This window comes from Desulfocurvus vexinensis DSM 17965, from assembly GCF_000519125.1.
Classification (GTDB): domain Bacteria; phylum Desulfobacterota; class Desulfovibrionia; order Desulfovibrionales; family Desulfovibrionaceae; genus Desulfocurvus; species Desulfocurvus vexinensis.
On the sequence record NZ_KI912582.1, the window covers coordinates 56,652 to 279,241 of the forward strand.

A 222,590-nucleotide genomic window follows, 5' to 3' on the forward strand; every position below is an offset into this window, starting at 1 on the left:
GCGGTGCGCAGCCTAGCAGGGCCGGGGGGCGAAGACAACCCCGGCGCGCGCCGGGCGGGGGCCGCTCACGGGCGCTCGTCCCCGTCGCTCACGGCCTGGAGCCCGTCCAGGTCCAGCAGGTCGATGTGCTTGCCGCGCACGCGGATCAGCTCGGCCTCGCTCAGGCGCTTGAGCACGCGCGAGAGGGTCTCCTGGGCCGTGCCCAGCAGCCCGGCCAGGTGGCCCTTGGAGATGTCCAGGGTGACTTCCGTGGCCCCGCCGGTGCGGTCCGAAAGGTCCAGCAGGTAGGCCGCCACGCGCTGGGGCGTCTCCTTGAGGGTCAGGTTCTCCAGCTTGACGGTGAAGCGGCGCAGCTTGCGCGACAGGGCGGCCAGCATGTTCATGGCCAGGGTGCTGTCGCGCTCCAGCAGCCGGCGCAGCCCGTCGCGCGGGATGAACAGCACCCGCGAGTCCACGGTCGTTTCCGCGTTGGCCGGGAAGCGCCCGCCCTCGAACACGGGCACCTCGCCGAAGGGCTCGCCGGGGCCGTAGATGTGGATGATCTGCTCGCGGCCCTCCAGGGAGAGCTTGAAGATCTTGACCTGCCCGGTCATGGCCGCGTAGAGGCCCCTGGCTTCGCTGCCCTCCAGGAAGATGGTCCGGCCCTTGGGGTAGTCGGCGGGCACGCAGATGGAGGCCACGGCCTTGATCTGCTCGGGCTCCAGCCCCTGGAAGAGGTCCATGCGCGTCGTGAGGAAGGGGATGAGTTCCATGGGCGGGGTCTTAGCATCCCCGGCGCCGGGGGGCAACGCCCGGGGCCGCGCCTGCGCGGCTTGACCCAGGTCAAGGCGCGCCGGTGGCGCGGGGCCTAGAGTGGGCTCATGGTCGGCGGCGAGGCCGGGCGCAGGCGCCCGGGCACGCTGGCCCAAGGAGAACGCAATGCACAAGGAATTCCGGAAGATCATCGAGATAGACGAGGCGCTGTGCAACGGCTGCGGCCAGTGCGTGCCCTCGTGCGCCGAGGGGGCCCTGGCCATCGTGGACGGCAAGGCCCGCGTGGTGCGCGACAGCTTCTGCGACGGCCTGGGCGCCTGCCTGGGCGAGTGCCCCACCGGGGCCCTGCGCATCGTGGAGCGCGAGGCCGAGGCCTTCGACGAGGAGGCCGCCCTGGCCCACGTGGCCGCGCAGGGCCACGGCCATGCCCCTGCCGGGGGCTGCCCGGGGGCGGCCATGGCCCAGCACGGGCCCCGGGCCGGAGGCTGCCCGGGCCGGGCGGCCATGACCTTGACCCCGGCGGCCCCCGCGGCCCGGACCCAGGCCCCGGACGCCGACGACGCCCCGCCCAGCCTGCTGGGGCACTGGCCGGTGCAGATCCGCCTGGTGCAGCCCGATGCGCCCTTCCTGCGCGGGGCCGAGCTGGTCATCGCGGCGGACTGCGCGGCGGTGGCCCACCCCGACTTCCACCGCCGCTTCGTGGGCGGCAACGTGGTGCTCATGGGCTGCCCCAAGTTCGACGCCGAGGCGGATTACCCCGGGCGCCTTGCGGCGCTCTTCGCCCGCTCGGGGGTGCGCGGCGTGACCGTGGTGCGCATGGAGGTGCCCTGCTGCGCGGGCCTGCCGGCCATGGTCCGCCAGGGGCTGGCGGCCTCGGGCCGCACGGACCTGCCCCTGCGCGAGGTCGTCGTGGGCCGCGACGGGACCATCCTGCCCGAGGCGCCCGCCCCCGGGCTGGCGCGGCTGGTGGCGCCCCAGGTCTGATCCCGGGCCCGGCTCCGCGCGGGAATCCCCGTCCGGCCCTGCCGGGCGGGGATTTTTCGTGCCCGGCGCCCGGGGGCGGGGCCAGCCCGGTGAGGCTTGCGAAACCGGGCGGTTGCGGTATACTGTGCGGCCATCCGCCGGCCCGCGCCGCGCGGGGTCCAGCAGCGCAGGAGAAGCGACGTGTCCCACAAGCTCAACGTGTCCAAGAGGGAAGGCGACGCCCTGGGCATCACCATGGGCACCGTGGTGCTCATCGAGCCCCAGGGCCTGGGCGACCGCTTCAAGACCGAGTTCCTGGGCATGGCCAAGGGCCAGTTCATCATCGTGCGCCTGCCGCGCATCCCCGGGGTCGGCGATCACCTCTACGTGGAAAAGCGCATCACCGTGCGCTACATGTTCCAGGGCAACGTGTACGGCTTCGAGTCCGAGGTGCTCTGGCTCCAGTCCGCGCCCTTCCGGCTGCTCTTCTTGCGCTACCCCGTGACCGTTGAGATCCTCAATCTGCGCAAGTGCCAGCGCGTGGACTGCTACCTGCCGGTGCGCGTTGGCGTGGGCGAGGAGGACGGGCAGTATGCCGAATACCAGGGCATGATGCTCAACCTGTCCTGCGGGGGCTGCCAGGTGGTGGTGGACGCCCCGCAGGCCGCCATGCCGTCCCTGGCGGTGGATTCGCCCCTGACCCTGGACTTCCGGATGATCGGCACCGACCGCCCCGTGCGCCTGGCCGGGCGGGCCAAGAACATCACCATGAACAAGAGCCGCATGGTCCTTGGCGTGATGTTCGACGCGGTGTCCGACGGCGTGCGCGAGGGCATCGAGAGCTACGTAAGCAGCGTGGCCGAGTTCCTCACGGCCTGAGTCGTCCGGCCCCCCTCTGGCGCCCGCGTTGCCCCGCCTTGCGGGGGGCGGCGGGCGGCTGTCTTCCTGTTGCCCCCCATCACCCGCTTCCTGATGCTGCGCGCGGACTTTTGCGCGTGCGGCCCGCCAGGGGCTGCGCCTGCCCCGCCCTGTGAACGGAGGGTGGAGTCGGGGCGTCCCGGAGGCTGTGGGCGGCGAAAATCGCCTGCCGACTCCGGCCCGGGGCTGCCTCTGGGGCACCGGGCCGGGGGCAGGGGTGGCCCCGCAGCCCGCGCCGCTGCTGCCACGGCGCGGGCCCCCTCGCGATCTCCTGCGTTTCAGGACCCTTGGGACATTGTGCACACCGCAACCTGGGCCCGCCGGGACGCAGGGGCCGGATGGCCCCGGGCGGCAAGGCCTGCCCCGGGCCGGGGCCGGAGGGGGGCCAGCTCTCAACACTCCGGCCATCTGGTCGCCAAAATCGACATTGAACGCCAGTGAGCAGGAATTTCGGGCGGTTGTTCGCGTTTGCCGCCGCCATGATGCTCCGTTCACGAAATTTCAGCTGTCGCTGGAAAAATTTTCTCCACACCCCCCTGCCGGGGGCAAGGTCTGGCGGGGCTTTTCCCGGGCAGGCCGTGTGGAGGGATTGGTGGAAAATTCGGGCGTTGTCCACACGGCCCGGGAAGGGGGCGGAATAGCGGAAGAAACCCCACCGGCAGGATTTTCGGGCCCCCCTTTACCTGTCGAGGAAATTCGACTATATTATCTAGAAATTGTTTAATTCACTGATTTAATTGCACAATTTGATCAGAGCGCGCAGGCCGTTGCCTGGCGCCGCCCGATGCGGCCTTGCCGCGCGGGAAGGTGCCGGACGGGGCGGGGACCGCAGGTCCCTCCCCGGGCAGGGGTGGGCGCGCGCGGACGTTTCCGTCCGGCGGCCCCACGGCTGCCGGAACCGGAAGCGGGCAGGAGCCCCATGCATCCCTTCGGCCACATCGCCTGGACCCATGTACGCGGTATCGAACGCCTGAGCCTGTGCGACTGGCCGGGCCGGGCCACGGCGGTGCTGTTCACCGGCGGCTGCAACCTGCGCTGCCCCACCTGCCACAACGCGGGCCTGGCCTGGAGCCCCGAGCGGCTGCCCGCCCTGGACCGGGGCGAGGTGCTGGGCCTGCTGTCGCGGCGGGCCAAATGGCTGGACGGCGTCACCGTCACCGGCGGCGAGCCGACCACGGTGCCGGGGCTGGAGGGGCTGCTGGCCGACCTGGGCTCCCTGGGCCTGCCCGTGAAGCTCGACACCAACGGCATGCGTCCGGCCGTGGTGCGCGCGCTGCTGGCGGGCGGGCTGGTGCAGTCCTTCGCCGTGGACGTGAAGGGCCCGTACGGCAAATACCCGGCGCTCACGGGCGGCGGGGTGGACGCAGCCACGGCCCGGGTGAACATGGAGGCCATCTTTCGCATGGCCGCCCAGGTTCCCGGGGCCTTCTATTTCCGGACCACCAGGGTCCCGATGCTTCAGGATGAGGATATGGACACCATCCGCGGGCTGCTGCCCGCGGGCTTCACGCTGGTGGAGCAAAAGTACGTCGCTCCGGGGAGGAGAACCGATGCCCAAACAGATTCTCAAACGCGACAGCTGCCTGGAGACCTGGTCCCTGGACCGCATTGCCCAGGCCATATTCAAGGCCCTCAAGGCCAGCGGCATCAAGGATCCCATTCTCTCCAAGCGGTTGGCGCGTAAGGTCGAGCAGAAGCTGGCCGGGCTGGACGTGCCCGAGCAGGAGCACGTCCAGGACCTCGTGGAACAGGTGCTCATGGAGTCGCGGCTCTACAACGTGGCCCGCAAGTACATCATCTACCGCGAGAAGCGCCGCGAGCTGCGCGAGCAGACCGCCGCCTACCTGGACATCAAGGACACCATCGACAACTACCTGTCCAAGGCCGACTGGCGCGTGGCGGAAAACGCCAACATGACCCACTCCTTCCAGGGGCTCATGCTGCACCTCTCCGGCACGGTCCAGGCGCGCTACGCCCTGGAGAAGTATCCCGAGGAAGTCCGCCTGGCCCACGAGCACGGCTACTTCCACCTGCACGACCTGTCCTTCGGGCTGGCCGGGTATTGCGCGGGCTGGAGCCTGCGCGACCTGCTGCTGGAGGGCTTCAACCTCGAAGGCCGCTCCTGCGCCGGGCCCGCCCGCCATTTCGACACCGCCCTGGGCCAGATGAACAACTTTCTCGGCACGTTGCAGAACGAATGGGCCGGGGCCCAGGCCTTCAACAACGTGGACACGTATCTGGCGCCGTTTATCCGCCACGACGGGCTCACGTACACCGAAGTGCGCCAGGCCATGCAGAAGTTCGTGTTCAACCTGAACACCACCTCGCGCTGGGGCGGGCAGAGCCCGTTCACCAACCTGACCTTCGACCTCGCCCCGCCCAAGCATATTGCCAACGAGGCCGTGATCATCGGCGGCAAGCTCCAGGATTCGACCTACGGCGAGTACGCCCCCGAGATGGCCATGATCAACAAGGCCTTCATCGAGGTCATGCTCCGGGGCGACGCCGACGGGCGCATCTTCTCCTTCCCCATCCCGACCTACAACGTCACCGACGACTTCCCGTGGGACAGCGAGATCGGCGAGTTGCTGCTCCAGCTGACGGCCAAGTACGGGGTGCCCTACTTCCAGAACTTCATCAACTCGGACATCAGCCCCGAGGACGTGCGCTCCATGTGCTGCCGGCTGAAGATGGACCTGCGCGAGCTGCGCAAGAAGACCGGCGGCCTGTTCGGCGCGGGCGACCTCACGGGGTCCATCGGCGTGGTCACGCTGAACCTGCCCAAGCTGGCCTACCTCGCCCAGGGCGAGGAGGACTTCCTGGACCTGGTGACCGAATACGCCGAGCTGGCGCGCGATTCCCTGGAATTCAAGCGCAAGATGATCAACGACAACCTGGAGCGGGGCATGTTCCCCTGGTCGGCCCGCTACCTGAAGAACGGCTTTGCCGGGCACTTTGCGACCATCGGGCTGGTGGGCGGCCACGAGGCCTGCCTGAACCTCTTGGGCAAGGGCATCGAGACCCCGGCGGGCACGCGCTTCATGCAGCGCACCCTGCGCCACCTCTCGGACCTGACCTCGCGCTTCCAGGAGCAGACGGGCAACCTCTACAACCTGGAGGCCACCCCCGCCGAGGGCACCAGCTACCGCCTGGCACGCATCGACAAGAAGCTCTACGAGGAGATCCACGCCTCGGGCAACGGCACGCCGTACTACACCAACTCCACGGCCCTGCCCGTGGGCTACTCCGACGACGTGCTCTTCGCCCTGGAGCACCAGAACGCGCTTCAGCCGCTGTATACCGGCGGCACGGTGTTCCATACCTTCCTGGGCGAGGCCGTGAGCGACACCCAGGCCCTGAAGAGCTTCATCGTCAAGGCCTTCACCAACACCAAGATTCCCTTCTTGTCCATCACGCCGACCTTCTCGGTCTGCAAGGAGCACGGCTACATCCAGGGCGAGCACTTCCAGTGCCCGACCTGCGGCCAGGACAGCGAAGTCTACACGCGCATCGTGGGCTACTACCGCCCCGTGAGCCGCTGGAACGACGGCAAGAAGGCCGAATACGCCGACCGCATGGTGTTCGAGGACGTTTGCGCCCGCTAACGGCGCCCGGTTTGCCTTCCTCCTCCTCCCGAAAGGCCCCCCGCGACGCGCGTCGCGGGGGGCCTTTCCCGTTGGGGGGGCGGGGGCCTCGTCAGGTGGTCCGTTTTTTCTTGGTCTTGCGGGGTATGAACAGGAGTGATTTTTTAATCTCGATTTCATGAAGGAGGGAAATGTCGTTCAATTTCTCCAGCATGGCCATCGTGCTTACTTTCTCTGGGGCCCAGATATAGTATAGGTTTTCTTCATACTGGATGACTACGGTATCGAAGAATAAGGACGGCGTGCCTCTGCGTGAGATAGCGGAGTAGGTGGTCTTTATTATGATAGCGAATAATATCAATGTAGTAAATAGCGGCACAAAAATGAAGAAGCCAAGGATAAATCCAAGCCGTCCAAGCCATGAAATATATGTCATCTTGTTGCGTAATGGGTTGCACAAGAGATTTATGCGCTGAATATCGGCGCATTAAATGTGGGCGGTGCAAGTGCCGTCTGAGTAAAATTCGATGGTGTCATTGTTTATTGAAACAGAAGAATTCATGCTATTATTGAATTTATAGAGTGCATAAATTGACCATGGAACACAAATCAAAAGACCAAAAATAGCAGCATATGTGTTTTCTTTATTGTAGCCAACAGCCAACGAGACGCCGAAAAGTATTGCAAAAGCGATCGAGACAATACTCGATGCCAAAAGCTGCAGACTTTCTATTCTGTTTTCAATTATAACTTCATCATTATTCATATTGAAAAATCCCTGTCTCGTGAGCGCTGACGATATGTGCGCGTGGATTGTACAGAGATGATACGTGCAGAGGCCGTATTCACCTGACACTGCCGCCCTTGGCGAGGGTGGTTCCCTGACAGCCCTCGCACGTTTCCTGCCTGGTTTTTCCGCAAGGCGCCGCTGTCCCTTCCCTCTGCACAGCGGGCAATGCCCTGTTGTTCGGCCCCTTGCGAGCCTTCGGGCGGGGCGCTCCCGGCCAAGGCGCTACCGCTTCTTTAGTATTGTCTTCCAGTTGGCGGCAAGTGAAAATGCGTATGGGGCCACGAGGAAGTGGCCAGTGCGCGGGGAGCTGGCGGGGATATTCGGGCCGGGGGCGGGGCTGGTCAGGCTTTGGGGCAGGTGGATTGGAGGCGGCTTGGGTCCAGCAGGTCGGCCAGGGTGATGGCGTCCAGTTCGCGTTCGAGCACGCGGGAGACCTGGGCCCAGGCGCTGCGGGTGCGGCAGTCGTCGGCGCGGTCGCAGGCGGCGGGGCCGGTGCAGCAGCGCGTGATGGCCACCGGGCCCTCCATGGTGCGCACCACGTCGCCCAGGGTGATGGTCTCGGGGTCGCGGCGCAGCAGGTGGCCGCCGGTGGCCCCGCGCATGCTGCGGATGAACCCGGCCTTTTTCAGCGGGCGCAGGATCTGCTCGATGAACTGCACGGAGATGCCCGTGTTGGTCGCCAGGATCGAGGCGCGCACCGGCCCCTGGCCCCGGGCCTGGGCCAGGTCGAGCAGCAGGCGCGCGGCGTAGCGGGAGCGGGCCGAGAGCTTCATGGCCGGGCCTGGGCCGGGCCGTGGGCCCGGGTGTCCGCCGGGCGGCGGGGCGGAGGGGATGTGCGGGGCATAAAATCCGATTAATTCAATCTGAAATCGGCGTCAAGGTGGCGCCGGGGCGCCGTGCGGGTGCGGCGGGGGCATCGGGCGCTGGCCGCAGGGTGCGCCAGGGCACACCAGGGCCCCGGGATGCCCGGGGCGTTGGGGAGCCCGGCACGCCAGGCATGTCCTGGGCAGGTTCCGGGCACGCCAGGGGCTGGGGCCGAGTCTCGCCGGGCCGCACCACCCCGGCGCCCGTCAGGGCGGCGCGGGCCTGCCGTCCAGGGCCAGGTCTGCCAGGGCGTTGACCGCGCTGCCCGCCAGGGCCGAGCCGCCCTTGCGCCCGGCGATGGTGATGAACGGCACGCGGTCCTGGGCCATGAGCAGCTCCTTGGACTCCGCCGCGTTGACGAAGCCCACGGGCATGCCCACCACCAGGGCCGGGGCCATGCGCCCGGCCTGGACGTGCTCCAGGATGCGCAAGAGCGCCGTGGGCGCGTTGCCCACCACGAGGATGGCCCCGTCCATGCGCTCGGCGGCGTGGTCCACGGCGGCGCGGGCGCGGGTGATGCCTTCGCTGCGCGCGCGCCCGGCCACCTCGGGGTCGTCCATGAAGCAGGCGATGGAGCAGCCCAGGGGCGCGAGCCGCCGCAGGGGGATGGCGCAGCGGGCCATGTGCGTGTCGGTGAAGAGCGCGCACCCGGCGGCCAGGGCCGCCACGCCCGCCTGCACCGCCCCCGGCGAGAAGCGCGCCAGGTCCAGCAGCTCGAAGTCCGCGCTGGTGTGGATCATGCGCCGCACCACCAGCCACTGCGCCCCGGCAAAGGGGCGCGGCTCGGGCACCTCGGCGTCGATGATGCGCATGGATTCGCGCTCGATGTCCATGGGCGCGGTGATGTCGCGGGGGCGGGTCATGCTCTGGGCTCCGGTTGGCGGTGGCGGAAACGGGGCAACTGTGGCCGGGCGGGCCGGGCTTGTCAACTTCGACGGGCGCCCGCCGCCCGCGGCCCGGGCCAACCCGCGCCGTCCCTTCCGGCTCAGCGCGTCAGCAGGGCGGGCAGGGCCGTGGTCAGCGGCGGCCAGAAGCTGATGAGCAGCAGGTCGGCCAAAAGCACCAGCAACAGCGGCGCCACCCGCGCGGCCACGGCCCCCAGCCGCGCCCCCGACAGCCCGCAGGCCACCACCAGGCAGATGCCCAGCGGCGGGGTGAGCATGCCGATGGCCAGGTTGACCACCACGATGGCCCCCAGTTGCACCAGCCCGATGCCCAGGTGCGGCAGCAGCGGCACCAGCACCGGCACCAGCAGCACCAGGGCCGCCGTGGTCTCGATGAACGTGCCCGCCACCAGCAGCACGGCGTTGACCACGAGCAGCAGGGCCACGGGGTCCGTGGTCAGGCCCAGCAGCCACGCGGCCAGGGTGGCCGGGGCCTCCTGCACCGTGAGCACCCAGGCCAGCACCTGGGCCTGGGCGATGAGGAACATGACCACCGCCGCCGTCACCGAGGCCCTGAGGAACAGGGCGGGCAGGGCGCGCCAGGCCAGCTCGCGGTAGACGAACAGGCCCGTGCCCAGGGCGTAGACCACCGCCGCCGCCGCGCTTTCCGTGGCGTTGAACACCCCGCCCAGGATGCCGCCCAGCACGATGGCCGGGGCGCCCAGGGCCCACCCGGCGCGGCCCAGGGCCCGCCAGGCCTGCCCGGGCGAGAAGCGCCGCCCGCGCGCGTCGGGCGCGCCGCCGCGCAGGGCCAGCACGGTGGTGGCCGCCACCAGGGTCAAGCCCATGAGCAGCCCGGGCAGCAGCCCGGCGGCGAACAGCTCGCCGATGCTGGCCCCGGTAAGCACGCCGAAAAGGATCATGGGGATGCTCGGCGGGATGACCACGCCGATGGAGCCTCCGGCGGCCTGCACGGCTCCGGCCAGGGCCGGGTCGTAGCCCTTGCGGACCATGGCCGGGATGAGGATGGCGCCCACCGCCGCCGTATCCGCCGCCGCAGAGCCGGAAATGCCGCCGAAGAGCATGGCCGCCACCACGGCCACCGCCGCCAGCCCGCCGGGCAGCCAGCCCACCAGGGCGTCGGCCAGGTCCACCATGCGCCGCGAGATGCCCCCGGCCTCCATGAGCTGCCCGGCGATCATGAACAGCGGCACGGCCATGAGCGGAAACGAATCCGCCCCGGCGACCATGCGCTGCACGGCCAGCATGGCCGGGGCGTCGCCCGAGAGCACCAGCGCCCCCAGGCCCGCCGCGCCGATGGCCACGGCCATGGGCGCCCCCAGCAGGAACAGCGCCGCCAGGGCCAGCAGCACGAGGCCCGTGCTCATGGCGCGGCCTCCGGGGGGCGGGGCGGAGTCGGGATGCCTGGGGACTCTGGGGCGCCCGGGGCGCCCGGAGTGCCCGGGCTGGTCTGCCCGCCCGGTGCGTCCGGTGTGCCCGGGGTTCGGCCCCCGGCCAGCCGCGCCAGGGCGTGGACGCACAGCACGGCCCCGGCCAGGGGCACGGCCCCGGCGCCCAGCCCGGCGGGCCAGCCCAGGGCCGGGGTGGTCTGCCCGGCCAGCAGGCGCACATAGCCCAGGCCGTATCCGGCCATGGCCGCGAAGAGCGCCAGGCAGACCAGGTGCGCCAGGGCGTCGGCCACGGCCCGGGCCCGGGGCGGCAGGCGGCGTACCAGGGAGTCCACCCCCAGGTGAGCGCCCTGGCGGTAGGCCACCGTGGCGCCCACGAAGGTCAGCCAGATGAGCAGGATGCGCCCCAGCTCCTCGGACCAGAACAGCGAGTCGTTGAGCACGTAGCGCCAGAAGACCTGGGCGGCGATGACCCCGGCCATGCCCGCGCCCAGGGCCGCCGTGAGCGGGCGGCACGCGGCGTCCAGCACGGCGCTGGCGGCCAGCAGGGCGGCAACGGGGCGCACGGGCTATTTCTTGAGCAGCGGGCGCCCGCAGGAGAATGCGGCCCCGGCGGACTCGCCCACGCGGTAGTAGCCGCGCGAGCCCGGGGCGAAGACCAGCGGGTCCACCCCCGGCAGGGAGGGGTGCCCCGCCTCGTCCAGCAGCGCCGCGTCCACCTTCACGTCCACGATCTCGCCGATGAACTGGGTGTGCAGGCCCAGTTCCACGGTCTGGGCCAGGCGGCATTCGATGACCATGGGGAATTCGGCCACATAGGGCGCGTCCACGAATTCGGCGCGCACCGGGGTCAGCCCGGCGGCGGTGAACTTGTCCATGTCGCGCCCCGAGGCCAGCCCGAGGAAGTCGGCCTCGGCCGCGTGGCGCGCGGCGGGCACCGACACGGTGAAGGCCCCCCGGGCCAGGATGCAGCCGTGGGTGTAGGTGGCCTCGCGCAGGGCCACGGCCAGCATGGGCGGCTTGGAGCAGCAGATGCCGCCCCAGGCGATGGTCATGACGTTGGGGCGCCCGTCCGCGTCGTAGGCGCCCACGCACCAGACCGGGGTGGGCAGGGCCAGGGTCTTGGCGCCGAGGGAGGTCTTCATTGCGTGTCTCCTTGGGTCGGTCGTGTGGCGTCCAGGAAGCGGTCCAGCAGCGCGCGCACGCGCGGGTCGGCGTAGGCGGGCAGCTCGCGCAGGCCGCGGGTGCGGGCCTTGAAGGATTCCAGGTCGGGGTGTTCGTCCACGGTCATGCCCGCCTCGCGCAGGCGGGCCAGGAAATCGGCCTCGCCCGCGCGGTTCCAGGCGCGCTGGGCGCGGGCGGCGTCGCGCAGGGCGTCGGCCAGCAGGGCCTGCTCGGCGGGGGCCAGGGCGTTCCACCACGGCAGCCCCGCCAGCCCGACGTGGGCCGAGTAGACATGCCCGGTGAGGGAGAGGTGGGGCTGCACCTCGTGCAGCCGGTAGAGCCAGATCACCGACAGCGGGTTTTCCTGGCCGTCGATGGTGCCCTGTTGCAGCTCGGTGTAGACGGGCCAGGCCATGGGCGTGGGGTTGGCGCCCAGGGCCTGCCACAGCTCGCGGTCCAGGGCCGATTCCATGACCCGGATCTTCAGCCCGCGCACGTCGTCCACCGTGTGCACCGGGCGCACGGCGTTGGTCAGGTTGCGGAAGCCGTTTTCCGAGAAGGCCAGGCCCTTGAACCCGGCGCGCTCCATGGCCGCGAGCACCTCGGCGCCCAGGGGCCCGTCGAGCACGGCGTCGGCCTGCTCGGGGCTGGAAAACAGGAAGGGGAAGCCGACCACGGCGGCCTCGGGCACGAAGGTGTCCAGCGGGCCGAGGGTCACGATGGCCATGTCCACCGCGCCCATCTGCACCTGGCGCAGGATGTCGGTCTCGCTGCCCAGGGAGCCGCTGTGGAAGACCTTCACCGCAGTGGTCCCGCCCGAGCGTTCGGCCACCAGCTCCTGGAAGGCCGTGGCGCAGACGTGCTGCGCGCTGCCCGGGGTGGTGACGATGCCCAGGCGCACGGTGCGCGCGGCGGCGGGGGCGGCCAGGGCCGCCAGCAGGGCCCCGGCCAGGGCCAGGGCCGCCAGGGTCCGCAGGGATGGATGCATCAGGTTCTCCCGGAATATGGTGACGTGGCGGCCATGATACCCGCCCCGGGGCGCCGGGGCAAGGCGCCGCCGTGTTTTGCGGCCCGGCTTGACCTGGGCGGGCCGGGGAGGTAAGGGGGATACTGGCATCCGCTCTCCTGCGCCCCGCTGTGCCCGGCCTGCCCTGCTGCCGCTGCCCGGCCCTGGTCCTCGTCCGCCCCCGCCCCGGTTGCCCTCTTGCGCCGCGCCCTCGCGCGGCGTGCGGTCCGCGTTGCCAGGAGGACGGCGTGGGGCTCACCTTCCGCTACAAGCGCACCCGCTGCACGGGCAGCTACAAGGACAGGCCGCTGCTGGAGGTCCGCTGGACCACCGAGGAAGGCAGCTACAGCCTGGACGACCTCATTGCCGGGGATCTCGGCCTGGGGCCGCCTGCGCTGCCCGCCGCCCTGCGCGGCGGGGCCGTGCCCCCGGCGCCCCGCCAGCACCCCGCGCCGTCCGCTGCTGCTCCCGCTGCGGATGTCGCGGATGCGCGGGGCACGGTGGTCTATGCCGGGCCCGCCCCGGGCAACGCCCTGGCCCTGCGGCGTACCGCCGTGCGCGTGCGCGTGGTGCGCGATGGCGAGGCGGACGGGGAGGGCGACATGCCCCCGGGCCTGCTGGACACGCGGGTCTAGGGCCTGCGGCCCGCCGCGCTCCCGTTGCCCCTGGCGATCCTTTCAACTGCCTGCGGCGCAGGGGAGGCTGCATTGCGCGCAGCGCCGCCCCGCCCGCAGGCCCTTGTCCCTTTGCGCCGCCCCATGCCTGTTTGCCCACGTCCGCTGTGGCGCGCACCCTGCGGCAGGCCTTAGCCCTGCCCGCCCGGGCCGTCCAGCTTGTCCAGCACCGAGGCGGGCTTGGCCGCCAGGCGCCCGCCCGCGCCCGCGCGCCAGTCGGCCCGCAGGCCGACGTTGATGCGCGTGCAGTCCTTGCGCAGCTCCTCGAAGCAGGCCGTGACCACGGCCATGACCTCGTCCCATTCGCCCTCGATGCAGGTGCCCATGGGCCCCAGGGTGTGGGGCAGGCCGCTTGCGCGGATGACGTTCAGGGCCCGGGCCACGTAGGGCGACAGGCTCGCGCCCTTGTCCAGGGGGAAGATGGTCAGCTCGACGACGACACTCACGGGGGCTCCTCCCGGTGCGGCTACTCCTTGCCGCGCATCTGGCGGATCTGCTTCATGACCAGCTTCTGGGCCGTGCTGGCCTCGCGGGTCTTCAGGCGCGCCAGCTCCTCGCGGGTCACGAAGTGGATGGCCTCGCTGGGGCAGATTTCCATGCATGCGGGCCCAAGGCCCACGCGGGCCCGGTCGCGGCACAGGTCGCATTTGGTCACCGGCACCACGCCCCCAGCGTGGTAGATGGCTCCGAAGGGGCAGGCGTCCATGCATTTCATGGCCTTGCAGCCCCGGCAGCGCGCGGGGTCGTGGTACACCGCGCCGGTGGTTTCGTCCTTCTCGATGGCCCCCACGGGGCAGGCCTTGGCGCACATGGGGTGCTCGCAGTGGTGGCAGTAGAGCGGGAAGGCCAGGCCCTCGTCGCTCTCGGTCATCTGGATGCGCGGCAGGCCGTAGAGGAATTTGCAGATGGCCTCGCAGGATTCGCAGCCGATGCAGCGCGAATAGTCCACCCATTTGGTGCGCTGGGTGGCGCTGGCGTTGCCGCCCGGGGCCCCGGTCTCTTTGTCGTTGGCCATGGTTGCCTCCTGGCTTGGGGCTAGCGCCCGCCCTGGGTGTGGTCCAGCCACTGTTCGAGGGAGCGGGCCGCCTCCAGCCCGCCGGTGATGGCCCAGCCGATCTTGCTCGGCCCGGTCAGCGCGTCTCCGGCCACGAACACGCCGTCCAGGGCGGTCATGCGCGGCCAGGGCGAGGCGCCCTTGCGGACCTTGTGCACGTCCAGGCGCTCGGCCAGGGGCAGGGTGGGCAGCTCGCCCACGGCGCTGATGACCATGTCGGCCTCCACCACCTGGTTGGAGCCGTCCTGGGGCAGGGGGCAGCGGCGGCCCGATTCGTCGGGCTCGCCAAGGGCGCATTGCAAAAATTCCACGCCCTCCACATGCTCCGCGCCCAGGATGCGCAGGGGCATGGCCAGCTCCTTCCAGATCATGCCGTTGTCCTGGAGCAGGCCGATCTCGTAGGGCCCGGCGGGGGCCTCGTCGATGGTGCGGCGGTAGAGCATGGTCACGCGCAGGGCGCCGCTGCGCAGGGCGCACTGGGCGGCGTCCATGGCCGAGAGCCCGCCGCCGATGACCACCACCTTGCGCCCCAGGGCCGGGCTGGCGCAGACCTCGGCCCCGCAGGTGGCCCCGCGCAGGGGGAAGAGGTATTCCAGGCCCGAGAGCACCCCGGGCAGGTCCTCGCCGGGGATGCCCATGCGCCGCGAGCGCCACGAGCCCGTGCACAGGATCACGGCGTCGTGGGCCGCGCGCAGGTCCGTCAGGGCGATTTCCGTGGTCCGGAATTCGTCGCCCTCGTCGTGGTTCTCGCCGGGCTGGCCCACGATCTTGGTGCGCATGTGGAAGGCCACGCCGTAGTGCTCGGCCAGGAGCGTGGCCGCGGCCTCGGTGCGTTCCACGGGCAGGCGGAAGTCGGGGATGCCGAAGTACATGAGGCCCCCGGCCTTGGGCATCTTGTCGTAGACCGCCACGCGGTAGCCCTGGCAGGCCAGGTAGCCGGCGGCCACCAGCCCCGATGGCCCGGCCCCGGCGATGGCCACCGAGCGGCCATTGGGCGGCATGGGCTTGTCGCGGAACAGGCCGAAGTTCATTCTGGTCATGGACGGTCCACCCCCTGTTGCGGTGCGCTGCCGGGGGCCGGGCCCCCGCGGTGCTGGAACGGGCAATTCCCACATTTATGCCATTCCCGCAGCCATTGCAACCGCGCTTGAAGCCCGGGCGGGCTCCGGTGTAGGCTCGGGCCGGGCCCGCGCGCCGCCACGGGCGCCCGGGCCGCCCACCCCCGCCCACCCTGCGTCCGGCCCCGCGTGCCGCGCGGCCACGGGAGGCGCCCATGGACCTGGCCATCACCTACGTGCACCACGACTGCTTCTGCCTGGAGGCGGCGGGCTGGACGCTGCTCTTCGACTATCCGGACGCGCAGCACCGCCCGCCCGGGGCGCGCGAGGCCGTGGCCCGGGCCCTGGCCGGGCGGCGGGTGGCGGCCTGCTTCTCGCACAGCCACGCCGACCACTGCTCCGCCGACGTGCTGGACGCTGCGCAGGACGCGGCGCAGTTGCACCTGGTGCTGTCCTACGACGTGCCGCAGATGGTGCCTGCGCTGGACCTGCCGGGCGCCGTGGTGCTGGAGCCCGGCGACGACCCGCGCGGCGGCGACCCCGGGCCCTGGGCCGGGGTCGGCCCCGGGCTGCGCGCCCGGGCCCTGGAGAGCAACGACCTGGGCGTGGCCTTCTGTCTCGATGTCGAGGGGCTGCGCGTGTATCACGGCGGCGACCTGGCGGCCTGGCTCTGGCCCGGGCCGGACGACGCCGGAGCCGCGCACACGCGCGCCTTTTTCGAGCGCAGCCTGGAGGCCGTGGCCGCCTTCGCCCCGCATGTGGCCTTCACCTGCTGCGACCCGCGCCTGCCCGGGCGCGGGGGCTTCGCGCGCTTTGCCGAGGTGGTGCGGCCCCCGGTGCTGGTGCCCATGCACGACTTCGGCCAGCCCGGGGCCGTGGGCGGGTACGCCCTGGGCGTGCGTGTGCCGGGGGTGGCGGTGCTGGCCTTTGCGGCCCTGGGCCAGCGCCGCGAGCTGCACGCCGGACCCTGAGCCCCGCCCCGCGCGCCGCCGGGCGCCGAGGAAATCGCGGGACAATCGCCCGGGGCCCGTGTACCCTGCGCCCTCATGCCGGACACCACCCCCCGGGCCGCCCCCGGCCCCGCGCCGCGCCCGCTGCTGCGCCAGCGCAACCTGCACATCCTGTTTTGCGTCACCCTGACGGTGGTCATGGGCGTGTCGAGCATCGCCCCGGCCTTCCCGGACATCATGGACGCCCTGGGTCTCTCGGCCACCCAGGTGGCCTGGCTGGTCACGGCTTTCACCCTGCCGGGGGTCTTCCTGGCCCCGGTGCTGGGCATCCTGGCCGACCGCTACGGGCGCAAGACCGTGCTGGTGCCCTCGCTGCTGGCCTTCGGGGTCTTCGGCTCGCTGTGCGCCCTGGCGGATTCCTTTGCCGTGCTGGTGGGCCTGCGCTTCCTCCAGGGCGTGGGCGCGGCGGCCCTGGGCGCGCTCAACGTGACCATCCTCTCCGACCTCTACTCCGGGCCCGAGCGCATCACGGCCATGGGCTACAACGCGGGGGTGCTCTCCTTCGGCACCACGCTGTTTCCGCTGCTGGGCGGCGCCCTGGCCACCCTGGGCTGGCACTGGCCCTTCGTGCTGCCCGTGACGGCCCTGCCCCTGGCCCTGGTCGTGCTGCTGCTGCTCGACACCCCGCGCCCCGAGGGCGGCGGGGAGTTCATGGAATACATGCGCCAGGCCGTGCGCCGCGCCGTGGAGCCCCGGGCCCTGGTGCTGTTCGCCACCACCTGCATGACCTTCATGATCCTGTACGGGCTGCTGGTGTCTTTTCTGCCGGTGTACCTGGCGCGGCGCTTCGGGGCCGAGGCCTGGGCCATCGGGGCCATCATCGCCTCGGCCAGCCTGACCACGGCGCTCCTGGCCGCGCGGCTGGGGGCCCTGGCGCGGGTCGTGCCGCTGCGGGTGCTGCTGGCCGTGGCCTTCGGGCTCTATGCCACGTCGGCGCTGCTCACCCCGCTCATGCCCGGGCTGTGGTGGGTGCTGCTGCCGGTGCTGGTGTTCGGCGCGGCCCAGGGGCTGAACATCCCCACCGTGCAGGCCATGCTGGCCGACCTGGCGCCCATGGAGCAGCGTGGGGCCTTCATGGCCCTGAACGGTACGGTGCTGCGCCTGGGCCAGACCCTGGGCCCGGTGGTCATGGGCGGGGCGTTCCTGGTCTGGGGCATGGACGGGGTCTTCGCGGCCACGGCGGCCCTGGCCCTGCTGGCCGGAGCCCTGGTGCTGGCCGTGGTGCGCGGCGGTGCGGGCCACGGGTAGGCCCGCGCGGGCAAGGAAAACCGCGCGCCAATGCAAGGCGGCGCCCCTCCGTGCGGAGGGGCGCCGCCTTGCGTTTGGCGCGGTGCGAGAGCTCTAGATGGCCACGTCCAGCAGCAGGCCCGGGGCCTGGGGCGGGGCGGCCAGGGTGGCGAGCGTGCCCCCGGCGGCCTGGGCGAGGGCCGTGGCGGCGCTGGGGCCGTAGCCGGATTCCAGGGCCTGCCCGGCGTCGGCCAGGGCCGAGCGCAGGCCGGTGTAGCTGGCGTCCTGCCCCAGGCCCTGCTCCAGGATTTGGGCCACCAGGTCGGCGGCGTCCTGGCCCAGGGTGTCCTGCATCTGGGCCACCAGCCCGGACGCGGCCTGGGCGGTGGTGGCGCTGCCGGAACCGGGGCTGGCCGCGTAGAAGGTCTCGTTCAGGCCGTTGTCGAAATAGGCGTTCAGGGCGCGGTTCAGGCTGCCGTTGAAGGTGGCCATGAGCGCGTCGCCCTCGGTGGTGCCGAAGGTGCGGTCCACCAGGCGCAGCACGTCCAGCAGGCCCTGGCCGAGGGTGTCCTCGGTGATGTCGCCCTCGTCCATGCGCCGGGCCAGCAGGCCGATGGAGGCCGTGGCCGTGGCCTGGCCCAGGCGCTCGGCGACGGTTTCCAGGGCGCCCGTCAGGGCGTCGGCCAGGGCTGCGGAATCCTTGGCGGCGGCGCTGGCGCCGGGGCCACCGGTGGTTTCGGAATCCGCAGCGGCCTGCTGGGCGTCCAGGCGCCGGGCCAGGGCCTCGGCCCAGGCCCGGGCCGTGGAGATGCCCGCAGCGCCGGACGCCCCCGCCGTTCCCGTGACCGCCGTGGCGCCGGCCCGCGCCGCAACGCCGCCATAGGCCACCGCCGTGGCCGAAACCAGGGGCTGGGTCAGGGGGGACAGGGTCTCGATCTGCATGGGGCGCCTCCGGGGATACCCGTCTTATCGGCACGGGGTGGCGGGAGCTTTAGCAGCCGCCCTGAATCGGCACGCGCCGGGGCGTTGCAGAAATCCGGCTTCCGGCGCGCGCTGTAACCTGGCGTTGCGCTTGGACTTTTCGCGCCAGGGCGCCGCGCAGTGCCGGGGCGGCCCGCGAAAAGGGGTTTCCCAACGGGCAGTTAGGCCAGGCGGCGTTGCCCCCGGGGCGGCTGGTCTGCTATACCCGGGGTGCAACGATACAACCCCAAGGAGAACCCCATGATGCTGCCCCAGAACGAGGCCCGCTTCAAATTCTGCCCGCTGCTGGTGGGCACCGACGGCAAGATGCGCTTCTGCCAGGGCTCGCAGTGCATGATGTGGCGCTACCGGCTCACGGACAAGAAGGGCGAGGAGGACGCGGGCTACTGCGGCATGGCCGGGAAGCCCGCCGGGGCCATGTAGGCCCGGGGGGTCAGGGCCGGGCGTCGGCCCAGGGGTGGGTGAAGATCCACTGCCCGCAGACCAGCCTGCCGTGGGGCGAGGGCGCGGCGCGGTCCACCAGGGGCGCGCCGCGCCCGGGCGCGCCGGGCAGGCGTTCGGCCCGCGCCGGGCAGCCCAGGGCGAAGGGCGGCAGGAAGGCCAGCGCCTCGGGGCCGTCCAGGCGCAGGCACCGGCCGTCCAGGGCCGCGCAGGCCGCGCAGGCCGGGCCCGGCCCGTCCACGCGGATGCGCACCCAGGGCGCGGCGTCCTCGCCTCCGGGGGCGCCCGGGGCCGCCAGGGCCGCCGCCAGCAGGGGCAGGGCCTCGGCCTTGGCCGCCTCGTAGCGGTCCAGGAAGGCCTGGGCGTGGGCGGCGGGGGTTTCGGCGTCCTCGAACAGGCACCAGACCACCTGCCCGCTCAGGCGGCGCAGGGTGGGGTGGGCTTCCAGCAGGGCGGCGGGCGTGGCGTTCATGGGCCGCCTTGTACATGCCCCGGCCCCGGCCCGCAACCCTGCCGCCGCCCGGGCTGGCCCGGCCTGTGCCCCTGCCGTCCCCTGGGGTTTGCCTGGGGCGCCGCGCAGACGGCCCGTGCGTTCGCCGCCTCGGCCCGCCAGACCCGCAACTTCGCTCCCTCGCCGCCCGGCGCCCTGCCGCCTCGGCTCGGCGCCCCGTAACGTTCCCGCAATCCGCAATGCTGCCGCCGCCCCGGGCGTGACCCGACCGCCCCCCGCTCGCAACTCCACCCCAATCCGTGCCCCCTCCGCCCCCGGGGCCCGTGCGGTCCTGTCCCTGTCGCCGTTTCGCCATCGTGCCCGCCCTGGGCAACCAGGAAATCCACGGGGTTGCGATTTTTTTATGTCCACGAGGTGAAATCTATTCAAAATACTGTTTTATTTGGATTAAAATCTTCACACCTCCGGTGCCCTGCAAAAACATGGCAAAATGCTCTGGAAAGGAGCCATGTTGCAGCATGCCGTCCCGGGCGCCTCGCGCCTGGGGCGCTTGACTTTTATCCCGCCAGGGAGCATAGGTGGAATCAATGGAAAGCTCTTTGACAGAGACACGCTTTTGCCATCGTAAGAGGCTCGCTGCTTCTTAATCATCCGGTGCGGCTGCGCGAGCCGCCACGGGAGCACCGCTTTGCAAGGCGGGTTCCGCCGGAATGTATTGAAATGAAGAAAAACCCGTCCCTGGTTCCACCACACGGGATTTTTCTTGGGATTTCCACGCGGGTGCTCCCGGCCCCATGGCCGGTTCACTGACGGCAACGGCGCGGTTTCAGGCAATTTCCAGGCATCACCTCCGTTCATGGTTGAAGGCCCTGTCCCCGGGCAACAGCAAAACGACCCTCAGCCCGGCAAGGGCGCGTCGTCAGGCAACCCCGACCAAGACCAAGGCATGGACCGGCATGCGGTTTACGGCAAGGGCGCGAAGCGGGGCAACTCCTCAACCCAACCCGGACGACGGAAATCCAGTCGGCTGAGGCCAGTAGGACGGAAATGATCGACGCATCACAGCAGCACCCCGTCCCGGGCACCCGGGACGGGGTCTTTTTTATGTTGCTGCGGCGCGGGGCCCTCTGCCGTCCGGCCTAGCCTCAGGGCTTGCGTTCCGGTTCCCGGGATGCCTGCACCTCGGGTGCCTCGGGTTCCCCGGGCTCCACGGGCGGGCTGCCCGGCACCCACCAGTGGGCGGCCTCGCGCTGCTCCCGCGCGGTGGGGGTGGCGCGGGTCTTGAGCACCGAGAAGAGCATGGAGCCGCCCAGGATGGCCACCGTGAGCCCCAGGGTCGCCTGCGTGGGCACCACCGGCCCGCCGAACCAGGCGTTGACGAGCATCTTCGCCCCCACCAGCACCAGCACCAACGACAGGCCGTACTTGAGGTAGTGGAAGCGGTGGATGATCCCGGCCAGGGCGAAGTAGAGCGCCCGCAGGCCGAGGATGGCGAAGACGTTGGACGTGTAGACGATGAAGGGGTCGGTGGTGATGGCGAAGATGGCCGGGATGGAGTCCAGGGCGAAGAGCACGTCCGTGAACTCGATGAGCACCAGCACGACGAACAGCGGGGTCAGGTAGAGCGCCCCGCCCCGGCGCACGAAGAACCGGCGGCCCTCGAAGCCCTCGGTGACGCGGAAGTGCCGGCGCATGAAGAGGTTGATGCGGTTCTTCTCCATGTCCGGTTCCTGGCCCACGGTGACGAGCATCTTGATGCCCGTGAACACGAGGAAAGCCCCGAACACATAGACGACCCAGTGGAAGGCGCTGATGATCGCCGCGCCCGTCAGGATGAGCGTGGCGCGCATGACCAGAGCGCCCAGGATGCCCCAGAAGAGCACCTTGTGCTGGCAGTCCTTGGGCACGCCGAAGTGCAGGAAGATGAGCACGAAGACGAAGATATTGTCCAGGCTCAGGCTTTTTTCGATGAGGTAGCCGGTGAGGTACTCGGTTCCGGCCTGCGGGCCCAGGGCGAAGTGGACACCCGCGCCGAAGAGCAGCGCCAGGGTGACATAGCCCAGGCTGAGCAGCAGGGCCTCGCGCACCCCGATCTCGCGGCCCCTGCGGTGCAGCACGCCCAGGTCCAGGGCCAGCAGCACCAGGACCAGCAGGTTGAAGCCGATCCACATCCAAGCGGTTTCCATGGTCTTGTCCTTGGTTCTTGTTGTTGCGAAAAGTCAAGCGGTACGGCCAGGGCCCGGGGCCCCGTAGGGCGGGCGCGCCACGGGCGGCGGCCCCGGCCCGCAGGCGGGCGGGCGGCGCGGCGGTCCCGGGCGGGCGCGGGTGTGGTGGGCGTGATGCACAAAGGCCTCCAGGGCGTGGTGTCCGCTGGAGGCCTCGGAAAGAAAAAACGAGACGTCCAGCATGATTGCTCATGCTGAAGGTCTCGCTCATCGGCAGGAACCGACGGCAAGGCCAAGTGCCGGGGTGCGGCACCAGTCTTGTTGACCTTGCCCGAAGAGCTACTCCCCTTCAGATGGGGGCATTGAATACGCCCGGGGCCTGCGGTGTCAAGGGTTTTGTTCCGGCCCTGGCGGGCGGCGGCGCGCGGACCCCGCCAGGAAAAGGCCACCCCCTTGCGTTGGCGCACCAGGGCGGCTACCCTGGCGCAGGGTCCGGATCGGGCGCAGCGCGGCTTGGTCCGGAGCCGGAAAAGGAGGCGGATATGACGCAGGACATGGCGCCGGGCGTGATGCTGGACATGCGCAAGTTCGTGGCCCCGGAGTTCGTCTTCGGCCTGGGGGCCGCGCGGCTGGCGGGGCAGTACTGCCGCAACCTCGGCGCGCGCAGGCCCCTGGTGGTGACCATGGCGGAGCTCCTGGAATACCCCTGGTGCCGCGACATCCTGGCCGGGCTGGCGGAGCACGGGCTGGAATACGCCGTGTTCAGCGACGTGTCCGAGAACCCCCGCGAGCACGAGGTGGCCCGGGGGGCGGAGTTCTACGCCCGGCAGGGCTGCGACGCCATCCTTGCCGTGGGCGGGGGCAGCGCCATGGACTGCGCCAAGGCCATCGGCATCGTGCACAGCAACGGCCAGGACGTGCTGGAATTCGAGGGCGTGGACATGGTGGCCAAGCCCGGCCCGCCCCTGGTCTGCGTGCCGACCACGGCGGGCAGCTCCGCCGACGTCTCGCAGTTCGCCATCATCAACGACACCACGCGCAAGGTGAAGATCGCCATCGTCTCCAAGACCGTGGTGGCCGATACCGCCCTGGTGGACCCCGGCGTGACCCTGACCATGAGCCGCGAGCTGACGGTGCACACCGGCCTGGACGCCCTGACCCACGCCGTGGAGGCCTACGTCTCCAACGCCAACGGCCCGGTGACGGACCTCTTTGCCCTGGAGGCCGTGCGCCTTGTGGGCACGCACCTGGCCGCCGCGGCGGACAACGGGCAGGACCTGGACGCCCGCGCCGGGATGATGCTGGCCAGCATGTACGCGGGGCTGGCCTTCTCCAACGCCATCCTGGGCGCCGTGCACAGCATGGCCCACAGCCTGGGCGGCTTCTCCGACCTGCCCCACGGCATGTGCAACGCCATCCTGCTGGACCTGGTGGCGGCTTTCAACTACGAGGCCGCGCCCGGACGCTACCGCGACGTGGCCACGGCCCTGGGCCGGGGCATGGGTGTGGCGCCCGGGCCGGGGCGCGAGGGCGTGCTGGACGTGTTGCGCCAGTTCAAGGCCCGCCTGGGCATGGACAAGCGCCTGGGCGAGCTGGGCGTGCGCCGCGAGGACCTGCCCCGGCTGGCCGAGCTGGCCATGCAGGACCCGTGCATGGTCACCAACCCGCGCCAGCCGACCCGCGAAGAGATCGAGGCCCTGTATGCCCAGGCGTTCTGAGGGCGAAGGCGCTGGCCCGGGCGCGGGGGCGGGGGCCAGCGCGGGCGGGGAATCCTGCCCGCTGCTGGAGCGGCTCCTCGGCCTGGGCGAACGCCAGGTGCGCCGGGCCTACCTGCCCGAGCAGCAGAGCCGCCTGGAGGCGCTGGAGCGCTTCCGCTGCCTGCTGGAGAACATTTCCGACGCCATCTTGGTGGTCGATGTGGCCGATGGGACCCTGGTGGACGCCGCCGGGGCCGTGCAGGCCGTCACCGGGCAGCCCCCCGAGGCCATCCTGGGCCACAGGATCGACGAACTGCTGCTGGCCCAGACCGTGGAGTCGCTGTTTGCGGACCCGGGCCACCAGTGCCCCGAGGGCGCGGCCACGGTGCTGCATTCCGGGCTGCGCCACGCCGACGGCACCATCCGCCCGGTGGAGATCAAGGCCCAGCGGGCCGTGTTCGGCCCGCAGTGCTACGGGGTGCTCGTGGCCAGCGACATCACCGAGCGCATGCGCGCCCAGGAGCGGCTGCGCGAGTCGGAAATCCGCTACCGCACCGTGGCCGACCACACCTACGACATGGAATGCTGGCAGAGCCCGGCGGGCAAGCTGCTCTACGTCAGCCCGGCGTGCGAACGCATCACCGGCTACCGGCCCGAACGCTTCCTGGGTGATCCCGGCTTCCTGGAGACGCTCATCGTGCCCGACGACCGGGAGCTGTGGCTCCAGTCCATGGGCTGCGCCACGGCGCGCGACGCCGAGGGCGTGGATTTCCGTCTCCGGCGCCGCGACGGCGTCCTGCGCTGGGTCACCCAGGTCTGCCGCGCGGTGGTCACCGCCGAGGGCCGCGACCTGGGCATCCGCTTCAGCCTGCGCGACATCACCGAGCGCAAGAAGGTCGAGGACCAGTTGCGCCACCAGGCCCTGCACGACCCCCTGACCGGGCTGGCCAACCGCGTCCTGTGCCTGGACCGCATCCGCCAGGCCATGCACCGCGCCCAGCGCCGCAAGGACTACAACTACGGCGTGGTGTTCATGGACCTGGACGGCTTCCGGGTCATCAACCAGAGCCTGGGCCATGCGGAGGGCGACGCGCTGCTGGTGGAGGTGGGGCGGCGCCTGCGGCGCTGCGTGCGCCACCTGGACACCCTGTCGCGCTTCGGCAGTGACGAGTTCGTGCTCGTGCTCGAAGAGCTGGAACGGCCCGGCGAGTCCGTGCGCGTGGTGCGGCGCGTGCGCGAGGAGCTGGCCAAGCCCCTGGCCATGAACGGACGCGACGTGCGCCTGACGGCCAGCTACGGCATCGTGTCCGTGCCGCGCGAGGCGCGCCCCGAGGAGGTGCTCCAGCACGCCAACATCGCCATGCACCGCGCCAAGGAGAAGGGCCGCGACCGGCTGGCGGTGTTCTCCTCCAAGATGCTCGACCAGGTGGTGCGCCGTCTGGACCTGGAAAACGACCTGCGCCGGGCCCTGGTGGCCGGGGAATTCGTGGCCCATTTCCAGCCCATCGTCGGGCTGGCCGATGGCCGGGTGCGCGGCTTCGAGGCCCTGGTGCGCTGGGACCACCCCGTCCGGGGCCGGATCTCCCCGGGGGAATTCATCGCCCTGGCCGAGGAGACCGGGTTGATCCACGCCCTGGGCATGGCCGTGCTGGACCAGGCCGTGCGGGCCATGGCCGCCTGGCGCCAGGCCGGGCTGTGCGCCGCCGACGCCTTCATGTCCGTGAACCTTTCGGCCCGCCAGTTTTCGCACAGGGACCTGGTGCGCGCCATCCTGGAGAACCTGGACGCCCACGGCCTGCCGCCCGGGGCCCTGAACCTGGAGATCACCGAGTCGGCCATCATGGAAGACCCGGCCTCGGCCATCGACAAGCTCACGCGCCTCAAGGAGCACGGCATTCGCCTGAGTGTGGACGACTTCGGCACCGGGTATTCGTCCATGAGCTACCTCAAGCGCTTCCCCCTGGACCACCTGAAGATCGACCTGGGTTTCGTGCGCACCATCGACACGGACCAGGAGAACCTGGAGATAGTCAAGGCCATCATCAGCCTGGCCCATTCGCTGCGCCTGTCCGTGGTGGGCGAGGGCGTGGAGCAGGCGGCCCAGGGCGAGATTTTGCGCTCCCTGGGCTGCGAGTACGGCCAGGGGTTCTTCTATTCCCGCCCGCTGGGCCGGGCCGGGGTCGAGGCCTTCCTCGCCGCCCGCCGCCCCGGGGCCGAGCCCATTCCTTCTTGATGCATTCGGCGGATGTATGCTCTACTGCCTGCGGTCACGACAACCGGCAGGCGAGGGCATCCATGGGACTGTTGGGCAAACTGTTCGGGCGCGCGGGAGGCGCCGCCACACCCCTGGAGGCTGACCCGCGCCTGGGGCGTGTGCTCGACGCCGTGCTCGACTGCTGCGAATACGCCCTGTTCGCGGGTGAGGGCGCGGCGGCCATGGCCGAGCGACTGGCGCGCCAGCGCCCCGACCGCGAGTGCCTGGCCTGCGAGCCGGGCGGCGACGCCTTCTACGCCGCCACCGCCCGCACGGCCAAGGTCAAGAACCTCTACCTCTTCAACCAGCGCCCGCGCGAGTTCCTGCTCGGGGTGCGCGACGGCAAGCCCTACCTGCTCGAGCGCGACACCCTGGTGGTGCTGCATGTGCCCGGGGGCGGCGCCGAGCGGCGGGTCTTCGACGAGGTGGCCTTCGTGGCCGAGAGCTTCGGGGCCGCGTTCCTGCTGGTGCTGGGTTGCCGGGTGCCCGGCGAGGCGGGCTTCGTCTACGATTCGCACCTGGGCCGCGAGTGCTCGCCGGCCAACCTCGTGCCGCACCTGGGCCAGGCCGAGGCCGGGCTGCTGCTGCCCGCTTACCCGCCCCCGGGCGGGCGGGCCCGGGCCAAGGGCTGGTGCCTGGCCACCCTGGGCCGCAACGCCCACCACCTGCCCCCCGAAGACGTGGCGCACCTGCTGCGCAAGGCCGAGCCCGAGGCCCCGCCCGCCCCGCAGCCGGACCCCGCCCCCGGGGCCTGATCCGGCCGTTGCCCCTCTCGCCCGGGCCGTTTCCGTCTGCGGGGCCTGCGCGCCCACGCCGCCCGGGCCTGGCCGTTTTTCCCCGCTCCCGGGCCTGGATTCGTCCACCCGGCCCGCAATTTACAACCCCCGCGCGCGCATGTATCCTGTGCGCCGCTTCGCCCCCGGGGCCCGGCCACGGGCCGCCCGCCCCCGGCGCCACCACCGCATACGGAGTCCGTCATGCTCGTTCCCCAGGGTTTTTCCTTCGCCGTGGCCCAGGCCGGGTTCAAGCGCGAGGGCCGCTACGATCTGGCCGCCGTGGTCAGCGACGGCCCCGCGTCCAGCGCGGGGGTTTTCACCACCAATCTGTTCAAGGCCGCCCCGGTGCTGGCGGGCATGCAGGCCATCGAGGCCTCGCCCACGGCCCGCGCCGTGGTGGTCAACTCCGGCCAGGCCAACGCCTGCACCGGCGAGCCCGGGCTGGCCGACTGCCGCCAGAGCCTGGAGCTGGTCGGCGCCGCATTGGGCCTTGAGCCCGACGCCATCCTGCCCATGTCCACGGGCGTCATCGGCCCGCGGCTCAAGCTGGAGCGCTGGCGCGCGGCCATGGAACCCCTGGCGGCCAGCCTGGGCCAGGCCGGGCCCATGGACGCCGCCAAGGCCATCATGACCACCGACACCTTCCCCAAGGTGGCCTGGGCCCGCGTGGGCGACACGCCCGCCGTGGTCCTGGGCATGTGCAAGGGCGCGGGCATGATCTGCCCGAACATGGCGACCATGCTGGGCATCGTGCTCACCGACGCCGCCGTGGACCCCGGCACCTGGCGCCAGATGCTGGCCCAGGCCGTGGACGAGAGCTTCAACCGCGTCACCGTGGACGGCGACACCAGCACCAACGACTGCGTGTTCGGCCTGGCGGGCGGGGCCAGCGGCGTGGAAGTCGTGGACGACGAGTCGGCCCAGGCGCTGTATGAGGCCCTGGTGGATGTCTGCCAGAGCCTGGCCTACATGATCGTGCAGGACGCCGAGGGCGGCACCAAGGTCATGCGCATCACCGTGGCCGGGGCCAGGGACGACGCCCAGGCCGAGCTGGCCGTGCGCGCTGTGGGCCATTCGCCCTTGGTCAAGACCGCGCTGTACGGCAGGGATGCCAACTGGGGGCGTATCGCCGCCGCCCTGGGCCGCAGCGGCGCCGCCTTCGACCCCGCCGCCGTGACCATCGCCATCGGCGGGGTGGTCATCTTCGAGCAGGGCCGCCCCGTGGACCTGGACATCGATGCCCTCATGGCCCCGGTGCTGCGCCGCCAGGACGTGGACATCGACGTGACCCTGGGCGACGGCCCGGGCGGCGCGGTGCTCCTGGCCTCGGACCTGACCCACGAATACGTGTCCATCAACGCCGACTACCGCAGCTAGGAGAGGCCATGACCCGCGAACGTTCCGGCCCCGAGGGCCCGCAGGCCGGGGAACGCCTGGGGCGGCTGGCCGACTTCCTCTTCGAGGTCGGCATGCTGCGCAAGACCCCGCGCACGGGCTACCAGTTCCTGGGCACGGGGGCGGAAAACGTGGCCGAGCACAGCTTCCGCACGGCGGTCATCGGCTGCGTGCTGGCGCGCCTGACCGGGGCCGACGAGGCCCGGACCACGCTGCTGTGCCTGTTCCACGACCTGCACGAGGCGCGCACCGGCGACTTCAACTATGTGAACCACGCCTACAACCGCTCCGACCGCGTGCGCGCCCTGCAGGACGCCACCCGCGGCACCGGGCTCTCGGCCATGGTGCTGGGCATGTGGGAGGAGCTGGAGGGCCTGGACACCCTGGAAGCCCGCCTGGCGCAGGACGCCGACCAAATCGACCTGATCCTGAACCTCAAGGAGCAGGCCGACCTGGGCAACGGCTACGCAAGCAAGTGGCTGGCCTGCGCCCTGGAACGCCTGCGCACCGAGCAGGGCCGCGCCCTGGCCCGGCACATCGCCGAGACCGACCACACGGACTGGTGGTTCCTGGGCCAGGACGAGCAGTGGTGGAAGAACCGCAACGGCGTGAAGGACGGCCACGCGGGCGAGGACGGCCCGGCGCCCGGCGAGGGGCCCCAGGGGCCGGACGGGAAGTGACCCCCCCCCGTGCCGGACCCGGGCGCCGCAGGGCGCCGGGCCGGCGGGGCAGCAACGCGCGCGGGCGCGGGCCGGAGGGCCCGCACCCGCCTCGTTTTGCGCGCCAGCGCCCCGGCGCCCCTCAGCTTCCCGTGCCCGCGTCCGTGCCCGTGCCCGCGTCCGGCCCGGGCTGGTCTTCGGCGTACTTGTCGCGGATGGCGGCGATGACGTCGAAGATGTCCAGGAAGGCGTCCACCACGTCGGGGTCGAAGTGCGCGCCGCGCTCCGTGTGCAGCAGGTCGAGGATTTTCTCGTCGGGCCACGGTGGCTTGTAGGAGCGCCGCGAGCCCAGGGCGTCGAATACGTCGGCCAGGGCCACGATGCGTGCCTCAAGGGGAATTTCCGCCCCGGCCTTGGGCTGGCCCGGGCCCTGGGCCGCGGCCAGGTCGGCCAGCCGCCCGGGGTAGCCCGTGCCGTTCCACTTCTCGTGGTGGTTCAGGGCGATGCTGCCGGACATGGCGTCCAGCTCCGAGGTGGAGTTCTGGAACAGCCGGGTTCCGAAGACCGTGTGCATCTGCATCACGGCGAACTCTTCGGGTTCCAGCCGGGCGGGTTTCTTGAGAATCTTGTCCGAGATGCCCACCTTGCCCACGTCGTGCAGCATGGCCGCCACGCGGATCAGGTCCTTGGTCTTCTTGCGCTCGTGCTCGCCGATGCCTTGCATCAGGGCGTATTTGTGGTAGATCTCCGCCGAATAGGCCCCCACGCGGGTGACGTGGGCCCCGGTTTCCGAGGGGTCGCGCAGCTCGGCCATCTGCATCATGCGCAGGATCAGCTCGCGGGTCATTATGGCCCGCTCGATGGCCACCGAGGCCGCGTTGGCCAGCAGCGGCAGCACCACGCGCGCGTCCTGCGGGAAGGGCACCGCGCGCCCGGCGTCGTCCTTGGCGTTGATGAGCTGGATGACCCCCGACACCGTGCCCTGGGAGGTCTTGACGGGCAGAGTCAGCATGGAGGTGGTGTGGTAGCCCGTCTTGCGGTCGAAGCTGGGGTTGAAGGCCACCGGGGAGTCCGCAGGCATGGCGTAGGCGTTGGCGATGTCCAGGGGCTGGCCGGTGGCGGCCACGTGCCCGACGATGGACGTGCCGTCGATGGGCAGGGTGAAGTCGGCGTAGATGTCCTTGGTGACGTCGCCCTGGCGGATGAAGGTGTCGTTGTGCACGTAGCCGAAGCGCAGGCGGCCGTCCTCCACGAGGTAGATGGTGCCCGCGTCGGCGCCCGCAATGCGCCGCGACTCGGTGAGGATGCGGTCCAGGATGGCGTCCAGGTCCTTGAGGCGGCTCAGTTCTTCGTTGATGGCCAGCAGCTCGCGGACCAGCTCGGCGCCGTCCGGGGCGGGGCAGGAGGATGGCATCGGACCTCCGGCGGAATGGAATATTTCCCAGCCTATTGAAGTGTATCCCATCGGCGGGATTCGTCAAGCCGCCGGGTGGGCGAGGCTGCCCCGGCGGGGAGGGGGCGTGCTTGCCGCTGGCAAAACGCGGGGATTGATGGTAAGCGAGGTGGTTCCTTGGGGGCTCCGGGCCGTGGCCCGGGGGCGCAAGGGAAATTCTGGACACAAGCGGCACGCCTCCGCCAGGGGGGCGCATCGGGAGTCGGGCGCGGATGACACGGTTTTTCGCGTGGCTTGGCGGCGGGTTTCTCGAAGCCATGGCCGAATCGGGGCGCATGGCGCTGTTGCTGTGGGAGGCCACGCTCTCCCTGTTTCGTCCGCCGTGGCGGATCGGGCTGTTCTTCCGCCAGATGGAGTTCGTCGGCGTCAATTCGCTGTTCGTGGTCCTGCTCACCTCGCTGTTCACCGGCATGGTCCTGGCCTTGCAGACCTACCACGCCTTCCGGCTGTTCTCCGCCGAGGGGCTGGTGGGCGCCACGGTGGCCCTGTCCATGACCCGCGAGCTGGGCCCGGTGATCACCGCGCTGATGGTCACCGGCCGTGCCGGGTCGGCCATTGCCGCCGAGATCGGCACCATGCGCGTCACCGAGCAGGTGGACGCGCTGACGGTCATGGCCATCAACCCCGTGCAGTATCTGGTGACTCCGCGCGTGGTGGCCGGGCTGGTGATGCTGCCGCTGCTCACGGTGGTTTCCGATTTCGTGGGCATCCTGGGCGGCTATCTGGTGGGCGTGAAGATGCTGGGCATCAACGGCGGCATCTTCATGAACCGCATCTACGAGCTGGTGGAGCTGTCCGACATCTACAACGGCTTGGCCAAGGCCGCCGTTTTCGGCGTGATCCTGGCGCTTGTCGGCTGCTACAAGGGATTCTACACCTCCGGCGGGGCCGAGGGCGTGGGCCGGGCCACGACCCAGGCCGTGGTGCTGGCCTCGGTGCTCATCCTGGCCAGCGACTACATACTGACCTCGCTCATGATGTAGAAGGCGCGACATGGACCCGATCATCGAACTGCGCGACATCCACAAGAGTTTCGGCCCGCAGCACGTGCTGCGCGGGCTGGACCTGGCCGTGCGCCCGGGCAGCGTGAGCGTGGTCATCGGGGGCAGCGGCGGCGGCAAGTCCGTGCTCATGAAGCACGTCATCGGGCTCATGAAGCCCGACAGCGGCCAGGTGCTGGTGGACGGGCAGGACACGGTGCCGCTCTCCGAGCGCCAGATGGCCCCGGTGCGCCGCAAGTTCGGGATGCTCTTCCAGGAGGGCGCGCTGTTCGACTCCATGACCGTGGCCGAGAACGTGGCCTTCCCCCTGGCCGAGCACAGCGGGCTGCCCCGGCGCGAAATCGAGGCCGTGGTGCAGGCCAAGCTGGCCGCCGTGGGCCTTGCGGGCATGGGCTACAAGATGCCCGGCGAGCTTTCGGGCGGCATGCGCAAGCGCGTGGGCCTGGCCCGGGCCATCGCCCTGGACCCCAAGATCGTGCTCTTCGACGAGCCGACCTCGGGGCTGGACCCGGTCATGGCCGCCAACATCAACGAGCTTATTTTGCAGACGCGCGGCGAGTTCGGCGCGACGTGCCTGGTCATCAGCCATGACATCCGCGCCACGTTTTCCATCGCCGACGAGGTGTTCATGCTGTACGATGGCCGGATCATCGCCAGCGGCCCCCCCGAGGCCATCCGCGACAGCGCGGACCCGGTGGTGCGCCAGTTCATCCGGGGCGAGGCCAGGGGGCCGATCACCATAGCTTAAGGAGCGGGACCGGAGCGCCGGCCCGCGCAACGCGGAGTGACGAACATGGCCTTCAAGACAGGCACCGAGATCAAGGTCGGCGTATTCGTGTTCCTGGCCCTGGTGGGGCTGGCGTTCATGTCGCTGCAGGTGGGCAGCGGAGCGCTGTTTACCCGGGGCACCTACGAGCTGGTGGTCTACTTCGACAACGTCACCGGCCTGAAGGCCGACTCCCCGGTGGAGGTGGCGGGCATCGAGGTGGGCCGGGTGCGGGCCATCACCCTGGAAGACGGGCGCGCCCGGCTGACCTTGGAGCTTGCCAGGGCCGTCAAGGTGCCCGCCGACACCGTGGCCAGCATCAAGTCGCGCGGGGTGCTGGGCGACAAGTACGTGGACCTGTCGGGCGGCAGCCCCGACGCCCCCGAGCTGGCCGCTGGCGGCGTGCTCACCCGCTCGGACCGCAGCGCCGACCTGGAGGTGCTCTTCCAGAAGGTCGGCCAGATCGCCGACGACATCGGGCTGGTGGCCAAGAGCGTGTCCAACGTCTTCAGCGGGCCCCAGGGCGAGCAGAACCTGCGCCTGACCTTCGACAGCCTGCGCGACCTGACCGTGACCCTGAACCAGATGGTCCAGCAGAACGTGCAGAGCGTGAACCTCATCGTGGAGAACCTGCGCGAGTTCTCCGGCGACCTGCGCCATATCAGCGGCGCCAACCGCGACGGCATCGACAACATCGTGGCCAACTTCGAGGCCGCCTCGGCCCAGATGAGCCAGACCCTTGAGCGCGTGAACTCCGTCATGGCCAAGATCGACGAGGGCCAGGGCGCGGCGGGCCGGATGATCAACGACCAGGAAATGGGCGACGACCTGCGCCAGGCCGTGGCCTCCCTGGAGAGCGTGGCCACCAAGATCGACGAGGGCAAGGGCTCCCTGGGGCGGCTCATCAACGACGACACAACCTCCAAGGAGCTGGACAAGGCCCTGGAAGGCATCAACAAATACCTGGAAAAGCAGGACACCTTCCGCACCACCTTGGACTTCCGCTCCGAGGTGCTGGCCGACAGCGGCAACGTCAAGTCCTACCTCGACCTGACCCTGCAACCCTCCGAGGACCACTACTACATCCTGGGCGTGGTGGCCGACCCCGAGGGCCGCACCCGCGAAACCGAGACCGTGACCCATACCTGGGTCGGCGGCAGCTACAGCGAGCGCCGCGAGATCGAGGAGAAGACCGAGCGCGACAAGATCGCCTTCAACGCCCAGATCGCCAAGCGCTGGCACAACGTGGCCCTGCGCGGCGGCCTGTTCGAGTCCACCGGCGGCGTGGGCGCGGACCTCTACCTGTGGGACGACCGCGTGCGCCTGTACGCCGAGGCCTTCGACTTCGACAAGGACGACCCGCCGCACCTCAAGGCCGGAGGGCGCCTGTACTTCCTCAAGAACTTCTACGTCACCGCCGGGGTGGACAACTTCGCCACGGACGCGGCCTTCTTCGGCGGCCTGGGCCTGTCGTTCACCGACGACGACCTGAAGTACATCATGACCAGCGCGCCCATCCCGGGCAACTAGGCCGCGCCGTGAGGATCGCCGTCATCTCCGACACCCACGCGTATGCGCCCTCGCCGTGGATGCAGGCCGTGTACCAGACCTACCTGGAGCCCGCCGACGTGCTCGTGCACTGCGGCGACATGACCGGGCAGGCGCTGTGGTCGTTCTTTCTCCAGCACCCGCGCTTTTTCGCCGTGGCGGGCAACATGTGCGAGTGGGAGCTGTCGCGCGAGCTGGAGCAGCGCGTGTCGTTCACGGCGGGCGGGCTGACGGTGGGCGTGGCCCACGGCTGGGGGCAGGACCGCCAGGGCCTGTCGCACAAGGTGGCCGAGGCCTTCGGCCCGGGCTACGACCTCATCTGCTTCGGCCACACCCACACCCCGGAGTGGACCCGCCACGGCCAGGCCTGGGTGGTCAACCCCGGCAGCCTGCGCGAGGCGGGCAACGCCCCGACCCTGGCCTACGTCCACATCGGCCCGGACGGCGCCCTGACCCACGAGGCCGTGGCCGTGCCGCGCATGATCGGCACCGTGAGCGCCGGATAGCGCCCCGGCCCGGCGCTTCGCCCGCCGCCGTTCCCTTCGCCTTCCGTCCTCCCGATTTCCGCGCCGCTTTCCGCCCCCGCCCGGGGCCGCGTGGATGTTCCGCGCGCGGACGCTTTGTTGCCCTTTTTCGTTCCCCCCACCCTGGGCCGCGCGCCGCCCCCTGCGCGCGCTGGCTCGCCGCCCGGGCATCCCCAGACGGCGGCACCGGAGCCCCAGGCCCGGGCGCAGCCGGGCCCCCCGCGCCCGCAAGGCCGCAACAAAGAGCCCCCCTTCCGGAGAAGGGGGGCCTTGGTGTGCATGGCTGGCTCCATGCGTGGCGCGCAGCCGACGCGGACTGCGCCGCCGGTGCCCTTAGCCGCCCAAGAGCTGCATGGCCAGACGCGGCAGGCTGTTGGCCTGGGCCAGCATGGCCACTGCGGCCTGGGACTTGATCTGCTGACGCACGAACTCGGTCATTTCCAGGGCCACGTCCACGTCGGAGATGCGCGACTCAGAGGCCTGGAGGTTTTCGGACTGGATCTGCAGGTTGGAGATGGTGTTCTGCAACCGATTCTGCAGGGCGCCCAGGTTGGCGCGGATGTTGTCCTTGGAGATGATGGCTTCGTTGATGCCATCCAGGGCGTTCTGCGCGGCGGACTGCGTGGAGATGGTGTAGCCCGCTCCGGTGGGGTCGGACTGGTTGCCGACGCCCAGGGCCGAGGCCGTGGAGTTGTTGATCTGGATGTAGTAGTAGTCCTCGGAGCAGTCGTTGGCCGTGCCGAAGTGGATCTTCATCTTGCCGGTGGACACCAGCCCGGAACCGTCGTGCGCGCTGCCGGACAGGTTGCCGTTGAGCAGGTAGATGCCGTTGAAGTCCGTGGCGTTGGCGATGCGGGTGATTTCCGAAGCCATGGCCTGGTACTCGGAGTCGATGATCAGGCGCTGGTCGGAGTTGTAGGTGCCCGTGGCCGCCTGTTCCGCCAGCTCCTTCATGCGGATCAGCTTCTCGTCGATGACGCCCAGGGCGCCGTCGGCGGTCTGGATCAGCGAGATGGCATCGTTGGCGTTGCGGACACCCTGGTTCAGGGCGGCGATGTCCGCGCGCATGAGCTCGCGGATGGCCAGGCCGGCTGCGTCGTCGGCGGCGTTGCCCACGCGCAGGCCCGAGGACAGGCGACGGGTCGACGTGCCCAGGGCCCCGAAGGAGATGCTGAGGTTGCGGGCGGCGTTGGTCGCCATCAAGTTGTGGTTGATAACCAGAGACATGCGGTTTTCCCTCCTTAGAATGGTTTTGCAGCTTCCGTGCTGCGTTCAGGGTTGCGCCGTGTTGATTTCGTATTCGGCTGGCGCGGAGCAAAAGTTTAGGGCGCCCGCGCAAAAACACGCCCGGGCCACAGGGGCCGGGGCGTGGTCCGGGCCGGTGGGTCCGGCGGGCAATGGCCCGGGCATCCATGGCCGGGGCGGGTTGCGGCGGGGGTACGGAGGGGGCTCAGTCCGTCCGGGGGGCTTCGGGAAAAAGATTGCCGATGATGGCGTCGGAGACGAGCATCCCCGGGCGGGTCAGGCGCAGGCGGCCCCCGGAAATGCGGATCAGGTCGCGCTGGCGCAGGGCGCGGATCATGGGCTCGTTTTTGGCCAGCAGGTCGTGCCCGGCGGCCTTGCGGTAGGCCGCGAGGTCCAGCCCGCGCGTGGTGCGCAGGCGCAGCATGACCAGCTCGCGCAGGCGCGTCTGGTGGTCCAGGGCCTCGGCGTCCGTGCCCAGGGTGCCCGCCTGCACGGCGGCGGCGTAGGCGTCCAGGCCTTCGGGGTTCTTCCAGCGCCGGGCCCCCAGGGTGGAGACCGCCGCCGGGCCCAGGCCCAGGTAGGGCCTGCCTTCCCAGTAGCCCGTGTTGTGGCGGCTCTCGAAGCCCATGCGCGCGTGGTTGGAAATCTCGTATTGCAGGTAGCCTTCGGATTCCAGGAATTCGCCGCCCTGCAGGTACATGCGCTGCTGCTCGGTCTCGTCGGGCAGCTCCAGGTCCGTTTCGCGGTCCAGGCGTTCCAGGTGCGTGCCGGGCTCGATGGTCAGCCCGTAGCAGGAGATGTGCTGCGGGCCCAGGCGGGTGGCCTTCTTGAGGTTGGCCAGCCAGTGGTGCAGCCGCTGGCCGGGCAGGCCCCAGATGAGGTCCAGGGAGACGGAGCGAAAGCCCGCGCCCTGGGCCAGGCGCACGGCGGCCTCGGCCTGTTCGGCGCTGTGCGGGCGGCCCAGGCGCGTCAGGTCGTTGTCGTCGAAGCTCTGCACGCCGATGGACAGCCGCGTTACGCCCAGGCGGCGCAGCACTTCCATGAGCGTCCAGTCGGCCACGGAGTCGGGGTTGGCCTCCAGGCCGAATTCCAGGCCCGGGGCGAAGGTGAAGTTCGCGCGCAGGGCGCGCACCAGCCGCTCCAGGAGCGCCGGAGGCAACAGGCTCGGCGTGCCGCCGCCCAGGTGCAGGGTCTCGACCTGCGGGCGCCTCAGGCGCTTGCCCCACAGGGCGGCCTCGGCTTCGAGCAGCTCCACGTAGCGGAGCATCTGCCCCGGGCCGGGCACCACGGAGTGGAAGGCGCAGTAGTGGCACTTGCGCCGGCAGAAAGGCACGTGGACGTAGAGCAGCATGGCGGGCCCCGGGGTTAGCCCCTGCGCCCCACGGCGGCCCGGGCCAGGGCCAGCCCGCCCAGGGCGGCCAGCGCGCCGTGCAGGGCGGCGGGCAGGGCGTAGAGCAGGGCCGTGCCCGCCAGGCCCGGAGCCAGCAGGTCGGTGTAGCCCCCGCCCGCCACCCGGGCCGTCAGGGTGTAGAGGAAATAGGGGTAGGCCCCGCCGCTCAGGTACGCCAGGGCCGCGTAGGCCAGCACGTGCAGGGTGCAGAAGCCCGTGGCCGCCAGCAGGCGGTTGACGCGGTAGCGCGCCAGGCCCACCAGCAGCGGCGGCAGGGCCAGCCCGGCCAGGTGCAGCGCCCCGGGCAGGTTGCCCGCGCCCAGGTACAGGGCGCCCAGGTAGACGGCGCGGTCGATCACGGCCCGGGCTCCGGGGCCGGGGGTGCGGCGGGGGCGTTGCCCGGCGCGGCGCCTTCGGGCTGCGGCCCGGGGGCTGCGGCCCCGGGCGGCGGGCTGTCCAGCTCGGCGCGGTAGCGCTCGTTCTCGCTGTACAGGCAGCCGCAGTATTGCTGGCGGTAGACGCCCCAGGCCTTTGACGCCTCGATGCCCTCGGTCCAGCCCGCGCGCCAGTCTTCGTAATGGAAGGCCGGGCCGCCCCCGGCAGCCAGGTCGCGGCCCAGGGCGGCGATGGCCGCATGCTTCTGGAAACGGCTGTAGAGCAGGGTGGTGGAGAAGGCGTCGAAGCCGCCCCGGCGGGCGATCTGCGCCGTGCGCTCCAGGCGCATGTGGTAGCAGTAGTGGCAGCGGTTGTCCTCGCGCTGGGCCACGGCGCGGAACCAGTCCTGCGGGCGGTATTCGTCGTCCTTGAACAGCACGCGCACGCCCAGGCGCGCGGCCACCTGCGCGGTCCCGTCGCGGCGGCGCTTGTATTCCATGAGCGGGTGGATGTTCGGGTTCACGAACAGCCCCGTGACCTCCACCCCGGCCTCTTGCAGGCGGCGGATGGGGGCGATGGCGCAGGGGCCGCAGCAGATGTGCAGGAGCAGCTTCATGGGCAGGTTCCCCGGCCCGGGGGCCGGGCGCGCGGCCCGGCGGCGGACGGCGCGGGGAGGGCCTCCCCGCGCCGCACCGGGGCCTATTGCGGCAGGATGGCGATCTGCACGCCGAATTCGCGTTCCATGTCCAGCAGCAGGGCGCGCTTGGTGTTGCTGATGTAGGCCATGAGCTCCTGGTCGCAGCGGAAGTCCACCACGTGGTCGTGGCCGTTCTTGCGCAGCTTGCGGCGCAGCTCCTTCAGGGCCTGCACGGCCTGCCATTCCAGGTTGCGGCGGGTGCCCGTGCCGCCGCAGCAGGGGCACGGCTCGGTGGACACCGCCAGGGCCGAGGAGCCCAGGCGCTGGCGCACCAGCTCCAGCAGCCCGAAGCGCGACAGGCGGCCCACGTCGGTGCGCGCGCGGTCGTTCTTCATGGCCGTGCGCAGGGTCTTTTCCACGTCGCGGCAGTGGTTCTTGTCCTTCATCTCGATGAAGTCGATGACCACCTGCCCGCCGATGTCGCGCAGCACGAGCTGGCGCGCGATCTCCTCGGCGGCTTCCATGTTGGTCTTGAGGGCCATGTCGCGGAAGTTCTTCTTGCCGCCGATCTTGCCGGAGTTGATGTCCACGGCGGTCAGGGCCTCGGTGGCGTCGATGACCAGCTGCCCGCCGCTGGGCAGGGGCACCTCGCGGCCATAGATGGCCTGGATCTGCTTGTCCAGCCCGAAGCGCTCCCACATGCCGCGCTCGGGGTCGGCGTGGTGCTTGACCAGGTTGGGCCGGCGCGGGAAGACCAGCGCGGCCATTTCCTTGACCTGCTCGGAGGTGTCCTTGTCGTCCACCCAGATCTCGCCGACCTCGGTGGAGAGGTAGTCGCGGATGGCCCGCGAGGCGAGGTCCATCTCCTGGTAGCACATGCAGGGGGCGTCCTGGCTCACACCCTTCTTGCGCACGTCGGCCCACAGGCGCTTGAGGAATTTCAGGTCCTTGGTCAGCTGGGTCTTGTTCACGTCCAGGCTGGCGGTGCGCACGATGACGCCGATGCCAGCCCCGAGGTTCAGCTCGTCCACCACCTCGCGCAGCTTCTCGCGCTCCTTGTCATCCTCGATCTTGCGCGAGATGCCGACCTGCTCGCGGCCCAGGGTCAGCACGAAATAGCGCCCGGGCAGGGAGAGGAAGGTGGTGACGAAGGCGCCCTTGCGCCCGGTGGGCTCCTTGACGACCTGGATGAGCACTTCCTGGCCGGGGCGCAGCACCTTCTGGATGGGCGGGTACTTGAAGCCCTTCTTGGCGGGCTCGTCCTCGACGTAATATTCGGGATGGACCTCGTCGATCTGCAAAAAGCCGTTGCGCTCGGCGCCGTAGTTCACGAAGGCGGCCTGGAGGTTGGGGTCGATGTTGTTGATGACCCCCTTGTAGATGTTGCCCTTGGTCTTGGCCTGGTGGACCATCTCCACGTAGTATTCGCGGATCTTGCCGTCCTCGGCCAGGGCCACTTCGACCTGTTCGCCGGGCAGCACGCTGATGAACATCTTTTCCTTGATTTTTCTGGGCATGGTCATACCTCGTCATGCGAAAGCGTTGACGGACGCGGCGGCCTGCGGCGTGGCCCGGGAAGACTCCGGGCGCGCCCGGCGGGGGCGGCCTCAGCCCTGCCTGAGGGCGTGGTAGGCGTCCCCGCCGCTGGCGGTGGTCCGCAGCCTGCCCTGGGTCGCCAGGGCCTCCAGGGCCCGGCGGACCGCCTCGGGGGGCAGGTCCAGGGCCTGGGCGAGCTGGGCCGCGGTCTGCGGCCTGCGCTCGATGGATGCGGTCACCCGCTCCTGGGCGGCGCTGTCCGCGTCGGCGGGGCGGGGCGGGTGGCCCTGGCCCGGAGCCGACGCGGCGTCCGTGGAAAATTGCCTGGCCCCGCCGGGGCGGGGCGTCGTCGTGTCGCCGGGGCGGCCCGTGGCCAGGGGCGCGAGGGTGGCGCGCCAGCGGGCCAGGGTTTCGTCGCAAACCGGGCTCGCGCTGGCCAGGGTGCCGGGGCGGGTCATGGTCACCACGTCCACGCGGTCGGCCCCAAGCCCGGCGATGAACTGGCGCAGCAGGGCCAGGTTCGCGTCCGAATCGTTGTATCCGGCGACAAGCAGCACCTCCAGCAGCAGGCGGCCCGTGAATTCCTTGCGGAAGTCGAGCAGCCCCTGGGCGAGGGCCGAAAGGTCCACCTCCGGGTGCGGGCGGTTCACGCGGCGCAACTCGGCGGGGACCAGGGAATCCAGGGAGGGCAGCACGGCGTCGGCCAGGGCCAGCTCGCGCCGGACCTGCGGGTCGTGCAGCAGGGTGGAGTTGGTCAGCACGGCGACGGGCGTATGCGGAAATATGCGTCGGATGCCCTGGATGACTGCGCCCATGTCGCTGTTCAGTGTCGGCTCACCCTTGCCCCCCAGTGTCACGTAGTCCGGTTCCTGGTGCGCCTGCTCCTTCCAGTGCGCCAGTTCATCAAGGATGTCCTGCGCGGGCACGTAGGGCTTGCGCTGCGTGGTCAGGCAGGTGGTACGCCCCACCTCGCAGTACACGCAGTCCATGGTGCACACGGTGTCCCCGGTCAGGTCCAGACCCAGGGAGAGCCCGAGGCGCCCCGAGCGCACCGGGCCGAATACGTATCGATAGGCCAACGTTGCGTGTTCCTCGTAAACCGTTTACCCCGGGAGGATGCGGGCCAGCCCTTGACGCGGCGGTCACAACCGCCTACCCACCCGCCTGGAGGTCACGATGCCAAATCTTGGTCAATTGGTAATGCTCATCAGTCCGAAGGGCAAGCGATACTTGCGCACCCTGGAAGAGGGCCCCGACATCCACACCGGCGACGGCGTGCTCCGGCTCGCCGATCTGGTGGCCGCAGCGTACGGCGACACGGTGCCCACGCATATCGGCCAGCCCTACCGGGTGCTCAAGCCCACGCTCTACGACTGCGTGAAGCTGGGCATCAAGCGCCAGACGCAGATCCTCTACCCCAAGGAAATCGGCTACCTGCTGGTGAAGCTGGGCATCGGCCCGGGCACGCGGGTTATCGAGGCGGGCAGCGGCTCGGGCAGCTTCACGGCGGCCCTGTCCTTCGCCGTGGGCGAGGCGGGGCGCGTCTACACCTACGAGCGCAGGCCCGAGTTCTCGGAGCTCAACGCCAAGAACCTGCGGCGCATCGGCCTGGGCGCCAACGTGGAGCACCATGTCCACGACATCGCCGGGGGCTTTTTGCAGACCGGGGTGGACGCGCTGTTTTTGGACGTGCGCGAGCCGTGGGCCTACGCGGCGCACATCCCGGCGGCGGTGATGCCCGGGGCGCCGGTGGCCTTTTTGCTGCCCACAGTGAACCAGGTCAGCGAGCTGCTGGTGGCCCTGGAGGCCGGGCCCTTCGACGAGGTGGAGGTGGCCGAGGTGCTGGTGCGGCGCTGGAAGCCCGTGCCCGACCGCATGCGCCCCGAGGACCGCATGATCGCCCACACGGGCTTTCTGACCTTCGCGCGCTGCATGGAGCGCCTGGAGGGCGGCGGGAACCTGGGCACCCGCGAGCGCAAGCAGGACGCCGCGCGCAGGCGCCGCGAGGCCGAGCGCGCCGCCCAGGACGGCGCGGACGACCCCCGGGACGATGCGGACCTGCCCGGCGAGGACGAGGACGGCGGCGAGGACGAATAGCCCTCCGGCACAACCCTCCGGGATTATTCCAGGAACAGCGGCGGCTCCACGGCAAGACCGGGGCCGCCGTTCTTCATGGCCTCGGCCAGCACCAGGCGCGCCGGGGCCCCGGGGCGCGGGTGCACCAGGCGCAGGCGCTTGGGCGCCAGGCGCGCCCCGGCCAGGTCGGCCAGCAGGGCGTCCAGGCGCTCGGCCAGGCCGATGAAGCAGGCCCGGCGGCGGTTCTTGAGCAGATAGGCCGCCGCGCGGGCGAAATCCGCCGTGGTGGCCCCGGCCTCGAAGCGGGCGGCGTCGCGCCCGGGGTCCGGGCAGCGGCGGCCCGTGCCCGGCTGGCGGTAGGGCGGGTTGCAGACCACGAGGTCCACGCTTTCGGGGGCCAGCGCCGGGTGCCCGCGCACGGCGGCCACATCGGCCAGCACGGCCCGGCAGCGCGGGCCCAGGCCCAGGCGCGCGGCGTTCTCGCTGGCGCAGGCGAGCATCCCGGGGTTGTTGTCCAGCCCGGTGAGCGCCACGGGGCCGTCCGGCGCGCGCAACAGCAGCGCCAGCCCCACCACGCCGCAGCCGCAGCCCAGGTCCGCCACGCGGCTCACCCCGCGCAGGCCCGCGAAGTCCGCCAAAAGCAGGGCGTCCACCGAAAAACGAAAGCCCCGCGCAGGCTGGGCCAGCCCGCGCGGGAAAAAGGCCCGCGCCGCCGCCACGGCCTGGGGGTCGCCGGGTGTGCTGTGGCTGGCGTCCGCCGTGCCCTGCGGCAGGGGCTGGATGGCCGGGTTGCCCGCTGCGCGGGGTGTGCAGGAGGGGAGGGGCTGGCCCGAGGTCTGGGCCCCGCCGGGCGCGTCCTGGGCGGCGTCCGCCGCGTTTTGGCGCTGCGCCGCCCCCGGCTCTTCGGGCGCGCCGCTGGCGCCCGGCCCGCCCGTCGCAACGGCCATGGCGCCTACTCCAGGGCCTCGCGGTCGCGCAGGCCCAGCAGGTAGAGGATGCCGTCCAGGCCCAGGGTGGAGATGGCCTGCTTGGCGCCCTTCTTGACGATGGGCTTGGCGTGGAAGGCGATGCCCAGGCCCGCCTTGCCGAGCATGGGCAGGTCGTTGGCGCCGTCGCCCACGGCCACGGCCTGTTGCAGGTCGATGTTCTCGCGGCGGGCGATGTCCTCCAGCAGCTCGGCCTTGCGCGCGCCGTCCACGATCTCGCCCACCACGCGGCCCGTGAGCCGTCCGTCCTCAATTTCCAGCTCGTTGGCGTACACGTAGTCCACGCCCAGGCGCTCCTTGAGCCGCGCCCCGAAATAGGTGAACCCGCCCGAGAGGATGGCCACCTTGTAGCCGAGCTTCTTCAGGTTGCCCACCAGCCGCTCGGCGCCCTCGGTCATGGGGATGGACGCGGCCACCTCCTCCAGCACCGCGGCGGGCAGCCCGCGCAGCAGCGACACCCGGCGGATCAGGCTGCCCTTGAAGTCCAGCTCGCCGCGCATGGCCGCCTCGGTGATGCGCGAAACCTCGTCCACCACCCCGGCCCGGCGCGCCAGCTCGTCGATGACCTCGGCCTGGATCAGGGTCGAGTCCATGTCGAAGGCGATAAGGCGGCGGTTGCGGCGGTAGACGTTGTCCTCCTGGAAGGCGATGTCCAGGCCCAGCTCCTGGGAGATGTCCATGAACGACGAGCGCAGGGCCTCGCTGTCCGTGGCCTCGCCGCGCACGGTGAATTCCACGCAGGCCCGCCCGGTGCGCGGCGGGTTGACCAGCGAGATGCGCCCCGACAGGCGCGACACCGAGTCGATGTTCAGCCCGTTGGCGTTGAGTGTGCCCGAGACGCGCGCGAGCATGTCCGCGCCGATCTCGCGGGCCAGCAGGGTCACGATGTAGCGCTTGCGGCCCTGGGCCGCCACCCAGGCCTCGTGCCGCTCCAGGGGCACGGGCACGAATTTGAGCTTCACGCCCAGCTCGTTGGCGCCGTAGAGCAGATCCTTGAGGATCGGCGCCATGCCGTAGCGCTCGGGCACCTCGATGATCAGCCCCAGGGACAGGGTGTCGTGCACCGCCGCCTGGCCGATGTCCAGGATGCGGACCTCGTAGTCCGCCAGGATGGAGGTGATGTGGTGCATGATGCCCGGCTTGTCCTCGCCGGAAATCTTGATCAGGAAAATCTCGGACATGCGGCGTCGCTCCCGTTTCGCAGCCTTGTACCCCAAAGCGGCCCGGGACGGAAGCGCCAGGGTGGAGCCTGCGGCGCCCCGGGCGCTGCCCGGGACCCGGCAGGGGCCGGGGGCCCCTGCACCCCGCACGCCGGCTGGGCCGCGCGGCGAAGCGCCGCGCGGGCCCAGCCGGGAGGACAGACGGGGGAAAAAGGCTGTCTCCGGACGCCACACGCCCTCGTTCCTGCCCCTCCCCCGCCATTTCCGCCACTCCGGCCCCGCCCCGCCCGCCCCGTGCGCGGGCCTCAGCCCTGCTTGCGCCGCAGGCGTCTGCGCAGGGCGTCGAGGACGAGGCGGGCTTCGGGCACGCCGGTGGCCAGGGACAGGGCGGCGTAGGCCACGGCCCACAGGGGGATGAGGGCCACGGCCCAGCGGCCCAGGCTGAGAGTGGCCAGGGCGGCCAGGCCCATGGCGGCGGACTGGGCGGTGTAGAGCAGGGCCTGGCGCTGGAAGGTGGCCCAGCCGGGGCCGAACTTGGCGCGCAGCCCGACCAGCAGCAGGACGGCGTTGACCCAGGAGGAGAGGGTGGTGGCCAGGGCCAGGCCCACGTGGTCCATGACCTGCATGAGCCCGACGCCGCTGGCGACATAGACCACGAGGCTGACGACGCCGATGCGCACGGGGGCCTTGGTGTCCTGCAGGGCGTAGTAGGCCGAGACCAGGGGCCGCACCAGGGCGAAGGCGGGCAGGCCCGCGCCGTAGGCCACCAGGGCCCAGGCCGTGGCGCTCACGGCCTCGGCGGCGAAGGCCCCGCGCTGGAAGAGCAGGGCCACGATGGGTTCGGCCAGGGCCATGAGCCCGGCGGCGGCGGGCAGGCTGATGAACAGGGTCAGCTTGATGCTGGCGTTGAGGGTGGCGCGGAAGTCGTCCATGTCGCCGCGCGCGGCCAGGGCCGAGAGGCTGGGCAGGGCGGCGGTGCTCACGGCCACGCCGAACACGCCCAGGGGGAACTGCACGAGGCGGTCGGCGTAGTAGAGGTAGGAGATGCTGCCTGCGGCCAGCAGCGAGGCGAGCATGGTGCCGATGACGATGTTGATCTGGTAGACGGCGGCGCCGAAGACCGTGGGCAGCATGAGCCGCGCGGTGCGGCCCACGCCCGGGTGGCGCATGGACCAGGGCCCGGTCCAGGTGAAGCCTGCGGCGGCCATGGAGGGCTGTTGCAGGGCCAACTGCGCCGCCCCGGCCACCAGCACGCCCACGGCCAGGCAGTGCGGCACGGACCAGCCCGCCCACACGCCGATGAGCGCGGCGGTGATGAGGCAGACGTTGAGGGCGCAGGGCGCCAGGGACGGGGCCAGGAAGCGCCCCGAGGCGTTGAGCAGGCCCATGCACAGGGCCATGCCCGCCACGAAGAGGATGTAGGGGAAGCAGATGCGCGTGAGGTCGGCGGTCAGCTCCAGCAGGGCCGGGTCGTCGGCGAAGCCCGGGGCGATGACGTGCACCAGGGGCCCGGCCCCGAGCATGGCCACGGTGGTGATGACGCCGAGCACGAGCAGCACCCAGACCATGAGCGAGCGGGCCATGGCGTGGGCCTCGGCGTCGCCGGAGTCCTCGCGGGTGCGCGTGTAGACGGGCACGAAGGCCATGGTCAGCGAGCCCTCGCCGAACAGGCGGCGCAGCAGGTTGGGCAGGCGGAAGGCCACGAAGAAGGCGTCGGCCAGGGGCCCGGCGCCCAGGGCGAAGGCCGTGACCAGATCGCGCAGGAAACCCAGGATGCGCGAGGCCAGGGTGGCCCCGGCGACGATGGCGGCGTTCTTGGCGATGACGCGGGCGTGGTTGGTCATGAGCCTCCGGCCCATGCGGGGCGCTGGCAGTGGGGGCAGAAGGTGGTGCTGCGTCCGGCCACGGCGGTCCGCACCAGGGGTGCGGTGCAGGTGCGGCAGGGTGTGCCGCCGCGCCCGTAGACGCGAAAATCGTTCTGGAAGGCCCCGGCGTCGCCGTGGGCGTTCACGTAGTCGCTGATGGACGAGCCGTTGGCGGCGATGGCCTCGGCCAGCACGGCCACCAGGGCGTCGTGCAGGCGCGCGAGGCGCTCGGGGCCGATGGCCGCCGCCGTATCCGCCGGGTGGATGCCCGCGCGGAACAGGCTCTCGTCGGCGTAGATATTGCCCACTCCGGCCAGCACGGACTGGTCCAGCAGCAGGGCTTTGATGCGCGCGCGGCGCCCGCCCAGCAGGGCGGCGAAGGCTTCGGCGTCCAGGTCCATGGGCTCGGGGCCCAGGGCGGCGAAGAACGGCCAGCGCGCCAGGGCGTCGGGGCTCATGGCCCGGCAGCGGCCGAATTTGCGGGCGTCGGTGAAGAACAGGCGCCGTTCGTCGGCGAGGTCGAGGATCAGCCGGGTGTGGGTGTATGGCGCGGTGGCGGTGGGCTCCACGGTGAGCCGCCCGGTCATGCGCAGGTGGAAGGCCAGGTGCAGCGGCGGGCGTTTCGGGGCGTGCAGCTCCAGGGCCAGGACCTTGCCCCGGCGCCAGACGGCGCCGATGCGCCCCCCGGCCACGGCGCGCGGCAGGGCCGGGGCGTCCAGGGCGCCGTGGCCGGTCTCCAGCACCCCGGGCCAGAGCAGGGTGGCGCTGGCCAGGGTCGCGCCGCACAGGTCCTGGCGCAGGCCCCGGGCGATGGTTTCCACCTCGGGCAGTTCGGGCATGGCGGCTACTCGGCCCCCTGCGGGGCGGCGTCGGGGGCGGGGCCGGGTTCCTCCCGCAGGGCGCCTGGCCCGCCGCCCACGCCCGTCAGGGGCACGGCCAGTTCCAGCACCTGCCCGTCGCGTCGCACGGTGATGGCCAGGGGCAGCCCGGCGCGCCCGGCCTTGAGGGCGCCCTTGTGCAGCACCCACAGGCTCGTGGCGGGCTCGCCCATGACGGCAAGGATCTCGTCGCCGGGCAGGAATCCGGCCTGGGCGGCGCGGGTGTCCGGGGCCACGTCGGTGACACTCACCCGGGCGTCGCGCTCCTGGAGCACGAAGCCCAGGCGCGAGGAATGCGACAGGGGGCAGAAGAAGAAGGCGTCGGCATCGGCGGGGTCGAAGCCGGAGCCGCCGCGCCAGGGCAGCACGGCCAGCACCCGGGCGCGCGGGTCCAGGGCGTGCAGGCGGCGGGCGATGCCCCAGCCGCGCTCCACATGCCCGGCCCCGGCCAGGAGGAGCACCGGGCGGCCCTGGGCGCGCCGGGCGGCCACGGCGGACCGGGCCATGGCCGTGTCCCACAGGGCCTGGACGCGCAGGAAGCGCTCGCGGCGGTCGGCCTGGGCTGAAGGCGCGGCGGCCGCGCCGTCCTCGCCGTCCCCGTGGCCGGGCGCGGCGTGGCGCGCGAGCACGCGCTCCAGCTCGCTGGCCTGTTCGGGGGCCGGGGGGATGATCTGCACGGGCAGCAGGTGGCGGTCGGCCCGGGCCACGGCCCCGGGGCCGCCCTCGCCCACGGCGCGCACCACGCGCCGGGGCACGTTGAGCCCGGCCAGGGGCGCGCCCGTGCGGCGCGCGGCTTCGAGCACCGGCCTGTACAGGGCGAAGGGGTGGCCCCAGGCCGTTTCCCAGTCCAGGGCGCCGGGCAGGTCGTCCACGCCGAGTTCGCCCGCATTGAAGCGGTCCAGCACGGGTTGCAGCTCGGCGGGCACCATTTCCAGCCCCAGCACCGGGGCCGGGCCGCGCGCGGCCATGGCGTCGAGCACGTCGGCCTGCACGCGGTGGTCGCAGGCCGAGGAGTGCGACTCGCCCAGCAGCACGTAGTCGGCGTGGGCCGCGCGGCGGACCAGCTCGTCCAGGGGCAGGGGCCGGGCGTCGGCGCCGAACAGCTCGCCGGGGCGCAGGTCCGCCGGGGGCGCCAGCTCAGGCGGGCGCACGGCAGCGCAGGCGCAAAGGGCCGCCGCCAGGATGACGGCGGCCCCCATGCGCAGGACGGATGTCCACTGGCGCGTGGCTAGTCCCACTTGCGCTTGTCCTCGATGGGCCGGATCTGCGGCGGCAGGGTGCCGGGGGGCACGATCTTCAGGTCCGGGCGCAGCTTGATCTGCTGACGGAAGTCGTGCAGCAGCTCGTCCTCGCGCTTGAAGTTGGAGGCCTCCACCGAGAGCACCATCTCGTCGATGCCGCCGGGGTTGGTGACCTCGATCTGCCAGCGCTTGATCTCCTCGAAGCGGGCCATGACCTGCTCCACCTGGTGCGGGTAGACGAACATGCCCTTGATGCGCGTGGTGGTGTCCACCCGGCCGACGATGTTGCCCAGGCGGGGGCTGCTGCGGCCGCAGGCGCAGGGCGCGCGGTCGATGTAGGACAGGTCGCCGGTGGCCAGGCGGATGAGCGGGTAGGTCTTGTTGAAGGCCGTGACCACGATCTCGCCGACCTCGCCGTCCTTGAGGGGGATGCCGGTGTCGGGGTGGCAGATTTCCACGAAGGCGCGGTTGGCGATGTGCAGGCCGTTGGTGTGGAAGCATTCGTAGCCGATGCAGCCCACGTCGGCGGTACCGTAGCCCTGGCGCATGATGAGGTCGAACTTCTTCTCCAGGGTGGCGCGCGTCTTTTCGGGGAATTTTTCGCCGGTGACGAAGGCGACCTCCACGAAGAGATCCTTGCGCAGGTTCAGCCCGGCCTCCTCGGCCTTCTGGGCCAGGTGCACCAGGTAGCTCGGGGTGCCCACATAGCCGGTGACGCGCAGCTTCTGGAGGATGTCGATCTGGGTGCTGGTGTTGCCGGGCCCGGCGGGCACCACGGCGCAGCCCAGGTTCTTCAGCGGCTCCTCGAACATCAGCCCGGCGGGGGTCAGGTGGTAGTTGAAGGTCACCTGGGCCAGGTCGCCGGGGCGGAAGCCCGCCGCGTAGAAGCCCTCGGTCCAGCCCCAGTAGTCTTCGCCGCGGTCTTCGGGGTCGAAGATCGGGCCCGGGGAGAGGAACACCCGGCGCAGCTCGCCCAGGTCCTTGGTCAGCAGCCCGCCCAGGCGTGGCCCCATGGACTGCAGGAAGATCAGTTCCTTCTTCTTGAGGATGGGGATGTGCTTCAAGTCATTGAGCGTCTTGAACTTCTCGACGTTGAACTGGGCGCGGTCGAAGCGCTTCTTCACGTCCTCGGAGTAGCGGTAGGCGTAGGAGAGCAGCTCCTTCAACTGGATGGTGTAGTATTGCCTGCGCTCGGACTCGTCGAGCACCTCGCGGCGCGAATAGATTCCTTCGGTTCTGTCTTTGCGGGTCATCGGTTCTCCCTTTCCTTATAGCATCGGGCGATTTTTCGTTCGGGGAGCAGTCCTATAGCATACGCGAAAAAGCGGATACAAGGGGGATGCGAGATTTTCGGTCCGGCACGGATTTTTTTGGTCTTCCAATGCGATTTTTTGCGCTTCTGCGGAACATCTGGATAAAAACGGATGAAATAGCTGCAAAGCGCCTGGAAACGCGTTTTCTGGCGGCTTGTTTCAGCGGCTCCTGGGGGGCGGCGGGCTAGAGGCGCAGCAGCCCGGCCAGGGTTTCGAGCCCGTGGCGCAAGGCTTCGCGGGTGCGCGCGCCCAGCAGCGACAGGCGCACGCCCTGCTCGGCCTGGGCCGTGCCCACGGCGAAGTGCTCGCCATGGGCCACCACCACCCCGCGCCGGGCGGCCTCGGCGGCGAACTCCACGGCGCGCCAGCGGCGCGGCAGGGGCAGCCAGGCGAAGTAGCCCGTGAGCCGCGCGCGGCAGGTGTCCGGCCCGAGCACCTCGGCCAGCAGCGCGTTGCGCGCCCCGGCCTCGGCGCGGTTGGCCGCGATGGTCCGCTGCACGGTGCCGTCGGCCAGCCATTGGGTGAAGACCTCGGCCATGAGCGGGGCGGCCTTCCACGAGGTCCACTCCACGGCGGCCTCCAGGGCGGGCAGGTCCGCCGCCGGGGCGCGCAGAAAGGCCACGCGCAGGCTGTCGCACAGCACCTTGGAGGTCGCGGCCACGAGGCAGCCCAGCTCCGGGGCCAGGGCCGCCAGGGGCGGCAGGGTCTCGTCCACGGTCAGGGCGTACACGTCGTCCTCGATGATGCGCAGCCCGAAGCGGCGGCACACGGCCACCACCTCGTGCCTGCGGTACTCGGGCATGTGTACGGTGGTCGGGTTCTGGCAGGCGGGCATGACGTAGAGGGCGCGCACGCGCTGGCGCGCGCAGGCCCGGGCCAGGGCGTCGGGGTCCAGGCCGTGGGCGTCCAGGGCCACGGGCACCAGGTGCAGCCGCAGGCGCTTGGCCAGGGGCTTGACCAACGGATAGGTCAGGTGCTCCACGGCCACGCGCTCGCCCGGGCCCAGCAGCCCGCCCAGGGCCACCAGCAGCGCGTGCTGCGCCCCGGCGGTGACGAGGACGTCGGCGGGCCGGGCCGGGCAGCCGTAGGCCCGGGCCCAGGCGGCCCCGGCCTCGCGGTGGCGCCCCAGGCCGCGCGCGCCGTGGCGGCCCACCAGGTCGGCCAGCCCCGGGGAGCGCGCGATGTGCGCCAGCACGCGGCCCAGGTCCGGCCCGAGGTGCTGGTAGGCGGCGGTCAGGCCCATGTCCAGCGGGGTGGCGGCCCCGCCGGGGGCGCCAGCCAGGGCCGGGGGCGGGAAGGGCCCGGCTGCGGGCGGCGCCCCGGGCCCGGGCCCGGGCGCGGCGCTCGGGGCGCCCTGGTCCAGCAGCCGGGCGAAGCCCTCGTGCTCCTGGCCCACGAAGGTGCCCCGGCCCCGCTCGCCGCGCACCAGCCCCCGCCGGGCGGCCTCGGCGTAGCCCCGGGTCACGGTGCCCACGGTGACGCCCATGGCCACGGCCAGCTCGCGGTGGGTGGGCAGGGCCGCGCCCGGGGGCAGCGCCCCGCTGCGCACGGCGGCCTCGATGGCGTCGGCCAGGGCCAGGTACCTGGGGCCCGGGGTGCCGGGCCCGGGCAGGGGGAAATGAATTGTCATGGTGACAATTGATATTTTGACGCGCGGATTGTGTCAATCGTAGACAGGGGGCGCGCCGGGCATCCCGCCCGGCGCCGCAGCACCCGAGCCGCCCGCCTGCCGCGCGGCGGCCGCCCCGAGGAGACGCCCGTGCCGCCCACCCCCATGGACCTCGTGCCCCTGGCCCTGTTCTGCTTCACCATGACCGTGACCCCCGGGCCCAACAACATCGTGCTCACGGCCTCGGGCGCCAACCACGGCTACCGCAGCTGCCTGCCGCACATCCTGGGCGCCCTGGTCAGCCTGCCGGTGATGTGCGTGCTGGTGGGCGTGGGGCTGGGGCGGCTGTTTCTGGCCTGGCCGGTGCTGCACACGGTGCTCGACGTGGTCGGCTCGGCCTACATGCTCTGGCTGGCCTGGAAGATCACGCGCTTTTCCGGGCAGCTGGGCCCGGCGGGAGCGCAGGGCGCGGCCCGGCCCCTGACCTTCGGCCAGGCGGCGGTCTTCCAGTGGCTGAACCCCAAGTGCTGGATGATGTACATCGGCGCGGTGTCGCTGTTCACCACCGGCGGCGCGGGCATGTTCACCGAGGTGCTGGTCATCGCCGCGCTGTTCGCGGCCATGGTCCTGCCCTGCTTCAGCGCCTGGGCCCTGCTGGGCGTTGGCGTGGGCCGTTTCCTGAACACGCGGCCCCGGGTGCTGGCCTTCAACTGGACCCTGGCCCTGTCGCTGGTGGCCTCCCTGGTCCTGGCGCATGTTCCGGCGGCGGCGGGCTGAGGCCGGGCGCGCCGGGCGCACGCAAAACGGCCCCGCCGCTGGTGCGGCGGGGCCGTTGAACGTTCCGGGTGGGGCGGGGGCTACTTCAGGGCCGGGTGCTTTTCGTCGCGCAGGGTGAACAGGATGGTGTACTTGGCGCGCAGTTCGTCCATGAGCTTGGTTTCCAGGGAGCGGTCCATGTCCTGGATGCGGATGAAGACCTTGCGCGAGGTCACGCCCTCGGGCTCGTAGGCCGTGAGCACGCTCATGATCCGCGCCTTGTGCGCGTTGAGCACGGCGATGACGCCGCCCAGGGTGCCGGGCTCGTCGGGCAGGTCGATGGCGATCTGCAACCCGCCGTGCAGCACGCCGGTGATGGAGATGAGCACGTTGAACACGTCGGTCTGGGTGATGACGCCCACCAGCTTGCCCGCCTTGTCCACCACGGGCAGGCCGCCGATCTTGTGGTCCATCATCAGGATGGCCGCCTTCTCGACGGACTCCTCGGGGGAGATGGTGACGAGCTTGGTGGACATGATGTCCTTCACCTTGATCTCCGACAGCAGGTAGTACAGCTCGTGCACGTCCAGGGTCGTGGCCTTGGAGGGTGAGGCTTCCTTGACGTCGCGGTCGGTGATGATGCCCAGCAGCACGCCCTTGTCGTCGGCCACGCACAGGCTGCGGATGTGCTTGTCCTTGAGGGTCTTGGACGCCCGCATCATGGACGTGTCGGGGGTCACGGTGACGGGATTCTTGCTCATCCAGTTGCCTACGAGCATGGGAGGCCTCCTTTGTCGCCGTCCCCGCAGGGCGGGGCGGATTGCTTGTGCGGTCTGTTTTGTCCTTCGATTCGGGGGTTTGTCTTCCCCCGTGCGTACTGTACACGGCCCACGGGGCATTTCAACTGTTTTCACGGCGCCCCGGGCCGCGCGCCAGGCTACGCGGGCAGGCCCCGGGTCCGGCGGTGGGTCTTGATGTCTTCGAGCACCTTGTAGGGCACGCTGAGGCCGCCCCGGCCCCGGCCCAGGGCGATGGCGGGCTTGACCGCGCCGTGGAAGTCCGACCCGCCGCTGACCACGAGGTCCAGCTCGGCGGCCAGGGCGAGGTAGGCCTCGGTCTGGGAGCGGGTGTGCTCGGTGTAGTGGGCCTCGATGCCGTCCAGGCCCAGGTCCTTCAGTTCCACGAGCAGGGCGCGCAGGGCCGGGCCGTCCAGCTCCAGGGTGTAGGGGTGGGCCAGGATGGTGGTGGCGCCCTCGGCGCGCAGGATTTCCAGGGCCTTGGCGGGGGTGAACTTGTCCTTGGGCAGGTAGGCCCGGCCCGTGGAGCCCAGGTAGCGGTCGAAGGCCTCCTGCACGGAGCTCGCGGCCCCGGCTTCCATGATGGCCAGGGCCAGGTGCGGGCGGCCCACGGTGCCCTCGCCCGCGATTTCCAGCACGCGCTCGTAGGTCACGTCCATGCCCAGGGCGCGCAGCTTGTCCACGATGCGCGTGTTGCGGCTGGCGCGGCGCTCGTTGAGCCAGACGAAGCCCTCTTCCAGTCGGGCCGGGCGCTCGGGCAGGAACAGCCCCAGCAGGTGCATGAAGCCCGAGGGCGACGTCACCGACAGCTCGCAGCCCGCGATGACCTCCACGCCTTCGCGGCGCCCGGCAGCCAGGGCCTCGGGCAGCCCGGCGCTGGTGTCGTGGTCGGTCAGGGCCAGGGCTTCGAGCCCGCTGCGTCTGGCCAGGGCCACCAGCTCCGCCGGGGTCAGGGTGCCGTCGGAGGCGGTGGAATGGGTGTGCAGGTCGATTCCGGGCATGGGCGTCCCCTGGCTTGCGGTTGCGGGCCCGGCGCGGGCCCCTGCCTTTGAGCTAGGGCATGGCGGGGGGGCTGTCAACGCCCGGGGCCGGGGCGGGCGGGTGCGGCCTGCCCCGGCTTGAAGCGCGGGCGGATTCGGGCTAGAGTCGCCCCACTGCCAACAAGGAGGCACCCCATGACGCTCAACAAGGACCTGCTGGACATCCTGGCCTGCCCCAAATGCAAGGGCGAGGTCGTGCTCCTGGACAAGCAGGACGGCCTGCGCTGCGACACCTGCAAGGTCGTCTACCCCGTGCAGGACGAGATTCCGGTGATGCTGATCGAGGAGGCCGTGCCCCTGGACCAGTGGGCGAACCGGGCCCAGTAGCCCACGCCGCGCGCGCAGCCGGAAAACGGATCGGGGCCGCCCCTGGCTGGGGCGGCCCCGTTTTTTGCGTTGCGGGCGGTGCGTTGCGCGCGCGCCGGGCGGCCCCGGTCAGGCGCTCTTGCGCGACAGCCACAGGTTGGCCACCGCCAGCACGGAGCTGCCCGCGATGAGCAGCAGCGAGATGGCGTTGATGACCGGGGTGGAGCCGTCGCGCACCTGGAGGTAGAGGTTGATGGGCAGGGTCGGCTCCGAGCCCACCAGGAACAGGGTGGTGTTGAAGTTCTCGAAGCTCATGAGGAAGGCCACGGTGCCCGCGCCAATGATGGCCGGGCGCAGGTAGGGCAGGGTGATGTGCACGATGACCTGCCAGCGGTTGGCGCCCAGGTTCAGGGCGGCCTCCTCCAGGGCGCGGTCGAACTTGCGCAGCCGCGCCGAGACCACCAGGGCCACGAAGGTCGTGATGAACGAGAACTGGCCGAGTACCACCAGCCAGAAGCTCGGGCGCAGGAAGGGCACGTCCACCTTGAATACGTCTTCGATGAAGAACCCCGCCGTGTTGGCGGCCAGAAGCTGCGAGATGCCCAGGATGACCCCGGGGATGACCAGCGGCGCCAGCATGAGGAAATACAGCGGGCCCTTGAAGGGAAAGTCCTCCTGCTCGAAGAGGAAGGCCGCGCAGGTGCCTACCACCACGGCCATGACGCTGACCCAGAAGGCGGTCTGGAAGCTGGTCCAGATGGAGCGCAGGTTCTGGGCGTCGTGGAAGATGCCCACCCGCCCGGGGCCCGGCGAGGTGAACCAGTCGGTGGTGAAGCCGTACCACGGCAGGGAGGGGAAGTTGGAGTCGTTGAAGGCCAGAACGCAGGTTACGGCCAGGGGCGCGAACAGGAACACGAAGTACAGGCCCACGAAGGCCGCATAGGACCAGGAATAGGCCCGCGAGTTGGGCAGGGTGCGGATCACGACGCCACCTCCCCGAGCTTCTGGCCCGAGAGCTTGAGCCCCAGCCAGATGATGGCCGAACTGAGCGCCAGCAAAAGGAAGCCGAAGGCTGCGCCCTGGTTCCAGTTGAAGCTGGCGATGAACTGGTTGTAGATCTGCTCGGTGAACCACAGGGAGTTCTTGCCGCCCATGAGGTTGGGCGTCAGGTAGTTGCCCAGGCAGAGCATGAAGACCACGATGGAGCCCGAGGTGATGCCCGGCTTGCAGTGCGGCAGGATGATGCGCCACCAGATGACCGCCCGCCCGGCGCCCAGGTCGTGGGCGGCCTCGATGAGGCTGTCGTCCAGGCTCTCCACCGCCGAGACCAGCGGCACGACCATGAACAGCATGGAGGTGTACACCAGGCCCATGATCATGGTCGCGTCGTTGTAGAGCATCTCGATGGGCGCGTCGATGACGCCCAGCTTGAGCAGCGCGAAGTTGACCACCCCCGACTCGCGCAACAGGATCATCCAGCCGTAGATGCGCACCAGCTCGCTGACCCAGAAGGGCAGCAGCAAAAGCGTGAGCAGAAAGCCCTGCAACCGCACCCGGGCGACCTTGGCGATGTAGAAGGCCACGGGCATGGCCAAAAGGAAGGTGATGGCCGTGGTGATGATGGAATACATGGCCGTGCGCACGAAGGTCAGCCAGTAGATGGGCTCGCCGAAGAAGTTGGCGTAGTTTTGCAGCGTCCAGGCCGCGCGGGCGCCCGAGCCGTCGCGCAGGCTCATGATCAGCAGGTCCAGGTGCGGCAGGATGATGAGCAGCACGAGCCAGGCCAGCACCGGGGCCAGGAACAGCCAGAACCCCAGGCGCGCCCTACGCATCGTCGCCCTCCCGCCGGAAGCAGATGCCCGACTCGGGGTGCCAGCCCAGGGTGATCTCCTGGCCGGGGCGGATGTGGTCGAAGCGCCGGTTCTGGGGCAGGGTCACCAGCAGTTCGTGCTCGGCGGGGGTCACGGTGAGCAGGCGGCTGTTGGCGCCGTCGAACAGCAGGGCCTTGACCGTGGCCCGGAAGGTGTTCAGCCCCGTGGCGTCGGCGGGCTCGATGCGCATGGCCTCGGGCCGCAGGAACAGGCGCACCGGGGTGCCCGGGGCGCAGGCCCCCCGGAAGCGGGCCCCGAAGATGAAGCCCTCGTCGGTGCGGATGGTGGCCAGGGCGCCGGAGCACTCGCCCACCATGCCCTCCCAGATGTTGGAATCGCCCACGAACCCGGCCACGAAGGGCGTGGCGGGGTCGCCGTACAGCTCCTGGGGGCTGCCGACCTGCTCGAAGCGGCCCTTGTTCATGACCGCCACGGCGTCGGACATCACCAGCGCCTCGGACTGGTCGTGGGTGATGTAGATGAACGTGGTGCCCACCTTGGCCTGGAGCTTTTTCAGCTCGACCTTCATCTGCTCGCGCAGCTTGAGGTCCAGGGCGCCCAGGGGTTCGTCCAGCAGCAGCACCGAGGGCTCCAGCACCAGGCAGCGGGCGATGGCCACGCGCTGCTTCTGGCCGCCGGAGAGCTGGGCGATCTCCTTGGCGCCGAAGCCCGGCAGGCCGACGCGCTCCAGGGTGCGCTCCACGCGCCGGGCGATCTCGGCCCGGGGGGTGCCCCGGCGCTCCAGCCCGAAGGCGATGTTGCGGGCCACGTTCATCATCGGGAACAGGGCCAGGTGCTGGAACACGAGGTTCACCGGGCGGCGGTTGGGCGCCACCTGGGCCATGTCGCGGCCGCGGATGGCGATGGTGCCCGAGGTGGGCTCCTCGAACCCGGCGACCATGCGCAGCATGGTCGTCTTGCCGCAGCCCGAGGGGCCGAGGATGGAGAAGAACGAGCCCGCCGGAACGTCGAAGGACACGTCGTCCACGGCCACGAAATCGCCGAAGCGTTTGGTCAGGTTGCTGACGCTGAGATCGTTTTCCATGCGCAGCCCGGGAGGTTGGTCGTTGCGAAAAATAAAGGGGGGCGGTGGCCCGCCCCCCAACGTCGCCGCACTCTGCTTACTGGGCGGCCTTGATCTTGTCCAGCACCTTGCCTTCCATGGCCTCGAGCTTGGCCGGGACGGGCGGGTACCACTTGATGTTGTCGATGGTCGCCTGCGGGAAGGAGCGCTCGAAGTTGGCGCGCACGTCGGCGGCCACGTGGGCGTTGGCGTCCTTGGAGGCGGTGGGGGTGTTCTCGGCGGTGGTGAACAACCCGGCGTTCTCGGGGCGCAGCATGAAGTTGATCCACTTGTAGGCCGCCTCGACGTTCTCGGCCTTGGCCGGGATGGCGAAGGTGTCGATCCAGCCCAGGGCGCCTTCCTTGGGGGCCACGAAGTCGATGGCCGGGTTCTCGGCGTGCAGCTTCCAGCCGCCGTTGTCCCAGGCCTTGGCCACGTAGACTTCGCCCGAGCGCATGGACTCGAGCAGCGAGTCGCCGTTGGCCCAGTAGTTCTTGACCATGGGCTTGGCGGCGATGAGCGTCTCGGCAACCTTGTCGAGCATGGCCTGGTAGGCGGCGGGGTCGGAGTACAGGGCGAAGGGGTCATAGCCCAGGGCGAAGCCCATGGCGATGAGGATGGGGCGCTTCAGGCGGTAGCTCACGCGGCCCTTGAACTGCGGGTCGAGCAGGGCCTTGAAGGAATCCACCCCGGCGGCCTTGTCGGCGTTGATGATCAGGCCCGAGGTGCCCCAGCAGAAGGGCACGGCGTAGGACGCGCCGCCCACCAGGGTGTTCTTCTTCACCGCTTCAAGCATGGAGGGGATGAACAGATCGGCCTGGACCTTGGAAAAGTCGATGGGCTGGTAGAGGCCGAACTCCTCCTGCACGGAGGAGATGCGGTCCTGGCTGGGCTGGGCCAGGTCGAAGCCCGCGCCACGCGTGGCGCGCAGCTTGGCGATCATTTCCTCGTTGTTGGAGTAGGTGACTTCCACGGTGACGCCGGTCTCGGCCTGGAATTTGTCCACCAGCTCCTTGGGGGCGTAGCCCTTCCAGGTGAGCAGCTTCAGGGTCTCGGCCTGGGCCGTGGCGGAGACGGCCAGCAGGGCGAGCATCAGGAGAAGCAGGGTCTTGCGCATGACGTGGCTCCTTGTTTGGGGGTGCCCCTTCCCGAAAGGAAAAGAGGTGCTTATCCGGAAGCCATACTCCATATCGGCCCCTGGCGGCAAGCTGCGGATGATGGCAATTGGATGGCGAAGGTTGCGGCCCGGTGACGCCCCCGCGCCGCTGCGCGCCGCGCCAGGGGCCGGGGCGCCATGCGCGGCCCGGGGCCGCAGGGCGCGGTGCATGCCCCGGGCACGCCCTGCCAATGGAGCGCGGGAGCCCAGGGGCGTTGTACGCTGTTTTCGGTCCAGGGTGGTCTTGACATGGAACGAAGCCTGCTTACTTTCCACTGCGAAAAGAGGCCAATGAGCCACGTGCAACAATATCCCAAGACGGAGGGTAGAGGCATGGTGATCGATTTCGGCTCCTTCTACAACTTTCCCAGGTATTGGGACAAGATGTTCGAGGACTTCTTCGGCCCGGCGACCCTGGCCCAGCGGCGCGCGGCCTACCCGCCCCTGAACATCAGCGAGAACGATGACCACATCCGCATCCGGGCCGAGATTCCCGGCACGGCCATGCAGGACGTGGAGTTGACGCTGACCGGGCGCAGCCTGGTCATCAAGGGCGAGCGCAAGGCCCCCGAGGGCAAGTACTTCCGCCAGGAGCGCCCGGCGGGCGTGTTCCAGCGGGTCATCACCCTCAACGTGCCCGTGGAGCGCGACGGCGTGCGCGCCACCCTGGCCGACGGGGTGCTCGACATCGTGCTGCCCAAGTCCGAGGCAGTGAAGCCCAAGAAGATCGACATCCAGATGTCCTAGCGCACTGTTGAAAAAATTCTGTTTTTCAGGCCGTTCGAAAATGGTGAGATGCAAGGCGCGAAAAAAATCCAGGACCGCTGCGTAGCAAGACAGACGTGAGGGTTTGGATTTTTTGGGCAACGCAGCAGAGCGCCTTTTTCCAGCGGCCTGCCAGGGAGGTGCCCCATGAGCAACGATATCGCCAAGACCCAGCAGACCGAAGCCAGCGTGCCGCGCTTCCGCCAGCCGGCGGACATCATCGAGCGCGAGGACGGCTTCCATATCTTCATGGATATGCCCGGCGTGGGCAAGGACGCCCTGTCCATCGACCTGGAGGACAGTGAGCTGGTGGTCAGCGGGCGCGCCTGCACGGACCTGCCCGAGGGCGAGAAGTACCTCGAGGTGGAGTTCGGCAGCTGCGAGTACCGCCGGGCCTTCAAGCTCTCCGACACCGTGGACCGCGAGCGCATCCGCGCCAGCCTGACCAACGGCGTTCTGGAACTGTTCCTGCCCAAGGCCGAGGCCTCCCAGCCCCGGCGCATCGAGATCAAGGCCGGATAGGCGCCCGCGCGGCGCCCCGGCACCACAGGCAAAAGGGCCGACCCCCCTGGCGGGGGGTCGGCCCTTGGCGTTTGGTGCGGCCCGGGTCAGCCCATGGCGCGGACTTCGGCCAGGCGTGTGGCGTAGTGGTCCACGTGCAGGCTCAGGTGGGCGTAGTAGTCGCGCACCAGGAATTCCAGGGTTTTGGGCCCGTCGGGGTGCTGCCAGGCGTTGGCCAGGGCGGCCTCGGGGATGCCCTGGATCACGTGCAGCAGGTGGTCGTTGTAGGCCTTCCAGAGCAGGGCCAGGGAGGTCCAGTCGGCTTCGGCGTAGCGCTGGGCGGCCACCCACGGCTCGGCCTCGTAGGGCGGAAAGTGCTCCAGGCTGCCGAATTGCAGGCGCACGAAGCGCTGGTGGTTGTTGCTGGCGCTGTCGATGAGGTGGCCGACGATCTCCTTGAGGGTCCAGGCGTCGGGGGCCGGGCGCAGCCCGGCTTCGGCGGGCAGGGTATCGCGCACCAGGCGCAGGAAGGCCTCGAGGGTCGGCTGGGCGTCGGCGGGAATGTGCATGGTCCCCTCCCGGGAATGTGTGTGCGGTCCATGGCCCGGGTCGCCCCGGGCCATGGACCGCACTACCAGGGGCCGGGCCCGGGGGCAAGCCCCGGGCCGCAGGGCCCGTCAGCCTAGCTGGCCGCAGGCGCGGGCAGCAGGCGCTTGTTGCCTTCCCAGACCTTCTCGGCCTTGGGCGTCAGCTTGAGGTACTTGAACCACTTGTGGCTGGCCATGTGCTCGGGGTCCATCTGCAGCTCGCGGCTGTGGTGCATGATGGGCGGCACCAGCTCCTTGATGTCGCCGGACAGGGCCTCGGCGGTGGTGAAGGCCGCCGCGCGGATGGCGATGTCCACGGCCTGCTGGCTGTAGCGCTGGGACTGGGCCAGGGTGTTCAGGGCCTTGGTGGGGTTGTGGAAGCCCACGCTGTTCTCGGCGGACACGTAGTCCCAGAAGAACTGACCCTTGCGGCACATCTCGCGGGCCTGGATCATGAGCTGGTCGTACCCTGCGGGCTTGGCGCCCTGGTATTCGGCGGCCATGCGGATGGCCTCGTGGGCCTTGACGGAGATGTCCTGGGCGATCATGAGCTGCTCCCAGATCTTGTCCTGGGTGTAGACCACGCGCTCGCGCAGGTAGTCGGGGGTCTTGTCGGTGTGGCACTGGCGGCAGGCCTTGAGGTCCGGGTCCTTGAGGGGCGAGGTCCAGTGGTGGGTGGACATCTTCTTCTTGCCGTCCAGGCGCACGTAGCTCATGTGGCAGTCGGCGCAGGAGACGCCCGCCGCGCCGTGCACGCCGTCGCCCCACATCTCGTACTCGGGGTGCTGGGCCTTGAGCATGGGCGTCTGGGACACGGGGTGCACCCAGTCCACGAAGTTGCCCTCGAAGCCGGGGGTCGTGGTGTCGCCGTGGGTCTTGTAGTACTCGTAGATCTCTTCGGGGTTCTTGCCCATGGACCAGGGGAACACGGGCTTCTTGGCCGGGCCGAAGCCCTTGTCCTGGAAGTAGTATTCCACGTGGCACTGCCCGCAGACCAGGGCGCGCTGCTCGTTGCGCGGCATGGTGGCGAAGTCCTTGCCCTCGGCGGCCAGATGGTCCTTGAGGGGCACGGAGTACAGGCGCAGGTCCATGGTGCGCGGGTCGTGGCAGTTGGCGCAGCCGATGGTGTTGTCGTCCATGTCCACCTGCTCGCGGAACTTGTTGAAATCATTGGCCCAGAACTCGTCGCCGTATTCGCCGACGAACTCGTTCATCTTGGCCGTCTTGCAGTTCCAGCAGGTGGCGGGCAGGCCGCCCTTCTCGTCGTAGCGGTTGATGCGGTCGATGTGCAGGATGTCCTTGAGGGCGTAGGTGTGGCCGCGCGCGGCGCGGTATTCGTAGCTGAAGGGGTAGCCCAGCCAGAGGTTTTTCAGGTAGGGCTGGGCGTGTTTGTAGCCCTCGGGCAGGGGGCTGACGTTGTCGTGCTTGTTGTAGGCCACCGACCCGCCGTACTCGGTCATGATCTCCGACTCGTTGTTGCGCAGGAAGGTCTCGTAGTGCAGGGGGAATTCGTCCTTGAAGGACGAGTTGCGGATTTCCGTCTCGGGCAGGTCGGTCTTGAACTGCGGGGTCTTGGGGTCGGACATGTCGGTGCAGGCGGCCAGGACCAGGGCCAGGGCCGCGGCCAGCATGGCGACGGTGATTTTCATGCTACGCATCGGCGGCGCTCCTCTTGGCTACGGGGATCTTGGGGCTGTGGGGCACGTGGCGGTGGCAGTCGGTGCAGAACTCCTTGCTCTGCATGATGACCGTGGAGGTCGTCGCGCCGTGGCAACGCTGGCAGTTCTCCTGGGTCACGCGCCTGGTGTCGCCTCCGGGGTGGATCAGGTCGGGCACGGAGCTGGTGGCCGTGGCCCAGATGTCGCGCAGGCCTTCCTTGCTCTTGAAGGGCAGTTTGGCCACCAGGTTGTGCGGGGCGTGGCATTCGTTGCAGGCCAGCTCCGCGTGCACCGAGCGCTTGTGCGTCAGCGCGGCCTCGGCCATGGAGTGGCAGCTGCCGCAAAACGGCGCCTGATCCGTGGCGGTCATGGCCAGGGCCGCCCCGACCACCAGCACCATGCCCGCGATGGCCGGGGGCAGGGCCAGGCGCAGTCCGCGCCACCATGTGCTGTCCTTGGTCCGGGTCATAAGTCCTCCTCTCTTCCTCGGTCTGGGGTGCGGTATCGGCTCGGGCCTGGCGGGCCCGTATGCGTCAGCGCGTTGCGGCAGGCTACATTTTCGTTATCCCATAGCAAAATAATTCCATCGTGTGGAGAAAAATGTTCATCCGGGCCATGGCGCGGTGCGCGCGGCGCGTTTTCCGGACTGCTTCGGCGCTTGGCAGCCGCCGTTGCCCAGGGCCGGGCCGGGCGCGGATTGCGCCAAAGATATCAAGCCGTGAGGCCGAAGTTTTTGACCTGGGTCAAATTCCGGCGCCGGACCCGGAAACACCCGGCCGGAGCACGCAAAAAGGCCGGGGCGCGTGCCCCGGCCTTGCGTGTGGCGTGGCCCCTCGCGGGCGCCGGCTAGCCGAGGATGGCCGCCAGGTCCTCGTCGGGGGTGGTGATGGGCCGGATGCCGTAGTTCTGGACCAGGAAGTCCAGCACCGCCGGGGTGATGAACGCGGGCAGGCTCGGGCCCAGGCGGATGTTCTTCACGCCCAGGTGCAGCAGGGTCAGCAGGATGGCCACGGCCTTCTGCTCGTACCACGACAGGACCATGGACAGCGGCAGGTCGTTGACCCCGCAGCCGAAGGCGCCCGCCAGGGCCGTGGCGATCTGGATGGCCGAGTAGGCGTCGTTGCACTGGCCGATGTCGAGCAGGCGCGGGATGCCGCCGATATCGCCCAGCTGCTTGTCGAAGAAGCGGAACTTGCCGCAGGCCAGGGTCAGCACCACGCAGTCGGCGGGCACCTTTTCCACGAACTCGGTGTAGTAGTTGCGCCCGGGCTTGGCGCCGTCGCACCCGGCCACCAGGAAGAAGTGGCGGATGGCGCCGGAACGCACGCCGTCGATGACCTTGTCGGCCACGCCGAGCACGGCGTTGCGCCCGAAGCCCGTGAGCACGGAGCCCTTGTCCGCGTCGGCGGCAAAGCCGGGCATGGCCAGGGCCTTGTCGATCACCGGGCCGAAGTCGCCGTTCTTGACGTGCGCGGCGCCGGGCCAGCCCACCAGACCGGTGGTGAAGATGTGGTCCATGTAGGTGGTAGGCTTCTGGATGCAGTTGGTGGTCATGAGGATGGCGCCCGGGAAGGCCGCGAATTCCTTCTGCTGGTTCTGCCAGGCCGTGCCGTAGTGTCCGTGGAAGTGGGGGTACTTCTTGAGCTCGGGGTAGCCGTGGGTGGGCAGCATCTCGCCGTGGGTGTAGATGGTGATGCCCTTGCCCTGGGTCTGCTCCAGCAGGTCGCGCAGGTCCTTGAGGTCGTGGCCGGAAACGAGGATGGCCTTGCCCGCCTTGGGCCCCAGGGGCACGGGCGTGGGCACGGGGTGGCCGTAGGTGCCGGTGTTGGCGGCGTCGAGCAGCTCCATGGTCCGCAGGTTGGTGGCGCCGGCCTCCAGGGCCAGGCCGACCCAGGCGCCCAGGTCCAGGCTGGTGTCGTACACGGCGGCCAGGGCCTTGTGCATGAAGGCGTAGACCGCGTCGTCCTCCTGGCCGAGGATGGCGGCGTGGTCGGCGTAGGCCGCGATGCCGCGCAGGCCGAAGAGCACGATATGCTGCACGCTTTTCACGTTGGGGTCGGCGCTGTGGTCGCGGTGGATGTCGAAGGCCTCGGCCTGGGCGGCCAGGGGCGTCAGGCGGTCGGGGGTCCAGTTGGCGGCGGGCTCGTCGAAGCGGGCCGGGCCCCCGGCGGCGGCCACGGCGGCCTTCAGGCGCTCGCGCAGCTCCACGGCCCGGGGGATGAGCACGGACTCGAAGCGCGCGGGGTCGAAGTTGACGTTGGTCAGGGTGCTGAAGAGGCCCTCGGCGGTGAAGCGGTTGACCTCGCGGTCGGTGACACCCACGGCGCGCCCGGCGTGGGCCACCACGGCCAGCCCGCGCACGGCGTAGGTCAAGAGGTCCTGCAGGGCGGCGACATCGGGGCCCTTGCCGCAGACGCCGTATTTGTCGCAGCCCACGCCCTTGGCGGTTTGCTCGCACTGGTAACAGAACATGGTTGTCCTCCTGGTTGGAAGTTGCATTGCTCGTGTTGGCGGCAGGTGCCGTCAGCCCCAGGAGTACAGGCAGGTGTGGTCGCGGTGTTTGACGTGGGTCAAGGGGGGCGGAAAAAACGCGCGCGCACCGCTTCGGCGTGCGGGCCCCGCCGTGCGCGGGCCGCGCCGGGCTGGCGACGCAGGGGGGCATAGTCCCGAGCCTATATGAAAATCGCGCCCGGCGTCAAACGCGGGCGGCTGGGCGGCGGGACTGCGGGGGGCAGGATGCGGACGGGCGCGGGCGCGGGCGGGCCTCAGCCCTGCTTGGGCGGCGCGGCGGGGCCGGGGCGCAGGGATTTTTCCACGTTCAGCCGCGAGACCTTGGGCTGCATGCGCAGACGGGCGTCGGTCAGGGCGTCGATGGCGCGGTTCTTCTGGTCCGCCGCCTTGCGGGCCACGGCCCCGGAGAGCAGCCCCAGGGGCAGGGCGATCCAGGCCAGTTCGTAGATGCCGTAGGCCACGCCGATCCAGCACGCACCGCCCAGCAGGGCGAGGCCGACCCCCGGGGTCAGCTGGCCCACGTAGATGTTGCCCACCCCGGCCCACAGCAGGGACAGCAGCAGGGCCACATCGGGGTTGCGCCTGCGGCGCAGGGCGCGGTTGCTGTGCTCGGCCATGCGCGCGATCTTTTCGCGCTGCCGGGCCTCGGCCTCGGCCTTGGCCTTGTCGTGGTCGAAGACGGCGGTGGCGTCCTGGGTTTTGGCGCGCGGGGATTGCAGGCCCAGGGCGGAGTCGCCCGTGTCGTCCCAGGGCGACTTGCCGCGCACGATGACCCGGGCCGGGCCCGCGAGGTCGGCCTGCACGGGCTCTTCGGGCTGGCCGGGGGCGGGGTCCTGGTCCCGGTCCGGGGCGTCGGGCTCCCCGTCGCGTTCCAGGTGCAGGGCCGGGGTCTCGGGCCGGGTGGCGTCGTCGGGGTCGTAGGGCCGGGGGGAGCTGTGGGCGGCCAGGTCCTGCGCGTCCGGGGCCGGTTCCCAGTCCGGCACGACCTCCTGCTCGTGGCGGGCCATGGCCTCGTGCAGCTCGCGCAGGTACTGGCGCTCGCTGAGGAAGCCGTCGGCGCGCAGCTCTTCCAGGCGGCGGATGTCGTCGGACAGGGTGGTCTTCTTCATGGGGTCTCCGGAATGGCGCTGGGCGGGACTATGCCCCACTTGGCGGGGGGGCGCAAGGCCGCCCGGCTTGCCTTCGCCAGGCCGACTTGCTACCGTTTGCTGGCGGCGCGTGGCCACCCGGCCCGGGCCGTCGGCCCGCCCCCCGGGGCGCAAGGACGGACATGGCGTATATTGAATGGGACGAGAGCCTGAGCGTGGGCGTGGCGGAAATCGACGCGCAGCACAGGCGGCTGTTCGAGCTGGTCAACACCCTGCACGGGCTGTGCGCCGCCAGCTGCCCGCCCCTGGCGCTGCTGGCGGCGGCGGACGAGTTCTGCGAGTACACCCGCGAGCATTTCGCCACCGAGGAACGGTACATGGACGCCCACCAGTACCGGGGCATGGACGCGCACATCCAGGAGCACATGCAGTGCAGCATGCGCGCGGTGGATTTCCTCGGCCAGGCCCTGGCCGACGACGCGGGCCTGCGCGACGAGTTCCTGGCCTTCCTCCGGGAGTGGCTGGACACGCATATCCGCGGCACCGACATGGGCCTTGGGGCCTACCTCAACAAGCGGGGCGTGGCCTAGATGGCCGGGAACGGGCAGGACATGCCCCTGGGCTATCGGCTGCTCGAGGCGGGGGCCCACGTTTTCGACGCGCTGCACTGCTTCTGGGAGCGGGAGCGCACCGTGCGCCGCGTGGCCACGCTGCTGGTGCTGGCCTTCATGGGCTCGCTGGCGGTCATCGAGCTCAACCGTCTGGGGCTCATCGGCGGGCACCTTTCGCGCATCCTGCCCACCAATCTGTTCTACGCCGTGAACTTCGCCTTCACCCTGGTGCTGGTGGTCGAGGTGGTCAGCATGATCTTCGTGCTGCCCCGGTCCTTCTCGCGCTCGGTGGGCAAGCAGTTCGAGATCCTGGCGCTGATTCTCATGCGCAACTCCTTCAAGGAACTGGTGAACCTGCACACCGTGATCCACTACCCCGACGACCTGGAGACGCTGCTGCGCATCCTGTCCGACGGGGTGGGGGCGCTGGTGGTGTTCTTCCTGCTGGGGGTCTACGCGCGCCTGCCCAGGGGCCAGGAGGCGGTGCGCGACGGGGCGGGGCTGTACGCCTTCGTGCTCACCAAGAAGGTGCTGGCCCTGGCGCTGCTGGCGGTGTTCTGCGGGCTGGGGCTGTACAACGGCTGGCGCTTCGCCGCAGGCGGGGAGCTGGTGGATTTCTTCCAGGTCTTCTACACCGTGCTCATCTTCTCGGACATCTTCGTGGTCCTGCTGTCCCAGCGCTACCTGCCGTCGTTCCACGCGGTGTTCCGCAACTCCGGCTTGGCGCTGACCACGCTGATCATCCGCCTGGCGCTGTCGTCCCCGCCGTTTCTCAACACGGCGCTGGGGATCACGGCGGCGGGCTTCGCCGTGGTGCTGACCTATGTCTGCAACCTGGCGTTTGCGCGCGGCGACGGGGCCTGCCCGGGCGAGGATGGCCGTGCGGGCTAGGCGCCCGGGCGCGGGGGGCGCCCACCGGGGCGCTGGCGCCGCTGTTCCTCGGCCTCGCGGCGCAGGATGTCCGCGAAGCGCGAACGGGACTCGCGCCCCGCGCGCAGCAGGTAGTACACCGCCCCGGCGGCGGCCAGCATGAGCAGCAACCAGCTCACGGCGTCTCCTCCCTTTTTCGCCCGGCCCGGGGCGCGGTGTCCGGCGTGCCGCCAGGCGCGGCCTCCCAGGGCGCATCGCGCGCCTGCTCCACGGCCTCGCGGCAGTGCCGCGCGTCGAGCATGAGCCCGCATCCCGTGCAGGCCACCCGCGCCGTGGCTCAGCGCCCGGTGAGCACCGCCCGCGCGCCGCAGGCCGGGCAGGGGATGGTCAGGTCGTCCATGGCCGGACTATGCGCCAAACCCGGGCCGGGGGCAAGACGGCGGACCCGGGGCCCGGCCGTCACGGATTGTTCACCGCATCGCCTCCTGCCCGCGATGCAAGGCAGGGCCTTGGGGGGTAGACCGTGTCCTGGCACACCCCACAGGGGCGGACTTGTCCGCCACCTCCGCAACCTCCGCCAGCCTCGCGGACAGGGGCGGCGCGGAACCCCACCTTCCGCGCCGCCTTCCTCGTTGTCCTTCGCACCATGGGGCTTTTGCCCCAAGGAGCACGCATGGCCCTGATGCCGATGCCCCGCGCAAGCCGCGCCGCCCTGTTTTTCCTGGTCCTGGCCCTGGCCCTGGCGGCCCTGCCGGGGGCCGCCAGGGGCGGGCAGGAGCCGCGCTACGTGTTCCTGTTCATCGGCGACGGCATGGGCATCGCCCAGCGCGCCGCCGCCGCCGCCTACCTGGGCCGCCCCCTGGCCATGGACGCTTTCCCGGCCCACGGCGTGACCACGACCTTCGCCAGCGACAGCTTCGTCACCGACTCGGCGGCCTCGGCCACGGCCCTGGCCTCGGGCGTCAAGACCAGCCTGGGCCGCCTGGGCCTGGGGCCGGACCTGGCCCCCCTGGCCTCGGTGGCCGAGCTGGCGCGCGACCGGGGCATGCGCGTGGGCATCGTCTCCAGCGTCTCGCTGGACCACGCCACCCCCGCGGCCTTCTACGCCCATGTGCCCTCGCGCGGGCAGTACCACGAGATCGCCCGTGCCCTGGTGGCCAGCGGCTTCGACTACTTCGGCGGCGGCGGCCTGCGCGACCCCGGGGGCAACCGGGACCGCAGCCCCCTGGGCGACGCCCTGGGGCAGGCCCGGGCCTGGGGCTGGCAGGTGGCCGTGGGCCGCGAGGCCATGGCCGGGCTGCGGCCCGGGCAGCGGGCCATCGCCATCAACGCCCGGCTGCGCGACGGCCAGTCCCTGCCCTACAGCATGGACATGACTCCCGAGGACGTGACCCTGGCCGAATTCACGGCCAAAGGCATAGAACTCCTGGATAACCCCCAGGGTTTCTTCATGATGGTCGAGGGCGGCAAGATCGATTGGGCCTGCCACGCCAACGACGCCGCCGCCGCCCTGGCCGACACCCTGGCCTTCGACCGGGCCGTGGGCGTGGCTGCGCGCTTCGCCGCCAGCCGCCCCGGGCAGGTGCTGGTGGTGGCCACCGGCGACCACGAGTGCGGAGGGCTGACCCTCTCGCTGTCGGGCACGCGGCCCATGGCCTTTCCCGAGGTGCTGCGCCACCAGCGCATGTCCCTGCAACGCTTTGCCGACGAGGTGCTGCCCGGGTTCGCCCGGGGCCCGGGCCTGGGGCGCTTCGAGGCCCTGTTGCCCCTGCTGGGCGAGCTGTTCGGCCTGGGCACGGACGGCGCCGCGCCCCTGGCCCTGGACGCGCACGAGCTGGAGACGCTGCGCGCGGCCTTTGCCCGCTCCCCGGCCGGGGGCGGCCCGGCGCCCGCATCGGGCGGCTACGACCCGCTGGTCGTGGCCCTGGGCAGCATCCTGGGCCGCAAGGCCGGGCTGGGCTGGACCTCCCAGCGCCACAGCGGGGTGCCGGTGAGCACCTCGGCCCTGGGCGTGGGCCAGGAGCGGTTCAGCGGCGCCTACGACAACGCGGCCCTGGGCCGCACGCTGCTGGCCCTCATGGGCCTTGGCCCCGGCCCGGCCCTGCCCGCCCGCACCGTCGCCTTGCGGACCGTGCCGTCCGCCCTGCCTTGAGCCTCGTCCGGCCCCCCCTTGCGCCGCGCCTGTCGCGCGACACCGTGCTGGCCCTGGCCTTTGCGCTGCTCACGGCGGTGCTGGCTTGGCTGCCCACCGGGCCCCCGGCGGCGCAGGGCGAGGGGCGCCCGGCGCTGGTGCTGGCCGTGGACGACACCCAGGTCCAGCGCATGGGGCTGATGACCGTGGGCGAGCAGCGGCTGACCCTGCGCCTGCTGTCCGGCCCGCAGCGGGGCCTGGAGCTGGAGGCCGTGAACCCCCTGCTGGGGCAGATGGAGCGCGACAAGCTCTTCGCCCCGGGCGACACGGCCCACGTGGTGCTGACCAAGGACCAGGCGGGCCGCGTGGTCTTCGCCCACCCGCAGGACCACTACCGCCTGGACCTGGAACTGGTGCTGCTGGGACTCCTGGCCGCGCTGCTGGTGGCCTTCGCGGGCTGGACCGGGGTCCGCGCGCTGCTGTCCTTCGTGTTCGCGGGGGTGGTGCTGTGGAAGGTGCTGGTGCCGCTGCTGCTGCGCGGGGTGGACCCGGTGTGGGCCACCCTGGGGGTGACCACACTGCTGTCGGCGGCCATCATCTTCCTGGTGGCCGGGCTGACGCGCACGGGCCTGGCGGCCTTCTGCGGGACCATGCTCGGCGTGGGCACGGCCTGCGCCCTGGCGCTGTACTTCACGGCCCGCTTTCACATGAACGGGGCCGTGCTGCCCTTTTCCGAAACCCTGCTCTACGCCGGATACCAGCACCTGGACCTGGCGCGCATCTACGCCGCCGGGGTCTTCCTCTCCGCCTCGGGCGCGGTGATGGACCTGGCCATGGACGTGGCGGCGAGCATGGGCGAGCTGGCGGCCAAGAGGCCGGACATGGGGCGGGGGGAACTGCTGCGCTCGGGCCTGCGCGTGGGCCGGGCCGTGGTCGGCACCATGACCACCACCCTGCTTTTGGCCTACTGCGGCGGGGCTGTGACCCTGCTCATGGCCTTCATGGCCCAGGGCGTGCCCCTGGCGACCACGAGCAATCTGGTTTTCGTGGCCGCCGAGGTGTTGCGGACCCTGGCGGGCTCCTTCGGGCTGGTGGCCGTGGCGCCGTTCACGGCCCTGTGCGGGGCGGTGATCTTCGCCCCCCGGCACCCCCCGGCGCGCCCGGTCGGCTAGCCCAGCAGGGCGATGACCACGGGCAGGGTCAGGGCCGCCAGCAGGGTCTGGGCGGAGATGATGGCTGCCATGAGGTCGGCGTCGCCGCCGAGCTGGCGGGCCAGGATGTAGGCCGAGGTGGCCGTGGGCAGGGCCGCGAAGATCACGGCCACGTCCAGGGCCGTGCCCCGGGCCCCGAACAACAGGCACAGCAGGGCTGTCGCCAGGGGCAGCACGACCAGCTTGGCTCCCGAGGCCCACAGCGCGGGCCGCAGGGCGCCGCCCAGGGCCCCTGGGCGCAGGCCCGCGCCCACGGCCAGCAGGCCCATGGGCAGGGCCGCCCGGGCCAGCACGGCCAGGGCCTCGTAGACGCTTTCGGGCAGCCGCAGGCCCGAGAGGTTCAGGGCGAACCCCGCCACGCAGCCCAGGATCAGCGGATTCTTCGCCAGCTCCCGCACCAGTCCCATCCCGTGGCCGTTGGCCCCGCCGCCCAGGCGCGCCACCACCGGCACGCACATCAGGTTGATGAGCGGAATCAGGGCCACCATGGCCACCGCCGCCAGGGCCAGGCCGTGGGGGCCGTGGAGCGCCGCCACCAGGGCCAGCCCCACGTAGGTGTTCATGCGCACCCCGCCCTGGAACACCGAGGAGAAGGCCGGGCCGTCCAGGCCCGTGCGCCCGCGCAGGGCCAGCAGCCCGGCGCCGGTCAGGGCCAGGCCGGCCATGAGCCCCAGGGCCATGGGCAGGGTGGAGGCGTCGCCGAAATCGGCCCGGGCCAGGGTGTTGACCAGAAGCGCCGGGAACAGCAGCACGTAGGTCATCCGCTCGGCCTGGGCCCAGAAGCCTGCGCCGGGAAAGTCCGCGCGGCGCAGGACGTGGCCAAGGACGATCACGGCAAAGACGGGCACCAGGGCGTTGAGCATCGGAGGCCTCGGCGGGTTGGGGTGCGGCGTGGCGACAGGCCCTGATACTCCAAAGGGTCGGCGGGCACAACGGAGACGAGGGGGCGGGCGGCGGCGCCGGGCGGGGGCTCGGGCATCGGGGCGGCTGAGGAGGCTGCGGGCCGCCTGGTTGTCATGGCCCGCGCCCGGGGTTCGCGGCGGCGCAGATGCAGGGGGCAGGCCGCCGCATGGCGCCTCCCGCCCCGGGGTGGAGCGGGGGCGCCATGCGGCGGTGCGTGGGGCTAGGGGCGCACGCCCAGGGGGTAGGCCTCGCGGTGGGGCGCGATGGCCCGGCCCAGCCAGTCCACGGCGCGGCCCAGATGCTCCATGTTGGCCAGGGCCTCGGCGTCGGCGTTGACCTCGCCCTTGTCGCGGCCGTAGCCGATGTTCCAGTAGATGGACCCGGGCACGATCATCTGGGACATCAGGAACATGTGGTTGATGGTGTCGAAGGCGTGGGTGGCTCCGCCGCGGCGCACGGCGACCACCGCCGCGCCGATCTTGCCGCGCAGGGCCGCGCCGTTGGCGATGGACACCAGCCCGGTGCGGTCCAGCAGGGCCTTCATCTCGGCGCTTACGTCGGTGAAGTAGGTCGGCGTGCCCAGGATCAGCGCGTCGGCGCGCAGGATCTTCTCCAGCACGTCGTTCAGGTCGTCGTTCTTCACGGCGCAGCGCATATCCTTGTTCTCGAAGCATTTGTAGCAGGCGATGCAGCCGTGGACGGCCTTGCCGGAGAGGCCGACCAGTTCGGTCTGCCAGCCCGCGCGGGCCAGGGGGGCCAGGGCGTGGGTCAGCAGGATCTCGGTGTTGCCGCCCTTGCGCGGGCTGCCGTTGATGGCCAATGCGTACATGACGTTCTCCTTCCGGGGTTTGGGTTGACTTGCGTGCCTCCTTCATTATGCTTTGATTCCGACATGGCAAGTACTGCCAAAAAAGACAGGTACTATCAAAAAGTATAGCAAGGAGGGCGGCCATGGCCGGAGCCTGCCGCGAGAAGGAAGTCAACGGGCGGCGCTACCGCTGCTTTTTCGAGCTGACGTTGCAGCTCATCGGCGGCAAGTGGAAGCCCGTGGTGCTCTACCACCTGGCCCAGGCCGGGGTGCTGCGCTTCGGCGAGCTGCGCCGGGGCCTGCCCGGCGTCACCGAGCGCATGCTGACCCGCTGCCTGCGCGAGCTGGAAGCCGACGGGCTGGTGCGCCGCGAGGTCTACCGCCAGGTGCCGCCCCGGGTGGAGTACGCCCTGACGGACCTGGGGGCCAGCCTGATGCCCATCCTGCGCGACATGCGCGACTGGGGCGCGCGCTACGAGGAGCGCGTGGCCGGGGCGGGGGCCTTCGCGGGCGGGGAGTACGAGCCGCGCCAGGAGCCCGAGCCTGGGCGCCCCGGGGCCTGAACCGCCCGGGGCCCCGGCACGCCGCGCGCGCCGGGGCCCCGGGTGGCCGGGCGGGGGGGTCAGGCCTCCCCGGCGGCCTCGGCCAGCAGCTCTTCCTTGCGGATGCGGATGGTCTCCTCGACCTCCTCGGCCACGTCGGCGAGGTCGGGCTTTTCGGGGGATTCCAGCAGGGCGATCTGCAGGTTCAGCTCGCGCATGATGCGCACTTCGCCGGTGTTGTGGTACTGGCGCCAGGCGGCCACGGCCTTTTCGGGCTGCCCCAGCCGGGCAAAGGCCAGGCCCAGGTACAGGGCGCTGAAGTTGTCCTGCTTGGCCTCGCGCAGCACGCGTTCGAATTCGATGCGCGCCTGGAGGAACTGCCCGGCGGTGTACAGGCAGTAGCCCAGGCGCTTGCGGCCTTCCAGGTGCGCCGGGAACAGGCGGATGCATTCGCGGTATTCGGGGATGGCCGCCGCGTAGTCGGCCACGGCGTAGGCCTGGTTGCCGCGCAGGAAGGCCTCCTTGGCCTGCCGGGCGGCGTCGGGGGCTACGCCCTGGGTGGCGGCGGCCAGGGCGGCGGGCTCGGGGCGGTCCTCCCCGCGCAGCCTGCGCAGCCCGCCGAACAGGAAGTCGCGCCGCGACAGGGGTTCCTTCTTCTTCTCGCTCACGTCGGTCCTCCCGGAAAAAGGTGGACCCACCATACCCGAATGGGCTGGTCGGTCAATACCGGGGCCGGGCGCGGGTTCCGGGTGGTCCGGGCGGCCTCAGGCGGCCTCGATGTGGCTGCGGTTCTTGCCCTGCTGCTTGGCGCGGTACATGGCCTTGTCGGCCCGTTGCAGCAGGTCGTCCACGGTGTCGGCCGGGGAGCTGGCCAGGCAGCCGCCCACGCTGGCGCCCACGGTCAGCCGCCGGCCCTCGAACTCCACGGGCTCGGCCAGGGCGCGCAGGATGTCGCGGGCCACGGCGTCCGCAGCCTGGGCGTCGCTGACGTTGTGCAGCAGCAGGGCGAACTCGTCGCCGCCCATGCGCGCCAGCAGATCGACCTCGCGCAGGCGGCCCTGCACGCGCGCGGCCACGGCGCGCAGGACATGGTCCCCGGCCAGGTGGCCGTGGGTGTCGTTGACGGCCTTGAAGTCGTCCAGGTCGATGAACAGCAGGGCCAGCCCGGGGCCGCCGCGCGCGGCCTGGGCCAGCATCCGGCGCAGGGTCCGCTCGAAGGTGTGGCGGTTGGCCACGCCGGTGAGCGGGTCCTGGGTGGCGCGGCGGCGCAGTTCCTCCTCCGAGAGCTTGCGCTGGGTGATGTCCTGCACGATGCCCTCGATGCCCAGCACATGGCCCTCGGGGTCCATGACCGGGCGCACGGACATGCTGACCCAGATCTGCTCGCCGCTTTGCTTGCGCACGGGCATCTCGAAATCCGTGGCCTGGCCCCGGGTGGCCAGGGTCTCGTACAGCTTGCGGCGCGAATCCTCGCCGACGAATATCTGGCGCCAGATGTCGGAGGTCTGGCCCATGAGCCGTTCGGGCGATTCGTAGCCCAGCATCCGCGCCAGGCCGGGGTTCACGCGCACCATCCGTCCCGAGGCGTCGGCACGGTAGATGCCCTCTTCGGCGTTCTCGAACAGGGTGCGGTAGGTCTCTTCGGCGTCGCGCAACTCCCGCAGGGCTTGGTCGAGCTTGGCCGTGCGCTCGGTCACGCGCCGTTCCAGCTCGGCGTGGGCCGTGCGCAGGGCGGCCCGGCTGTCGGCCAGGGCCTGGGTGGTCCGGTTGCGCTCGCGCGACAGGGCGTGGATGACCAGGGCCGTGGCCACGGTCACGGTGAAAAAGACCTGCATGACGTGCATGGCCATGGGCTGGGGCAGATGCCCGAAGGGGCCCAGCCCCGCGTGGGTGGCCAGCCCCGAGACCGGGAAGAGCAGGGCCAGTAGCAGGGTCAGGGTCCGCGAGTCGGCCCGGAAGGTGGCCCAGGCCATGACCGGGATGAAGGCGAAGATCAGCGGGTAGTCGCGCAGAACCTCGCCGTGGTGCAGGCCGAACACGACCAGGGCCGCCACGGCCATGCCCAGCAGCAGCAGGGCGCCCTCGGCATGGCGCAGCATGGGCGGCAGGCCCGGGGGATGGCGCCGCCAGGCTACCACCAGGGGCGCGATGACGACCATGCCCGTGAAGTCGGACAGGAACCAGCTCCAGGCCGCCTGGGCCGAGCCCGCAGACAGGGCCCCGCCGCGCTCCAGCACCAGCACCCCGGCCAGGGCCGCCAGCAGCGAGGCCAGCAGGGGCCCGAAAACCAGGAAATGGCCCATCCGGCCCGGGCCGTCGAAGGGCTGCTTGTCGCCCAGGGTGCGCCGGGCCAGGAGCGCGCCCAGGCCCAGGCCCAGGGCGTTGCACAGGGCCAGGGCCAGGGCCGTGCCCGGGCCGACGCCAGCCAGCAGCGAGGCCGCCAGGTCCGCCGCCAGCACCGTGCCCAGGGCTGCAGGGCCCAGGACGAACAACGCCGAGAAGCCCACGCCCGCCGCAGGCCAGACCGGGGCCACCTGCCCGGGCTGGGGGGCCAGGGCCTGGGCGAAGTGGGCGGCGGCGAGGTAGGCGGCCACGGCCAGCAGGTGCTTGAGGAAACGGTTCATGGACGCTCCCGGAAGGATGTTGCGGGGCATTGTAAGCACGGAACCGGGGGAAAGCAAAGCGCCGGGGTGGAAATTCCCGCCGGGCGCCGGGCGGGCCGGGGTTGCGCCTGCCCGCCGGGCCGTGTATTGCCAGGGAAAACCAGTGAGGTTTCCCCACATGGATTACGTCCTGCCCCTGCTGCTCGTGCTGCTGGCCGTCGTGAACACCAACCTGGTGCGCGTGGCCCTGCGCACGGGGCGGATCCAGTCGCGGCTGCTGCCCCTGGAGCGTGCGGCCAACGCCTCCGGGTTCTGGATGGCGCTGCTGTTCCAGGGGCTGGTGACGGTGCTGTGCCTGGCCGCCGCCGCCCTGCGGCTTTCCGAACTGCTCTAGCAGCCGGGGGCGCCTGCGCAGGCACGCGCCAGGCGGGCCGGGCCCGCGCCCTCGCGCCGGAACCCCCGCCGCCCACAGGCCCGCAAAGGAGTCCGCCATGCACAAGACCCTGCACAAGCATCTGCTGGTGACCCTGGGCGACGACCCGGGCGCCCTGAACGGCGCGCGCTTTGTCGCCGCGTTCTTCTCGCGGCCCCAGGCCCTGCGCCTGACCTTCTTCCACACCGTGTCGCGCGCCTCCTGGCCGGGGGGCGACCAGGGCGACGCGGTGCACCCCGTGACCTGCGCCCCGGGGGGCGAGGGCGCCGCCGCCCACGAGGCCGTGGAGCGCGCCCGCGACATCCTGTGCGCCAGCGGCTTCGGCGCGGGCCTCATGGAGGCCAAGATCGTCTTCCGCCAGTACGCCCGCATCCTGGACGTGATCCTGGAAGGCGAGAAGGGGCTCTACGACGCCGTGGTCCTTGGCCGCCAGGCCCTGGGCCTGCTGGAGGACGCCTACGGCGCCGAGGTGGGCCGGGGCGTGCTGGAAACCCACTCCGGGGCGCCGCTGTGGATCTGCCGCGACATCGACCCCGCCCGGCGCGGGGTGCTGCTGTGCGTGGACGGTTCGGCCTCGTCCCTGGCCATGGCCGACCACGTGGGCTTCATGCTCGCCGCCGAGCCCGCCCACCGCGTGACCCTGCTGACCCTGGCTGCCCCCGGGCAGGAGGCCGCCCACGCCCAGGAGGCCGCCCTGGCCGTGCTGCTGGACAACGGCCTGGAGCGCGGGCGCGTGGACGCGCGGGTGCTGGACCTCGCGCCGGGGCAGGAGGTCGGCCCGGCCCTGCTGGCCGAGGCCGAGGCCGGGGGCTTCGCCGTGGTGGCCATGGGCCGCACGGGCATGGGCCTGCAACGTGCGCCGGGCATGTTCATGGGCACGGCGGCGGACCATCTCTTCCGCCTGCTGCGCGGCGCGGCGCTGTGGGTCTGCCGCTAGCGGGCGCGGGACGGTCCGGGTGACGCCGGGTGGGCCGGGTAACGCCGGGCGGGCGCCGGGCGGCCCGGCCTTCTTTTTCATATCCGACTGTATTTGCTTATTTTTCAACTCTTTTCCCTATGGTTCTAAAAGGATAGCAACGGCTAGGGGGTTGCCAGAACGGGCCGCGCGGACTACACACTAGGGCGTTTGCGAACCCCATCCCGGGGTCGCCCCGCCCCCAGGCGGGCGGCGCGGCGCCCGGGGCAAAGGAGCAGTCCCATGCCCAGACGGATCGTCATCATCGGCGGCGTGGCCCTGGGGCCAAAGGTCGCCTGCCGCGCCCGGCGGCTGGACCCCGAGGCCCAGGTGACCATGATCGACCGCGACTCGATCATTTCCTACGGCGGGTGCGGCATCCCCTACTACGTGAGCGGCGACGTGGCCGACGCCAAGGAGCTGTGCACCACGGTCTACCACGCCGTGCGCGACCCCGAGTTTTTCCGCCACTACAAGCGCGTGCAGGTGGCCACCGAGACCGAGGCCCTGGCCATCGACCGCCGGGCCAAAAAGGTCCGCGTGCGCGACCTCAAAACGGGCGCGGAGCGCGAGCTGGAATACGACACCCTGGTGCTGGCCACGGGCTCCACGCCCTTCGTGCCGCCGGTGCCCGGGGTGGACCTGCCCGGGGTCTACACCGTGGCCAACCTGCACAAGGCCGTGCTGCTCAAGGACAAAATCTCCTCCGGCGAGGTGGACTCCGCCGTGGTGATCGGCGGCGGCGCCATCGGCCTGGAAATGGCTGAGGCCCTGACCGCCCTGTGGGGCATCAAGACCACCCTGGTGGAGATGTGCGACCAGGTGCTGCCCCAGGCCCTGGGCCCGGAGCTGGCGCGCATGGTCGAGAATCACCTGCGCGAGAGCGAGGTCGAGGTGCGCACCTCGACCCAGGTCCAGGCCATCCTGGGCGACGCCGAGGGCGGCGTCACCGCGGTCAAGACCGACAAGGGCGACATCCCCTGCCAGCTGGTGATCTTCGGCGTGGGCGCGCGGCCCAACACGGCCCTGGCCCGCGAGGCCGGGCTGGCCGTGGGCCCCTTCGGCGGCCTGCTGGTGGACGCGCGCATGCGCACCTCCGACCCCAGCATCTACGCGGGCGGCGACTGCGTGGAGGTCCGCAACCTGATCAGCGGCGGCACCATGCACCTGCCCCTGGGCTCGCTGGCCAACCGCCAGGGCCGCGTCATCGGCACCAACGTGGCCGGGGGCAACGAGCGCTTCGAGGGCGCGGTGGGCACGTTCTGCCTCAAGGCCTTCGAGCTGGGCGTGGCCCGCGCGGGGCTGACCCTCAGGCAGGCCCGGGCCTTCGGCTTCGACGCCCAGGCCGCGCTGGTGGTCATGGCCGACCGGGCGCATTTCTTCCCCGGCAACAGCCTGATGTACATGAGCCTGATTGCCGACCGCGCCACCCGCCGCGTGCTGGGCATCGAGGCCGTGGGCTCGGCGGGCGACGCCGTGAAGGCCCGGGTGGACGCCGTGGCCGCGCTGCTGCCCCACAAGCCCGACCTGGACGACATCTCCAACCTGGAGGTGGGCTACGCGCCGCCCTATGCCTCGGCCATGGACATCGTCAACGCCGCGGCCAACGCCATGAAGAACATCCTCGACGGCTACAGCGACCCCGTGGACGCCATGACCTTCCTGGACCTGGTCAGGGACGACGGGGCCCTGGTCCTGGACGTGCGCGCACCCAAGGTGGCCCGCAAGTTCCAGGCCAAGTACGGCGCCCACCGCTGGCTGTCCATCCCCCAGGAGGAGCTGCCCGCGCGCATGGGCGAGCTGCCGCGCGACAGGCGGCTGCACGTGTTCTGCAACACGGGCCTGCGCTCCTACGAGAGCCAGCTCCTGCTGCGCGAGAACGGCTTCACGGACCTGAAGAACGTGGCGGGCGGCTACGCCCTGGCCCGGCTGCTGGAGCCGGGCATCGACGAGACCGGCGACCCCGGCACCGAGCCCTGAGGCCCGGGCCCGGCCCCGGCCCCAGACGGAAGGACAACAGCCAAGCCCCCCGGACGCAATCGTCCGGGGGGCTTGTTCGTGGCCATGGCTTCCGGCCTCAGGCCCTGGCGGCCCGGACCTCGGCGGCCAGGGCGGCCACGGCCTGGCGCACGGCGTCGCGGATGCGCCGCGCGCCTTCGAGCCTGCGCTGCGGATCGCCGTCCAAGGCCTCGGGGTCGTCGAAGGGCCAGTGCAGGCGCCGCGCGATGCCCGGAAACACCGGGCACTTGGTCTCGGCCTCGGCGCAGACGGTAATCACGTAGTCGTAGGTTTCCCCGGCCTTGTAGCGGTCGAACACGCTGCTGGCCGTCTGGGCCGAGATGTCCAGCCCGGCCTCGGCCATGACCGCCACGGCCAGGGGGTTCAGGGCGGCGGGCTCGAGCCCGGCGCTGCGGGCTTCCAGCACGTCGCCGTGCTCGTGGTTGGCGAAGGCCTGGGCCATCTGGCTGCGGGCCGAGTTGTGCACGCAGATGAACAGGATGCGTTGCTTGTCCATGGGGCGCCTCTCCTGGCGGAAGGGTTGGGCCCGCGCGCGGCCCACGGGCCGCTGCGAACCAGCCGCCAGTGTAGCGCAGCAGTGTGGCGAAACGGCGACGGCGCCGCGCGCCCGGCGCCTCTGCGGCTGCTGGAAGAGCCTTTTCCGGGCCGCTCAAAACCGGCGGAACGGCGGCGCGGAAAAATCCGGCCCGTGCGGACCGGGACAGGCGCGCGGGCCCGGGTTGCCCCGGCGGCGTGGCACCTTTTTTGCGCGGCCCGTCAGCGCTGTTCCCAGGGGTAGTACAGGGGCGTGTGGCGGCCTTCCAGCCGCTCGTAGACCCGCCCCGGCCACTGGGGGGCGGCGGCGGTGGCCCGGGGGCGGGCCCAGGAGTCGATGCCGTAGGCGGCCAGCACGGAGAGCAGGAGGAACGCGAGAATCAGGCGCATGAGGGGCCTCCGGGAAGAATGTGCAGTCCGGCCCTGGCGGGAGCAACTTCCGTGCCCGCGCCGCGCCCGAGCGGGCGCCGCGAACTCCCCCGCCGCGCGGGGCCGGGAGAAAAGGCGCGCCCCCATTGCGGAAGGCCCGGCCGGTCTGCTAGGGTGGCGGGCAAGACCCGCCGCCGCGCAGACAGGAGACCCCGGCATGACCTCCCCCGCCCCCCTGGCCGCCCTCGCCCAGCCGCCCACCCTGACCCTGGACATGACCATCGTTCTGGCCCTGGTCATCCTCACGGTGCTGTTGTTCCTCACCGACCGCTTGCGCGTGGACGTGGTGGCCATCATGGTCATGGTCGCCCTGCCGCTTCTGGGCATCATGGACGGCACCGACGCCTTCCGGGGCCTGGCCAGCAACGCGGTCATCTCCATCATCGCCGTGGTCATCATGGGCCGCGGGCTGGACCATACGGGCGTCATCAGCAGGCTCATGCGCCCGCTCATGCGCCTGGCCGGGCGCAGCGCCAACCGCATCGTCATCCTCGTGGCCGGAACGGTGGCCGTGGTGTCGAGCTTCATGCAGAACGTGGGCGCGGCGGCGCTGTTTCTGCCCGCCATCCGCCGCCTGTCGCGCCATTCGGGGGTGCCGGTGTCGCGCCTGCTCATGCCCGTGGGCTTCTCGGCCATCCTGGGCGGCACGGTGACCCTGGTGGGCTCCAGCCCGCTGATCATGCTCAACGACCTGATCCAGCCCTTCGGCCTGGAGCCCTTCGGGCTGTTCAGCGTGACCCCGGTGGGCCTGGCGCTGGTGGTCACGGGCATCGCCTTCTTCGTGCTCGGCGGGCAGCGGCTGCTGCCTGCCGGGACCCCGCCCGAGGACTCCGGCGAGGACCTCATGGCCTGGTACTGCGACCTGGGCTGCATGCACGAGCTGCGCGCGCCCTGGGACAAGAACGAGGAGCTCTACGTCCAGGACCTCATCGACATCTACTGCATCCAGGTGGTGGCCCTGTCGCAAAAGGGCGGGCGCGACGTGCTCATGCCGCCGGACCGGGCCATCCGCATCGCCCCGGGGGCGGTGCTGGCGGTCATCGGCAGCCCGGCGCGCGTGAACGAAATGGCCGCCAAGCACGGCTTCACGGTCAAGCGCGAGCTGGACGTGTTCGCCCGGGCCATGTCCGACGAGGAGTCGGGGGTGGTGGAGGCGCTCATCCCGCCGCACTCGCGCTTCATCGGCATGACCGTGGCCGACATCCGCTTCCGCCACAACCACCTCATGGCGCCCCTGGCCGTGACGCGCCACAATAAGACCCGCTACTGCGGGTTCTGGGACATGGTCGTGCGCGCGGGCGATTCCATCCTGATGCACGGCAGCTGGGAGAGCTTCCACGCCATGCGCCCCCGGCGCGACATCCTGTTCGTGCAGTCCCTGGACCACGAGGTGCTGCACCCCGAGAAGGCCGGGGTGGCCGTGGGCGCGTTCGCCCTGTCCACGGGGCTGGTCATCGCCACGGACCTGGCCCTGTCGGTGTGCCTGATGACCGGGGCCCTGGCCATGATCCTGGGCCGGGTGCTGACCATCGACGAGGCCTACCGGGGGGTGGACTGGCGCACGGTGTTCCTGCTGGGCGGGCTGATCCCCCTGGGGGTGGCCATGGAGCGCACCGGGGCGGCCTCGTGGCTGGCCGGGCATATCATGGCCCTGGTGGGCCAGCCCGCGCCGTGGGTCTTCCTGTTCGTGCTGGGGGCGCTGTCCACGGTGCTGACCCTGGTTGTGTCCAACGTGGGGGCGGTGGTGCTGCTGGTGCCCCTGGCGGTGGACATGGCCGCCGCCGTGGGCGCGGACCCGCGCCTGGCCACGCTGGTGGTGGCCCTGGCGGCGTCCAACGCCTTCCTGCTGCCCACGCACCAGGTCAACGCCCTGTACATGGGCCCGGGCGGCTACCGCAGCGCGGACTACCTGCGCACGGGGCTGCCCCTGTCGGTTTTGTTCCTGGTGGTGCTCACGGTCATGGTTTCGCTTTTCTACTAGGCCCGCAGCCCGTGGGGCAGCTCCCGGGGCAGGCGCCGCCGTCCGGGCCGCGCGGGTCCATGGGGATCTCGCGCGGGCCGGGGGCGGCCTGGTGCAGCAGGGCGTGGACGGCGTCGGTCAGGGCCCGGGTGCAGCGGCAGCCCGGGCCGCGCTCGTCGTCCAGCAGGGGCGCCTGTGGGCAGGCGCGGCAGAGGTCGGCGGCCTCGAGCAGCTCGCGCTTCCGCCGCACGTCGGCGCATTCCGGCGTCCCGTCCGGGGGCAGCGGGCTGCCTTGTCTGATGCACATAGGCCCTCCCGGCGCGCGCGGCGCTACTGGAAGAACTCCATGACGTACTTCAGGGCCGTGAAGACGATGACTCCCGCCAGCATGGTCTTGATGGCCCGGGCGGGCATGTACTTCTGGCAGCGGGCCCCGAGGTACATCCCGGCAGTGCCGCCGATGCCGAAAAGCAGGCCCAGGGCCCAGTCCGGCGCCACGGACATGTGCGGGAAGAAGGGCGCCAGGCCCTGGTAGAAGGCGACCCCGGCCACGGAGGTCACGAAGGTGCCCATGAGCGCCGCCCCGGCCACGGTATGCACGGGCAGGCGGAAGAACGTCACCAGGAACGGGGCGATGATCGAGCCGCCTCCGATGCCGTAGGCCCCGCCCACCACGCCCACCACCAGGCTCAGCACGAGAATGCCCGCGCAGGACACGTCGTGGGTTTCGCCCTGGAAGGAGTAGGTCAGGCGGCGGCTGGTCAGCCCCAGCACGGCCACGGCGGGGGCGGGCCCGGCGGCCTTGGGGCCGCGCATACGCGCCAGCCCGCCGCCCTTGCCCGGAGCCGCCCCCCGCGTGGCCAGCAGGTCGCGGACCATCTTGACTCCGATGTAGAGCAGCACGGCGGCGGCGAACATCTTGAAGTGCCGGGGATCGGGCAGCCAGAGCGTGCGCACGAAGGCGCCGACGAACACGCCCGGCAGGGTGCCCACGACCACGATCCAGGTCAGCGGCCAGAGCATCCGGCCTTCCTTGCAGTAGCGGTACACGCCGCTGGGGATGGCCACCACGTTGAAGAGCTGGTTGGTGGCGCTGACCGAGGGGTTGACGTAGCCCAGCACGGAGACCTGGAAGGGCAGCAGCAGGAAGGCCCCGGACACCCCGCCCATGGAGGTGAAGAAGGAGATGACGAAGGCCACCAGGGGCGGCACCCAGGGGGCGATTTCGATTCCGGCGGTGGGGAAGAACATGGCGCCTCCTGCGTGGACGACGGCAGTTGAAGTCACGAATGCAATTGCTTTCGTGACTTGATACCCCGCGCCGGGGGTGTTGTCAAGACGCCCACTCTGGGCGAGGATGGCCGCAGGCGCCCGGGGCGGCGAGGGGCCGCGCCAAGGCCGAAATATTTTGCAAGGACACGCCATGACACGACGGACGACTCCACCGGGCCAGGGCGGCACCGGCCCCCGGGTGCCCCTGACCCCACCCGCCCGGGGGCGCGACCACGGGCGCATCGTCGCCGGGGCCGATGACGGCGAATGCCTCGACGCGCCGGGGCTGGCCGCCCTGGAGCAGGCCTTCCGCCAGTGGGCCGAAGAGGCCCCGCGCCCGGGGGTGCGCCTGTCGCGCCAGCGGATTCTGACGGTCTTCCTGCTTATCCGCTACACCGGCGCCAAGCTGCGCGAGGCGCTGTCCCTGGACCCTGGGCGCGACATCGACTGGGAGCGGGGCGTGATGCGCCTGGGGGGCGGGGCCCAGGCCGGGGAGGCCGGGGCCCGCGAGGTCCAGATTTCCGGGGTCCTGGCCGCCGACCTGCGGGCCATCCTGGAGAGCCCGGCCCTGCGCGGGGCCGGGGGCGCCGTGCTGGACCTCGACCCCGGCTTCGTGCGCCGCAAGTTCTACGAGCGGGCCCAGGCGGCGGGTTTCGACAAGCGCCTGGGCGGGCCGGAGATGCTCCGCAAGGCCCGGGCCGTGGAGCTGCTCCAGGGCAACGTGCCGCTGCCCGTGGTCCAGGCCATGCTCGGCCATGTGACGCCCACGCCCACCTCGGCCTACGTGTCCTTTTCGCCGCAGGACATCCAGCAGGTGGCCCGCGTGTTCCTGGACCGCGAGGCCCAGCGCGGGACCAGCGCCCGCAACGCGTTCTACGGCAAGGTCCACGCCCTGCGCGAAGGCGACATCCAGGCCCGCGTGGAGCTGGCGACCCTGGACGGGCTGCGGGTGGTCTCGGTGATCACCCGCGACAGCGTCGGGCGGCTGGGGCTGCGCCCGGGCAGGCTGATCAGCGCGGAGGTCAAGGCGCCGCTGGTGTCCCTGCTGCTGCGCCAGCCCGGGGCCGGGGCTCCGGCCAGCAGCTTCGAGAACGTCTTTGCCGGGGTGGTGGAGGGGCTGACCCTGGGCGTGGTCAACGCCGAATGCGTGGCCCGGGTCTCCGACGGCACGCAGCTGTGCGCCATCGTGCCTGCGGCCTGGGCCCGCGAGCAGGGCCTGAAGGCGGGCGACGCGGTGTGGGTGTTGTTTTCCAGCTACGCCGTGGTGCTGCACGTGGACTGAGCGGGCGCGGCGCCCCGCCGGCCTTGCCGGGCAGGGCGCCGCAGACGGCCAGGGGCTGCCTATTCCTTGCCCTTGCCGCCGCCCTTGCCGCCGCCGCCCTTGCCGCCGCCACCCTTGCCGCCGCCGCCCGAGCCGCCCGAGCCGCCGCCGGAGCCGCCGCCCGAGCCGCCGCTGGCGCCGCCCTTGCTCGAGCCCTTGCCCATGCCTTGGCCCATGCCCATGCCCTGACCTTGGCCCATGCCCTGACCTTGGCCCATGCCCTGGCCCATACCCTGGCCTTGGCCCATGCCCATGCCCTTGGGCGCGGCGCCGTGGCCCAGGCCGAGGGCCGCAGGGTGCACTCCGGCCTCATGGGCGATCTGGCCCCAGCCCATGCCTTCCTGGCGCATCTGCTGCACCTGGCCCTCGGTCAGGCCGGAATTGGCGGCGATGGCCCGCGTGCGGGCCTGGGTCAGCGCGGTTTCGCGGTTAGCCAGCTGCTCGCGGGCCTGCTCCTGGGCGGCCTCGTCGCCCGTGCTTTGGGCCTGCTCCAGGGCCTGCTGGGCCTGCTCGACCTGCCCGATCAGCTCGCCCAGTTCGCTGGAAATCTGGGCCGCGTCCTGGGCGTCCTGGGCCCGGGCCGGGGTGGCCCAGGACAGTGTCAGGGCCAGGGCCAGGGCCAGCATGCATGTTCCGAACTTGCCACAGCGGGTGTTCATGGTTGCGCTCCTTTGCAAAAGGTCATCCCGGAGCCTTTATTGTAGCACTTTGACACATCCGGGCAAGGGCGAATCGCACGCGAAGGCCCCCGCCCGGGAGTCCGGACGGGGGCCTTGCGGGTCTGGCGCGGCGCGGGCGGGGTCTAGACCCAGTCGTCGTCCGCCTCGATGGGCGCAAAGCCCCGGCGCATGGTGTTTTCCGTGACCACGTAGGGGTCCATGAACTGGAGCAGGTAGTCCGGCCCGCCGGCCTTGGAGCCGACGCCCGACATGTTGAACCCGCCGAAGGGCTGGCGCTCCACCAGGGCGCCGGTGGTGCCGCGGTTGAGGTAGAGGTTGCCGACGTTGAACTCGGCGCGCGCGCGCTCCAGGTGGCGCGGGCTGCGTGAGAACACGCCGCCCGTGAGGGCGAAGCGCGTGGAGTTGGCGTATTCCAAGGCCTGGTCGAAGTCCGCCGCGCGCATCACGGCCAGCACCGGCCCGAAGACCTCCTCCTGGGCGATGCGTTGGGCGGGGGTCACGCCCTCGACAATGGTCAGCGGCACGTAGCATCCGGCGGCGGTGTCCACGCCCTCGGGCATGCGTTCGAGCAGCACCCGGCCTTCCTTGCGCGCCAGTTCCACATAGCCCATGACGGCCTTCTGGGCCGCGCGGTCCACCACCGGGCCCATGACGTTGGCCGGGTTCTCGGCGGGGCCCAGGCGCAGGGAGCGGCAGGCCTCCACCAGCCGGGGCACGAAGCGGTCGTACACCGCGTCCAGCACGATGACCCGCGAGCAGGCCGAGCACTTCTGGCCCTGGAAGCCGAAGGCCGAGTAGACCGTCTGCTGCACGGCCTCGTCCAGCTCGGCGTCGTCGTCGATGATGATGGCGTTCTTGCCGCCCATCTCGGCGATGACCTTCTTGCACTGGAGCTGGCCCGGGGCGGGCACGGCGGCCTTGGCCATGATGCGCAGGCCGACTTCGAGCGAGCCGGTGAAGGCGACCAGGGCGATGTCCTTGTGGCCCACGAGGTGGTCGCCCATGACCGAGCTGCGGCCCGGCACGAAGTTGAAGACTCCGGCGGGCAGCCCGGCGGCGGCGAAGGCCTCGGCCAGCCCGTGGCCCACCAGGGACGACAGGCCCGAGGGCTTGTAGAGCACGGGGTTGCCGGTGACGATGGCGGCGGCGGCCATGCCCGTGGAGATGGCCAGGGGGAAGTTCCACGGCGCGATGACCGCCGCGATGCCCTTGGGCCGGTACTGGTAGAGGTTGACCTCGCCCGGGGCGCGGCCCATGCGCCGGGGGGCGCCCAGGCGGACCATCTCGCGGGCGTAGTATTCCAGGAAGTCGATGGCCTCGGCCAGGTCGGCGTGGGCCTGGTCCCACTGCTTGCCCACTTCCAGCACCTGCACGGCGGCCAGGTCGTGGATGGTGGCGCGCATGTGCGCGGCGGCGCGCAGCAGGTACTGGGCGCGCTCGGCGGGCGGGGTGGCCCGCCAGGGGCCCTGGGCGGCGCGCGCGGCCTCGATGGCCCGGTCGATCTCGGCCACCCCGGCCTGATGGACCCGGGCCAGGATTTCGCCGGTGTCGGCGGGGTTGTAGGACTCCAGCACGTCGCCCGTGCGCACCTCGGCCCCGCCGATGACCAGGGGCACCTCGCGCACGCCCTGGGCCCGGATGCGCGCCATGGCCTGGGGGAAGGCCGCGCGGGCCTCGGGCAGGGTGAAGTCGAGCATGGGGTGGTTCTCGAAGGGCGCCTGGCCCGGCGCGGCGTGGGCCGCGGGGGCGATGGGCCGCGCGGCGCGCTCGCGCTCGGCGGTGGCCGCCGGGTCTTCCAGCAGCCGGGCCATGTCGGCCTCGCCCACGAAGCTCTGGCGCAGGAAGGACTCGTTGGCCGTGTTCTCCAGCAGGCGGCGCACCAGGTAGGCCATGCCCGGGATCAGGTCGCCGTAGGGGCAGTACAGGCGCACGCGCCCGGCGACCTTCTGCAGGCCCTTGCGCACGGGCTCGGCCATGCCGTAGAGCACCTGGAATTCGTAGCGCGACTCGGGCACGGCCAGGGCCCGGGCCGTTTCCATGACCGCCGCGATGGTGCGCACGTTGTGCGAGGCGCAGGCCAGGCGGCAGATATCGGCGTTTTCCAGGATGCGGCGCGCGGCGCGCTCGAAGGCCGCGTCGGACTCGGCCTTGATGGTGTACACCGGCACCTCCCAGCCCATCTGCTTGGCGCGCACGGTCTCGTGGTCCCAGTAGGCGCCCTTGACCAGGCGGATGGTGATGGGCAGGTTCTGGGCCCGGGCCCAGGTCAGCATCTCGGCCACGTCGGCGTCGGTGCTCTTCAGGTAGGCCTGGAACACGATGCCCAGGTGCGGGTGGTGGCGGAATTCGTCGGCCCCGCGCAGGCGCTTGAACAGCTCGATGGTGATGTCCTTGTAGTCCAGGGATTCCATGTCGATGCACATGGCCCCGCCCAGCTGGACCACCTTGCGGTAGACCGGGGCCAGGCGGTTGTACAGGCCCTGCACCGAGCCCTCGAAATCGCGGGCCTTGGTCTGCGAGTAGAAGGCCGAGGGCTTCACCGAGAGGTTGATCACGGGCTCGCAGTCCCAGTCCAGCCCGCCCGCGCCCGCGCCCAGGGGCTTGAACTTGTCCCTGGCCTCGGCCACGGCGTCCAAGAGGTCCAGGTGGTCCTGCATGCGGGCCTCGCTTTCGGCCTCGCTCACCGTGGCCTCGCCCAGCATGTCGATGGTGAAGGCGAAGCCGTCCTTGCGCAGGCGCTGGATGTTCTTCACCGCCTCGCGGGCGTCCTGCCCGACGATGAACTGGCGGCCCATCTTCTCGATATTGGCCGAGATGGCCTTGGCCATGAGCTTGCCGCCCAGCTTGCCCGCCAGCCCGGCGGTGGTCAGCCCGGCTTTCATCACCGGGGGCAGGTCGCCCGAATCCGAGGCGAAATACTCCTCGATGTGCCGGGTCAGGGACTCGGTGGTGGTCAGGGCGGGCAGCACGTCCACGAAGCGGAACAGCCGGACCTTGAAGTCCTCGTTTTGCATGGACCAGTCCATGACCTTGCCGGTCCACCAGCCCTTGTTGAAGATCGACGGGGCCTCGCCGCTGATGCTCTGGAAGAATTCCTTGCCGCGCGCGACGATGCGCTGCTCAAGCTGGGTCTTGTCCATGGTCTCCCCCTGGGATGTCAGTCGTCCTGGTCGGCCCCGTCGTCAGGGTCAAGGGCCTGGGCCAGGGTCTCCTTGACGGTGGTCAGCACGATGGTCGTGCGCGTGTCGCGCACGGATTGGATGCGCCCGATGCGCCGCAGCAGGCGGCCCAGGGCTTCGGTGTCCTGCACGCGGACCTTGATGAGGTAGGCGTCCTGCCCTGCGGTGTGGTGCACTTCGAGCACCTCGGGCAGGGCGGCCAGCTCGCGGCCCGAGCGCACCGAGCCCACGGCGTCCTCGGCGTGGACGAAGGTGAAGGCCGTGAGCCCGTGGCCCAGGGCCTTGGGGTTCACGCGGGTTTCATAGCCCTGGATCGCGCCCCGGGCCTCCAGCTTGCGGATGCGCTCCAGCACCGCCGAGGGCGCCTTGCCCACGCGCCGCGCGATTTCGGCGTTGGAGGTCCGGGCGTTGGCCTGGAGCACGTCCAGGATCTGGCGGTCCGTTTCGTCGATGGTTTCGTTTTTGGCCATGATTGGAGAATGAAATTCGATTCTCTGCCAGATGTCAAGAACGATATTCAGGCTTTTGCGTTGGCGGGGAACAATCGACACCAAGGCTGGTGCGGGGTTGGCGCGGGGTTGGCGCCGGGCGCTGGCGGTGGCGGGGCAGACCCGGAGGGGTGGATTCGCGCTGGTGGCGCGGCGGGGTGCGGCGCGCCGCCGCCGGGAGCGCGCCGCAAGGCCCGCGCCAGGAGGGGGAAAATCGGCGGGGTGCGGGGCCGTGGCCCGGGCGGGGGGAGGCGGTGGCAGGGGGCGTGCGCCCGGGCGCGGCGCGGGGCCCGGCCTCAGCCCCGGCGGGTGCGCCAGCGGCAGGCCCGGCGCTCCAGCAGGTCGGTGGTCTCGTAGAGGGCCACGCCCAGGGCGCTCATGCCGAAGATGCCCGCGAACATGTCCGCGTAGTCCAGGCGGCCCCAGGAATCCATGATGAAATAGCCCAGGCCCTGCTGGGTGGCGAAGCTCTCCACGAAGAACAGCACGGCCACGGACACCCCCGTGCCCAGGCGCAGGGCCGTGAAGCCGTGGGGCAGGGCCGCAGGCAGCAGCACATGGCGCAGGGCGTGGCGGTAGGTGCCGCCCAGGGAGTGGATGGTGTCCAGATACTTGGGGTTCACGGCGCGCACTCCGTCGCGGGTGGTGACCAGGATCTGGTAGGCCAGGATCAGGGCGATCATGCCCACGCGCGAGGCCTCGCCCAGGCCCAGCAGCAGGAAGAACACGGGCAGCAGCACGATCTTGGGCACGGGGTAGGTCAGGGTCACGAAGGGCGACAGGGCGCGGTCCAGCCGGGGCAGGCTGCCCATGAGCACCCCCAGGGGGAAGGCCAGGCCCCAGGCCACGGCCATGGCCGCCACCGCGCGCGCGGCGCTGGCCCGCACATGGCCCCAGAATTCCGCGCGCCCCAGCTGGCGCACGAAGGCCGCCAGGGCCTCTTCGGGGTGCGGCAGCACGTCGCCCGCCGGGCCCAGGGCCAGGGCCTTCCAGGCCAGGGCCAGCAGGGCCACCACCGCCGCGTAGCGCAGGGCCGCGCGCATCAGCAGGCCTCGGCCAGGGCCGCGCGCACGGCCCGGGCCGTGGCGTGGAAGCCCGGGGCGTCGCGGTGTCCGGGCTCGCCGAACCCGGGGTTGGGGACGAGCCGCGTCAGGCGCGCCGGGCAGCCGCCCATGACGGCGATGTCCGCGCCCAGGAACACGGCCTCCTCCACGCTGTGCGTGACCAGCACGAAGGGCGTGCCCCGCTGGCGCCAGGAGTCCAAAAGGGCCTGCTGGAGCTTTTCGCGGGTGATGAAGTCCAGGCTGGAGAAGGGCTCGTCCATGAGCAGCAGCTTGGGCCGCGCGGCAAAGGCCCGGGCGATGGCCACGCGCTGCTGCTCGCCGCCGGACAGGCGCGCCGGATAGTCGCGCTCGCGCCCGCCCAGGCCCATTTCGGCCAGCACGGCCCGGGCCCGGGCCTCGCGCTCGGCCCGGGGCACGCCCTGGACCGTGAGCCCCAGGGCCGCGTTGTCCAGCACGGTCTTCCACGGCAGCAGGCCGTAGTCCTGGAGGATGATGGCGATGTCGGGCCTGGGCGCGGCCACGGGCGCGCCGTCCAGGGTCACACGGCCCGAGGTGGGCGCGGCCAGCCCGCAGAGCATGTAGAGCAGGGTGGTCTTGCCGCAGCCCGAGGGCCCGACCACGGCCAGGGTCCGGCCCGGGGCCAGCTCCAGGTCCACCCCGGCGAGCACGGTGCGCCCGCCCGGGTAGGCCATGGTCAGGTTCTCGGCGTGCAGCATGGCGGGCCGCCCGGCATCCGGCTAGTGCTCCGGCACCACGAGGGCGTAGGGCAGGGCCTCGTCCAGCAGGCCCACGGAGAGCATCCAGTCCTGGACCTGGTCCAGCTCTTCCGGGCTGGGCAGGGAGGGGGCCGGGTAGCGGTACACGGGAAAGCCCGCCGCCAGGGGCCCGGGCATCTGGCACTTCTCGGCCATCAGGGCGCGGAAGTCCTCGGGGCGCTCGGCCAGGGCCTCCACGGCCCGGGCGTAGGCCGCCAGGAAGGCGGCGCGGCGGCCCATCTTGTCCTCGCGCAGGCAGATCACGGTCAGGGGCACGTCCAGGGCCTCGTCCGTGGCCAGCACCTGCCCGCCGTGGGACTGGACCAGCGTGGCCAGTGGCTCGGGCAGGATGGCGTAGCCCAGTTGCCCGGCCATGAGCATCTGCATGCGGATGGGGATCTTTTTGACCTCCATGCGCGTGAAGGCCTGCCCGCCCGCCGCGTCGCCCGGGGCCATGCGCCCGAGCAGGAATTCCATGACCGTGGTGCGCGAGAAGCCCAGGGGCGCGCCCGGGGCCGCGCCCTTGGGCGAGGCCACCACGGCGAACATGCGCTGGCCGGGGGTGGTGCGGTAGCTCACGGTGGCCACGCGCATGGGCACTCCGGCGCGGATCAGGGCCAGGGTGGCCACCAGGTCGCCGAAATAGCCGTCGAGCTGGCCGCTCTGCATGGCCGTGTCGCGCTCCATGGCGCTGGCGAAGGGCACCAGCTCCACGTCCAGGCCCTGGGCGGCGAAGAGCCCTTCTTGCGCGGCCACGTGCAGGGGCAGGGTGTCCAGCACAGGCAGGATGCCCAGGCGCAGGGCCTGGGCCCAGGCCGCGCCCGCCAGCCCGAACACCAGCGCCGCAGCCATCGTCGCGCAAGCCAGTCGCCGCATCATGAGGACTCCTTGGTGGGGGTTCGGGCCCCTGGATACATCGGGACGGCGGCCCCGGCAAGGGCGCCGCAAGGTCAGCTGCCCGCCAGGCTCAGGGCGCCCAGGCGGGACTTGAGGTACTCCAGCAGCAGGACGCCCACGCGCTCGGCGCGGTCCAGGGTGCCCGCGTAGGCGTTGCCGCGCATGAGCTTGCCGAAGTCGCCGCCGTTCAGCTCGGGGTGGTCGGCGAAGGTCTGGGTGAAGGCCTGCACGTACTCGCGGACGCGGCGGTCCAGCTCGCCCTCGGGCAGGGCGTGCAGCTCGCGCGCCTTGGCGGCCAGCTCGGCGGCGGGGGGCAGGCGGTCCGAACCAATGACGGCGTTGAAGGCGTCGGCGAAGCGGCGGCACCCGGCCAGGATATGCTTGGGCCGCACCACGTTCATCTTGGCCCATCCGGCGCGCAGCCATTTGAAGACCGTGTTGGTGGTGCTGGTGCCGTCGGCGCTCTCCACGTAGGCCGCCACGGACCAGGAGTCGTACATGTAGGTGTCCATCCAGCCCATGCCGCCCTTGGTCAGGCCGTGGATGCCGGAGTAGAAGTACTGCCAGTTGCCGTCGTCGAGCACCACGCCCTTCTTGCCCACGCCCGAGAGCCCGTCCTGGCGGGCGATGGACAGCAGCACGGCCCGGCCCTTGTGGCGCATGAGCACCAGGGCGCGGTCGAGGTGGTAGCGGTAGTAGCCGCCGCTGAACAGGTCGGGGGTGATTTCCTCGAACTCGCGGCCATGCAGGACCACGGGCCGGTCCAGGCCGTCCAGCGCGGTCCACAGTCCGGGATGGGTCAGGATGTCGCTGCCCGGCTCCCAGCCCGACACGCGGATCACCGAGGGGTGGGTCAGGTAGGTGGGCACGGCGGGGTTGTAGGCGTATTCGAGGATGCGCGCCAGGGGGGCGTCCATGGTCTGGCTGATCATGGCGCCGCTGGCGCCCTCCAGGGCGGGCAGCTCCTGGCCGTCGCCGGGCCCGGCGAGGATGTAGTCCAGCAGGGGGGCGGCGCTTGCGGGGTCGAACACCGCCTGGCGGTCGCCCGCCAGCTCCAGCAGGGCCTGCACCGCGCGCACGGCGTCCGCCGGGGGCTGGGCCGGGGCGGCGGGGCGCGTGCCCATGGGCAAGGGGTCGTTGCCGGCCTGGGCGCGGGGCGCGGCCAGGGTCAGGGCCAGCAGGATCAGTACGGGCACGCCCCAGGCCAGGGCGCGGGCGGACAGCTGCTTCATGCGAAAATTCCGGAACAGGGGCCGGGCTGCACCGGGCCCGGACGATGACGTTTTGGTGAACACCAAGTGAAGATAGCCGCGAAAAGCCTTCATGGCAAGGCCCGGACGCGCGCGGGCATCCTTGTGCGCGGGGGCGGCCACGCTGCGGGGGGGGCGCAGGGCCGGGCAGCGCGCGCGGCTTGGGCCCTGCGCGGCGGGGCCGTCCGGCCCGCCGTCCCCGGGCCGGGGGGAGGGGCGCAGGCGGCCCGCGTCCGTCCGGTTGCGCCCGTGTCCGGAGCCCGTCAGAACGTGTAGCCCACGCTGAAGGAGCCGAAGAGCTGCCCGTCGTGCTGGCCCTCGAATTCCGGGGAGCGGTAGACGTGGGTGTAGGTGAAGGTCCAGCGCCGCCACAGCACCGAGGCCCCGCAGTAGAGGTCGGCCACGAAGGGCTTGCGGGTCACGCTGTGGCTGTCGCGCCAGGTGTTGCCGTCCAGGAAGATGTTGCGGGCCACGGCGCGGCCGTCCACGCCCGCGAAGACGTTGTAGGCCAGCCTGCCGGTGACCTGGGGGTCGTCGGGCGAGCCCGGGGCGCCGACGATGGACCCGGGGCGGATGAGGGAGACGCCGAAGTCCGCAGGCAGGTAGCGGCCCACGCGCACCTGGCCCCCCGCGTTGGCGTAGGTGAACACGTTGCCCAGGGTGCCGCCGTAGTGGGGCAGGGCGTCCAGGGCCCAGCCGTGGCCCAGGCCCACCAGCAGGGGCCGCTGGGTGCGCTGCCAGGTCAGGTTCAGGGCCGGTTCGTCGTGAAGCTGATGCTTCCAGCCCTGGGAGCGGTACTTGTTGATGAGGTGGTGCCAGCTGTCCTGCACGAGCTTGCCGCCCGAGGACGGGCCGACCACGCCTGCGGCGATCTCGAAGGTGTCCAGGCGCGTGGCGTTCTTGGCGTGCAGGGCCAGGCCCAGGTAGGTGTACCCGGCGTAGGGCCGGTCGTCGGCACGCAGGCCGTTGGCCCGGGTGTCCACGGGGGTGTAGATGCTGTTGCCCAGGGAGAAGCCCACGTTGTAGGTGGTGCCCTCGGGGCGGCCGCTCATGAGCGGGATGGATTCCAGGGCCTCGGCCAGCCAGGGGGCGTTGTCGCGCAGGAAGGGCTCCTGGGCGTAGCGCGGCAGGTCCTTGGACAGGGCCGAGATGCGGAAGGCGTTGGTATAGTGCTCGTCGGTCCCGGCGAAGAAGTCGTTCTCGTCGTAGAAGGTGACGGTGTAGGAGTCCTCCGGGGCCAGGGGCTCCAGGGCGGACGCGTCGTCGGCGGCGCGGGCCGGGCCCAGGGGGGCCAGGACGGCCAGGGTGGCCAGGGCGAGGAGCAGCAGCAGGGCCAGGGGCGTGCGGGAGGGCATCGCGGTCGTCCTTGTCTATAAAATATGGATGTGCCGACGCGGACGGCCCGGCGGGGCTCAGGCCCCGGCGTCGAGGTCGTCCTTGTATTTGCGGTACAGGCCCCGGAACTGGTGGTAGCCCAGGCCCAGCAGGCGTGCCGCCGTTCTCTGCCGATGGCGGGCCGAAGTCAAGGCCCGGCGCAGCATGTCCAGCTCCAGGGCGCGCACGGCGTCCGGCAGGGACGCGGGCAGGGCGGGGCCTGCGGCCGGGGCGGCGGCGGGCGGGGCGGCGGGGGCCCCGGGCTCCGGGGGCGCGGGGCGCCAGGGCGACTCGAAGGGGTCCAGGGTCAGCCCGGCCAGGGGCCCGCCCCCGGCGCGGTACACGGCGCGCTCCACGGCGTTTTTCAGCTCGCGGACGTTGCCCGGCCAGGGGTGGGCCTCCAGGGTGCGCAGCACCCCGGGGGGCAGCTCCGGCACCTCGGGCAGGCCCAGCTCCACGGCCATGCGCGCGGCGAAGTGCCGCGCCAGCAGGGCCACGTCGCCGGGGCGCTGGCGCAGGGGTGGCACGGTGATGACCTCGAAGCTCAGGCGGTCGAGCAGGTCGCGCTTGAAGCGCCCGACCCGGGCCAGGGCGGGCAGGTCCTCGTTGGTGGCGCCCACCACGCGCACGTCCACGTCCACCGGGCGCGAGCCGCCCACGCGCTCGAAGCTGCCATACTCCACCACGCGCAGGATCTTTTCCTGCACCGGCAGGGGCATGGCCCCGATCTCGTCCAGGAACAGCGTGCCGCCATCGGCGCGCTCGAAGCGCCCGGTGCGCCGGGCGGCCGCGCCGGTGAAGGCCCCGGCCTCGTGGCCGAACAGCTCGCTTTCCACCAGCGTTTCGGGCAGGGCCGCGCAGTTCAGGGCCACGAAGGGCCCGGACCAGCGCGCCGAGAGGTAGTGCAGCCGCCCGGCGGCCAGCTCCTTGCCCGTGCCGCGCTCGCCCACCACCAGCACCGGCCTGTCCACCCCGGCGGCGGCGGACAGGCGCTCCATGAACTCCAGGAAGGCGTCGGACTGGCCCAGGGCCTCGGGCAGGGACGGCGGGTGCTGCATTTGGTCTAATCTGCCACTAAAAGGATTTTTTAACCTTATATGGGTGGATAATGCCACACAGCGGGGCAGGGGTCAACGGGACGACAGTCTGGAAATCCAAGTGGTTGCGTGGACTGGCGCGCCCGGCACGCATCCTGCTTCAGGCCGGGCATCATCGCCGCAACCCGCAAGCACACAAGGAGGCCGCCATGGGCGTCTTCAACCGTTTCAAGGACATCGTGACCTCCAACATCAGCGCGCTGCTCGACGGCGCCGAGGACCCGCGCAAGCTCATCCGGCTCATGGTCCGCGAGATGGAGGAGACCCTGGTGGAGCTCAAGGCCAACTGCGCCGGGATCATGGCCGAGCGCAAGGCCCTGGAGCGCGAGCGCGAGGCCGTGGCCGGGGCCGCCGACAAGTGGCACGCCCGGGCCGAGCTGGCCGTGGCCAAGGGCCGCGAAGACCTGGCCCGCGAGGCGCTGCTGGAAAAGACCGCGCTCCTGCGCCGCCAGGACGCCCAGGACGCCGAGGCCGCGCACCTCGAAGCCCTGGTGGACCAGGCCCGCGAGGACATCGCCCGCCTGGAGGACAAGCTGGCCTCGGCCCGCGAGAAGCAGCGCCTGCTGGAGCAGCGCCACGCCAGGGCCCGCACGCGCACCCGCGCCGGGCAGACCCTGACCCGCGCCGACAGCTCCGACGCCATGCGCCGCTTCGACAATTTCGAAAGCCGCATCGAGCACTTGGAGTCCGAAGCCGAGCTGGCCGCCCCGGGCCGGGCCGCCGATCTGGAACAGGAGTTTGCACGGCTGGAAAAGGACGATAGTATCGAGGCCGAGCTGGCCGAGTTGCGGGGCCGCTCCAAGGCGGCGCCCAAGGCCCGGGCCGCCAAGGCGGATGTGAACGACTGACGGCCCCTGCGGGCCGGGGTCAAACCCCAGGCGGTTGTCCATGAGCGGTTTTTTCGGTGTTCTCATTGTCGTCCCGCTGCTGGCGTTGGCGGGGCTGGTGGCCCTCATCGCCTGGCTGTTCCAGGGCTCCTTTGCCCGCAGGCAGCCCCAGGAGCGCGTGGACGAGACGCGGATGATTCAGGAAATCTACAACGCGCTGTCGCGCATGGAGGAGCGGGTCGAGGTGCTCGAAACGCTGCTCATCGAGGACGCGCGGCGCGGCAAGGAGGGCGGCCATGACCCGGCATGACGGACGCACAGGCGGTTTCGGCCACGCCCGGGGCGGCCCCGGCCGGCGCGCGGCGGGCCGGGGTTGCTGCGAGGGCCCCGGGGGCGGGGGCGGGCCCTACCGCTCGCGCCAGGGCATGGTCCTTGGCGTGTGCCGGGGGCTGGCCGAGCATCTCGACTTTCCCGTGTTCTGGCTGCGCGTGCTTGCCGTGCTGGCCATCGTGTTCACCGGGCTGTGGCCCGGGCTGGCCCTGTATTTCGGCGCCGGGCTGTTCATGCGCCTGGAGCCCGTGGTGCCCGTGAGCTCCCCGGGCGAGCGCGAGTTCTACGACGCCTACGCCGCCTCGCGCGCCGGGGCCCTGGCGCGCATCCGCGACAAGTTCGAGCGCCTGGAGCGGCGCATCCGGCGCATGGAGGACGTGGTCACCTCGCGCGACTACGCCTGGGAGGAGCGCCTGCGCCAGCGGCGCTGAGGCCCCGCGCCACGCGCCGGGCGGGAAAATTCCGGACCCCCCTTGCCGGGGCCCGGAATTTTTGTTTTCCTAAGGCGCATGGTCACGACTTCGCCCGGCGGGTATCCAGGGGCGCAGAATCGTGCTATCACAGTTGCACCGCGCGGACCGGTCCGCAGCGGGGGAAACCCCAAGGAGAACCAAGATGAAACGGATTATCGCCATTGCCCTGACCACCGTTTTCGCCGCGACCCTGTTCGCCGCCGCCGCCATGGCCGACGGCGCGGCGCTCTACGGCAGCTGCAAGGGCTGCCACGGCGCCGACGGCTCCAAGACCGCCATGAACGTGTCCCCGGCCCTCAAGGGCCAGAGCGCCGACGACCTGCTGGCCAAGCTCAAGGGCTACAAGGACGGCACCTACAAGATCCAGGACAAGACCGCGCCCATGATGGCCAAGTTCGTGCAGAAGATGAGCGATGAGGAGTTGAAGAGCCTTGCCGACCATATCGCCACGTTCTAGCCGGAGCCTCGCGGCCCGGCTCGGCCTGTGGGCCGTGGCGGTGTTTTTCGGGGCGGCCCTGTGGGCCGCCCCGGCTTGTGCCGCCTGGGCCCAGGATGGCCACGCCCACCAGGAGCCCGCCCCGGCAGCCCACGAGGCCCACGGGGCCGCCGCCCACGACGCGCACGGGGGGCACGGCGCCCCCGCGGGCCACGAGGACCACACGGACGGGGAGCATGCGGCCCACCCGGCCGCCGCCGCGCCCGCCGACCAGTTCACCCCCGCCCCGGACCTGCCCGCCCACGACCACGAGGCCATGCAGGCCCTGGCCGAGGAGCGCAAGACCCCCGTGGGCGTGGACGAGCACCTGGGCGGCTACGTGCCCCTGGACACGGTGTTCACCGACTCCCAGGGCCGCGAGGTGGCCCTGGGCGAGGTCATGGGTGCGCCCACGCTGATCCTGCCGGTGTTCTACACCTGCCCCAACGTCTGCAACATCCTGCAAGGGGCCATGGCCCGGGTGCTGCCCAAGGTCAGCCTGACCCCCGGGCAGGACCTGAAGATCGTCTCCCTGAGCTTCGACGAGCGCGACACCCCCGAGGCCGCCGCGCGCAACAAGCGCAACTTCGCCGCCGCCCTGGGCCAGGGCTTCCCCCCCGAGCACTGGGCTTTTCTCACCGGCAGCCGCGAGAGCATCGCCACGACCATGGACGCCCTGGGCTTCCGCTTCCAGCGCATGGGCGACGACTTCGCCCACCCGGTGGTGGTGGTGGCCGTGGCGCCCGACGGCAAAATCGTGCGCTACCTCTACGGCTCGGACTTTTTGCCCTTCGACGTGACCATGGCCGCCACCGAGGCCGCCAAGGGCACCCCGGGGCTGTCGGTCAAGCGCATCCTGTCCTACTGCTACAGCTACGACCCCAAGGGCCGCCGCTACGCCTTCGACATCCTGCGCGTCACGGGGTTCACGGTTCTTGGCACCATCGCCCTGCTGCTGGTCGTCCTGCTGGCCGCAGGCAAGCGCAAACGCCGTTAGGGAGCGCACATGAACGATGCAAGCGCCGCCCCCGGGAGCTTCTGGGACGCCCGGGGCCTGGCCTCCTGGCTGTTCACCATCGACCACAAGCGCATCGGGCTGCTCTACCTGTGGTGCGTGCTGGGGTTCTTCATCGTCGGGGTCTCCCTGGGGCTGCTGGTTCGCCTGGAGCTCATCGCCCCGGGGCGGACCATCATGGGACCGCAGACCTACAACGCCATGTTCACCCTGCACGGGGTGATCATGATTTTCCTGGTGGTCATCCCCAGCATCCCGGCGTCCTTCGGCAATATCATCCTGCCGCTGCACCTGGGCGCCGAGGACGTGGCCTTCCCCCGGCTGAACATGTTCTCCTGGTGGCTGTACGCCATCGGCGCCGTCACGGCCCTGGCCGCGCTGTTCACCGGCGACGGCCCGCCCGACACGGGCTGGACCTTCTACGTGCCCTTCTCGGCGGTGACCACCACCAACGTCTCCGTGGCCGTGGCCGCCGTGTTCGTCCTCGGGTTCTCGTCCATCCTCACCGGGCTCAATTTCATCGTCACCATCCACCGCCTGCGCGCCCCGGGGCTGACCTGGACGCACCTGTCGCTGTTCGCCTGGGCGCTGTACGCCACGGCCTGGATCCAGCTCCTGGCCACGCCCATCCTGGGCATCACCGGGCTGCTGATCATCGCCGAGCGCGTGCTGGACATGGGCGTGTTCGACCCCGCCCGGGGCGGCGATCCCATCTTGTACCAGCACCTGTTCTGGATCTACTCCCACCCGGCGGTGTACATCATGATCCTGCCCGCCATGGGCGTGATCTCGGACATCATCCCCGTGTTCGCGCGCAAGGCCATCTTCGGCTACAAGACCATCGCCTTCTCCAGCCTGGCCATCGCCTTCGCGGGCTCGCTGGTCTGGGCGCACCACATGTTCGTCTCGGGCATGAGCGACACGGCGGTGATGGTCTTCTCGCTTTTGACCTTCGTGGTGGCCATCCCCTCGGCGGTGAAGGTCTTCAACTGGGTCAGCACGCTGTACAAAGGCTCCATCCACATGGAGCCGCCCCTGGTCTTCGCCCTGGGCTTCATCTTCCTGTTCACCATGGGCGGCATCACCGGGCTGGTGCTGGGCGCCGCCGGGGCGGACATGCACGTCCACGACACCTACTTCGTGGTCGGGCACTTCCACTACGTGATCTTCGGCGGCACGGGCATGGGCCTGTTCGCGGCCCTGCACTACTGGCTGCCCAAGGTCCATGGCCGGATGTACAACAAGCGGGTGGCCACCTGGTCGGCCATCATCCTCGTCGTGGGCATGAACGGGCTGTATTTCCCCATGTACCTGCTGGGCCTGGCGGGCATGCCCCGGCGCTACTACGACTACCTGCCGCAGTACACCGCCCTGCACGAGGCCTCCACCGTGGGCTCGTGGGTCGTGGTGGCCGGGCTGGCGCTGATGTTCGTCAACCTCTGGCGCGGGATGCGCTCGGGCCCGCGCGTGGGGCCCAACCCCTGGGGCGCGGCCACCCTGGAGTGGACCCTGCCCTCGCCGCCGCCGACCCACAACTTCCCCGTGGAGCCCGTGGTGGAGCGCGGCCCCTACGACTTCCGGGGGGTGCGCGCCGATGACTGATGCGCACCGCGACTACGAGGGCGCCAAGCTGGGCATGTGGCTGTTCCTGTTCACGGAGATCCTGCTTTTTGGCGGGCTGTTCGTGCTCTTCGCGGTCTCCATGGCGCGCCACCACGACGCCTTCCACATGGCCAGCCAGCAGCTCGACCCGGCCATGGGCGCGGCCAACACCGTGGTGCTCATCACCTCGAGCTGGCTGGTGGCCATGGCCGTGGCGGCCCTCAAGCTCGGGCAGGACGCCCGGGCCCGGGCCCTGACCCTGGGGACCATCGCCCTGGCCGGGGTCTTCCTGGTCATCAAGTACTTCGAGTGGAGCGCCAAGTTCCGCCACGGGCTGTATCCCGGCTCGGCGGAGCTGGCCGCGCACCCCCCGGGCGAGGCGGCCTATTTCGCCCTGTACTACGCCATGACCGGGCTGCACGGGATCCACGTGCTGGTGGGCATGGGCGTGCTGGGGTTCGCGTGGTGGCTCATGCGCACCGGGCGCTGCACCCAGGGCGATTTCGTGTTCCTGGAGAACGCGGCCCTGTACTGGCACCTGGTGGACCTGATCTGGATCTACCTGTTCCCGCTGTTCTATCTGGTGGGCTGAGGAGGAGCGCATGACGCACGGCACGACGCAGGCGCATCACGGCCCGGGCTACGGCCTGCTCACGGGCATCTGGCTCGGGCTCCTGGCCCTGACGGTCATCACGGTGTGGGTTGCGGGCATCGACCTGGGCTTCTGGAACGTGGTGGTGGCCATGGCCGTGGCCACGGTCAAGGCCGCCCTGGTGGTGCTCATCTTCATGCACCTCAAGTACGAGAACTGGGTCTTCAAGGGCTTCGTGCTGCTGACCTTCGCCCTGCTGGCGATCTTCATCGGCTTCACCTTCTTCGACACCGCCTACAGGTAGGGCCGCCATGTTCGAGCACATCTTCAGCGCCGCCAGCGAGGTGGACCGGGCCTTCCTGTTCATCCTGGCCTTCGCCGTGGGCGCGCTGGTGCTGGTGACGGCGCTGATGCTCTACTTCTCGTGGCGCTACCACCACACCCGCAACCCCGAGGCCGTGGAGATTCCCGGCAGCCTGACCCTGGAGCTGCTGTGGACCATCATCCCCTCGGTCATCGTCATGGCCATGTTCTGGTTCGGCTGGACGAGCTTCAAGGCCATGCGCACCGTGCCCGAAGGCGCCATGGAGGTGGCCGTGGAGGCGCGCATGTGGTCGTGGTCGTTCACCTACCCGGGGGGCAAGCGCTCGGCGGTGCTGGTGGCCCCGGTGGGCGCCGACGTGAAGCTGGCCATGACCTCGCGCGACGTGATCCACAGTTTCTACGTGCCCGCCCTGCGCATCAAGATGGACACCGTGCCGGGGCTGACCACCACGGCCTGGTTCAACGCCAGCGCCCCGGGCGAGTTCGACATCCTGTGCGCCGAATACTGCGGCCTCAAGCACGCCAACATGATCACCACCCTGCGCGTGGTGCCCGCCGGGGAATTCGAGCAGTGGCTGGCGGGGGCCGACGGCGCGGGCACCCGGGCCCGGGAGCTGTTCGAAACCTACGGCTGCACCGGCTGCCACGACCTGGCCGGGGCCGATGGCCTGGGCCCGGCCCTGGATGCCCTGGGCGGGCGCATGGTGGACGTGCTGCTGCCCGGCGGCGGGCGTGCGCAGGTGCTTTCCGACGCCGACTACCTGCGCCGCGCCGTGCTCGACCCCGGGGCCGAGGTCGTGGCGGGCTACGAGCCGATGATGCCGCCGTATCAGGACCAGATTCCCGAAGCAGACCTGGAGGCCATGGTCCAGTGGATGCTCACCGGCGACCCCGCCGGGCCGCCCCCGGGGCGCGAGCTGGCCGAGGCCGAGGGCTGCATGTCCTGCCATTCCACCGACGGCTCGTACATCGCCGGGCCGAGCTTCCGGGGGCTGGCCGGGGCCGTGCGCCGGGTCCAGGACGGCTCCGGCGCCGTGCGCGAGGTCGTGGCCGACGACGCCTATCTGGCCGAGTCCATCCTGGCGCCCGGGGCGCTGGTGGTGGAGGGCGAGGCGCCGATCATGCCCGCATACGACGCCCTGGACGCGGAGCAGGTGGGCCTGCTGGTGGACTACATCAAGAGCCTGGGCCCGCAGGACGGCGCCCAGGCCGGGGCCGGGCAATGACCGGGGCCGGGCAATGACCGGGGCCGACCTGCTGGTCCTGGGCCGCCCGGGGGTGAGCCTGGCCGTGGGCGGGGCCGCGCTGTGCGGGGCGCTGCTGGCGGGCGGGGCGTCCGCCCCGGGGGCGGCCTGCGCCGTGGCGGGCAGCGTGCTGCTGTGCGCGGGCTGCTCGGCCCTGAACCAGGTCCAGGAGCGCGGGCGCGACGCGCGCATGGCGCGCACGGCCAGCCGGCCCCTGCCCGCCGGGCGCGTGACCCCGGGGGCGGCCCTGGCCGTGGCCGCGGCCCTGGGCGCGGCGGGGCTGGGATGCTTCGCCCTGGGCGGCGGGACGCTGCTGGCCGGGCTGGGGCTGGCCGTGGTCGCGCTCTACAACGGCCTGTACACGCCGCTCAAGCCCGTGACGGCCACGGCGCTGCTGGTGGGCGCCCTGGCCGGGGCCCTGCCGCCGCTGTGCGGCTGGATCGGGGCCGGGGGCGCGGCCTGGGGGGCGCAGGCGTCGCTCATCTGGGCCGTGACGGGCATGGTCTACCTGTGGCAGGTGCCGCATTTCTGGTTGCTTGCGTGGCGGCGGCGGGCGGAGTATCACCGGGCGGGCTTCGCGCTGCCCTTCGCTGCGCTGCCCCAGCGCTCGCGCGGGCCGGTGCTGGCCCTGTGGACGGGCGCCTACTGCGTGGGCCTGTGCCTGGCCGTGGGCCTGGCCCTGGCGGCGGGGGCCGGGGGGGCCGCCCCCGGAGCGCTGCTGGCCGCCGGGCTGGCCGTGGCCGTGGCCGCCGCCGCGCCCGTGCGCGGGGCCCGCTCCCTGCTGGCCGTCAACGGCTCCATGCTGCTGGCCCTGGCCGGAACGCTGCTGGCCGCTTGGCCCTTCTGACCCGCAGCCACCCGGGCCGCACGATTCCCTTGAACCCCCGGCCGCAAGGCCCCGTGGAGAAACGTGACCATGCTCTGGATCCATCCCCTCGTGCAGCTGACGATGACGCTCCTGGCCCTGTGGGTCATGGAGATGGGCGTGCGGCGGTTCCTGTTCGTCCACCTGGGGCGGCGCGCGGTGCTCTTCCCCTGGAAGCGCCATGTGTTGTGGGGCAAGGTGGTGCTGGTGGGCTGGCTGGCCGGGCTGGTCATCGGCGTGGCCGCTATGCGCCTGTCCTTCGGCACCTGGGGCATCACCGGGGCGCACTACACCGTCAGCGCGGTCATGGCCGCCCTCATCGGCACGGGCTACGCCAGCGGCCACCTGCTGGACCGCGTCAAGAAGCGCCGCAAATACCTGCACGTCTTCCACGGGCTGAACAACGCCGCGCTGCTGGCCCTGGCCCTGTACCAGGGCTGGACGGGCTGGGCCCTGGTGGGCATGTTCCTGCTGCCCCAGGGCTAGCGGGCCGCCCCCAAACGGCGCTGCTGAGTCAGCGAAAATCCAGGCCGCTGCCGAGCGCAACGCGCGGCGCGGCCTGGATTTTTTCGCGCAAGGCCTTCCGCCGTCTTTGAGCGGCCTGCACCGTGTGCCTGCCCCGGCAGCCAGCCAGGGCCGGGCTGCCCCTGTGTGCAGCCTGTTGCACATTTTTGTGCCGATTCCTGCGCCATGCACATCCAGGCCTGCGGGCTTGTCCTCCATCCTTCCGGAAAGACTCGATCTGCCGTTCTGGCAGGGCTCTTGCAATCCCGACCGGACCAGTCGTGAATGTGTGCAGCTTGTTGCACACGCCGGCGCCCCCCGGTCCGGGGCGGCCCGGGCGACCATGCTCCGAGAGGCTGTTCCATGCGCAACAGGATTCCCGTCCCCGGCGGACTGACCTTCGCGGTGCTGGCCCTGGCCCTGGTGCTGGGCGCGGCGCCCGCCCGGGCCTTCTTCGGCCTGGGCTCCCGGCATACTGCGGTCACGCCCCAGGGCGACGCCGTGCTCCTCCCCCTGGCCGGGGTCGCGGACGGCAAGGCCCATTTCTTCGAGCTGCGCGACGCAGGCAAGGCCGTGCGCTTTTTCGTGGTCCAGAGCGCCGACGGCGTGGTCCGCGCGGCCTTCGACGCCTGCGACGTGTGCTACCACGCCCGCAAGGGCTACGTGCAGGACGGCGAGCAGATGGTCTGCGTGAACTGCTCGCAGCGCTTCCACGTCGCGCGCATCAACGAGGTCCAGGGCGGCTGCAACCCCGCGCCCCTGGAGCGCACCGTGGACGGCGACACCCTGCGCATCCCCCTGGCCGCCCTGCGTGCGGGCGCGGGCTACTTCTAGGCTGGTGCGCCCGTGAACATCCTGACCATCGCCCTGCGCAGCGGGCGGCGCCGCTGGCTGCGCACGCTGCTGCTGCTGGCGGTCTTCACCCTGGGCGTGACGAGCATCGTGGCCCTGGGCCATGTCTCGCGCGTGGTGGGCGACAGCCTGGAGAAGAAGCTCACGGCCTTCGGGGCCAATATCCTGGTCTCCCCGCGCTCGGAAACCCTCTCGGTGAGCTACGGCGGCCTGAGCCTGGGCGACATGCTCGTGGAGGTGCGCCTGCTTGACGAGGCCGACGTGCTGGCCCGGGTGGCGGGCATCCGCAACGCCGCCAACGTGGCCGCCGTGGCGCCCAAGCTGGTGGCCATGCGCGAGCTGGAGGGCGTGGCCGTGGGGCTGGTGGGCGTGCGCTTCGACAAGGAGCGCGCCATGAAGGGCCACTGGGCCGTGGACGGCGCGTGGCCCGAGGGCCCCGGGCAGGTGCTGCTGGGCGCGCGGGTGGCCGCGCGCCTGGGCCTGGGCCCGGGCGACGCCGTGACGGGCCTGGGCGCCCCGGCCACCGTGGCGGGCGTGCTGCGCCCCACGGGCGACGACGACGACGGCGTCGTCCTGGCCGATCTGGGCTTCGTGCAGGATCTGACCGGGCGGCCCGGGGCCGTGAGCTTCGTGGAGGTCGCCGCGCTGTGCGCCGGGTGCCCCATCGAGGACCTCGTGGCCCAGCTGGGCGCGGCCATCCCCGGGGTGGAGGTCAAGGCCCTGCGCAGCGTGGTGGAGCAGCGCATGATGTCGGTGCATTTCGTGCAGCGGCTGATCCTGGCCGTGAGCGTGGTCATCCTGCTCACCGCCTGCGCCATGATCGGGCTGTCCATGCTTTCGGCGGTCAACGAGCGGCGCCGCGAGATCGGGCTGTTGCGCTCCCTGGGCTACTCGCGCGGGGCGGTCTTCACCCTGTTCAGCGCCGAGGCGCTGTTTTTGGGGCTGGCGGCGGGGCTGGCCGGGTTCCTGGCGGGCTACGCCCTGAGCTTCAAGGTCGTGGCCGTGTTGCACATCGCCGACGTGGCCGAGCTGGCCTTCGCGCCCCTGGCCCTGGCCGCCACGGTGGCCTTCATGGCCGGGGTGTCCGTGGTTTCGGCGGCTGTTCCGGCCTGGAAGGCCTCGCGCGTGGAGCCTTCCGAAGCCCTGGTTTCCCTGTAAGGAGGCACCATGCTCACGGCACGCGGCATCACCAAGACCTACCGCTCGGGCGGCGCGCCCGCCCCGGCCCTGGCCGGGGCGGACCTGGACGTGGCCCCGGGCGAGTTCGTGGCCATCGTGGGCCGCTCGGGTTCGGGCAAGTCCACGTTTTTGTCCATCCTCTCCACCCTGCTGGCGCCCGACGGCGGCAGCCTGACCCTGGACGGGCGCGACCTGACGGCCCTGCCCGAGGCCGGGCTGAACGCCCTGCGCAGGCGCGACTTCGCCATGGTCTTCCAGCAGCACCACCTCTTGCCCTACCTCACGGCCCGCGAGAACGTGCTCTTGCCCTTCATGGGCAGTCTGGCCCCGGTGCCGCGCGCGGTGCGTGATTTCGCGGGCGAGTGCCTGGAGCGCGTGGGCCTGGGCGGCAAGGGCGGGCGGCTGCCCGGGCAGCTCTCGGGCGGCGAGCAGCAGCGCGTGGCCATCGCCCGGGCCCTGGTCAAGCGCTCGCGGGTGCTCTTTGCCGACGAGCCCACCGGCAGCCTGGACAAGGCCACCGCCGAGGGCGTCATCGGCCTGTTGCGCGGTCTGTCCGCCGAAGGGTTGGCCGTGGTCATGGTCACCCACGACGCCGGGTATGCGGAGCGCGCCGACCGCGTTGTGGCCATGGCCGACGGGCGCACCGCCCCGGCCCCGGCCACGCCCTGAGCGGCGCGGGGCAACTATCCGATTTATCTATTGATAAATAGATATTGACAAAGAATGATTAATCCTTAGTATTCCAGTCAAGTTTAATGCGACCTCGCGCCTCCGCCCGCCCGGAGGCGGCCTGGCCGGGCACCGGTATCCCCCCCTCAATGCCGGTGACTGCCTGGGCCGCTTCCTGGCAGGCGGGGGCGCCTGTTTTTCCGGGGCCGGGCGTGAAAATGCGCCGGGCGCGCGTTCCGGGGCTTGCCCCCGGCGGGCTTTGTGGGCCACAGTGGGGCGGGGCGCACGCCAGGCCCCACCCCGGAAAAGATCCCACACCGCCCGCGCGGGCCAAGGAGACGCCATGGAACTGAGCACTGTCGCCGTCCACAACCCCGACGCCCTGAACATGATCCTGGGCCAGTCCCATTTCATCAAGACCGTGGAGGACATCCACGAGGCCGTGGTGGGCACCGTGCCCGGCGCGCGCTTCGGCCTGGCCTTTTGCGAGGCCTCGGACAAATGCCTGATCCGCCTGACGGGCACCGACGATGCGTGCGTGGCCCTGGCCCGGCGCAACGCCGAGGCCATCGGCTGCGGGCACAGCTTCATCCTGTTCATGCGCGACATGTTCCCCATCAATATCGTCAACGCCGTGCAGGCCGTGCCCGAGGTGGTGCGCCTGTTCTGCGCCACGGCCAACCCCGTGCAGGTGGTCGTCGCCGCCACCGAGCAGGGCCGGGGCATCCTCGGGGTCATCGACGGTTTCGCGCCCAAGGGGGTCGAGGGGCCCGAGGACGTGGAGCGGCGCAAGGGCTTCTTGCGCATGATCGGCTACAAGCTCTAGGCGCCTGCGCCAGGGCGCGCCACGCGCCGCGAGGATGGTGGTGCGCTTGACAAAATTGAAGCCATCCTCGTATACATCTATGCCTTTTAAAGTTTTTCGTGGGGACCACAACCCGGTCCCGGACCGCGGAGGGATCGGGAACAGACGGCTAACACAAGGGAGAAATCAATGTCGGATGCGCTGAAGAACCAGAGGACCTACGCCCTCGTCGGACACGGCGGCTGCGGCAAGACTTCCGTTGCCGAGATGCTGCTCTTCCAGGCTGGCGTCATCAACCGCCTGGGCAGGATCGAGGAGGGCACCACCACCCTGGATACCGAACCCGAGGAGATCAAGCGCCGCGGGTCCATCCAGCCCGCCTTTGCCAGCTACCCCTGGAAGAAGGCCACCCACTTCCTGATCGACACTCCCGGAGACACCAACTTCACCGGCGACATCGCCTACTCCCTGACCGCGGCGGACGGCGTGGTCTTCGTCGTGGACGCCGTGGACGGCGCCAAGCCCCTGACCAAGAAGCTCTGGGACGAGGTGCGCGCCTCGGGCCGCCCGGCCATGGCCTTCGTCAACAAGATGGACCGCGACCGGGCCGACTTCGAGATGGCCTTCTCGTCGCTGACCGCCGTGCTGGGCATCCGCCCCGTGCTGCTGTACATGCCCATCGGCGAGAAGGACGCCTTCAAGGGCGTGGTGGACGTTCTGGGCAACAAGGCCCTGTTCTTCGAGGACGGCGGCAAGCTGCGCGAGGGCGCCGTGCCCGGCGACATGGCCGCCGACGTGGACTCCCTGCGCGAGACCATGATCGAGAACATCGCCGAGAGCGACGAAACGCTCATGGAGAAGTATCTCGAAGAGGGCGAACTGAGCCCCGAGGAGATCAGCCAGGGCCTGCGCTCGGGCGTGCTCTCGGGCGGGCTGGTGCCCGTGGCCTGCGGCTCGGCCCTGGAGAACAAGGGCGCCAGCTTCATCCTGGACATCGTGCAGGAGCTGTTCCCCAGCGCCCTGGACCGCGGGGCCTGGCTGGGCGAGGACGGCGCCGAGCGCGCCAGCGCCGCCGAGGCGCCCGTGTCCGCCTTCGTCTTCAAGACCCTGGCCGACCCCTTCGCCGGGCAGCTCTCGGTCATCCGCGTGCTCTCGGGCGTGCTGTCCCCCGACAGCACGCTGCACAACTCCACCAAGGGCGACAAGGAGCGCGTGGGCCAGCTGCTGGTGCTGTGCGGCAAGGAGCAGAAGCCCCTGAAGGGCGAGGCCGGGCCCGGGGCCATCCTGGCCCTGGCCAAGCTGAAGCTCACCGCCACCGGCGACACCCTCTCCGACCCCAAGGAGCCCTTCACCCTGGCCAAGCCGGGCCTGCCCCCGGCGCTGATCTCCTACGCCCTGGCCCCCGAGGAGAAGGGCGAGGAGGACAAGGTCTACTCCGCGGTGAACAAGCTGCTGGAAGAGGACGTGTGCCTGCACCTGACCCGCGACGCCGAGACCGGCGACATCCTGCTCTCGGGCTCGGGCCAGCTGCACATCGAGATCAGCGTCGAGAAGGCCCGGCGGCGCTACAAGGTCGGCATCGCCCTCAAGACGCCCAAGATCCCCTACCGCGAGACCTTCAAGGGCAAGGCCGACGTGCAGGGCCGCCACAAGAAGCAGTCCGGCGGGCGCGGCCAGTTCGGCGACTGCTTCATCCGCCTGGAGCCCCTGCCCCGGGGCACGGGGTACGAGTACGTGGACGCCATCGTCGGCGGCTCCATCCCCCGCCAGTACATCCCCGCCGTGGACAAGGGCGTCCAGGAGGCCGCCGCGCGCGGCGTGCTGGCCGGCTACCCGGTGGTGGACTTCCGCGTGACCTGCTACGACGGCTCCTACCACGCGGTGGACTCCTCGGAAATGGCCTTCAAGATCGCCGGGTCCATCGCCTTCAAGAAGGCCGCCGAGGTGGCCAAGCCCGTGCTGCTCGAACCCATCGTCCAGGTCAGCGTGTTCGTGCCCGACGCGTTCATGGGTGATGTCATCGGCGACCTCTCCAGCCGCCGGGGCAAGGTCCTCGGTTCGGACTCCAAGGTCGGCATCACCGAGGTCAAGGCCCACGTGCCCATGGCCGAGGTGCTCCAGTACGCCCCGGACCTGCGCTCCATGACCGGCGGGCAGGGCACCTTCACCATGGAGTTCGACCACTACGAGGAGGCCCCGCCCCAGGTGGCCGAGAAGGTCATCGCCGAGAGCAGGAAGGACCAGGAGTAGCCCGGCTCCGCCTGCAGCAATCGCCGCCGCCCCTCCCGGTGCCGGGAGGGGCGGCTTTTGCGGCCCGGGCGGCGGCTCCCGGCCTTGTTTCGCCGCCTGTTTTCCCGTACATTGCCCGCAACGCGTCACACACCACCAGAAACAACGCCCGGCGGAGTCCTGAGCCCCTGATGTTACGCAACCTGATTTTCTTCATCGCCTTCCTGCCGGTGACCATCTTCTATTCCGCCCTGGCCGCAGGGTGGCGCAGGTTCGGCCCCTGGGCCGGGCGGGCCTGGGCGGGCGTCGTGGTCCGGCTCACCGGTCTGCCCCTGGAGGTGGACCTCTCGGCCCTGGACCCGCAGCAGCGCTACATCTTCATCGTCAACCACCAGAGCCAGCTGGACATCCCGGTGATGACCCACGTCCTGCGCGCGCGCCACGTGGGTTTCGTAGCCAAGGAGTCGCTGTTCCGCATCCCGCTGTTCGGCAAGGCCCTGGAGTGCGCCGGGCACGTGAGCGTGGACCGCGGCAACGCCCGCCGGGCCATGAAGAGCCTGGAGGAGGCTGCGGCCAAGGCCCGCGAGGGCGCCAACATCCTGGTCTTCGCCGAGGGCACCCGCCAGCGGAACCTGGAGGCCCTGGGCGAGTTCAAGCCGGGCGGGATGATCCTGGCCCTGAAGACCGGGCTGCCCGTGGCGCCCATCGTGGTCTGCGGCACGGGCGACGCCCTGCCCAAGGGCAGCCTGCTGCTGCGCCCGGCGACCATCCGCGTGCGCGCCCTGGCGCCCGTGCCCGCCGGGAGCTACACCCTGAAGCAGCGCGAACAGTTCCGCGACGACCTGCACGCCCTGATGAACGCCGCCTACCAGGAGTTGCGCCGTGGGTGAGCATGACGTGACCCTGACGCCCCTGGGCGGCCTGGGCGAGATCGGCATGAACTGCATGGTCCTGGAAACCCGGGGCTCCATGTTCCTTATCGACTGCGGGCTGATGTTCCCGGACAACTATCTCTACGGCATCGACGTGGTCATCCCGCGTTTCGATTACGTGGTGGAGAACAAGGAGCGCCTGCACGGCATCGTGCTGACCCACGGCCATGAGGACCATATCGGGGCCCTGCCCTGGCTGCTGCCCCACGTGAGCGCCCCGGTCTACGGCTCGGAGTTCACCCTGGGGCTGGTGGCGGCCAAGCTGCGCGAGCACAACCTGGAGCAGTACACCGACATGCGCGTGGTCCAGGACCGCGAGCGCGTCCAGATCGGCGACTTCCACGTCAATTTCTTCCCGGTGTGCCATTCCATCGTCGGCGGCTACGGCCTGGGCATCGAGAGCCCCGCCGGGCGCATCGTGCACACCGGCGACTTCAAGATCGACCGCACGCCCACCCACGGCCAGGAGACGGACCTGGAAGCCTTCGAGCGCTTCTCGCGGCCTGGGGTGCGGCTCATGCTGTCCGACTCCACCAACATCGAGCGCGAGGGCCACGCGCTCACCGAGCGCGAGATCAAGGCCTCCCTGGGCGAGATCTTCCGCACCGCCCCGGGGCGGATCATCGTGACCCTGTTCTCCAGCCACATCCAGCGCATGCAGGAGATCTTCGAGCTGGCCGAGCAGTACGGGCGCAAGGTGGCCGTCAGCGGCCGCAGCCTGGTGCGCAACATCGAGCTGGCCCGCGAGCTGGACTACATCCGCGTGTCCTCGGGGGTGCTCATCCCCCTGGAAGAGCTGCCCCGCCACAAGGACGAGGAACTGGTGCTGCTGGTCACGGGCTCCCAGGGCGAGCCCCTGGCCTCGCTGTCGCGCATCGCCGCCGGGGAGCACCGCCAGCTGCGCATCAAGAAGGGCGACCTGGTGCTCATGTCCTCGCGCTTCATCCCCGGCAACGTGCGGGCCATCACGCAGATCATCAACAATCTCTACCGCCTGGGCGCCGAGGTGCTCTACGAGAAGGTCCAGGCCATCCACGCCTCGGGCCACGCCCACCGCGAGGAGCTGCGCACCATGCTCCAGACCGTGCGCCCGACCTTCTTCGTGCCCGTGCACGGCGAGTACCGCCATCTGGTCAAGCACTGCCGCCTGGCCCGCGAGTGCGGCGTGGCCGTGGAGCGGACCCTGATCCTGGAGGACGGCGACCCCCTGACCATCAGCCCGTCGAGCATCCGCCTGCACGAGCGCGTGCACACCGAGTGCATCTACGTGGACGGCAAGGGCGTGGGCGACGTGGGCCAGAGCGTGCTCAAGGAGCGTCAGCTCCTGGGCGGCGAGGGCATGGTCATCGTGACGCTGGTGGTGGACAAGGAGACGGGCGAGATCCTCGTGGGCCCGGACCTGGCCTCCAAGGGTTTCGTCTTCGAGCAGCGCTACAGCCATGTGCTCGAAGACGCCAAGTGCATCATCCTGGACATCTTCGAGAACATCCGCCCCGGCGAAACCAGCAAGCTCAAGGAGCGCATCCGCTCCTCCCTGCGCCGCTTCTTCCGCCGCGTGCTGGACCGCGATCCGGTGGTGGTGCCGCTGGTGATGCTGGTCTAGCGGGCCGCCGTGCGCTGGCGCGCCCCGGCGCGAACGCTTCAGACCCTCGTGCATGGCTCCATGCGCGAGGGTCTGCCTGTTTCGCGAGCCGGTGTGCCGTTTCCGGGCGGCCTGCGCGGGAGGGGGGCGTGGCGCGAGGCCGGGCCGCCTGCGCAGCGCGCGGGCGCCCTGCGCGGTTCCCGGGTGCGGGGCTGGCGTCGCCCGCAGGGCGAGGACTCTGCCCCCGGGCTACTCCCGGGGCAGGGTGATGGTGAAGCGCGCCCCGCCGTCGGGGGCGTTGCGGGCGGTGAAGGTGCCCCGGTGGTTGCGGGTGACGATGAAATAGGACACCGACAGCCCCAGGCCCGTGCCCCGGCCCGGGCCCTTGGTGGTGAAGAAGGGCTCGAAGACGCGGGTGCGCGAGGCCGGGTCCAGCCCGGGCCCGTTGTCCTCGACCTCGATGCGCACCCAGCCGGGGGCCTGGGCCGTGCGCAGCACGATGCGCGGGGGCCGGTCGGCCTCGCCTTCCAGCATGGCCTGGGCCGCGTTGCGCAGCAGGTTGAGCAGCACCTGGACCATCTCGGTGCGCACCGCAGGCACGGGGGGCAGGTCCGGCGCGTAGTCGCGCACCAGTTGCACGCGATGGAAGCCGCCCTGGCCGTCCTGGCCGAACTCGTTGGCCGCCAGGGCCACGGCTTCCTCGATGAGCGCCGTGACGTCCACCGGGCTGCGCTGGGAGGTGGACGGTCTGCTGAAGGCCAGCATGCGCGCCACGATGTCCGCCGCGCGGGCCCCGGCCTCGCGGATGGCCTCCAGGGCGCGCAGCACGCCGCGCGCCTCCAGGTAGCCGCGCACCCGGTCCAGCTCCACGTCGCACGTGTCGGCGGCGCGGCAGTTGGCGGGCACCTCGTCCTGCACGCGGCGCAGGGCGTTTTGCGCGCTCTGCATGATGATGCCCAGGGGGTTGTTGATCTCGTGGGCCATGCCTGCGGCCAGCCCGCCCAGGGAGAGCATCTTCTCGCCCTGCACGGCGATCTCCTCCAGGCGCACGCGCTCGGTCACGTCGTCCACGCGCAGCACGGCGCGGGTGCCGCCCGTGTCGGCCAGGGGGAAGATGGTGATCTCCTCGTAGCGCAGGCTGCCGCCCACGATGCGCGAGCGGCGCGGCAGGTGCCTGCGCGCGTCCGAGGCGGCGGCCCCGGTCAGCTCGGGCAGCACGTCTTCCAGGTGCAGCAGCACCTCGCCCAGGGGCTGGCCCATGGCCTGGGGCCTGGGGATGCCCGTGCGCTCCCAGGCCGTGCGGTTCCACAGGGTGACGCGGCCCTGGTCGTCCACCCCCGCCAGCAGCGAGGGCATGGCGTCGATGACCCCGGCGATGGAGCCCTGGGCCTCGCGCAGGGCCTTTTCGGCCTGGGTGCGCACGTCGATTTCGCGTTCCAGGCGTCTGTTCTGGGCCGCCAGCTCGCGGGTCTTGCGCGCCACCTGCGCGCGCATGGCCACGATCCACAGCCCGCACAGCAGCACGGCGGCCAGGGCGGCCCACAGGGCCGTGCCCAGCCACGCGGGCGGCTCCTGCCCGGGCCGCGCGGTGAACCAGTGGTCCAGGGCGCGGTGGTAGGCCGAGTTCTTGTCGGCCTTCATGCGCGCGAGTTCCTCGTCCAGGGCGTCGAGCAGGGCCCTGTCCCCGCCCTTGGGCGCGGCGATGCGCAGTTCGATGGGGTTGAGCAGGATGGGCGTGGCCTGCACGTCGTAGGCCGTGCCCTGGCTGGCGGCGAACAGGTGGTTGACCACGGCCAGATCGCCCTGGCCCTGCTCCAGGGCCACGAAGAGGTCCCTGTAGTCGGGCAGGCGCTGTTCGACGTAGGTGATGCCGAAGCTGCGCATGGTGGAGCGGAAGGCCTCGGCGTGGATGTCGCCGGGCTGGACCAGCACGCTGCGCCCGCGCACGTCGAGCAGGCTGCGCACCTCCAGCCCCGGGCGGGCGAAGACGTGGGCCCAGTTGACCAGGGGCGTCTGGCTGGTGAAGGCCAGGCGCCGCGTGCGCTCCTCGCTGTAGGCCACGTCGGGCAGCAGGTCCACCTCGCCGCGCTGGACCATGTCCAGGGCCTCGGGCCAGGAGCGGTGGATCCAGGTCAGCTTCCAGCCCCGGGTGGCGGCGGTGTGCTCGATGAGCACGGCGAACAGACCTGCGGGCTTGCCCGCCGCGTTGCGGAACAGCACCGGCGGGTTGTCGTAATAGGCCACGGTGACGGCCCGGGCGTGGCAGGCCGGGGCCATGGCGGCAGCCAGAACGAGGACGAGGGCCGCGAGCAGGAGTCGGATCATGGAGCTTCGCGCATGGGTTCCCGGAAAGTGGCAGGAGCCGGGTGCGGAGGCCCGCACCGGATGGGCAAAGCTACAGGCGGGGCGGCACGGAGGCAAGGGAATTGTGGCGGCGGCGCGGGCCCCGGAAATGGCGGGCCGCCGGGCGGGGCGGGGATTTTAGCGCAGCAGTTCCTGGTCCTCGGCGACCATGCGCGCGGCGATGTCCTGGCCGTTGACGGCGTAGGTGCCGGCTTCGACCATGGCCTTGAGGCGCGCGACCTTGTCGGCGCGGACGTCGGGGGTGTTGCGGATGGCGTCCATGGCCGCGTTCATCAGCCGCGCGTCCTCGCTGACCACGACCTCGTCGCGCTGGACCGTCGGTTTCTTGGCGGTCTTGGCCGCCTCGTCCAGGCGCTCGGCCTCGTGCTGGATCTTGATGCGCTCGTAGGGGGACTGTCCGTTCCCGACGCCCTTGATGGCCATGTGCGGCACCTCCCTGAAGCGCGACCGGACTGCCGGGCGCTCCGTTGCATGGATACACTAGTCGCTTCCAGAGCGGGTTGTCAAACCCTTGGGCCGGAAGCAATGCAATAACGGGGCCAGCACACAAGAAGGCGGGGCCCGCCGCCAGGGACGGGCCCCGCTGTCCAGGCAGGGCTGGGAGACACGCAGGCATCGGCCTGCCCGCTACCGTGCGGGCGCGGAACCGATGACGCCGAGGGACTGGATCAGCTCCCCCTTGGAATTGTACACGGGTGACGCCTCCAGGGCCGGGAGCCTCGCGGCCAGGGCCTGGTCGCCCAGGGCCTGGCGGCGCAGGCGGGCCTTGCCGATCTCCTTCATCACGTTGGCGAAGGAGGGGTCCCTTGGCGCGGGCTGCATCTCCAACCCCTTCCCGGGCGCGGTGAGCGGGGAAAGAGTCATGATGAAACCTCCTTGTTTCCACGGGCGCAATCCCTGGGCCACTACCTGGAGTACTCATCGGCAGGGGGTCCATTTTTCTTTATATGAAAGGCTGTGCCCAGCGGCGCGGCGCAGTGGCTGGCCGAATGAAAATGCAGTGCAGGCATTGCGTTGAGCCTGTGCGCGGCAATTTTTGTCACTGTTGCTGCACTGCGTTGGGACATCATTTCCGGGCTGCCTTGTGTGCGACTTGCGCCTTTTTGCGCCCGGTGCGCCGGGCGGCTCAGGCCGGGCCGGGGCTGCGCAGGCGCGGGCACTGCCCGGCCAGGGCGCAGCCCTCGCAGCCCCCGGCAAAGGGCGTGCTGGTCAAGAGGGCGTAGCGGCGGCACAGGGTGTCCTGCTCGGGCCAGGACAGGCCGAGCTCGTGGACGGCGGCGGTGATGGCCGGGTGGGGCGGCGGCACGGGCGAGCAGCCGTGCCCGGCCAGCCCGGGCTCCAGGCTCGCGGCGGCGGCCATGACGCAGTGCACGGCCAGGGCGTGCTCCAGGAACCCGCGCGCGGGCTGCTCGGCGAAGCGGCGCTCCACGGCCTGCTCCAGGGCCTGGTCCAGCCACAGCAGGAGCCAGGCGCCCTGGGCGCCCGCGTCGATGCGCCAGGCGTGCAGGGCGGCCAGGGTGGCGGGCCACAGCCCGGCCAGGGCGTCCAGGTCGGCCTGGGGTAGGGGGCCGGTCTGGGCGGTGCGCACCAGGGCAGCGGGGTCAAAAACCGGACGCGGGGCGAGGCGGACGAGGCGGTAGCTGGCAGACAAGACAGACGCTCCTGGACTGGTGTGTATCGGCCCGGGCCGCTCCCAGGCGCAGGGCAGAGGCAACATCCATGCCAGGGCGGGCGCCCCGGGCTGGACAGCCGGGCCCAGGGGCACTAGCATGGACCCGGGCGGGAGCCTGCGCGCCCCGTACCGGAGCCCCATGCCGCTGACCAGTGACAACGCCTACGCCAGGGCCATGCGCGCGCCGCGCGTGGTTTTGCCGCCGCACACGGTGCATACGGCGGCCTCGTCGGCCCGCGCCGAAGAGGCCGCGCGCGACGCCGCGCGCGATGCGCGCTTCGCCCGGCGCACCCAGGCGGGCGAAAGCCCCCAGGACTCCTTCGCCTGGACCCAGGGCCGCCAGACCCCGGCCCGGGGGCCGGAGGCCGAGACGGGCCGCGTGCTCGACGCCCGGGCCTAGCGGGCGGCACCCGCAGGCGGCGGCCCGGCGCGGCGGTGCAGCCCGGCCAGCGTCGCCCACGCAGGTCTGTGCCTGCGCCCGGTCCTGCATGTTTCCCGGGCCGTCATCCCGGGCCCGGGCCGTTCAGCAGGCGGGCTGACGGCGCGAAAAAAAGCCGAGCCCGGCGCGTATCAAGACGGACGCGAGGGCTCGGCTTTTTTGGGGCCACGCGGCTGCGCCACTTGGGGCAGTCTGCTAGCCGGTTTCGCCGGTCAGGTCCAGGGCGATGCCCTCGTCGCGCGAGCGCAGGGCGGGGTCCTTGGCGTAGGCCGCCTCGCGCAGCTGGCGCGCCTCGCGCAGCTCGGGGTTCTGCTCCAGGGCCTGGAGGCTGAAGGCCACGGACTGGGCGTAGTCCGCGCTGTGGAAGTGGGCCCGGGCGATGTTGAACAGCAGGTGGTCGTCGTCCTGGGCGTGCAGCTCCAGGGCGCGCGTGTAGTATTCCAGGCACTCCTTGAACAGGCCGCTCTTGCGCAGGCTGATGCCGAATTCGTTGAACAGGTGCTTGTGCTGCGGGGCGAACGCGCTGGTCATGGAAACGATCTTGCGGAAGGTGTGCCGCGCGCGGGCCTTGTCGTCCAGGTGCAGGTAGGTCAGCCCCAGGCCGAAGTTGGCGCGGATGTGGTCCTCGTCGATGGTCAGGGCGCTGCGGTAGGCGTATTCCGCGCTGTAGAACTCCTCCTTGGCGCGGTGCTCGTCGCCCTCGTCGGCCAGCCGCTCCACCTCGCGCATGCGCGGGGCGACCTTTTCCATGTAGATGCCCGGCTCGGGGTAGAACTGGTCGACCACGTCCTGCAGGGGCACCTCGCGGGGCTCGCCCGTGGGCAGGTATTCCCTGTTCAGGGCCCGCACGGTGGTGCGGCCCTCGGCGTCGCGCTCCAGGTACCAGAAGACCTTCTTTTTCTCCTTGCGCTTGGTTGCCCCGAAGCCCACTGTCTTGGTAATGATCTCCGAAAAGACCCCCCGGAAGGGGAAGGGGATGGCCAGGCCGCCGGGGTCCTGTCCGGGGGCCGGGGTCGGCGGGTGCGGGGTGATCTGACTGGGCTGGGTCATGTGCTTGCTGTTTCCTTCCTGGCGGGGCCGGGCACGAGTCTACCTTGACTCTAATCATCTCCTTTCGGCGGTCAATTCCGGCAGATTGCGAAATGGGGCTGTTGCCAGGGCCATGCTGCAAAAAACTCAACGATGGTCCGGATTCGTGAGGATTGGTGTAAATTGCGTATTGATAATGGAAATCAAAGAGTTGGTGGCAGATGTCATTTTCGTGTCCGCCCCTGGCGCGGGCCCGGGGCCGTGGCCCGCGTGGCGGCCCTGCTGGGCCTGCTGCTCCTGGCGGCCCTGCCGGCCCGGGCCCAGTTCCTGGGGGGCGTGGACGCGGCGGGGCTGCGGGCGCTTCTGGCGGCGCAGGGCGGCAAGGTGGCGGTGGTCAATTTCTGGGCCACCTGGTGCGGGCCGTGCCGCGTGGAACTGCCCGAGCTTGTGGCCCTGCGCGCGGCCTTCACCCCGCAGGAGCTGTTCCTGGCCGGGGTGTCGCTGGATTTCGACCCCGAGGCCCCGGCCCTGCTGGCCGCGCAGGAGCGGCCCGGCTATCCGTTCTATCTCGCCGGGGACGACGTGCCCGCCGCCTTCGGGGTCGGCGCCATTCCGCACACCATGATCTGGGGTCCGGACGGCGTCTTGGCCGTGGACCATGTGGGCATCATGGACCGCCAGGGCCTGATCGGGGCCGTGTCCACCCTGCTCGGGCGGCCCGTGCCGCCGGGAGGTGCGCCATGAGGGGAACGATTGTTTGCCAGCGCCTGCTGGCCCTGGCCGCGCTGTGCGTGGCCCTGGTCGCCATGCCGGGCGCGGCCTTTGGGCAGGACCCCGGCCTGCCCCGGGAGCCGGGCGCCTGGTTCCAGTACTGCGCCTGCCTGGAGGGTGGGGAGCACGCCGAGGCCCTGGCGCGCAGGCTCGCGGCGCGGCTGTCGGGCCTGGAGACCCGCGTGGAGCGGGCCCTTGCGCCCGGGCCCGGCGGGCAGCAGCGCGCGGTGGGGCTGGTATTCGTGCGCCACGCGGAACTGACCCCGGCCCAGGTCTGCGCGCGGCTGGGCCCGGCGGACTGCCCCCCGCCCGGCGCTCCGGCCCCAGGGGGTGGTGAATAGCTGGAACCACTCTTTTCTTTCATTGTTCGGGAAAGTGCACTATCCTGGCTGCACCGTGGGTTCTCCGGGAAGGAACTCCGGCGCGAGGGGGAACAGGCCACACCGGGATTGGTGCATGAAAATTCGGACCAAGATCCTTGCCGGGTATTTTCTCATCTTCACGGTGACCATCCTCGTGGGCATCGCCGTGGTCTATGCGCAGCTCAAGGGCTCCCTGCGCCGCAACATCGAGCACGAGCTGTCCAACAGCGCCGCCACCGTCGCGGCCATGGTGCGCACGGCGGTGGACGTGTCCATCCGCAACCACCTGCGCGCGGTGGCCGAGAAGAACCGCGAGATCATCGCCGGGCTCCACGCCCGCCAGCTGGCCGGGGAGCTGACCGAGGCCCAGGCCAAGGCCCAGGCCGCCGCCATCCTCGGCGCCCAGCGCATCGGGCGCACGGGCTACCTCTACTGCCTGGACGGCAGGGGCGTGCTGACCTACCACCCCCGGCCCGAGAACATGGGCCGCGACGTTTCCGAATTCGCCTTCGTGCGCCAGCAGACCGCATCCCGCGAGGGCTACCTCGAATATTTCTGGAAAAACCCCGGCGAGCAGTCCCTGCGTTCCAAGGCGCTGTACATGACCTATTTCGCGCCGTGGGACTGGATCATCTCCGCCAGTTCGTACCGCGAGGAGTTCGGGACGCTGGTCAACGCCGCCGACTTCCGCGCGGGCATCCTGTCCCTGCGCTTTGGCGACGACGGCTACGCGGCGGTCTTCGACGGCGCGGGCAACGCGGTGATCCACCCGCACCTGTCGGGCAACGTCCTGGCCATGAAAGACGGGGAGATGCGGAGCCTGGTGCAGGAGCTGGTGGCCCGCAAGGCGGGCCTGTTCTACTACTGGTGGCGCAACCCCGGCGAGGAGCAGGCCCGGGAAAAAATCATCATTTTCAACTATCTGCCCGAAGTGGATTGGATCGTCGGGGCCACGGGCTACGCCGACGAGTTCTTCGCGCCGCTGCGCACCCTGCGCCTGGCGGCGGCGGTGGCCGTGCCCCTGGTGCTGCTGCTCGGGCTGCCGTTCTCGCTGTGGGCCGGGCTGTCGGTGTCGCGGCCCCTGGAAGCCCTGCGCCAGAGCTTCGCCCGGGCCGCCGAGGGCGACTTCGACCAGCGCGTGGCCCCGGGCGGCACCCGGGAGATGGCCCAGCTCGCTGGGTATTTCAACGGCTTCATGGAGCGCATGGGCCAGTACAGCGCGTCGCTGCGCCGCGAGGTGGCCGAGCGCCAGCAGGCCGAGGAGCGCGAGGCCCGGGCCCGGGCCCACATGCAGGACGTCGTGGACTCCATGGCCTCGGTGGTCATCGGCCTAGACGGGGAGTGCCGCGTGACCCTGTGGAGCCGCCGGGCCGCCGAGGAATTCGGCGTGGAGCCGGACCAAGCCCTGGGGCGGCCGGCCGAGGACGTCTGCCCCATGTGGGGCCTGTGCCGCGACGCCGTGGATGCGGCCCTGCGCGAGGGGCGGCCCGTGGTGCGCGACAAGCTGCCCGTGCGCCGGGGCGGGCGCACGGCCTATTGCAAGGTCGAGGCCACGCCCCTGTCCGCCTCCGGCGGGGTGGGGGTGGTGCTGCGCATCGTGGACATCACCGAGCGCGTGCGCATGGAAGACATGATGGTCCAGACCGAGAAGATGATGAGCGTGGGCGGGCTGGCCGCAGGCATGGCCCACGAGATCAACAACCCCCTGGGCGGCATCCTCCAGGGTGTGCAGAACGTGCAGCGCCGCCTGGCCCTGGACCTGCCCGCCAACCAGCAGGCCGCCCGCGAGGCGGGCATGACCATGGACGCCCTGCGCGACTACATGGCGCGCCGGGCCATTACTCCCACCCTGGAAGGCATCCGCGAGAGCGGCCTGCGCGCCGCGCGCATCGTGGCCAACATGCTGGAGTTCAGCCGCCGCAGCGAGTCCAGCCGCATGCCCTGCGACGTGACCGACCTGCTGGACAAGGCCGTGGAGCTGGCCGAGAGCGACTACGACCTCAAGAAGCGGTACGATTTCAGGAAAATACGTGTCGAGCGCGACTACGAGCCGGGGCTGCCGCTGGTGAACTGCGCGGGCACGGAGATCGAGCAGGTCTTCCTGAACCTGCTGCGCAACGCGGCCCAGGCCATGGGCGGCATGCGCGACGGGGCCGAGCCTGTCCTGCGCCTGGGGGTCCGGCGCCAGGGCGACTGGGTGCGGGTCGAGGTGTCTGACAATGGCCCGGGCATGACCGAAACCACCCGCAAGCGCATCTTCGAGCCCTTCTTCACCACCAAGGAGGTGGGCGAGGGCACGGGGCTCGGGCTGTCGGTGTCCTATTTCATCATCACCCGCAACCACGGCGGCAGCTTCGCCGTGGAGTCCGAGCCCGGCCAGGGGGCGAGCTTCGTCATCCGCCTGCCGCTGTAGCCGGGCTCAGGGCGCGGTGCCATTGGCCGGGCGGCGCTTGAGCAGGGCCATCAGGCAGTCGTACGACTCGCCGCAGGACGCCAGGGCCTTGTCCAGGTGGGCCATGTTGCGGACGATGGCCACGGCGTAGAGATCCTCGTCGATGTCCCAGCGCTGGCGGAAGTGGTGGACCATGTAGCGCATCTGCCCGCCCAGGGGGCCGTCCATGCGTTTCTTGGCCACCTGCTCGTAGAAGGACCGGGTCTTGAGCATCAGGTCCATCTCCGAGCTGAAGCCGGGCAGTCCCGCCTCCTCGAATTCCTTGAACAGACTGGGGAGCTTCTCCAGGTAGTTGCGGTCGGCGATCTGGGCGGCGAGGTCCGCCGTGCCCAGGATCAGCCCGGCCCGCGCGGCCTCCACCGTGCGGAAGGACACCTGGGAGGGGTCGCCCGCCAGCTCGGTGCAGCGGATCATGGCCATGGCCTCGTCCAGGTCCGCCCCGCTGAAGCCCAGGGGTGTGAGAAAGGCGCGCATCACCGCTGCGGAGCGGGCCTCGTGGCCCAGGGTGTGCCGGGCGCCGGTGCCCTGGGTCTCGTGGCGCTCCTGGATGAGCCCGGTGTCGTGGAAGTAGGCCGCCGCCAGGCCGAGCAGGAAGGGCCCGGGCGTGCAGCCGCCGTGGGCCAGGGCGCAGCCGTGCAGCAGGCGCAGCGTCGCCAGCACCACGGACAGGGTGTGCTCCAGGTCGTGGTAGCGGGTGTTGCTGGCCTTGTAGCCGGGGTTGCGGCCCCCGAAGAGGTCCGCCACGGCGTTGTGGATGGCAGTCAGGGTCCCGGCCTGCTCCGTGAAGCCCAGGGAGGCGGCCACGGATTGCACCTCGGCCAGCACGGCGGCCTCGTCGGCGGGGTTCACCAGCTCGTAGAGTTGAGGCAGGTCGGACACACACGCTCCTCGGGCCCTGCCTGGCGGGCCGCTGCATGCCGGCCCGGGCGGGGTGTCCGTGCGCGGCACTGCACTGCATACGGCAAAACGGCCCTTGAAGGCAAGGGGCGCTCCTTCCGGGTGGGCCGCAACGCTTTTCCCGCGCCTCAGACCTCCTGGATGGGGTGGATCTCCTTGCAGAACTCGTCCCACTGCGCGCAGGTGTCGGGGGAGACGGGCGCGGGGTAGTCCTGGCCGCAGTGCGGGCAGTGGGCCAGGGCCACGGGCGCGTCGCCGCCAGCCAGGGCCTTGGCCTTCGAGGCGTCCAGGGCCAGGGGGGCGGCGCCCGCCAGGGCCTTCATCTGCCTGGCCTCCAGGGCCAGGGTCGTGCCCTGGCCGCAGCCGGGGCAGGTGCCGTGCACGGTGTAGGTCTTGGGGCTCATGGCGTCTCCTTTGTGGCGCGGGCAAAAACTGCCCGGCTCAGAACGCCATTACCCCCTGTTCGGCGCGCAAAGTCAAGGGCTGCCCGCACCGGCCCGGGCCGGGCCGCCCCTGACCAGGAAGGCGCCGTTGCCCAGCAACTCTTCCAGGGCGGCATCGGTGAGCCCGGCGGCGCGTTGCAGGGCCGCGATTTCCTGCCCGGGGTCGAACAGCGGATAGTCGCTGCCGAACAGGACGCGCTCGCGCGGGTGGCGGCGCAGGATGGCCGCCAGGTCGGCGGGGTCCATGAAGGGCACGGAGCTGGAGGTGTCGATGTAGACCCGGCTGCCGACCAGGCACTCAAGGGCCCATTTCCAGTGCAGGTAGCCGCCCATATGCGCGGCGATGAGGGTCAGGCGCGGGTGGTCGGCGTGCACGCGCATGAGCTTGAAGGGGCAGGAGGGGTTGCGCTCCGGGGGCAGGCGGTCGCCCACGTGGACCATCACCGCGAAGCGCCCGGCCATGGCCTCGAACATGGGGTTCAGGCGCGGGTCGTCCAGGCGGAAGCCCTGGAAGTCCGGATGCAGCTTGATGCCGCGCACGCCGCCGCGCTCCAGCAGGTCGAGCTGGGCCTCCCAGGGCCCGTAGCCGGGGTGCAGGGTGCCGAAGGCCGTGGCCCGGGGCTCGTCGCGCTGGATGGACAGGGCCCAGGCGTTGGCGGGCACGACCTGGTCCGGCGTGGTGGCGGCGTTGTGCACCACGCAGCCGTCCAGCCCGGCGCGCTCCACGCGGGCCATGAGGTCGGCCAGGGTGCCGTCGCCCACGGGGCTGATGCCGTAGTGGCCGCTCAGTTGTTCCAGGACCTTGTGGGCGATCTTGTGGTGGAAGGCGTGGGTGTGGACATCAAGGCGCATGGCCTTGTGCATTGCCCCAAACCCGGGCCCGCCGCAAGGAAATGTTGGTTGCGCAATCAGCCGTTCCCGGCGCCGCGCTACAGCCCGACCTTGAAGCCGCCGCCCTCCTCGCGGCGCACGGTCTTGAAGAATTCGCAGCCCATGCAGCGCCGGAGCCTGCGCATGGCGTCGGCCCCGGCCCGGTGGTGGGCGTCGGTGTCGGCCAGGGTCCAGCAGACGCGCCCGGCGCAAGGGCCGGAGTTGGTGCCGTGGTGGTACTCGGCCTCGGCGGCGGGGCAGACGCCCAACTCCCCGGCGCTGTGCCCGCCGGGCTGGCGGCCGCAGTTGCGGTGCTCCCAACAGGGCGTGCGCAGGCCATGGCCGGGCGTGCCGGAGCCCGGGGCGGGGGGCGCGGTGCGGAGCGCCGCGAGCAGCCTGGAGAAAAACTTCCGCATGGCGTGGCCTGGAAACAGGAGGTCGGATAGTTGAAGGACGTTTGGGAACATGGGTAGCGTATTTGGCGGGGAATGGAAAGCAGGGAAGGGGAAAAAAGTACGCGGCTCTGTACACTGTTTGGGCAACAACTGTTGCGGAATGCGGCTTCTGCGTGGCGCCATCCGGGCGGAGGGGGCGTGGCGTTGGCCGATGCAGGGCGCGGGGCGTGTGTGGCGACAAAAATGCACCGCCTGGGCCGGTGGTGCATCGGGGTGGTGCAGAGCACAACCCGGGCCGGACCGGGCCGGGGTTCAGGGTTCCTGGAACAGGTCGCGCAGCCAGCCGGGGATGCGCACCGGGCGGCCCGCCGGGTCCACGCAGGCGTGGCGGGTGCTGCCCGTGGCGTGCAGGGTCGTGCGGTCCTCGGCGTAGACCTCGTAGGCGAAGCAGACCGAGGCCCCGCGCCACTGGCTGATGCCCACGCGCACCAGGGCCAGGTCGTCGTAGCGCAGGGGCCGCTTGTAGCGCACGCTGGCCTCGGTGATGGGCAGGGCGATGCCGCGCTCCTCCACCGTGGCGTAGCTCATGCCGCGCTCGCGGATGAACAGCGAGCGGGCGCGCTCGAAATAGTGCAGGTATTCGGCGTAGTAGACGACCTTCATGGCGTCGGTTTCGCCGTAGGACACGCGGTGTTCCAGCCAGGCCTCGGGGCGGGGGAAGCCGTCCGGGCCCAGGGGGGCGCCGCTGTCCGCAGGGGTGGCGGGCGTGGGTGTGGTGGGGGGCATGGTCATCCTCGCAGGCGCTCCAACACGTGGGGCAGCAGGTCGTGGCCGTGGTCCAGGGCCAGGCCGGTGGCGGCGGCGTTCGCCTCGCTGAAGGCGGGCAGGCCGTGGTCGGCCAGGCGCGGGTGCCAGAGCAGGAAGGGCACCGGGTCCGGGGTGTGGGTGCGCCGGGCCAGGGGCGTGAAATGGTCGCAGGTGACCAGGATGGCCGCGTCGGCGCCTTCCAGGGCGCGGACCACGGGCCCGACCACGCGCTCGTCGAAGCGGCGCACGGCCTCGACCTTGTCGGCCACCACGCCCGAGTGCCCGCATTCGTCCGGAGCCTCCACGTGCAGGAACACGAAGTCCCCGCCGCGCGCCAGGAACGCCAGGGCCGCGTCCACCTTGCCCTGGTAGTTGGTGTCCAGAAGGCCGGTGACGCCCGGCACCTCGGCCACCTCCATGCCCGAGGCCCGGCCCAGGCCGCGCACCAGATCCACGGCGGAAACCACCGCCCCGCGCAGGCCGAAGGCCTGGGCAAAGGCGGGCAGCAGCAGCGGGCGGCCCTGGCCCCAGGGCCAGATGGCGTTGGCGCGCGTGGCGTTGGCCGGGGCGCCCAGAAGCTCTGCAGCCCGGCGGCGCAGCTCCGCCAGGCGGGGCGAGGCGGCGAAGCGCTCCAGGTCCGGCCCCTGGGGCTGGCCGGTGATGTCGTGGGGCGGGCGGATGTCCAGGCCCGCCTCGGGTGCGCGGGCCCCGCCGCGCTGCACCAGCAGGTGGCGGTACTGGATGCCCGGCACGAAGGTGAACGTGCCGTCGCCCAGGCGGGCTTGCAGGTCCTGCACCAGGGGCGTGGACTGTGCGGTGCTGATGTGCCCCGAGGAGTAGTCGAGCATGGCGTCGGCGGGCCCGGGCCCGGCCACCTGCACCAGGTTCAGCCGCCAGACCAGATCGTCGGGGTCCAGCTCCAGGCCCTGGGCGGCGGCCTCGATGGGCCCACGCCCGGTGTGGTGCGCGGCGGGGTCGAAACCCATGAGCGACATGTTGGCCACGTCCGAGCCCGGGGGCATGCCCTGGGGCACGGTGCGCGCCGTTCCGGCCACGCAGCGCCGGGCCAGGGCGTCCATGTGCGGGGTGGGCGCGGCCTCCAGGGGCGTGCGCCCGCCCAGCTCGGCCACGGGCCAGTCGCCCATGCCGTCGGCCACGAGGAAGAGGAGTTTGGTCATGGCGGTGTCGTGTCGCGTGGGCGACGGGGTTGGCGGTTGGACGGCGGGGTCAGTCGGAGAACAACAGCGGCGCCAGCAGCGCGGCCAGCAGGATCAGCAGCGCCACCACGGCCAGGAGCATGGCGGCTGGGCTGGCGCCCCTGCCGCGCAGCGCCTTCTGGAAAAACGTGGCCAGGACCTGGTGGATCATGGGGCCGCCCCCGGCGGCGCCCGGGGGGCGCGGGTCGCGGGCGGGCCGGGTCCGCCCTGGTTGTGCCGGTCCGGGCCAGGATGCCCTTTCCCGGCCTGTTCGTCCAGTCCCCGCCCGCCGCGCGCCCGGCTCCGGCAGGGCGTCCCCGGACGGCGGCCTGCCGCGTTGCCCAAAAAACAGGCCCGGCGCATGTCTCGCTGCGCGCCGGGCCCGGGTTTTCTGCCCCGGGCCGCCCGCCAGTGCTGGACGGCCCGGGAAAAGGAATCTGCCGACAGTCTGCTAGAGAATCCTGTAGTGCATGGTCGTGCCCAGGGTCAGGCCCAGGGCCTCCACCTGGCGCATGGCCTTGTGCACGGCGTCCGCCGCCGCCTCGTGGGTCAAAAACACCAGGGGGATGCCCTCGCCCGCGTCGCTGCGGCTCTTCTGGATGACCTGCTGCAGGCTGATGGCGTGGTCGGCCATGACCCCGGCGATGTCGCGCAGCACGCCCGGCGCGTCGGGCACGATGAAGCGCACGTAGTGCTCGCTCACGGCGTCGTCCAGGTCCAGGATTTCCGCCTCCGGCAGCCGGGAGTCCACGAAGCCCAGGTTGTCCGGCGCGTCGTGGCGGATGGTGGCCATGACATCGGCCAGCACGGCGCTGCCCGTGGGCATGTCGCCCGCGCCGCGCCCGTGCAGCACCACCGGGCCCGCGTTGCCCTCCAGGCGGATGGCGTTGTACGCCCCGGACACCGAGGCCAGCAGGTAGCCCTCGGGCACCAGGGCCGGGTAGACCCCGGCCTCGACCTTGCCGTCCACCAGCCGGGCCTGGGCCAGCAGCTTGATGCGGAAGCCGAACTCACGGGCGAAGGCGATGTCCATGGGCGTGACCACGGTGATGCCCGTGACGGGCAGCTGGGCGAAGGGGTAGTCCACCCCGAAGGCCAGGCGGATGAGCAGCACCAGCTTGTGGGCCGCGTCGATGCCCTGGATGTCCAGGGTCGGGTCGGCCTCGGCGTAGCCGAGCTGCTGGGCCTGGCCCAGGGCGGTGCCGAAGTCCAGGCCCTTGTCGGTCATCTCGGTCAGGATGTAGTTGGCCGTGCCGTTGAGGATGCCCAGCAGGCTTTGCAGGCGGTTGCCCGCCAGGGCCTCCTTGAGCGGCTGGACCACGGGGATGCCCCCGGCCACGCTGGCCTCGAAGCCCAGGTGCACCCCGCGCGCCTGGGCCTGGGCGAAGAGGTCCATGCCGTTTTCGGCCAGCAGGGCCTTGTTGGCCGTGACCACATGCTTGCCTGCGGCGATGGCCTCCTCCAGGAAGCGCCGGGCGAACCCGGTGCCGCCCATGAGCTCGCAGACCACGGCGATGTCCGGGTCGTCCAGCAGCTCGCGGTAGTCGGTCACGGCGCGGGCGCCGATGGCCTCCACGGCGGCGCGGCGGTGCTCGCTGCGGATGAGCACGGACTTGATGCGGATTTCCTTGCCCGTGCGGCGCCGGATGGACTCGCGGTTTTCGTGCACGAGCCGCGCCAGGCCCTGGCCCACGGTGCCGAACCCGGCCAGGGCGATGTCCAGCCGCTGGGGCTGCCCGGGGCCTGCGGGCCGTCCGGGATGCTGCTCCTCTAGCACGCGCCCCCCTCCAGGACCTTCTTGATGCCCTTGATGGCCTGCTTGGTGCGGTGGGCGTTCTCGATGAGGGCGAAGCGCACGTGGTCGTCGCCGTAGTGCCCGAAGCCCAGGCCCGGCGACACGGCCACATGCCCCTCGCGCAGCAGCAGCTTGGCGAACTCCACCGAGCCGAGCTTGCGGAAGGGCTCGGGGATGCGCGCCCAGGCGAACATGGTCGCCTTGGGCGGGGTGATCTCCCAGCCCACGCGGTTCAGGCCCTCGCAGAGCACGTCGCGGCGCTCCTTGTAGACGTTCACGATGTCCTGCACGCACTCCTGGGGGCCGTTCAGGGCGATGATGGAGGCGATCTGGATGGGCTGGAAGATGCCGTAGTCCAGGTAGCTCTTGATGCGCGTCAGCGCCTGGACCATGTCGCGGTTGCCGCAGCAAAAGCCCACGCGCCAGCCGGCCATGGAATACGACTTGGACAGGGAGAAGAACTCCACGCCCACGTCCTTGGCGCCCTTGGCCTGCAGGAAGCTCGGGGCCTTGTAGCCGTCGAAAACCAGGTCGGCGTAGGCCAGGTCGTGGATGACGTAGATGTTGTTTTCCTTGGCGAAATCGACGATGCGCTGGAAGAATTCCAGGTCCACCACCTGGGTGGTCGGGTTGTGCGGGAAGCTCAGGATCAGCAGCTTGGGCTGGGGCCAGGTCTGGCGCATGGCCAGCTCGAGGTCCTCGATGAAGTTGCGCTCCGGGCTGGTGGGGATGCGCCGTACGTCCGCCCCGGCGATGATGGCCGAGTAGGGGTGGATGGGGTAGGTCGGGTCCTGGGCGAAGACCACATCGCCCGGGGAGAGCATGACCATGGCCAGGTGCGACAGGCCTTCCTTGGCGCCCATGGTCACCACGGCCTCCTGGTCGGGGTCGATGTGCACGTCGAAGCGTCGCAGGTACCAGTCCGAAATGGCCTTGCGCAGGTTGGGCAGCCCGCGCGAGGCGCTGTAGCGGTGGTTGATGGGCTTGTGGGCGGCCTCGACCATCTTGTCCACGATGTGCTGGGGGGTGCCGAGATCGGGGTTGCCCATGCCAAGATCGACGATGTCGATGTTCTGGCGGCGCATCTTCATCTTCAGCTCGTTGACCACGGCGAACACGTAGGGGGGCAGCCTGTGGACCCGGGGGAACTGTTGCATGGGGCCTCCTTGCGGGCGTGTCTTTGCGCCATCCCGGACGCATGCGGTGTTGTGCGCCCGGGCCCGGGGGGCACGGGGCGCGGGAATCGCACCAGGGTTTCCATCCCCCCGCGACAGGCCGGGAGGACCGGGATGGCGGGGGGGCCGCCTACTCGAACAGGTAGGCGTACTTCTCGGCGACGGCGGCGGTTCGCCCGGCCAGCGCCTGGGCGGTGGCCTCGACGGTGGCGGCGTCCACGGTCCCGGCCTCGCTGGCCAGGTAGTGCGTCAGCACGGACTCGTTGGCGGCGTAGATCCACACGGCGGCATAGACGGAACCGACCTGCTCGCGGCCGGGAAATTCAGGCTGGGTGGAGAGGATGACCTTGATCCTGCGCTCGTCCTTGGCCGAGAGGGCGAAGAGCGACGAGGCGTTCAGGGTTTCCTTGAGGCGGAAGGCCAGGCGCGTGCCGAGTTGGTCCGTGTTGTCGTGGACCACGGCCACGGGGGTCACGAAGCCGTCTTTGGCGGGCTCCGCGGGCTTGTCTTCCATGGCCTCGGCCTTGGGCCCCGGCTGGGGAGCCTGGGCCAGGCCGTGGGGCGCGCAGAGCAAGAGCGCCGCGAGGGCAGCGGCGCAGAGCAGGGCGGCGGCGCAGCGGCCCCCGGGCACCCCCGCCGGGCGGGGGAGAAAAGATGATCTGTGGAAGGACATCGGCGCTAGTCTTGAGGCGTAAACGCCGTTTTGTCAACACTCGTCTTGCCTTGCAGGAAGGCCTCCACCACGGGCTTGTCGTGCGCCGCGATCCGCAGGTCGGCCACCGGGGGCGGCGCGGCCTCGCCGCCGTACAGCAGCAGGGCGCGGTCCACGAATCCGGCCAGCACCAGGCTGGCCCGCACGCGTCGCGCCCGGGGCGGCTGGCCCCATACGGCGGAAACGGCCAGCACATGCCCGGCCCCGCCCGCCAGCAGGTTGCCGCTGCGCAGCAGGGTTTCGCGGGCGGTGCCCGGCGCCGTGGCGCCCCAGCGGGCCAGGTGCTCCACGAAGGCCGGATGCAGCGCGAGGTAGTGGAAGGGGTCGATCTTCACGGCCACGGAGACCCCGGGCACGCCGAGGATCATGCCGTTGTCGCGCCAGGCCCGGCCCAGGCCGCGCTGGAGCCGGTCGAGAATCCGGGCGTAATCCTTCATGGCACCTCGCCCCGGGGCGGGCCGCCTGGCGGCGTCAGCCCTGGGGGTAGTTGGGCCGCACGCGCACCGTGTCCACCGCCGTGCGCACGGCGTCCTCGATCTCGTCCTGGCGCACGGGCTCGCGCAGCACGATGGAGCCCTGCTGCACATAGCGCGGGGGCAGGCTGTTCAGCGCCAGGGCGTAGATGTCCTGCAAATCTATGGTGTTGGGGATGAACCCCGGGTGCTCGGCCAGGATGCGGGGGATGGCGTCGATGACCCGGCGCTCGTTGCGGTTGCGGATGAAGAAGAGGTTGGTGTCCCCGACGTTGTAGCGCTCGGCGAGTTCCTTGATCTTGGCGTCCATGACGACCCCCGGTGAGGATATGCCAAAGCATAACCATTCGGCGGCATTATTTCAAACCGAAAAAAGAACGCGTCCGGCAGGCTTGCGGGGCCGCCGGGCGGCGGGCTCAGAAGTCGAAGCGCAGGGGCGCCTTGGGCCGGGCGGCCTTGCTCCGGCGCGCGGTGCCGTGCTTGCCCACATGCTTGAGGAATTGCCGCGAGGGCGCGAGGTCCGGGTTCAGCTCCAGGGATTTTTCCAGGTAGCGGATGCAGTTGGGCAGGTCCTGCTTCTCGAAGTAGGCCCGGGCGATGTTGTGCAGCAGGTGGTCGTCCTCCCCGGCCAGGGCCAGGGCCCGCAGGTAGTGCTTGAGGGCCAGGTCGAACAGGCTCTGCTTGCGCAGGCTGACGCCGAAGTCGTTGAACATGTGCTTGTGCTCGGGCACGAAGGGCGCGTCCATCTCGGCCAGGCGGGTGAAGATGTCCACGGCCTTGGCCTGGTTGCCCCGGCGCAGGTAGGTCAGCCCCAGGCCGAAGCTGGCGCGCGCGTTGGTCTCCACGTTCTCGGGGCTGCCGCTCAGCTCGAAGCCCTCGATCTCCACGCGCAGCCCGGGCAGGGGCGCGGGCGGGGCGGGGGGCGCGTCGCGCTCGGCCATGTCCTGCCGGGCGGCGGAGTCGGGGTGCTGGATGTAGAAATCGGGCTCGGGGGCGAAGCGTTCCAGCAGGGTGTCCAGCGCGATGGTGCGCTTCTTGCCCACGGGAATGAGGTGCTCGTTGATGGGCTGGACCTCGGCCAGGTTCGCCGCGACCTGGCGCACCAGCCAGTACTGCTTGACCGTGGCCTTGCGCTGGGTCTGGCCGGTGCCGACCTTGCGGGTCTCCATGGTGGAGAACACCCCCTGCACGGGCGCCTGGGGCGGGGAGGGCTTGGCGGGCATGGTGCTGGCTCCGCGTGTGCCCGCGCGGGGCGGGCGGTTGCCGGGCCGGGGGTCCGGCGCCGGGCAGGGTCATCCTGGCGGCCATGATAGCCCGGAAGCCCCGCCCGCACAAGGCCGACATGCCGCGCGCCCGGCTGGCCGCCGGGAAGCTGCCCCGCAGGTCGCTTCTGAAGCAGGCATGCCGCCGCAGCGGGCGGGCGCGGCGCTAGCGCGAGAGGGCGTCGAGCAGGAACACCGCGCCCACGGCCAGCGCCGTGCCCACCAGGAACCACAGCAGGCTGCGGCGGATGCCCAGGCCCGGGGTGGCCCGGGGCCGCGCCGTCAGCCGGGCGCCGGAGGGCGCGCTGGGGGCCTCCAGGGGCAGGTCCTCCCAGGGCGTGTGGCGGTAGTCGGGCACGGCGTCGGGCCGGGCCGGGCGCGGCCCGGCGGGCGCCGCCGTGGGCCCGGGGGCGGGGGCGGCGCCTGGGGCGGCGTCCGCTCCGGGGGTGGCCTGGGCGGCGGCCTGGGGCTTGGCCTGCTCCGCCTGCCCCGGCGCGGGCGCGGCCTGCTCCGCAGCCTGGGCGCTGCGTTCCAGCAGGCGCCAGGCCGTGTGCAGCACGTCTTCGAGCTGGGCCATGCGCGCGTCGCGCCCCTGCAGGCAGAGCACGCCGTGCAGCGAGGTGGCGCGCACCAGGGTGCCCTCGGGGCGCTGGCTCAGGGCCAGGGCCACGCGACGGCCCACGTTGGCCAGGGAAAAGGGCGGCTTGGCCAGGATCAGCCCCAGGGCGCGGTCGGCGGTGACCAGGGTCAGCCCCCGGAGGGCGGCTGCGGCGGCCAGGGCCTCCCAGGCGGCGTCGCGGCCCATGGGCCCGCCCGGGCCCCCGGGGCCGTGCGGGAAGGTCCAGGCCAGTTCGGTCTGGCGGGCGGAGTACGAGGCGCTTTCCAGCACGGGCCCGGCGGGTGCGGGCGCCTGGGCCTGTGGTCCTGCGGTGGCGGGCATGGAGCCTCCTTGCCGGAGCCTGGGGCGCAACCCCCCGGGGTTCCAGGGCATGGCCACGATGCACCAAAACGCGCGCCCCGGCAACAGGCCCGCGCCGGGCGGGCCGGAGCGCGCCGCTGCGGCCTTCAGGCCCCGGCGGCGTCCAGGGCGGCCCGGGCCCGGGCCGCGAAGGCCGCCACCAGGGCCGGGTCCTTGCGGCCCCGGGCGTCCTCCAGGCCGGTGTGGGCGTCCACCCCGGCGGGGCGCACGGCGCGGATGGCCGCCGCCACGTTGTCCGGGCCCAGGCCCCCGGCCAGGAGCAGCGGGCACGGGCAGGCCCGGGCCAGCAGCGCGCTCACGCTCCAGTCGTGGGTGCGGCCCGTGGCCCCGGTGGCGCCGCTGGCGGGGTCGAGGCTGTCGGTGAGCAGGGCGTCGCAGTGCGCGGCCAGGGCCCGGGCCTCGGCTAGCAGGGCCTCGCGCCGGGCAGGCGCCGGGTCCGGCGGTACGATGACGCTCTTGATGACGTACAGGTCGGGCCTGCGGGCGCGCAGGGCCGCCAGGGCCGCCGGGGCCATGGGCGCGTGCAGTTGCACCGCGCCGCAGCCCAGGGCCCGGCACAGGGCGTCGATCTCCGCCGGGTCCGTGGCGTAGGTGATGCACACGGCCAGGACGTCCGGGGGCAGGGCGGCGACGATGCGCGCGGCCTGGGCCTCGGTCACGTCCGGGGCGTGCACGGCCAGGCGCAGGGGCAGGCCCACGCTGTCCACCCCCAGGCGCGCCAGCATCAGGGCCTCGTCCACGTCGTGCACCCCGGCCACCTGCACGCGCGGGCAGGGCCTCACGGCGTCTGCCCCTGCGGGGCGCGGTGGCCCCGCGCGGCCCGCGCGTCGTCCAGGGCCCGGGTCAGCCGCTGGGCGTACAGGGCCGCGATATCGCCCGGGGCCATGCCCGCCTGGGCGGCGAGGTCGAAATCCGGGGCCGGAAGGCCCGGGGGGCGCGGCACCAGGGGCCGGGCCTGGGCGAACTGCTCCCGGGCCGTGGCGGGGTCGCCCGCCTCGCGCGCGGCCAGGGCGCGGTCCAGGGCCAGCAGCGTGTCCGGCCCGGCGTCCGAGCCGAAGGCCGCAGGCAGGGTGCCCGGCAGGGGCCGCCCGCCCAGGATGTCGCCCACGGCGCGGGCCGCCAGGGCGGGCCAGCGGGTCAGCCGGTCGCCGGGCAGGTCGAACTCCGCCGTGAATCCCCCGGGCGGCCAGCGGCGCATGGCCTCGGCCCGGGCCACCCCGGCCCGCTGGGTCAGCTCCGTGGCCCGCGCCTCCAGGTCCGCGCGTGTGGCGCGCAGCTCGGCCTCGCGCTGGGCCAGGGTCTGGGCGTTGTAGGCGAAGATGTGCGCGGCAAGGCCCACGGTGGCCTGCTCCAGGGCGCGCAGGTCCTGCTGGGCCCGGGCGGCGGTCTCTTCCAGGCGCTCCAGGCGGCCTATGGCGATGGCCGCCGCGGTCAGGCTTCTGGCGCGGTGCAGCTCGGCAATGTGTTCCTGCAGGGCGCTGCGCTCGGCCAGCAGCTCGTCCAGGCGTTTTTCGGCCTCGAAATATTGCAGGCCGAAGGCCGTCTGGGCCAGATCCTGGTCCAGCAGCGCCAGGGCCTGGCGGGCGTCGGCGGCGGCCCGGGCGGCCTGTTCGGCGGCGTCGCCCAGCCGCGCCAGCCGTGCGGGGGCGGGCTCGGCGCTTTGCACCGCCAGCCGGGTGCGCACCATTCCCGGCGCCCCGGGCACCGGGGCCAGGGTCGCGGTGACGGCGTACTGCGCGCCGACCAGCCGCGCCAGCAGCAGCGCGTCCTCGGCGCCCTGGGCCGCGTCGCCCCCTTGCGGGTCCAGCCCGGCCTCGGCGGCTACGGCCTGCATCAGCCCCCAGGGCGCGATGCGCGGGGCGTCCAGGCCGCCCACGGCCCCGTGCAGCAGCAGCAGCAGGGCCCGGCCCACTCCGGGCACCCCGTCCTCCAGGCGCGGCGGGGCCAGCACCGCCAGCCCCGGGGCCAGGGGCTCGTCCTGGCCCTGGAAGGCCGCCTGCACCAGCCCGCGCGCCCGCAGCCGGTCGGCCAGCAGCTCCAGGGCCGCGGCCTCGGCGCGCAGGGCGGCGGCGAAAGCGGGCAGCGGGGTTTCGGGATAGGCGTCCCACAGGGCGGCGGTGGCCTCGGGGCGGCCCGCGAACCAGTGGCACAGCCCCAGGTAGGCTGTGGCCAGCGGGTTTTCCGGGTCGCGGGCCAGCACGGCCTCGAAGCGCGCCCCGGCCACGGCGTAGCGCCCGGCCTCGAAAGACTCGCGCCCCGAGTCCAGCACCCCGGACAGGGTGGCCAGCACGGGCACCGTACGCAGGCTGGGGCCGCCGTCCGCCACCTGGCCGGGCTCGGTGGGCGTGGTCGGCGGAATGGACGGCGCGCAGGCGCCGAGCCATGCGGCCAGGGCCAGGAGCGCCCCCAGGCGCAGGGTGGAGACAAGCGTGCGGCGCGGCATGGAACCCACTCTATCCGGTTGAAAAATTCTTTCCCACAGGCCGTTCAAAAATGACGCAAGGACGCTTCGGGTCGGCGTGTTGCTGGACATCCGCACCGCCCTGAAGCGTTCGCAGCAGCGCAGCGGACCATTTTTCAACGGCTTGCTATAGCAGAGGCCCGGGCGCGGGGGAAGGGCCGGGCCAGGCCGCCAGCACCTGGGCGCACGGCCCGCGCGCCGCCACGCGCCCGGCGTCCAGCAGCAGGCAGCGCTGCACCGCCGGAGGAATCTCCCCGGGGTCGTGGGTCACCAGCAGCAGCGTGACCCCGCCCAGCGCCAGGGCCTGGACCACCTCCAGGAAGCGCCCCCGGGCCTCGGGGTCCAGCCCCGAGCAGGGCTCGTCCAGCAGCAAAAGCTCCGGCCCCGGGGCCAGGGCCCGGGCGATGAGCAGGCGGCGCATCTGCCCGTAGGACAGGGTGCGCACCCGGCGCTGTTGCATCCCCGCCAGCCCCACCATATCCACCAGCGCCGCAGCCCGTTCCGCCTGTTCCGCACTGGGGCGGTCGTAGAGGCCGACGCTGGAAAAATAGCCGGACAGCACCGCTTCCACGGCGGTCACGTCGTAGCGGTACGCGGCCTGCAATTCCGGGGACACCAGGCCCATGCGGCGGCGGATGTCCCACACGTTTACCGGGCCGGGCAGCCCGAACCACGAGGCCCGGCCCCGCGTGGGCCGCAGGGCGCCCATGCACAGGGCCACCAGGGTACTCTTGCCCGCGCCGTTGGGCCCCAGCACCGCCCAGTGCTCCCCGGGGCGCACGGCCCAGTCGATGCCCGCCAGCACCGCGCGCCCCTGGCGGACCACGTCCACCCCGCGCAGCTCGACATAATGCTCCGGCGCAGCCTGGGCCCGCGCGCCCTGGGCCCGGGGCAGGGCCAGGGCCGGGCCTGCCGCGAAGACGCCCCGCGCCGCCCCGAGCACCTCCCGCGCCGGGCCCTGGCGCACCACGCGCCCGTCCTCCAGCAGCGCCGCATGGGTCGCCACCGCGCGCACTTCGTCCAGATGATGCGTGGCCATGACCAGCTGCGTGCCGCCCGCCGCCAGCCGCTCCAGGGCCCGGCCCAGGCGCGCGCGCGCCGCCGCGTCCAGCCCCTGCATGGCTTCGTCCAGCAGCAGCACGCGCGGCGCGCGCACCAGGGCCCGCGCCAGCACCGCCAGCCGCCCCTGCCCGCGCGAGAGCGAGAGCACGTCGCGCCCGGCCAGCTCCGCCGCGCCCAGGGCCGCCAGGGCCGCCCGGGCCCGCTCCAGCTCGGCCTGCGAGGGCTCGCGGAACAGGTACTGCGTGTCGTGGATGCCCGTGACCACGAAGCGCTCCACGCGCATGGCGCGCTCGTCGCGGGTCAGGGCGTCGTGGTCGTCGGGGGTGACCAGGGCCACCGCCGCCCGGGCGTCCAGGGCGCTTTGCGTGGGCCCCTGGCCGAAGTTCCAGCAGCGCGTGCCCCGGTGGCCGAAATGCTCGCCCTGGGCCGGGTGGACCTCGCCGCGCGCCAGGCGCAGCAGCGTGGTCTTGCCCGCGCCGTTGGGCCCGGCCAGCACCCAGTGCTGCCCGGGCAGCACCTGCCAGGAGGCGTCCTTGATGGCCAGGCCGGGGCCCAGGCGCACCGTGCAATGGTCGATGGCGATGACGGGATCGTGCGGCATGGGGGCTGTGGTACCCCCTGCGCCGCCCGGGGGCAAGGGCGGGGTCTGCGCGCGGCGGCCCGGGGGGCGGCTTGGTCTCCCCCGCCCCAGCGTCCCGGGCCCTGCCCTGCGGCGCTTGGCCGCAGGGCAGGGCCCGGCATGTGGGGTCACGGGGCCGTTGGCCCCGTGCGGGGGGTGCCGGGGGGCAGCGCCCCCCGGCCAGGGTCCGGGGCAGCGCCCCGGCGGTTGCTACTTCGCGGCCTCTTCGGCGGCCACGGCCCTGCCGAAGCCGTACTTGAGCAGGAAGGCGCCCAGGGCCACCACGGCTGCGGCCACGCCGCCAGCGACGGAGGCGGTCATGGACATGCCAAAGCCCAGGTCGGACAGGATGATGAACGAGGCGCACACGGCGGTCATGAAGGTGGCCGGGACGGTGCAGATCCAGTGGAAGCGGGCGGTCTTGGCCAGGTACACGGCGCCGGACCACAGCACGAGCATGGACAGCATCTGGTTGGAGAAGCCGAAATAGCGCCAGATGGAGTCGAAGGGCAGCTGGGAGATGACAAAGCCGATGACGAACATGGGCACGGCCACCAGCAGGCGCTTGGGCGCCTTGGCCTGGTTGATCTTGAAGGTCTCGGCCACGATGAGCCGGGTGGAGCGGAAGGCCGTGTCGCCCGAGGTGATGGGCAGGACGATCACGGCCAGCACGGCCAGGGCGCCGCCCACGGGCCCGAGCAGCATGTTGGAGGCCTCCTTGACCACGGCGGCGGGGCTGCCTGCGGCGACCACGGCGTTCAGGGCGGCGCCGTCGTCGTAGAAGCTCAGGCCGATGGTGGCCCAGACCAGGGCGATGACGCCTTCGATGATCATGGCCCCGTAGAAGACCATGCGGCCCTCGCGCTCGTTCTTCACGCAGCGCGCCATGAGCGGCGACTGGGTGGAGTGGAACCCGCTGATGGCCCCGCACGACAGGGTCACGAACAGGAGCGGCCACAGGGGCAGGTTCTTGGGGTGGGCGTTGGTGAAGAAGTCCATGTTGGGCAGGATGGGGTGGTCGCTGGCCATGAGGGCGACGGCGATGGCCACGGTCATCACCAGCAGCAGGGCGCCCAGGGCCGGGTAGAAGCGGCCGATGACCTTGTCGATGGGCAGGATGGTGGCCAGGAAGTAGTAGACGAAGATGGCGCCCACGAAGATCGGGGTGGCGACGCCGGTCAGCCCGGTGAGCAGCTTGGCCGGGGCCAGCACGAAGACCACGCCCACGAGCATGAGCAGGATCACCGAGAACACGCGCATGGCCTGGCGGGCAGGCATGCCCATGTATTCGCCCACCAGCTCGGGGATGCTGGCGCCCTTGTTGCGCACCGAGAGCATGCCGCTCATGTAGTCGTGCACGGCCCCGGCGAAGATGGAGCCGATGACGATCCACAGCAGGGCCGCCGGGCCGTAGAGGGCGCCCAGGATGGGCCCGAAGATGGGCCCGATGCCCGCGATGTCCAGCACCTGGATGAGCAGGAGCTTCCATTTGGGCATGGGCACGTAGTCCACGTCGTCGCGCATGGAGTAGGCGGGGGTGACGGCCTTCTCGTCGGGGCCGAAGACGCGGTCCACCACCGTGCCGTAGGTCATGTAGCCCACGACCAGGGCGGCGAGGCACAGGAAGAAATAGAACATGGCAAACCTCCGGTTGGCTTGGCCTGCCCGGGTGGGCCGGACGGCTTTGCGCCGCCCTAGCTCCGGCCCTGGTCCGGTTTCAATCCTTCTTGCGCGAAACGTCGATTCCGGTGCCTGAAATGCAGCATGTCCGGGGCGGGGGCGTCAGGCTGCGGCGGGCAGGGCCTGGCGGGGGATGCGCATGGCCACCAGGGTGCCGCCGCCGGGGCGCGAGCCGATCTGCAGGCCGAACTGGGCGCCGTAGATCTGGCGCAGGCGGCGGTTGCAGTTGGCCACGCCGATGCACTGGCCGTCGCCGTCGCTTTCCAGCAGCGCCCGGGCCTTGGCCGGGGCCATGCCCACGCCGTCATCCTCCACGGTGACATGCAGCTCGTCGCCGCGCACGGCGGCGCGCACGCTGACCATGCCGCCCTGCTCGCGCCCGGCCAGGCCGTGCTTGATGCCGTTTTCCACCAGCGGCTGGATGAGCAGGGCGGGCACGGGCCAGTCGCGGCAGTCGTCGTCCACGTGCAGCTCGGCGTGGATGCGCCCGCCGAAGCGGGCCTGCTCGATGGCCAGGTAGGAGCGCACCTGGTCCAGCTCCTGGGCCAGGGGGATGAAGCCGCCGCCGCTGTGCAGGTTGCGGCGCAGGAACACGGCCAGATCCTGGAGCAGGTCGCGGGCGCGGTCGGAGTTGGTGCGGCAGAACGAGGCGATGGTGTTCAGGGCGTTGAACAGGAAGTGCGGGTTGATCTGGGCTTGCAGGCGGCGGATTTCCTCGCGGGCCAGCAGGCGTTCCTTGATCTGGATGTCTTCGAGCTCGAGCTGGGTGGAGAACAGGGCGGCCAGGCCCCGGGCGATTTCGTAGCGCACGGCGTCCAGGCCGTTGCCCTTGGTGCCGTAGAGCTTGAGGGTGCCGACGATGGCCCCGCCCTTGCGCAGGGGCACGATGATGGCCGACTGGAAGGGGCAGCCGCGCACCCCGCAGCCGATGGCCGAGGCGTCGCGCACGAAGGCCGGGGCGCCGGTGTCGAGCACCTCGCGGGTGGCGGCGGTCATGATGCGCTGGCCGGGCAGGTGGTGGTCCGCGCCCTCGCCGACGTGGGCCAGCACGCGCGAGGCGTCGGTCACGGCTACGGCGGCCACGCGCACGCTTTCGAAGATGATCCGCGCGGCGGCCTCGGCGGTCTCGCGCGACAGGCCCAGGCGCAGGTGGCCCACGGTCTGCCCGGCGATGGCCAGGATCTGCTGGGCCTGGGAGGACTCGCGCTTTTCCCGGTAGTGCGAGACCACCACCAGGGTCTGCACGAACAGCGCGGCGCCGATGGTGTTGACGATGATCATGGGCATGGCGATGAGTTGCACGAGGCTCACGGCGTCGGCCAGGGGCCGGGCCAGGGCCAGCACCAGCAGCATGTGCACGCACTCGCCCCCGAAGGCCAACAGCGCCGCGGGCTTCCAGTCCAGGGGCTCGCGCAGGCGCAGGGCCACCAGCCCGGCCACGGTGCCCTCCAGGAAGGTGGCCAGCCCGCAGGGCAGGGCCGAGAAGCCGTAGAAATCGATGAGGTTGCGGTGCAACCCGGCGATGAACCCGGCCCCGGCGCCCACCACCGGCCCGCCCACCAGCCCGGCGGTGACCACGCTCATGGCCCGCAGGTTGGCCACCGAGGCCTGCACCGCGCCGCCGGTGTAGGTGCCCAGGATGCCCATGCCCCCGAAGAGCAGGATGAGGAAGATGGTGTTGCGCCGCGTGGTGGGCCGCAGGTCCACGTTGCGGGTGGCGCCCAGGGTCATGATGAGGAAGGCCGCCGTGAGCATGAGCCCGAAGCGTTCCACGAGGATGAAGAGCAGGTCGAGGGTGGTCATGGCGGCGGGCCGGCCTACAGGCCGAGGCGCTCCTTGAAGGCCGCCACGCGGCCCCGGCTGACGGTGACTTCCGAGCCCGCGGCGTCGTCCATGGTGCAGGCGTATTTGCCGTTGAACCAGGGCGAGAACCCGCGCACCCGGGCCAGGTTGACCAGTGTGCCCCGGTTGGCGCGGAAAAAGCAGTGCGCCCCCAGGCGCTCTTCGAGGATTTCCATGGTCACCGGGCCGTGGCAGGGCAGGGCGGCGCGCGCGGTGTGCGCCATCACGCGGCGCTCCTCGGTGCCCAGAAAGACGATCTCCTCGGGGCGCAGCAGGGCGATGCGCCCGCCCTGCTCCACGGCCACGCGGGTCAGCCCGCGCGCCGGGGCCATGGCTTCGAGCAGGCGCAGCACTTCGCCGCCCATGGCCGCGCGGTCGGGCGCGGGGCCATGGGGTGCGGCCAGGGCGCCGCGCACGCGGGCCAGGCTCTTGGCCAGGCGCTGCTCTTCCACGGGCTTGAGCAGGTAGTCCACGGCGTTGGCCTCGAAGGCGCGGATGGCGTAGTGGTCGAAGGCCGTGGCGAAAACGAACTGCGGCGGCCTGGGCGGCCCGTCGGCCAGCACCTCGGCCACCACGTCCAGCCCGCTGCCCCCGGGCATTTCGATGTCCAGGAAGGCCACATCGGGCGCGAATTCGCGGATGGCGGCCACGGCCTCGCGCGCCGAGGCGGCCTGGGCCGCGACCTCCACGTCGGGAAAACGCGAGAGCAGGAAGGCCAGTTCGTCGCGCGCGGGGGGCTCGTCGTCGGCGATGACGGCGCGTATGGGCATGGGGCGGGGCCTCCTCGTCGCCGGGCCGGGGCCGGGCGGACGCCGTCAGCTAATGCCGCGCGGCGGGAGGTGTCAAGGCCGGGGGCGCAGTGGCCATGCGGTGGAAACCGTTGCCCGGCGCGCGGCCGGACGCTTTATTCCGAAGCGCGCCCCTGCGCCGCCGCGTAGACGCGCAGCTTCTTGCGCTTGCCCACGGCGATGACGGTCACGAAGACAATCTCCTGGTCCACGCGGTAGACCAGCCGGTAGCCGACCTTGCGCAGCTTGATCTTGTAGCAGTCCTTCATACCCCGGAGCGCCGCAGAGGGCACGCGCGGGCGCTCCAGGCGTTCGGCAAGCTTTTTCCTGAACTGTTCGCGCAGGTCCGCAGCCAGGGCGCGCCACTCCCTGAGAGCCTGCTCGTGGAAGCGGAGCCTATAGGGCATCGATGTCCACATCCACGAAGGGCCCGTCCTTGCGTTCCTGGGCCAGCCGGGCGTCTTCGAGGTCTTCCAGGTATTCCAGCAGGCGTTCGTAGTGCGCGGCGGAGAGCAGGTAGGCTGCTGGCTTGTTGTGGTTCAGCACGGCCACGGGATCGTCTCCCGCCTGGCTCAGTACGGCGGTCAGGTTCCGCTTCAACTCGGTGACGCTCACGGTCTTGCTGGCATGGATGGTCTGCATGATGGCGTGCCTTTTTATGGTTCTTTTTTAATGCTAAATTATCCTCCGGAAGTGTTCGTGTCAACCGCTGCCCCGGCTGGCGGAGCCGGAGCGGGCCCGGTGCCCGGCGCCACAGCACGTCTGCGGGGCCGGGTTTATGCGCGCCGATGGCCGGGCAGGCCGGATTCTCGCCTCGCAGGCCTAGAAGCCGCCCAGGACCATGCGGTAGATGCGCCCGAGCATCGCGGGGGCCAGGGTCGCGTCCCAGTGGCCGGTGGCCCGGGCCCAGGCATACAGGGCCAGGAGCACGGCGGCGCAGCCCAGGCCCGCCAGGGCCCAGGGCATGCGGGCGGCGCCCAGGGCCGGGCCCAGGCAGCCGGGCACGGGGCAGGCCCCGGTGCACTCCATGCAGCCCACGCATTCCGGGGAGTTGACGCGGGTTTTCTCCTGCACGCGGATGGCCCCGGGGCAGACGCGGGTGCAGCGCCCGCACTGGATGCACGAGGCCGCGTCGCGGCGCACGGCCAGGGGCGAGGCCAGGGCCGCCAGGCCCAGCAGCGCGCCGTAGGGGCACAGGAAGCGGCACCAGAAGTAGGGCAGCACCAGCCCCAGGGCGGCCAGCACGCCCAGCACCGCCAGGGTCGTGCCCGAGGGGGCCAGGAAAAAGGCCAGCATCTTGGCGTCGGCGGCGATGTTGTAGGGCGTGCGCAGGAAGCCCTCCAGGGCCGCGAGGTCCATGCCCACCCAGGTGGTCCAGACGAAGAAGGCCAGCAGCAGGTATTTGGGCGCGGCCAGGGCCAGGGCTGCGCGCCGGGGCAGGGTCCGCGCCCAGCCCAGGGTCCGCCCGGCGCGGGCCAGCAGGTTGTGGACCAGCCCCACGGGGCAGACGTGGCCGCAAAAGCCCTTGCGCAGCAACAGCGCCATGAGCAGCGCCGCCAGGAGGATGGTCAGCCCGGCGGGGTGGACGGGGTCCCACTGTCCGGTGGCCAGCAGGCGGCGCAGGGCCAGAAAGGCGCTGATGGGCAAGAAACCCTCCACGGCGGGCGGGCGCGTGACCGGCCCCGGCCCCTGGCCCAGAACCCAGGACACGAAGCGGAAAAACTCCCACCCGGCCCACAGGCAGGTCAGGGCGAAGGCCGATTGCAGGGCCAGGCGCAGCCGTGCGGGGCGGCGCCCCGGGAGCGGTGCGGGGGAGGGTGCAGCGGGTTGCGGCGCGGGCGCGGGGGCGAAGGCCGGGGCGGCACAGGGGGCGGCGGGTTGTGCGGGCCCGGAGCCGGGCCGGGGGCCGGGTGCGGGGGGCGTCTTGGGGGCGCAGGGCCGGGACATGGGCGGACTCCTTGGGCTTTGCCAATGGCGGGGTGGTGCCGTACCGTGGCGGGGCGACGCTGGGGCAGGGTGCCGCGCAGGCCGCCCCGGCGCCTTGACGCGGGTCAAAAGGCTGCGCGCGGCGGCGCAGGCGCGGGGTGGGCGTCCGATGCACGGCGCCCGCCAGCTGCGGATGCCTGGGTGGCGTCGCGCGTGCCGGGGCGTCTGGCGCGCGGGTTGCCTCGCCGCCACTTCCGGGCGGCGGGCACCGGGGCGCTGCTGTACGCCCGGGAGCGGCCCGGGGCAAGGCGGTGCGCCGGAATTTGCACAAGAAAATGCGCCTGCGGGCGCGGGAGGATACGGATGAACCAGGAGACGACGGCGCTGGCCCGGGTGGTCGGCGCGCTGACGCAGGCGGCGGCGCGCATCCGCGAGCTGGAGCGCGAGGCCGAGGGGCTTTTGCACGAACAGGGCGACCCCCAGGGCGCGGCGGCGAAACTGCGCCGCAAGGCCGAGCTGCTGCGCGACCTGCCCGACGAGCTGGACGGGCTGCTGGACGGGCTGGACCCGCAGACGCGCGACCGCGTGGAGCGCAAGGCCGACAACCTCTGCGCCCGGGCCTCGGCGGCCCTGGGCCAAGGCAGCGTGTTCTGGATGCGCAACCTGCTCTACCCCGAGGACTACCGCGAGGGCGAGCCCAACGAACTGGAGCGTTTCATCACGAGCCTGGGGCGCTGACCACGCGCTTGAGATCCAGGCCGAAGCGGCGCATCCGGTTCTGCACCGTGCCCCGGCTGACGCCCAGCAGGGCGGCGGCGCGGGTCTTGTTGCCGCCGGTGGCCAGCAGGGCGTCGATGAGCGCCTGGCGCGGGTTGGCGGGCAGGGCAGGGTGCGGGGCTTCGGGCGCGCCCGGGGCGTTCGCCGGGTCCGGCGCCCCGTGGGGCGCCCCGGCGGGCGGCGGGCAGGCGCCGGGGGCGCCCCCCGCGTTCTGGATGGCCGGGGGCAGGTGCTCGGGGCCCACGGGCCCGGCGTCCTGGAGCACGCAGGCGTATTCCAGGGCGCTTTTCAGTTCGCGCACATTGCCCGGCCAGGGGTGGGCCGTGAGCAGGCGCAGGGCCTCGGGGGTCAGGCCCTGGGCGCCCCGGCCCGTGCGGGTGCGGATGTCCTCCAGGAAACGCGCGGCCAGCAGGGGGATGTCCTGCGCGCGCTCGCGCAGCGGTGGCACGTGGATGGGGATGACGTTGATGCGGTAGAAGAGGTCCTTGCGGAAGGCGCCCTCGGCCACCAGGCGCTCCAGGTTGCGGTTGGTGGCCGTGATCACGCGCACGTCCACCTCGATGGGTCGGTTGTCGCCCACGCGCTCGATGCGCTTGCTCTCCAGCACGCGCAGCAGCTTGACCTGGGTGGCCGGGGGCACGTCGCCGATCTCGTCCAGGAAGATGTCGCCGCCGTCGGCGGCCTCGAAGCGGCCCTCGCGGTGGCGGATGGCCCCGGTGAAGGCGCCCTTGACGTGGCCGAACAGCTCGCTTTCCAGCAGGCTTTCGTTCAGGGCCGCGCAGTTGAACTGGATGAAGGGCCGCTCGGCGCGCCAGCCCAGGGTGTGGATGGCGTGGGCGGCCAGCTCCTTGCCCGTGCCCGACTCGCCGAAGATGATCACCGGCGCGTCGGAGCGCGCGGCTTTCTCCAGCAGGGCGTAGAGCCGCTGCATGGCCGGGGAGTGGCCGATCATGCCGTGGAAGCCCGTGTCCAGCAGGCGCGACAGCTCCTCGATCTTGCGGTCCTTTTCCACCAGTTCCGAGAGGTCGGTCAGTGTTTCCACGGCGGCGATGACCTCGCCGTTGTCCAGGAGCAGGGTGGCGTTCTTGACCACGTCCACACAGGAGCCGTCCTTGCGCACGATGCGGCAGTTCTTGCGGCTCTGCTTGCGCTCGTCGAACAGGCGGCACCAGTGGTCGCGCCCTTCGCGGCGCGAGATGCGGCAGGCGTCGCAGTTGAGCACCGTGCAGGGTTTGCCCAGCAGCTCGCGCCGCGAAAAGCCCGTCAGCCGCTCCAGGGAGCTGTTGACCATGGAGATGCGCCCGTCGGGCCCGACGATGAACAGGCCCTCGTTCATGGTCTCGATGATCTCTTCCAGGTACTGCTTCACGGAATCCTGGTGCATGCCCGCCGCCTTGTTTTGCGCAGTTGATTAACCACCTGTTCAAATACTGATCAAATTTCGCTCTGGCAAGAGGCGTCGTCGTCACCGTGGCGTCACAAAGAAGGCCAGTTATTCCGGTGGGAAAAAATCATGGCGTTGCGCTGCGTAGCCTTCCGGCACAGGGGCTGCTAAGGGGAAAATGGACCCGGTTTCCCATGCACACGCGGCGGCGCTCCGGGTCGCGCCGCACGGCACCTGGAGCGAGATGAACCGCAGAACCTTCCTGAAGACCATGGCCGTGGCCGGGGCGCTGGCCGTGCCCGGCGCCGGAGCGGCCCGGGCCGGGGCCGCCGCGCCCGCCGGGCGCGTGGAGCTGGCCACGCTGCTGGACCTGTCGCGCTGCGTGGGCTGCGGCGAGTGCGTGGCCGCCTGCCGCGAGTCCAATGCCGCCAAGTTCCCCGAGCCGGTGCGGCCCTTCCCGAAGATGTACCCCGCGCGGGTCAAGGCCGAGGACTGGTCGGCCCGCCGCGACGAGGACGGGCGGCTCACGCCCTACAACTGGCTGACCATCCAGACCGCCGTGGTGGAGAAGGACGGCCAGGAGCTGGAGGTACATATCCCCCGGCGCTGCATGCACTGCGTGAACCCGCCCTGCGCCAACCTCTGCCCCTGGGGCGCGGCCTACAAGCGCGCCGACGGCGCCGTGCGCATCAACGAGGCCATCTGCCTGGGCGGGGCCAAGTGCCGCGACGTCTGCCCCTGGGAAATCCCCCAGCGCCAGACCGGGGTCGGCCTGTACCTGGACCTGCTGCCCGCCCTGGCGGGCAACGGCGTGATGTACAAGTGCGACCGCTGCCATCAGCGCCTGGACGCCGGGCAGCTGCCCGCCTGCATCGAGGCCTGCCCCATGGAGGTGCAGAGCATCGGCCCGCGCGAGGACATCGTGGCCCGGGCCCGCAAGCTGGCCGCCGAAACCGGGGGCTTCCTCTACGGCCTGGACGAGAACGGCGGCACCAACACCATCTACGTGTCGCCCGTGCCCTTCGAGGCGCTGGACCGTGCCGTGGCCCACGGCCCGGGGCAGCCGCACCTGCGCCCGGTGGCCGATGTCATGGCCCGCGACGAGGCCTTTGCCGCGGCGGTATTCGGCGCGCCCCTGGCCGGGCTGGCCGCCGGGCTGCTCACCGCCGTGCGCGGCCTGCGCGGCGGCGGAAAGGACGACGCCGGGCCCGGCGGGCCCGCCAAGGGCCCGGAGAACGGCCCCGGAGAGGAGAACGCCCATGGCTGAACAGCGCGCCACCTCGGGGCGCCCGCGCCGCACCGCCCGCAGGCTGTGGATCGCCCTGTGCCTGGCCCTGGGCTTCACCGGCGCGGGGCAGATGCCCATCTTCAAGCGCTACTACCTGGCCGACCTGCCGGGCCTGGCCTGGACGGCGGACTACATGCTGCTGCACACGGCGCACACCCTGCTGGCCGCCGTTTTCCTGGCCTGGGCCGGAGCCTGGGCCGGGGCGTGGCTGGTGCGCCGGGAGCGGGTCGCGGCCCTGGGCGCGTGGCGCGTGGCCGTGGTGGCCGGGCTGGCGGCCACGGGGCTGGCCCGGGTGGTCAAGAACCTGTCCGGCGTCTGGCTGCCGCCGGACCTGGTGCTGGCCGTGGACTGGGCCCACCTGGCCCTGGCCCTGGCCTTCGGGGCCCTGGGCGCGGCGGCGCTGCTGCGCGGCGCGCCGTATCCCGCCACGGCGGGGCGCTAATCATGCCACAGGGTTGCATTGTAATTCCACCGGGTGCGTAGCTGATTGAAATAAAGGCCTATAATTTTTTGGGGGAACATCTTGGAAATCGTCCCGCGAGGGGGTATCGTCCCCGCAGCATCCGCCCGGGCATGGGGCCCGGGGCCGCAACCTTCGCAGGGAGTCGTCCATGAAGTTGTCCACCAGAAGCCGCTACGGAACCAGGATGCTCCTGGACATCGCCGAGAACAGCAACGGCCGCCCGGTCTCGGTGAGCGAGGTCTCGGCGCGGCTGGGGGTCTCGGTGAAGTATCTGGAGCAGCTCATCCGGCCCCTGAAGCGCGGGGGCTATCTGGCCAGCGTGCGCGGGCCCAAGGGCGGGCACATGCTCACCCGCCGGCCCGAGGAGATCACCGTGGGCGAGGTTGTCCGGCTGCTGGAGGGTGGCATCAACCTCACCGACTGCGTGACCGACGGGCGGGCCTGCTCGCGCAGCGGCAAGTGCAGCGTGCGCAACGTGTGGGTGGAGGCCACGGCGGCCATGAACCGCATCCTGGACTCCATCACCCTGTCGCAGATCAGTTACGAGAACTGCGACACGAAACGATAGCGCGGGGGACGGAACCTCCGCGCCACATGGCCCGCCGGGCCGCCGCCGGGGTGTTTGCGGCGGCTGGCGGAGAACCTGAAACGCAGGGGGTGTCTGCATGAACCGTTTTCCGTCATTGCGCCGTGGGGCGTCTGTGGCGCTGCTTGTCCTGCTCTGGGGCGTATGCGCCGTGCCGCTGGCCCGCGCGGCCACCGACACGTCGGCGCCCGCCCAGGGCGGCGCGGCGGCCCCGGGCCGCCAGCTGGCGCGCCAGGCCACCAAGGACCCGCAGCTCTGGATCACCTCGGACCACACCAAACACGAGGCGCTGCGCCAGCAGTTCGCCAAGCCCGAGGACGTGACCCGCGCCTGCCTGACCTGCCACACCGAGGCCGCCGCGCAGTTCCACAAGAGCATCCACTGGACCTGGATCGACCCCAACTCCGAGCCCTCCGAGCGCATGGGCAAGGGCGGGCTGGTGGTCAACAACTTCTGCATCAGCATCCTGTCCAACGAGGCGCGCTGCACCTCGTGCCACGCCGGATACGGCTGGAAGGACAAGGACTTCGACTTCACCGACCCGGCCAAGGTGGACTGCCTGGTCTGCCACGACACCACGGGGACCTACGAGAAGTTCCCCACCAAGGCGGGCTACCCGGTGACCGAGCCCACGCCCTTCGGCCCCAAGAAGACCTTCCAGCCGCCGGACCTGGCCAAGGTTGCCCAGAACATCGGCCGCCCCGATCGCGACAACTGCGGCACCTGCCACTTCCACGGCGGCGGCGGCGACGGCGTGAAGCACGGCGACCTGGACAGCTCGCTGGCCGAGCCGAGCAAGAAGCTCGACGTGCACATGGGCGTGGACGGGCAGAACTTCGACTGCACGCGCTGCCACACCACCACCCTGCACAACATCGCCGGGCGCATCTACGCCAACCCGGCGGCCACCGAGCGCAAGAGCCTGCTCGAAGATGACCTGGCGCCGCGCATCACCTGCGAGTCGTGCCACAGCGCCACGCCGCACAAGGCCGGGCACAAGGCCAACGACCACACCGATAAGGTCGCCTGCCAGGCCTGCCACATTCCCGAATACGCCCGCGAGAAGCCGACCAAGATGAGCTGGGACTGGTCCACCGCCGGCAAGCTCAAGGACGGCAAGCCCTACAAGGAGCAGGGCCCCTACGGCAAGGACACCTACGATTCCATGAAGGGTGATTTCGTGTGGGAGATGGACGTGGTGCCCGAGTACTACTGGTGGGGCGGCTCCATGACCACCGTGCGCGCCACCGATGTCATCGACCCCTCGGGCGAGGTGCGCCTGTCCTGGCCCGTGGGCTCGCCCGACGACCCGCGCTCGCGGATCATGCCCTTCAAGATCCACCGCGGCAGGACGCCTTACGACACGGTGCACAACACCATGGTCGTGCCGCACCTGTTCGGCAAGGACGACACCTCGCTGTGGAACAACTTCGACTGGGCCAAGGCCATCCAGGCGGGCATGGACTACGCCGGGCTGGAATACTCCGGCGAGTTCGGCTTCGCGCAGACGGCCTGGGCCTACCCCACCACGCACATGGTGGCGCCCAAGGACAACGTGGTCGCCTGCGCCGAGTGCCACAGCAGCCAGGGGCGGCTGGCCAACCTGGCGGGGTTCTACATGCCCGGGCGCGACGGCGCGCCCCTGGTGGACTGGGCGGGCTGGGCCGCAGTGCTGGCCTCCCTGGTCGGGGTGCTGATCCATGGCGCCATGCGTGCGGCGTCCCGGTCGCGCAATGCGAAGGAGGAGCGGTCATGAGCGGTTCCGTGAAGAACGGCCTGAAGAAGGTCTACCTGTACACGCGCTTCGAGCGCTTCTGGCACTGGTTCCAGGCCGCGCTGATCCTGGTGCTCGCGGCCACGGGCCTGGAGGTCCACGGTTCCTTCACCCTGCTGGGCTTCGAGCGGGCCGTGGCCGTGCACGAATGGTGCGCCTGGACCTGGCTCGGGCTCTACGTGTTCATCGTGTTCTGGCTGTCCACCACCGGCGAATGGAAGCAGTACGTGCCGACCACGAAGAAGATCTACGAGGTGGCCATGTACTACGTGAGCGGCATCTTCCGGGGCGAGCCGCACCCCGTGCCCAAGACGCAGCGCGCCAAGCACAACCCGCTGCAGCGCCTGACCTATCTGTCCATCTCCACGCTGCTCATCCCGTTCCAGATCGTCACGGGCATCGTCTACCTCTACTACAACGACTGGGCGGCCCTGGGGCTGACCAGCCTGTCCCTGGAAACGGTGGCCACCCTGCACACCATCGGCGCCTTCGGCTTTTTGGCCTTCGTGGTGGTGCATGTGTACATGACCACCACCGGGCACACCGTCTCGGCCCACGTCATCGCCATGTTCACGGGCTGGGAGGAAGTGGAGGACGAAAAGGCCGTGCCCGAATGGGAGCGCAAGACCAGCCCCATGTAAGGTTCTCCTCCTCGGAAAAGCCGGGGGCGGCGCCGCGCCGGGCGCGGCCCGCTCCCCGTGCGAGGGGCTCCCGGGCCCCCGTCCGGAGCGTTCCGGGCGGGGGCCCGTTGCGCGTGCGGGGCAGAGGATGAAAATCGCTGTCACGATTTGCACTGCGCGGGCGATGGTGTAGTCTGGCGGCTCGGAGTCGGCCCGGCGGGATGGTCCTGCCGTTGGCGCGGCCCGAGGTCTTCGGGAGGGGTGTGATGATCGCCAGTATGACCCAGGGCCGGCTGCGGCTGCGCAGCGGGGCGCTGAAGGTGGAGGACGTGGCCCGCGAGGCCCGCGAAAGGCTCTTGGATCTCAAGGGTGTGCTCGAGGTGCAGGTCAACCGGCGGGTGGGCAGCCTGCTGGTCTGCTACGACAAGGCGCGCATCGGTGCCGAGGCGCTGCTCGGGCGCGTGGCCGAGCTGCTGCACGTGGACCTGGAGCGCCTGAAGGCCGGGGTCGCCCGGGCCGACAAGGCCCTGCGCACCCCCGAGGCCCGGCGCGCCGTCAAGCGCGGCATGGCCGGGGCGGTGGTCCTGGCCGTGGGCGCCCTGGCGGTGTCCGGCAAGGTCCACGCCGGGGCGGGGGCGCTGTTCCTGGCCCTGGCCGGGGTCCATGTGTTCCAGAACCGCCGGACCCTTTTGCGCTAGCAGGCCGGGCCCGCAGCCGGAAAACGAACGAGGCCGACGCGCGCTGTGCGCGTCGGCCTCGCGGCGTTTGTGCGGGCGGGGGGCTAGTGCCGGGGCAGCACCGGGCGCATGCTGTGGGCGCAGGTGAGCACGGTGCCCGCGTTATGCAGCAGGGCCAGCAGCGCCGGGGAGATCAGCCCGGCCACGCCCAGGGCGATGAACAGCGTGTTGCTGCCCACGATGAAGCCGTAGTTGCGCCGGATGCGGCGCATGGCCCGCCGGGCGATGGCCATGGTGTCCAGCAGGCCGTCCAGGCGCGGGGTGGTCAGCAGCACGTCGCAGGCCTCGCGGGCGATGTCCGCCCCGTGCTTCATGGACACGCCGACATCGGCGCGGGTCAGGGCCGCCGAGTCGTTGATGCCGTCGCCGACCATGGCCACGGTCAGCCCGGCGGCGCGCAGTTCGTCCACGATGGCCGTCTTGTCCGTGGGCAGCACGCCCGCGCGGTATTCCTTGATGCCCAGCTCCTCGGCCACGCGCCGGGCGCTGGCCTCGCCGTCGCCGGTGAGCATGATGATGCGCGAAAGGCCCATGTTCTCCAGGCGGCGCATGAAGCGCGGGGCGTCGGGGTGGATGGGGTCCTCGATGCAGATGACGCCGGCCAGCTGCCCGCCGATGGCCATGTACAGCGCGGTGTGCCCGCTGGCCGCGCAGCGGCGGATGGATTCCTCGGCGGGGTCCAGGTCCACGCCTTCGTCCTCGTGGACGAAATGGCGGCTGCCCAGCAGCACGCGCTGGCCGTCCAGGGTCGAGGAGATGCCGTGGGCCAGGATGTATTCCACCTCGGCGTGGCGCTCGCGGTGGTCCAGGCCTTCCTCCTCGGCCTTGCGCACCACGGCCTCGGCCACGGGGTGCGGGAAGTGCTCCTCCAGGCAGGCGGCGTGGCGCAGGATGTATTCGCGCGAGTAGTCGCCCACGGGGCACACGTCCACCACGCTGGGCCGGGCCTGGGTCAGGGTGCCGGTCTTGTCCAGGATGATGGCGTCGGCCCGGGCCAGGGCTTCCAGGTGCTTGCCGCCCTTGACCAGCACCCCGCGCCGCGCGGCCTCCAGGATGGCCGCGCGCACGGCCAGGGGCGTGGAGAGCTTGATGGCGCAGGAGTAGTCGGCCAGCAGCACGGCGGCGGCCTGGCGCACGTTGCGCGTCACCGCGAAGACCAGTCCGGCCAGGATGAAGGAGAAGGGCACGATGCGGTCGGCCATGCGCACGGCCTGGCTGTGGACCTCGGCGCGCATGGACTCGGACTCGGTGATGACCTGGGCGATCTGCGCCAGGCGGGTGTGGTCGCCCACGCCCTCGGCCAGGATGGTCAGGTCGCCTTCCTCCACCACGGTGCCCGCCAGCACCTCGTGGCCCACGGCCTTGCGCACGGCCAGGGGTTCCCCGGTCATGGACGACTGGTTGACCATGGCCGTGCCGTCGGCCACCACGCCGTCCACGGGGATGGCCAGGCCGGACTTGACGATGACCAGATCGCCCGCCTGCAACTCGCCAGCGGGGATGCGCACGGGCTGGCCCTGGCGCAGCACCCAGGCGGGCCGGTCCTCGCCGCGCAGCATGGCCGCGATGTTGCCGCGCGATTTTTCGCGGGTCCATTCCTCCAGGGTCTCGCTGATGTCCAGCAGCAGGAAGATGGTCCCGGCGGTGTTGAAGTCGCGCAGGGCCAGGGACGAGCCGATGGCTGCGGCGTCGAGCACGGCCACGTCGAGCCTGCCCCGGGCCAGGGAGCGCAGCCCGCCGAGCAAAAGCGGCGCCACCTGCCAGGCCAGCCACCAGGGCCGCAGCCACATGGGCATGAACAGACGGCGCAGATAGAAATTGGCCACCTTGCGGGCGATGATCAGGACGGGGTGCTCCAGGGCCCCGCGCTGGCGGTCGGCCTGGCAGACCCCGGGCAGCAGGCATTCGGCGCCGGGGGGCGTGCGGCGGCACACGGCGGGTTGGCAGCAGGCGTCTTCGGCCAGGGCCGGGAGCCCGGGGTCTGGCGCGGGGGGCTGGGCCTGGGCCAGCAGGATGTCCACGGCCAGGGCCGTGAGGGCCTCGTCGGCGCGCAGCAGGAGCAGGGCCCGGCGGGTGCGCGGGCTGTAGGTGATGTCCAGGGCCTGGCCGCGCAGGGCGGGGGCGGCCTCCAGGGCCCTTGTGGCGGCTTCCAGGGCCGCCGCGCTGCCCGGGGTGAAGCGGATGCGCCCGGGAATCTGGTGGTTGACGAGCATGGTCCTTGGGGGGCTGGGGTGGGCGCGCGGGCGCGCGAGTTCGCCCGGGCCCTGCGGGGCCCGGGGAGGTGCCGTGTCGTGGGGCGGGTCGCGGGGCTAGGCCCCGGCGGAGCCCTTGCCGCCCCGGCCCCGGGCCGGGCCCTTGGCCCCCGCGCGCGGGCCTTTGCCCTTGGGCGCGGCGCCGCTTCCGCCCGTCTTGGGCCTGGCGGCGGGCTTGGTCGCTGCGGCCTTGGACCCAGCGGTCGCCGTGGCGGCGGGCTTGCCCTTGGCCTCTCCCCCGCGGGGGCCCTTGCCCCTGCCCTTGGGAGCGGTCCCGGCGCCGGGTGCCGCCTCGGCCCGGGCGTCTTCCTTGGCCTGGGCCTGCTGGCGGTGGCGGGCCTCGGCCAGGGAGTCCTCCACGTCCTCCATGATCCGCTCGGCCCAGGCCAGCAGATTCTCCTTGATGCCGTAGCCGCCGCGCACCAGCCCGGCCAGGGTCTGGCGGGCCTGCTCGTCGCCCTTGCAGGCGGCAGCGCCCGCCGCACCCAGGGCCGCCCCGGCGAGGAAGTATCCGATGTTGCTCATGGCCGGGACGCCTCCTCGGGCGCTACGGCCTCGCCCCCCTGGGGCCGGGCCATTTCACGGGCCTGGGCCACGGCCTGCTCCACCAGGGGCAAAAGCCGGTCGCGGTGGCGCCAGGCCAGGTAGCAGGCCGCGCCAACGGCGGCCCCGGCCACCAGCAATAGCGCCTTTTCTCCAAGTTCTTTCATAGGAAACTCCGCTGTGGGTAGAGGATTGGAACTCGAGTCTAGCACGGCAGGGCCGCCGGGAAAAGCCCTAGCCGTCGCCCTGGCGGTCTTTTTGCACGCTGGCCCGGCAGGCCTCGCACAGGCCGTAGAGCAGCATCTTGTGCCCGGTCAGCTCGAAGCCGTGGCGCCGGGCCAGGGCTTCCTGCAGGGCCTCGATCCGCGGGTCGAGGACTTCGATGTTGCGGTCGCACGCGGTGCAGATGATGTGGTCGTGATGGGCGCGGCCATAGTCGTACTCGTAGCGCGCCACGCCGTCGCCCAGGCGCAGCTCGCGGGCCAGCCCGGCCTCCTCCAGCAGCCTGAGGGTCCGGTAGACCGTGGCCAGGCCCAGGCCGGGGTCCATGTCCCGGGCGAGCTGGTGCAGCTCCTCGGGGGTCATGTGGTCGTGGTGGTCCATGAAGATCCGCAGCACCACCTGGCGCTGGGGGGTGAGCTTCTGGTTCTTGCCAGCCAGAAACTGCCGGAAGACGTCGATGGGGTCTTTCATGGGCGGTCTCGCTGCGCCGGGGTTGCCGCGCCGGACCGGCCCGCGCGTGGATGGGGACGCGCGGGCCGGAGGGCGGGAGTGGCGGGCGCGGCGGGAGCCCCGCGCCCGTCCGCACTAGAGGCGGGTGCCGACCTGGTACACCAACGTGGCCGCGCCGAAGGCCAGGGCCGTGTTGAAGACCATGGAGAAGGCGGCCCACTTCCAGGACGATTCCTTGGCGATGGCCACCACCGTGACGAAGCACGGGGCGTAGAGCATGGTGAACACCAACAGGCTGATGGCCGTCCAGGCGTTGAAGGCCGGGTCGGCGGCCAGGCGGGCCGACAGGCTGTCGGTCTCCTCGGGGTCCACCTCGCCCAGGGAGTAGGCCGTGCCCAGGGTGGAGACGATGACCTCCTTGGCCGCGAACCCGCCCACCAGGGCGATGTTGGTGCGCCAGTCGTAGCCGGCCAGGCTGGTCAGGCCCTCCAGGGCCGTGCCCACGCGCCCGGCCAGGGAGTTGCGCAGGGCGGCCTCGGCTTCGAAGTTGTCCACTTCGGCCAGGCGGTCCTCGAAGGCGGCCAGGGCGTCCTCGGCGGCGCCTGCCTGGCTGGCGGTCTCCATTTCGGCCTCGATGGCCGCGCGCTGCTCCTCGAACTCCCCGGCGCGCTCCTCGGGCAGGCCGGGGAAGGTCATGGCCGCCCACAAGAGGATGGAGATGGCCAGGATGATGGTACCGGCCTTCTTGATGTACTGCCAGCCGCGCTCCCAGGTGTGGATGAGCACGCCGCGCAGGGTGGGGATGCGGTAGGGCGGCAGCTCCATGAGGAACGGCGTGGCCGCGCCCTGGATGACCGTGCCTCGCAGAAGCCGCGCCACCAGCAGCGCCATGGCCCAGGCGCCCAGGGTCAGCACGAACATGGCGTTGCCCGCCGTGTCGGGGAAGAAGGCGGCGATGAGCAGGATGAACACCGGCACCTTGGCGCCGCAGGACATGAACGGGGCGGTGAGGATGGTCGCCAGGCGCTCGGGCGGGCTGCGCAGGGTGCGCGCGGCCATGACGCCGGGCACGGCGCAGCCGCCGGGGATGCCGCCGGAGATGATGAAGGGCATCACCGAGCTGCCGTGCAGGCCGAAGAGCTTGAACACGCGGTCCAGGATGTAGGCCAGCCGGGCCATGTAGCCCAGGTCTTCCAGGAAGGCCAGGCACAGGAACATGACCAGGATGAGCGGCACGAAGCCGAGCACGCCGCCCACGCCGTCGATGATGCCCGAGACGATGAGCGACTGGAACAGGCCCTCGGGGATGGACGCCTCGGCCACCCCGCCCAGCCAGCCGAAGAACGTCTCCAGCCAGCCCATGGGAATCTCGCCGATGGCGAAGGTGAGCTGGAACATGCCGTAGAGCACGGCCAGCATGATGATCGGCCCGAGGAAGGCGTTGGTGACCACCTTGTCCACGCGGTCGGACAGGCGGATGCTCTCGACGGTCGTGTCCTTGCGGACCACGCCCTCGCGCAGCAGGGCGGCGATGTAGCCGTAGCGGTGGTCGGCGATGATGGACTCGGGGTGGGTGTTCTCGGTGCGCCGGACATGGGCGGCCACGCGGTCGGCGATGGACGAAAGGGCGGCGGCCAGGGCCTTGTCGCGCTGGCTCATGGCGACGATGTCGGGGTCGCCTTCGAGGAATTTCAGGGCCACCCAGCGCGCGGGCACCAGCGCGGCCATGAGGCCCGAGTTCTTGACCAGCGGTTCCATCTCGTCCAGGGCGGCGTCGATGTCGCGGCCATAGGAGATGCACAGCGGCGTGGTCTTGCCACGATTGGCCTCGGCGTAGGCCACGGCCTCGCGGATCAGGGCCTCCTTGCCCTCGCCGTCGCGGGCGATGGTCTCCACCACCGGCACGCCCATGAGCGCGGAGAGCTTGGCGGTGTCGATGGTCATGCGCCTGCGGCGGACCTCGTCCATCATGTTCAGCGCCAGGATGAGCGGGGCGCCCAGCTCAAGGAACTGCACGGCCAGATACAGGCTGCGCTCCAGGGTGTTGGCGTCGAGCACGTCGATGACGGCGTGGGGCTTCTCGTTGATGAGGAAGTTGCGCGCCGCCAGCTCCTCCTGGGAGTAGGGCGTCAGCGAGTAGGTGCCGGGCAGGTCCACCACGCGCACGTCACGGTCGCCCGAGCGCAGCAGGCCCTCCTTCTTGGCCACGGTGACGCCGGGGTAGTTGCCCACATGCTGCCGGGCCCCGGTGAGGGCGTTGAACATGGTGGTCTTGCCGGAATTAGGGTTGCCCGCCAGGGCGAAGGTCAGTTTCTCAGACATCGGCGCACTCCAGGACTGTGACGGTGATGTGGTCGGCCTCGTTGTTGCGCAGGGTCAGGGTGAAGTCGCGCAGGCGGATGGCCACGGGGTCGCGCAGCGGGGCCTTGCCGATGACCTGGATCTCGGTGTCGGGCACCAGGCCCATGTCGCGGATGCGCCTGCCCAGTTCGCCCTGGGCGGTGACCTGACGGATTTTTGCCCGGCAGTTGATCTTGAGCTGCCGCAGTCCTGTGGTCTGTTCCATGGGGTGATCCTCCGGTGCCGCTCCTGCTCCGCGCGAGGCAGCGGCGGAAAACGGTGATTCGCGCATCGCCGGGCCGGGCGGTCCGGCGGGCGCTGCGGGTGGGGCGCGATGCCCCCGGCCCCGGGGCGTGGGCGGGGGCCGGGCCGCGCCATCCAGGCGCGGCACGACAGTGTTGATATTGAAAATGGTTCTCACTGTCAACTGGCTTGTGCAAAAATTTGGGGCGGGGCGGCGGGGACATTCGGTGGGCGGGGAGTTGGCAGGGGGCGTCAGTCGGCGGGAGCATAAAAGGACAGGGAAGGCTGGGGGCGGGTGGGGCTGTCGCGGCCTTCATGCCGCGCGGACCCCGGTGGGCCTGTCGCTGGCCCGCCGCTCGCGCCACTGCGGCGGGCGATCTGCGGCTTTGTCGCGCGCCCGCGCGCCAGGGGAAGTGCACGGCCACGCCCTGGATCTGGACACCGCGCACAGCCGCGTGCCCGCGCGCTCAGGGAGAAAGCAAAGCCGCCTCAAGCTGCGCCCGGAGCGCCGACCGCGCGTCCGTGCGCTTGGGGATAGGGCTTGAGCTGTGCGCACATGGCCGCATTGCGGTCCCGCGTGCTCGCGCGCCCGGAGATAAGGCTGTCAGGCAGCAGTTCCAGCAGCGTGATTCCCCGCGTGCCCGCGCGCCCGGAGATAAGGGTTCAGCACTACGCCGCCAGCTGGGCAGAACCCCCGCGTGCCCGCGCGTCCGGTGATAAGGCCAGCACTCGCACGTCCACCACCCCCGGGGTCGGCGCGTGCCCCCGCCCCGGAGGCAGGGCAGGAAGACTCGCCATCTCGCGGCGCTCCCATCCTCCCGGATTGCGTGCCTTGCCCGCTGTTCCGCTCCTCCCGGCGCTCGGGCTGTGCCGGACGGGCGATTCCGTGCGAAGCTGCACTTTTCGCGGCGAAACGCGAAAGATATTATTGACAATGATTTTCAATTTCAATTAGGGTCGGCTCCGCGTGGCCCCGCCGGGGCGGCGCGCGCCGGAGGGGACTCCGGTCTACCGGGGGCGGCCTCCGGCGGGCCGGGGCGGGGCCGGCCATCCCGAAGGGGTCTGGCCTTGCGCAGGGCCTGCCATGAGAGTCGAACAGCCATGAAAGTCGATACCAAACTGTCCCTGATCCTCGGCCTGACCGTGCTCGCGCCCATGGCGGCGGCGCTGTTCCTGGCCTACGGCAACCGCATGGAGCAGCTCGAGCTGTTCCTGTGCGTGTTCATCATCGCCTTCGCCATCGCCCTCAAGCCGCTGGCCAACTACCTGGGCAACGTCATCTTCATGGCCGACATCCGGGCCATGAACAACTTCTGCCTGCGGGTGAAGCAGGGCGACTACGACGCCGAATGGCCCCTGCCCCCCGAGGGCGACGACGAGCACGAGCTCATGCAACTCAAGCGCAATTTCTACTGGATGGTCCACGCCATTGCCAGCCGCGAGGACTGGCTGCGCTGCCGCCTGAACGACACGGCCCAGAGCATGGAGAAGTTCGAGCAGCTCTCCTTTCTCGACGGCCTGACGCGCATCTCCAACCGCCGCTTCTTCGAGATCCGCGTGCGCGAGATGGCCGCCCGGGCCCTGGAGCGCGGCGAGGCCTTCCACCTGATGATGATCGACTGCGACGGGTTCAAGGGCGTGAACGACACCCTGGGGCACATGGCGGGCGACGACCTGCTCATCCGCCTGGCGGAGATCCTGCGCCTGTCCACCCGCGAGGAGAAGGACACGCCCTTCCGCTACGGGGGCGACGAGTTCGGGGTGCTGGTGGCCGGGGTGTCGCGCCGGGGCGCGGTGGAGCTGGCCGAGCGCATCCGCCGCCGTTTCGCCGACCTGGGCATCCCCGGCACCTCGCTCAGCGTGGGCGTGGCCGAGGGCCCCGGGCCGCTGCTGGGCGACGTGGAGCTCGTGGCCGAAGAGCTCAAGCGCGCGGCGGACGACGCCCTCTATGCCGCCAAGAACGGCGGCAAGAACCGCGTGGTCACGGCCTGGGCCGACGGCCCGGAGCAGCCCGCAGCCCCGGCGGGCCCGGTGGTCAGCGCCGGATAGCTTCCGCCCGGGGCCGCGCCTGCGGGCCCCGGGGCAGGGCGGCCTGCCCCGGCGCGACGGGCTGGCTGGCCCCCGCATCCCCGTGCGGACGCAAAAGCCAGCGGGCTGCCCCGCTGGCTCCACCAATGCCGTTGCTTCAGGATTCACTCCGCCTGCCCGGCCAAGCCACCCATTTCGCGACCGGGGCGGAGCATGACCTCCGCCCCGCAGCGCCCCGGCTAGCGCCTGCGCTGGGCGGCGCCGCCGCCCGTTCCGGCCCCGGGGGCCTCGGCGGGGGCTTCGGCGTCGCGGCGCTGGCGGGCCAGCTTGAGGTAGCGCCGGCGCATGTCGTCGAAGGTCTCGCGGGTTTCGCGGCGCGCGGCCGGGGTCAGGAACGAGGAGAGCTTCTTCTCCAGCACGTGGGGGTTGGTCTCGGTCTTGATGGCCGTGACGCCCTCGATGATCAGCTTGTGGACCAGGATCTCCCGGTCGGTCTTGCTGCGGATGTTCTCGGCCACGGGCGAGAGCACGAAGTTGCCCAGCAGGATGCCGTACAGGGTGGAGATGAGCGCGATGGGGATGTATTTGAGGATTTCGCCGGTGTTGCCCAGCCCGAAGAGCAGGCCGATGAGGCCGATGACGCTGCCCGCCAGGCCGAAGGCCGGGGAGTAGGCCGCCATGGCCCGGAACACGCGCTCCTGCTGGCGGCGCCGGATCTTGAAGAAATGGATCTCCGTCATCAGGATGTCGCGGATGTCGTCCACGGCGTAGTTGTCGGCCACCATGTTCAGGGCTTCGCGCAGGAAGTTGAAGGTGGTGCGCTCCCCGGCGTGCTCGAGGCTTTGCAGCCCGTCCACGCGCGAGCGGATGGACAGGTCCAGCAGCACGCCGATGACGTCGTCGGGGTTGGTGCCGCCGTGGCGGTAGGCGCCCCGGGCCACGAAAAAGGCGGTCTTGATCTGGTCCAGCGGGAAGGAGAGCAGCGTGGCGCCCAGGGTGCCCGAGGCCACGACCAGGATGGCCTCCAGGTTCAGGTAGGCCCCCAGGCTGCCAGCCATGGCGAAGGCGATGATGAAGATGATCACGCACAGGGCGGCGCCGATGGCGTTGGAACGGGTCATTGCCCTTCTCCCTTGTAGTCGATGGACGCGGGGGCCGTTGGCCGCTTGAGCTCGATTTCCACGCGGCGGTTGCGCAGCCTGCTTTCGGGGGTGATGTTCGGGGTGCGCGGCTTGTACATGGCATGCCCGGAAACGGTGATCTGCGCGGGGTCCACCCGCCCGGCGCCCATGAGCACGCGCGCCACGTTCAGCGCCCGCGCGGTGGAGAGCTCCCAGTTGGTCTCGAACTCGGGGGTGTGCACGGGGGTGTTGTCCGTGTGCCCATGGACGTGCACGTCGTAGCGGGCCTTGGCCGCGATGGCCGACACGGCGGCCAGGAAGCGCAGGCCCTCGGGCTGCACTCGGGCGTCGAAGCGCTCGAAGAGCATGGGCCCGTGCATGCTGATGCGCACGGTGTCGCCCTCCAGTTCCACATGCACGTCGGTCAGGGCCGACTCGGTGACCGCCGCGCTGACGGACTCGAAGAGCTTCTGCGGGCCCGTTTCAGGCAGCAGGCCGGGCACGTGCTTGTCGTACACCGGCACATCGCCCTTGCGCGTGCCCACCTCGGAGACCTGGTCCACACTTTCGAACTCCACATGCCCCCGGAACGCCTGGAGATAGTCCATCTTCGCGCTGGCGTAGACGAAGAGCACCGTGAACAGCACGAACATGGTCATCATCAGGTCGGCCCAGGGCACGGACCAGTGGACCTCGGGCACGTCGGTGTCGCCGCCGAAGATGTCCTCCTCGTACAGCTTGATGCGCCGGGCGCGGGCCACGGCGGGGTCGGGCACGGGCCCGGCCAGGGGCGGCGGGGCGCCCTGGGCGGTCTGGTCGCTGGGCATGCGGTCCTCCATGGGGGACGGTCCACACGGGAAAGCAAGGACCATGCCCGCCAGCAGGCGGGCGGCGGCCCGGCGCGGGGCGGGGCCGTGAAAGCGGCGGCCCGGGCCGCATTCCGGGCGGCGGGGCCGGGGGCGGGCCGGGCGGCGCGCGGGCGCCGGGCCCCGGGGTGTCGGAAAACCGACGCCCCGCTCAGGGCCCGGGGGCCCAGCCCGCGTAGCAGTCCGCCGGGCCCTGCATCTCGGTCAGCAGGGCATGGAAGTGGCCCACGGCGACCTTGCTGGAGATGCGCACCGGGATGCGCCGCTCGTCGGCGGTGACCCAGACGTGCAGCGCGGCCCCCGGGCTCTTGCGGAACACGCCGCCCACGTGGGACAGGTCCGGCTCCACGAGGTAGCAGTCGAAGGTCCCGGCAGGCACCTCCACGGTCTCGCGGGCCAGCACCGTGGCCCGGCCCAGGACGCATTTCACCCCGTCCGTCACCGGGCGCAGCACCGTGCCCCCCAGCTCCAGGGGCATGATGCGGAAGGCGTAGAACACCGACAGGGGGTCGAAGGTGTCCGGGTAGACGCCGATGGGGTCCTTGGGGCCGTTGGTGAGGTTGGAGTACTGGGCCTTGAAGCGGTCCCAGAAGAAGCGCACCGTGATGTCGCGCTTGTAGGAGCCCTCGCGCTGCTTCTTGAGGTAGAGCAGCGAGCGGTTCAGCCCGGTGTCGGTGTAGGCGTCCACCGTGTCGCGGACCTTGTAGAAGAAGTCCACGAACTCGGTGGTCTTGGCCTGCATCCGGAAGTGCAGGGCAGGCTCGCCGTCCACCTGCGTCACGGGCAAGACCTCGATGGACGACTCTCCGGCGGTGAGGGCGGCCCAGCGCAGGGTGTAGACCAGCCGCTCGCCCGCGCAGAAGGGCAGGCCCTCCAGGGCCGTGGCGGGCGCGGGCCGCAAGGCGGCCAGGGCCAGGACCAGGGCCAGGACAGTCAGGGGACGGATGCGGGGATTCGCCATGGGCTCGGGCGCTCCGGTCAGGGTTGCGGGGACGCGGCAGGCGCAACCATATCCTGGATCGGGCCCGGGGAAAAGGGGGCGCCGGGGGAGCGGCGGGCCGCTCCCCCGGCGCGGGGGTTGTTTGTATCTTGCCTGTGCCGTTATGCCTTGGCGATGGTGATGAAGTGCTCCTGCATGGCGATGGCGCCGCCCGCCGGGTCCACCTTGTCCAGGCCGCCGGTCATCATCTCCTGGTCGGCGATGCCCCGCGAGGAGCGCGATTCGGCGGGGATGCGGTGGCCGAAGCCGTGGACCATGAAGGCCGCCTCGGGGTGGATGAAGTCCGTGACCAGGGCCACGGACTGGGCCGAGTAGCCCCCGCCGGACACGGTGATGGCGTCACCGTCGGCCAGGCCCAGGGCCTTGGCCCGGGCGGTGTTGATCCACACCGGGTTCACGGGCATCTGCTCGTTGAGCATGGTGTTGTTGACGGTGTGACCCTGGGTGTGCAGGGCGCAGCGGCCAAAGGCGATGCGGAACTGGCCTTCGGGCGGGGCCGCCGGGCTCTGGTAGGGCAGCAGCGAGGGCAGGCCCATGTCTTCGAGCTTCTGGCAGACGACCTCGATCTTGCCCGAGGGCGTGCCGAACTTGAGCTCGTCCCAGGTGCGGTACTTGGGCTTGTCGGCCAGCCAGATCTCGCCGGTGGCGTCGAAGTCCGCCGGGGTGTAACCCGTGCCGTCGAGCTGGAAGTTCCACATGTCCTGGGCGGTCTCGAAGGCCAGCTCGGGGCGGCCCAGGCGCTTGGCCAGCCCGCCGAGGATTTCCCATTCGGCCCGGGTGTCGTAGCGCGGCTCCACGGCGCGGTCGCGGCGGAAGAAGTACGCCTTGACGCCCTTCTTGGTGGCGATGGGCGAGTCGCGCTCCAGGTAGGTGCTCATGGGCAGGACCACGTCGGCGTGCCAGGCGGTGTCGGACCAGCTGAAGGTCGTGGCTACCAGCAGGTCGAGGTTTTCCCATATCTTCTTCATGCGTGCCTGGTCGGGCATGGCGTGCAGCGGGTCGTGGCGGTGCACGATGTAGGCCTTGACCGGGTACGGGTCGCCGGATTCGATGGCCTCGTAGGCCTTGTTGATGAGCCCGGGGCCCGCGTCGATGTGCTTGAGCTTCCAGCCCGCGCCGTCGGCGCGCTTTTCCTCGGGCTTGGGGAACAGGGCCGCGAAGGACTTGAGGCCCTTCTTGCCGAAGTCGCCGGGGCCGTTGACGAAGGGCAGGCCGCCCTTGGCGCCGATGGACCCCAGCAGGGCGTTGATCAGGTACGCCGTGCGGCTGACGTAGAAGGACGTGGTGTAACGCGCGGTCATCCAGCCCGGGTGCCAGATCACGGCGGGGGCGGCGGATTTCAGCTCCTTGCAGAACTTGACGATGGCCTCGGCGGAAATGCCGGTCTCCTGCTCGGCCCACTCGGGGGTGTAGGGCGCGACGAAGGCCTCGAGCGTGTCCAGGCCCTCGATGAAGCGCTCGGCGTAGTCCTTGTCGTACCAGCCGTTGGCCAGCAGGGTGTTGATCACGGCCAGGTTGAAGGCGTAGTCCGTGCCGGGGCGGATCATGAAGAAGTTGTCGGCCTTGGTGGCGGTGATGTTGGCCCGGATGTCGATGCAGGTGACCTTGCCCCCGGCGGCCTTGCTGTCCAGCACGCCGTTGACTTCCTTGACGTTGATGGCCTCGAAGATGTTGCGCGTCTGCAAGACGAGGTGCTTGCAGTTCTTGTAGTCGTAGCCGACTTCCTTGCGGCCCTTGCCCATGACGGACTTGGCGGCGTGTTGCACGTTGCGCGCGCAGGCGGCGTCGTGGTTGCAGTAGTTGGGCGAGCCGATGGCGCGCATGAAGGCCTGGTGCAGGTCGGCGAAGGGGCCGCCGCGGTCGGACCACAGCACCGCGCGCGGGCCGTGCTCGGCCATGATGGCCCGGAGCTTGTCGGCCACGTAGTCCAGGGCCTCGTCCCAGGTCACGGTCTTCCACTTGCCTTCGCCGCGCGCGCCCTGGCGGATCATGGGCGCCTGGGGGCGCTCCTCGTCCATGAGCAGGGCGTAGCCCGCCCCGCCGCGCGGGCACAGGCCGCCGGCCATGCCGGGATCGTGCGGGTTGCCCTGGATGAAGCTCACGTTGCCGTCTTCGGTTTCCACCATGATGGGGCAGCGCACGGAGCACATGCCGCAGACGCTGTAGACGGTTTTCTTGGCCATGGCGATTCTCCCTTCGTCTTGCCCCGGGGGGCGCTGGATGAAAAATACGAGCCCCGTTCCTCCAGGCTCGGCATGTGCGCCGCGAGGCGCGGTCTCCCAGCTACAGGCTGTACAGCAGGCTGGAAGCATTTGGCAACCGGAGTCGCGCTTTTTGTGAATAAAAGAATTTGCGGTTTCCCCCGAAGCGGGATGTGAATTAAAGTAAAATATGTCGGCATATTAGTGGCTGTTGCCCTGGCGGGCGCCCTGCGGGTGCGAAATTAATTTGCAGCGGGGTGCGGGGCGGCGCCGGGGCGGTTGCGGGGGGCTGGTTGCGTGCGCAACTGGGGCCCGGGCAGCGCACCCGGGGCGGGCAGGGCGACGGAACGAATCCGGGGAGCGCCCGCCAGCCGTGGCTTGGCAGCGCTGGGGCCATTGCGGGAAAAGGCGAGTGGAGCAGTCGGAATGCAGTGCCATAGTGTGCGCATGGCGGTACTTTGCAAGACGCGTCTTCCATATAATGATATGGCGCAGGAGCATGTGAAATATATCCGAAAAAAAGAGTGGGCTTGACACGGGCTGTCAAAATGTGGTTCGGAGTACTAGCCTCTGAAACGAAAAGCCTGTTTTTACAGGCGTGATGCGGCTGCCGGAAGCGACGTGGGGTGTCGTTTTCCGGCCCTCCCGAGGAGCGTCAAGACCAAGGAGCGAAGGCCATGGCCTTCACCTGGCCGAACCTGGCGATGAAGCCGGCCTGCGGGCTGGCTGTCGGGCCCGCCCTGGCGCGGGCAGTCGGGGAGTTGCCGTCCGCCTGGTGCGCCGGGGCGGTGCCCGCAGGGATGTCTGCGGGCGCGCCACGGGCCGCCGGGCCCGCCTTTGCGGCGCCAGACAGGCGCCGCTGGACGGTTGGGGCAACGGGAGCGGGCCCGGGCCATCCGGGCCGCCGGAGCATCTAGGGCAGGAGGCGCACTGCTTCCCGCGTCCCTTTTTGGGCAGGACGCGGAAGGCGTTGCAGGAGTTTCAAACGGTGTGTGGCCCAATCAACCGCAGAGAGGAAGTGTCCCGTGCAAACGCGCTACAAGCCGATCGCCATCGTCACGGTGCTCCTGGGAGTGCTGGGGGTGGTGGGGTATCTGAGTCCGGGTTCCACGGAAGAGATGCCCACCCGCCTGCTGTTCGAGAACGCCGGGGGCAAGGTGGTATTCACCCACAAGGTCCATGCCGAGAAGTACCAGATACCCTGCCAGCAGTGCCACCACGAGAGCGACGAGCCCTCGAGCAAGCCTCTGCCCTGCGGCTCCTGCCACCCTGCCTCCTATGAGGATGGCTTCGTGGCCGCGCACCAGGACGCCATCGACCAGCAGTACTGCAACCGCTGCCACCACGCCGAACTGGCCGAGAGCAAGTTCGACCACGAGGGCCACAAGGACTACGTGGGCGGCTGCACCGATTGCCACCACGACAGCACCATCGAGCCCGAGCCCACGGCCTGCTCCGACTGCCACCAGCAGGAGGGCGACGAGGCCATGCCCTCGCTGATGGACGCCACCCACAAGCGCTGCGCCGACTGCCACGCGGACATGTTCGACCAGAAGCTCGAGGGCTGCGAGAACTGCCACGGCATGGAGAAGGGCGGCACCATGTATCCTTCGTGCTCCTCCTGCCACTTCGAGTCCAAGGATCTCCCCCTGGCGGCCCGGATGGAGGCCTACCACGTGGGTTGCATGCAGTGTCACAAGGAAAAGGGCGCTGGCCCCCATACCCCAGAAGACTGCAACAAGTGCCATTTCCGGTGAGCGCCATGACCAAGCCGAGATTCAGCCTTCTTAGCGGTAGCAGCGGTCCCGTGCAGGCCGGCCCCGAGCCCGGGGTTGTGCGCATTCCCCTGCGCGGTCATTCCACGAAAACAATCAAGAAGAAGGCCCCGGTGAACCCCGGGACCCTGGTGGCCGAGCATCCCGGCACCTCCGTGGGCGACGCCCACTCGCCCATCCTGGGCGTGGTGGCCGACGTGACCGACGCCGAGGTGGTCATCACCGCCGGCCCGGCCCAGCCCGCCAAGGAGGGCGAGGCCGCTCCGACCGCCCCCGCCGTCGCGCCCGTGCCCCTGGACGGCCTGTCGCGCGACGACCTCAAGAAGGCCCTGAAGTCCCTGGGCGTGTCCACCTCGGCCTTCGCCAAGGCGCCGCTTTTGGTGGTCAACGGCCTGAACCCCGAGCCCGGCACGCACATCGCCGAGGCGCTGCTGGCCCAGTGCCGCGAGACCCTGGAAAAGGGCCTGGCCCTGGTGCAGAAGCTGGTGGAGCCCCCGTCGGTGGTCCTGGCCGTGCCTGCGGGCAGCGCCGCGACCCTGCACGGCTGCACCGTCAAGCAGCTCTCGCCCGTGTACCCCTCCAGCCTGAACCCGCTGGTGGTCAAGGCCGTCACGGGCAAGGAGTCCATGAACGGCGTGACCGTGGTCAGCGTCATGGACCTGTACGGCGTGGGCCGGGTGGCCGAAACCGGGCTGCCGCTCACCGAGACGGTGCTCACCGTTGGCGACAAGGCGCTGCTGGTCAAGGTCGGCACGCCGCTGGCCGACGTGCTGGCCCAGGCGGGCGTCGCGCCCGAGCCCTGCGACCGCGTGGTCGTGGGCGGGCCCCTGCGCGGCAAGGCCGTGGCCTCGACCGATGCCGGGGTGGCCAAGGGCGACTACGCCCTGACCGTCGTGCCCGCCGCGGCTTTCCCGCCGGTCACCGACAAGGCCTGCATCAACTGCGGCGAATGCGTGCTGGTCTGCCCGTCGCGGATCCTGCCCGGGTTCATCACCCGCTTCGTCGAGTTCAAGCTGTTCGACAAGGCCAAGGAGTACCACATCGAGGCCTGCATGGAATGCGGCCTGTGCGGCTATGCCTGCACGGCTCGGCGGCCCCTGATGCAGTTCATCCGGCTGGGCAAGCAGACCCTGGAACTTCAGGCCTCGGCCCTCACCGCCTGCCGCCTGCAGGGCGAGTAACCGAGAAGAGAGGACGCTCCCATGGCGAAAGAGGCAACCGCACCCACCCTGTACACCGTGGCCGCGCCGCCCCACTGGCACTGCGGCCGCACCGTCACCGGGGTCATGCAACAGTATATCCTGGCCCTTGTTCCCGCCGCGGTCATGGCCGTGGTCTATTACGGCCTGCCCGCCCTGCGGGTCATGGCCCTGTCGTGCGCCACGGCTGTGGCCGTCGAGGCGCTGTGCTGCCGGATCATGGACCGCGAGTCCAGCGTGGACGACTTCCACGCCGTGCTCACGGGCCTGCTCCTGGCCTTCCTGCTCCCGGCCATGGCGCCGTGGTGGCTGGTGGTCATGGGCGCGGCCCTGTCCATCCTCATCGGCAAGATGTTCTTCGGCGGCCTGGGCGGCAACCCGCTGTGCCCGGCTGTCGTGGGCTGGGCCATCGTCGCCCTGTCCTGGAAGACCCAGGCCGACCCCGACGCCATGGTGCTCAGCACCATGCTGATCAACCCCCTGACCCAGCTCAAGTACCTGGGCCTGGAGGCGGCGCAGCAGGTCAGCACTACCGATATGCTCCTGGGGCGCCAGCTCGGCGCGCTGGGCGCGACCCAGGTGCTGGCGCTGCTGGCTGGCGGGGCGTACCTGGCGGCCCGGGGCGTCCTGCGGCTGTGCATTCCCCTGGCCTTCCTGGCCGGAGTGCTGCTGACGGCGGGGATATTCTTCATGCTGGACCCCGGCGTGCACCCGAGCCCCGTCTTCCACCTGCTGACCGGCAGTGTGGTGCTGGCCGCGTTCTTCCTGGCCACGGACCCCAACTCCTCGCCGGTGACCCGCCCGGGCATGGTGGCCTTCGGGCTCACCTGCGGCGTGATGACCGTGCTCATCCGGGTCTACGGCATTTACCCCGACGGCACGCCCTTCGCGGTACTCTTCGCGGCCCTGTTCACCCCGATCTTCGATCTCATCCGGCCCAAACCCTTCGGCGCGAGGTGAGCCATGCGTGAAATCATCAACATGATCGTCGTGCTCTCGCTCATCAGCGGGACTTCGGGCCTGTCCCTGGCCTATCTCAAGGAACTCACGGCCAAGCCCATTGAGGACCAGGTGCTCTTCTATGTCCAGGGTCCGGCCATCAAGAGCGTGTTCGCCGACGCGGACAACGACCCCCTGGCCGAACGCAAGAGCTTCGAGACCCCCGAGGGGCCGGTGATGGTCTTCCCGGCCAAGAAGGGCGGCAAGCTCACCGCCGTGGCCCTGGAGGGCTTCGGCGGCGGGTTTGGCGGCGACATCGGGGTCATCGTCGGCATCGACCTGGCCAAGGACTCCCTGGCGGGCATCGGCGTGACCACCCTCAAGGAGACCCCCGGCCTGGGCACGCGCGTGGCCGAACCCAAGTTCCAGCAGCAGTTCCGGGGTCTGCCCCTGGACCGCGTGGGCCTGAGCGGCAAGGGGGGCAGCGTCGACGCCATCTCCGGAGCGACCGTCTCCAGCGTGGGCACGGTGACTGCGGTGAACAAGGCCATCGACATCTACAAGGGCCTCAAGCCCCAACTGGAAGGGGCCTTCTAGGGCCGCCCCGAGGAGAAAGCCATGAGTTTCGTCAAGGAGTTCACCAAGGGCCTGTGGCAGGAGCTGCCGCCCTTCCGGCTGGTGCTCGGCCTGTGCCCCGTCCTGGCGGTGACCAAATCCGCCGCGGACGGCCTGGGTATGGGCGCGGCGGTCATCTTCGTGCTCGTCCTGTCCAACGCCATTATCTCCCTGGTGCGCAACCTCATTCCCAAGAAAGTGCGCATCGCCTGCTTCATCGTCATCGCCGCCTCCCTGGTTGTCGCGGTGGAACTGCTCATGCAGGCCTACGCCTACCCGCTCTACCAGAGCCTGGGCATCTTCGTGCCGCTCATCGTGGTCAACTGCATCATCCTGGGCCGCGCCGAGGCCTTCGCCTCCAAGAACCCGGTGCACCTGTCCATCGCCGACGGGCTGGGCATGGGCATCGGCTTCACCATGTCCCTGACCTTCCTGGGCGCCATCCGCGAGACCTTCGGCGCCGGGCATGTGTTCGGGATGTCGGTGTTCGGGCCGGACTTCAAGCCCTTCACCTTCATGGTCGAGGCGCCCGGCGCCTTCGTCTGCCTGGGGCTCATCCTGGGGGCCATGAACTTCCTGGCCATCTGGCAGAGCAAGCGCAAGGGTCTGCCCGAGCCGTCCCTGGCGGCCTCGTGCGGCGGGTGCCGGGCGTGCGGCATCGGTGAATCCAAGCAAGTCATTCAGGAGGGGTAGGCCGTGGACTACTTCGAGATGCTCATCGCGGCGATATTCGTCAACAACATCATCCTGGCCCAGTACCTGGGGTGCTGCCCCTTCGTGGGCTGCTCCAAGGACCGCGGCGTGGCCGTCGGCATGGGCGCGGCGGTGACCTTCGTGGCCTCCATGGCCACGGCCTTCACCTGGCTCATGCAGAAATACGTCCTCAACCCCTTCGGCCTGGGCTATCTCCAGACCCTGGTCTTCATCCTGGTCATCGCCTCCCTGGTGCAGTTCGTGGAGATGTTCCTCAAGAAGATGGTCCCGCCGCTGTACAAGTCCCTGGGCATCTTCCTGCCGCTCATCACCACCAACTGCGCGGTGCTGGGCTTGGCCATCTTGGCCCAGCGCAACGAGTTCGGGCTGGGCGTGGCGGTGTTCTATGCCTTCGCGGCGGCCCTGGGCTTCACCCTGGCCCTGTTCCTCATGGCCGGAATCCGGGAGAGGCTGATCATCTCCCGGGTGCCCAAGTCCATGCAGGGCACGTCCATCGGCCTGGTCATGGCAGGGCTCATGTCCCTGACATTCTTCGCCTTCCAGGGCATGATCGGCTAGGGCCGACGCAGGTTCGCACGCGACAGTCGCGCAAAGCAGAGGTACATACCATGATCACGTCGTCGATTCTCGTCATGTTCGGCCTGGGCCTGGCCTGCGCCATGGTGCTGGCCGCAGCCTCCAAGCTTCTGGCCGTGGAGGAGGACCCCCGGGTGGAGGCGGTGCTCGAGGCCCTGCCCGGCGCCAACTGCGGCGGCTGCGGCTTCGCGGGCTGCGAGTCCTATGCCGCCGCCGCGGTGCGCGATCCCGATGTCCCGGCGGACCGGTGCTGCGCGGGCGGCCCTGACGTGGCCGCCAAGGTCGCGGCGCTTACCGGCAAGGCCGCCGGGTCGGCAGAGCCCATGGTGGCCTTCCGACGCTGCGCCAAGAGCGAGGGCAACGTCGCCAAGCGCTACGACTACCAGGGCGTGCCCAGCTGCGCGGCGGCCAAGCTGCTGGGCAGCCCCGACGCCTGCTCCTATTCGTGCATCGGCCTTGGCGACTGCATGCGGGCCTGCCCCTTCGACGCCATGTACATGGCCCACGGCATGGTCCACGTCATCACCGAGAAATGCACGGCCTGCGGCACCTGCGTGTCCGTGTGCCCCAACCATGTCATGCAGATCGTGCCCCAGGCCGCGCGGGTCATGGTTTTGTGCTCGTCGCTGGACAAGGGCAAGGCCGTTTCCGACGTCTGCGGGGTGGGCTGCATCAGCTGCATGAAGTGCGTCAAGGAATGCCCGGCCAAGTGCATCGCGCTTGAGGGCGGCAAGATCCAGATCGATCAGGCGGCCTGCCTGGCCTACGGCCCTTCCTGCCAGGAAGTCTGCGCCGAGAAGTGCCCGCGCGGCATCCTGCGCCGTCTGGGGGCCGGGGCTGCGGCCCAGCCCCAGGAAGCGGCGGCCTAGTCCTGCAACGCTTGAACACTGCGCCCGCGCCCCCGGCCCGGGCATTTGGAGACGCGCATGAAAAAGGCAACAACCATGGAAAGCATCTTCACCAGGCGTGAGTTCCTGCGTTCCTGCGGGCTGGTGGGCCTGGGGCTGGCCGCCGTCGGCGCCGTGCCCGCCGCCGCCCACGCCGTCGTCCGCCTGGGCTCCGGCGCCCAGGCCGTGACCAGGACCCTGCCGCTCATGGGCACCTTCGTGAGCATCACCGCCGTGCACGACTCCCACGATCTGGCCGAGGAGGCCGTGGGGCGGGCCTTCGAGGAAATGCAGCGGCTGTGCGCGGTGTTCGACCGCCACCGCGGCGACACGGCGATCTCGGCGCTCAACGGCGAGGGCCGCCTGTCCGGCGCACCCGCCGAGCTGAGCGCCGTGCTGGAGCGTTCCCTGTCGCTGCATTCGCTTTCGGACGGCGCCTTCGACCCCAGCGTGGCCCCGCTGGTGGACGCGCTGCGCGGGGGTGTCGCCCCGTCGCGCCAGGAGCTGGCCGAGCTCACGGCCCTGGTGGACGCCCGCCAGATCGCCGTGTCCGGCGAGCGCATCACCCTGGGGCGGCAGGGCATGGCCCTGACCCTGGACGGCATCGCCAAGGGCTTCATCGCCGACCAGGCCTCGGCCACGCTGGCGGCCTGCGGGGTGGTCAACCATCTGGTCAACGCGGGCGGCGACATCCGGGCCGCCGGGGTCAAGGCCCCGGGCCAGCCCTGGGTCGTGGCCGTGGAAGACCCGACCAAGGCGGGCAACTCCCCCGCCGTGATCAACCTGCGCGACTGCGCCGTGGCCACCTCGGGCAACTACGAGAACGCCTTCGACCGCCGCAGGACCCTGCACCATGTGGTGACCCCGGGCAGCGGCACCTCGCCGCACGAGGTGGTGAGCTGCACGGTCACGGCGCCCACGGTCATGGAGGCCGACGCCCTGGCCACAGCCGTGATGGTCATGGGCGCGCGCCGGGGCCTGGCCTTCGTGGACGCGCTGCCCGGCCGAGAATGCCTGCTGGTCACGGCCAGTGGCGCGCAACTGCCCTCGCGCCACTGGGGATAGGGGCAACCCGAGCTTTTACGCCGCCTGGCCGTGCCAGGCGGCGTTGTCCGTTGTGCAGCTTGTGAACATCGACATACAGCGCTCAGAAAGGAGAACGAGGATGGCACGTCGGTTGTTTGGATTCCTGGCCCTGGTGGCCGTAGTGATGGCGATGGTGGCCTGGCTGGCCCCCGACGCCCTGGCGGCCGGTGGGGACCTGCACCACCAGGCCGAGGAGATCGGCAAGGAGCTGGGCGGGCTGTGGGTCGTGCCCTTCGCGTGCATGCTCCTGTCCATCGCCATCTTTCCCCTGGCCGCCCCGCACTTCTGGCATCACCATTTCGGCAAAGTCTCGGCCTTCTGGGCCCTGGCCTTCCTGGTGCCCTTCACCGTCCAGTTCGGGGCTTCCCTGGCGCTGTACGAGGTTGTGCACACCCTGCTGCTGGAGTACATCCCCTTCATCATCCTGCTCTTTGCCCTGTTCACCATCTCCGGCGGCGTGTGCCTGACCGGCTCGCTGGTGGGCAAGCCTGTGGTCAACGTGGTCATCCTGGCCATCGGCACCGTGCTGGCGAGCTGGATGGGCACCACCGGCGCGGCCATGCTGCTCATCCGCCCGCTGCTGCGTGCCAACGCCCACCGCAAGTACAAGGTCCACACCGTGGTCTTTTTCATCTTCCTGGTAGCCAACATCGGCGGCTCCCTGACCCCGCTGGGCGACCCGCCGCTGTTCCTGGGCTTCCTCAAGGGTGTGTCCTTCTTCTGGACCACCGTGCACATGTTCCTGCCCATGGTCTTCCTGGCGGCCATTCTGCTGTCGCTGTACTTCGTGGTGGACACCATGCTCTTCGCCAAGGAGGGCAAGCCGGTGCCGCCCAACGCGGGCAACGAGAAGCTGCGTCTTGAGGGCTCCTTCAACCTCGTGCTGCTGCTCGGCGTGGTTGGCGGCGTGCTCATGAGCGGCATGTGGAAGCCCCACGTCGAGTTCGACGTCTACCACGTGCACGTCGAGCTGCCGAACCTGACCCGCGACGTCCTGCTGCTGCTGCTGGCCTACATCTCCCTGAAGACCACCGCCCTCTCCACCCGCCAGAAGAACGAGTTCGACTGGTTCCCCATCGTGGAGGTGGCCAAACTCTTCGCGGGCATCTTCATCTCCATGATCCCGGCCATCGCCATCCTGCGCGCGGGTGCCGACGGCGCCCTGGCGGGCATCATCGCCCTGGTCACCGACGCCAACGGCCAGCCGGTCAACGCCATGTACTTCTGGCTGACCGGCGCCCTGTCCAGCTTCCTGGACAACGCCCCGACCTACCTGGTGTTCTTCAACACCGCGGGCGGCGACGCCGCGTACCTCATGGAGCATGTGGAGACCCTGCTGGCCATCTCCGCCGGCGCGGTGTTCATGGGCGCCAACACCTACATCGGCAACGCGCCGAACTTCATGGTCCGTTCCATCGCCGAGTCCGGCGGCGTGAAGATGCCCAGCTTCTTCGGCTATATGGCCTGGTCCGTGGGCATCCTCGTCCCCTGCTTCATCCTGGTGACGCTGCTGTTCATCTAGGACGCAGCTTCTTACGAGCCCTTGCGAGCCCCCGCAGCCAGTATCGGCTGCGGGGGCTTTTGCGGTCCGCGCCCCGAGCGCGGGAGCAGGGTGGAAAACGCAAAGGGAAGACGGCGAGTGCTGCCGTCCGCGCTCCGCACGCGGGAACAGGGTGCGGCGGCGGCGGATTTCAACGCCGGGAAGTCTTGGCCCGCGCGCGTGAGCAGGGTTGCAGTTTCTGCGGTCGCCCCGGTCCTCCCGCTGGACGCCCGGACATGGGAGCAACCCCGGGGCGGCATTTGTTTTGCCGCAGGCACAAAAAAATGGTAGGGGACAAGGAGGTTCGGGGTCTGCGTGATGCCGCCCCGCCTGGGGGGCGGAAGGGATATGGAGCTATTCCAACGTGATACTTATGGAATGGGGCGCCAGGGCGCAGGGCTGTGGCGCACATGTTAAAATAATCACAAGAACCGGGTTTCATTGGACCATTGCCTAGCTTCCTGGTGTAGGTTCGTCATCATCGAGCCGGATGCGCCGCGGGGAGTGCGGCGTGCAAGGCGAAGTCCAGCGGGAGGTGACTTTGTGAGCAAGTACATGTTCAAGACCAACCAGGACCGGTGCATCAGCTGCAACGCCTGCGAGGTGCACTGCAAACAGAAGAACAAGGTTCCTGTGGGCGCCAAGCTTGGCCAGATGATCACCGTGGGCCCTCTGGACCGCGCGGGCAAGCCGCGGATGATGAACCTGTTCATGCCCTGCTACCACTGCGAGCAACCCTGGTGCGTGGCGGCCTGTCCCTCTGGCGCCATGGTCCGGCGTGAGGAAGACGGCGTCGTGTACGTCCAGCGCGACCTGTGCGTGGGCTGCAAGGCCTGCATCATCGCCTGCCCCTGGGACATCCCGCAGTGGGACGAGGCGGCGGGCAAGGTCATCAAGTGCGACCTGTGCAAGGACCGCCTGGACGCCGGGCTCAAGCCCGCCTGCGTCACGGCCTGCACCACGCACGCCCTGGAGTTCACCTCCTCGCCCAACGCCCGGTCGGCCAAGACGCGCACGGAACATGGCCAGAAGATGCTGCTGAAGAAGGTGCTCCGGTAGGCGGGGCACGGACATTTCAACTACCTTTAGGAGGGTGGCACAACTATGAGGCACAAGAAATTCCTGGTTTTGGCCCTGCTGGCCGTTGCAGTGCTCCTGGTGGGCACGCAGACCGCCATGGCCGACGCCCTGGGCGACGCCATCGCCCAGGCGACTGCGGCGGGCAAGGTCAACGCGGCCGATGCTCCCGGCTACATGGGCATCCCCGGCGGTCCTCAGGTCTCCATGATCGTGGCCCTGCTGTGGGCCGTGTGGGTCGGCTGGATCTTCTCCACCGTGGGCGCGTTCGGCGGCATCATGGCCGGCGTGGGCCACATCACGGTCTTCGGGCTGGGCAGCTACGCCAAGGGCCTGGGCAAGGACCTGCAGCTCAACAAGCTGGTCACCGACTCCATCCGCGTGTCCAACCAGTGGCTGGTGGGTTGCTCGGCTGCCCTGTCCTCGTTCAACTACTACAAGGCCGGGCGCCTGGTGCTGCCCCTGGGCATCGCCCTGTCCATCGGCTCCGTCGCCGGTTCGCTGCTGGTGCCCTGGCTCACCGCAGGCAAGATCAGCCTGTCGCAGTACGTGGGCTACTTCGGCCTGTTCGTGCTCTTCCTGGGCTGCTACCTGCTCTATGAAATGACCCCCGCCGCCATGGCGAAGAAGAAGGAGGCCCAGGCCGCGGCCAAGGCCTTCCAGGCCAGCGTGAAGGCCGGCACCCTGGACGTGGCCACCCAGGGCGTGAAGGTCAAGACCTTCACCCCCTCGCGCTGCGAGTTCACCTTCTTCGGCGTGGAGTTCTCCTTCAACCCGCTCATCCCGGTGATCGGCGGCTTCGTCATCGCCTCGCTGGCCTCCTTCCTGGGCGTGGGCGGCGGCTTCCTGCTGGTGCCCTTCCTGACCTCCGTGGCCGGGCTGCCCATGTACCTGGTGGCCGGCACCTCGGCCCTGGCCGTGTTCATCGGCATGATCAACTCCATCTTCTCCTACATGTTCCTCAAGAGCGTGACGGTGGACTGGACCATGATCGGCGCCGAGCTGGTGGGCATCGTCATCGGCTCCACCGTGGGCCCGTACACCTCCAAGTACCTGCCCGACAAGGCCCTGAAGATCCTCTTCATCGTCCTGGCCTTCTACGTCGGCATCAACTACACGGCCAGGGGCTTCCTGGGCCACAACATCCTGCCCCCGTACTGATCCGGGGCCGGACACGAGAGCGACCGGCGGGCTTCGGCCCGCCGGTCCGCTCCCTGGAACCTGCGGAAGGGACGCCTCTTACTCCCCCATCCCCGGCTCGTAGCCGCGGGGTCCCCTGAGCCATCCGGGAGGTGTCCCTTCCCCAGCTTCCACGCCTTCTCCGCCCTGGCCGGGCTCTTGCACCGGGCTGCCCGCTGGGGTACCCTGGGCCGGGAGCCCGGTTTCCGGCCACAACCCCCGCAGGACAACGCATGCTCGTAGCAGACATGGGCCAGATTCTCGACCCGCTGTTCATTTGGATGTTCCGCTTCCCGCTGCCGCCGCTGGCGGCCTTCGGGCTGGGGCTCACGCTGCTGGCCCTGGCGGTCACGGTGGTGGGCGAGCTGTCCATGGCCGGGGCCTATTTCCTGAACCGCAAGCATTTCGCGAAGATCAACCGCGAGATGGTCCAGAACAACAACAACTCCATCCGCGCCCTGTCCCAGGGCGACAAGGCCAGCTACAAGGCCTGCAACAGCCTGGCCAACGACGCCTTCGGGCGCAACTTCTTTTCCGGCATCGCGCTGTTCGCGTCGAGCATCTGGCCCGTGGCCTTCGCCCTGGGCTGGCTGGCCCTGCGCTACGGGGCCGTGGAGTTTCCCCTGCCCCTGGTGGAGCGCACCGTGGGCCCGAACTTCTATTTCGTGCCGCTGTACATCGCGGTGCGGGTGGCCTTCTGCAAGGCCAAGCCCTGGCTGCCCGTGTTTCGCACCATCCGCGCCGCCGTGCTGGCCAACCAGGACACGGGCGAGCGGATGCTCTCCTGGGCCGACCTGCTCGGGCCCCAGCCGGGCAAGCGCCAGGAATAGATCGCCGGAGGAGCCATGCACGAGACCAGCCTTGGCCAGGTGCTGTGCGACTACCTGACCGGAGAGCGCATCGAGGAAACCAGCTACGAGGACTGCCGCCAGGCCCTGGCGCGGATGCTGGTCCTTGAGCGCGGCTACCCGCGCAAATGTCTGCGGCCCAAGGTGGGCATCGACTTCCTCGTGGACGGCAAGCCCTACTGCCGGGTGGCCGACCTTGTGGCCAGCGACGAAGCCGGGCGGCCGCTGCTGGTCATTTTCTTCACCGCCGGGCAGCCCGGCACCTTCGACCGCGAGATCGTCGCCGCCGCGCGGCTGCTGCCGGGCGGCCCCGCGCCCCTGGCCGCCGCCACCGACACCCGCGAGGCCATCCTGCACGAAACCGCCCGTGGCGCGCGCATCGGCTCCGGCCTGGACCAGGCCCTGCCACGCTGGGAGCAGCTGCTGGACCTGGCCCGCCAAAATCCCGCCCCGACCCTGGACGAAGCGCGCCTGGAGCGCGAACGGCGCATCCTGTACACCTACAGCGAATTCATCTACGCCAGCTGCTGCCACACCTGTCCGCCCAAGCCCTCCGGGGCATAAACGGCGGGCGGCTGCAACGACAAGACGCCGCGTCTGCCCGTGGCCGATCAGCCCATGACACCTTCAGGCCGGATTCCCGCAAAGGGAATCCGGCCCGAAATGTTTATGGCCCCGGCACAGTCGCCCCAGCCGCTGCTCCCCGTCCCAGGCCCACGAACAGCGCGCCCGAGGCCACGGCCACGGCGCGGCGCCAGCGGACGAGTAGGGCGGCCACGGGCGGCGAGGCCACGGCGCAGGCCACGAAGGAGTACCAGCCCCAGCCGATGGCCACCACCGTGCCCACGGCCAGGGCCTTGAACCAGGGCGCGGCGTCGGGCGGCACGGCCACGGCGAAGAGGCTGGCGAAGAACATGGCGGCCTTGGGGTTGGCGAGGTCCACGAGCAGACCGTGGCGGAAGGCGCTGCGCCTGCTGGCGGGGGCGGGGTCGGGCTGGCTGGCGCCGGGGCGTCCGTTGGCGAAGATGAGGCGCAGCCCTGTCCAGACAAGGTAGGCCCCGCCGATGAGGCGCACGGCTTCGTAGACCCAGGCGGCGGTGCGGAAGAGCAGGCCCAGGCCCAGCAGGCTGCCCGTGGCCCACAGGGCGGTGCCCACGGCGATGCCCAGGGCGGTGCGCAGCCCGTCGGCGCGCGAGCGTGCGGCGGCGGCGTGGGCGGTGGCCAGGAAGTTGGGGCCCGGGAGCATGACTGCCAGGGTCCAGGCTCCGGTGAGGGCGGCGAAATCGAGCCACAGGGTGTCGGTCATGGCATTGCCCCGGCAAAGGGTGGTGGGTCAGGTGTGGCCCGGGTCCGCCTGGGTGTCGTGGACCTCGATGCAGTCGTTGGGGCACCAGGCCAGGGCCTTGTCGATGTCCGGGTTGCCCGGGCAGTCGGGCCGCACCACGACCTCGCCCAGGGTTTCGTCCCAGGCGAAGAGTTCGGGGCAGGCCTCGACGCAGGCCAGGCAGCGGCTGCAGCGGGGCTGGATGATGGAGCAGGTGGTGTCGGGCATGGGGGTATCAGCCTTTGTGGGTTTCCTCGTGCAGCAGGCGGGCCAGTTCCAGGGCCTGCGCGCGCAGGGCGGGGATGGCGGCCACGGCCTGGTCCAGTTCGCCGCGCCGGGCGGCGGCCTCCACGCGTTCGGCGGCCTCGCGCATGGCGGGCGCGCCGATGGTGGCCGAGGCGCCCTTGAGGGAGTGGGCCGTGCGCAGCAGGCCTTCCAGTTCGAGGTTCGCGGCTGCTTCCTCCAGGGCTTCGAGCTTGGAGGGCAGGTCGTCGATGTAGACGCGGAACAGGGTGAGCAGGAAATCCCTGTCGCCCTTGAGCCGGTTCATGGTCGATTCCAGGTCCAGGACTGGCGGCTGGTCGTGTGGCATGGCGCTCCCCTGTGCGGACGAAGCGAGGCGTTGGCCTCCGGGTCCGGTCGGGGGAACCCTAGCACAGCCCGGCGCCGGGGCCAAGGTTTTCCGGTGGTTCGGGCCACGTTTCGCCAGCAATTCCCTGGCGTTCCGCCTTGCGGGCTGGCGGGCGGGGCCGGGGGGGGCAATTCGTGCCGGGGCGGGCGGGCGCCGGGGCCGGGCGTCGGGATTTCGTCCTGCCCGCCCGGGGCAGGGGCCCGTGTTGCAAGGTGCTGGAATACAAAGAAAGACGCCCGGGTGGGGATCCGGGCGTCTTCAGGAGGAAAAGCTGTCGTTTCGTGCGTCAGCTTTCTGCCTGCGCGCAAGCACGAATCGTGCCGCACCGGTGTGGCAGGCCTGGGGCGCGGGGGGAGTCAGGCCCGCCGACCCAGGTAGTCGAGGAACTTGCGGGCCTCGATGAACCCGGGGTCCAGGCCCAGGGCGATCTCGATGTGCCGCAGGCAGGCCAGCTCGTCCCCGAGCTCGAAATGGGCCCGGGCGAGGTTGAAATGCAGGTGTTCGTCGTGGGGGTCCACTTCCAGGGCGCGGGTGTAGAAGCGGATGGCGTCTTCGTGCAGGCCCTGTTTGCGCAGGCTGATGCCGAAGGTGTTGAACTGCTGGCGCTGGTCCTCGCGGAAGGCGTCGTCGCTGTTGAGCAGGACATCGACGATCTTCTTGACCTTCTTGAACTGGCCCTGCTCGCTGTATACGGCGCCCAGGCCGAGGTTGGCCTGGGCGTTGGTCTCGTCGAGCATCACGGCCTTGAGGAACTCCTTTTCGGCCTGGCCCAGCAGGCCCTGCTGGAAGAATGTCTCGCCCAGTTCGATCTTTTTTTGCAGGGATTTCAGGGCGGGCAGGGTGCGCGTCTCGTAGTAGGCGGGCTCGGGGTGGAAGTGGCGGATGAACTCGCCCTTGCCCAGGGTCGTGCGCATGCCTGCGGGCACGTGGTTGGCGTTCAGGGGCTGGACCTCGAAATCGTCGTCGGACAGGCGCCTGGCGAACCAGTACGTCTGCTGCACGTGGGCCCGGGTGGTGGTGCCGGTGCCCACGTTCTGGTCCTGCTTGCGGGAATAGGCTCCGAGAATCTGGGGGTACATTGCGCGGGTGTCCTTGGTGTATCGGGGGCTGGCGGCGGGCGTCGCAGGGCGGACCCTAGCGCAAAGCGCCCCCGGTGCCAAGGCTGCCCGCCTGGGCCTGCTTGCGGCAGTAGCGCTGGAACTTCTGGGCCACCTCCAGGCCGGGATTGATGCGCAGGCAGTGTTCCAGGTGTTCCAGCGTGGCCACATGGTCGCCCTTGTCGAAGTAGACCCGGGCGAGGTTGAAGTGCAGGTTCTCGTCGGAGGCGTCGAATTCCAGGGCCTTGCGGTAGTAGTTCAAGGCCTCGTCGAGCATGCCCTGCTTGCGCAGGCTCATGCCCAGGGTGTTGAAGCGCGCGCGCTGCTCGAGCTGGAAGGTCTCGTCGTTGTTGAGCAGGATACCCAGGATTTTCTTGACCTTCTGGAACTCGCGTTTTTCGGCGTAGACCGCGCCCGCGCCCAGGTTGGCGGGCACGTTCAGCTCGTCGATCATCAGCGCCTTGAGGAAGGCGCGCTCGGCCTCGTCCAGGCGGCCCAGGGCGAAATGCTCCTCGCCCTCGGCGATCTTTTTTTGCAGCGAGCGGATGGCGGGCAGGGTGTTGCGCTCGTAGTAGGACGGCTCGGGGCTGAAGGCGGCGATGAACTCGCCCTTGGGCAGCACGCTGCGCAGGCCCGAGGGCACGTGGTTGGCGTTGAGCGGCTGGATCTCGAAGGCGTCGTCGCCGGTGCGGCGCACATACCAGTAGGTGGTCTGTTCATACGAGTCGCGGGTCGTGCCCGCGCCGACATCGGCCACGGTGTTGCGGGCGTAGACCCCGAGGATCTGCGGATAGGCGGGCATGGGCGCTCCTTGGGCGGCATGGCTTTGCAGTGCAGGATAGCCCAAAGCGGGCGCCAAAGCCAGAGGGGGGCGGGTGGAAGTTGCGGGAGGAAATGGCCGCCGGGAGGCGGGGCAAGATCAGGCCAGGGGCAGCCAGACGGGCTCGGCCTCCAGGCGCGCGCCCGAGCGCGGCAGCGAGACCGTGAACACCGCGCTGCCGCCCTCGCGGGTCATGGTCATCACCCCGCCCATCTGCTGGACCATGCTGTAGCAGTTGGGCAGGCCGAAGCCGCCGTCCTCGTAGGGCAGGTAGAGGCGCTCGGGGTCGATGTCGCGCAGGTTGCGCAGCTCGTAGTCGAAGCTGGCGCACACGGATTCGCCGGTGGCGAAGGTGCGGATGTTCAGCGACCCGCCGCTGGTCAGGGCGCGGGCCGCGTCCTGGAGCATGATGGTGAAGACGCGGTCGAGCAGCCCGGGGTCGGCCATGGCCTCGGGCAGGCCGGGGGCGAACAGGGCCTGCACGGCGATGGCGGCCTCGTCCAGTCCGGGGGTCAGCCGTTCCAGGGCGGCAGCCAGCACTGCGCCCAGGCTCAGGGGCACGCTGTGCACGTCCATGGGGTTCAGGTAGCCCTTGATGCGCTCCAGGAGTTTTTCCAGGCGCTGGGATTCGCGCAGGATGATCTCGGTCTCGGGGAAGTCGGGGGCCTTGGCCGAGAGGCGCCGCGCAAAGCCGCCGATGGACATCAGCGGGTTGCGGATCTCGTGGGCCACCTCTTCGGAGATGGCGCCGATGGTCTTGAGCTTTTCGTCCATGACCCGCGAGTGCTCCAGGTAGATGCGCTCGGAGATGTCCATGAACACGCCGTCCAGGGCGTTGGCGCCGGGCTCGGGGCTGCGGGGCATGGTCTTGAGGATGCCGTGCACGTCGAAGCCCCGGCGGTGGACCATGCGGCACTGCACCGTGAGGGGGTAGTGGCTGGCGAAGGCCTGGGCCAGCACCTTGCGCACCCGGCCCCGGTCCTTCATGCGCACGCGCGAGGACAGCCAGCTGTCGCTGGCGGTGGCCTCCTCGGGCGAGAAGCCGAGCATGGGCTGCACCGCGCGGTTGACGAACTCCAGGCTCAGGTCCTCGCGCAGGCGGAAGATGAGCAGCGGCACGTTCTGGATCAGGGCGGCGTAGCGACGCTCGGCCAGGGCCGCCCGGCGGCGCAGGGCCAGGCGCTCGTGGAAGCGCGACAGGCACAGGCGCAGGGCCTCGGGGGTGTAGGGCTTGACCAGGTAGTCCGACGCGCCCAGTTGCAGGGCGCGGATGACGCGCGCCGAGTCCGCCGCGCCGCTGACGAAGACCAGCTCAATGCCCGGCCACTTCTCGCGCAGGCGCGCGGCCAGGTCCAGCCCGTCCATGTCGGGCATGACCACGTCCACAAAGGCCAGCACGGGCGGGGCGCCCTCGGCCTCGAGGGCGTCGGCCCCGCGCATGTGGGGCTCGGCGGCCAGCCCGGCATCGGCCAGGGCCCCGGCCAGGGCGTGGCAGACCACGGGGTCGTCGTCCACCACCAGGGTGCGCAGGGTGTGGTAATGCTCGTGCCAGTCCACGGGTACTCCGGGAGATCGTGTTCCTGGCTGGTATTGAACACCATGGGCCTGGGAAAGGCAACCCTTTCCCCGGCGCCCCGGGGCGCGCGCGGGGGGTGGATAATCCGCGCCGGGCCGGGTATGCTGGCCCTGGCGGCGCGGGCAGGGCGCGGCGCGAAACAGGGCCGACACCAAGCGAGGTGGAGCATGGGGCAGCGCGTAGGATTCCTGGGCCTGGGCATCATGGGCCGGGCCATGGCCGAGAACGTCTTGAGGGCGGGGTTTCCGCTCACGGTCTACAACCGCACCGCCGACAAGGCGGCCATCCTGGCCGCGCTGGGCGCGCGGGTGGCGGCCACCCCGCGCGAGGTGGCCGAGGCCAGCGACGTGGTGGTGGCCATGCTGAGCGGCCCCGAGGCCGTCTACGCCGTGCTGGCGGGCGAGGACGGCGCGGCGCGCGGCCTGGAGCGGGGCAAGATCTTCGTGAACATGAGCACCATCTCCCCGGCCTACGCCCGCGAGATCGCCGGGGGCCTGAAGCCCCTGGGCGTGCAGTACGTGGACGCGCCGGTGTCGGGCTCCAAGCGCCCGGCGGAGGAAGGCACGCTGGTGGTGCTGGCCGCCGGGGCCGACGCGGCCATCGACGCCGTGGAGCCCGTGCTGCTGGCCATGGGCCGCAAGGTGGTGCGCTGCGGGGCCGTGGGCCAGGGCTCCATGGCCAAGATGGGCGTGAACCTGCTGCTGGGGGCGATGATGGCCGGGCTGGGCGAGGCGCTGGCCTTCACCCGCAAGGGCGGGCTGGACGACGCGGTGCTCATGGACATCGTGGCCTCGGGGCCCCTGGCCTGCCCGCTGTTCGCCATGAAGAGCGAGATGCTGGCCAGCGGGTACTACCCGGCGCAGTTCCCCCTGAAGCACATGGCCAAGGATCTCAAGTTCGTGCTGGATACGGCCTACGACACGGGCGCGGCCACGCCCCTGGGCGCGGCGCTCTCGCAGCTCTACGGCGTGGGCCGGGCCCGGGGCCTGGGCGAGATGGACTTCGCCGCAGTGGCCCGCGTGCTCGAGGAGCTTGGCGGCGGCAAACAGGGCGGCAAGGGCTAGACGCCCCGGCCAGCGGCGCAAAAAAACCGGGCCCCGACGCATGGCGTGGGGGCCCGGTTTTTTGCATGGGCACGCGAGCACGGGCGCGGGGCATCCTGCGCAGGGGCCGCCCCGTGGGCTGCAAGGCGCGGCTGCGGGGCCGGCGCGGGCCCTAGCTGCCCCGGCGCAGGGTGGCCAGGGCGATGCCGCCCACGATGAGCCCGCCGCTGACGGCGTGGACCCAGGTCATGGGCTCGCCCAGCAGCACGGCGGCCTCCAGCCCGCTGAACAGCGGCAGGGTGTAGTAGATGAGCCCTGCGGCGGTGGGCCCGGCCTGCTCCAGGGCCCGGCCCCACAGGAAATAGGCCGCCACCGAGGCCATGACCCCGACGTAGAGCACCGCGCCGACCACCGCCGGGGTCACGGGCGCCCCGCCCGGGGGCAGGCCGTGGGCCTCCCACAGCGCCCAGGGCACGAGCCCTGCGGCGCCCAGGGCGAAGGTCGCGGCCAGCAGGGCGCCCTGGTCCAGCTCCGCCGGGCGGCGGCGCAGCAGCACGCTGTAGATGGAAAACAGCAGCGCCGCCAGGAGCATCAGCGCGTCGCCGGGGTTGAAGCGCAGCTCCAGCAGCCGCGCGGGCTCGCCGCGCGTGACCAGCAGCACCACCCCGCACACGGCCACCCCGGCCCCGGCAAAGGCCCGGGCCGTGACCCGCTCGCCCAGAAACAGGGCCGAGATGGTCATCAGGAACACCGGGGTGGAGGTGGCGATGAGGGCCATGTTCAGGGCCTCGGTGTGCCGCCCGGCGATGTAGATGAGGGTGTTGAAGGTGGACACGCCAAGCAGCGCCGAAACCAGGACGTAGCCCAGGTGGCGGCGCAGGAGCGCCCGCTGGCGCACGGCGGCGGCCAGCCCGAAGGGCAGGATGGCCACCGTGGCCGTGGCCCAGCGCAACAGCGCCAGGCGCACCGGGGGGAAGACCTCGCCCAGCCCGCGCGAGACCACGAAGTTGCCCGACCAGATCACGGTGGCGGCCAGGGCGCACAGGCAGCCGACGAGAAACGCGGAACGGCGCATGGCAAAGGGATCCGGCGGGTTCAGCGGCCGCCGTGGGCGGCCAGGATGCGTTCGATGAGCCCGGTGGTGGCGTAGCCGGGCAGAAGCGGCAGGGACAGCACGCGCCCCCCGGCGGCCTCGACCACCTCGCGGCCCACGATGCGCTCCACGCTCCAGTCCCCGCCCTTGACCAGCACCTCGGGGCGCAGCTCGCGGATGAGTTCCAGGGGCGTGTCCTCGGCAAAGGAGGTCACCAGATCGGTGCAGGCCAGGGCGGCCAGCACGAACATGCGGTCCGCCACGGGGTTCACGGGGCGCGCAGGGCCCTTGAGGCGGCGCACCGAGGCGTCGTCGTTCACGCCGACCACCAGCAGGTCGCCCTGGGCCCGGGCCCGGGCCAGCAGGTCGGCGTGGCCGGGGTGCAGGATGTCGAAGCAGCCGTTGGTGAAGACCACGCGGCGCCCGGGGCGCAGGGCCGCCAGCCGCGCGGCGGCCTCGGCCCGGGGCACGACCTTGGGGCAGGGCGGCAGGGCGGCGGGGCTCACCGGCGCACCTCCAGGCCCGGGCAGGCGCCGAAGAGCACCAGGGTCAGCCAGTCCTGGGCGAACTCCAGGCGCGCGGCCTCGTCGGCCAGCACGGCCTCGGCCCGGCCCGGGGCCATGTCCAGGCGCTCCAGCAGGCCGGTGTCGCGGATGAAATCGGCGAAGGAATCGAGCTGGTACAACGCCAGGGCGGCCATGTTGGCCCGGCGCGGGTCGATGGGCCGCCCGGTGTCCTTGATGCGGGCCATCAGGCGCATGGTGCGGTCGTTGCTGGCGTTGTAGACGGCCAGCTCCTGGTCCGCCAGCCAGGTGGCCGGGGTGAAGGTGCTGTCCTGCCCGAAGCCCTTGCAGTGGCCCTCGCGCACCAGGAAGAAGCGTTCGCGCACGGTGCCGTCCTCGCCCGGGCGCGTGGCCCGGCCCAGGGGGTAGGTGCGGCAGGCCGAGGGGCGGTGGGGATACACCGTGCAGCCCTGCGGGCTGACGAAGGGGCAACTGCGGCGCTTGTCGTCGCGCATGCGCAGGCGCATGAGGGGCAGGCCGGTGTCCGGCGCCAGGGCCACGTGGGCCCGGGTGCGGATGAATTCGGCGCTGGACTCGCCCAGGGCCTGGCGCAGGCGCAGCACGTCAAAGGGCGTGAGCATCAGGTTCAGGTCACCGCAGCAGGCGTTGAAGCAGGGCACCTGCGGGTGGCAGGCGAAGCGGAACTCCTGGTCCGGCGCCAGCTCGGGCAGGCTGTCCAGGAAGCGTTGGGTGGCGTCGTGGTCGCGGGTGGGGGCGTCGTCGCTCATGGGGCGGGGCATCCCACGCGGGGCGGGCAAAGTCAAGCCGGGGACGGGGCGCGGCGGGGCCGGGCGGCGCGGGCGGCGGCGCGGCAAGCCCGGGAAGGCGCAACCGTGCGCACGCTGGCGGGCGCGGGAGCGCGGCCCGGGCGTCTTGCGGGCCGCCCGGGCTTGGGGTAGTGTGCCCGAAATCCACCGTCATCCCGGAGTGTCGCCATGAACCGCTTGCGCGCCCTTGTCCTTTGCAGCCTGGCCCTGGCCGTGCTGGCCGGATGCAGCACCAAATCCAACCTCGTGCCCCTGGAATACCTGGCCGTGGGCCAGGCCGAGGGGCTGTGCGCGCGGCCCGTGGCCGTGGGCACCTTCACCGACCGCCGCCCGGCCGCCGACATCGGGCGCGACCGCAACATCGCCCTGTATCCCGCCGGGATCACCGTCGAGCAGTGGGTGGCCCGGGCCCTGGAAACCGAGCTGGCCGCCCGGGGCTGCGAGGTCAGCCGCGAGGCCGACTCGCCCTTCACCCCCGACCAGGCGCTGCGCGGCGAGATCCTCAAGCTCTCCATCGTGCGTGACGGGTTCGACTACACCACCGAGCTGGAGCTGGTCCTGACCCTGGTGCGCGACGGGCAGACCGCGTTGCGCAAGACCTACCACGGCCGCTGGGAGCGGACCTTCGTCACCCCGTCGGATACGCGCTTCCGCGACCTGCTGCGCCAGGCCCTGCAGGACGTGCTGCGCGATGTGGCCCACGACCTGCGGCCCCTGCTGGGCCAGTAGGGTGCCCCGGCCCCGGGCCCCGCGCCCGGGGCCGTGCCCGCCCCCGGCAAATCCTCTTTTGCACGGCCCGGCAGTGTGCTACGCTGTTGGGGCATGAGCACCCCCCAGTCCCCCTTCCCCGGGCCCTGGCGCACAGGAGCCCTGGTTGTGGCCGCTGTGGCTTTGGCCACGGCGGTGCAGTGGTTCTTCCTGCGCATGCTCACGGGCAACGGCGTCCAGGCGGGCGTGGTGGCCCTGGCCGGGCTGGCCCTGGTGGCCGCGCCCCTGGGCCTGGCCCTGTGGATGGGCCTGCGCCAGCGCCGGGTTTTGCAGGAGGAGATGGAGCGCGGGGCCATGACGCGCAGGCTGCTGCGCCAGAGCCTGGCGCGGCTGGGGGCCGTGTTCGAGGGCTCGGAGATGGTGGCCATGATCCTGGCCGACGGCTCCGGGCCCAGGCCGCGCATCGCGGAGTACAACCCCGGGGCGGAGAAGATGTTCGCCGCCTCGCGCGAGCAGATGCTGGGCCGCCCCCTGGAGGAGCTGTTCGCCGGTGACGGCGTGCGGACCCTGGCCCGCGCCCAGGACGAGCTGGGCCGGGGCCGGGGGCAGGTGGCCGGGGAATACGAGTTGGCCCGCCAGGGGGGCGGGGTGTTCCCGGCGCTGGTGGAGCTGTGCGCCGTGCGCGGCCAGGGCGGGCTGGACGGGCTGCTGCTCACGGCGGTGGACATCACCAAACGCAGGCATTCCGAGGCCGTGACCTACCTGCTCTACCGCATCTCCGACGCCGTGAGCGCCACGCGCGACCTGCACCACCTCTACGAGACCATCCACGGCATCTTCATGGAAACCCTGCGCGCGCGCAATTTCTTCATCGCCCTGCTGGACGAGAAGAACGACCGCCTGGTGTTCCCCTATTTCCGCGACGAGGTGGACGGCTCGTTCTTCGAGATCCGCAACCTGTCCGACCCGGGCACGTCGAGCCTGACCCTGGAGGTCATCCGCACGGGCAAGCCCCTGATGATGACCCGGGCCGAGATGATCGAGCGCCGCCAGCGCACCGGGCTGACCCCGGTGGGCACCTTGTCGCGGGTCTGGCTCGGGGTGCCGCTGGTGGTGCGCGACAAGGTCATCGGGGCCATGGCCGTGCAGGACTACACCGACCCCGCCTATTTCAGCCGCGACGACATCGGCATCCTGGAGGCCGTCTCGCGGCAGGTGGCCCTGGCCATCGAGCGCAAGATGAGCGAGGAGGCCCTGCACGAGGCCGGGCGCGCCGCCGAGGCCGCCTCGCGCAGCAAGTCCGAGTTCCTGGCCAACATGAGCCACGAGATCCGCACGCCGCTCAACGGCATCCTGGGCATGGCCGACCTGACCCTGGACTCGGAGCTGACCACCGAGCAGCGCGCCAACCTCGAAATGCTGCGCGACTCGGGCCGCGCGCTGCTGCGCGTGCTCAACGACATCCTGGACATCTCCAAGATCGAGGCCGGCAAGCTGGAGCTGACCGAGGAGCGCTTCGCGCTGCGCCAGTTCGTGCGCTCGGTGGCCGAGATATTCACCGTGGAGGTGCGCCGCAAGGGTGTGGACCTGCGCTGGACCGTGGCTGACGAGGTGCCCGACCTGCTGCTGGGCGACGGCGGGCGGCTGCGTCAGGTTCTGGTGAACCTGGTGGGCAACGCCGTGAAGTTCACGGACCAGGGGGAGGTGACGGTGGCCGTGACGCGCGAGGCCCTGCTGGCGGGCCCCGGGGCCGACGCCCCCGGCGCGCCGGTGGTGCTGCGCTTTTCCGTGCGCGACACGGGCTGCGGCATCCCGGCGGACAAGCAGGGCGAGATCTTCGAGAGCTTCAGCCAGGTGGACGGCTCCCTGCGCCGCCGCTACCAGGGCACGGGCCTGGGGCTGGCCATCTCGCGCCGTCTGGCGGGCATGATGGGCGGGGGCATCACGGTGCAGTCCGAGCCGGGGCGGGGCTCGTGCTTCGAGTTCACCGCCGTGTGCCGCGTGGCGGCGGGCCAGGCCCAGGCCGCCTGCCCGCAGGGGCCCTGCACCCCGGGCCCGCTGCGCATCCTGGTGGCCGAGGACAACATGGTCAACATGATCTACGCCCGGCGCATCCTGGAGCGCATGGGCCACGAGGTGGTCACGGCCAATTCGGGGCGCGCGGTGCTGGAGGTCATGGCCCGCGAGCGCTTCGACTGCGTGCTCATGGACATCCAGATGCCCGACATGGACGGGCTGGAGGCCACCCGGCGCATCCGCGAGGCCGCTCCGGGCCCCACGCCGCGCACGGTGCCCATCGTGGCCATGACGGCCCACGCCATGCGCGGCGACCGCGAGCGCTTCCTGGCCGCGGGCATGGACGCCTACCTGGCCAAGCCCATCGAGCCCGAGCAACTGGTGCGGACCCTGGCCGACGTCCTGGCCGCAGGGCCGCTGGGGACTTGACACGGCGGCCAATGCCGCTAGGGTTAGGAAAGATGCAGCGGGGGTGTCCGGGCCCTGCGGGAGGCAATCATGGCTGAGATGGATGCAGGCGGCGTGCGGCAGTACCTGAGCTTCGTGCTCGACGACGAACTGTACGCGCTGGACATTGCCAAGGTCCGCGAAGTGCTGGAGTTCCAGAGCGTGACGCGCATCCCGCGCGCGCCGGAGTTCATGCGCGGAGTCATCAACCTGCGCGGCCACGCCGTGCCGGTGGTGGACCTGCGCCTGAAGTTCGGCATGCAGGCCACCCCGCAGACCGTGGACACCTGCGTGATCATCGTCGAGGCGGCCATGGAGGGCGAGGGCGTGATCCTGGGCGCCCTGGCCGACTCGGTGCGCGAGGTCTTCGAGCTGGCCGGGGAGGACATCGCCCCGCCCCCGCGCATGGGCACGGGCGTCCGCTCGGAGTTCATCCACGGCATGTCCAAGCTGGGCGAGCGCTTCATCATGATCCTGGACATCGACCGCGTGTTCTCGGCCCAGGAACTGACCGTGGCCGCCGCGAGCGCCGCGCAGGACGCCCCGTCCGCCCGGCCCGAGGCGGCCCTGGCCGAGGCCTGACCCAGGCCCCGGCTCCATGCGAAAGGCCCCGGCGCAGCGTTGCGCCGGGGCCTTTTGGCGTGCTTGCGCCGGGGCGGGCCTCAGCCCGCGCCCGCCAGCAGCTTCTGGAGCTCCAGGGGCTCGCCGCGCGCGGCGTCGCGGCGCAGGCTGAGCGCGCCCTTGGGGCAGGCGTTGACGCATACTCCGCAGCCCATGCACTGCGCCGGGTCCAGGCGGGTCACGCCGCCTTCGAAGGTCAGGGCCTGGAACTGGCAGCGCTTGGCGCACAGCCCGCACTGCGCGCAGGCTGCGGCGTCCAGCTCGGCCACAAAGCCCGAGGAGCAGAGCATGGGGATGCCGTTGCGCTGGGCCTGCATGGCCCCGCAGCAGCACGAGCAGCAGTTGCAGATGGCGTAGAAGCGCCCCAGCAGGGCTTCCTTGAAGAAGGCGTGGTGCACGTGGCCGCGCCGGTCCTCCTGCTCCAGGATCTCCACGGCCTGCTCGGGGCTGATCAGGCGGCTTTTGCCCGGGTGGTGTTCCAGCACGAAGCTGGCGAAGGGCTCGCCCACCACGAGGCACACGTCCAGGGGCAGGCAGGGGGTCTCGTGCGCGCTGCGGCAGGGGCATTCCAGGGCCACGATGCGCCCGGGGCTTTGCAACACCAGGTCGCGGGCCCGCTTGTAGGGGATGACCTTCTCCAGGTCGCGGATCTCGATGTCGCGGCGCACGGTGACCAGCCGCCGGGCCTCGTCCAGGGGCAGGGCCTTGCCGTGGTAGCTGTCGGCCCAGGTCACGCGGTCCGGGTCGGCGTGGGCGTCGGGCCGGGTGGGGTACAGGCGCGTGGCCAGGGCGGCCAGGGGGGCCAGGAGCCTGGCCATGGGGTGCGTGCCCAGGCCCAGGCCGATGTACAGGTAGGGCCAGCGCAGGTAGACGTAGCCGTGCAGCCGCTCCAGCAGCGGGTAGCCCGGGATGCGGGCCGCCTCCTTGAGCAGGCGCAGGGTGGAGGGCTTGAACAGGGGCATGGCGGGTTTCCGGGGCTTTGGGGGCTGGGGCGAGAACCAGATTTCCATGCGCAGGCCGCGCGCGTCGCGGGGCGGCTTGCCCTGGGGCAGGCCGCCGCGTCCAGCAGGTCGTGGGCTGCGGCGGCCACAGGGCCGCAGCGTAGCCCCTTGCGCGCCCAGGCGCAACCCTCGGCGCACAGCACGGCCCGGCGCACCTCCAGGCCCGGGGCGCCGTGCCTGGAGGGCAGGGTGTGCCCGGTGAGCCGGGCCAGGGCGACCTCGACCACGCGTTCCGGCCCCACGTCCCCGGGGGGTGTTCGCGGGCGGCAAAAGCATGTATGTTCAAGGGCAGGCCAGACCCGGGGCAACCGGGGCGGCCGAAGGGAGCCTGCATGCGTCTGGCCGTTCTTGCCGACATCCACGGCAACAGCCTCGCCCTGGCCGCCGTGCTGGAGCACGCCGCACGCCAGGGGGTGGACCGCTTCGTGAACCTGGGCGATATCCACTATGGCCCGCTGGACCCGGCGGGCACCGCCGCGCTGCTGGCCCGCCAGCCCATGGCCAGCGTCGCGGGCAACCAGGACCGCCTGCTGCTCACGCCGCCCCCCGGGCCGGGCCCGACCCTGGCCCGCGTGCTGGCGGCCCTGCCCGCCGGGGAGCTGGCGCGCCTGGCCGCGCTGCCCCGGATCATGACCCTGGAAGGCGGGGTGCTGCTGTGCCACGGCACGCCCGGCGACGACACGCGCTACCTGCTGGACGACGTGGCCTCGGGGCTGCCCGTGCCGCGTCCGGCCCGCGACGTGGAGGCCGACCTCGCGGGGTGGGACTGCCCGCTGGTGCTGTGCGCGCACTCGCACCTGCCGCGCGTGCTGGACACGGGCCGCCGCCTGGTGGTCAACCCCGGCAGCGTGGGCCTGCCCGCCTACGCCGATGACCAGCCGCCCCACGCCATGAGCTGCGGCACGCCCCACGCACGCTACGCCGTGGTGGAGCGCGCCGGGGCCCTCTGGCGCGCGCAGGTGTTCGAGGTCGGGTACGACTGGCACGCCGCCGCCGCCCTGGCCGCTGCCAATGGCCGCGACGATTGGGCGCACTGCCTGGCCACGGGCCGGGCCCGCTGACCGCTACCGGCGGCCCGCCGCCGCCGCAAGGAGACCGCCATGTCCCGCTCCCCCCGCCAGCCCGCCCAGGACGAGACCCCGGACCGCGCCGCGCGCGCCCGGGCCATGATCGAGCTGCTGGCCCGGCGCCAGGAGGCCGCCGCCCGGGCCGTGGTGCCCTGGTTTTTCGAGCAGATGCCCGAGTACTATTTCCTTACCCACGGCGAGGAGGAGCAGGCCGCGCATCTGCGCGCGCTGGTCTCGGGCCAGGTGCTGACCCAGGGCCAGGTGGTGACCCTGGAAAGCCCCTGCGGCACGCGGCGCACCGTGCTCTCCCCGGGGGGCGGCATGGAGCACCTGGCCGCCGCCGTGGCCGGGGCCGCCCCGCGCGGCATCCTCGGCGCGCGGCTGCTTCAGACCCGCGACGGGCGCCTGCGCCTGGATTCCTTCGTCACCGCGCCCGCCCGGCGGGTGGCCCCCGATGCCCCGGCCCTGGCCCGGGCCGTGGCCCAGGCCAGGGCCGTGGGCGGGCTGCCCGCGCGCCAGGCCGGGGCGCTGCGCGAATTCCTGGCCACGGGCACCGACGACTGCGTGGAAAAGTTCGAGCCCGCGCGCGCCCTGCGCCATTTCGCCCTCTGGCGGCGCATCCGGGCCTGCGAGGGCGTGGACGTGACCCTGGAGCCGGGGGTCTACCCCGGGCAGTCGCGGATCACGGTGGCCATGATGGAGCCGCCCGCGCGCGGGGCCTTGCTGGCCATCGTGCGCATCCTGGCCCGGGCCGGAGCCGAGGTGTCGCGGGCCTACGCCGACGTGTACGACACCCCGAGCCGGGCCCTGTGCGTGGTCAGCCTCTACCTGCCCGAGGCCGACCCGGCCCTGGCCCCGGAGCGCTGGGCTGGCCTGAGCGCCGCGCTGCGCACGGTGAAATGGCAGGCGCCGGACCAGCCCCTGGACGCCCTGGTGGCGGCCCACGGCTTCACCCTGGCCGAGGCGGCCCTGCTCCAGGCCGGGGCGGCCTTCGCCCACCAGTTCCTGCACGGGCTGGACCCCTACGCCTACACCACGGCCAACGTCGCCGCGGCGGTGCTTGGCCAGCCCCGGGCGGCCCGGGCGCTGCTGGACTATTTCGCGGCCCGCCTCGACCCGGCGGTCCGGGGCCGGGCCGGACGCCAGCGCGAGGCCCTGCGCACCCTGCGCGAGGCGCGCGCGGCCATCGCCCCCGGCGCCTCGGGCGTGCCCGGGCGGGTCTTCCAGGTCCTGGAAACCTTCGTCACCCACACCCTGCGCACCAACTACTACCTGGCGGACCGTTTCGGCCTGGGCTTCCGGCTGGACCCGGCGGTGCTGGCGCACCTGCCCGGGCGCCCGCCCCACGCGGGCCGGACGGGGGGTCGGGCCGGGGCCGACGAGCCGCCCTACGGCATCTTCTTCTTCCACGGCGCGCACCACCAGGCCTTCCACGTGCGCTACCGCGAGATGGCCCGGGGCGGGGTGCGCCTGGTGCCCACGGCCAGCCCGGGGCAGTTCGAGCTGGAGGCGGGCCGCCAGTTCGCCGAGGTCACGGCCCTGGCCCAGAGCCAGCAGAGCAAGAACAAGGACATCCCCGAGGGCGGGGCCAAGGCCGTGGTGCTCCTCGGGCCCCTGGCCGACCGCGACCTGGCCGTGAAGTCCGTGGTGGACGCCCTGCTGGACGTGACCCTGGCCGACAAGGGCCGCCACAGCCTGCGCGGGGTGGTGGACCACCTGGGCCGCGACGAGGTCATCTACCTCGGGCCCGACGAGAACATCACCCCCGGGCATATCGAGTGGATCGTGGCCCGGGCCCGGGCCCGGGGCCACCGCTGGCCCTCGGCGCTCATGAGCTCCAAGCCGCGCACGGGCATCAGCCACAAGCGCTACGGCGTGACCTCCCTGGGCGTGGTGGTCTTCGCCCAGGAGATGCTGAAGCTGCTGGGCATCGACCCGCACACCCAGCCGTTCTCGGTGAAGTTTACCGGCGGCACGCGCGGGGACGTGGCCTCCAACGCCATGCGTATCCTCATCCGCGACTACGGGCCCCGGGTGCGTATCGTTTCAGCCTCCGACGGTCACGGCGCGCTCTACGACCCCCACGGCCTGGACCACGGCGAACTGCTGCGCCTGGCCGACGCGGGCCTGGGGGTCGCCGAGTTCGACCCCGGGCTGCTGCGTGGGCCCGGGGCCGTGTGCGTGCGCGCCACCGACCCGGACGGCGCGCGCCTGCGCGACACGCTGCACAACACCGCCGAGGCCGACCTGTTCATCCCCGCCGGGGGCCGCCCCGACACCATCAACGAGGACAACTGGCGCGATTTCCTGCTGCCCGACGGCCGCCCCTCGGCCCGGGCCGTGGTGGAGGGGGCGAACCTGTTCCTCTCCCCGGGGGCGCGCGACCGGCTCCAGGAAAGCGGGGTGCTGGTGGTCCACGGCGCCAGCGCCAACAAATGCGGGGTCATCAGCTCGTCCTACGAGGTGCTGGCCGGGCTGGCCCTGTCCGACGAGGAGTTCCTGGAGATCAAGGACATCTATGTGGCCCAGGTGCTGGACATCCTGCGCCGCCGGGCGGGCGACGAGGCGCGGCTTCTGGTGCGCGAATACCGCGCGGCGGGCGGGGCCCGGCCCCTGACGGCGCTGACGGTGGAGCTTTCGCGCGAGATCAATGCCCTCGCCGACGCCCTGGACGCGGCCCTCAAGGCCAGCCTGGGCGACGCGCGGGCCCTGCGCGACGACCCGGCGCTGTACGCCCTGCTGCTGGACTACTGCCCGCCGGTGCTCGTGGAGCGCTACGAGGAGCGGCTGACCGGGCGGGTGCCCCTGGCCCACGTGACGGCCCTGGTGGCGGCCCATGCGGCGGCCCGGGCCGTGTACACCGAGGGCATCGGCTGGATGCGCGCCCTGGCCGGGCGCTGCGAACCCCTGGAGGCCATGCGCGCCTACCTGGCCCAGGGGCAGCGGCTGGCCGGGTTCCTGGACGGGCTGGCGGCCAGCGCCCTGCCGCAGGCCGAGGCCGTGGCGCGCATCCTGCGGGCCACGGGCCGCAAGTACCTCACCGAGCGGGAGCTGGGCGTGGGCGGCGACTGACGCCCCCGGCCGCCCCTGGCGGCGGCGCGCGCCGCGTCAACGACAACGGCGGGAGCCCTCGGGCCTCCGCCGTTTCCTTTGGCCGCCGGGAGGAGCCCTCAGCGCAGGAACAGGCGCACCCCGGGCTCGGCGCTCTCGGCCCGCGCCGGGGCGCCCACCAGCTGCATCCGCGCCGGGTCCACCCCGCGCTCCGCCAGGGCCTCGCGCACCTTGCGGGCGCGCCGCTGGGCCAGGGCGGGCAGGTCGTCCGGCCCGGGGGCCAGGTGCTCGCGCAGCATGCGCTCCATCTCGGGCACGGGCTGGTCGGCCACGAAGCCGAGCATGGTGGTCGGCTTGTCGAAGGGCGCGTTCTTGTACGCCTCGGTCAGGGCCGCTTCGTATTCCTCGGCGGAGAGCGGCGTTGCCTCCACCGACGCCGGGGCCTGGCCCTGGTCCTTGAGCTCGTTGTAGCGCGCCAGGCGCACGGTGCGGCGCAGGCGCAGTTCGGCCAGGGTGGGCAGCTCGGCGGGCAGGGCCACTCCGGCGATTTCCAGGCCCAGGCCCGGGCGCTCGGCCAGGGCCTTGGCCACGGTGTCCAGCTTGGCCAGGGTTTCGGGGCTCAGCGCGGTCCGGCCCGGGTCCATGACCAGGGTTTCCAGGTCCTGCGGGGCGCCGCCGCTGCCGCCGAAGACGCTGCCGATGAGGGCGAAGGGCGAGGTCACGGCCTTGAGCAGCAGGTTCATCACCGCCCGGAACACGACCTTGCCCATCTGGAACTGCGGGTCGTCCAGGTTGCCACGGATGGGGATGTCCAGCACGATGTCGCCGCTGGCGTCGCGCAGCAGGGCCACGGCCAGGCCCACGGGCGCATCCATGGCGCCCTCCACCTGCTGCTTCTGGCCCAGGTCGAAGCGGATCAGGCGCAGCAGGTTGCTGGCGCTGACCTCGCGGCCCTCCACGGCCAGGTTCGCGTCGGCGTCGAGCACCCCGGCGCTCACGGGATGGGCGATGGCCCGCAGGGCGTAGGGCGAGAACTGGGTCAGGTCCAGCCCCCGCACGGTCAGCCGCAGGGCGGGGTTGAGCCCCTGGGCCGTGGGCGTGGTGTGGCCGGTGAGCCCCAGGGCCGCGTGGCCGTCGATGGTCGCCTCGGCGCTGAGCCGGGCCGGGGCGCCGGGCGCCGTGGACAGGCCCTCCAGGCGCAGGGTCAGGTGTTCCATGGTCGAGGAGAAGGCCGGGCTCAGGCTCTGGTCGCGGAAGCGCACGGTCCCGTCGTCCACGGCCAGGGTGTCCAGGGCCAGGGCGAAGGGCGCGGGCTCGGGTTCGGGCGCGGCGGCCCCGGGCGCGGCGGGGCTGGCGGCGGCCTGGGCCTGCGGGGCGCTGGGGGCCGCGGGCGGCCCGGGCTCGCCCTGGACGCGGCGGGCGATGCGCGCCAGGTTCAGGGTGCCGTCGGGCGCCACCACCAGCCGCAGTTCCGGGGCCTGCACGTCCACCATGGCCACGGCCACGGAGCGGGCGGGCAGGTCCACCCGGGCGTCGTGCACGGTGAGGGCGGCCAGGGTGGCCGCGTCGCGGGGCTGGCTGGGGTCGCGCAGGGCCAGGCCCTTGAGCCCCAGGCGGTCCAGGGCCGCCACGGGGGCGGGGGCCGCTAGGTCGGCCACGCGCACGGTCAGCCCGCGCAGATCCAGGGCTTCCAGGGCCGCCAGGGGGGCGCCCCCGGCGCCCAGGTTCAGGCCGCGCAGCCCGCCGCCCAGGCGCAGGTCCAGGCCCAGGGGCCCGCTGCCCGCCAGGGGGCCCAGGGTGTAGCGCCCCGAGGCCGAGGCCGTGCCCCGCTCCAGGCTCAGGGGCGAGGCCGCGGCCAGATAGGGGCCGAAGGGGGCCAGGGGCACGGCCTCCAGCTCCAGGGTGCCCGTGGCGCGCCCCGGCGCCCCGTCCGCAGGTTCCAGGGCGCCCGCCACGCGCAGGGCCCCGCCGCCGTCCGGGCCGCCCAGGGTCGCGTCCAGGGCGTAGTCCACGGGGCGGTCCAGGGCGGTGCCCAGCCCGCTGGCCGTCAGCTCGGCCACGCGCAGGCGCAGGGCGGCGGGGGCGGGCAGGGCGCGGTCGGTGAAGCGCAGGTCCCAGTCGGCCAGGGTCAGGCGGTCCAGGCTCGCGGCCCAGGCCGGGCCGGGGTTGGCTGCGGCGGCAGGGGCCGGGGCCGGGGCGGCCTGGGCGCCGGAGAACAGGGCGGCGAGGTCGATGGCCCCGGATTCCAGGCGGCTGGCGGACAGCGCGCCGCCGCCCAGGGTCAGGGCCTTGGCCGTGGCGCGCCGCGCCTCGGGGTCCACACGCCCGCCCGTCAGCTCCAGGCTGGCCAGGGTGAACAGGGGCTCCTGCTCGCCCGGGGCGGCCAGGGCCAGCCGGGCCAGCCCCAGGGAGACGTTGTCCAGGGTCAGGCGCGTTGCGCCGTCCGGCGCGGGCACCAGGGCGCAGTCGGCCCCCAGGCGCGCCGTGCCCGAGAGCACCCGCAGGGGCAGCAGCCCGGCGTAGTAGGGCGCGTAGGCGGGCAGGGCCACGCCCGACAGGCCCAGGGTGGCGTTGACGGCCAGGGGGCTCAGGGTCGCCGTCCCTGCGGCCACGAGCTGCTCGGCCTCGGCCCGGCCTGCGGACAGCGAGAAGCTCGCTGGCAGGGCCGCTTCCGGGGCGGTGCTCACGTTGTCCACGGTCAGGGTGATGGGCACCACGGTCTTGCGCAGGGGCTGGCCGCCGGGGTGGTCCGTGAAGGCCAGGCGCCCTTCCTCCACCTCCAGGCGCGCGAGCTCCACGACGAAGGCGGCCTGGGGCGCGCCCCTGTCGGGCTCTGCTCCGGGCGCGGCGGCGGGCTTGGCTTCGGGCGCGGGCTTGGGCGCGGCGGGGGCCGGGGCGGGCAGCAGCCCGGCCCAGTCCAGGGCGCCGTCCTTTCCGCGCACCAGGGCCGCGTGGGGCCGCGTCAGGCGCACCTGCGCAAGGCGCAGCAGGCCCTGGTCCAGGCTCAGGCGTTCCAGGTCCACGGCCAGGGTCTCGAACCCGGCCAGCTCGCGCCCGTCGGTCCAGGTCAGGGCCAGATCGTCCACCTGGGCGTGGCCTTCCAGGGCCAGCCCGGGCAGCACGCCGCCCGAGCGTTCGAACACCAGGCACATGTCCAGGGTCAGGCTGCCGCCCGCGAGGCGCACCTGCGGCGGCAGGGGCGCGTAGGGCGCGTAGGGCGTGAGGTCCAGGGCGCGCAGGACCAGGGAGAACTCGGTGCGCAGCGAGCGCGCGAAGGGCCGGGTGCGGCCCGTGGCCTGCACCGGGGTGCCGTTGACCACGGCCCGCAGCAGGGGCTCCACGTCGCGCTCGCTGTGGCGCGGCAGGGTGGAGGTGAAGGGCACCGTCAGTTCCAGGGCTTCCACTGTGTGGGTGCGGCCCTTGGGGCGGTCCTCGAAGGTCAGGCCGCCGTCCTCGATGACGAAGTTGCTGACCACCAGGGGGAAGGGCCCGGCGGGCTCGACGCTGGCGGCGTCCTCGCGGGCCTGCTCGTCGCCCGCCAGACGCCGCGCGATGTCCGAGAAGTTGTATTCGCCCTGGCCCAGATGCGCCAGATGGACCCGGGGCCCGATCAGGCGCACCTCGTCCACCAGCACCGTCAGGCGCAGCAGGGAGAACGACGAGGCGTTGACCACGATCCTGCGCACGGACACGAAGGGCGGCGGGGTTCCGGGGGCCGTGGCGCCAGCCGCGGCCTCGGCTTCGGGCGCGGTCGGGGCCGTGGCGTTCGCCGTGTCCGCCGTGTCCGCCGCGTCCGCCTCGTTTGGGGCTGCCGGGGGCTGCGCCTCGGCCACGGCCAGGCCGTCGAGGGTCAGGGTCTGGGTCAGGGGGTTGAAGCGCACGCTCTCCAGGGTCACGGCGCGGCCCAGGGCCTGCCCGGCCTGGGCGGGCAGCACCGCGCGCAGCACGGCGGGCAGCACCAGGAAGCCGCAGGCCAGATACAGCGCCACGGCGGCGCCAGCCAGGGCGGCCCAGCGCCGCGCGCGGGGCAAGGCGCGCCAGCGGGCACGCAGGCTGGGCCGGGCGGAGGTGCCGGGGGTGGTCATGAAAGGCCTCCTGGGAAGAGCGATGACAACGCTGGACGATCCTACCGTATTTGCGGGCCCCTGAGAAGGCTTGATGCGCTGTTTGTTCCCTGGCCGCCGGGCCGGGCCGGGCCTTTGGGGCCGCCCGCAGGCAAATCAGGGTTTCCCCGCGTGGCCGTTTGTGCTATGGGCGGCAGTGCGCTGCGCGGCTGCACCTCCTGCTCCGACCCGGACCGGTCCTGGCGCAACTGGCCTGTTCACGCTCCCTTTCGCAACCAGCAAACCGGCAGGTGCCCCCCATGCTGCTCAACGAACACCAGAGCAAGAAGCTGTTCGCCGAAGCCGGCCTCGACGTTCCCGAAGGCCTGCTGCTCACCCACGCGACCCTGGAGGCCGCCCACCCCGCCTTCCCCCTGCCGTGGTATCTCAAGGCCCAGGTTCCTGCGGGCGGGCGTGGCAAGGCCGGGGGCGTGGTGCGCGTGGACGCCGCCGCCGACCTGGTGCCCCTGGGCCGCAGGCTGTTCGAGATGACCATCGGCGGGCACAAGGTGCCCCTGCTGCGCCTGGAGGGCGCGGCCCGGGCCGAGCGCGAGTTCTACTGCTCGTTCGCCGTGTCGCGCCAGCGCGGCGGGATGGTCTTCACCGTGGGCCGCCAGGGCGGCGTGGACATCGAGGGCCAGGACGAAGGCAACCTGCTGGTGCAGGACATCCCGGCCTGCACGGGGCTTCTGGAATTCCACCTGCGCGCGGCGTTTTTCCACCTGGAGGTGGACAAGGTCTGCTGGTCGAGCTTCCGCGAGTTCGTCAAGACGCTCTACACGGCGGTGCGCCACTACGGGCTGCTGCTGGCCGAGGTCAACCCCCTGGCGCTGACCGCCGAGGGCGCGTGGATGGCCCTGGACGGCAAGGTCGAGGTGGACGACAACCACCTGGCCCAGCATTCGGACATGGAGCGCTTCTACACCCCCGAGCACGCCTCGCGCGAGGAGAACATCGCCCGCGAGGCCGGGCTGTCGTTCCACAGCCTGTCGGGGCGCATCGGGCTGATGGTCAACGGCGCGGGGCTGGCCATGGCCACCATGGACCTGCTCAACCACTCCGGCCTGCCTGCGGCCAACTTCATGGACCTGGGCGGCGCGGCGGACTACGACCGCATGCGCACGGCCATGACCCTGCTCTTCGAGGACCACGCCGTCACCGCCGTGCTCATCAACATCTTCGGCGGGGTGCTCTCGTGCGAGAAGGTGGCCCTGGCGCTGTCCGAGGCGCTGGAGGGCCGGGCCCCGGCCAAGCCGCTGGTGGTGCGCCTGGCGGGTAACCAGGCCGCCCGGGGCCGGGAGATCCTGGCCGACCTGGCCAGCGAGCGGCTGACCATCGTGGCCGACATGGGCGCGGCCATCGCCCGGCTGCGCGAGCTGGACGGGCAGCCGCCCTGCGCGGCGTCGCGCCTGGGCGGGCCGCACTGCGCGCTGGCCCACGCCCCCGCGCCCTTTCCCCCGGTGCTGGGGTTCGAGCGCGGCATGCCCGTGCTGGTCCAGGGCCTGACCGGGCGCACGGCCCAGCTCCACGCCCGGCTCATGCAGGCCTACGGCACGAATATCGTGGCCGGGGTCACGCCCTTCAAGGGCGGGCAGGAGGCCTGCGGCGTGCCGGTGTACAACAGCGTGCGCGAGGCCCAGGGGCGCCACGGGGCGCAGGCCAGCATCATCTTCGTGCCCCCGGCCTTCGCCCCCGAGGCCATCGTCGAGGCCGCGCGCGAGGGCCTGCACTGGATCGTGTGCATCACCGACGGCCTGACCCAGCAGGACATGCTCTGGGTGCGCGAGCAGTTGCGCCACACGGGCGCGCGGCTCATCGGCCCCAACTGCCCCGGGCTCATCGCCCCGGGGCGGACCAAGATCGGCATCATGCCCGACCACGCCTTCTCCCCCGGGCCGGTGGCCATCGTCTCGCGCAGCGGCACCCTGACCTACGAGACCGCCGCGCGGCTCTCGGCGGCGGGCATCGGCCAGAGCCTGGCCGTGGGCATCGGCGGCGACCCCTTCGGCGGGGTGGACTACATCGAGCTGTTCGCCATGCTGCGCGAGGACGAGAACACCCGCGCCGTGGTGGTGCTGGGCGAGATCGGCGGCAGCGCCGAGGAGGACCTGGCGCGCTGGGTCGCGGCCACGGGCTTCCCCAAGCCGGTGGTGGGCTTCATCGCCGGGCAGACCGCGCCCCCCGGCAAGCGCCTGGGCCACGCCGGGGCCATCCTGGAATCCGGCGCGGGCGTGCAGGCCAAGCTGGACACCATGAGCCAGGCCGGGTTCGCCCTGTGCCCGGACCTGTCGAGCATCCCGGCCACCGTGGCCCGCGTGCTGGGGCTGTAGGCACCGCCCGACGAAAACTGACGGGCCCGCCAGGAGTGTTCCTGGCGGGCCCGGTGCGTTTTGGGCTGGGGGCGCGTCGGTGCGGGCCGCCCGGGTGCGCTCAGGCCTTTTCGGCCTTGGTCCGGGGCTTTTTGGGGGCGGCCTTTTCGGCGCCCTTGCCCGCCCCGGCCAGCCCGGCCCAGATGGCCGGGGGCTGGCCGAAGGCCTTTTCGGCCTCGCGGTGGCCCATGTTCAGGGCCTTGACGTTCACGTCCACGATCTTGGCGGGCAGCGATTCCTCCAGGCTCTTTTTGATGAGCGCGCGCCGGGCGAAGGGCAGGAGGAAGGTCACCGCGCCGAGCACGATGGTGTTCATGGCCTGGGGCAGGCCCAGGCGGTCGATGCTCATTTCCGTGAAGGGCAGGCCCAGGTACTGGTTGGTGGGAATCTGCTTGACCAGGGTGGTGTTGACCAGCAGCACCGCGTGGGGCTTCATCAGCGGGTAGTACTTGTTGCAGGCCTCCTGCGACAGGGCCACCAGCAGGTCGATCTTGTCGGTCTTGGGGTAGCTGATGGGCCGGGTGCTGATGACCAGGTCCGTGCGCGAGGCGCCGCCCCGGGCCTCGGGGCCGTAGCTCTGGGTCTGGGCGACGTTGAAGCCGTGGCCCAGGGCCAGGGCCTTGCCCATGACCTTGCCCAGGGTGATGACGCCCTGCCCGCCCAGGCCCGAGAGGCAGATTTCGAAACGGTCGATCTGGATGTCCGGTTTCATGGCCTACCCCTTTGCGAACTTGGCGCGCATGGCCGCGTAGCGGGTTTCCAGCGCCGGTTCGTGGTTGTCCACGAAGACGCCGATGGGGATGCGCCCGGCGCGCTTGTCCGGGTCGAGCTTCTCGTATGCCTCCAGGGGCGTGGCGGTCTTCTTCAGCCACTGGTACATGTCCACCGGCGACTTGAACTTGTTCTTGCGGCCAAACTGGGTGTGGCAGGGCGTGAGCACCTCCACCAGGCTGAAGCCCTCGTGGGTCAGGGCCTGCTGGATGAGCTTGTCCAGGGTCTTGACGTGGAACACCGTGCCCCGCGAGACGAAGTTGGCCCCGGCGGCGCGGGTCATCTCCACGAAATCGAAGGACTTTTCCATCTGCCCGTAGGGCGTGGTGGTGGACCAGCAGCCCAGGGGCGTGGCCGAGGAGCACTGCCCGCCGGTCATGCCGTAGATGAAGTTGTTGAGCACGAGCACCGTCAGGCCGATGTTGCGCCGGGCGGCGTGGATGAAGTGGTTGCCGCCGATGGACAGGGCGTCGCCGTCGCCCTGCACGACGATGACGTGCATCTCGGGCTTGGCCATCTTGATGCCCGTGGCCACGGTCAGCGCGCGGCCATGCACGGCGTGCACGGTGTTGAAGTCCACATACACGGCCACGCGGCCCGAGCAGCCGATGCCCGCCACCAGGGCCACGTCGTCCTTGGCGATGCCCAGGGCGTGGACGCTGCGGATCAGCGAGCCGAGCACGATGCCGTGGCCGCAGCCCGGGCAGAGCACGTGCGGGAACTTCTTGTCGTGGCGCAGGTATTCATGGATGAGCTGGGTGACTTCGGCCATGGCTATCCCTTCCTGATGCTTTCGAGGATCTGCTTGGGCGTGATGATGTGGCCGTCGATGCGGTTGATGGTCCACACCGTGCTCGTGCCGGGGTTGACGCGCTTCACCTCGCGCGAGATCTGGCCCATGTTCATCTCGGGCACGATGACCGTGCGGCAGCGGCGCAAAAGGCCCTCCACCGCCGCCCGGGGGAAGGGGAACAGGGTCTTCAGGTCGATGAGCCCGGCCTTGATGCCGCGCTCGCGGGCCTGCTCCACGGCCAGATGCGCCGAGCGCGCCACCGAGCCGTAGGCCACCACGCCGACCTCGGCGTCCTCGGTCAGGAACTCGTCGGTGATCTGGATGTCGAAGAAGAACTGGTCGATCTTGCGGAACTGGCGCGAGATGGCCGCCACGACCTCGTCGGATTTCTGGGTCGGGTAGCCGTGGTCGTCGTGGGTCAGCCCCGTGGCGTGGAAGCGGTAGCCCGAGCCGATGGGCGGCATGGGCGGCACGCCGCGCACGGTCTCCTCGAAGGGCTTGTACCATTCCGGCGGCATGGACGGCTGCAGGCGGTAGAGGATCTCCAGGTCCTTGGCCAGGGGCACGGTGATCTTCTCGCGGGTGTGCGCGGTGACCTCGTCCAGCAGCAGGATGACCGGGGAGCGGTACTTCTCGGAGAAGTTGAAGGCCTTGACGGTCATGTGCAGGCAGTCCTGCACGTCGGTGGCCGAGAGCACGATGATGGAGTGGTCGCCGTGGGTGCCCCAGCGGGCCTGCTGCACGTCGCCCTGGGCCGGGCTGGTGGGCAGGCCGGTGCTCGGCCCGCCGCGCATGACGTTGACCAGCACCAGGGGCGCCTCGATCATGCAGGCGTAGCCGATGAGCTCCTGCATGAGCGAGAAGCCCGGGCCGGAGGTGGCGGTCATGACCTTGCGCCCGGCCAGGGACGCGCCGATGCACGCGCCCAGCGAGGCGATCTCGTCCTCCATCTGGATGAACACGCCGTCCTCGGTCCTGGGCAGGCGCTCGGCCATGCTCTCCATGATCTCCGACGAGGGCGTGATGGGGTAGCCCCCGTAGAAGCTGCATCCGGCCAGCAGCGCGCCCTCGACGACGGCCTCGGCCCCCAGGGCGAAAATTTCCCTTGCTGCGGTCTTGCGTTTGGCGCTCATGGTCAGTCCCCGTTGTCCTGGCGGGGCCGCGCGGCCCCGTTTCTGGTCTTGTCCCTGGGCGTCACCACGATGGCGAAGTCTGGGCAGTGCAGCTCGCAGAAGCCGCAGTTGATGCATTCCTCCTCGCGCACGGCCCGGGCGCAGCCCGCCGCCACGTCGATTTCCAGCACCTTGGCCGGACAGAAGGCCACGCACAGGCCGCAGGCCTTGCACCAGTCCGGGTAGATGGTGATCCGGGTCTGTCCTTTCTTCGGGTTGGTCATGGGCTCCTCGCTTTCTCCCGGGCTGGGGCGCAGAAAAGGGGTGATCGCCCGGTGGCGGATCACCCCTGACAAGCCTGGTTCACGTACCCTGCATGTGTCGCTGACGCATCGAGAATTCCGCAAAGTCAAAAAGTGTCCTGCAGTGCGACCGATGGAAACCGGATGTACCTCAACCGGATGGTTATGGCAACCGCGAGGCGCCGGTTTTCGGGTCGCGGGCTAGGGTTTGTCCGCCGCCCCGGGCCAGACCTCCATGCGCCAGGAGGTGGGCAGGTAGTATTTGGTGTGCGGGCCGAACCAGCGGTTGTAGAGCTTCATGTACTCGCCCGAGAGCCACAGCCGCTGGAGCACGAGGTTGACCCGGTCGCGCAGGGCCGAGTCGTTCTGCGGCAGGCCCAGGGCGAAGGGCTCGTCGGTGATGTAGTCGCCCGCGATGGCCCAGGCCGCGGGGTCCTGGTCGGAGTTCTTCAGGCCCAGCAGGATGGTGGCGTCGGCGCTGATGGCGTCCACCTGGCCGCGCTTGAGGGCCAGGAAGGCCTCGGCGTGGCCCGGGAAGGGCACCGGGCGGCATTCGGGCTGGGCCTCGCGCAGGGCCTGGGCCGCGAAGCTGTCCTCCACCACGCCCACCCGCCGGGCCGCGAGGTCCGTGGGCGAGCGCACGGGCGATCCGGTGCGCGCCAAGAGCTTCTGCCCGTCCATGAAGTAGGTGATGGAGAAGTCCAGGTCGGCCTCGCGGCCATGATGGTGGGTCAGGGTGGCGGCGATGCAGTCGATGTCGCCGGCCAGCAGCAGGGGCAGGCGGGTGGAGGGCGTCACGGGCACCAGCTCGGCGCGCACGCCCAGGTCCTGGGCCAGGGCCCGGCACAGGTCGGGCTCGAAGCCGATGATCTGCCCGGTCTGCTCGTCGGTGAAGGAGAAGGGGATGACCGTATCGCGCACCCCGCAACGCAGGGCGCCGCGTCGGGCGATGGCCTCCAGGCGCCCGCCGGGGGCCGGGCGCGGGGCCGGGGCCAGGGCGGGCTCGGGGCAGGGCGCGGGCTCGGGGCAGGGCGCGGGCTCGGGGCAGGGCGGGCAGGGCGGGGCGTCGCCCCCGCATCCGGCCAGGGCCAGCAGCGCCAGCAGGGCAATCGGCGCCAGCAGCGCCAGCGGGGCGGCCCGGGGGCCGCGCGGTGCTCGGGGCAGGGCCATGGGCGCTCCGCAGGGTTGGAGGTCCGGCCCGCGGGGCGGGCCCAGTGCGGAGTTGTCGGCCATGGGCGCGCGGCTGTCAAGGGCGGGCAGGGGCGGGGGCCGGGCTCAGTCGTCGCGCGCGGCCACCAGCCGGGTGCGCAGGCCCCGGGCGGTCAGCTCGCGGGCGTAGTGCTCGGCGCGCTCCTGGTCGGCGAAGCGGCCCGCGACCAGCTGGGCGGTGTTGGCCTCGTCCCAGACCCAGACGCATTCGGCGGGGGCCACGCCCAGGGCGGCGGCCTGGCGGCGCAGGGCCTCGCGGGCGCCCTCGCGCTGGTCGAAGTCGCGCGGGTCCAGCGGGCCGCCGCAGACCAGCACCCACCAGCGCCCGGGGTGGGCCGCTGGCGCCGGGCCGCCCCAGGCGGTGCGCGTGGTGCGGGCCATCTGGTCGATGAGGGTCTCTATGTCGTGGGGCTGGAGCATGGCGGCCTCCGCAGTCGCCCGCGCGGGCGCAATTCCTATTGGCCCAGTATGCCGCCATCTCCCGGGCGGTGACAACAGGAATTTGACGCCGCTGCGCCCAGGCCGTACATTTGGGCACGCGGCGGCCCTGGCCGCCTGCCACATACGCTGGAATCATTCCCGGAGAGCCCGCCATGCATGCACGCTTGAAGACCCTGGCCCGGACCGCCTGCGCGCCGGTGTTGATCCTGGCCGCCCTGACGGCCCTGGCCGCCTGTGCCACGGTGCCCTACACCGAGCGCAGCCAGTTCATCCTCGTCTCTGCCGCCCAGGAGGCGCGCCTGGGGGCCGACGCGGCCAAGGAAGTGACCTCCAAGGAGAAGATGAGCACCGACAAGGCGCTCATCGAGCGCGTGCAGCGCATCGGCGCGCGCATCGCCGCCGCGTCGGAGGTCGAGCAGGCCTGGGAGTTCCACGTGGTGGACAACGACAAGACCGTCAACGCCTTCGCCCTGCCCGGGGGCAAGGTCTTCGTGTACACGGGGCTGATGCGTCTGGCGGGGTCCGACGACGAGCTGGCCGCCGTCATCGGCCACGAGGTGGCCCACGTGACCCTGCGCCACGGCGCCGAGCGCATGAGCCAGGCCATGGCCCTGGGCCTGGGCCAGCAGCTGGCCGCCACCCTGTACGGCGGCACGTCGGCGGGCGCCCAGGCGGCCATGGTGGCCTTCGGCATCGGGGCCAACGTGGGCGTGCTGCTGCCCTACAGCCGCATCCACGAGTACGAGGCCGACCGCGTGGGGCTCATCTACATGGCCAAGGCCGGGTACGAGCCCGGGGCGGCCCTGGATTTCTGGGCCAAAATGGTCGCCAAGAGCGAGGAGTCGGGCGGCACGCGGCCCCCGGAGTTCCTCTCCACCCACCCGGTCACGGAAAAGCGCATGGAAGCCATCCGCGAACTGCTGCCCGAGGCCCGGGACCATCTGCCCCGCAAGGCCCCGGCCAGTCCGGCCCCGGCGCCCCAGGCCCCGGCCAGCCCGGCGGCTCCGGCGGGCACCCTCTAGCGCCGGGGGGCGCTTGGCGCAGGCGCGCGAGCGGCGCACCGGAAAGCGGCGATCGGCGCCACATCCCGCGCAACGCCCCCGCGCAGACGCGGAGGCGGCCTTTTCTTTGGATTTTTCTACGTTCCTGCACTGAAACCGCCGCCCCCGCGCAGCGCGCGGAGGAGGCAGGGCGCGCCCGCGCAACACGGCGAGGCGCCGAATATGTTGCAACCCAGTGCTTTTTTTGAGCATTCGCGCCGAAACCCTGCGCGGGCGCGGCCCTAGGCTTCGGCGGCGCCCCGGGGCCGGGTGGAGAGGCGGTTGTAGACGGCCAGGATGTCCAGCTCCCAGCGCGCGCGCTCCAGGGCGGCGGTGACCACCTGGCGCGAGGTGCGCCGGGCCAGGCGCCCGGCCTCGTGGCGGGTGCGCACCCAGACGGCCAGGTGCGAGTCCAGGTTCAGCAGCAGCAGGCGGGCGGTCTGGTCGCCGGACAGTTGCAGCGAGCCCAGGGCCGCGCCGTCCAGGGCCAGCAGGCGCCCCAGGAATTCGCAGTCGCGCCCCAGGGCGGCCTCGGAACCCAGCGGGCAGCTGCGGCGCAGGTCGGCCACCAGGTCATGCACCGGGCAGGCGTCCACGGCCTCCAGGGCCTTGGCCAGGGCCTTGGCCGAGTCGCCGCCCAGGCGCGCCAGCACGTCGCGCGCGCCCGGGGCCCCGCGCAGCAGCGCGTCGGAGCTCACCCCCCCCGCGCGCCCGCCCAGGGCCGATACGGCGAAATACACCGGCTTGATGCGCGCCGACACGGCCTGCTTGACCTCCTTGGACTCCAGGCAGGCGTTGGCGAACAGCAACAGGCGCCCCGGCGTGGTGAAGACCTTGTCCAGGGTCAGGCGCGTGGCGCGCAGCCCGTCGAGGTAGCGGACGTCGGCCTTGAGGGCGGCGGTGTCGGCGGGCAGGCGCGGCTTGGCCAGCACAGCGGCCAGGGCCGCCAAACGCTGGTCCGAAAGCGCCTCCAGGGCCTGGCGGGCGTCGTCGGTGTCGGCGCTGTCCAGGCAGTGCAGCAGCGTGCGCAGGGCGCCCAGCGCGCCTTCCACCAGGTCGCGGTCGGCTTGTTCCAGGGCCGGGCGCGGCGCCCCGGGCACAATGGCCAGGGCCAGGGCCAGGTAGTGGTCCAGCCTGCGCAGGTTGGCTTCCAGCAGGATGCCCCCGGGGGTGATGAAATTGCGCCCCAGGCCCAGCACCAGGCACATGCGGTCCAGCCGCCCGGTGACGTCGCGGGCCACGTCGGGCGGCAGGGCGATCATGGCCCGCTCCTTCTCCTCGCGGCGGGTGTCGCGCTGCGCGGCCACGTCCTCGGTGGCCAGCTCGTTGTACTTGCGCACCGTTTCCAGGGTCTGGCGGATCCAGGCCCGCAGGGCGCCCGGCAGCCGGACCGGAGCGCTGGCGGACTCGGGGGGCAGGGCGGCCAGGGCGTCGGCCAGCAGGCGCGCCAGGGGGTCCGCCGGGGCGTCGCCCCCGGCCAGGGCCGCCAGGGCCAGCCGCAGCCGGGGCGCGGCCACGCTGCCCAGGGCGGGCAGCACCAGGGCCAGCAGGGCCCGGGCCTCCAGGGGCGGGCTGTCGGGGTGCCCCGGCTGGTAGAGGGCGCGCAGCAGGGCCCGGTCGGCCTCGCAGTCCGCGCCGGAGTCGGCGGGCATGGCGGCCAGGCGGCGCACCAGTTCGCGCGGGGCCATGGTCCGCAGTTCGCGCAATTCGGCCTCCAGGGGAACAAGGACCGGGCCCCGGCCCAGGGCGCGCAGGGTGTCGCCCAGGGGGCGCACGGTGCCGTCCGGGTCGTTGAGCAGCGCGTCCAGCCCGGGCGGGTCGGGCGGGCGCAGGGCGCCCACCACGGCGTCCAGGGCCCGGGTCAGGGGCGCCAGGGCCTGCTCCAGGTTGGCGCGCATGCGTTCCGAGCGCAGGGCCAGGCGCAGGACGCGGGCCATGCCCAGGCCGTCCCCGGCCAGGGCCAGCGGTTCGGTCTGGCCGTCCAGCAGGGCGGTGACGGTTTCCAGGTCGGCCAGCACGGGCTTTTCGTTGATTTTCTGCCGCGGTCGGGCGGCCAGGGCCCGGGCCGCGTCGCGGTCGGCGTCGGTGATGCCCGCCAGGGCCTGCTCCACGGCCCGGGCGTCCACCGTGCGGCCCCCGAACAGGGCGCGCAGCCCGAGCAGGGCGTCCACGAGGCGCCGGGTGCCCCCGGCCTCGGGGTCGGCCCCGGGGTCGGCGCCCGCCGCCTCCAGGGCCAGCAGCAGGTACAGGACCACGCGCTCCACGTTGTCAGGCACGCGCGAGACGCTTTTGGCCACGAATCCCGCGCCCAGGCCCAGTTCCAGGCACAGGCGCTCCAGGCGCGCATGCACGGCCTCGAAGGTCTCCTGGGGCAGGCGCTCCTGGCGGACCTGGACCCAGGCTCCGCCGCGCCAGGCGTAGTTGGTCAGGATGTTCTCGCCGCGCAGCACGAAGGCGGGGGCGGCGGGGTCCTCCCCGGCGTCCAGGGTGAAGGTGTCGCTACGCAGCACCAGGCAGCGGCCCGGTTCCAGGCCCCAGGCCAGCAGCCGCTCGGGCCCGAAGGGTGCCCCGGGCAGCTCGCGCAGGCCCGCCAGGCGCAGGTCGCCCGCGAAGTGCAGCGGCGGCGGCTCCTGGCGCAGCAGGTCGTGGTGGATGACCAGATCGCCGTCCACGGCCAGGCGGTGGGTGAAGGCCTTGTTGACCACCCGCGCGCCCGGGGCGGCCAGGGCGCCCCGGACCCGGACGATGGCCGCCGGAACGTCCAGGGAGCGCACGTCGTCGGCCAGCATCAGGTCGGCCAGCCAGGTGCCCTCGCGGAACAGGATGCCGATCTCGCCGCTGTCGGGGTCCGGCCCGATGCGCGTCTTGGCGGCCAGGGAGTCCAGGAAGCGGGTCCAGGTTTCGCGGTTCGCAGGGGTGTCGGCCACCCCGGCCCCGGACAGGAAGCCCACGGTGTAGCCGCCTGCGCCCTCGCCCCCCAGGCGCAGCTCGCGCAGGGGGCGCTCCGGCTCCGGCCCGGCTAGGGCGCGCTGCCGGGCCAGGGCCGCCAGGCGCGCGGCGCGGGCCGGGGCGTCGTCGCCTGTCAGGCCCAGCCGTTCCAGGGCCTTGCGGGCGAACTGGTCCAGCAGCCTGCCCACCTCGCCCTCGTCGCCGCGCTGCTCGCGCAGGCGCAGGTAGGCCGAGGCGATCTTGTCCAGCAGGCGGTCTTCCAGGGATTTCTTGGCGGTCATGGCGTGTCCGGGCTCGGGGGAGGCGAAGGGGCCGCCGTGCGGCGCGCCGATGGTAGGGTCTGCCCGGGGCGGGCGTCAAGGCCCGCGAACGGACTGGCCCCCCTGACCGGAGGCCCCGGCGGCTCAGGCCGCAACCATGGTCCCCTGGTAGTAGAGCAGCTCGCCGTCATCGTCGCGCACGGCGCGCACGTTCTCCACCACGTCCAGCTCCGAGCCGTCCTTGCGGCGCACCCGGGCCGGGAAGCCCCGCAGGACGTCGTTCTGCCGCATGGCGGCCAGGAAGCGCTCGCGGTGCCCGGGGTCGGCGTAGATCTCGCGGCTGATGCTGCGCACCGAGTCCGTGACTTCGGCGGGGGAGGGGTAGCCCAGCAGTTCCGCCAGGGCCGGGTTGGCCAGCACGAAGCGCCCCAGCGGCGTGCTCACGTACATGCCTTCCACGGCGTTCATGAAGAAATTGCGGTAGTTGGATTCTGCCCGGCGCAGGGCGTCCAGGGCGCGCATGCGCGCAGTCACATCGCTGTATACGGCGTAGACCCCCAGGCCGCCCCCGGGCAGGGGCACGGGGATGCCGATGGCCGACACGCGCACGGGCGCGCCGTCCTTGCGCCTGCGCGTGGCCTCGATCTGCGTGATGCGCCCCTGGGCCACCTGGGCGGCGACGTCCTGGAACTCCTCCAGCCCGGCCCGGGGCACGATGAGCTCGGGCAGGCTGTGGCCCGCAGCCTCGGCCCGGGTGTAGCCGAACAGCGCCTCGAAGGCCGGGTTGATGTCGGTGACCAGGCCCCGGGCGTCGAGCACGGCGATGGCCGCAGGCGAGTTGTCCACCAGCTCGCGCTGCATGGCCCGGGCGCGCTGGCCCTCGCGGCGGGTGGCGGCCTCGCGCCGGGCCCGCCAGGCCGCCAGGGGCAGCCGCTCCAGCTCGCCCTGGGCCAGGGCGTCGAAGGCGCCCAGGTGCACGGCCCGGGCGGCCTGGGCTGCGGTCAGCCCCGGGGCGAAGGCCACGAAGGGCGCCGCCCCGGGCGCCGCCGCCAGCAGGGCCGCCAGCTCCTCGGGGGGCAGCCCGCCCAGGGCCGGGTCGCCCAGCAGCAGGTCGTGGGGCTGCCCCAGGGCGGCGCGCAGCTCGGCCGGGGTGCGCACGACGGTCAGCCGCGCGGGGCAGTCGCCCGCCGCCAGCAACCGCGCCACGGTTGCTTCGTCGGTTTGTGGATGGGCCAGCAGCAGGGCGTCGAGGCGGTCGGTCATGGGATATTCCTCAAAAAGTTGACCGGACGGAAGAAACAGGCGGCCACGAAACCACGATGCCACAATCACGGGCTTCTGACTACCGCCCCCGGCAAAAAAACCCGCAGGGCGCCGGTGTTGCCTTGCGCGGCCCGGGAGGGTACACAGGCCCCACCCGGCGCCGCCCGCCGGGCAACGCCAAGCAACGGACCATTCATGAGCACGCAACTGGAAAAAAGCCTGTGTTCGGGCCGGGTCTGCGACCTGACCCCGTTCCTGGTGATGGAAATCCTGGAGCGGGCCCAGGCCATGAGCCGCCAGGGCCTGGACGTGATCCACCTGGAGGTGGGCGAGCCGGACTTCGACGCGCCCCCGGCGGTGGTCGCCGCCGCCGACCGCGCCATGCGCGACGGCCACACCCACTACACCCACAGCATGGGCCTGCCCGAGCTGCGCGAGGCCATCTGCGAGCACTACGGCGCGCGCTACGGCGTCGCGGTCCATCCCGACCAGGTGGTGGTCACGGGCGGGACATCCCCGGCCATGCTCATGGCCTTCTGCGCGCTTCTGGAGCAGGGCGACGAGGTGGTCGTTTCCGACCCGCACTACGCCTGCTACCCCAATTTCATCCGCTTTGCGGGCGGGCGGGTGCGCAAGGTGCGCGTGTTCGAGGAGGACGGCTTCCAGTACCGCCCCGAGGCCATCGCCGCCGTGCTCGGCCCGCGCACCAGGGCCGTGCTGGTCAACTCGCCCTCCAACCCCACGGGCAACCTGCTCTCGCCCGAGCGCATGCGCGCCGTGGCCGGGCTGGGGCCGTGGGTCGTGTCCGACGAGATCTACCACGGGCTGGTCTACGAGGGCACGGAGCACAGCATCCTGGAGTTCACCGACCACGCTTTCGTGTTCAACGGCTTTTCCAAGCTCTACGCCATGACCGGCCTGCGCCTGGGCTACGTCATCGCCCCGCGCCCCTTCGTGCGCGGGCTCCAGGTCATGAGCCAGAACTTCTTCATCAGCGCCAGCGCCCCGGCCCAGTGGGCGGGCCTGGCCGCCCTGCGCGAGACCGCCGAAGACGTGGCGCGCATGCGGGCCGTCTACGACGAGCGGCGCCGCTTCATGATCCGCCGCCTGCGGGAGATCGGCTTCGGCATCACCGTGGAGCCCACGGGGGCCTTCTATGTGCTGGCCAACGCCATGACGCTCAACCCCGGGCGTGCGGCGGACTCCCTGGCCCTGGCCTTCGACATCCTGGAGCGGGCCCATGTGGGCGTGACCCCGGGCATTGATTTCGGCGAGGGCGCCCAGGGCTACCTGCGCTTTTCCTACGCCAATTCCATCGAGAACATCGCCCGGGCCATGGACCGCCTGGAGCGCTACGTGGCCGAGCACCTGCGGGCCTAGGAGGAACGTCATGCCACGCAACATCGTGCCCAAGAACGCCATGATGGAGAAGGCCGAGATCAAGGACGCGCAGCGGACCATGGTCTTTCGCCACGGCGCGGGCGGCCCCGGCGGGAGCCTGGGCGGGCGCCACGTCTTTTTCGTCGGCCTGCGCGCCAGCGGCAAGAGCACCGTGGGCGCCGAGGTGGCCCGCAGGCTGGGCCGCCCCTTCGTGGACCTGGACGCCCTGATCCAGGAGCGCGCCGGGGCCAGCGTGGCCGACGTGGTGGCCCGGGGCGGCTGGGAGGCCTTCCGGCGCCTGGAAATCGAGGCCCTGGCCGAGGTCTGCGCCCGGCCCGAGCCCACGGTGGTGGCCACCGGCGGCGGCGCCGTGCTGGCCGAGGCCAACCGCGAGCTCTTGCGCCAGGGCGGCCCGGTGTTCTTTCTCATGGCCACCACGTTGCTGGTGGTGGAGCGCCTGACGCGCGACCAGGACCCGGCCCTGCGCCCGCCGCTGACCGAATTGCCCCTGACCGAGGAAATGGGCGCCCTGCGCGAGGAGCGCGACCCGCTGTACATGCAGGTGGCCAACTTCGTGCTGCGCGCCGAGGCGCCCGTGGCCGCGTTGGCGGACGAGGTGCTGGACCGGCTGGCCCTGGTGGGCCGCTAGGGCTTCTGCTCCCGGCCCCCGGCCCCCGGCCCGGGCCGCGCGGGCAAAAGCGAAGGCGCCGCCCTCCCCGCGCGGGGAGGGCGGCGCCTGTGTTTTTCCTCGTCCGGCGCGCGGCGGCGCGCGCCTGCCGGGGCTAGCGCACCACCAGTTCGCCGTTCTCGGCGTCCACGGTGACTTCGCCGCCGTCGGCGATGGTCCCGGCGATGAGCGCCCGGGCCAGGGGCGTTTCCACGCGGTGCTGGAGGTAGCGCCGCAGGGGCCGCGCGCCGAAGCTCGGCTCGTAGGCCTGCTCCACCACCAGCGCCTTGGCCGCGTCGGTGAGCACCAGGGTGATCTTGCGCTCGGCCAGCCGCTGGCGCAGGCCCGAGAGCATCAGGTCGATGATCTCCTTGAGCTGCGCGGCCAGAAGCGGGGTGAAGAAGACCACCTCGTCCACGCGGTTCAGGAACTCGGGCCGGAAGTGCCCGCGCAGCTCGCCCATGACGCGCTCGCGCACCCCGGGGCGCAGCTCCCCGGCCTCGGTGATGCCGTCCAGCAGGTGCTGCGAACCGAGGTTGGAGGTCATGATGACGATGGTGTTCTTGAAGTCCACCGTGCGGCCGTGGCTGTCGGTCAGCCGCCCGTCGTCCAGCAGTTGCAGCAGGGTGTTGAACACGTCGGGGTGGGCCTTTTCCACCTCGTCGAAGAGCACCACGGCGTAGGGCTTGCGGCGCACGGCCTCGGTGAGCTGGCCGCCCTCGTCGTAGCCGATGTAGCCGGGGGGCGCGCCGATGAGCCGGGCCACGGTGTGCCGCTCCTGGTATTCGCTCATGTCCAGGCGGATCATGTTCTCCTCGGTGTCGAACAGGGCCTGGGCCAGGGTCTTGCACAGCTCGGTCTTGCCCACGCCCGTGGGCCCGAGGAAGATGAACGAGCCGATGGGCCGCCCGGGGTCCTTCAGGCCCGCCCGGGCGCGCAGCACGGCGTCGGACACCGCGCGCACGGCCTCGTCCTGGCCGACCACGCGCCGGTGCAGTTCGTCGGCCAGCTTGAGCAGCTTCTCGCGCTCGCCTTCGAGCAGGCGCGTCACGGGGATGCCCGTCCAGCGGGCGATGATCTGGGCCACGTCGTCGGGGCCGACCTCCTCGCGCACCAGGGTGCAGCAGGCCTTGCCGTCCTTGCCGCCGGGGCTGTCCTTGCCGCCGGGGCTGGCGGCCAGGCGGGCCTCCAGGTCGCGCAGGGTGCCGTACTTGAGCTGGGCGGCGCGCTCGTAGTTGGCCGCGCGCTCGGCCTCCTCCATCTCGCGGCGCACGTCCTCGATCTGGCGCTTGATCTCGGCCATCCCGCCGATGGAGGCCTTCTCGCGCTCCCACTGGGCCATGAGGGTGGCCTGCTCGGCCTTGTGCCCGGCCAGCTCCTTTTCGAGCTTTTCCAGGCGCTCGCGGCTGGCGGCGTCGGTCTCGCGGCGCAGGGCCTCGCGCTCGATCTCCAGCTGCATGACCTTGCGGTTCAGCTGGTCCAGCTCGGCGGGCATGGAGTCGATTTCCGTGCGGATCATGGCTGCGGCCTCGTCGATGAGGTCGATGGCCTTGTCGGGCAACTGGCGGTCGGGCAGGTAGCGCTGGGAGAGCACGGCGGCCTCCACCAGGGCGGCGTCGGCGATGCGCACCCCGTGGTGGACCTCGAAGCGCTCGCGCAGGCCGCGCAGGATGGAGATGGTATCCTCCACCGTGGGCTCGTCCACCAGCACGGGCTGGAAGCGGCGCTCCAGGGCCGGGTCCTTCTCAATGTACTTGCGGTACTCGTCCACGGTGGTGGCGCCGATGCAGTGCAGCGCGCCGCGCGCCAGCAGGGGCTTGAGCAGGTTGCCCGCGTCCATGGCGCCCTCGGTCTTGCCCGCGCCGACGATGGTGTGCAGCTCGTCGATGAACAACAGGATGCGGCCCTCGGACTTCTCCACCTCCTGGAGCACGGCCTTGAGGCGTTCCTCGAACTCGCCGCGGTACTTGGCCCCGGCGATGAGCGCGCCCATGTCCAGGGCGAACAGGGCCTTGTCCTTCAGGCCCTCGGGCACGTCGCGGTTGAGCACGCGCTGGGCCAGGCCTTCGACGATGGCCGTCTTGCCCACGCCCGCCTCGCCGATGAGCACCGGGTTGTTCTTGGTGCGCCGCGACAGGATGCGGATGCAGCGGCGGATTTCCTCGTCGCGGCCGATGACCGGGTCCAGCCGCCCGGCGCGGGCCTCCTCCACGAGGTCGCGGCCATACTTCTTCAGGGCGTCGTAGGTGCCCTCGGGGTTGTCGGAGGTCACGCGCTGGGCGCCGCGCACCTTGCCCAGCACGCCGAGCACCTTCTCGCGCTCCAGGCCGAAGCGGGCGTTGACCCGCCCGGCGCCCGTGGAGCGCGGTTCGTCCAGCAGCGTCAGGAACAGGTGCTCCACGCTGACGAATTCGTCCTTCATGCTGCGCGCTAGGTCCTGCGCGGCGACCACGGCGCGGCTCACGCGCTCGGTGGCGTAGATGTGCCCGGGCTGGGCCCCGGGGCCCGACACGCGCGGCGCCTTGGCCAGCTCCTGCTCCAGGGCCCGGGCGTAGGCGTCCGGCTCCACGCCGGACTTTTCCAGCAGCGAGGGCACAAGGCCCTTGTCCTGCCGGGCCAGGGCCAGCAGCAGATGCTCGGCATCCACCTGCTGGTGGCCGGACTTCACGGCCAGGGCCTGGGCTTCGGCCAGGGCCTCCTGGCTCTTCTGGGTCAGCTTGTTCAGGTCCATGCGGTCTGTCCTCCTGCCGGGCCGGTCAGCGCAGGCTTTCCAGTTCCCGGATCTTGCTCTCCAGGGTCTCGATGCGTTCCAGAAGATCGACGATGATCGTGCCGCCCACGGTGCTCACGCCCAGGTCCAGGCACAGCCGTTCCAGCTTGCGGGTGCGGTACACGTCGCGCACCCGGAAGAGGTACAGCTCCTGGCTGGTGCGCCGGGGCTCCAGCCAGCCCAGGTCGATGAGCTCGCCCAGCCGCGAGGGGTGCACCTGGGTCTGCTCCACGAACTCCGCCCACGAAACGAGGACGGACGGTTCCGGCAGGCCGGGCCCGCAGGCGTGGATGTCCGCGTTCTTTTCATTGCTCATGTGCGCGTCTCCCGGGCCCGTCAGTCCGCCCTGGGCTCGAACCGGGACGCCCGGGCCAGCTCCTGCCAGAGCTTGCGCTGGGTCTCGTCCAGGTCCTTGGGTGTCCGAATCATGATCCGCACCAGCTGGTCGCCGCAGCCGCCGCCCAGGCCCTTGCCGCGCAGGCGCAGCTTCTGCCCGCTGGACACGCCCGGCGGCACGGTCATCTCCACGCTGCGCTCCAGGGTCGGCACGGTGACCGTGGCGCCCAGGGCAGCCTCCCACGGGGCCAAGTGCAGGTCGGTGACCACGTCGTCGCCGTCCACGCGGAACAGCCGGTGGGGCAGGATGCGCGCGCGCATGTAGAGGTCGCCCGCCGGGCCCCCGGCCTGGCCGGGGTTGCCCTGGCCCGCCAGGCGGATGCGCGCGCCATCCTTGACCCCGGCGGGAATCTTCACCTCCAGGGCCTTGGTGCGCAGGGTGGGCATGCCGCCCGGCCCTGCCACCTGCTCCTGCACGGTGACGTTCTTGGGGCCGCCGCGGTAGGCTTCCTCAAGGGTCAGTTCCAGCACGGCCTCGGCGTCGGCCCCGCGCCGGGGGCGCCGGGCATGCTGGCCGCCGAAGTCCTGGAACCCGCCCTGGCGGAAGCCCCCGCCCCCGGCGAAGCCGCCGAAGATGGTCTCGAAAAAGTCCGAGAAGCCGCCCGCGTCGAAGCCCCCGCCCTGGCCGCCGAAGCGGATGTTCTCGAAGCCCGGCGGCGGCTGGAAGTTCTGGCCGTGCTGCCAGTTGGGCCCGAGCTGGTCGTAGAGCCTGCGCTTTTCCGGGTCCTTGAGCACCTCGTAGGCCTCGTTGGCCTCCTTGAACCTGGCCTCGGCGCCTGCGTCCCCGGGGTTGAGGTCGGGGTGGTGCTTGCGGGCCAACTTCTTGAAAGCCTTGGAGATGTCTTCCTGCGAGGCGGTTCTGGCCACGCCCAGGGTCTTGTAATAGTCCTTGTATTCGACGCTCATCTCGATTAGCACTCCTTGATCCGCGCGCCCTGCCGCGCGGCACTACAACAATAAGCCGCCAATCCGTTCAGTCAAGCATCCAAGCGAGTTAAGCGAGCCGAGCCTCCCATGCCCAAGAGCCTGCCAGTCCTCATGTACCACTATGTCAGCTCCTGGCCCAACCCCATCGCCGTGGACCCGGACGTGTTCGAGTCGCACCTCGAAGGGCTGGCCCGGGCCGGGTACCGGGGCGTGGGCCTGGCCGAGGCCGAGGCGTTCCTGCGCGACGGGGAGCCCCTGCCCGACAAGGCCGTGCTGCTGACCTTCGACGACGGCTTTCTGGACAACTACGTCAACGCCTGGCCGCTGCTGGCCAAGCATGGGCACAAGGCCACCATCTTCGCCGTGACCAACAAGATCGTGGAGGAGGGCCTGCCCAGGCCGACCCTGGACGACGTGTGGTCCGGCTTCGTGAAGATGGACGACCTGCCCCGGGTCAACACCCCCGTGGGCAAGACCCGCGAAGGCCTGCGCGTGCGCACGGACCTGTTCTTCTCCTGGCAGGAGGCCCGGCTCATGGAGGCCTCGGGCGTCATCGACGTGGCCGGGCACACGCACACCCACCGCTCGGTGTTCACGGGCCCGGCCTTCGACGGCATCATCGGCGCCGGGGCCCGGCGGCGGACCTTCGACCGCGTGGACCAGCGGGTGGTCTTCGGCATGCCCGGCTTCGAGCGCGGCCCGGCCATGGCCCACCGCGCGTTTTTGCCCTCGCAGGAGGTCTACGACCTGGTGTGCGCCATGGTGCCGCAAAACGCCCAGGAGGCCCGCGACGCCCTGGCCCACGACGGCGGGCAGGCCGTGCTGCGGCGCCTGAAGGCCCTGCCCGTGGAACGCCTGGGGCGCATGGAGACCGACGACGAGATGCGCGCGCGCCTGGGCGCCGACCTCGAGGCCAGCCGCAGGGCGCTGGAGGCCAACCTCGGCCACCCGGTGCGCACCCTGGCCTGGCCCTGGGGCCGCTTCTGCCCCGAGGCCCGGGAGGCCGCCAGGGAGCAGGGCTTTTCGGTGTTCTTCACCACCCGCGTCGGCCCCAACCTGCCCGGCAAGAGCGCCGACGCCGCCTGCCGCTTCAAGGCCCGCAACCGCAGCGCCCGCTGGCTGCTGTCGCGGGTGCGGGTCTACTCCCGGCCCCTGCTGGCCCGGGTCTACGGGGCACTGCGCTCCTGAGCCCGCCCGGGCGCGTGGCCCTTTACACGCGGCCCCGCTGACCGTACCGTGGCCTTCGATCCGGCCCCTGGGCGCACCGCCCCGGCCAGCCAAGCCGCAAGGACCACGGCCCATGAGACCACACCCCGCCAGCCGCCGCGCCGCCGTCCGCCCCTGGGCCCTGTGGGTCCTGCCCTGGGTCGCGCTGTGCGCCCTGGCCTGCTGCCCGCCGCCCGCCCTGGCCGTCGATCCGGCGGACCTCTTGCCCTTCGGCCTGCCCAGCGCCCAGGGCGCCTACGCCGTGGAGCTGCGCGTGGACCCCGCAGGCGCCCTGTCCCCCGAGGTGCTGGACGCCCTGCTGGCGGCCTCCCAGGCCCATGCGCGGCGCGAGGACGAGCCCCAGTCCCCGGCGCTGCTGCTGCGCCGGGGGCGGGACGACGAGCCCCGCCTCGCGGGCGTGCTGCGCGCCTTCGGGTACTTCCAGGCCGGGGTGCGGGCGCTGGCCGAGCCCGCCGCCCGGGGGGGCGTGCCGGTGCTGGCTTTCGCCGTCCAGCCCGGGCCGCGCTTCGCCCTGGGCGAGGTGACGGTACGGGTGCGCACCCCCGGGGGCGAGCCGCTGCCCGTGACCCCCAAGGCCATCGGCCTGAGCCCCGGGCGGCCCTACCGCGCCGACGAGGCGGACGAGGCCGGGCGCGCGCTGGTGCGCTTGCTGGCCGAGGAGGGCCGCCCCCGGGCGCGGCTGGAAGCCCTGGACCTGACCGCCGACCACGCCGCGCGCGCCGTGCGCGCCGAGCTGCGCGCCGAGGCCGGGCCCCTGGCGGCCTTTGGCGCCGTGCTGCTGCACGGGCCCGAAGGCATCCCGACGGAAGTGGACGAGGCCTACCTGCGCGGGCTGATCCCCTGGCAGGAGGGCGAACCCTATCGGGCCTCGCTGGTGGAGCGCGCCCGCGAGGCGCTGTTCGCCACGGGCCTGTTCGCACGGGTGGAGCCCGACACCACGGCGGAGATCCGGGACGGGCGGCTGGACGTGGCCTTCACCCTGACACCGCGCCTGGAGCGCACCGTGCGCCTGGGCGCCAGCTATACCGGCGACTTCGGCGCGGGCGCCTCGGCGCGCTGGGAGCACCGCAACATCCTGGGCGCCGGGGAGCGGCTGGCCGTGACCCTGCGCGGCGACCGGCTGCGCCGCGGCGCGGAGCTGGAGTTCCGCAAGCCCCGCGTGCTGGGGCAGGACCAGGATCTCGTGGCCCGCCTGGACTCCTCGCGGGAGCGCAGCGACGCCTACACCAACTCGGCCACGGACCTCTCGGCCATCCTCGACCGCCAGTTCGGCGGCGGGCTGGGCGCCAGCGCGGGCGTGGGCTACCGCTACTCGCACCAGCGCGACGCCACCCTGGAGACCACCGACGCCACGGGCTTCACCTACCTGCCCCTGTCCCTGCGGCTGGACACGCGCGACTCCGTGCTCGACCCCACCCGGGGCTTCGCCGTCACCGCAGCGGGCGCGCCGTTCTGGGACACCCTGGGCAGCGACACGCGCTTCTGGCGCACGCGGGTCAGCCTGGGCGCCGTGGCCAGCCCCACGCGGCGGCTGGCCCTGGGCCTGCGCGGCGCCTGGGGTTCCATCCAGGGTGCGGATTTCGACGAGGTGCCTGCGGACCTGCGCCTCTACGCGGGCGGCGGCGGCTCGGTGCGCGGCTACGCCTACCAGCGCGCGGGCGAGATGGACGGCGAAACGCCCCTGGGCGGGCTCTCGGTGCTGGAATGCTCCGCCGAGGCCCGGCTGCGCCTGGAGGGCGACTGGGGCGCGGTGGCCTTCCTGGACGGCGGCTCGGCCTACCGCGACGCCACGCCGGACATGGAGCAGGATTTCTTCTGGGGCGCGGGCGTGGGTCTGCGCTACTTCACCGGCTTCGGCCCCCTGCGGCTGGACGTGGCCGTGCCCCTGAACCGCCGCCACGGCGTGGACGACGCCTTCCAGGTCTACGCTGGCATCGGCCAGACCTTCTGAGGTGCGCATGGACGGACGACGGGTGCTGCGCATGGCGGGCCTTGCCGCCGCCGCCCTGGGGGCGCTGCTGGCGGCCGCCGCCTGGCTGGCCACCACCCGCGCGGGCGGCCAGGCCCTGGCCCGGGCCCTGGAACGCGCCACCCGGAGCCAGCAGCCCTACGCCCTGACGGTGGAGGAGCTGGACCTTGGCCTGGGGGGCACCGTGCGCGCGCGGCGCGTGGCCCTGGCCGACGCCGGGGGCCCCTGGCTGGAAGTGCGCGAACTGGCCGTGGACGTGTCCCTGGGGGCGCTGCTGGCCGGGCGGCTGGAGCTGCCCCGGGCCGGGGCGGCGCTGGTGCGCCTGGAGCGCCTGCCCGGGGAGGACGCCCCGCCCCCGGCGGCGGCTGCCCCGCCGCAGCCCGCCCCACAGGCGGGCGGTGGGCTGGCCGGGCTGCCCGCCATGCACCTGGGCGCGCTGGACGTGGCGCGCCTGGAGCTGGGGGCCGGGGCCGTGGGTGCCGAGCGGGCCTACGCCCTGGCGGCCTCGGCCCAGGCCGGGCCCCGGGGCCTGGGCGCCTCGGCGCGCGTGCGCGGGCTGGGCGAGGCCGCCGAGGGCCTGGATCTGGCGGCGGCCTTCAACCCCGCGCGCGGCACGCTGGAACTGCGCCTGGAAGCCGACGACCCGGCGGGAGTGCTGGCCCGGCTGGCGGAGCTGCCCGGCGGTGCCGCGCGGCTGCGCCTGGAGCTGGCCGGACCTCTGGCGGCCCTGCGCGGCGGGCTGGACGCGGGCATGGACGGGGTGGGCGCACTGCGGGGCGAGCTGACGGCCCGGGCCGGGACCGACCAGGGCCCGGGCATGGATTTCGCGGGCCGGGTGGCCCTGGACGCCGGGCTGCTGCCTGCGGAGCTGGAGCGCGTCCTGGGCCGCGAGGCCGGCCTTGCGGGCACGGCGGCCCTGGACGGCGCGCGGCTGCTGGTGCACGGGCTGACCCTGGGCCTGGGCGCGGGCGAGCTGACCATCACGGGCGAGGCCGACCTGGACAGCGGACACCTCGACTGGCGCGCCGAGGCCGGGCCCGGGCTGGTGCTGGCCGCCGCCCGCGAGGCCGGGGTGGCCCTGGACACCCCCGGGCCCCTGACGCTGCGGGGCCGGGGGCCGCTGGGGCGCACCAGCCTGGAGGCCGAAGCCTCGGCCCGGGCCCTGGCCTGGGACGTGCTGACCGTGGACGGCCCTGCCCTCACGGCCACGGCCACGGTGGATATCCTGGACGGCTTGGCCCTGGACGCCGGGGCCAGGGGCCAGTGGACGGGCCTGGGCCTGGACGGCTGGCCCCTGGGCCCGGGCACGGCGCGGGCGGCCCTGTGTCCCGAGGCGCCGGACGGGGAGCTTTGGCAGGTGCACGAGGCCGTCGCGGAACTGCCCGGGGTGGGCGCCGTGCTGGACGGCACGGGCACCCTGGCCGGGGCGGGCGCCACGGCGCGCCTGCGTCTGGCCCTGGCCGACCTGGGGCGGCTGCACGGCGCCCCGGCCCTGGCCCGGGGCGCGGTCCTGGACCTGGACGTCGAACTGGCCACCGGCGGCGCGGACGGCTGGTCGGACGTGCGCATGGACTGCGCGGGGCAACTGCGGCCCGGCCCGGGCCTGCCCGCTCCGCTGGCGGCCCTGCTGGGCCCGCAGGCGGCGCTGCGTGGCACCCTGGCCGTGGACGCCGCGCGCTTGGCCCTGGACGGCGCCAGCCTGAAGTCCAGGACCCTGACCCTGGATTTCGCGGGCTCCTGGGGCCTGGACGACGACGCCCTGGCCCTGGCGGCCCGGGCCCAGGCCCCGGCCCTGGCCCTGGCGCCCGGAAGCGGAGGCCCCCTGGCCCTGCGCGGGCTGGCCCTGGACCTGGAAGCCGGGGGCGACCCGCAGGCGGGCACGGCCCGGGCCCGCTGGACCCTGGACGGCGCAGACCTGCCCGGGGCCGCCCTGCGTGGCGTGTCGGGCAACGCCACGGCCCGGGGGCCCTGGACGGCCCTGGCCCTGGAACTGGCCCTGCGCGCCGGGGCCCGGCTGGACGCCCTGGCCCCGGACCCGGAGGCCGGGGCGGCCAGCGCCGCCGTGGCCGCTGACGATGTTTCGGCCAGCGCCGCTGCGGGCGCCCCGGGCCGGGCCGAGGCTGCGGGCGCTGCTGCGGCCACGGCCACCGGGGCCCCGGCGGACGGGCCCTGGCTGCCCCTGGCCCTGAACGGGCACCTGGTCTGGAACCCCGGCGCGCAGGGGCTGGACGGCGACCTGCATCTGGCCCAGGAGGAGCCCGTGGCCGCGCTGCGGGCCCTGGACGCGCGCGCGGTGCTGGCCGCGACCTCCGGAGGGCAGCGCGTGGACCTGGAGGCCCGGGCCGGGGGGCTGCACCTGGGCGCGGCCAGCCTGGGGGCCGCGGAGCTGGCCTGCCGGGTGGAAGACGCCCTGGGCGCCCCTGTGCTGGACGGCACCCTGGAACTGGACCGGGTCGAGGCTGCGGGCCTGCGCCTGGACACGGCCCGCGCCGCCGTGCAGGGCCCGCCCGGGGCCCTGGCCTTCACGGCCCGGGGTGCGGGCGCCGCAGGCGGGCCGCTGGAACTGGACCTTTCCGGCACCCTGGCCCTGGTGGACACGGGCGGGGAACTGCGTCTGGCCTCGGCCCGGGGGCTCTGGGCCGGGCAGCCCCTGGCCCTGGGGCGCGAGGCGCTGCTGGCCTGGGACGGCCCGGGCTGGCGGCTGGCGGGCCTGGACGCGACCCTGGGCCCGGGCGGCCTGCGGGCCGACGCGGCCATGGACGGCCAGACCCTGGACCTGGACGCCCGGGCCCGGGCCCTGCCCCTGGGGCCGCTGCTGACGCTGCACGGCCTGCCCCTGGCGGGCGGGCTGGACGCCACCCTGCGCGCCTCGGGCCCCGCCGCCGCGCCCCAGGCGACCCTGCGCGCCTCGGGCACCCTGCGCGCGGCGCCGCGCGAGCTGGCCGCCCCGGTGCCCGACGTGACCTTCAACCTGCACGGCGACGCCGACCAGGAGGGCACCCGCCTGACCCTGGCCCTGGACGCGGGCAACGGCACCCGGCTGGACGCCGAAGCCGGGCTGCCCCTGCGCCCCGACGCCACGCTCCCGGGGCTGGCGCCCGGGCCGGGCGGGCTGCACGGCTTCGCCCGGGGGCGGCTGGATCTGGCCCTGGCCGAGGCCCTGCTGGGCGACGAGGAGCAGCGCCTGTCCGGCGTGCTGGACCTGGACGCCACTCTGGGCGGCAGCTGGGAGCGGCCCCGGGCCACGGGCACGGCCCGGCTGGACGGCGCGCGCTACGAGCACACCGGCCTGGGGCTCATCCTGGACGCCCTGCGCGCCGAGGCCGAATTCCAGAACGAGTCCGTGTTCCTGCGCTCCCTGAGCGCCACGGACGGCGGGCCGGGGCGCCTGGAGGCCAGCGGGCGCTGGACGCCGGGCGCCGCCCCGGCATACGCCCTGCGCATCGTGCTGCGTCAGGCCACGATGCTGCGCCACCGTCTGGTCACCACCACCGCCGACGGCACCCTGGACCTCGTGGACGGCGACCCGCTGCCGGTGCTGCGGGGCCACCTGGTCCTGCCCGCCACCGAGGTGCGCATCCCCGACGAGCTGCCCGGGGCCATGCCCGAGCTGGAGGTGCGCGAGGTGAACGCGCCCGAAGGCCTGGAGCGGACCGCGACCGCCGCCCCGTCCGGCCCGCCCCTGGCCCTGGACGTGCGCCTGGACGTGCCGGGGCGCTTCCACGTGCGCGGCCGGGGGCTGGAGGTGGAGTTCCGGGGCGCCGTGGCCGCCCGGGGCACCACCGCCGCCCCGGCCCTGGACGGCCAGCTGGCCACGGTGCGCGGCACGTTCCGCTTCCTGGACCGCGTGTTCGACATCGCCACGGGCACGCTGCTCTTTTCGGCGGCCTCGCCCGTGCCGGACCTGGACGTGGAGGCCGGGACCAGCGTGTCCGACACCGCCGTGACCGCCACCCTCCAGGGCCCGGCGGACCGCTTCGTCCTGGCCCTGGAATCCGACCCGGCCCTGCCCCGGGACGAGATCATCTCGCGGCTGCTCTTCGGGCGCTCCATGGCCTCCCTGAGCCCGGTGCAGGCCTTCCAGCTGGCCAGCGCCCTGCGCCATCTCTCGGGCGGCGGCGGCGGGTTCGACCCCGTGGGCGGCCTGCGCGCCCTCACCGGGCTGGACCAGCTCGGCGTGAGCCAGGGCGAGGACGGCGCGGGGATGCGCGTGGGCGCGGGCAAGTACGTCCACGAGCGGGTCTACCTGGAATTGCAGCACGACACGGGCACCGGCGAGGACAGCGTGACCGTGGACGTGGAGCTGACCCCGGACATCGGTGCCACGGGCAAGGCGGGCGCGTCCGACGGCGGGGTGGGCGTGTACTGGAAAAAGGACTACTAGCGGGCCGGTGCGAGACGCATTGTCGCAGGGCGTTCAATGCGCGGGACGCTGGCGGGGAAAATGCGCGCCCCTGCGGCTGGCTGGCAGCGGCAGGGGCGCGCTTTTTGCGGCCCGCAGGGGGCGCCCGGGGCGGCCTGTCAGCGCTTCTGATCGACCTTCTCGAAGCAGGGGATGCACAGGGTCCGGCCTTCCAGGCGCCGGGTGCGCGACTCCATGATCATCTCGCCGCACCCGGCGCAGACCAGGCTCTCCAGGATGCTCGGGCCGCGCGGGATGGGCGTGGCGGGCGGCTGGATCTCGAAGACCTCCTCCAAGGGCAGCTCCATGAGCGTGCGCATGGCCTCGGCGCGCAGCTCGGCCAGCCGGGTGCGGTCCTCGGGGCTGCCCTGGCCTTCGTTGATCTTGCGTTGCAGCTCGCCTGCCTCGGGGCGCATGGGCCGGGCCGAGGGCTTGAGCAGGGCGCGCAGGCCCTTGCCGTCGGAGCGGCGGTAGAAGGTGAAGGCCATCTTGCCGTAGTCGCGCTGGATGAGGTTGCCCTTGCCCACGGTGCAGCCGGTGAGCGCCTGGATGGCGTCCACGCCGCACATGTCGGTTTCCACCACGGCGGTCAGGGGCGTGTCGTTGTTGTGGCCCAGCTCGCGCAGGCACAGTTCGGCGGCGCGCAGGCCGATGGTCAGCCCGGGGCATTCGTGGCCGTGGAAGGCGATGGCGAACTCCACCTGTTCCTTGGTCAGGGCGCTGTTCATGGGGTGGTCCTCTCCTTTGTGTCTGGTGACAGGCCGCGCGGCACGACGACCGGGCGGCCCTGGTGGTGCAGCAGGTCCACGGGCACGCCGTAGACCTCCTCGACCATCCGGGACGTGACTTC

At 71.5% G+C, this 222,590-nt stretch carries 208 protein-coding genes (1 of these 208 only partly in view); 88 read left to right on the top strand and 120 right to left on the bottom strand.

Translation table 11 applies throughout. The features are described 5' to 3' along the window. Positions 1-65: 65 nt before the first annotated feature. The gene (locus G495_RS0114845) at positions 66-752 is read right to left on the bottom strand and encodes a Crp/Fnr family transcriptional regulator (RefSeq protein WP_028588410.1); all 687 of its coding nucleotides are present in this window, start codon (positions 750-752) and stop codon (positions 66-68) included. A 166-nt stretch (positions 753-918) separates the two neighbouring features. On the opposite strand from G495_RS0114845, the gene G495_RS0114850 reads away from it, so the two are divergent. The 4 genes from G495_RS0114850 to G495_RS0114865 all read left to right on the top strand — a co-directional run bounded on the left by G495_RS0114850 (position 919) and on the right by G495_RS0114865 (position 6,239). Further along, positions 919-1,737: an ATP-binding protein gene (locus G495_RS0114850; protein WP_028588411.1), complete on the top strand. Its 819-nt coding sequence runs from the start codon at positions 919-921 to the stop codon at positions 1,735-1,737. A gap of 180 nt (positions 1,738-1,917) precedes the next feature. Then, positions 1,918-2,595, top strand: coding sequence for a flagellar brake protein (locus G495_RS0114855; protein WP_028588412.1), 678 nt, complete (start codon positions 1,918-1,920; stop codon positions 2,593-2,595). A gap of 958 nt (positions 2,596-3,553) precedes the next feature. Further along, positions 3,554-4,318: an anaerobic ribonucleoside-triphosphate reductase activating protein gene (locus tag G495_RS21420; protein ID WP_245588456.1), complete on the top strand. Its 765-nt coding sequence runs from the start codon at positions 3,554-3,556 to the stop codon at positions 4,316-4,318. Beyond that, positions 4,242-6,239 (top strand): ribonucleoside triphosphate reductase, encoded by a 1,998-nt coding sequence (locus G495_RS0114865; protein ID WP_245588467.1) that lies wholly within the window; start codon positions 4,242-4,244, stop codon positions 6,237-6,239. Before G495_RS21420 ends, G495_RS0114865 begins: the two co-directional genes overlap by 77 nt. 1,110 nt (positions 6,240-7,349) lie before the next feature. Here the strand turns inward: G495_RS0114865 and G495_RS0114870 are convergent. From G495_RS0114870 to G495_RS0114895, 6 genes are all read right to left on the bottom strand, one after another. Continuing rightward, positions 7,350-7,781: an RrF2 family transcriptional regulator gene (locus G495_RS0114870; RefSeq protein WP_028588414.1), complete on the bottom strand. Its 432-nt coding sequence runs from the start codon at positions 7,779-7,781 to the stop codon at positions 7,350-7,352. A 297-nt stretch (positions 7,782-8,078) separates the two neighbouring features. Then, a complete protein-coding gene (locus G495_RS0114875; protein ID WP_028588415.1) occupies positions 8,079-8,735 on the bottom strand; it encodes a precorrin-8X methylmutase in 657 nt (218 codons plus the stop codon). Positions 8,736-8,857: 122 nt separating this feature from the next. Then, a complete protein-coding gene (locus G495_RS0114880; protein WP_028588416.1) occupies positions 8,858-10,144 on the bottom strand; it encodes a TRAP transporter large permease in 1,287 nt (428 codons plus the stop codon). Beyond that, positions 10,141-10,731 carry a TRAP transporter small permease gene (locus G495_RS19580; protein ID WP_156939730.1) on the bottom strand — a complete coding sequence of 197 codons (591 nt, stop codon included), beginning with the start codon at positions 10,729-10,731 and terminating at the stop codon, positions 10,141-10,143. Before G495_RS19580 ends, G495_RS0114880 begins: the two co-directional genes overlap by 4 nt. 3 nt (positions 10,732-10,734) lie before the next feature. Further along, the gene (locus G495_RS0114890; protein ID WP_028588417.1) at positions 10,735-11,310 is read right to left on the bottom strand and encodes a flavin reductase family protein; all 576 of its coding nucleotides are present in this window, start codon (positions 11,308-11,310) and stop codon (positions 10,735-10,737) included. After that, complete coding sequence (locus tag G495_RS0114895; protein ID WP_051445428.1) at positions 11,307-12,317, bottom strand: TRAP transporter substrate-binding protein; 1,011 nt, start codon at positions 12,315-12,317, stop codon at positions 11,307-11,309. The genes G495_RS0114890 and G495_RS0114895 overlap by 4 nt, the downstream gene beginning before the upstream one ends. Positions 12,318-12,583: 266 nt before the next feature. Between G495_RS0114895 and G495_RS0114900 the strand changes: the two genes are divergently transcribed. After that, complete coding sequence (locus G495_RS0114900; protein WP_028588419.1) at positions 12,584-12,970, top strand: hypothetical protein; 387 nt, start codon at positions 12,584-12,586, stop codon at positions 12,968-12,970. Positions 12,971-13,140: 170 nt separating this feature from the next. Here the strand turns inward: G495_RS0114900 and G495_RS0114905 are convergent, their stop codons facing one another. Genes G495_RS0114905 through G495_RS19585 form a run of 3 tightly spaced genes read right to left on the bottom strand, consistent with a single transcriptional unit; the run spans position 13,141 to position 15,103 of the window. Continuing rightward, a complete protein-coding gene (locus tag G495_RS0114905; protein ID WP_028588420.1) occupies positions 13,141-13,455 on the bottom strand; it encodes an MTH1187 family thiamine-binding protein in 315 nt (104 codons plus the stop codon). Positions 13,456-13,475: 20 nt separating this feature from the next. Continuing rightward, positions 13,476-14,024 (bottom strand): 4Fe-4S dicluster domain-containing protein, encoded by a 549-nt coding sequence (locus G495_RS0114910; protein WP_028588421.1) that lies wholly within the window; start codon positions 14,022-14,024, stop codon positions 13,476-13,478. 20 nt (positions 14,025-14,044) lie between these two features. Further along, entirely contained in the window at positions 14,045-15,103 is a 1,059-nt protein-coding gene (locus tag G495_RS19585) for an FAD-dependent oxidoreductase (protein ID WP_051445429.1), read from the bottom strand. Positions 15,104-15,336: 233 nt separating this feature from the next. Here G495_RS19585 and G495_RS19590 point away from each other — a divergent pair, with 233 nt between their 5' ends. After that, positions 15,337-16,092, top strand: coding sequence for an MBL fold metallo-hydrolase (locus tag G495_RS19590; RefSeq protein WP_051445430.1), 756 nt, complete (start codon positions 15,337-15,339; stop codon positions 16,090-16,092). Positions 16,093-16,167: 75 nt separating this feature from the next. Further along, a complete protein-coding gene (locus G495_RS0114925; RefSeq protein WP_051445431.1) occupies positions 16,168-17,379 on the top strand; it encodes an MFS transporter in 1,212 nt (403 codons plus the stop codon). Between the two features lie 93 nt (positions 17,380-17,472). Here the strand turns inward: G495_RS0114925 and G495_RS20640 are convergent, their stop codons facing one another. After that, entirely contained in the window at positions 17,473-18,300 is an 828-nt protein-coding gene (locus tag G495_RS20640) for a hypothetical protein (protein WP_051445432.1), read from the bottom strand. A 279-nt stretch (positions 18,301-18,579) separates the two neighbouring features. Between G495_RS20640 and G495_RS0114935 the strand changes: the two genes are divergently transcribed. Beyond that, on the top strand, positions 18,580-18,762 hold the full coding sequence (locus G495_RS0114935) for a hypothetical protein (RefSeq protein ID WP_028588423.1): 183 nt from the start codon (positions 18,580-18,582) through the stop codon (positions 18,760-18,762). 10 nt (positions 18,763-18,772) lie between these two features. Here the strand turns inward: G495_RS0114935 and G495_RS19600 are convergent, their stop codons facing one another. Together G495_RS19600 and G495_RS19605 are read right to left on the bottom strand one after the other, a co-directional pair. Continuing rightward, positions 18,773-19,252: a hypothetical protein gene (locus tag G495_RS19600; protein ID WP_051445433.1), complete on the bottom strand. Its 480-nt coding sequence runs from the start codon at positions 19,250-19,252 to the stop codon at positions 18,773-18,775. A gap of 1,124 nt (positions 19,253-20,376) precedes the next feature. Next, positions 20,377-21,417 carry a TerC family protein gene (locus tag G495_RS19605; protein ID WP_051445434.1) on the bottom strand — a complete coding sequence of 347 codons (1,041 nt, stop codon included), beginning with the start codon at positions 21,415-21,417 and terminating at the stop codon, positions 20,377-20,379. Between the two features lie 533 nt (positions 21,418-21,950). Between G495_RS19605 and ercA the strand changes: the two genes are divergently transcribed. The 5 genes from ercA (at position 21,951) to G495_RS19615 (ending at position 28,198) form a co-directional block, all read left to right on the top strand. Further along, positions 21,951-23,114: an alcohol dehydrogenase-like regulatory protein ErcA gene (ercA, locus tag G495_RS0114950; protein ID WP_028588424.1), complete on the top strand. Its 1,164-nt coding sequence runs from the start codon at positions 21,951-21,953 to the stop codon at positions 23,112-23,114. Beyond that, complete coding sequence (locus G495_RS19610) at positions 23,098-25,326, top strand: putative bifunctional diguanylate cyclase/phosphodiesterase (RefSeq protein WP_051445435.1); 2,229 nt, start codon at positions 23,098-23,100, stop codon at positions 25,324-25,326. The genes ercA and G495_RS19610 overlap by 17 nt, the downstream gene beginning before the upstream one ends. Before the next feature lie 62 nt (positions 25,327-25,388). Further along, complete coding sequence (locus G495_RS0114960; protein WP_028588425.1) at positions 25,389-26,102, top strand: hypothetical protein; 714 nt, start codon at positions 25,389-25,391, stop codon at positions 26,100-26,102. A 222-nt stretch (positions 26,103-26,324) separates the two neighbouring features. Next, the gene (gene argJ / locus G495_RS0114965; protein ID WP_028588426.1) at positions 26,325-27,500 is read left to right on the top strand and encodes a bifunctional glutamate N-acetyltransferase/amino-acid acetyltransferase ArgJ; all 1,176 of its coding nucleotides are present in this window, start codon (positions 26,325-26,327) and stop codon (positions 27,498-27,500) included. 8 nt (positions 27,501-27,508) lie between these two features. Then, entirely contained in the window at positions 27,509-28,198 is a 690-nt protein-coding gene (locus tag G495_RS19615; protein WP_051445436.1) for an HD domain-containing protein, read from the top strand. Between the two features lie 121 nt (positions 28,199-28,319). Here G495_RS19615 and G495_RS19620 read toward each other — a convergent pair whose 3' ends face one another. Further along, positions 28,320-29,591, bottom strand: a complete 1,272-nt coding sequence (locus tag G495_RS19620) for an HD domain-containing phosphohydrolase (protein WP_051445437.1) — start codon at positions 29,589-29,591, stop codon at positions 28,320-28,322. 251 nt (positions 29,592-29,842) lie between these two features. Here G495_RS19620 and G495_RS0114980 point away from each other — a divergent pair, with 251 nt between their 5' ends. Genes G495_RS0114980 through G495_RS0114995 form a run of 4 tightly spaced genes read left to right on the top strand, consistent with a single transcriptional unit; the run spans position 29,843 to position 33,451 of the window. Beyond that, positions 29,843-30,613 carry an MlaE family ABC transporter permease gene (locus tag G495_RS0114980; RefSeq protein WP_028588427.1) on the top strand — a complete coding sequence of 257 codons (771 nt, stop codon included), beginning with the start codon at positions 29,843-29,845 and terminating at the stop codon, positions 30,611-30,613. A gap of 10 nt (positions 30,614-30,623) precedes the next feature. Beyond that, positions 30,624-31,379, top strand: a complete 756-nt coding sequence (locus tag G495_RS0114985; protein WP_035252569.1) for an ABC transporter ATP-binding protein — start codon at positions 30,624-30,626, stop codon at positions 31,377-31,379. Positions 31,380-31,424: 45 nt separating this feature from the next. Then, complete coding sequence (locus tag G495_RS0114990) at positions 31,425-32,927, top strand: MlaD family protein (RefSeq protein WP_028588429.1); 1,503 nt, start codon at positions 31,425-31,427, stop codon at positions 32,925-32,927. A gap of 8 nt (positions 32,928-32,935) precedes the next feature. Beyond that, a complete protein-coding gene (locus G495_RS0114995) occupies positions 32,936-33,451 on the top strand; it encodes a metallophosphoesterase family protein (RefSeq protein WP_028588430.1) in 516 nt (171 codons plus the stop codon). A 351-nt stretch (positions 33,452-33,802) separates the two neighbouring features. Here G495_RS0114995 and G495_RS0115000 read toward each other — a convergent pair whose 3' ends face one another. The 6 genes from G495_RS0115000 to G495_RS22900 all read right to left on the bottom strand — a co-directional run bounded on the left by G495_RS0115000 (position 33,803) and on the right by G495_RS22900 (position 39,731). Continuing rightward, positions 33,803-34,696 carry a flagellin N-terminal helical domain-containing protein gene (locus tag G495_RS0115000; RefSeq protein WP_028588431.1) on the bottom strand — a complete coding sequence of 298 codons (894 nt, stop codon included), beginning with the start codon at positions 34,694-34,696 and terminating at the stop codon, positions 33,803-33,805. Between the two features lie 223 nt (positions 34,697-34,919). Then, positions 34,920-36,065 (bottom strand): radical SAM family heme chaperone HemW, encoded by a 1,146-nt coding sequence (hemW, locus tag G495_RS0115005; protein WP_028588432.1) that lies wholly within the window; start codon positions 36,063-36,065, stop codon positions 34,920-34,922. Positions 36,066-36,079: 14 nt separating this feature from the next. Further along, on the bottom strand, positions 36,080-36,463 hold the full coding sequence (locus G495_RS0115010) for a hypothetical protein (RefSeq protein WP_028588433.1): 384 nt from the start codon (positions 36,461-36,463) through the stop codon (positions 36,080-36,082). Continuing rightward, positions 36,460-37,095: an epoxyqueuosine reductase QueH gene (locus tag G495_RS19625; RefSeq protein WP_084458350.1), complete on the bottom strand. Its 636-nt coding sequence runs from the start codon at positions 37,093-37,095 to the stop codon at positions 36,460-36,462. The genes G495_RS0115010 and G495_RS19625 overlap by 4 nt, the downstream gene beginning before the upstream one ends. A gap of 83 nt (positions 37,096-37,178) precedes the next feature. Then, positions 37,179-38,639 carry an Rne/Rng family ribonuclease gene (locus G495_RS0115020; protein ID WP_028588434.1) on the bottom strand — a complete coding sequence of 487 codons (1,461 nt, stop codon included), beginning with the start codon at positions 38,637-38,639 and terminating at the stop codon, positions 37,179-37,181. Positions 38,640-38,723: 84 nt separating this feature from the next. After that, positions 38,724-39,731 carry a radical SAM protein gene (locus G495_RS22900; RefSeq protein ID WP_035252571.1) on the bottom strand — a complete coding sequence of 336 codons (1,008 nt, stop codon included), beginning with the start codon at positions 39,729-39,731 and terminating at the stop codon, positions 38,724-38,726. 97 nt (positions 39,732-39,828) lie between these two features. Here G495_RS22900 and G495_RS19635 point away from each other — a divergent pair, with 97 nt between their 5' ends. Beyond that, positions 39,829-40,749 (top strand): tRNA (adenine-N1)-methyltransferase, encoded by a 921-nt coding sequence (locus tag G495_RS19635; RefSeq protein ID WP_051445438.1) that lies wholly within the window; start codon positions 39,829-39,831, stop codon positions 40,747-40,749. A 23-nt stretch (positions 40,750-40,772) separates the two neighbouring features. On the opposite strand, the gene G495_RS19640 is transcribed toward G495_RS19635, so the two are convergent. The 7 genes from G495_RS19640 to G495_RS0115065 form a co-directional block, all read right to left on the bottom strand. Next, a complete protein-coding gene (locus tag G495_RS19640) occupies positions 40,773-41,675 on the bottom strand; it encodes a tRNA1(Val) (adenine(37)-N6)-methyltransferase (RefSeq protein WP_084458352.1) in 903 nt (300 codons plus the stop codon). 5 nt (positions 41,676-41,680) lie between these two features. Further along, positions 41,681-42,895 carry a phosphoserine phosphatase SerB gene (serB, locus tag G495_RS0115040; protein WP_028588435.1) on the bottom strand — a complete coding sequence of 405 codons (1,215 nt, stop codon included), beginning with the start codon at positions 42,893-42,895 and terminating at the stop codon, positions 41,681-41,683. A 284-nt stretch (positions 42,896-43,179) separates the two neighbouring features. Further along, positions 43,180-44,718 (bottom strand): murein biosynthesis integral membrane protein MurJ, encoded by a 1,539-nt coding sequence (gene murJ, locus G495_RS0115045; protein WP_028588594.1) that lies wholly within the window; start codon positions 44,716-44,718, stop codon positions 43,180-43,182. Beyond that, a complete protein-coding gene (gene mutM / locus G495_RS19645; RefSeq protein ID WP_035252572.1) occupies positions 44,715-45,578 on the bottom strand; it encodes a bifunctional DNA-formamidopyrimidine glycosylase/DNA-(apurinic or apyrimidinic site) lyase in 864 nt (287 codons plus the stop codon). The genes murJ and mutM overlap by 4 nt, the downstream gene beginning before the upstream one ends. Positions 45,579-45,583: 5 nt before the next feature. Continuing rightward, a complete protein-coding gene (locus G495_RS19650) occupies positions 45,584-46,855 on the bottom strand; it encodes a ChaN family lipoprotein (protein ID WP_156939732.1) in 1,272 nt (423 codons plus the stop codon). Then, positions 46,846-48,111, bottom strand: a complete 1,266-nt coding sequence (locus tag G495_RS0115060; protein ID WP_028588436.1) for a phenylacetate--CoA ligase family protein — start codon at positions 48,109-48,111, stop codon at positions 46,846-46,848. The genes G495_RS19650 and G495_RS0115060 overlap by 10 nt, the downstream gene beginning before the upstream one ends. A gap of 244 nt (positions 48,112-48,355) precedes the next feature. Beyond that, entirely contained in the window at positions 48,356-49,801 is a 1,446-nt protein-coding gene (locus tag G495_RS0115065; protein ID WP_028588437.1) for an aminotransferase-like domain-containing protein, read from the bottom strand. 129 nt (positions 49,802-49,930) lie between these two features. Between G495_RS0115065 and G495_RS0115070 the strand changes: the two genes are divergently transcribed. Continuing rightward, positions 49,931-50,557 (top strand): LysE family translocator, encoded by a 627-nt coding sequence (locus G495_RS0115070; protein WP_028588438.1) that lies wholly within the window; start codon positions 49,931-49,933, stop codon positions 50,555-50,557. A gap of 80 nt (positions 50,558-50,637) precedes the next feature. Here the strand turns inward: G495_RS0115070 and G495_RS0115075 are convergent, their stop codons facing one another. Both G495_RS0115075 and G495_RS0115080 read right to left on the bottom strand, forming a co-directional pair. After that, positions 50,638-51,315 carry a CBS and ACT domain-containing protein gene (locus G495_RS0115075; protein ID WP_028588439.1) on the bottom strand — a complete coding sequence of 226 codons (678 nt, stop codon included), beginning with the start codon at positions 51,313-51,315 and terminating at the stop codon, positions 50,638-50,640. A gap of 158 nt (positions 51,316-51,473) precedes the next feature. Further along, on the bottom strand, positions 51,474-52,334 hold the full coding sequence (locus tag G495_RS0115080; RefSeq protein WP_028588440.1) for a PHP domain-containing protein: 861 nt from the start codon (positions 52,332-52,334) through the stop codon (positions 51,474-51,476). A gap of 174 nt (positions 52,335-52,508) precedes the next feature. Here G495_RS0115080 and G495_RS0115085 point away from each other — a divergent pair, with 174 nt between their 5' ends. Continuing rightward, a complete protein-coding gene (locus G495_RS0115085; RefSeq protein ID WP_028588441.1) occupies positions 52,509-52,700 on the top strand; it encodes a Trm112 family protein in 192 nt (63 codons plus the stop codon). A gap of 108 nt (positions 52,701-52,808) precedes the next feature. Here the strand turns inward: G495_RS0115085 and G495_RS0115090 are convergent, their stop codons facing one another. From G495_RS0115090 to G495_RS0115105, 4 genes are all read right to left on the bottom strand, one after another. Further along, entirely contained in the window at positions 52,809-53,663 is an 855-nt protein-coding gene (locus tag G495_RS0115090; protein WP_028588442.1) for an ABC transporter permease, read from the bottom strand. Then, entirely contained in the window at positions 53,660-54,511 is an 852-nt protein-coding gene (locus G495_RS0115095) for an ABC transporter permease (protein WP_028588443.1), read from the bottom strand. The genes G495_RS0115090 and G495_RS0115095 overlap by 4 nt, the downstream gene beginning before the upstream one ends. Continuing rightward, entirely contained in the window at positions 54,504-55,595 is a 1,092-nt protein-coding gene (locus G495_RS0115100) for an ABC transporter ATP-binding protein (protein ID WP_028588444.1), read from the bottom strand. The genes G495_RS0115095 and G495_RS0115100 overlap by 8 nt, the downstream gene beginning before the upstream one ends. A gap of 76 nt (positions 55,596-55,671) precedes the next feature. After that, positions 55,672-56,730, bottom strand: coding sequence for an extracellular solute-binding protein (locus G495_RS0115105; protein ID WP_028588445.1), 1,059 nt, complete (start codon positions 56,728-56,730; stop codon positions 55,672-55,674). A gap of 372 nt (positions 56,731-57,102) precedes the next feature. Here G495_RS0115105 and G495_RS0115110 point away from each other — a divergent pair, with 372 nt between their 5' ends. Continuing rightward, entirely contained in the window at positions 57,103-57,516 is a 414-nt protein-coding gene (locus G495_RS0115110; RefSeq protein WP_028588446.1) for an Hsp20/alpha crystallin family protein, read from the top strand. Between the two features lie 165 nt (positions 57,517-57,681). After that, positions 57,682-58,056: an Hsp20/alpha crystallin family protein gene (locus G495_RS0115115; RefSeq protein ID WP_028588447.1), complete on the top strand. Its 375-nt coding sequence runs from the start codon at positions 57,682-57,684 to the stop codon at positions 58,054-58,056. 86 nt (positions 58,057-58,142) lie between these two features. Here the strand turns inward: G495_RS0115115 and G495_RS19655 are convergent, their stop codons facing one another. The 5 genes from G495_RS19655 to G495_RS0115140 all read right to left on the bottom strand — a co-directional run bounded on the left by G495_RS19655 (position 58,143) and on the right by G495_RS0115140 (position 63,900). Further along, positions 58,143-58,604: a DinB family protein gene (locus G495_RS19655; protein WP_051445440.1), complete on the bottom strand. Its 462-nt coding sequence runs from the start codon at positions 58,602-58,604 to the stop codon at positions 58,143-58,145. A 113-nt stretch (positions 58,605-58,717) separates the two neighbouring features. Continuing rightward, the gene (locus tag G495_RS0115125; protein WP_028588448.1) at positions 58,718-60,280 is read right to left on the bottom strand and encodes an ammonia-forming cytochrome c nitrite reductase subunit c552; all 1,563 of its coding nucleotides are present in this window, start codon (positions 60,278-60,280) and stop codon (positions 58,718-58,720) included. Continuing rightward, entirely contained in the window at positions 60,273-60,749 is a 477-nt protein-coding gene (locus tag G495_RS0115130) for a cytochrome c3 family protein (protein ID WP_028588449.1), read from the bottom strand. Before G495_RS0115130 ends, G495_RS0115125 begins: the two co-directional genes overlap by 8 nt. Before the next feature lie 377 nt (positions 60,750-61,126). After that, positions 61,127-62,752 (bottom strand): hydroxylamine reductase, encoded by a 1,626-nt coding sequence (hcp, locus tag G495_RS0115135; RefSeq protein WP_028588450.1) that lies wholly within the window; start codon positions 62,750-62,752, stop codon positions 61,127-61,129. Positions 62,753-63,045: 293 nt separating this feature from the next. Then, entirely contained in the window at positions 63,046-63,900 is an 855-nt protein-coding gene (locus G495_RS0115140) for a prepilin peptidase (RefSeq protein ID WP_028588451.1), read from the bottom strand. 161 nt (positions 63,901-64,061) lie between these two features. Between G495_RS0115140 and G495_RS19660 the strand changes: the two genes are divergently transcribed. Both G495_RS19660 and G495_RS19665 read left to right on the top strand, forming a co-directional pair. Beyond that, a complete protein-coding gene (locus tag G495_RS19660; RefSeq protein WP_051445441.1) occupies positions 64,062-64,469 on the top strand; it encodes a bacteriohemerythrin in 408 nt (135 codons plus the stop codon). Then, positions 64,470-65,381, top strand: coding sequence for a hypothetical protein (locus G495_RS19665; protein WP_245588458.1), 912 nt, complete (start codon positions 64,470-64,472; stop codon positions 65,379-65,381). Here G495_RS19665 and G495_RS21890 read toward each other — a convergent pair. Both G495_RS21890 and G495_RS22905 read right to left on the bottom strand, forming a co-directional pair. After that, on the bottom strand, positions 65,378-65,539 hold the full coding sequence (locus G495_RS21890) for a hypothetical protein (protein WP_156939733.1): 162 nt from the start codon (positions 65,537-65,539) through the stop codon (positions 65,378-65,380). The genes G495_RS19665 and G495_RS21890 overlap by 4 nt on opposite strands. Further along, the gene (locus G495_RS22905) at positions 65,536-65,661 is read right to left on the bottom strand and encodes a hypothetical protein (RefSeq protein WP_281171722.1); all 126 of its coding nucleotides are present in this window, start codon (positions 65,659-65,661) and stop codon (positions 65,536-65,538) included. Before G495_RS22905 ends, G495_RS21890 begins: the two co-directional genes overlap by 4 nt. Positions 65,662-66,042: 381 nt before the next feature. On the opposite strand from G495_RS22905, the gene G495_RS19670 reads away from it, so the two are divergent. Together G495_RS19670 and G495_RS0115170 are read left to right on the top strand one after the other, a co-directional pair. Continuing rightward, positions 66,043-67,512, top strand: a complete 1,470-nt coding sequence (locus G495_RS19670) for an alkaline phosphatase (protein WP_035252679.1) — start codon at positions 66,043-66,045, stop codon at positions 67,510-67,512. Then, positions 67,509-68,663 (top strand): YibE/F family protein, encoded by a 1,155-nt coding sequence (locus G495_RS0115170; RefSeq protein ID WP_035252573.1) that lies wholly within the window; start codon positions 67,509-67,511, stop codon positions 68,661-68,663. Before G495_RS19670 ends, G495_RS0115170 begins: the two co-directional genes overlap by 4 nt. Here the strand turns inward: G495_RS0115170 and G495_RS0115175 are convergent. Beyond that, positions 68,660-69,565 carry an AEC family transporter gene (locus G495_RS0115175; RefSeq protein ID WP_028588453.1) on the bottom strand — a complete coding sequence of 302 codons (906 nt, stop codon included), beginning with the start codon at positions 69,563-69,565 and terminating at the stop codon, positions 68,660-68,662. The genes G495_RS0115170 and G495_RS0115175 overlap by 4 nt on opposite strands. A gap of 260 nt (positions 69,566-69,825) precedes the next feature. Then, positions 69,826-70,434, bottom strand: coding sequence for a flavodoxin family protein (locus G495_RS0115180; RefSeq protein ID WP_028588454.1), 609 nt, complete (start codon positions 70,432-70,434; stop codon positions 69,826-69,828). A gap of 122 nt (positions 70,435-70,556) precedes the next feature. Here G495_RS0115180 and G495_RS0115185 point away from each other — a divergent pair, with 122 nt between their 5' ends. Next, positions 70,557-70,976 (top strand): winged helix-turn-helix transcriptional regulator, encoded by a 420-nt coding sequence (locus tag G495_RS0115185; protein WP_028588455.1) that lies wholly within the window; start codon positions 70,557-70,559, stop codon positions 70,974-70,976. Between the two features lie 59 nt (positions 70,977-71,035). Here the strand turns inward: G495_RS0115185 and G495_RS0115190 are convergent, their stop codons facing one another. Both G495_RS0115190 and G495_RS20645 read right to left on the bottom strand, forming a co-directional pair. Beyond that, positions 71,036-71,623 (bottom strand): tetratricopeptide repeat protein, encoded by a 588-nt coding sequence (locus G495_RS0115190; RefSeq protein WP_028588456.1) that lies wholly within the window; start codon positions 71,621-71,623, stop codon positions 71,036-71,038. A 96-nt stretch (positions 71,624-71,719) separates the two neighbouring features. Further along, on the bottom strand, positions 71,720-73,579 hold the full coding sequence (locus G495_RS20645) for a diguanylate cyclase domain-containing protein (protein ID WP_051445443.1): 1,860 nt from the start codon (positions 73,577-73,579) through the stop codon (positions 71,720-71,722). Between the two features lie 157 nt (positions 73,580-73,736). Here G495_RS20645 and G495_RS0115200 point away from each other — a divergent pair, with 157 nt between their 5' ends. From G495_RS0115200 to G495_RS0115210, 3 genes are all read left to right on the top strand, one after another. Then, positions 73,737-73,952, top strand: a complete 216-nt coding sequence (locus tag G495_RS0115200; RefSeq protein ID WP_028588457.1) for a hypothetical protein — start codon at positions 73,737-73,739, stop codon at positions 73,950-73,952. Between the two features lie 97 nt (positions 73,953-74,049). Next, on the top strand, positions 74,050-74,928 hold the full coding sequence (locus G495_RS0115205; RefSeq protein ID WP_051445444.1) for an adenine nucleotide alpha hydrolase family protein: 879 nt from the start codon (positions 74,050-74,052) through the stop codon (positions 74,926-74,928). A gap of 261 nt (positions 74,929-75,189) precedes the next feature. After that, positions 75,190-76,926: an FAD-dependent oxidoreductase gene (locus G495_RS0115210; RefSeq protein WP_028588459.1), complete on the top strand. Its 1,737-nt coding sequence runs from the start codon at positions 75,190-75,192 to the stop codon at positions 76,924-76,926. A 97-nt stretch (positions 76,927-77,023) separates the two neighbouring features. On the opposite strand, the gene G495_RS0115215 is transcribed toward G495_RS0115210, so the two are convergent. After that, on the bottom strand, positions 77,024-77,461 hold the full coding sequence (locus tag G495_RS0115215) for an arsenate reductase ArsC (protein WP_028588460.1): 438 nt from the start codon (positions 77,459-77,461) through the stop codon (positions 77,024-77,026). A gap of 260 nt (positions 77,462-77,721) precedes the next feature. After that, positions 77,722-77,889, bottom strand: a complete 168-nt coding sequence (locus G495_RS21895; protein ID WP_156939734.1) for a hypothetical protein — start codon at positions 77,887-77,889, stop codon at positions 77,722-77,724. A gap of 196 nt (positions 77,890-78,085) precedes the next feature. Between G495_RS21895 and G495_RS0115225 the strand changes: the two genes are divergently transcribed. Then, positions 78,086-79,909 carry an SLC13 family permease gene (locus G495_RS0115225; RefSeq protein WP_051445445.1) on the top strand — a complete coding sequence of 608 codons (1,824 nt, stop codon included), beginning with the start codon at positions 78,086-78,088 and terminating at the stop codon, positions 79,907-79,909. Here G495_RS0115225 and G495_RS21900 read toward each other — a convergent pair. Beyond that, positions 79,887-80,195 carry a hypothetical protein gene (locus tag G495_RS21900; protein WP_156939735.1) on the bottom strand — a complete coding sequence of 103 codons (309 nt, stop codon included), beginning with the start codon at positions 80,193-80,195 and terminating at the stop codon, positions 79,887-79,889. The genes G495_RS0115225 and G495_RS21900 overlap by 23 nt on opposite strands. A gap of 23 nt (positions 80,196-80,218) precedes the next feature. Continuing rightward, on the bottom strand, positions 80,219-81,139 hold the full coding sequence (locus G495_RS0115230) for a sulfite exporter TauE/SafE family protein (protein ID WP_028588462.1): 921 nt from the start codon (positions 81,137-81,139) through the stop codon (positions 80,219-80,221). 172 nt (positions 81,140-81,311) lie between these two features. On the opposite strand from G495_RS0115230, the gene G495_RS0115235 reads away from it, so the two are divergent. After that, complete coding sequence (locus tag G495_RS0115235; protein ID WP_051445446.1) at positions 81,312-82,442, top strand: TOBE domain-containing protein; 1,131 nt, start codon at positions 81,312-81,314, stop codon at positions 82,440-82,442. Between the two features lie 59 nt (positions 82,443-82,501). Here G495_RS0115235 and G495_RS21905 read toward each other — a convergent pair whose 3' ends face one another. The 9 genes from G495_RS21905 to pspF form a co-directional block, all read right to left on the bottom strand. Beyond that, a complete protein-coding gene (locus G495_RS21905) occupies positions 82,502-83,140 on the bottom strand; it encodes a hypothetical protein (RefSeq protein ID WP_051445447.1) in 639 nt (212 codons plus the stop codon). A 143-nt stretch (positions 83,141-83,283) separates the two neighbouring features. After that, positions 83,284-86,301, bottom strand: a complete 3,018-nt coding sequence (locus G495_RS0115245; RefSeq protein ID WP_028588464.1) for a proline dehydrogenase family protein — start codon at positions 86,299-86,301, stop codon at positions 83,284-83,286. Between the two features lie 17 nt (positions 86,302-86,318). Beyond that, complete coding sequence (locus tag G495_RS0115250; protein ID WP_035252577.1) at positions 86,319-86,810, bottom strand: Lrp/AsnC family transcriptional regulator; 492 nt, start codon at positions 86,808-86,810, stop codon at positions 86,319-86,321. 314 nt (positions 86,811-87,124) lie between these two features. Continuing rightward, a complete protein-coding gene (locus tag G495_RS0115255) occupies positions 87,125-87,871 on the bottom strand; it encodes an ABC transporter permease (protein ID WP_028588466.1) in 747 nt (248 codons plus the stop codon). Further along, a complete protein-coding gene (locus G495_RS0115260) occupies positions 87,871-88,608 on the bottom strand; it encodes an ABC transporter ATP-binding protein (protein ID WP_028588467.1) in 738 nt (245 codons plus the stop codon). Before G495_RS0115260 ends, G495_RS0115255 begins: the two co-directional genes overlap by 1 nt. A 21-nt stretch (positions 88,609-88,629) precedes the next feature. Beyond that, entirely contained in the window at positions 88,630-89,526 is an 897-nt protein-coding gene (locus G495_RS0115265; RefSeq protein ID WP_245588459.1) for an ABC transporter substrate-binding protein, read from the bottom strand. Between the two features lie 71 nt (positions 89,527-89,597). Beyond that, the gene (locus G495_RS19685; protein WP_051445448.1) at positions 89,598-90,776 is read right to left on the bottom strand and encodes a hypothetical protein; all 1,179 of its coding nucleotides are present in this window, start codon (positions 90,774-90,776) and stop codon (positions 89,598-89,600) included. A 281-nt stretch (positions 90,777-91,057) separates the two neighbouring features. Beyond that, positions 91,058-92,149 carry a lipid A deacylase LpxR family protein gene (locus tag G495_RS0115275; protein WP_051445449.1) on the bottom strand — a complete coding sequence of 364 codons (1,092 nt, stop codon included), beginning with the start codon at positions 92,147-92,149 and terminating at the stop codon, positions 91,058-91,060. A gap of 57 nt (positions 92,150-92,206) precedes the next feature. Then, positions 92,207-93,226: a phage shock protein operon transcriptional activator gene (gene pspF, locus G495_RS0115280; protein WP_028588470.1), complete on the bottom strand. Its 1,020-nt coding sequence runs from the start codon at positions 93,224-93,226 to the stop codon at positions 92,207-92,209. Positions 93,227-93,414: 188 nt separating this feature from the next. Between pspF and pspA the strand changes: the two genes are divergently transcribed. From pspA to G495_RS0115370, 18 genes are all read left to right on the top strand, one after another. Next, positions 93,415-94,113: a phage shock protein PspA gene (gene pspA, locus G495_RS0115285; RefSeq protein WP_028588471.1), complete on the top strand. Its 699-nt coding sequence runs from the start codon at positions 93,415-93,417 to the stop codon at positions 94,111-94,113. 40 nt (positions 94,114-94,153) lie between these two features. Then, positions 94,154-94,402, top strand: coding sequence for a hypothetical protein (locus G495_RS22275; RefSeq protein WP_035252581.1), 249 nt, complete (start codon positions 94,154-94,156; stop codon positions 94,400-94,402). Continuing rightward, positions 94,389-94,853: a PspC domain-containing protein gene (locus tag G495_RS19695; RefSeq protein WP_084458360.1), complete on the top strand. Its 465-nt coding sequence runs from the start codon at positions 94,389-94,391 to the stop codon at positions 94,851-94,853. Before G495_RS22275 ends, G495_RS19695 begins: the two co-directional genes overlap by 14 nt. A 184-nt stretch (positions 94,854-95,037) precedes the next feature. Continuing rightward, positions 95,038-95,352, top strand: coding sequence for a c-type cytochrome (locus G495_RS0115300; protein WP_028588472.1), 315 nt, complete (start codon positions 95,038-95,040; stop codon positions 95,350-95,352). Beyond that, positions 95,327-96,367: an SCO family protein gene (locus G495_RS19700; protein WP_245588460.1), complete on the top strand. Its 1,041-nt coding sequence runs from the start codon at positions 95,327-95,329 to the stop codon at positions 96,365-96,367. Before G495_RS0115300 ends, G495_RS19700 begins: the two co-directional genes overlap by 26 nt. 9 nt (positions 96,368-96,376) lie before the next feature. Beyond that, positions 96,377-97,987 carry a cytochrome c oxidase subunit I gene (locus tag G495_RS0115310; protein ID WP_028588473.1) on the top strand — a complete coding sequence of 537 codons (1,611 nt, stop codon included), beginning with the start codon at positions 96,377-96,379 and terminating at the stop codon, positions 97,985-97,987. Then, positions 97,980-98,579 (top strand): cytochrome c oxidase subunit 3 family protein, encoded by a 600-nt coding sequence (locus G495_RS0115315; RefSeq protein ID WP_028588474.1) that lies wholly within the window; start codon positions 97,980-97,982, stop codon positions 98,577-98,579. Before G495_RS0115310 ends, G495_RS0115315 begins: the two co-directional genes overlap by 8 nt. A gap of 10 nt (positions 98,580-98,589) precedes the next feature. After that, entirely contained in the window at positions 98,590-98,883 is a 294-nt protein-coding gene (locus G495_RS0115320) for a cytochrome C oxidase subunit IV family protein (protein WP_028588475.1), read from the top strand. Positions 98,884-98,890: 7 nt separating this feature from the next. Continuing rightward, positions 98,891-100,129 (top strand): cytochrome c oxidase subunit II, encoded by a 1,239-nt coding sequence (gene coxB / locus G495_RS19705; protein ID WP_035252584.1) that lies wholly within the window; start codon positions 98,891-98,893, stop codon positions 100,127-100,129. A 13-nt stretch (positions 100,130-100,142) separates the two neighbouring features. Further along, positions 100,143-100,994 carry a UbiA family prenyltransferase gene (locus tag G495_RS0115330; protein ID WP_028588476.1) on the top strand — a complete coding sequence of 284 codons (852 nt, stop codon included), beginning with the start codon at positions 100,143-100,145 and terminating at the stop codon, positions 100,992-100,994. Positions 100,995-101,057: 63 nt separating this feature from the next. Next, a complete protein-coding gene (locus G495_RS0115335; protein ID WP_156939736.1) occupies positions 101,058-101,498 on the top strand; it encodes a DUF4079 domain-containing protein in 441 nt (146 codons plus the stop codon). A gap of 381 nt (positions 101,499-101,879) precedes the next feature. Continuing rightward, positions 101,880-102,350, top strand: a complete 471-nt coding sequence (locus G495_RS0115340) for a DUF2318 domain-containing protein (protein WP_051445451.1) — start codon at positions 101,880-101,882, stop codon at positions 102,348-102,350. A 12-nt stretch (positions 102,351-102,362) separates the two neighbouring features. Then, entirely contained in the window at positions 102,363-103,526 is a 1,164-nt protein-coding gene (locus G495_RS0115345) for an ABC transporter permease (protein ID WP_028588479.1), read from the top strand. 9 nt (positions 103,527-103,535) lie between these two features. Then, positions 103,536-104,216: an ABC transporter ATP-binding protein gene (locus tag G495_RS0115350; RefSeq protein WP_028588480.1), complete on the top strand. Its 681-nt coding sequence runs from the start codon at positions 103,536-103,538 to the stop codon at positions 104,214-104,216. A gap of 343 nt (positions 104,217-104,559) precedes the next feature. Further along, on the top strand, positions 104,560-105,042 hold the full coding sequence (locus tag G495_RS0115355; RefSeq protein WP_028588481.1) for an adenosine-specific kinase: 483 nt from the start codon (positions 104,560-104,562) through the stop codon (positions 105,040-105,042). Positions 105,043-105,210: 168 nt separating this feature from the next. Continuing rightward, entirely contained in the window at positions 105,211-107,271 is a 2,061-nt protein-coding gene (gene fusA / locus G495_RS0115360) for an elongation factor G (RefSeq protein WP_028588482.1), read from the top strand. A 170-nt stretch (positions 107,272-107,441) separates the two neighbouring features. Then, positions 107,442-108,140, top strand: a complete 699-nt coding sequence (locus G495_RS0115365; RefSeq protein ID WP_028588483.1) for a lysophospholipid acyltransferase family protein — start codon at positions 107,442-107,444, stop codon at positions 108,138-108,140. Then, positions 108,133-109,785 (top strand): ribonuclease J, encoded by a 1,653-nt coding sequence (locus G495_RS0115370; RefSeq protein ID WP_028588484.1) that lies wholly within the window; start codon positions 108,133-108,135, stop codon positions 109,783-109,785. The genes G495_RS0115365 and G495_RS0115370 overlap by 8 nt, the downstream gene beginning before the upstream one ends. A 228-nt stretch (positions 109,786-110,013) precedes the next feature. Here the strand turns inward: G495_RS0115370 and G495_RS20655 are convergent, their stop codons facing one another. From G495_RS20655 to G495_RS19720, 4 genes are all read right to left on the bottom strand, one after another. Next, complete coding sequence (locus G495_RS20655; protein WP_051445452.1) at positions 110,014-112,089, bottom strand: ATP-binding protein; 2,076 nt, start codon at positions 112,087-112,089, stop codon at positions 110,014-110,016. A 156-nt stretch (positions 112,090-112,245) separates the two neighbouring features. Beyond that, a complete protein-coding gene (gene flgM / locus G495_RS19715) occupies positions 112,246-112,551 on the bottom strand; it encodes a flagellar biosynthesis anti-sigma factor FlgM (RefSeq protein ID WP_035252589.1) in 306 nt (101 codons plus the stop codon). Positions 112,552-112,755: 204 nt separating this feature from the next. Beyond that, entirely contained in the window at positions 112,756-112,992 is a 237-nt protein-coding gene (locus G495_RS0115385) for a hypothetical protein (protein ID WP_028588485.1), read from the bottom strand. 262 nt (positions 112,993-113,254) lie between these two features. Then, entirely contained in the window at positions 113,255-113,716 is a 462-nt protein-coding gene (locus tag G495_RS19720; protein WP_156939737.1) for a hypothetical protein, read from the bottom strand. Between the two features lie 223 nt (positions 113,717-113,939). Here G495_RS19720 and G495_RS0115395 point away from each other — a divergent pair, with 223 nt between their 5' ends. Then, entirely contained in the window at positions 113,940-114,200 is a 261-nt protein-coding gene (locus G495_RS0115395) for a hypothetical protein (protein ID WP_028588486.1), read from the top strand. Between the two features lie 234 nt (positions 114,201-114,434). On the opposite strand, the gene G495_RS19725 is transcribed toward G495_RS0115395, so the two are convergent. After that, entirely contained in the window at positions 114,435-115,289 is an 855-nt protein-coding gene (locus tag G495_RS19725; RefSeq protein WP_051445454.1) for a tetratricopeptide repeat protein, read from the bottom strand. Between the two features lie 240 nt (positions 115,290-115,529). Here G495_RS19725 and G495_RS19730 point away from each other — a divergent pair, with 240 nt between their 5' ends. From G495_RS19730 to G495_RS20660, 3 genes are all read left to right on the top strand, one after another. Beyond that, positions 115,530-116,012 carry a TlpA family protein disulfide reductase gene (locus G495_RS19730; RefSeq protein ID WP_051445455.1) on the top strand — a complete coding sequence of 161 codons (483 nt, stop codon included), beginning with the start codon at positions 115,530-115,532 and terminating at the stop codon, positions 116,010-116,012. Next, positions 116,009-116,380: a hypothetical protein gene (locus tag G495_RS0115410; RefSeq protein WP_028588487.1), complete on the top strand. Its 372-nt coding sequence runs from the start codon at positions 116,009-116,011 to the stop codon at positions 116,378-116,380. The genes G495_RS19730 and G495_RS0115410 overlap by 4 nt, the downstream gene beginning before the upstream one ends. A gap of 115 nt (positions 116,381-116,495) precedes the next feature. Next, complete coding sequence (locus G495_RS20660) at positions 116,496-118,814, top strand: cache domain-containing protein (protein WP_051445456.1); 2,319 nt, start codon at positions 116,496-116,498, stop codon at positions 118,812-118,814. A 6-nt stretch (positions 118,815-118,820) separates the two neighbouring features. On the opposite strand, the gene G495_RS0115425 is transcribed toward G495_RS20660, so the two are convergent. The 23 genes from G495_RS0115425 to G495_RS0115535 all read right to left on the bottom strand — a co-directional run bounded on the left by G495_RS0115425 (position 118,821) and on the right by G495_RS0115535 (position 139,956). Further along, complete coding sequence (locus G495_RS0115425; RefSeq protein WP_028588488.1) at positions 118,821-119,732, bottom strand: hypothetical protein; 912 nt, start codon at positions 119,730-119,732, stop codon at positions 118,821-118,823. 146 nt (positions 119,733-119,878) lie between these two features. Then, positions 119,879-120,154, bottom strand: a complete 276-nt coding sequence (locus G495_RS0115430) for a hypothetical protein (RefSeq protein WP_028588489.1) — start codon at positions 120,152-120,154, stop codon at positions 119,879-119,881. Positions 120,155-120,226: 72 nt separating this feature from the next. Beyond that, entirely contained in the window at positions 120,227-121,045 is an 819-nt protein-coding gene (locus G495_RS0115435) for an amidohydrolase family protein (RefSeq protein ID WP_028588490.1), read from the bottom strand. 77 nt (positions 121,046-121,122) lie between these two features. Further along, positions 121,123-121,479 (bottom strand): two-CW domain-containing protein, encoded by a 357-nt coding sequence (locus tag G495_RS19740; RefSeq protein WP_035252592.1) that lies wholly within the window; start codon positions 121,477-121,479, stop codon positions 121,123-121,125. A 291-nt stretch (positions 121,480-121,770) separates the two neighbouring features. After that, positions 121,771-122,244 carry an acyl-CoA thioesterase gene (locus G495_RS0115445; protein WP_084458364.1) on the bottom strand — a complete coding sequence of 158 codons (474 nt, stop codon included), beginning with the start codon at positions 122,242-122,244 and terminating at the stop codon, positions 121,771-121,773. Between the two features lie 2 nt (positions 122,245-122,246). Then, entirely contained in the window at positions 122,247-123,443 is a 1,197-nt protein-coding gene (locus tag G495_RS0115450; RefSeq protein ID WP_028588492.1) for a cofactor-independent phosphoglycerate mutase, read from the bottom strand. A 49-nt stretch (positions 123,444-123,492) separates the two neighbouring features. After that, the gene (locus G495_RS21915) at positions 123,493-123,633 is read right to left on the bottom strand and encodes a hypothetical protein (protein WP_156939738.1); all 141 of its coding nucleotides are present in this window, start codon (positions 123,631-123,633) and stop codon (positions 123,493-123,495) included. A 279-nt stretch (positions 123,634-123,912) separates the two neighbouring features. After that, complete coding sequence (locus tag G495_RS0115460; RefSeq protein WP_084458366.1) at positions 123,913-125,238, bottom strand: homoserine dehydrogenase; 1,326 nt, start codon at positions 125,236-125,238, stop codon at positions 123,913-123,915. Continuing rightward, complete coding sequence (locus tag G495_RS0115465; protein ID WP_028588494.1) at positions 125,232-126,413, bottom strand: aminotransferase class I/II-fold pyridoxal phosphate-dependent enzyme; 1,182 nt, start codon at positions 126,411-126,413, stop codon at positions 125,232-125,234. The genes G495_RS0115460 and G495_RS0115465 overlap by 7 nt, the downstream gene beginning before the upstream one ends. 148 nt (positions 126,414-126,561) lie before the next feature. Then, the gene (locus G495_RS0115470) at positions 126,562-127,104 is read right to left on the bottom strand and encodes a hypothetical protein (RefSeq protein WP_169734405.1); all 543 of its coding nucleotides are present in this window, start codon (positions 127,102-127,104) and stop codon (positions 126,562-126,564) included. A gap of 5 nt (positions 127,105-127,109) precedes the next feature. Further along, entirely contained in the window at positions 127,110-127,580 is a 471-nt protein-coding gene (locus tag G495_RS0115475) for a hypothetical protein (RefSeq protein ID WP_028588496.1), read from the bottom strand. A 34-nt stretch (positions 127,581-127,614) separates the two neighbouring features. Continuing rightward, entirely contained in the window at positions 127,615-127,926 is a 312-nt protein-coding gene (locus tag G495_RS0115480) for a late competence development ComFB family protein (RefSeq protein WP_051445457.1), read from the bottom strand. A gap of 106 nt (positions 127,927-128,032) precedes the next feature. Next, positions 128,033-128,839 (bottom strand): tetratricopeptide repeat protein, encoded by an 807-nt coding sequence (locus G495_RS0115485; protein ID WP_028588498.1) that lies wholly within the window; start codon positions 128,837-128,839, stop codon positions 128,033-128,035. Positions 128,840-129,044: 205 nt separating this feature from the next. After that, positions 129,045-129,818 (bottom strand): hypothetical protein, encoded by a 774-nt coding sequence (locus G495_RS0115490; RefSeq protein WP_028588499.1) that lies wholly within the window; start codon positions 129,816-129,818, stop codon positions 129,045-129,047. A gap of 125 nt (positions 129,819-129,943) precedes the next feature. Continuing rightward, entirely contained in the window at positions 129,944-130,639 is a 696-nt protein-coding gene (locus G495_RS0115495) for a phosphoribosylanthranilate isomerase (RefSeq protein WP_028588500.1), read from the bottom strand. Beyond that, positions 130,636-132,300, bottom strand: a complete 1,665-nt coding sequence (locus G495_RS19745) for a coiled-coil domain-containing protein (RefSeq protein ID WP_035252597.1) — start codon at positions 132,298-132,300, stop codon at positions 130,636-130,638. Before G495_RS19745 ends, G495_RS0115495 begins: the two co-directional genes overlap by 4 nt. Before the next feature lie 145 nt (positions 132,301-132,445). Continuing rightward, the gene (locus G495_RS19750) at positions 132,446-133,981 is read right to left on the bottom strand and encodes an ATP-binding cassette domain-containing protein (RefSeq protein WP_051445458.1); all 1,536 of its coding nucleotides are present in this window, start codon (positions 133,979-133,981) and stop codon (positions 132,446-132,448) included. Positions 133,982-134,209: 228 nt separating this feature from the next. Next, entirely contained in the window at positions 134,210-135,637 is a 1,428-nt protein-coding gene (locus G495_RS0115510; protein ID WP_028588501.1) for a carbon starvation CstA family protein, read from the bottom strand. A 144-nt stretch (positions 135,638-135,781) separates the two neighbouring features. Next, a complete protein-coding gene (locus tag G495_RS0115515; RefSeq protein WP_028588502.1) occupies positions 135,782-137,482 on the bottom strand; it encodes a LytS/YhcK type 5TM receptor domain-containing protein in 1,701 nt (566 codons plus the stop codon). A 14-nt stretch (positions 137,483-137,496) separates the two neighbouring features. Then, positions 137,497-138,291, bottom strand: coding sequence for a LytR/AlgR family response regulator transcription factor (locus tag G495_RS0115520; RefSeq protein ID WP_028588503.1), 795 nt, complete (start codon positions 138,289-138,291; stop codon positions 137,497-137,499). 134 nt (positions 138,292-138,425) lie between these two features. Continuing rightward, positions 138,426-138,716, bottom strand: a complete 291-nt coding sequence (locus G495_RS0115525; RefSeq protein ID WP_028588504.1) for a type II toxin-antitoxin system RelE family toxin — start codon at positions 138,714-138,716, stop codon at positions 138,426-138,428. Next, positions 138,706-138,951 carry a type II toxin-antitoxin system Phd/YefM family antitoxin gene (locus tag G495_RS0115530; RefSeq protein WP_028588505.1) on the bottom strand — a complete coding sequence of 82 codons (246 nt, stop codon included), beginning with the start codon at positions 138,949-138,951 and terminating at the stop codon, positions 138,706-138,708. The genes G495_RS0115525 and G495_RS0115530 overlap by 11 nt, the downstream gene beginning before the upstream one ends. Positions 138,952-139,131: 180 nt before the next feature. Next, on the bottom strand, positions 139,132-139,956 hold the full coding sequence (locus tag G495_RS0115535; RefSeq protein WP_245588461.1) for a 4Fe-4S binding protein: 825 nt from the start codon (positions 139,954-139,956) through the stop codon (positions 139,132-139,134). A gap of 642 nt (positions 139,957-140,598) precedes the next feature. Here G495_RS0115535 and G495_RS0115540 point away from each other — a divergent pair. Then, a complete protein-coding gene (locus tag G495_RS0115540; RefSeq protein WP_051445459.1) occupies positions 140,599-140,973 on the top strand; it encodes a hypothetical protein in 375 nt (124 codons plus the stop codon). Here G495_RS0115540 and G495_RS0115545 read toward each other — a convergent pair. Continuing rightward, positions 140,954-142,396 carry a sigma-54 interaction domain-containing protein gene (locus tag G495_RS0115545; protein WP_028588508.1) on the bottom strand — a complete coding sequence of 481 codons (1,443 nt, stop codon included), beginning with the start codon at positions 142,394-142,396 and terminating at the stop codon, positions 140,954-140,956. The two genes, G495_RS0115540 and G495_RS0115545, sit on opposite strands and share 20 nt — an antisense overlap. A gap of 178 nt (positions 142,397-142,574) precedes the next feature. Between G495_RS0115545 and G495_RS19755 the strand changes: the two genes are divergently transcribed. The 6 genes from G495_RS19755 (at position 142,575) to G495_RS0115575 (ending at position 147,825) form a co-directional block, all read left to right on the top strand. Beyond that, complete coding sequence (locus G495_RS19755; RefSeq protein ID WP_342667799.1) at positions 142,575-143,663, top strand: 4Fe-4S dicluster domain-containing protein; 1,089 nt, start codon at positions 142,575-142,577, stop codon at positions 143,661-143,663. Continuing rightward, on the top strand, positions 143,656-144,126 hold the full coding sequence (locus G495_RS20665; protein WP_051445460.1) for a hypothetical protein: 471 nt from the start codon (positions 143,656-143,658) through the stop codon (positions 144,124-144,126). Before G495_RS19755 ends, G495_RS20665 begins: the two co-directional genes overlap by 8 nt. A gap of 169 nt (positions 144,127-144,295) precedes the next feature. Then, positions 144,296-144,715, top strand: coding sequence for an RrF2 family transcriptional regulator (locus G495_RS0115560; RefSeq protein WP_028588509.1), 420 nt, complete (start codon positions 144,296-144,298; stop codon positions 144,713-144,715). Positions 144,716-144,812: 97 nt separating this feature from the next. Beyond that, positions 144,813-146,489 (top strand): tetrathionate reductase family octaheme c-type cytochrome, encoded by a 1,677-nt coding sequence (locus tag G495_RS0115565; RefSeq protein ID WP_035252600.1) that lies wholly within the window; start codon positions 144,813-144,815, stop codon positions 146,487-146,489. Then, positions 146,486-147,148: a cytochrome b/b6 domain-containing protein gene (locus G495_RS0115570; protein ID WP_028588511.1), complete on the top strand. Its 663-nt coding sequence runs from the start codon at positions 146,486-146,488 to the stop codon at positions 147,146-147,148. Before G495_RS0115565 ends, G495_RS0115570 begins: the two co-directional genes overlap by 4 nt. Before the next feature lie 245 nt (positions 147,149-147,393). After that, the gene (locus G495_RS0115575) at positions 147,394-147,825 is read left to right on the top strand and encodes an HMA2 domain-containing protein (protein ID WP_028588512.1); all 432 of its coding nucleotides are present in this window, start codon (positions 147,394-147,396) and stop codon (positions 147,823-147,825) included. Between the two features lie 83 nt (positions 147,826-147,908). Here the strand turns inward: G495_RS0115575 and G495_RS0115580 are convergent, their stop codons facing one another. The 6 genes from G495_RS0115580 to G495_RS0115605 form a co-directional block, all read right to left on the bottom strand. Beyond that, a complete protein-coding gene (locus tag G495_RS0115580) occupies positions 147,909-150,077 on the bottom strand; it encodes a heavy metal translocating P-type ATPase (RefSeq protein WP_028588513.1) in 2,169 nt (722 codons plus the stop codon). Positions 150,078-150,173: 96 nt separating this feature from the next. Continuing rightward, positions 150,174-150,641, bottom strand: coding sequence for a hypothetical protein (locus G495_RS19760; RefSeq protein WP_051445461.1), 468 nt, complete (start codon positions 150,639-150,641; stop codon positions 150,174-150,176). Beyond that, on the bottom strand, positions 150,638-150,826 hold the full coding sequence (locus tag G495_RS21920; protein ID WP_156939739.1) for a hypothetical protein: 189 nt from the start codon (positions 150,824-150,826) through the stop codon (positions 150,638-150,640). The genes G495_RS19760 and G495_RS21920 overlap by 4 nt, the downstream gene beginning before the upstream one ends. A gap of 67 nt (positions 150,827-150,893) precedes the next feature. Further along, positions 150,894-151,352, bottom strand: coding sequence for a Fur family transcriptional regulator (locus G495_RS0115595; protein WP_028588514.1), 459 nt, complete (start codon positions 151,350-151,352; stop codon positions 150,894-150,896). 114 nt (positions 151,353-151,466) lie between these two features. Beyond that, complete coding sequence (gene feoB / locus G495_RS0115600) at positions 151,467-153,653, bottom strand: ferrous iron transport protein B (RefSeq protein ID WP_028588515.1); 2,187 nt, start codon at positions 153,651-153,653, stop codon at positions 151,467-151,469. Further along, on the bottom strand, positions 153,646-153,897 hold the full coding sequence (locus G495_RS0115605) for a FeoA family protein (protein ID WP_028588516.1): 252 nt from the start codon (positions 153,895-153,897) through the stop codon (positions 153,646-153,648). The genes feoB and G495_RS0115605 overlap by 8 nt, the downstream gene beginning before the upstream one ends. Before the next feature lie 1,118 nt (positions 153,898-155,015). Between G495_RS0115605 and G495_RS19765 the strand changes: the two genes are divergently transcribed. After that, on the top strand, positions 155,016-155,963 hold the full coding sequence (locus tag G495_RS19765) for a GGDEF domain-containing protein (RefSeq protein ID WP_051445462.1): 948 nt from the start codon (positions 155,016-155,018) through the stop codon (positions 155,961-155,963). A 218-nt stretch (positions 155,964-156,181) separates the two neighbouring features. Here G495_RS19765 and G495_RS19770 read toward each other — a convergent pair whose 3' ends face one another. The 4 genes from G495_RS19770 to G495_RS0115630 form a co-directional block, all read right to left on the bottom strand. After that, positions 156,182-157,063: a motility protein A gene (locus tag G495_RS19770; RefSeq protein WP_051445463.1), complete on the bottom strand. Its 882-nt coding sequence runs from the start codon at positions 157,061-157,063 to the stop codon at positions 156,182-156,184. Continuing rightward, positions 157,060-157,890, bottom strand: a complete 831-nt coding sequence (locus G495_RS20670; RefSeq protein WP_051445464.1) for an OmpA/MotB family protein — start codon at positions 157,888-157,890, stop codon at positions 157,060-157,062. The genes G495_RS19770 and G495_RS20670 overlap by 4 nt, the downstream gene beginning before the upstream one ends. Before the next feature lie 190 nt (positions 157,891-158,080). Next, the gene (locus G495_RS0115625) at positions 158,081-158,890 is read right to left on the bottom strand and encodes a DUF3108 domain-containing protein (protein ID WP_051445465.1); all 810 of its coding nucleotides are present in this window, start codon (positions 158,888-158,890) and stop codon (positions 158,081-158,083) included. A gap of 140 nt (positions 158,891-159,030) precedes the next feature. Next, entirely contained in the window at positions 159,031-161,112 is a 2,082-nt protein-coding gene (locus tag G495_RS0115630) for a molybdopterin-dependent oxidoreductase (protein WP_028588518.1), read from the bottom strand. A gap of 1,043 nt (positions 161,113-162,155) precedes the next feature. Between G495_RS0115630 and G495_RS0115635 the strand changes: the two genes are divergently transcribed. From G495_RS0115635 to G495_RS0115695, 13 genes are all read left to right on the top strand, one after another. After that, positions 162,156-162,887 (top strand): cytochrome c3 family protein, encoded by a 732-nt coding sequence (locus tag G495_RS0115635; RefSeq protein WP_028588519.1) that lies wholly within the window; start codon positions 162,156-162,158, stop codon positions 162,885-162,887. A 5-nt stretch (positions 162,888-162,892) separates the two neighbouring features. Further along, a complete protein-coding gene (locus G495_RS22910; protein ID WP_028588520.1) occupies positions 162,893-164,086 on the top strand; it encodes a 4Fe-4S dicluster domain-containing protein in 1,194 nt (397 codons plus the stop codon). 21 nt (positions 164,087-164,107) lie between these two features. Further along, the gene (locus G495_RS0115645; RefSeq protein WP_028588521.1) at positions 164,108-165,064 is read left to right on the top strand and encodes an RnfABCDGE type electron transport complex subunit D; all 957 of its coding nucleotides are present in this window, start codon (positions 164,108-164,110) and stop codon (positions 165,062-165,064) included. Between the two features lie 3 nt (positions 165,065-165,067). Next, positions 165,068-165,640 (top strand): RnfABCDGE type electron transport complex subunit G, encoded by a 573-nt coding sequence (gene rnfG / locus G495_RS0115650; protein WP_028588522.1) that lies wholly within the window; start codon positions 165,068-165,070, stop codon positions 165,638-165,640. 21 nt (positions 165,641-165,661) lie between these two features. After that, positions 165,662-166,351 (top strand): electron transport complex subunit RsxE, encoded by a 690-nt coding sequence (gene rsxE, locus G495_RS0115655; protein ID WP_028588523.1) that lies wholly within the window; start codon positions 165,662-165,664, stop codon positions 166,349-166,351. Between the two features lie 18 nt (positions 166,352-166,369). After that, entirely contained in the window at positions 166,370-166,930 is a 561-nt protein-coding gene (locus G495_RS0115660; RefSeq protein ID WP_035252720.1) for an electron transport complex protein RnfA, read from the top strand. 50 nt (positions 166,931-166,980) lie between these two features. After that, positions 166,981-167,817, top strand: a complete 837-nt coding sequence (rnfB, locus tag G495_RS19780; RefSeq protein ID WP_035252603.1) for an RnfABCDGE type electron transport complex subunit B — start codon at positions 166,981-166,983, stop codon at positions 167,815-167,817. A 57-nt stretch (positions 167,818-167,874) separates the two neighbouring features. After that, entirely contained in the window at positions 167,875-168,900 is a 1,026-nt protein-coding gene (locus G495_RS0115670; protein WP_245588464.1) for an FAD:protein FMN transferase, read from the top strand. 100 nt (positions 168,901-169,000) lie between these two features. Beyond that, on the top strand, positions 169,001-170,443 hold the full coding sequence (locus G495_RS0115675; RefSeq protein WP_028588526.1) for a sodium:proton antiporter: 1,443 nt from the start codon (positions 169,001-169,003) through the stop codon (positions 170,441-170,443). Between the two features lie 561 nt (positions 170,444-171,004). Next, positions 171,005-171,520 (top strand): 4Fe-4S dicluster domain-containing protein, encoded by a 516-nt coding sequence (locus tag G495_RS0115680; protein ID WP_028588527.1) that lies wholly within the window; start codon positions 171,005-171,007, stop codon positions 171,518-171,520. A gap of 45 nt (positions 171,521-171,565) precedes the next feature. Beyond that, positions 171,566-172,699 (top strand): sulfite exporter TauE/SafE family protein, encoded by a 1,134-nt coding sequence (locus G495_RS0115685; RefSeq protein WP_028588528.1) that lies wholly within the window; start codon positions 171,566-171,568, stop codon positions 172,697-172,699. Between the two features lie 251 nt (positions 172,700-172,950). After that, the gene (locus G495_RS0115690) at positions 172,951-173,547 is read left to right on the top strand and encodes a hypothetical protein (protein WP_028588529.1); all 597 of its coding nucleotides are present in this window, start codon (positions 172,951-172,953) and stop codon (positions 173,545-173,547) included. A 15-nt stretch (positions 173,548-173,562) separates the two neighbouring features. Beyond that, entirely contained in the window at positions 173,563-174,129 is a 567-nt protein-coding gene (locus tag G495_RS0115695; RefSeq protein WP_028588530.1) for a hypothetical protein, read from the top strand. Positions 174,130-174,232: 103 nt separating this feature from the next. Here the strand turns inward: G495_RS0115695 and G495_RS19785 are convergent, their stop codons facing one another. From G495_RS19785 to G495_RS22125, 6 genes are all read right to left on the bottom strand, one after another. Then, positions 174,233-174,871 carry a LysE family translocator gene (locus G495_RS19785; RefSeq protein ID WP_051445467.1) on the bottom strand — a complete coding sequence of 213 codons (639 nt, stop codon included), beginning with the start codon at positions 174,869-174,871 and terminating at the stop codon, positions 174,233-174,235. Between the two features lie 27 nt (positions 174,872-174,898). After that, positions 174,899-175,117 (bottom strand): ferredoxin, encoded by a 219-nt coding sequence (locus tag G495_RS0115705; protein ID WP_035252605.1) that lies wholly within the window; start codon positions 175,115-175,117, stop codon positions 174,899-174,901. Between the two features lie 7 nt (positions 175,118-175,124). Beyond that, on the bottom strand, positions 175,125-175,481 hold the full coding sequence (locus G495_RS0115710; protein ID WP_084458374.1) for an Hpt domain-containing protein: 357 nt from the start codon (positions 175,479-175,481) through the stop codon (positions 175,125-175,127). A 395-nt stretch (positions 175,482-175,876) separates the two neighbouring features. Then, entirely contained in the window at positions 175,877-176,599 is a 723-nt protein-coding gene (locus G495_RS0115715; protein WP_028588533.1) for a tetratricopeptide repeat protein, read from the bottom strand. 55 nt (positions 176,600-176,654) lie between these two features. Further along, a complete protein-coding gene (locus tag G495_RS0115720) occupies positions 176,655-177,419 on the bottom strand; it encodes a tetratricopeptide repeat protein (RefSeq protein WP_028588534.1) in 765 nt (254 codons plus the stop codon). 117 nt (positions 177,420-177,536) lie between these two features. Next, a complete protein-coding gene (locus G495_RS22125; RefSeq protein ID WP_051445468.1) occupies positions 177,537-178,994 on the bottom strand; it encodes a response regulator in 1,458 nt (485 codons plus the stop codon). Between the two features lie 120 nt (positions 178,995-179,114). Here G495_RS22125 and G495_RS22130 point away from each other — a divergent pair, with 120 nt between their 5' ends. Next, entirely contained in the window at positions 179,115-180,077 is a 963-nt protein-coding gene (locus tag G495_RS22130; RefSeq protein ID WP_169734406.1) for an NAD(P)-dependent oxidoreductase, read from the top strand. A gap of 151 nt (positions 180,078-180,228) precedes the next feature. Here G495_RS22130 and G495_RS0115735 read toward each other — a convergent pair whose 3' ends face one another. The 3 genes from G495_RS0115735 to G495_RS0115745 are packed head-to-tail and all read right to left on the bottom strand — an operon-like array spanning position 180,229 to position 182,440. Then, positions 180,229-181,131, bottom strand: a complete 903-nt coding sequence (locus G495_RS0115735; RefSeq protein ID WP_028588536.1) for a DMT family transporter — start codon at positions 181,129-181,131, stop codon at positions 180,229-180,231. Between the two features lie 20 nt (positions 181,132-181,151). Then, complete coding sequence (rfaE2, locus tag G495_RS0115740; RefSeq protein WP_084458378.1) at positions 181,152-181,655, bottom strand: D-glycero-beta-D-manno-heptose 1-phosphate adenylyltransferase; 504 nt, start codon at positions 181,653-181,655, stop codon at positions 181,152-181,154. Next, on the bottom strand, positions 181,652-182,440 hold the full coding sequence (locus G495_RS0115745; protein WP_028588538.1) for a YkgJ family cysteine cluster protein: 789 nt from the start codon (positions 182,438-182,440) through the stop codon (positions 181,652-181,654). Before G495_RS0115745 ends, rfaE2 begins: the two co-directional genes overlap by 4 nt. Positions 182,441-182,647: 207 nt before the next feature. Between G495_RS0115745 and G495_RS20675 the strand changes: the two genes are divergently transcribed. The 3 genes from G495_RS20675 to G495_RS0115765 all read left to right on the top strand — a co-directional run bounded on the left by G495_RS20675 (position 182,648) and on the right by G495_RS0115765 (position 186,232). Beyond that, positions 182,648-183,208: a YajG family lipoprotein gene (locus tag G495_RS20675; RefSeq protein WP_051445469.1), complete on the top strand. Its 561-nt coding sequence runs from the start codon at positions 182,648-182,650 to the stop codon at positions 183,206-183,208. Between the two features lie 93 nt (positions 183,209-183,301). Next, a complete protein-coding gene (locus tag G495_RS20680; RefSeq protein ID WP_084458380.1) occupies positions 183,302-185,632 on the top strand; it encodes a response regulator in 2,331 nt (776 codons plus the stop codon). A gap of 69 nt (positions 185,633-185,701) precedes the next feature. Further along, complete coding sequence (locus G495_RS0115765; RefSeq protein ID WP_028588539.1) at positions 185,702-186,232, top strand: chemotaxis protein CheW; 531 nt, start codon at positions 185,702-185,704, stop codon at positions 186,230-186,232. An 80-nt stretch (positions 186,233-186,312) separates the two neighbouring features. Here G495_RS0115765 and G495_RS0115770 read toward each other — a convergent pair whose 3' ends face one another. Further along, the gene (locus G495_RS0115770) at positions 186,313-187,233 is read right to left on the bottom strand and encodes an ATP-binding protein (RefSeq protein ID WP_028588540.1); all 921 of its coding nucleotides are present in this window, start codon (positions 187,231-187,233) and stop codon (positions 186,313-186,315) included. A 371-nt stretch (positions 187,234-187,604) separates the two neighbouring features. Here G495_RS0115770 and G495_RS0115775 point away from each other — a divergent pair, with 371 nt between their 5' ends. Continuing rightward, positions 187,605-188,333, top strand: coding sequence for a metallophosphoesterase family protein (locus G495_RS0115775; RefSeq protein WP_028588541.1), 729 nt, complete (start codon positions 187,605-187,607; stop codon positions 188,331-188,333). Between the two features lie 39 nt (positions 188,334-188,372). Next, positions 188,373-191,411 (top strand): NAD-glutamate dehydrogenase domain-containing protein, encoded by a 3,039-nt coding sequence (locus tag G495_RS0115780; protein ID WP_051445471.1) that lies wholly within the window; start codon positions 188,373-188,375, stop codon positions 191,409-191,411. A 98-nt stretch (positions 191,412-191,509) separates the two neighbouring features. On the opposite strand, the gene G495_RS0115785 is transcribed toward G495_RS0115780, so the two are convergent. Continuing rightward, positions 191,510-195,475 (bottom strand): DUF748 domain-containing protein, encoded by a 3,966-nt coding sequence (locus tag G495_RS0115785; protein ID WP_028588543.1) that lies wholly within the window; start codon positions 195,473-195,475, stop codon positions 191,510-191,512. 278 nt (positions 195,476-195,753) lie between these two features. Between G495_RS0115785 and sucD the strand changes: the two genes are divergently transcribed. After that, positions 195,754-197,823, top strand: a complete 2,070-nt coding sequence (gene sucD, locus G495_RS0115790; protein WP_028588544.1) for a succinate--CoA ligase subunit alpha — start codon at positions 195,754-195,756, stop codon at positions 197,821-197,823. 100 nt (positions 197,824-197,923) lie between these two features. Here the strand turns inward: sucD and G495_RS19805 are convergent, their stop codons facing one another. From G495_RS19805 to G495_RS19815, 6 genes are all read right to left on the bottom strand, one after another. Beyond that, positions 197,924-198,574: a 2-oxoacid:acceptor oxidoreductase family protein gene (locus tag G495_RS19805; protein ID WP_084458382.1), complete on the bottom strand. Its 651-nt coding sequence runs from the start codon at positions 198,572-198,574 to the stop codon at positions 197,924-197,926. A 3-nt stretch (positions 198,575-198,577) separates the two neighbouring features. Further along, complete coding sequence (locus G495_RS0115800) at positions 198,578-199,405, bottom strand: 2-oxoacid:ferredoxin oxidoreductase subunit beta (RefSeq protein ID WP_028588545.1); 828 nt, start codon at positions 199,403-199,405, stop codon at positions 198,578-198,580. A gap of 2 nt (positions 199,406-199,407) precedes the next feature. Beyond that, on the bottom strand, positions 199,408-200,559 hold the full coding sequence (locus tag G495_RS0115805) for a 2-oxoacid:acceptor oxidoreductase subunit alpha (RefSeq protein ID WP_028588546.1): 1,152 nt from the start codon (positions 200,557-200,559) through the stop codon (positions 199,408-199,410). Positions 200,560-200,561: 2 nt separating this feature from the next. After that, positions 200,562-200,822, bottom strand: coding sequence for a 4Fe-4S dicluster domain-containing protein (locus tag G495_RS0115810; RefSeq protein ID WP_028588547.1), 261 nt, complete (start codon positions 200,820-200,822; stop codon positions 200,562-200,564). 219 nt (positions 200,823-201,041) lie between these two features. Beyond that, positions 201,042-202,010: an ABC transporter substrate-binding protein gene (locus G495_RS19810; protein WP_156939741.1), complete on the bottom strand. Its 969-nt coding sequence runs from the start codon at positions 202,008-202,010 to the stop codon at positions 201,042-201,044. A 105-nt stretch (positions 202,011-202,115) separates the two neighbouring features. Beyond that, positions 202,116-202,469, bottom strand: a complete 354-nt coding sequence (locus G495_RS19815; RefSeq protein WP_245588465.1) for a hypothetical protein — start codon at positions 202,467-202,469, stop codon at positions 202,116-202,118. Positions 202,470-202,642: 173 nt separating this feature from the next. Between G495_RS19815 and G495_RS19820 the strand changes: the two genes are divergently transcribed. Next, the gene (locus G495_RS19820; protein ID WP_084458384.1) at positions 202,643-203,512 is read left to right on the top strand and encodes a M48 family metallopeptidase; all 870 of its coding nucleotides are present in this window, start codon (positions 202,643-202,645) and stop codon (positions 203,510-203,512) included. A gap of 260 nt (positions 203,513-203,772) precedes the next feature. Here the strand turns inward: G495_RS19820 and G495_RS0115830 are convergent, their stop codons facing one another. After that, a complete protein-coding gene (locus G495_RS0115830; RefSeq protein ID WP_028588548.1) occupies positions 203,773-206,760 on the bottom strand; it encodes a hypothetical protein in 2,988 nt (995 codons plus the stop codon). 123 nt (positions 206,761-206,883) lie between these two features. Then, positions 206,884-208,002, bottom strand: a complete 1,119-nt coding sequence (locus tag G495_RS19825; protein WP_035252606.1) for a PAS domain-containing protein — start codon at positions 208,000-208,002, stop codon at positions 206,884-206,886. 195 nt (positions 208,003-208,197) lie between these two features. Between G495_RS19825 and G495_RS0115840 the strand changes: the two genes are divergently transcribed. Beyond that, positions 208,198-209,382, top strand: a complete 1,185-nt coding sequence (locus G495_RS0115840) for a pyridoxal phosphate-dependent aminotransferase (protein WP_035252607.1) — start codon at positions 208,198-208,200, stop codon at positions 209,380-209,382. Positions 209,383-209,392: 10 nt separating this feature from the next. Beyond that, positions 209,393-210,031, top strand: a complete 639-nt coding sequence (gene aroL, locus G495_RS0115845) for a shikimate kinase AroL (RefSeq protein WP_051445472.1) — start codon at positions 209,393-209,395, stop codon at positions 210,029-210,031. Positions 210,032-210,164: 133 nt separating this feature from the next. Here the strand turns inward: aroL and clpB are convergent, their stop codons facing one another. Genes clpB through G495_RS0115860 form a run of 3 tightly spaced genes read right to left on the bottom strand, consistent with a single transcriptional unit; the run spans position 210,165 to position 214,121 of the window. Next, positions 210,165-212,780, bottom strand: coding sequence for an ATP-dependent chaperone ClpB (clpB, locus tag G495_RS0115850; protein WP_028588551.1), 2,616 nt, complete (start codon positions 212,778-212,780; stop codon positions 210,165-210,167). Between the two features lie 25 nt (positions 212,781-212,805). Continuing rightward, entirely contained in the window at positions 212,806-213,135 is a 330-nt protein-coding gene (locus G495_RS0115855; protein WP_051445473.1) for a chaperone modulator CbpM, read from the bottom strand. 20 nt (positions 213,136-213,155) lie between these two features. After that, the gene (locus G495_RS0115860) at positions 213,156-214,121 is read right to left on the bottom strand and encodes a DnaJ C-terminal domain-containing protein (RefSeq protein WP_028588553.1); all 966 of its coding nucleotides are present in this window, start codon (positions 214,119-214,121) and stop codon (positions 213,156-213,158) included. Between the two features lie 108 nt (positions 214,122-214,229). On the opposite strand from G495_RS0115860, the gene G495_RS0115865 reads away from it, so the two are divergent. The 3 genes from G495_RS0115865 to G495_RS22915 all read left to right on the top strand — a co-directional run bounded on the left by G495_RS0115865 (position 214,230) and on the right by G495_RS22915 (position 221,722). After that, on the top strand, positions 214,230-215,330 hold the full coding sequence (locus G495_RS0115865) for a polysaccharide deacetylase family protein (protein ID WP_028588554.1): 1,101 nt from the start codon (positions 214,230-214,232) through the stop codon (positions 215,328-215,330). A 112-nt stretch (positions 215,331-215,442) separates the two neighbouring features. Then, complete coding sequence (locus tag G495_RS0115870) at positions 215,443-217,320, top strand: autotransporter assembly complex protein TamA (RefSeq protein WP_028588555.1); 1,878 nt, start codon at positions 215,443-215,445, stop codon at positions 217,318-217,320. 7 nt (positions 217,321-217,327) lie between these two features. After that, positions 217,328-221,722: a translocation/assembly module TamB domain-containing protein gene (locus G495_RS22915; protein ID WP_156939742.1), complete on the top strand. Its 4,395-nt coding sequence runs from the start codon at positions 217,328-217,330 to the stop codon at positions 221,720-221,722. A gap of 137 nt (positions 221,723-221,859) precedes the next feature. Here the strand turns inward: G495_RS22915 and G495_RS0115880 are convergent, their stop codons facing one another. Continuing rightward, entirely contained in the window at positions 221,860-222,468 is a 609-nt protein-coding gene (locus G495_RS0115880; RefSeq protein WP_028588557.1) for an FmdE family protein, read from the bottom strand. Beyond that, positions 222,465-222,590, bottom strand: the 3' portion of a protein-coding gene (locus G495_RS0115885; RefSeq protein ID WP_028588558.1) for an ABC transporter ATP-binding protein. It continues 663 nt past the right edge of the window; the window shows 126 of its 789 coding nt (coding positions 664-789); its start codon lies off the right edge, out of view; it ends in the stop codon at positions 222,465-222,467. Before G495_RS0115885 ends, G495_RS0115880 begins: the two co-directional genes overlap by 4 nt.

Coding starts and splice junctions, on each gene's coding strand:
- rsxE (WP_028588523.1), top strand. CDS start 165,662: ATGAGTTTCGTCAAGGAGTTCACCAAGGGCCTGTGGCAGGAGCTGCCG.
- G495_RS19805 (WP_084458382.1), bottom strand. CDS start 198,574: ATGAAACCGGACATCCAGATCGACCGTTTCGAAATCTGCCTCTCGGGC.
- G495_RS0114895 (WP_051445428.1), bottom strand. CDS start 12,317: ATGCATCCATCCCTGCGGACCCTGGCGGCCCTGGCCCTGGCCGGGGCC.
- G495_RS0115670 (WP_245588464.1), top strand. CDS start 167,875: ATGAAAAAGGCAACAACCATGGAAAGCATCTTCACCAGGCGTGAGTTC.
- G495_RS0115540 (WP_051445459.1), top strand. CDS start 140,599: ATGAACCAGGAGACGACGGCGCTGGCCCGGGTGGTCGGCGCGCTGACG.
- G495_RS0115210 (WP_028588459.1), top strand. CDS start 75,190: ATGCCCAGACGGATCGTCATCATCGGCGGCGTGGCCCTGGGGCCAAAG.
- G495_RS20665 (WP_051445460.1), top strand. CDS start 143,656: ATGGCTGAACAGCGCGCCACCTCGGGGCGCCCGCGCCGCACCGCCCGC.
- G495_RS0115705 (WP_035252605.1), bottom strand. CDS start 175,117: ATGCCCGACACCACCTGCTCCATCATCCAGCCCCGCTGCAGCCGCTGC.
- hcp (WP_028588450.1), bottom strand. CDS start 62,752: ATGTTCTGTTACCAGTGCGAGCAAACCGCCAAGGGCGTGGGCTGCGAC.
- G495_RS0115765 (WP_028588539.1), top strand. CDS start 185,702: ATGGCTGAGATGGATGCAGGCGGCGTGCGGCAGTACCTGAGCTTCGTG.
- G495_RS21895 (WP_156939734.1), bottom strand. CDS start 77,889: ATGCGCCTGATTCTCGCGTTCCTCCTGCTCTCCGTGCTGGCCGCCTAC.
- G495_RS0114875 (WP_028588415.1), bottom strand. CDS start 8,735: ATGACCCGCCCCCGCGACATCACCGCGCCCATGGACATCGAGCGCGAA.
- G495_RS0115490 (WP_028588499.1), bottom strand. CDS start 129,818: ATGCCCGCCACCGCAGGACCACAGGCCCAGGCGCCCGCACCCGCCGGG.
- G495_RS0115180 (WP_028588454.1), bottom strand. CDS start 70,434: ATGTACGCATTGGCCATCAACGGCAGCCCGCGCAAGGGCGGCAACACC.
- G495_RS0115630 (WP_028588518.1), bottom strand. CDS start 161,112: ATGGCCAAGAAAACCGTCTACAGCGTCTGCGGCATGTGCTCCGTGCGC.
- G495_RS20640 (WP_051445432.1), bottom strand. CDS start 18,300: ATGCAGATCGAGACCCTGTCCCCCCTGACCCAGCCCCTGGTTTCGGCC.
- G495_RS0115245 (WP_028588464.1), bottom strand. CDS start 86,301: ATGGACAAGACCCAGCTTGAGCAGCGCATCGTCGCGCGCGGCAAGGAA.
- G495_RS0115315 (WP_028588474.1), top strand. CDS start 97,980: ATGACTGATGCGCACCGCGACTACGAGGGCGCCAAGCTGGGCATGTGG.
- hemW (WP_028588432.1), bottom strand. CDS start 36,065: ATGCTGCTCTACGTCCACGTGCCTTTCTGCCGGCGCAAGTGCCACTAC.
- G495_RS19765 (WP_051445462.1), top strand. CDS start 155,016: ATGAAAGTCGATACCAAACTGTCCCTGATCCTCGGCCTGACCGTGCTC.
- G495_RS0115580 (WP_028588513.1), bottom strand. CDS start 150,077: ATGCTCGTCAACCACCAGATTCCCGGGCGCATCCGCTTCACCCCGGGC.
- fusA (WP_028588482.1), top strand. CDS start 105,211: ATGTCGGATGCGCTGAAGAACCAGAGGACCTACGCCCTCGTCGGACAC.
- G495_RS0115215 (WP_028588460.1), bottom strand. CDS start 77,461: ATGGACAAGCAACGCATCCTGTTCATCTGCGTGCACAACTCGGCCCGC.
- G495_RS0115125 (WP_028588448.1), bottom strand. CDS start 60,280: ATGCGTAGCATGAAAATCACCGTCGCCATGCTGGCCGCGGCCCTGGCC.
- G495_RS19740 (WP_035252592.1), bottom strand. CDS start 121,479: ATGCGGAAGTTTTTCTCCAGGCTGCTCGCGGCGCTCCGCACCGCGCCC.
- G495_RS0115770 (WP_028588540.1), bottom strand. CDS start 187,233: ATGCCCCTGTTCAAGCCCTCCACCCTGCGCCTGCTCAAGGAGGCGGCC.
- G495_RS0115675 (WP_028588526.1), top strand. CDS start 169,001: ATGGCACGTCGGTTGTTTGGATTCCTGGCCCTGGTGGCCGTAGTGATG.
- G495_RS0115880 (WP_028588557.1), bottom strand. CDS start 222,468: ATGAACAGCGCCCTGACCAAGGAACAGGTGGAGTTCGCCATCGCCTTC.
- G495_RS0115100 (WP_028588444.1), bottom strand. CDS start 55,595: ATGGAAAACGATCTCAGCGTCAGCAACCTGACCAAACGCTTCGGCGAT.
- G495_RS0115865 (WP_028588554.1), top strand. CDS start 214,230: ATGCCCAAGAGCCTGCCAGTCCTCATGTACCACTATGTCAGCTCCTGG.
- G495_RS0115570 (WP_028588511.1), top strand. CDS start 146,486: ATGAGCGGTTCCGTGAAGAACGGCCTGAAGAAGGTCTACCTGTACACG.
- ercA (WP_028588424.1), top strand. CDS start 21,951: ATGGCGCCGGGCGTGATGCTGGACATGCGCAAGTTCGTGGCCCCGGAG.
- G495_RS19810 (WP_156939741.1), bottom strand. CDS start 202,010: ATGGCCCTGCCCCGAGCACCGCGCGGCCCCCGGGCCGCCCCGCTGGCG.
- G495_RS0115205 (WP_051445444.1), top strand. CDS start 74,050: ATGCACAAGACCCTGCACAAGCATCTGCTGGTGACCCTGGGCGACGAC.
- G495_RS19585 (WP_051445429.1), bottom strand. CDS start 15,103: ATGACCAGAATGAACTTCGGCCTGTTCCGCGACAAGCCCATGCCGCCC.
- G495_RS0115225 (WP_051445445.1), top strand. CDS start 78,086: ATGACCTCCCCCGCCCCCCTGGCCGCCCTCGCCCAGCCGCCCACCCTG.
- G495_RS0114850 (WP_028588411.1), top strand. CDS start 919: ATGCACAAGGAATTCCGGAAGATCATCGAGATAGACGAGGCGCTGTGC.
- G495_RS19640 (WP_084458352.1), bottom strand. CDS start 41,675: ATGGCCGTTGCGACGGGCGGGCCGGGCGCCAGCGGCGCGCCCGAAGAG.
- G495_RS20645 (WP_051445443.1), bottom strand. CDS start 73,579: ATGAACCGTTTCCTCAAGCACCTGCTGGCCGTGGCCGCCTACCTCGCC.
- G495_RS0115075 (WP_028588439.1), bottom strand. CDS start 51,315: ATGCTCGTAGGCAACTGGATGAGCAAGAATCCCGTCACCGTGACCCCC.
- aroL (WP_051445472.1), top strand. CDS start 209,393: ATGCCACGCAACATCGTGCCCAAGAACGCCATGATGGAGAAGGCCGAG.
- G495_RS0114985 (WP_035252569.1), top strand. CDS start 30,624: ATGGACCCGATCATCGAACTGCGCGACATCCACAAGAGTTTCGGCCCG.
- serB (WP_028588435.1), bottom strand. CDS start 42,895: ATGTCCGAGATTTTCCTGATCAAGATTTCCGGCGAGGACAAGCCGGGC.
- G495_RS0115720 (WP_028588534.1), bottom strand. CDS start 177,419: ATGCCCGCCTATCCGCAGATCCTCGGGGTCTACGCCCGCAACACCGTG.
- G495_RS0115715 (WP_028588533.1), bottom strand. CDS start 176,599: ATGTACCCCCAGATTCTCGGAGCCTATTCCCGCAAGCAGGACCAGAAC.
- G495_RS21920 (WP_156939739.1), bottom strand. CDS start 150,826: ATGAAAGAACTTGGAGAAAAGGCGCTATTGCTGGTGGCCGGGGCCGCC.
- G495_RS19785 (WP_051445467.1), bottom strand. CDS start 174,871: ATGACCGACACCCTGTGGCTCGATTTCGCCGCCCTCACCGGAGCCTGG.
- G495_RS22905 (WP_281171722.1), bottom strand. CDS start 65,661: ATGCTCGACGCGCGGCACTGCCGCGAGGCCGTGGAGCAGGCGCGCGAT.
- G495_RS0115115 (WP_028588447.1), top strand. CDS start 57,682: ATGAGCAACGATATCGCCAAGACCCAGCAGACCGAAGCCAGCGTGCCG.
- G495_RS19600 (WP_051445433.1), bottom strand. CDS start 19,252: ATGAACGCCACGCCCGCCGCCCTGCTGGAAGCCCACCCCACCCTGCGC.
- G495_RS20655 (WP_051445452.1), bottom strand. CDS start 112,089: ATGATCCGACTCCTGCTCGCGGCCCTCGTCCTCGTTCTGGCTGCCGCC.
- G495_RS0115475 (WP_028588496.1), bottom strand. CDS start 127,580: ATGAAGGATTACGCCCGGATTCTCGACCGGCTCCAGCGCGGCCTGGGC.
- G495_RS0114980 (WP_028588427.1), top strand. CDS start 29,843: ATGACACGGTTTTTCGCGTGGCTTGGCGGCGGGTTTCTCGAAGCCATG.
- G495_RS0115660 (WP_035252720.1), top strand. CDS start 166,370: ATGCTCATCGCGGCGATATTCGTCAACAACATCATCCTGGCCCAGTAC.
- G495_RS20660 (WP_051445456.1), top strand. CDS start 116,496: ATGAAAATTCGGACCAAGATCCTTGCCGGGTATTTTCTCATCTTCACG.
- rnfG (WP_028588522.1), top strand. CDS start 165,068: ATGCGTGAAATCATCAACATGATCGTCGTGCTCTCGCTCATCAGCGGG.
- G495_RS0115645 (WP_028588521.1), top strand. CDS start 164,108: ATGGCGAAAGAGGCAACCGCACCCACCCTGTACACCGTGGCCGCGCCG.
- G495_RS19695 (WP_084458360.1), top strand. CDS start 94,389: ATGACCCGGCATGACGGACGCACAGGCGGTTTCGGCCACGCCCGGGGC.
- G495_RS0115745 (WP_028588538.1), bottom strand. CDS start 182,440: ATGAGCGACGACGCCCCCACCCGCGACCACGACGCCACCCAACGCTTC.
- G495_RS0115545 (WP_028588508.1), bottom strand. CDS start 142,396: ATGCACCAGGATTCCGTGAAGCAGTACCTGGAAGAGATCATCGAGACC.
- G495_RS0115255 (WP_028588466.1), bottom strand. CDS start 87,871: ATGCGCGCGGCCCTGCGCTACGCGGCGGTGGTGGCCCTGCTGGCCCTG.
- G495_RS20680 (WP_084458380.1), top strand. CDS start 183,302: ATGAGCACCCCCCAGTCCCCCTTCCCCGGGCCCTGGCGCACAGGAGCC.
- G495_RS0115575 (WP_028588512.1), top strand. CDS start 147,394: ATGATCGCCAGTATGACCCAGGGCCGGCTGCGGCTGCGCAGCGGGGCG.
- G495_RS0115485 (WP_028588498.1), bottom strand. CDS start 128,839: ATGCCCGCCAAGCCCTCCCCGCCCCAGGCGCCCGTGCAGGGGGTGTTC.
- G495_RS0115330 (WP_028588476.1), top strand. CDS start 100,143: ATGACCGGGGCCGACCTGCTGGTCCTGGGCCGCCCGGGGGTGAGCCTG.
- G495_RS0115395 (WP_028588486.1), top strand. CDS start 113,940: ATGCCGCTGACCAGTGACAACGCCTACGCCAGGGCCATGCGCGCGCCG.
- G495_RS0115625 (WP_051445465.1), bottom strand. CDS start 158,890: ATGGCGAATCCCCGCATCCGTCCCCTGACTGTCCTGGCCCTGGTCCTG.
- G495_RS0115235 (WP_051445446.1), top strand. CDS start 81,312: ATGACACGACGGACGACTCCACCGGGCCAGGGCGGCACCGGCCCCCGG.
- G495_RS0115785 (WP_028588543.1), bottom strand. CDS start 195,475: ATGACCACCCCCGGCACCTCCGCCCGGCCCAGCCTGCGTGCCCGCTGG.
- G495_RS19660 (WP_051445441.1), top strand. CDS start 64,062: ATGGCGTATATTGAATGGGACGAGAGCCTGAGCGTGGGCGTGGCGGAA.
- murJ (WP_028588594.1), bottom strand. CDS start 44,718: ATGACCAACCACGCCCGCGTCATCGCCAAGAACGCCGCCATCGTCGCC.
- G495_RS0115810 (WP_028588547.1), bottom strand. CDS start 200,822: ATGACCAACCCGAAGAAAGGACAGACCCGGATCACCATCTACCCGGAC.
- G495_RS0115275 (WP_051445449.1), bottom strand. CDS start 92,149: ATGCCCTCCCGCACGCCCCTGGCCCTGCTGCTGCTCCTCGCCCTGGCC.
- G495_RS0114845 (WP_028588410.1), bottom strand. CDS start 752: ATGGAACTCATCCCCTTCCTCACGACGCGCATGGACCTCTTCCAGGGG.
- G495_RS0114990 (WP_028588429.1), top strand. CDS start 31,425: ATGGCCTTCAAGACAGGCACCGAGATCAAGGTCGGCGTATTCGTGTTC.
- G495_RS22910 (WP_028588520.1), top strand. CDS start 162,893: ATGACCAAGCCGAGATTCAGCCTTCTTAGCGGTAGCAGCGGTCCCGTG.
- G495_RS0115320 (WP_028588475.1), top strand. CDS start 98,590: ATGACGCACGGCACGACGCAGGCGCATCACGGCCCGGGCTACGGCCTG.
- G495_RS0115020 (WP_028588434.1), bottom strand. CDS start 38,639: ATGACCATGCCCAGAAAAATCAAGGAAAAGATGTTCATCAGCGTGCTG.
- G495_RS0115560 (WP_028588509.1), top strand. CDS start 144,296: ATGAAGTTGTCCACCAGAAGCCGCTACGGAACCAGGATGCTCCTGGAC.
- G495_RS0115430 (WP_028588489.1), bottom strand. CDS start 120,154: ATGAGCCCCAAGACCTACACCGTGCACGGCACCTGCCCCGGCTGCGGC.
- G495_RS0115300 (WP_028588472.1), top strand. CDS start 95,038: ATGAAACGGATTATCGCCATTGCCCTGACCACCGTTTTCGCCGCGACC.
- G495_RS0114880 (WP_028588416.1), bottom strand. CDS start 10,144: ATGAGCACGGGCCTCGTGCTGCTGGCCCTGGCGGCGCTGTTCCTGCTG.
- G495_RS0115445 (WP_084458364.1), bottom strand. CDS start 122,244: ATGCCCCCCACCACACCCACGCCCGCCACCCCTGCGGACAGCGGCGCC.
- G495_RS21905 (WP_051445447.1), bottom strand. CDS start 83,140: ATGAACACCCGCTGTGGCAAGTTCGGAACATGCATGCTGGCCCTGGCC.
- G495_RS19685 (WP_051445448.1), bottom strand. CDS start 90,776: ATGAAGCAGCTGTCCGCCCGCGCCCTGGCCTGGGGCGTGCCCGTACTG.
- G495_RS19620 (WP_051445437.1), bottom strand. CDS start 29,591: ATGCCATCCTCCTGCCCCGCCCCGGACGGCGCCGAGCTGGTCCGCGAG.
- G495_RS0115780 (WP_051445471.1), top strand. CDS start 188,373: ATGTCCCGCTCCCCCCGCCAGCCCGCCCAGGACGAGACCCCGGACCGC.
- pspF (WP_028588470.1), bottom strand. CDS start 93,226: ATGCAGCACCCGCCGTCCCTGCCCGAGGCCCTGGGCCAGTCCGACGCC.
- coxB (WP_035252584.1), top strand. CDS start 98,891: ATGTTCGAGCACATCTTCAGCGCCGCCAGCGAGGTGGACCGGGCCTTC.
- G495_RS19655 (WP_051445440.1), bottom strand. CDS start 58,604: ATGCACATTCCCGCCGACGCCCAGCCGACCCTCGAGGCCTTCCTGCGC.
- G495_RS0115355 (WP_028588481.1), top strand. CDS start 104,560: ATGGAACTGAGCACTGTCGCCGTCCACAACCCCGACGCCCTGAACATG.
- G495_RS0115480 (WP_051445457.1), bottom strand. CDS start 127,926: ATGGACGCCAAGATCAAGGAACTCGCCGAGCGCTACAACGTCGGGGAC.
- G495_RS0115805 (WP_028588546.1), bottom strand. CDS start 200,559: ATGAGCGCCAAACGCAAGACCGCAGCAAGGGAAATTTTCGCCCTGGGG.
- G495_RS19725 (WP_051445454.1), bottom strand. CDS start 115,289: ATGACCCAGCCCAGTCAGATCACCCCGCACCCGCCGACCCCGGCCCCC.
- G495_RS0115080 (WP_028588440.1), bottom strand. CDS start 52,334: ATGCCCGGAATCGACCTGCACACCCATTCCACCGCCTCCGACGGCACC.
- G495_RS0115105 (WP_028588445.1), bottom strand. CDS start 56,730: ATGCGCAAGACCCTGCTTCTCCTGATGCTCGCCCTGCTGGCCGTCTCC.
- G495_RS22130 (WP_169734406.1), top strand. CDS start 179,115: ATGCTGGCCCTGGCGGCGCGGGCAGGGCGCGGCGCGAAACAGGGCCGA.
- G495_RS0115690 (WP_028588529.1), top strand. CDS start 172,951: ATGCTCGTAGCAGACATGGGCCAGATTCTCGACCCGCTGTTCATTTGG.
- G495_RS21915 (WP_156939738.1), bottom strand. CDS start 123,633: ATGATCCACCAGGTCCTGGCCACGTTTTTCCAGAAGGCGCTGCGCGGC.
- G495_RS0115800 (WP_028588545.1), bottom strand. CDS start 199,405: ATGGCCGAAGTCACCCAGCTCATCCATGAATACCTGCGCCACGACAAG.
- G495_RS21420 (WP_245588456.1), top strand. CDS start 3,554: ATGCATCCCTTCGGCCACATCGCCTGGACCCATGTACGCGGTATCGAA.
- flgM (WP_035252589.1), bottom strand. CDS start 112,551: ATGGCCATCAAGGGCGTCGGGAACGGACAGTCCCCCTACGAGCGCATC.
- G495_RS20675 (WP_051445469.1), top strand. CDS start 182,648: ATGAACCGCTTGCGCGCCCTTGTCCTTTGCAGCCTGGCCCTGGCCGTG.
- sucD (WP_028588544.1), top strand. CDS start 195,754: ATGCTGCTCAACGAACACCAGAGCAAGAAGCTGTTCGCCGAAGCCGGC.
- G495_RS0115855 (WP_051445473.1), bottom strand. CDS start 213,135: ATGAGCAATGAAAAGAACGCGGACATCCACGCCTGCGGGCCCGGCCTG.
- G495_RS0115085 (WP_028588441.1), top strand. CDS start 52,509: ATGACGCTCAACAAGGACCTGCTGGACATCCTGGCCTGCCCCAAATGC.
- G495_RS0115350 (WP_028588480.1), top strand. CDS start 103,536: ATGCTCACGGCACGCGGCATCACCAAGACCTACCGCTCGGGCGGCGCG.
- G495_RS19610 (WP_051445435.1), top strand. CDS start 23,098: ATGCCCAGGCGTTCTGAGGGCGAAGGCGCTGGCCCGGGCGCGGGGGCG.
- G495_RS0115860 (WP_028588553.1), bottom strand. CDS start 214,121: ATGAGCGTCGAATACAAGGACTATTACAAGACCCTGGGCGTGGCCAGA.
- rnfB (WP_035252603.1), top strand. CDS start 166,981: ATGATCACGTCGTCGATTCTCGTCATGTTCGGCCTGGGCCTGGCCTGC.
- G495_RS0115365 (WP_028588483.1), top strand. CDS start 107,442: ATGTTACGCAACCTGATTTTCTTCATCGCCTTCCTGCCGGTGACCATC.
- G495_RS0114890 (WP_028588417.1), bottom strand. CDS start 11,310: ATGAAGACCTCCCTCGGCGCCAAGACCCTGGCCCTGCCCACCCCGGTC.
- G495_RS0115735 (WP_028588536.1), bottom strand. CDS start 181,131: ATGCGCCGTTCCGCGTTTCTCGTCGGCTGCCTGTGCGCCCTGGCCGCC.
- G495_RS19670 (WP_035252679.1), top strand. CDS start 66,043: ATGCCGATGCCCCGCGCAAGCCGCGCCGCCCTGTTTTTCCTGGTCCTG.
- G495_RS0115530 (WP_028588505.1), bottom strand. CDS start 138,951: ATGCAGACCATCCATGCCAGCAAGACCGTGAGCGTCACCGAGTTGAAG.
- G495_RS19820 (WP_084458384.1), top strand. CDS start 202,643: ATGCATGCACGCTTGAAGACCCTGGCCCGGACCGCCTGCGCGCCGGTG.
- G495_RS19665 (WP_245588458.1), top strand. CDS start 64,470: ATGGCCGGGAACGGGCAGGACATGCCCCTGGGCTATCGGCTGCTCGAG.
- G495_RS0115110 (WP_028588446.1), top strand. CDS start 57,103: ATGGTGATCGATTTCGGCTCCTTCTACAACTTTCCCAGGTATTGGGAC.
- G495_RS0115265 (WP_245588459.1), bottom strand. CDS start 89,526: ATGATGCGGCGACTGGCTTGCGCGACGATGGCTGCGGCGCTGGTGTTC.
- G495_RS0115260 (WP_028588467.1), bottom strand. CDS start 88,608: ATGCTGCACGCCGAGAACCTGACCATGGCCTACCCGGGCGGGCGCACC.
- G495_RS0115185 (WP_028588455.1), top strand. CDS start 70,557: ATGGCCGGAGCCTGCCGCGAGAAGGAAGTCAACGGGCGGCGCTACCGC.
- G495_RS0115870 (WP_028588555.1), top strand. CDS start 215,443: ATGAGACCACACCCCGCCAGCCGCCGCGCCGCCGTCCGCCCCTGGGCC.
- clpB (WP_028588551.1), bottom strand. CDS start 212,780: ATGGACCTGAACAAGCTGACCCAGAAGAGCCAGGAGGCCCTGGCCGAA.
- G495_RS0115695 (WP_028588530.1), top strand. CDS start 173,563: ATGCACGAGACCAGCCTTGGCCAGGTGCTGTGCGACTACCTGACCGGA.
- G495_RS22275 (WP_035252581.1), top strand. CDS start 94,154: ATGAGCGGTTTTTTCGGTGTTCTCATTGTCGTCCCGCTGCTGGCGTTG.
- G495_RS22915 (WP_156939742.1), top strand. CDS start 217,328: ATGGACGGACGACGGGTGCTGCGCATGGCGGGCCTTGCCGCCGCCGCC.
- G495_RS19755 (WP_342667799.1), top strand. CDS start 142,575: ATGGACCCGGTTTCCCATGCACACGCGGCGGCGCTCCGGGTCGCGCCG.
- G495_RS0114935 (WP_028588423.1), top strand. CDS start 18,580: ATGATGCTGCCCCAGAACGAGGCCCGCTTCAAATTCTGCCCGCTGCTG.
- G495_RS19825 (WP_035252606.1), bottom strand. CDS start 208,002: ATGACCGACCGCCTCGACGCCCTGCTGCTGGCCCATCCACAAACCGAC.
- G495_RS19625 (WP_084458350.1), bottom strand. CDS start 37,095: ATGAAGCTGCTCCTGCACATCTGCTGCGGCCCCTGCGCCATCGCCCCC.
- G495_RS21900 (WP_156939735.1), bottom strand. CDS start 80,195: ATGTGCATCAGACAAGGCAGCCCGCTGCCCCCGGACGGGACGCCGGAA.
- G495_RS0115310 (WP_028588473.1), top strand. CDS start 96,377: ATGAACGATGCAAGCGCCGCCCCCGGGAGCTTCTGGGACGCCCGGGGC.
- G495_RS19635 (WP_051445438.1), top strand. CDS start 39,829: ATGCCAAATCTTGGTCAATTGGTAATGCTCATCAGTCCGAAGGGCAAG.
- G495_RS0114925 (WP_051445431.1), top strand. CDS start 16,168: ATGCCGGACACCACCCCCCGGGCCGCCCCCGGCCCCGCGCCGCGCCCG.
- G495_RS0115510 (WP_028588501.1), bottom strand. CDS start 135,637: ATGTTCTATTTCTTCCTGTGCCTCGCCGCCCTGGTCGTGGGCTACATG.
- G495_RS0115385 (WP_028588485.1), bottom strand. CDS start 112,992: ATGACTCTTTCCCCGCTCACCGCGCCCGGGAAGGGGTTGGAGATGCAG.
- G495_RS0115525 (WP_028588504.1), bottom strand. CDS start 138,716: ATGCCCTATAGGCTCCGCTTCCACGAGCAGGCTCTCAGGGAGTGGCGC.
- G495_RS0114870 (WP_028588414.1), bottom strand. CDS start 7,781: ATGAAGCTCTCGGCCCGCTCCCGCTACGCCGCGCGCCTGCTGCTCGAC.
- G495_RS0115775 (WP_028588541.1), top strand. CDS start 187,605: ATGCGTCTGGCCGTTCTTGCCGACATCCACGGCAACAGCCTCGCCCTG.
- G495_RS0114960 (WP_028588425.1), top strand. CDS start 25,389: ATGGGACTGTTGGGCAAACTGTTCGGGCGCGCGGGAGGCGCCGCCACA.
- G495_RS0115140 (WP_028588451.1), bottom strand. CDS start 63,900: ATGAAGAAGACCACCCTGTCCGACGACATCCGCCGCCTGGAAGAGCTG.
- G495_RS19760 (WP_051445461.1), bottom strand. CDS start 150,641: ATGAGCAACATCGGATACTTCCTCGCCGGGGCGGCCCTGGGTGCGGCG.
- G495_RS0115000 (WP_028588431.1), bottom strand. CDS start 34,696: ATGTCTCTGGTTATCAACCACAACTTGATGGCGACCAACGCCGCCCGC.
- G495_RS0115435 (WP_028588490.1), bottom strand. CDS start 121,045: ATGCGCCTTGATGTCCACACCCACGCCTTCCACCACAAGATCGCCCAC.
- G495_RS19815 (WP_245588465.1), bottom strand. CDS start 202,469: ATGCTCCAGCCCCACGACATAGAGACCCTCATCGACCAGATGGCCCGC.
- G495_RS0115515 (WP_028588502.1), bottom strand. CDS start 137,482: ATGACCACCCTCGACCTGCTCTTCATCCTCGTGGAACGCTTCGGGCTC.
- G495_RS19770 (WP_051445463.1), bottom strand. CDS start 157,063: ATGACCCGTTCCAACGCCATCGGCGCCGCCCTGTGCGTGATCATCTTC.
- G495_RS0115065 (WP_028588437.1), bottom strand. CDS start 49,801: ATGACAATTCATTTCCCCCTGCCCGGGCCCGGCACCCCGGGCCCCAGG.
- G495_RS0115685 (WP_028588528.1), top strand. CDS start 171,566: ATGAGGCACAAGAAATTCCTGGTTTTGGCCCTGCTGGCCGTTGCAGTG.
- G495_RS0115200 (WP_028588457.1), top strand. CDS start 73,737: ATGGATTACGTCCTGCCCCTGCTGCTCGTGCTGCTGGCCGTCGTGAAC.
- G495_RS0115595 (WP_028588514.1), bottom strand. CDS start 151,352: ATGAAAGACCCCATCGACGTCTTCCGGCAGTTTCTGGCTGGCAAGAAC.
- mutM (WP_035252572.1), bottom strand. CDS start 45,578: ATGCCCGAACTGCCCGAGGTGGAAACCATCGCCCGGGGCCTGCGCCAG.
- G495_RS20670 (WP_051445464.1), bottom strand. CDS start 157,890: ATGCCCAGCGACCAGACCGCCCAGGGCGCCCCGCCGCCCCTGGCCGGG.
- G495_RS19745 (WP_035252597.1), bottom strand. CDS start 132,300: ATGCCGCGCCGCACGCTTGTCTCCACCCTGCGCCTGGGGGCGCTCCTG.
- G495_RS0115340 (WP_051445451.1), top strand. CDS start 101,880: ATGCGCAACAGGATTCCCGTCCCCGGCGGACTGACCTTCGCGGTGCTG.
- G495_RS0115410 (WP_028588487.1), top strand. CDS start 116,009: ATGAGGGGAACGATTGTTTGCCAGCGCCTGCTGGCCCTGGCCGCGCTG.
- G495_RS19590 (WP_051445430.1), top strand. CDS start 15,337: ATGGACCTGGCCATCACCTACGTGCACCACGACTGCTTCTGCCTGGAG.
- G495_RS0115230 (WP_028588462.1), bottom strand. CDS start 81,139: ATGTTCTTCCCCACCGCCGGAATCGAAATCGCCCCCTGGGTGCCGCCC.
- G495_RS0115130 (WP_028588449.1), bottom strand. CDS start 60,749: ATGACCCGGACCAAGGACAGCACATGGTGGCGCGGACTGCGCCTGGCC.
- G495_RS0115060 (WP_028588436.1), bottom strand. CDS start 48,111: ATGACCCGCAAAGACAGAACCGAAGGAATCTATTCGCGCCGCGAGGTG.
- G495_RS0115605 (WP_028588516.1), bottom strand. CDS start 153,897: ATGGAACAGACCACAGGACTGCGGCAGCTCAAGATCAACTGCCGGGCA.
- G495_RS0115175 (WP_028588453.1), bottom strand. CDS start 69,565: ATGCTCAACGCCCTGGTGCCCGTCTTTGCCGTGATCGTCCTTGGCCAC.
- G495_RS0115830 (WP_028588548.1), bottom strand. CDS start 206,760: ATGACCGCCAAGAAATCCCTGGAAGACCGCCTGCTGGACAAGATCGCC.
- pspA (WP_028588471.1), top strand. CDS start 93,415: ATGGGCGTCTTCAACCGTTTCAAGGACATCGTGACCTCCAACATCAGC.
- feoB (WP_028588515.1), bottom strand. CDS start 153,653: ATGTCTGAGAAACTGACCTTCGCCCTGGCGGGCAACCCTAATTCCGGC.
- G495_RS0115470 (WP_169734405.1), bottom strand. CDS start 127,104: ATGTCCTTCCACAGATCATCTTTTCTCCCCCGCCCGGCGGGGGTGCCC.
- G495_RS0115465 (WP_028588494.1), bottom strand. CDS start 126,413: ATGCAACAGTTCCCCCGGGTCCACAGGCTGCCCCCCTACGTGTTCGCC.
- G495_RS19615 (WP_051445436.1), top strand. CDS start 27,509: ATGACCCGCGAACGTTCCGGCCCCGAGGGCCCGCAGGCCGGGGAACGC.
- G495_RS0115250 (WP_035252577.1), bottom strand. CDS start 86,810: ATGGCCAAAAACGAAACCATCGACGAAACGGACCGCCAGATCCTGGAC.
- G495_RS0115710 (WP_084458374.1), bottom strand. CDS start 175,481: ATGCCACACGACCAGCCGCCAGTCCTGGACCTGGAATCGACCATGAAC.
- G495_RS0115095 (WP_028588443.1), bottom strand. CDS start 54,511: ATGCGTAGGGCGCGCCTGGGGTTCTGGCTGTTCCTGGCCCCGGTGCTG.
- G495_RS19750 (WP_051445458.1), bottom strand. CDS start 133,981: ATGCCGCACGATCCCGTCATCGCCATCGACCATTGCACGGTGCGCCTG.
- argJ (WP_028588426.1), top strand. CDS start 26,325: ATGCTCGTTCCCCAGGGTTTTTCCTTCGCCGTGGCCCAGGCCGGGTTC.
- G495_RS0115520 (WP_028588503.1), bottom strand. CDS start 138,291: ATGCCCATACGCGCCGTCATCGCCGACGACGAGCCCCCCGCGCGCGAC.
- G495_RS0115450 (WP_028588492.1), bottom strand. CDS start 123,443: ATGACCAAACTCCTCTTCCTCGTGGCCGACGGCATGGGCGACTGGCCC.
- G495_RS0114910 (WP_028588421.1), bottom strand. CDS start 14,024: ATGGCCAACGACAAAGAGACCGGGGCCCCGGGCGGCAACGCCAGCGCC.
- G495_RS0115565 (WP_035252600.1), top strand. CDS start 144,813: ATGAACCGTTTTCCGTCATTGCGCCGTGGGGCGTCTGTGGCGCTGCTT.
- G495_RS19605 (WP_051445434.1), bottom strand. CDS start 21,417: ATGGAAACCGCTTGGATGTGGATCGGCTTCAACCTGCTGGTCCTGGTG.
- G495_RS0115840 (WP_035252607.1), top strand. CDS start 208,198: ATGAGCACGCAACTGGAAAAAAGCCTGTGTTCGGGCCGGGTCTGCGAC.